The organism is Chryseobacterium caseinilyticum (assembly GCF_014837145.1).
Taxonomy (GTDB): Bacteria; Bacteroidota; Bacteroidia; order Flavobacteriales; family Weeksellaceae; genus Chryseobacterium; species Chryseobacterium caseinilyticum.
On record NZ_JACYFS010000002.1, the window covers coordinates 1 to 230,686 of the forward strand.

The following is a 230,686-nucleotide window of genomic DNA, read 5'->3' on the forward strand; positions in this document are numbered from 1 at the left end:
TTATACTTTTATTTTTTTATTGAGAGAACATTTCCTGCATTACAACCAACGATCCTAACACGAACTTTATGTTCAAATAAACTGTACGGTTTCGAGCAAGAAAATGAGCAGGGATAATCATGTTAGTGAAGCTTAAATGCTTAAAGGGTTTGCCTATCTTATTCTGCTCATTGGTTCTTTCTTTTTTATAGTTTTATATTTAATAAATTTAAGGAATTGCAAACATAGGAAGGGTTTTGCAATAGCGGGCGGAACGTCTAAAATTCACGTTTTGTACTTCGGTTGCAATTTGTATTTAGTTGAAGATAGACTCAGACTCACAAACTCTGCAGTTTTTAATTTTGCAAAACAATGATTGCCACTTATCCTTCCACAATTTTTTTGCGATGCTGTATTCCCCAGTCTTTCAAATTGTTGATGATTGTTTTCAATGTATTTCCATGATCAGTCAGAGAATATTCTACAGTGACAGGTTGGGTTGGATAAACCGTCCGTTTTATGAGCATATTGATTTCCAGCTCCTTCAGTTCTTTGCTGAGCATTCTGTTTGAAATTCCGTCGATATCATTCAGGATATCCGAAAACCTTCTCTTGTTGTGATAGCATATTGAAGAGATCACGGCAATCTTCCATTTACCGTGCAGAACGTCCATAGAATCCTGAACTGCACGCATTTCCTGTTTGTATTCTTTTGTAAAATCTTCTGTATTGCACGCCATAATGTTACCTTGTTACACGGTTGTTACTGTTGTTTTTCGGTACAAAGTTACTAAAAGTAACCAATTGATTATACATTTGTCATCAGAAATAACAAAACATATTTTACAATGAATTTTAAAGACAAAAATGTAGTCATTACAGGTGGAAGTACAGGGATCGGATTTGCAACAGCAAAAGCGTTTATTGAAGCAGGCGCCAACGTTCTGATTACCGGAAGAAGTGCAGAAAATTTACAGCATGCGGCTGACAGGATAGCAAGTCCGAAACTCAAAACATTGGTTTCCGATACTTCAAATTTATCAGGAATTTCGATACTGGAAAAATATGTTGCAGAAAGCGGAAATAAAGTAGATGTTCTTTTCCTGAATGCAGGAACAGCTGTTTTTACACCGATCGAACAGACCACTGAAGAAGATTTTGACAATCAGTTTAATACGAATGTGAAAGGATATTATTTCACTCTGCAAAAGATGATTCCTTATTTTACTGAAGGTTCTTCTGTGGTTTTTAATTCATCTACAGTCGCTACAACGGCTCAGATGTACGGAAGTGTCTATTCAGCGACAAAAGGTGCAGTAAATAAAATTGCACAAATTGCAGCAAACGAACTGGCAGGAAGGAAAATCAGAGTGAATATTGTAAGTCCGGGACCTACAAAAACGGAAGGTTTTGACAAAGCTGTTCCAAGTCTGGATATGCAGAATGAGTTTGCCAATTCTGTAGCATTGGGAAGAATGGGAGATCCCTCTGAGATTGCTAAAGCGGTACTTTTCTTAGCTTCTGATCAGGCAAGTTTCATTACAGGAACCGAATTGCTGGTTGATGGTGGTGCAATCGGCTATTTGTTGAAATAGTCGTTCCCGAACAGGATTTTCAGATAAAAACAACCGCAAAGTGTTAAGCTCTGCGGTTGTTCTGTTTGAAATTATTCATCATCAGCCATTTTGCAGCTTTATCAACCACTTTGTTAAATTAATTCTGAAGAAAAGTGATATCATTTAATCTGACAGTTTTCAATACTTATTTTTTTACAGCATTTCTTTTTTACTAATTTTGAAGGATATCGTTGAGCAAAAAAACAACGTCTTTGAATTAATTTTAAATTCCAAACCCTTGAAAAACTATCTCTTCCTCGCCGCCGCCATCCTTTGTGAAACCATCGGAACTTCTTTTCTGAAAAAGACTGAGCAGTTCACAAAACCGTTGCCCACCATTGTATTTGTAGTCGCAATGACGGCCTCATTTTATCTGCTTACATTTGCTTTGAAGGGAATTCCGATTGGCATTGCGTACGCCATTTGGTCTGCTGTAGGAATCGTTCTTATTTCTTTAGTAGGATATTTTGTGTACAAACAAACTTTAGATTTACCTGCCATTTTTGGGATGGGACTTATCGTTGCGGGTGTAGTAATTATCAATCTTTTCTCAAAATCAGGTGCGCATTAGAGATTAGGTTAAGGTTAAGGTCAAGGTTGAGGTTGAAATCAACTTAGTAAACGAGAATAGATACATCCACCTTAATGAATATCTTTCAGATATTTCTTTAAAAAGCTTAACAACTTAATTTATCTTAATGTTTTAATGGATTAGTACACAATACAGAAAATCAAAGATTTTCAAAACTTATGTGTTCTAAAATATACGCAAACAATTAAAACTAAAAATTGATGTGGTTAATGTTTCAAAACAAATCACATCTTTGATCTGTTTTTTTGTTCTGTTTTGTTAAAACTTATTGTCTGTAAATTATTTTAGTTTTCTGTAAATCAATATTTCATCATCTCAGAAATATCATTATTTTTGTTTAATGATGGAAAATAAGTCCCCTTTCTTAGACACCTTGTTTCTGCTCCGGAAAGAAGGTGTTATGACCATTTTTACCAATCTTTTTGAAATTTCAAAAAAGGAAGAAGAAAATGCTGCAGTTTATTTTGAGTCAGAGTTTGAAAAAGAAAGACTCAATTTTCTGTCAGACGAAATTCCCTTCAACAAAGATGCAGCTGTTTGGGCAGGAAAAGTTTTGTACCACAGCGCACAGCTGTATCTGATCAGAAAAGACACGGCGAAGGATGTACAGAAATTGATTCCACGGTTTGAAGGCAGAAAAGATGTTTCAGCAGTTTTATCGGCAGACTTATCATTAAGATTTTTACCGCAAATCAGGGATGCACTTCATGTGGCAGACGCTGCGGATCCGGTGGTTAAAATACTGGATGAAATTTTAGCACAGTTTCATTATTCAGCCATCGGTTCAGATGTATATCCTGAAAAAATAAGTTGGGAGGAAGGTTTGAAAGATAAAACCTACAGAAAACTATATCTCGAAAGAATTGTTGAAAAAAAAGCTTACAAACTGGCCGAAATTCCCTACATCAATCAACTTTTGATGGCAGAATTTGGAATGTACAAAGATGTTTTCTGGAGAGATTTGCAGGTGGTTACTACAGAATCAGAAGAGCCACAAAGTGGCGATATTAACAGCACAGCATAAAGCCCTGTGAAATATTTAGTAAATGAATTTAAAGCCCTGAAAGGGTGAAATCATAATGAATATTTTTGTATTTCTTAGCTGAGTGAAATGGAAGATTCGACATAGTCAAACGTCTTTCTGAAAAAAAATATGTATAACAATAGTAAAAAAAATCTTTGCGCTCTTGCGTTTAATAAATAAAATCAATGACTCAAAATATAGAAAAATTAAACAAAGTTTTAGCCTTCGTGAAAGACACCTTCGTCGGTAAAAATGATGTTGTAGATTTACTTGGAATCTGCCTTTTAGCAAGGGAAAACGCATTTCTCTACGGTCCTCCCGGAACTGCAAAATCAGCGATTGTAAGAACTTTGGCGAAAACCGTAACCGACGGCAAAAACTTTGAATATCTTCTAACCCGTTTCACCGAACCGAATGAGATTTTCGGTCCTTTCGATATCAGAAAACTGAAAGAAGGAGAGCTGTTTACCAATACCGATGGGATGATGCCCGAAGCATCAATGGTTTTCCTGGATGAGATTTTCAATGCGAATTCTGCGATCCTGAATTCACTTCTGATGGCTTTAAATGAGAAGATTTTCAAAAGAGGAAAAGAAACCAGAAATCTTCCGGCACTGATGTTTGTGGGAGCAAGCAACGTGCTTCCCGAAGATGAAGCTTTAAATGCACTGTTCGACCGTTTTCTCATCAGAATCAACGTAGATTACGTGAATCCTGATCTTCTGCAACAAGTGCTTTTGGCAGGCAGAAGACTGGAGAATATTTCAGAAAGTGAAGGTCCTGAAATTCTTGCCCATGAAATCAAAGAACTTCAGCAGCTTTGTAAAACGGTAGATTTAAAACCGATCTACGAAGTTTATTTAAATACCATCATAAATCTAAGGAATACAGGAATTGCGATTTCCGACCGTCGTGCTGTGAAATTACAGAATCTGATTGCAGCAAGTGCTTTAATTTGCGGAAGAAATGAAGCCATCCTGTCGGATCTTTGGGTGCTGAAACACATCTGGGATACCGAAGAGCAGATTGAAATTCTCGAAGGAATTATCAACAGAACCATCGAAAAAGATGATAACCCCAAATCTCACCCTCAGGCTTTGCAGAACAAGGCTCCGAATCCGGAAGAAGTAATGAAAGACGTCAAAATTCTGATTGATCAGTGGGAGAACGGAAGTTTGAGTTTCGAGGAACAGAATGTGATCAAAGATAAATTAAGATACCTGCAAACCCGTTGCGACTGGATCAGAAATCCTGAGCAGAAACAGTATATCCAACAGGAAATAGAAAGTTTATGGCAAAAGATTCTTCAGGCAGTGTAAAGGAATTCTGGGCAGAACTTCCCAAAGCCGATGAAGATTTTTTAGGCTCAATCCGTGACTGGAAAAACATTCATATTGCTTCGGATGATGAAGTTATATGGCTGAAAGGTTTTACCGATGAACAGGCTATTTCACCGGAAATTCAGCAGTTGCCGAATCTTCTGCTGTACGAATTGCGGAACGGACTTTTATTCCGGCCAGGCGCACTGGTGCCGACAAAAAAAATGCGGACAGCCCTGCTGTGGACGGTCATTGATAAAGCTTTAAAACTCAGTTTCCCTGTTTCAAATAATAACTTTTTTGGAATTGATGAAACGATTACAGTGAAATTAAAACCAAGCGAAGACGAGCAGCCTGCAACCGCTTTGCTTTGTCCAATTGCTGATGTTAGAAATTTAATAATGGCATTGCCAAAATTTAAACTTGAAAAAACTGATTGGATTGTCATTGATGATCAGGCACTTTTTATGGGAAACCCTTTACTGAGTTTTCGCGGAAAAACATTTTGGTCAAAAGACAGTCATTTATTACCGACAGGTTTTGATTTTGAATTTAAAAACATGAGTTCATTACTTCAAAGAAAATACAATGCAACTCAGGATCAATGGCTTTTGTGGAATGAAGACGGAAGTGTTTTGCATCTCAGTAAAGAAGATTTTCGGAAGCTTTCTGTAAGCTCATTCCGTCTCACTGAAAAATCAAAGGAATGGATGTAAAAGAATATTTTCAGTCATACAGAGATTATTTTTGGGAATGGCAGACCGATAACGATATTGAGGACGATCTGCACCCTCTGGCGAGCCACAACATTATTTATTTTCCGACAGTTGCCTCTGTTGTGGGCTACCGCGTTTACATTATTGAAATTCTGAAAGAGTTACAGTTGCAGGGATGGCCACCGTTTGGAGCTCTGCTTTTGGTTTTGTACGCCACTCAGGATGGATACAAACAGCTCAGAACTCTTACGGATGGACTGAAAAAACACATATCGCGGGAGGAAATCGAAACGTCTTACAACGAAGCGGTTTTTTTACTTAAAAAACTGGAGATTTTAGACCGGAAATATAAAACCGGCCGAAACAGAGTTTTTCTTTTGCAGGCATTATTTGCGGGAAACAAGATGAGTCTCACATCAGCAAAATCCAGGGAACTGTGTGATAATTACGTTTTACGGCCTAATATTATTGAGAGGTCTGCCAACGTTTTAGAACTCACAGGTAAAGTTTTCAGAAAGGATATTAATGCTCTTGCGTATATCAATCAGAAATTCCCAACTACAGAATCTATTGAAAAAGCTTTGCAGGGAATTATCGAAATTCCCAAGCTGGAAGACGAAGTTGTAGAAGAAGAAACTACCGTAGAAACCGATAAAGATTTTATTCAGGAACTTATTGAAGAACCAAAAACTTTTCAGGTTGGAAGTTTAATTAAAAGAATCTGGAGCGGACTCAGAATTCCGATGCGGCATCTTTCTCCGGGCGAACAGCCGATTGGAGGCGTTTCCGATATGACCAATAAAGGCGATTTCAGTAGAATGCTTCTGTCTGAATTTGCCAATGAAGATGAGGTTTTCATGAACCGTGTTGCCAACAACGAAGCGTTGTATATTCAGAGAGAAATTCCGCCTGAAGAAAATATTTTTGAAAGAATAATTCTCATCGATACTTCTTTAAAAAACTGGGGAACGCCAAAAGTTTTGGCTTTTGCATCAGCGATCGCGGTTATCAAGCATCCGAAAGCGCATTCTGAATGCAAGGTCTTTGCCTTGGGACAAAATACAGTTCCCATTAAACTGGATAAAGTAGATGAGGTGATTGAAAATCTGAATCATGTAAGTCCAGTTCTCGAAGTTTCGCAGGCTTTGCAGAAGTTTTTTGATGAAGAACATACCGAGAAAAATCTGGAAGTTTTTTTCATCACCCATCAGGAAAATTTAAACAGTCAAAAGCTTCAGAAAGTGATCCATGAAAACAGAGACCAACTGAAATTTCTGGTAACAACTTCTGCAGACGGCGAGCTGAATTTCTACAAACATCACAAAGGAACCAGAAAGCATATGCAGAAAATGATGCTTGCGTTGCAGGAACTGTGGGCGAATCCTCCGAAGTATAAGCAGAAATCGCTAAATACAAATTCAGGCAGCAAAAAAGCAGACGTTCCTTTGAACTATCCGATTCTGTTCCCGGTTCCGGTTAATAAGATAGCTGCTTTCCTGCACGAAGGTGATTTCTATGTTTTAAGTTCAAAGAAACAGTTGCTTAAAACCTATCTTTCAGATAATTATTACAATAAAGATTATTACGAATATTACCATATTCACAGAGGATGTGAAGTTTTAATTGAAAATATTTCTATAAAACCGAAAGGACAGTTTGCATTGGCAAGAAACAAAGCTCAGCATTTTATCCTCGCCCAATATCTGCCGGAAAAACGCTTCCTGTCTAAACTTAATTTAAATACTAAAGAATATTCGGAACTGAGTCTTACAGGGAGAAATATTCCGCACAGTTTTGAACTGACTTATTTTAATAAGAAATTCTATCTTCGGGACAACGAATCTCCTCAGATTTTTGAATTCAGTCCCGACGGAACTTTGGACGTTGAAACGGTAGATAATAATATTGAAATTACAAAAAGCAATATAAAAATAGAAGCTGAACTGAAAAAGCTCAAGCGCTCCGGAATTAAAATTCTGAGTAATTTTACAAGTATCTGCATCAATGCTGAAGAAAATCTTGTGGTTTCTCACAATGAAATCAATAAACTGTATGATAATTCTCTGACGATGTACAGAAACAGGCATCAGTTGCAGATTTTTGCTCAGCAGAACAAAAACAGATTTACTTTTTCCGATGGCAGCGAGGTCATTACAGATACCAGAGGTATGCTCACTTTCAGAAGCAGTAACAAAAATATTCCGGAGTTTTATATTCCTTCTTCTGACAATGGTTTTCTGGCAATGGCAACAGAAAAAGATTTTGGAGGATCCGAATATTATTTACCTAAAAAAAGCCTTCTCAGAGTGAGAAAAATGGAAGAAATGTACAGTGAATATCTGGAGCCTTTTATAGAACAAATTTGGGAACATGGAACTTAGAATACAGCCTTTTCCGAAAAATACTTATCCCAAAAAAGGACTTTTAATAAAAGGTTCCTCACCATTGACTTGGCTTCAGGAAATGGAAATTCTGGGGATAGATTTAAATGAAATTCTGTCCTATCCAATTCCGTCGAATGAACCGAATGTTTTGTATGGCTGTTTTCTGATTTTTAAACATCATGCTCCTGCGGAAATTGGTAAAAACGCTTATTTCCAGAGTGTTGATGATAAACTGTATATTCCTGAAAACACGATTTTCTATCCTAAAATAAATCCTGAAGACTGGAAACTTACCAATGCAGATTACATCATCATGCATCCCGATTTCGGACTCATAAAACTGATTGAAGAAATCGACTGGATAGATTTAATTCAAAATCCGGAACAGCGCGCTGATAAAATCCGCAAGCCATCAAATGGAGTGGAAATTCCTGCTGAGATTAAAAGTTTTATGGTGGAAATGGATGATGAAAAAGTACTGGACGCACTTCAGAAGCCACAAACCGAAGAAGAGTGGATGAAAGACCTGCCTTTTGATATGAAAAAAGTGATGGCAGGAAATAAAAAAGAGATCGAGAAATATTTAAAATACATTGAGAAATATCCTGAACGCGCTGTAGAATTGGGAGTTCCGCTCGATATTATGGGAACGTCAAGAGGTGACGGTTTCAGCCAGTACAAATTCGGAAACTGGTTCAGCAAAATTTTCGGCGGCGGCGGATCGTCTTCAGGAGGTGACGGCACATCAAAAGATGGCAAATCAGGAAATTACAGATGGGTTTTTTATGTTATTTTGATCGTTATCGGGATTGCAAGAGTATTTTTTTATCTGGAAAAAGAAAGTTCGTCTGAAATAATGGAGTCTGGCAATTTTGACGATATCTCAACTATGGAAAAAACAGTGGAGTCTCCACCGGTAATAGGCTACGAGAAAAGCATTACGGATATTGATACAAAAATCGATTCGATGTTTAAAGATAAAAGGGATCGGCTTTTTGAAGAACACACGAAAGTGATGCAGCTCATGCTGGATCCTAAACGTCCGGAATTGTATGAAGAATACGTGAAAAATGGTGGAAGAAGTGCAGGAGTTGTTCAGCGTGAATATTTAGATATCAATAAAAAAGTAAAAAGTTCCAGAGATTCACTGAAAACCATTTACAATGATAAGATTGATTTTTATCTTGCTGAAAATGAAATTCTTCTGAAGAGAAATATCAAAGACTCTTTACAAAATGCAGGTTCGGGAAAAATGATTTATGACCAGGTTTTTATAGGACAACTCATTGATAAAAAACAATCTAGGATCCGTGATTCTCTTTCGTACCGCTACGGAACTAAAGAATATGTGCCGCCTCCACCTCCGCCAAAAACTATGGATTCATCTGTAGCTATTGATAATTTTGATATTCCGTCAAATCCCGAAAAACCCGTTTCGTTTACCGAAATCATAGGTTTGATTCTGCTGATGACGGGTGTTATTTTTGGATATTTATTTATTGTAAAAAGACAAACGCTGGACACAGGTGGCGAAAATGTTCCGGCCGGAGTCAAAATTTTCCTGATGACTGTTCTGGTGGCTCTGTTGGTGTATATTTTTTATCCTGTGATCGCAATGTTCGGCTACAACTGGTTTGTGTGGCTGCTTATCATTTGCGTTGTACTGCTGCTTTACAGGCTTTTCAGGGAAGATAAAACTATTTTAAAATCTGATGACGATGAATAGGCAGAAGTTTACAGAGAAGTTTTTTATGGCAGTTCTGATTTTGGCTGTCATTAAAATCGTTGCAATATTAGCGGAGTTATTCCAAAAAACATTCTGGAGTGTGATCGGAAATCTGGCGATTTTTATTGTCGTGGCATTTATTATTCTGATGGTTGTGATCAGTCTTAGGGACAAAGAAAAAACCGGCGAAGCGTCTGGAAGACGTGGAAGTGGTGGCGGAAATTTCTACCTTGAAACTTCACTTTTCGACAGAATCAGAAATAAATATGAAGATCTTGCCCAAAAATACATTGACGAAAAAGACTACACCAGAGCCGCAAAAGTCTACATGAATTTGCTTCAGGATAATTACCGCGGAGCACAAACTTTAGAAGACGGAGGTTTGTACAACGAAGCTGCTGTAGTTTATCTTAAAAAACTGAAAAATAAATCGGAAGCAGCATCCTGTTATGAAAAAGCAAAACAGTATCAAAAGTCTATTGAACTGTACAAGCAGCTTGAGCAGAAGGAAAAAGTGGGTGATTTATACAGAATCATCAATGATACTAAAAATGCCAATTCTTACTATCAAATGGTTGTGGACGATTATGTAGGCAACAAGCAGATGGTGAAAGCTTCACTGATTCAAAGGAAAAAGATGGATGATCCGGAGGCTGCACAGAAAATTTTACTGCAGGGCTGGGAGGAAAATAAAGACGCATTCAACTGCCTGAACAATTATTTTGTGAATATTTCTGATGTAGAAATTTTAAATGAAAAAATTCAGTTTTTGTATGAAAAAACACCATCAGACAGGAAATTAATTTATCTGGAAGCGATAAAGCATGAATTTAAAAAAGATCAGAAACTTCAGGAAACCACACGGAATATCGCCTACGAAATTATCGCTGAAAAAGTGGAAACCAATACAACCATCATCAACGAACTGAAGCATTTTAATCCAAAAGATGAAGTGATTTTGAAAGATATTTCGAGATATAGAACAGGAAGGAATAAGATGTTCAGGAATTAGAATAACACTAAATCGGTCGGAAACAGTTTGGTTTCCGACCGATATTTTTACATATTATCTCAGTGATTTTCTGAAATTTAAATTTCCTGTAATCATTAAAATTAAACTGATGAGTAAAAGAGAAACAACTGACTCCATTTTCAAAGGAGAGATTGGGCCTTTGTAATGTTTCAGACCAAATTTTTCCACTTCTGCTAAAGAAACTTTCTTTTCCTGAAAAATTACAGGATAAAAATGAAGCCTCACTTTTTCATGATAATCTCTCACAAAATTCTGAAAATCCAAATGCGATTTCAAGTCTGAACCTGACAGTGAATTTACCGAAAGCTGTGTCTGAATGGTTGGGAAAAAAAGCGCAACAACAGAAGCAAATTGCTGACGGTTTTCCAACTTCTGTTCCATTGCTTTTCTGCTTTCCAAAGCCTGATCATCGCCCATTTGCTGCATTCCGTAATACCAGAACCATGAGAAAGTTTTCTTTTCATCGAAAGGATACTGCCTGAATTGCGGATAATGTTTAAAAAACGGATCCATCGTAACGTTTTTAGGTAAATCCCATTTTTCGTGATAGCCCTGTCGCTGTTCCATTACATGTTTCAGAGCTTCAGGAACAGGATATTTTGCCGTGAGGTAAAGATTCAGTGATGCGGGAACCACAATGGCCAAACCAACCCACAAACCAATCAGAGATGATGCATTGAAATTGGATGTTTTCCCAAATGGAATGACGAAGAAAACAGCTGCAAACCAAAAAATTAAATAAAGTAAAATCAATCCGAAAATGGAGAAGAAAATGGAGTCCAGTTCAAGATTCAGATAGAATAACGCTGCAATCATCAGAATGAATGCAGTTGCAAAAATCACCAAAACTCTGACCAATAATTTATTCCAGATAATAAGATGAGGTTTTGATGTCTGGGATTTAAGTAAAATCCAGACACCATTTTCCTGCTGTGACGACAGAATGTTGTAGCTCAATGCAATAATTACCAATGGAAACAGAAAAATAAAAACAAATCCCAGATCGATATTTCCCATCAGTAAGCTTGAGGGATTTGCGATGTCGGTGTCATAAATCTGTCCTTCCAAACCAAGCATCGTAACCGAAATCAGGTAAGGATTGATGTCTCTCTGTCCGTTTGAAAAAGCAGCCCATTTTGTTGCGGTATTGGCCACTGAAAACTTGTTGTGAAAAAAGAAAAGTCCGGTGTCTTCACCAAAATGTTCATAGTTTTTTGTGGTATTTTCTTTCTGCAATGTGACGGCTTTCTGAACAACATTGTCCTGACGTTCAATAAAAGTTTTTCCAAAGTACAGGCCGATAAATCCAGCCAGAAGCAAAATAACGATGGCAGTGATCGAAGATGTATTTCGGAAAAATATTTTGAGTTCAAATAAAAAAAGGTTCTGTTTCATGTTTAAATCGTTTTGATGCGTTTTACCGAGAATTGAATTCCGAAAATGCTTACGGTAAACCAAAAGAGCAGGGCTAAAAATGCTGTGGAATTTTTAGAAACAGCCTCATTGATTGTCGTGAAATGATATTCAAAATCTTTCTGTGAAGCCCAATTATTGCGGCTGATCATGTGTGGTTTCTCGTGTTCTCCGGGTTTCTCGTTGCTGATATTTTCGATCTGCAGCTGATTCATCTTTTGAGCCAGACCATATCGGTATTGTTCAGCCTGATTTTGAAAATCGGTGTATGTACTGTAATCGGAAGCCGTTAGAATCATCGAAACTTCTTTTAAAGCCAAATAAGGATTGAGAAAACTCGCCAGTTTTGTAATACTGTTTTGATTCTCAAAGGTTTTATTTAAATCTTTCTGATGTTGGCTGTAAATACTTGAAGTAATTTTTTCACCTTCAGCCATAATAAAACCACCGTAATTGAATGGAAGCTTCTTCACATCATCCACATTGTATTTTTTCAGTAAAGAATCTTTTATTTTCGCATAATGCGGATCATCGGGATTGTGGCTGTCACCTTCTTTGCTCACATCTTCAGCAATTTGGGCCAAAAAGGAAATTTTAGAAGGTGAAGGATAAATTTGATTTCCAATAGACTGCGTTACTCTGGGCATCATCACAATGAAAAATATCCATGAGGCCAGTAAACTCGTCATAGCAGGTCTGGAGCCTGACGATGAAGCAGAAACCAAAGCCGTAATCACAGAGATGACAAAGAAGTAAATGATGTAACCGCCAATCAGAAGCAAAAGTCTCACTACAGAATCGCCGGAAAGCTGCCAATTGCTTAAAATTCCCCATAAAATAATCGTCAGAATAATTAAAGGAATAAAAATAGAAAGTGATAATGCGAGCAGTCCAAAAGTTTTGCCCCAAAGTAGATCTTTCCATGTCGTGTTCTGACACAGTAAAATTTTTAAAGTTCCTGATTCCCGTTCTGCCGAAATACAGTTGTATCCGACAAAAATAATGAGCAGCGGAAAAAGAATCTGTAAAACCATGGCCACACTCAGTTCACCAAAACGAAGCATCCCATTGGAGAAACTCGCTTCACTGAAGTTGACGCTGTTTTGTTTATGAGCTTCCAGAAAAATAGAAACCCCGGCGAAACTTTCGATTCCAAAATCAAAAAAGCTGAGTTTATGTTTTTCCCTGAAGACGAGATAGCCGTAATGCGCCATTCTGTGAGGATGTTTGTCGGGATTGGCAAGCCACTGTTTTCGAACTTCTTTTTTATACTGAAGTCGTTGTTCGTTCTGCACCTTGTAGTTTTTCCAGCCGACAAAAGTGGCGAGAAGCAGCGAAAAGCTGAGTAAAACCGCAAAAGCAAAAGTTGCCTTATTGGAATAAGCCATCCTGAAAGTCTGTCTGGCTATAATAAATATGTTGTTTGACATTTGATTTTAATTAATTAGAATCCGAATGGGTTTAAATGGTCTGCAAATACAGTTTCTGCAAATCTGCCGCAGTAATTTCGTCGGCTTTCAAAGTGTGAATCAGTTCGCCACGTTTCATAATTCCGATATGCGTACCGACATTGACAGCATTAAAAATATCGTGAGTCGCCATCAGTACAGATTTTCCGGAATCTGCGAGTTGTTTCACCAAAAGAGTAAATTCTTCAGTCGCTTTCGGATCTAATCCGCTAGTCGGTTCATCCATTAAAATCAGTTGGGCATCTTTCGCTACGGCGATGGCAATTCCAACTTTCTGACGCATACCTTTGCTGAAACCGCTGAGTTTTTTATGGTGTGCATCGGTCTGTAATCCGCATTGATTCAGGAAATTTTCAAGTTCGTTTTTGGTGAAATTAAAACCTGCCAGTTTTGAAAAATAGCTCAGATTTTCTACGGCAGTAAGATTCCCGTAAAGCATCACGACTTCAGGAATATAAGCGATATTTTTTCTGCGGTCTCCCTGGCTGTCATTAATATTTTTATTGTCGAATAATATCTCTCCAGAACTCGGTTCCAGAAAGCCCAAAATAAGATTGATAGTCGTGGTTTTTCCCGCACCATTCTGGCCGAGCAGACAGTACACTTCGCCGGCGTTTACCTTTAAATTTAATTGATTGAGCGCCAAATGAGCACCGTAACTTTTTGTAAGTGAAACAGTTTGTAACATAAGTTGATGTAAATAGATGATTGCCCCTTCTCAAAGAAAGAGCCTGAATTTTTTATTGAATTGCTGAAATTTCTGACCGTTAAGCCAAAGAATAAGCAGAGGGCGGACCTTTATTGGTGCACGACAGAAGATATGCACGGCTCTCGCCAAGAACAAAATAAGATTTTGAATTAAATGTTTTCAGCTTTGAAAAAGATACATGCTGAATGGTTTCAGAAAGAAAATCCTGCGACTGATGCTTGATAAAATCACATAAATCACATTTTTCAGCCAAAGTTTTAAAATGGTCCGTTCCTGAATTTTTTTTGAAATCAATTTGAGAACTAGTCTCAGTTTCTGAATTGTGATGATGAAACAGCTTAATAAAATTAGCCTGCACAAAGACAAACAGCAAAAAAGCCGATAGAAACCGGATAACAGTGCTGTTTTTGTATGTGACATTTTTTGCTGACAAGTCGTCAAAGTTAGTATTTAAAATTTGGAAGGCAAAATTTGGAAGGGATTGTTCAGTTTAAATTAATATGATTTAATGTTTAAGAGAAAGTAAATTAAATCTTTTATAGTTATTTTAAAAATCAAAAGATAATTGTTCACCCTTTTTTATAGGAGTTTCGCCTAAAAAAGGAAAGGTTTGTCTAATTTCAAATTCTCCAACGTTTCTATCTAACATTCTTAAAGCAAATTGTTTACAATGAAAATTAAAATTGACATCGGGAAAAAGGCCAATCGAATTTTCTATTTGATGAGGTTTGAGTTCTCTTCCAATTGTCAAGTGAGCTTCTGATTTATTACTAATGCCTTTAATTCTTGCTCTGACTCTTTTCAATAATCCTTTGAAATGTTCATTCCCAGTAGTGTCAGGTAAAATAAGAAGTGTTTTTGAATAAATAACATTGTTAAATACAGAGTCAAAACTGCATTCTCTTTGGGCTATCATGATGATTTTCTTTATAATGTTAGCCAGTTCTTTTTCGGTCGCGTCAAATTCTAAGATTGTGATGTGGGCTTTCGAATCTCGACTTTTAAAATCTCCAACTTTATTAAATAAAGTATCCTTGTAACTTTTAAAACGTGTTAGAATAGGATCATCAGGATGAATAACAATTGAATAACGATTTAGCATAAGTCTGTAAAAATCTAAGTTATTATATTATACAAATTTAAAAATATAAGAGCGATTTTTGAATTTTGAAAATGAAAATACAAGGCTCGAAACTACTTAATAATCAACTTTAAGAGAAAAACACTTATCTTTGCACCAGTAAAATTATGACAATTCAAAGAGCACATATCAGTTTAAATCTATGCGACAGCCCATCAATAAAGGGATTGTCCGGATATGAATACATGATATGGAATGAGGCGAAATGCGCTTGCTTTGAGAATTTTTTACTGTAAAACCGTAAATATTCAATCAAAATACTGCAGAAACGCCTCGATATTCGGGGCGTTTTTTGTGTTTTTAAGGACGAAATTATTTAGAATGGAAAAAAATAAACAAAAAAGTAAATTTTTTTTTGATCCAATATGAACATCTAATACGATAAATAAGAGTGATTAATAAACCGATGAGAGACAGTCATTTAGGTGATTAAGGTATCTGTAAATTATTACGGACAGAAATTCTCTACTTTAAAAATAGATTATAATTAATTGATTTTCAACTAGTTAATTGAAAAATAAATTTGTGAGTTAAAAAAAATCATACTTACTTTGCAACCGAAAATTAAAAGCAAAACGTTTTTAATCTTTTCAAAAAAATAATTTTATACAACAGGAATATAATGAAACAATTACATAACATATCTAATCAGTATTCAAGACAACACGGACAAATGCCGGTGGGACTTGAGTGTATTCTTGATAGTGAATTTGTGGATAAAAGGTGCTTATACAAATGCGTCAGTTAATTAACTGACACGTGAAAAATATAGAGCGCCTCCCGAAAAGAGGCGCTTTTTTTATGGTTTCTTTAGCTTATTTGGTAAAGCGCCGGTCTGTGGAATCGGAAAACAGGGTTCGATCCCCGGAGAAACCCAAAAGGTGAATGGAAAAATGGTCAATTGTGAATCGTGAATTTTGCTTCGCAAGTGAATTTTAAAATTTCGTAAGTAGAATGAATATAAAATTGACAGCAAAGCGAATTGACCATTGACTATTCACATAAACAATCTCATAGCTCAATTGGTTAGAGCACCAGTCTTTTAAACTGGGGGTTGAAAGTTCGATTCTTTCTGGGATTACAGGAAATGTCAATGGTCAATGGTGAATTTTACTTCGTAAGTGAACTGAAAATAGACTGCAAATCGAAATGACTATTGACACTTCACTCCAACTTATTATAAAGATTCACGGAAAAATTCCCGCTCCGACTGTCTCTCGGAAAAGAATTTTGAAGTGAATCTGCAAACTGGAAAGATAACGGTGGTTGTTTACCCGCCTTGGACGCGGGAGGTCGCAGGTTCGAATCCTGCTTTCCAGACAAAAATGTGAATGAGTGAATGGTCAATTTTACTTCGTAAGTGAATTTTAAATTGAGAATTCACAATATTTAATGAGAAAAAGAAAAGGTTTGTCGAGCGCAGAAGTTCTTTACAAAAACACAAATAAAAAATAGACAAACTTTAGAGATGAGTGATGAGTAATGTGCAATTAGTAATATGATAAAATTACTCATTACCAATTACTTATTACTCATCAAATTTGATGGTTCGCCGAAGTGGGAGAGTCGGGGCGGTCTGCAAAACCGTTGTGAAAACTGAGTGGGTTCAACTCCCATAGCCATCTCAAGGAAAAAGTGAATGAGTGAATTGTGAATTTTGCTTCGCAAGTGATTTTTAAAATTGACAAGCGAAGCGAATTGACAGTTCACAATTCACAAGTAATTATCCCGAAGAAAGATTAAAGTTTGTCGGGCGCAGAAGTTCATATATCAAACCAAAAATTAAAGACAGGCTTTATTTTTCTTCATATTGATTCATAGTGTAATTGGCAGCACACAAGACTTTGACTCTTGTTGTTCAGGTTCGAGTCCTGATGAATCAGCAAAAACTGCTTCGATAGTGTAATGGCAGCATCTCAGTCTTCAGAACTGATGGTGTTGGTTCGAGTCTAGTTCGGAGTGCAAAAAAAGGATGGTTAATAATCGAAAGATTAACGATTCGCAACTAGCAGGTTAAATTTTAAACAAAACAAAACAACTTTAAAACATGTAGAAAAAATGGAAACGCAACAACAAACATGGCAAAACATGACCGGAAAGATTTTCCGAAATACGATCACCAATTTGGTAGAAGAGGCCATCATCCGCGAACAGGCAAACGGCCACCGACTGAAAGTTTGTGTGGGTTCAGATTCCCACGTTTATGGCGATGAGATCAGTTATGCAACCGCAGTTGTCTTTATCCGTGAAGGAAAAGGAGCGTTTACCTTTATCAGAAAAGAAAGAGAATTTCAGAAAATCAGCATCAAAGAACGAATGCTCAACGAGGTCAATAAATCTGTAGAAATCGCTTATGCCATCTGTTCAGTTTTAGAAATGTATAATGTCGAAATGGAAGTTCACGCCGACATCAATACCGATCCCGAATTCAAATCCAACGTCGCTTTGAAAGACGCAATGGGATATATTTTGGGAATGGGATATGTTTTTAAAGCAAAACCTTTTGCTTTCGCAAGTTCCAATTGTGCTGATATGATGGTGTAAAAAAACATGATGTTGGGTGTTTGATGTAGGATGTTCAGAACTGTTTTTTACAGAATAATGTCAACGCCTGACACCCATCATCCATCTTAAAAATATTTAAACTTTAAAAAAAACAAAACCATGTATTTCTTAATTCAGGCAAATGTTTATTTAGAACCGGATCATTACAAAATTTTTGATGCTTTGGAAGAATTAAATATTGATTACGGGGTAGTTAATATTCCTCCAAATGCAGAGAAAATTGATTTCGAAACACAACGCAAAGATGTTTTTGTGTATGGTTCGGTGACGATTGCAAGACTGGCAAAACAAAATCCAGACTGGTTTCCGGGCTCTTTTTATGGTGGCAATCATTTGTATGAGGTTTATTCTAAGTATTATGGTGAAAACTTGCTGAATCATAAAGTTTCCGTTCATAAAATATCCGAAGATTTGAGTTGGAAGAAAGATGAAACTAAATTCATCAAACCTTATAACGAAGCAAAGATTTTTACGGGAAGAGTTTTCAATGAAATTGAATGGAAAGATTTTGTTTTTGAAGCACTCGAAAATCAATCCAACAGAATTACAGAAGAATCTTTGGTTCAGATTTCTGAAGCAAAAAGAACATTAAAAGAAGCCAGACTTTGGATTGTTGGCGGGCAAATTATCGACGCTGGATATTACAAATTTAATGAGAATGCGCCTTTCGAAGAAAATGTTTCGGAAGAAGGATTGAGTTTCGCAAATAAGATGATTCAGATTTATAGTCTTGAAAAAGCTTTTGTAATGGACATCTGTCAGACGGACGATGGCTGGAAAATAGTTGAAATAAATTGCATCAACAGTTCCGGATTTTATCCAAATACCAACGTGAAAAGTATTATCAAAGCATTGAATATTTACTTTTCTTAATTAACCAATTTAAAAGTAATTTATAATGAAAAATATTGTTGCATTATCCCCTGTTTTTACTGAGGACAGTATCAATCTGAAACACGCATCAATTGATTCAGATTATAGTTTAAGTCGATTTAATCTCAAATGGAATGTTCCGGAAGAGTTTAGAAATGATGTGATTGCAGTTTATGGCGAAGATATTTATGCTGAAATTGTTTCCAGTCAATGCGATTTGCCATTACTTAAAACTGAAGACAGTTGGTTGTCAAATATTTCAGAAAAATTCACCAAACGTAAGATTCAATATGGTCAATTGGAGCAGTTTACAAATCATCAGAATATTTTTATTAAATGTTCAGACTTTAAAAGTTTCAAAGCCGGAGTTTATGAGAATGTCTGTGATATTAAAGGTTTTGATAGTCTTGATAAACATAGTATGGTGTTTGTTTCTAATGTTGTAGAATGGTTGTTGGAAGTCCGTTGCTTTGTTTTAAACGGAAAAATAGAAACATATTCTACATATTGGAGAGATAATCAATTTGATACCGATGGCTTATCTGATTCTGAAGAAATAGAACTTTTCAGTTTCTGCGAAAGTTTCATGAAAGATAATTTAGATTCCTTACCAACTTCGATTGTATTAGATTTTGGAATCATAAAAGATTATGGTTGGGCATTAATAGAAGCTAATCCAGCTTGGTGCTCTGGTTTATACGCCTGTAATGCTGAAAAAGCACTTGAGGTTATTATTAATAGTTGTATTAAAAATTAAAAAAAATGAAAACAAATATCTTTTTTACGGCAGACCATCATTTCGGTCACGCCAATATTATAAAATTTTCCGAACGGCCGTTTGAGTCTTTGGAACAGATGAATGAAGAACTCATCAAAAGATGGAATGAGAAAATCGGTAAAGATGATACGGTCTACCATTTGGGTGATGTGAGTTTAGGCAAGTCGGATTTTACAAAAGAAATTCTGGATCGCCTCAACGGTAAAATCCATCTGATAAAGGGCAATCATGAAGGAGCAACCTTGACTTATCCGAAAAGGTTTGAATCGATCAGAGATTATCATGAATTGCGGATTGATGAACCGGAGAACAGCAACGGCAAACAGAAGATTATTCTTTTGCATTACGCAATGCGAACCTGGAACGGCTCACATCGCGGAACCTGGCAACTCTACGGTCATTCACACGGAACTTTGCCGGATGATGAAATGAGTTTAAGCCTCGACGTCGGAGTAGATTGCCACAATTTTTATCCGCTTTCATATGAAGATGTTAAGAGTTTAATGCAGAAAAAGAAATGGACGCCACCGTTTGCCCCGAGAAATTAGAGAAAATTAAAATAATTTATTTCTACGCAAAATGATTGCGCAATAGCATCTTTACTTTGCATCATCAATTAGAAATAATACTAAAATTCATCGATGGATTTCAGTCAAAATATCAGACAGGTCACGTTGAGCGTTTCGGTATATCGCCATTGCAGAAGGATTTGTTGAGAAACATAAGTCTTTTCTGTTCAGCTTGATCTGAAGGTTTCAGAAGTTTGCCAAAAAATTTCACCATAACGCTATGGGTCGAAGGTTCGAGTCCTTCTATTTCCCTGAGGGAATATAACTCAGTCCGGTTAGAGTAATAGCAATTTTTGATGTGTGGGTTCGAATCCCACTGCCAATTTCGGTTGGTATGGCGAAATGGTTGACGCGCTACAATTAAGTTTGTAGTATCATTTTAAATAGACTCAAAATCTATTTTGATGGAGTTTTTAAATGTTTTCTCATTCATAAAAACATTTCTCAGAGGAAAATTCTGAGGTTTTTTCAGTTGTTGAATCAACAATTTGAAAAAGCTTGCAGGAAAAGATGATTTTGGAAAAATGAAGTTTAGTTTAATGAACTGACGATTGTTCGGCCAATTTTCTATGATGACGGTTTTTGCGTGAGCGATGGTAACGGATACCGCGCAGTGAAGAGGCGACAGCCGATGAGCGAGGAGTAGAAGTGGACGTAGCGACCCGGGCTGCTGCCTTTGCAGTTGAGAGGGACACTCCAAAAATTTGAAAATAGCAATAAAGTTGAATATCAGGTTTTGATACAGATGGATTTTTTATAAACCTCTTTTCTTCCGCCATTTTTTGGATGAGAGAATTTCAGATTTTCCTCTTTTACTTAAAATTAATAACACTAAAAAATAAAATGTGATGATTAGAAATGTACAAATTAAAGCATACCAGGTCGGTCTGGTTTTTAAAAACCGAAACTTGACCGAAATTTTGAAAGAAGGCAATTACTGGCTTTTCGGAAACAAATCTGTAGAGATTTTTGAAATGAAAGCCCAGTTCAAAGCCGGCGATGATTTGAATCTTTTGCTGAAAAATAAAGATTTAGCTTCCATAATTGAAGTTGTAGATGTGAAAGACGGCGAAATCGTTTTGGTTTACGAGAACGGAATCTTTAAAGAAGTTTTGAACGTTGGACAATACGCTTTCTGGAAAGAAATTGTAAACAGAGAATTTCAAAGAGTGGATTTAACGAAAGTTGAAATCACCGAGAATATTTCTAAAACAATTTTAGAGAATATCAAGTTGAAAAGCTATGTCAGAAAGTTTGTCATCGCCAATCAATACAAAGGTTTGCTGTTGATTGACGGTAAATTGACCCAGGTTTTGGAAGCGGGAACATTCTACTTTTGGAACAACGAAACTTCTGTCGAAGTGAAAGCTGTAGATACGAGAATGCAGCAAATGGAAATCGCCGGACAGGAATTGCTGACCAAAGATAAGGCGATGTTGCGAATAAATTTTTACGTGCGCTACCAAGTGGAAAACGCCGTGAAAGCATTGATGAACAACAAAGAATACGACAAACAACTGTATATTTTGATGCAGTTGGCATTGCGGGAATTCGTTGGAGCCTTGACTTTGGATGAATTGCTGATTAAAAAAGATTCTGTAGGCAGAGAAATTTTGGAAAACCTTGGTGCAAAAGCCGATGACTTAGGTTTGAAAGCCTCTGACGCGGGAATTCGGGATGTAATTTTAACTGGTGAAATGAAAGAAATTATGAACCAGGTTTTGATTGCTGAGAAAAAAGCGCAGGCCAACAGCATTATGCGTCGTGAAGAAACGGCTTCCACAAGAAGTTTGCTCAACACCGCAAAATTAATGGAGGAAAACGACGTTTTGTGGAAACTGAAAGAAATGGAATACATGGAAAAAATTGCCGATAAAATCGGTGATATCACAGTTTCCGGAAACAGCAATATCGTTTCTCAGCTGAAGGAGATTTTCACTAAATAATTTTAAATGAAAGAAGACCAGTTCAATCGTGAGCTGGTTTTTTTATGATTCTAGTTCGGGTATTCCTCTGCCAGCTTTTTATCCAACACAAACGGAACGATCGGTACAACGGATGCAACGAGATAAAGAGCAATTCTCATCAGACTCCATCGGTATTTGATAGCTGCCAAAATTAAAAAGACAAAAAAAACGAGAAACAAAACACCGTGAATCCATCCAAAATATTTTACAGCGTGAGGGAAGTCGAAAAAATATTTCAAAGGCATCGCGATAAAAAGCAGAATCAGATATGAAATACCTTCTATCACGGCTGTTTTTCGATATAAATTAATCATTTTAATTATTTTGGAATTTCTTTGTTTTCTACTGCAATATTAGATGATTTCTGTTGAATGGGCAATATCGGAGTTTTGTGAAACAGCAGAATCATTCATCAGCTGAAAGAAATTTTACAAATTATTTTTAAAACTAAACAGGTTTTAAACAGATATCAACTTTTTATTCAAACAAAAAGTCCAAAAGGGACGGCCTGACAGAGAATCGGACTTCAGTCCGATTAAAAAATGCTTGACTTTAAATCATTTCACTCTTTTCTTCATCCACTCCTCATAAGAAATCACACCCAGTTCCGGTTTTCCATCGCCTTCCAAAATCGAAATAAATTCGAGCTGATTTCCATCGGGATCGTTAAAGTAGATTGCCAAAGCCGGCATCCACGCAAAAACCATGGGTTGAATTGAACCGTTCTTCAAGAAGTTGTAAGGTTGTAGGTTTTTGGTTTTCAAAAAATCAACTGAATAATTCAGAATGTCATTTGTGTCTGCTGAAAAAGCAAAATGTCTGGTCTGTAAATTTTCTTTCTGTTCCCACAAGCCCAGCATCGATTCTTTCTGGTCGCCAATCCACAGAAAAGCGATAGGTCTTGTTTCGTCCATGTGAGCCAACTTTAAGCCTAAAACTTCGGTGTAAAACTGTATTGAATTTTCTAAATTGCTTACCTGGATGTGTGTTTCGTAAAGTCCTTTTATCATTATTAAAAATTTAATTAGACAAAACTATAAAACGGATTTTCTAAAATTTAAAATCTACGATTCCTTTATTAAAAATGAATGATAGATATATTTCATTTTGCCTTACAGTTAAATTTTATCTTTAATGTGTGATATTTTTTTTATCTTGAATTGTAACTAAATGGGTATCTATACTGTCATCTATTTGTAAAATCTTATCAATTATGCTAAAACTAATTTTAAATGTATTCATTTTTCTTTTCTCCGTAATTTTTGCTCAATTTTCAGGGCAGATGCTATACCAGATTTATCAGGGAGTGAATGTTGAAAAATATCAAGGTAAAAACTTTATTCTGGAAGGGAAAATATTCTATAACAAAGAGATTTCCAATAGTTCGTGGATTGTACTTACGACCGTGCCGACGAACAGTAAAGGTAAGGTAATGAAAGATCCTACATACACTCCCGATGCTGGAATTTACTATAAAAAAGGAGAGTGGAGCTCATACGAAATGAAAGGTAAGATCGATAAAAATGCGATAGGACTTGTGATCGGAGTTTCTGTAGCAGGTAAAGGAAGTTATTATCTTGATGATTTTAAATTGTATGTTTTGGATGGGAAAGATAAAATCGAAATTCCTCTGAAGAACAGCGATTTTGAAGAAGGTTCATTGATGCCTTGGCAATCCCACGCTGCGGAAAAAGGTTCTACAATGTCAATCTCGACGGCTAAATCTTTTTCAGGAAAACAGTCATTGCTGATTGATAATTCAGACGCAGATGTTAAGCCAACTTTTGGCGATAACAAAGAAGTCGGAAAAATGATTGATATCAACGGTGTGAAATTATACTATGAAATCTATGGACAAGGCGACCCGCTTTTGCTAATCCACGGAAACAACAGTTCGATGGCAAGTTTTGATAATCAGTTGGAAGTTTTAAGCAAAAAATATCAGTTGATTGGGCTAGACAGTCGCGGTCAGGGAAATTCTACTTCAGACGATACGAAGTTAACCTATGAACTAATGGCGGATGATGTGAATGTTTTTTTAGATAAATTAAATCTTAATAATGTCAACGTATTAGGCTGGAGCGACGGCGGAAACATTGCGGTCATTTTAGGAATGGAACATCCTGACAAAGTAAAGAAAATGGCGGTTATGGGAACAGTTTTGTATAATAATGAAACTTCAGTAGATCCTGAAATCAATAAAATACTCCATCAACAGGTCAATGAAATGAAGGCAAGAGGTGTAGCAGAAAACAATATGGATTACCGTTTAAAAATGCTGCTTCTTACCGAGCCCAATATCAATCCGGATGCTTTGAAAAAAATACAGGCTCCAACTTTGGTAATGGCCGGAGAACGTGATGTAATGCCTGAAAAACACACCCGACTCATCGCCGATAAGATTCCGAATGGCAAAATGCTTATTTTCAAAGGTGGAGATCATGAGGCTCCTAAAAATATGCCCGAAAAATTTAATAAAGCCATTTTAGAATTTTTCGATAAATGATAGATGTGCAGATTATTTAATGGATTTTCTCTCTAAAATCTCAATCCTTTCCAAAATGCTGGAGAGGATATTTTTTTGCTCAGATGATAAGTAGCCAGCGATTTTGTACACCTCTTTTTCAGAATGGCTTTGATCTGAAACTGAACTTAGATACTGCAGATTTCCATTTTCAATACATAGTAAAGTTTCAGGATTTTCTTCCACCATATTTGACTTCATTAAAAACAAGAAGTCTCCAATTTTATAATTTGACAAAACCGATGTGTTTTCTTTGAATTCATAGATTAAATCAATATTTGCCAATGCTTTTTGCAGTGAGTTATATTGTGTGTTGTTGTCAAAATTATTCTCCTGATAAGGCAGATCTGAATTAAAGGAGAGTTGGAATTTTTCGAAATTTTCCGGCTTATTGAGATCATCAACCGTTAACGGAACAGTCAGGAATTTGTCTAAATCGAGATTAAAGTAATGAACTACAGTTAGTAAAGTGGCAATTTTAGGCTCCGAGCGTCCTTCTTCATACGCGCCGATAACGCCTCGGTTCAGTTCAAATAAATCTGCGAATGCCTGCTGGCTTAAACCTTTTGCATGTCGTATCGTCTTAATATTAGCTCCGAAAAAACTCATAAGTTCTAATCTTTTTTGCAAATATAAGATTAAATTTAATTATTTTGCTAATAATATTTGCATTTTAATATATTTTTATTATATTTGTGAACATCCAGTACAAATGAAGCATTTGGGTGAGGTTTTTTAGTAGGAATGTTTTAAATATTTAATAAGATTTGAATATTTATTACAAAATAAATAATCTATTAATAATGAATTATGATTGATCAGGAATTTTTAAATACAGCTTTTTCTCCGGTTAACACGGTTTTATCTGTGTTGCTGATTTTGTCGGTCATTTACTGGCTCTTCACCATTATCACTGGACTGGATATAGATGTCGGGTTGGATGCGGATATTGATACTGATGTCAACAGTCCGGATGGTCATGTTCATGTCGGGGATGATGCTTCGGGATGGCTTCAGTTTCTGAAATTTCTGAATCTTGATATTGTACCGATCACGTATTTCCTGACGCTTTCGCTTTTATTGACCTGGTTGGGTTCATTTTATCTCGAATCTTTTTTCTCTTTTGAAATTTGGATCTCGGCTTTAATGGTCATTCCGATATTTTTCATCAGCATTCTCTTGACGAAATTAATTTTAAAACCATTAAATCCATTCTTCAGAGAAATTAATCACAAGGGCGAAATTCCACATGATTTTCTGGGCCGACAGGGAAGGATGAAATCAACCATCCACGGAGACAAAACCGGAATGCTGGAAGTGTTTGTCGGAAAAGATCCGATGATCCTGATGGTGAGAAGCAAAGATGGTGAAGTGATTAATTATGGAACGGCTGTTTATGTCGTTGACGAAGACCGAGAGAAAAGAATTTATTACGTCGCAGAAGAAATAAAATTTTAAAAAGTAAAACAATGATCACCTTATTTATGCTGATGTTCAGCTATATTTTAGAATTGCTTCTTTAATTAGTATTAATCATTTTATTGTTCGGTGTCTTGGCTGAGAGAAATCGAAGATCGACAAAGTCAAACGCCTTTGCGAACCGAAATGTGCAAAATAATAGTAAAGAAAATCTTTGCGCCCTTTGCGTTAAATAAATAAAAAACACAGTAAAACAAATAAACTATAAAAATATGAATACACCTTTGATTGTTGGGATTGTTGTCACAGTGATAGCATCTCTCGGATTGATTTTCTGGATTTTATCGATGTATAAAAAGACCGTTCAGGGAATCGTAATTTTAAGAACGGGTTATGGAGGAACTAAGGTTTTCTTCAATGCAGGAATCGTAATTCCGGTAATCCACAGAATGGAATCGATGGATATTTCGGTGAAGAAACTGGAAATCGCCAGAGAAGGAAAAGCAGGTTTGATCTGTAAAGATAATATGAGAGCCGATATTCAGGTGGCTTTCTTTATCCGGGTAAATAAATCGGCAGATGATATCGTGAATGTCGGACAGACGATTGGTTGTCAAAGAGCGTCTGATATCAATACTTTGAGAGAATTATTTGAGGCGAAATTCTCTGAAGCGCTAAAAACGGTTGGTAAAAAGTTTGAATTTATCGAACTCTACGAAGCGAGAAGCGAATTCCGTCAGGAAATTTTACATATTATCGGAACCGATTTGAACGGATATGTTTTGGATGATTGCGCGATCGATTATCTGGAGCAGACTAAAATTGAAAATTTAGATAAAGACAATATCTTAGATTCTGAAGGGATTAAGAAAATCACTGAACTTACGGCTACTCAGAATATTAAAGCCAATCAGGTTCGCAGGGATGAAGAAAAAACCATCACAAAGCAGAATGTTGAAGCCCGTGAAGCAATTTTAGAACTGGAAAAACAGTTGGCTGAAAAAGAAGAATCTCAAAAAAGAGAAGTAGCCAATATTAAAGCACGTGAAAATGCCGAAATTCTGAAAGTTGATGAAGAAGAGCGTCTGAAATATGAAACTGTGCGCATTGCTACAGAAGAAAAATTGCAGATTGCTGAAGAAAATAAGCAGAGACAGGTCGTGATCGCTTCCAAAAATAAAGAACGTGCCGATTTAGTGGAAACGGAAAGAGTACAGAAAGACAAAATGCTTGAAGCAACTGAAAGAGAAAGAATTGTTTCGCTGGCTCAGATTGAAAAAGAAAAAGCCATCGAACTGGAGAAGAAAAACATTCAGGATGCCATCCGTGAGCGTTTGACAATGGAAAAAACCGTTGTTGAAGAGCAGCAGACAATTAAAGATTTGGAAGCCTTCAAAACAGCAGACAGAACCAAGCAGGTTGAAATCACTTTGGCAACTCAGGAAGCAGAAAAGAAATTGATTCAGGAAACCAGAGCGGCAGAATCGAGAAAATTATCTGCGGAGAAAGATGCTCAGAAATATGTGATTGAAGCTCAGGCGAAAAGAGATGCGGCAGAAAAAGAAGCAGAAGCACGTAAAATTATCGCTGACGCAAAAGCGAAAGAAGAAGCAACGGTAGGTTTGTCTGAGGCTCAGGTTCTTCATGCAAAAGCTGATGCTGCTGAAAGACAGGGAATCGTTGAATCAATCGTCATCGAGAAAAAAGCGGAAGCAGAAAGAAAAGAAGGAATTGCTCAGGCCGAAGTAATTAAAGAAAAAGCATTTGCAGAAGCGGCAGGAATTACCGAGAAAGCAGAAGCGATGAAAAAACTGAATGATGCAGGAAAAGATCACGAAGAGTTCAGACTGACTTTGGCAAAAGAAAAAGAAGTTGAACTGGCGCATATCTCCATCCAGAAAGATATTGCACAGGCTCAGGCCGGAGTTTTGGCGGAAGCTTTCAAGTCTGCTAAGATTGATATCGTCGGAGGTGATAATACCTTCTTTGACAATGTGGTTCGTCAGGTTTCAGCCGGTAAAGGTTTAGACAAATTTATCAGCCACAGCGAAAATGCTACATTGGTAAAAGAAAATCTTTTAGGTGACGGCGAAAATATCATCGGAAAAGTAATGGGAATGGTTGATAAATACAATATATCTTCTGAAGACATCAAAAATATGAGCATCGCAAGCCTGATTTTCAAACTGAACGGCGTTGCTGACCAACAGGAAAAAGGTCTTCTGTCCAGAGCAATGGATATGGCTAAAAATCTCGGTATCGAACAAAAACCAATCAGCTAAAAGCTAAAATGCTATTTTAAATTTACTAAAAAGTCCCGACGGGACGGCTTAACAAAAGATAGGATGTAATCCTATCAATAGAGTTATCAAAAAATCGAATCAAAATTATATTGTAAAACTCTCATTGTAAATTTTTCAATGATACTTTGAGAGTTTTTTTTCAATGTAAATTTTAAAAAAATTAAACCATTAAGGATTATTAAGCTGTTAAGTTAATCTAAGAAAATCAATAGATTTTTTATGAGCAAACTTAAAGCGAAGCTAAACTTAATGACTCTTAATTATTTAATAAACCTTAATGGTTCAAAAAATAAATGAACAGGATGATGGAAACATCAAACACCTATCATCCAACACCAAACATTAAAACCTATGTCAGAAAAATTAAATTCAGGGACATACGAAATAATTCAAAGCCGTCTGAATGAGCAGAAAAACGACCTTGTTCAAAGGCTTCAGAAGCTGAACGAAAACCGTAAAGAAATTTTCGGGGGCGTCGATTTTTCACTCATCGCGAATGAAAGAATTTCTACCGAGCACAATTGCGTCGCCAAAGATATTTTTTCGCTGAAAAATACTTTGATCTTCGGGTCAAATGCACATCTGGGTTTGCAGAGTGAAATTAATATCACAGATGTTTTCTCAATTTACACGATCAATAACGACCGTTTTGAACCTCGTGATGTATCGCTGATCAATGATGAAATCTTCGTTGAAGAGTTTAAAAATTTGTATAAATATTACCGAAACACCTTCTTTGCACGTTTTCATTTTACCGAAAACTATCTGTACATGGTTTTCCAGCTGTCTGAAAGTACGTCAGATATCAAGGCTTTCAAATGGCTGATCAAAGAAGATCAGTTGGTGTATGTGGATTCCAGAAGTGCTTCGGAGGTAACGTATCCGCCGCAACATGGTTTTTCGTGGACGAAAGCGACCCGGGATATGCAGCGCAGCGGAAAATTTCCGCACATTTCTCTGGCAGATAAAGTTTTTGTGGAATCAACCGGTGGAGATATTACCATTAAAATCGAGGACAATACCGACACTGGAAAAGGAATTTACTCCGAGGATGTTATCCATAAAGATCAGAATCTTGATGATGCTGAAATTCACTTCTGCGATCTTGATAATTTGGTTTTATTTAAAATTAAACCATATCAGGAAACGGAAAGATATTTCATTTACAATCATAAAGAAAAAATCGTTTCGCGTGTTGATACCTTGAAGCATTCGGCGGTTTTGCTTCCGGAAAATCAGGGCGTTTTATTCTCAAATGGATATGCTTTACAGACTGGAGGTCTGAAAGTAATCTCTCAGGATTCAAACCGACTTCATTATCTGAAAACGATTTCTGAACCGAACGGTGAAAATTTCATGTACGTTTTTTACGATGATAAAACCAATAATTATCAGCTGATTTCGTACAATATCATTACGCAGACCATCGAAACACCGATCCGTTGCAGTGGATATTCCATTTTAAATGATGGAAAACTGATTTATTTAAGAGAAAGTGTTGAAACCACAAAACATCATTTAGCTCAAATCTGGCAAACGCCGTACGCAAAAGAATTGCTGCCGAATACCGAAAAATCCGACACACTGATCTACAAAATCGGTAACAAGGATATTGTGAGAGTGATGGCGGAAAGTCAGGAACTGATTACTTTGTTGAACAAAGAAGATTCCTACAGCGGGCTGTACGACGATATTGTCAAGCTATCTACGACGATTTTAGACGCATATTATTTTCTTGGTGATGATGAGGTCGAAAATCTTGATCAGCCTTTAAAAGAAATCCGTAGCATTGCCCATTCCGCGATCAACGAGTTTGAAAAAGTGGTCGAGCAGAAGAAAAATACCGCAGAAGCTGTTGAGAAAATCAAAATTGCCTGTGAGAAAATTCTGGATGATACCAAAAGGATTCATTATTCTGAACTGACAGAATACATCGACATGCTCTCGCAAATCAGAGCGCTGCGTGGTGAAATTACCGGAGCGAGAGATCTGAAATATGTCGATGTTAAAATTCTCGATGCCTTAGATCAGTCACTGGCGGCAAGATCAGAAGAACTTTCTAATGCCTGTGTCAATTTTCTGTTACAAGAAAATTCTCTGTCGCCCTACGAAACCAGAGCGCAGTCCATTTCAGAAAATATTATCAATTTGCAGAAAGCGATTGACGCCAAAACAATTGAAGAAGAAATCACCAATTTGTCTTCACAGCTTGAGCTTTTGGTGGATATTGTCAATAATTTAAAAATTGAAGATACTTCGCAATCGACGCAGATTATTGAAAATATCTCGGTGATCTTTGCAAGATTAAATCAGGAGCGACTGGAATTGTCGAAAAGAAAAAGAGAAATTTCCGGTAAAGAATTGTCCGCTGATTTTCAGGCGCAGATGACCTTGTTTGATCAGTCGGTGATAAATTTTCTCGAACTTTCTCAAACTCCTGAAAAATGTGATGAATATCTGACCAAACTTTCCATTCAGCTCGAAGAAATGGAAACGAAGTTCATTGATTTTGATGAGTTTATCCAAAAAATTGGTGAGAAAAGAGAAGAAGCATACGGACATTTTCAAAACAAAAGAGTTCAGCTTACGGAATCTCGTAACAAGAGAACGCAGAATTTATATGATTCAGCAAAAAGAATTTTGCAGTCCGTAAAGACAAAAACCGAATCCTTTGATGCTGAAAATGAGATCAACGGTTATATTGCGACCGATCTTATGGTGGAAAAGGTTCGTGATATCTCCCGACAGCTGATGGAAATGGAAGATTCTGCCAAAGCAGAAGAAATTCAGACCCTGTTGAAAACTTCGCAGCAGGAAGCAGTCAGAAAGCTTAAAGATAAAAAAGAAATTTACGCAGACGGCGACGGTGTGATCGCATTGGGTGATTATAAATTTGCGGTCAACCGTCAGAAATTAGATCTGACTTTGGTGCTTAGAAATGCTCAGTACTATTACCATTTAACCGGAACAGGATTTTATGAACCTCTGAATTTTGATGCGGTTGCAGATTACAAAGACGTCTGGAATCAGGAATATATTTCGGAAAATTCTCAGGTAAAACGTTTTGAATATTTAGCCTGGAATATTTTCTCAAAAAATAAAAATATCAACACTGAAGAACAAAACCGAAATGCGATCCAGCAGTTTATGACTGAGCATTTTGGTGAAGGTTTGGTGAAAGGAATTCACGATGAAGATGCGCTGACGATTGTTTCAAAACTTCAGCAAATGCATAATGAATTAGGATTGATGCAATTCACACCATCTGAAAGAGCCTTGGCGCAACTGTTTTGGTATTCTTTGAGTCAGGAAAGAAAAGAATATTATCAGAAACAGTTTGAAGCGGCCAATTTAATTTCTAAATCATTTATAACTGATCAGGGTTTTCAACATCTCAACGATGAGCTTTCAAATGAGATCAGATCTTTTGCACAAAGTAATCATCTTTTTGCTGAGGTCAATGATTTCAATGCTGCCATATATCTGAAAAGAGAAAATAAATCAGCGTTTGTCGTATCGGAAAAGGCGGCTTTGCTGTTTGAATCATTTTTAAAAGATTTAAAGGACAAAGGAAAGGATCTTGAGTTTATCGATCAACTGAATGCGTTAAAAAATTATCCATCAGTGTGCTTTTCAATCGCAGAAAGTGCTTTAAATGCATTCTTACTCAATTCAGAAGTAAATTTTGAAGAGGATGTGAAAAAAGAAGCCGCAGTCTTTTTTGTGACTCAGCAATTCAACGCGGAAAATGTTCTTCATATCACGTATGAAGCGGATTTAAAAGGTTTGAAATCATTAGAAAAAGACCTCGATTATCATTTAAATTATTATGAATTCAGTTCACGCCTGTCCAATTTTAATGAAGTGGTTGTTCCGAAATACAAACAGTTGCAGGAATTGAAAGCAAAATGGGTGAGCGATAAAAAGAAAAGCCTCAAAATCGATACGTTTAAATCTCAGGTTTTGAGCTCGTTCGTAAGAAATAAATTGATTAATGATGTTTATTTTCCTTTGATTGGAGCGAATTTAGCCAAGCAATTGGGAACGGTCGGAAACGACAAACGCACCGACAGAATGGGAATGTTGCTTCTCGTTTCGCCGCCAGGTTATGGAAAAACCACGTTGATGGAATACATGGCAGACCGAATGGGATTGGTTTTTATGAAAATCAACGGTCCGTCAATTGGTCACGATATTGTTTCCACAGATCCAAGCGAAGCAAAAAATGCCGGCGCAAAACAGGAATTGGAAAAACTGAATTTAGCTTTAGAAATGGGCGATAACGTGATGTTGTACCTCGATGATATTCAGCACTGCAACCCTGAGTTTTTACAGAAATTCATCTCTCTGGCAGACGGACAGCGAAAAATTGAAGGAATTTACAACGGTGAAAGCAAAACCTACGATTTGCGGTCAAAACGTTTCTGTCTCGTCATGGCAGGAAATCCGTACACGGAAAGTGGTGAGAAATTCAAAATTCCGGATATGTTGGCGAACCGTTCAGATACTTATAATTTAGGTGAAATTTCGGGGAGCAAAACGGAATTATTTGATTTAAGTTTAATTGAAAATGCCTTGATGTCAAACGATTATCTTACCCGAATGACCAATCAGGGAATGGAAAATCTCTACAGTCTGTACAACAGCATTCAAACCAATTCTCCAAATGTTGATCTGGCAGGAAACTTCAGTTCGAATGAAATTTCAGATTTCAGAAAGGTTCTTGAAAATACTTTGAAGGTTAGAGATATCGTTCTGAAAGTCAACAAACAGTACATCGCTTCTGCTGCAATGGCTGATGATTACAGGAACGAGCCGTCCTTTAAGCTGCAAGGTTCATATCGAAATATGAATAAATTGATTTCAAATATTCAACCTATTTTAAAGCAAGATGAGGTGACACAGATCGTTTTAAATCATTATCAGAATGAATCGCAGACGCTGACCACCGGAGCAGAATCGAATATGCTGAAATTAAAGGAGCTGATGAATCTGATTTCTGAAGATGAAAAGAACCGTTGGGAAGAAATCAAGAAAACTTTTGTCAAAAATAAAATGATCAAAGGTTTAGGTGAAAATGACCGAATGACCCAGATTGTAGCTTTGCTTGCGCAGTTTAGCGAAGGTCTGGATGGGATTAAAGATGTTTTGAAGAAAGATTAAATATTTAAAATGAAAACTGAAGACCGCAAAATGCTGCGGTCTTTTTTGTGGAATAATGGGATTTGAAAATGATTAAAATTCAGTTTCAACTGAGTATCTTTGCCAAAAAATAATTAATTATTTTAATTATTGAAATCCCCTTTGCAATTCTGACCGTTTTCAATGAGAAATACACTCCAACTGTTCGATTTTTCGAAAAAAATAAATTACAAAAACGAAATTCTCGCTGGCTTTACCGTCGCCATGACTATGATTCCCGAGTCGCTTTCGTTTGCAATTCTTGCCGGACTTTCTCCGCTGATTGGCTTGTATGCCGCTTTTATGATGGGATTGGTAACAGCTGTTTTAGGAGGCCGTCCCGGAATGGTTTCCGGTGGAGCAGGAGCCACAATCGTTGTATTAATTGCACTCATCAAATCTCACGGTGTGGAATATCTTTTTGCAACCGTAGTTCTGGCTGGTATTTTTCAGTTGCTGGTAGGCGTTTTTAAACTCGGGAAATTTGTAAGATTAATTCCGCAACCTGTAATGTATGGTTTCCTGAATGGTTTGGCGGTCATTATTTTTATGGCTCAGGTAGAGCAATTTAAAGTCGTTGACGCTCAGGGAATTTCAGGTTGGCTGCAAGGTTCATCACTGTATATCATGCTGGCTCTGACGGCGCTCACAGTTGCCATTGTTTATTTCTTTCCTAAAATAACGAAGGCAGTTCCGGCTTCTTTGGTTGCAATTATTGTTGTTTTTGCAATAGTTGTGGGATTTAATATCAACACTAAAACGGTGTCAGATATCGCCAGTATCAGCGGAAATCTACCCAGTTTTCATATCCCCAAAATTCCTTTTTCATTAGAAACACTGCAGATTATTTTCCCTTACGCTATGATTATGGCAGGTGTTGGATTGATTGAATCGCTGCTCACACTTTCAATGGTTGACGAAATTACCGATTCCAAGGGAAGTGCCAATAAAGAATCTGTTGCTCAGGGCTTAGCCAATATCACCAACGGTTTTTTCGGTGGAATGGGCGGTTGTGCTATGGTTGCCCAGACTTTGGTAAATCTCAATGCCGGTTCCAGAGCCAGGCTTTCGGGGATTTTTGCTTCGCTAACGATTCTGGTTATCATCTTAGTTGGAGCACCTTTTATAGAAAAGATTCCGATGGCAGCATTGGTTGGCGTGATGATGATGGTAGCGATTTCTACTTTTCAGTGGGTTTCGATCAGAATTGTCAACAAGATGCCAAAGTCTGATATTTTTGTGGGGGTGACTGTAGCGTTAATTACCATACTGCTTCACAATCTCGCTCTTGCTGTTCTGGTGGGCGTTATTATTGCGGCCCTGGTGTTTGCGTGGGATAACGCCAAAAGAATCAGGGCAAGAACATATACTGATGATTTGGGAGTGAAATATTACGAGATTTCCGGACCTTTGTTTTTTGGTTCTGTCAATGCATTCACAGACAAATTTGATCCTAAAAATGATCCTGATGAGGTTGTCGTAAATTTTAAAGACAGCCGGATAGTGGATATGAGCGCTATTGATGCGCTGGATAAACTTTCAAAAAAATACAGTCAGCTGAATAAGAAGTTGGTTTTGAAACACCTTAGTGAAGACTGCAGAAAAATGCTGAAAAATGCTGAAGCTGTTATTGAAATCAATGTTCAGGACGATCCGACGTATAAGGTGATGCCTGCAAAATAGGGAAGAGGGAAGTTAAAGAATGAAGTAAAAAAAAACTGTCCCGATAAATGAGCGGGACAGTTTTTACAAGTAAAAAATAATCTATTTTTTAATGAATTTTGTATTGGAAACACCTTCAATTTCGAGGAAATAAGAACCTTTGGTTAAAGCTGAAATATTGATCGTTTTTGAATCATTCAACTCTCCTGAGATTATAGTTCTGCCGTTTACATCAATTATTTTAAAAGCATTTTTCCCTTTAAACGGAATGTTAACGTACAAAATATCGTCAGCAGGATTGGGTGCGATGCTGGCATTCGATTTTGCAGCTTTTGCTTCTGCTGTTGATAAATTACTGCTGTAGATTTGAGATATTTCTGTAGAAGTCAGCACACGGTTCCAGATGCCCACATCATCAATAGCTGCAGCAATATTTCCACCGCCAATCGCCCGGCCGATGTAGAAAGGCATAGCTGCTGACGTTGAATTGGTGTAAGCATTATTTACAGTTGCTGTCAATGCTCCGTTTTTGTAAAGCTGCATGGTCTGGGCGTTATAAACAGCGATGTAATGTTCCCATGCTGTTGTAGAATAGTTGGGTCCGTTCGCCCACGTCCATGATTCCCCCTGTTTGTTAGTGCCGAAGATTGTTTTTGTGCCGTCACACTGCAGAAGCCAGATAAATTGTCCGGATGTATTGGATCCGCTCATCATGGCAACACCTTCCGAATTTCCGGTTTTTTTCATCCAGAATGAAATTGAGAATGACCCGCCCTGTGCAAAATTGGAAGAAAGAGTTGACTTGGTAAGATGGGCATTGGTTCCGTTAAAGAGATATGCTGCATTTGCATTACCATCTCTGTCTGCTGTAAGGGTCGCTCCATTTACTGTCAGGTTGTTTGAATTACCGCTGGAATCGATTGCACTGCCGTTGAAACCCCACCAGGCAACTAATCCGTTGGTAGGAACGTATCCTGGAGTTTGTGCGTTTGAAAATAAAGAAAACAGAACTGAAGAGAGAAGAAAGATTCTTTTCATAAGTATTAATTTTTTTAATGGTTTTTCAAATATACCGATTAAAAATATATTAATATCATCATTTAGGGACTTTTGTTAAATATTTATTTGGTATGAAGACTTTTTGTTGGTTTTAAAATGTTAATAATGCATTTAAAGTGTGAATCTATTCAATTTAAATTGTCTGGAATAAATTCCTGATCGGTAGTATTTTAACCACAAAATGTTTCAGGCAAATTTTAATAATGATTTTGAAGATGAATCAAATCTTAAATAATCTTAAAATAAATTCAGATTGAAAGAAAAATTTTATCTTTGAGTTTATAATAAAAACACAAAATAATGACAAAAGAATTTTTATTAACAAAAAATCTTTTTCAATAAAAGCTAAAAACAATTTAACTTAAACCATTTTGAAAACAGATATTGATATTCTGAACCATGATCATTTTTCCTTTGATCTGTGGCTTACCCTGATTAGATCTCATCCCGAATTTAAAACCAAAAGAGTTGAGCTCTTTGCTTCTTATTTTGAAGTGGAAAAACCAGTTGATGAGGTTGCGACGGTTGTAAAATATTACGATGATCTCTGCAATACCATCAACGAAGTTATTGGCGGAAATGTGGATACTTACGAGATTTATTTATTGATTTTAAATTCTTTGAATGTCGATCTGAAACAGTTAAACAGAGAGCGATTAAATGAATTTTATCAAAAGAGTGAAGATTTATTTTTGGAATACAAACCTGTTGTGATTTTTAAAAATTTACATGAGTTTTTTGCTGAAATTAAAAACCAGGGAAAAACCATTAATATTCTAAGCAACACGGGTTTCATCAAAGGCAGAACGATGAGGAAATTTCTGATTGAGGAAAATCTTGATCGGTACATTGATTTCCATATTTATTCTGATGAACTGAAAGTTTCAAAACCCAATCCGCTCGTTTTTCAGGAGGTGAAAAATTTAATTAAAAACCAGGATTTACAAATGAACCGGATTTTGCATATCGGTGATAATCCCATCGCGGATTACAAAGGTGCGAGCGATTTTGGATTCAGTGCCCACTTACTAAAACCACAACTATAATATGAACACACGCTACAGTTTACACAAAATAGACTCTGCGCATGAATTTACTTTCTCGCCGGCGGAATACAGCTATTTTAAATATGGTGATAAATCGTACGCCGAGAAATTTGCAAAAGAACTTTTTGAAGGATTTCTGGCCGGTCATCAGGAGATTTTAGATACAGATCAGGAAATTCTCGTGCTGCCGAGTCCATACATGGCGATTCCTACGGCTTCGAATTTTCTGTGTTTTTATTTTAAAAAACAGCTGGATTTTTATCTGTTTCAAAAAGGAAAACGCTCAAGCATTATTTCAAAAATCAACAGAAATCACACCTACACCACAGATTACGGAAATCTGAGTTTTGAAGACCGTAAAAATCTGATTGCCAACGATACCTACTATCTGGATAAGGATTTTCTGAAAGGCAAACTCTGCATTTTTATTGATGATATTAAAATTACGGGAAGCCACGAATTTACAGTCAACAAAATCCTGGATGAATACAGTGTAAATGCAGATTTTCTGTTTTTATATTACGCAGAACTCACTAACTTTGAGATTGATCCGAAAATCGAAAATTTCTTCAACTATTATACTGTAAAAGACGTTCACGACATCGCCGAGGTGATGCTGAAACCGAGTTTTCAGTTCAACACCAGAATTGTAAAATATATTTTAGGGCTGAATTCAAGTAATTTTGATTATCTTACGTCTAAAATAGAAAAAAAGCAGATGGATCATCTTCTGGAGCTGGCCATCAGCAACAATTATCATTTAATAAAAGAATACGAAAATAATATAAACACTTTAACGCAAACAGAACTTAATTATGGCTATTAACTTACAGAAAGGACAAAGAGAAAACATCAACGCACCTAAATTCACAATCGGTTTAGGATGGGATACCAACAATACATCAACAGGAGGATCGTTCGATTTGGATGCTTCTTTATTTTTGCTGAATGACAGTAAAAAACTGGTTTCAGACAACCATTTTGTTTTTTACAATAACCTTGAGTCTCCGGATAAAGCAGTGATTCACTCTGGTGATAATTTAACTGGTGACGGCGACGGTGATGATGAGCAGATTAAAATTGATCTGACTAAAATTGATGATGCTGTGAAAGAAATCACAGTGGTAGTAACGATTCACGAGGCAGACGAGAGAAGACAGAACTTCGGACAGGTAAGAAATTCTTTCATCAGAATTTTCAATACCGATACCAACGAAGAGATTTTAAAATATGAACTGGATGAAGATTTCTCTATCGAAACAGCTGTAGAATTCGGAAGAATTTACAACAGAAACGGAGAATGGAAATTCGAAGCAGTAGGAAGCGGTCAGAGAGATGGCCTGAATAAATTTGTATCAATGTATCAATAATCAGTTATGGATAATCAAAATACAGATCCGCTAGGGTCGATTGAACCGTTGAAAACGTTTGAGCCAACGCCCATTCCTCCCGCACAGCCCGCTCAGCCGGCACAGAATTCAGCTCCGGCCGTTTTGGTTGACAGAGATGGAAATGTGAATCTAAATCAGATTCAGGCGGCAGATCGTCAGAAATATGAGCTAATGGCAAATTCTATCGATGAATCCAATCCGGGTTCTATCGTGAATTTCGGCTCAGATTTACAGAAAACTTTAGCCAATCAGAGTGACAGTTTCTTAGGAAACGTAAGAAGGTCAAATTCCGGTGAAGTGGGAGAGTTGATCAATAATTTACTGATTGAACTGAATTACGTTGACGTTGATGAAATCAACAACGGTGGCGTAAAGGGTTTCCTGAGCAGACTTCCTTTTATGAAAAAGGTAATGAACCAGATGGATAATCTTTTTGCCAAGTACGACAAGATCACCAACAACATCGATCAGATTTCTCATAAAGTAAATGCGGGAATCATAACTTCTACGAAAGATAATGCCGTTTTGCAGACAATTTTCGACAGCAATGTCAATTCAATTAAAGCAATTGAAGAATTGGTAATTGCAGGAAATCTGAGAATGGAAAAGGCAGCCGGAGAATTGGCAGATATGGAAAACAACGTTCAGAATTTTGCTGATTACCAGATTGCCGACAAAAGAGATTTCATCAACAGATTAGACAGAAGACTGGCTGATTTAAAGGTTGTCCGCTTAATTATGATGCAGTCACTTCCACAAATCAGACTGGTGCAGAATAACAACGTTTCAATTGCCGAAAAAGCGCAGACGATTTTAACGACCACTTTACCGGTGTGGAAAAATCAGCTGTCTTTGGCGGTTGCGATGCACAGACAGCAGCAGAATATTGAAATTCAGCAGAAAGTTTCGTCAACCACAGAAGAAATTTTGAGAAAAAATGCAGAACGTTTGGGTCAGAATTCCATCAATGTGGCAAGAGCCAACGAGCAGACTATTGTATCTGCTGAAACATTAAAGGAAACTACTGCAAAACTGATCAGCACATTAAATGAAGTAAAACAGATTCAGAAGCAGGGAACAGAAAGCAGAAGAAAACTGGATCAGGATCTGCAGACTTTAGAATCAGAATTAAAAGCAAATATCAGAGGGTAAAAACAGGTTTATAGCGTGAATGAAGAGGTTGCAAACATCATGTCTCAGAGTACAAGAAGATTAACAAGGCTTAAACTTCTCTCTAATTTTTTTGAAAATGTTGATATCATTGCAATCTACATTAAAACCAATATTATTCATCATCTTTTTGAGAATAACAAGACGCTGGATTATAATAAACTGGAACTTTTTCATCTTCAGTATACCGACAGTCTGATTGAACTTTTAACCAAGATCAAGAAGAAAAAGGAAAACGATTTGCTGGCAGTGATTAATGAAATCAACATCAACAAACGCTATATTTCCAACTTTGAAGAGAAGAAAACCGACAGTTTTGAGATGGACAGAAAAATCTACAGCGGTGTTTTTTCTGAACATCTCAGGAATCTCTATCACGAGCTGATTGAGGAAAAAAATACGCTGAACTGGAGCAAGGTTTTATACTTTCACAAAAAGTACGGAACTGAATTTTACCGTACAAAAGCAGACGAAGATAAGCTTAAACCTCAATCTGCACCTTTCTACCAGTATCAGGATTACTGTATTGAGAAAAAGCTTTTGGGGAAACTGAATATTCAGAATTTTAAAGTCCGTTTTGTCTGCGGATATAAGTTTGAAAGGCATGAATATGAGCTTTTCAGGATTTTTCAGAGTGATGAATATTTTATTTTTAATGTGGATGAAAAAAAACTGTACCTCATTGATGATGAATTGACTGCTCTGGATATTTCTGAGAATGTATCCAACCAGAGTTCTATTATCAGCCAGCTTACGGAGAAAAATGATGAACTGACCGAGACGATGGAAATGAGAAGAAAAACGATTCCTGAAGATGTACAGTCTGTCTTAAAAGATTACCTGAGAAATCTCGAGAGCATCGATATTATGAGCAAAATTTTCGACGTCAACGAAGAAACCAATATCCTTCGGGCGATGTTGAATTTAAATTTAAATAATTAGAAGTAAAAAGTAAAAAGTAAAAAGTAAAAAGTAAAAAGTAAAAAGTAAAAAGTAAAAATTTTATAATAATTACTGAACTCACAATTTATTATTGACAATTCACTTTTTCACTGTTTAAAAAAATATAACTAAAACAAACAAATATAATGGCAATTAACTTACAAAAAGGTCAGAGAATAAACCTTACAAAAGAAAACGGAACAACGCTTTCGCAGGCTTGTGTCGGGATCAACTGGGGCGCAATCGAGAAGAAAAGTTTTTTCGGTGGTGTTTCAAAAGAAGCAGTAGATTTAGATGGAAGCTGCATTTTATACGATTCAAACAAAAATGCTACTGAAGTAATCTATTTCGGGAACTTAAAATCTAAAAACGGTTCTGTAAAGCACAGCGGCGACGATTTAACCGGTGACGTAAACGGTGATGACGGTTTGGATAATGAAGTAATCACAGTGGATTTTGCCAATTTAGATTCTAACGTTGAGCATGTAGCTTTGGTTTTAAACAGCTACAAAGGTCAGGATTTTGGGACGATTCCTTTTGCGTCAATCCGTATCTATGAAGGAACACCTACGAATGTGAGAGAAGTTTTTGCGAAATATGATATTGCCAATGATAAGTCTTTCAACGGTCACGTTGCTATGGTAATGGGTGTTTTCTACAAAAGAAATAATGAGTGGAAATTCAATGCCATTGGAGATCCTACCAGCGATAAAAAATTGGAGCAGACGATTGAAACGGTAAAACAAAAATACCTGTAAAAACATATAACAAATTGTCTGAAATTTATTATTTTAGACTGATAAATTAAGCAATACCTGTATCTTTACAGCTATTGCTTTTATCATATAATAACAGAAATATAGTGGAACAACACAACATTTTAGATCTTCACCCTGGCCTGGTGTGGGGATTTGCGGTAACGGTCGTTATCATGTTACTCCTTGATTTAGGAGTTTTTAACAAAAAAAGTCACGTGGTGACTTCAAAGGAGGCGACCATCTGGTCGGTCGTTTGGATTTCACTTTCCATGATTTTTTCCGGAGTTGTTTATTGGGTTTTCAATACCGACGGTTCGGCGGGAAGTCACGCTGTGGCAGTAGAAAAATTTACACAATATCAGGCTGCGTACTGGATTGAGAAAGCACTTTCCGTGGATAATTTATTTGTATTTATCCTCGTATTTGGTTTCTTTAAAGTGCCGAAATTTCTTCATCACAAAGTGTTGTTTTGGGGAATCATAGGAGCTTTAATCTTCAGAGCCATCTTCATTTTTGCAGGTGTTGAGTTAATTGATTTGACGTATTTACCTGAAATGAATATTTTCGGTCACGCAGTGAGAATCAACGTGGTCATGACGCTTTTTGGATTGTTCCTGATTTATGCCGGAATTAAATCATGGGGCGACGGCGGAGATGATGATGACGAAGACTACAGCGATACTGCAGGAGCAAAACTGATTAAAAGTTTCTGGAAAGTTTCTGATAATTATGACGGCGACAAATTTTTCACCATACAGAACGGAATCAGAATGGCAACACCGCTTTTAGTTGTGGTAGCCGTAATCGAGTTTACCGACGTATTGTTTGCGGTGGATTCTATCCCTGCGATTTTTGCGATTTCAAATGATCCTTTTATCCTTTATACGTCCAATATTTTTGCGATTTTAGGATTGAGATCACTGTACTTTTTACTGGCGAATTTCATTCACATGTTTAGCAAACTGCCTTATGGTCTGGCGATTATTTTAGCCTTCATCGGTGTTAAAATGTTGATCGCACCGTGGTATCACATTTCATCACCTATTTCATTAGGAATTGTAGGCGGAGTTTTGGTGATCTCGGTATTACTCTCCATCATTTTCCCTGATAAAAAGGAAGACGAGAAAGAGACAATAGAATAATAAATACTGAAAGGCTTTACAATTTGTAGAGCCTTTTTTTATCTTCAAACGTTCAACGCTTTTTCTATGTAAGAAATTGACAATTCACTTGCGCAGCAAAATTCACAATTCACTTCACTTATATTTCAAGAGCTTATTAATCTTCTTCCTCGTCTGCAGCGAAACTTTATACGCTTCATCCCGCAGTTTCTGAATTTTACCAACCGGCTGAAAGATTTCCGCACTTTCAAAAGGGTTAAAGGAAAGAAGTTCCTGTTCACAGTTATTTGGATTCAAAACCGAATTTTTTTCAAAATTAATCTGACCTAAGAGAATATCTGGAGAATCTTTCCAGTGTACGTTCAGCTTGTTGATCGGTTGATTTTGCAGGTCAAAGCATATCTGAATGAAAACATGAGCAGTGTAATCGGCATCTTTAAAATAGGTTCGGATCTTTTTTCTGTCACTCCCTTTTCTGATAAATTTTGTCGGAACATTTACCGGAACAATTTTTATTTTAACGATTTTTTCATCGAGCCTGTAGGCTCCGACCGAATAAAAGTCGTGGGAAAGAATAAAATCATTTCTCTTTTTTAAAAATTTAAATACTTCAGAAATAAAATCTCTGGTAAAACAAGACGGCAAAATCTTGTACAAACTCCTGAGAAGCGGGAAAAAAGTTCTGATCTTTTTTAAATAAAACCTGTTGATATTCGTAAACAGTTTAAGAAAAACAGATGGCGAATTTACCGGAAACAAAGGGAAATTGACCAAAGGATAATTGGCAATTGTGCGCCCTGCATCATCCTTAATTTTAAAAGCAAAACCGTACGCCGGAATCTGTTTCTGCTTTTTGCTGATTTTCATATTGGCGTTCGACACTCTTGCAACAATATCATATTGCTCTTTATCAAAAAGATATTTAATGTCCGGACAAAGGTTGGGATTGATTTTTAAGACACCTTGCAATACAGAATGGGTTTTTGCATGAGCATTACGCGTTGCAAAATTGACATCGCTGATTTCCGGCGAGCTCTCCACGAAGTCTGCGATGCTCTGTTTCGCTTCGTCAAGTAGTATTTTTTCGTCGTAAGACAGCTTGTCGAAGTTCCTGTTGTATTTCAAGGGATTTAACATAATTTGAAAAGTCAAGTATAACGCCAAGTTTTTAATTCTACGTTACGAGAATATTAAACGTTTTTTAATGTTTGGTATGCTGTAAACAGAAGCGTTGAGAAGCAGTCTCTTTAAAAATATCCGACCTTAAAATTCCTCTTACAAAATAAGAATAGTTTTAAGCCATAAACTCTAAAGATCTAGTTCACTAATCCACTAACTAATTAAAACTCTAAAACTCTAAAACTCTCAAACTCACACTTCCCGCCAAATCCTTATCTTTGCAAAAAAATAATTATGGGAGTAGCAGATATGTTATTTAAGCGTAAAAAAGAACAGGCAGCTAAGAACCTGAAAGACGGTCAGGAATACATGGCGGAATACGGTAAAAGAGAAACCGTTGTGGAATTGCCAAGCGGTTTGCAGTATGAAATCATCACTGAAGGCGACGGCGAAAAACCAGGACCTAGATCTACTGTAAAATGCCATTACCACGGTACAACCATCACCGGAAAAGTATTCGACAGCTCGGTAAAAAGAGGAACTCCGGCTTCATTTCCTTTGAATAAAGTGATCAAAGGCTGGACTGAAGCTTTGCAGCTTATGCCTGTAGGAAGCAAATGGAGATTGATTCTTCCTCCGCACCTTGCTTACGGCGAGCAGGAAATCAGCAAAGAAATCGGACCGAATTCTACGTTGATTTTTGAAGTTGAGTTATTGGATATTAAGTAAATTCAGTCTGAATATCAGAATTAAAATTACCTGTTTTGCGGGTAATTTTTTGTTTAAATAAATGTTTGAATCTGTAAATTTGCTCGCGTAAAGCTTAATCAATGTCGGCATTAAAAAAAATAAGGGAGGAGAAGAATTTCACTCAGGAAGAACTGGCTGAGAAGTCAGGACTTTCGGTGAGAACCATTCAGCGGATTGAAGCCGGAACTGCGCCGAAAGGGTACACACTGAAAACACTGGCTTCAACACTTGACGTTGCAGAAAAAGATTTATTAATTTCAGATGATTCTAATAATCAAACGGAGACTGAAGTTATAGTTGAAGAACCGATTTTAATCGGTAAACAGATAGAAATTTTAAACTCAACTTTAATCAAAATCATCAATCTCTCTTCACTTCCTTTTGCATGGTTTCCGGTTGCGAATTTTTTACCGCCTCTTTTAATAATGATTTTTACAAAAGAGAAATCTCTTGTTGTAAAACAGATCATTTCGCTTCAGATATTTTTAGCCATTATTTCGCCGGTCATTTTTATGATTGTTGCTTTCCTGAAACTAGGTTCCACATCTGTATTGATGACTATGATCGGCCTCACACTTTTGAATATTTTCATCATTTTGAGAAATGCATATGAAATTGACAAAAGACAAAAACTCCGTTACTGTCTGAATTTCAATATTATATAAATTGAATACTTAATTGTCGGGTTTTTGTCGGGTTATTTTTTTGAATTCAATTTTATAAAAAATGAATCTTTGTCGAAAATTATTCAATGACAAAGAAATTCAGCATCAGCATTTTTATTTTATTCCTTTTTACCGGAATTGTACATGCTCAAACGGATAAAAATTCACCTTTATTTCTGGAATTAAAAAAACAGGACAGTCTTTTCTTTGAGCGCGGTTTTAATAATTGCGACATTGCCTATCTTGAAAAAACAGTGGATGAAAATCTGAATTTCTATCACGATAACGGTGGTTTTCAGGACAAGAAACTGTTTATGGAAAGGACAAAGCAAAACATCTGTGGAAACCCAAATAAAAAGCCAATTCGCAAAGTGATTGAAAACAGTCTGGAAGTTTTCCCTCTGTACAGTAATGGCGAATTGTATGGCGCAATACAAACTGGCGAGCATCAGTTCTTCATCCGTGAAAAAAACAAGGAAGATGTGTTGGGTGGTCAGGCAAAATTCACATCGGTCTGGACAAAAAAAGACGGAAACTGGGTAATGAGCGATGTTCTCAGCTATGATCACAAGGATCCGGCAAAGGCAAAACTTACAGATAATCTTCAGCAGTTAATGCAGGACAATAATATTCCAACCTTGGGATTGGGCGTTATTGAAGATGGAAAATTAAAAGAGATCAAAGTTTACGGAACTCTGGATGGAAAAACTACAGCACCTTACAACAGTCTTTTCAATGTAGCTTCTTTAACAAAACCTGTCACTGCAATGACTGTTTTGCGCTTGGTAAGTTTAGGAAAATGGAATTTGGATGAACCACTTTACAAATATTTTACAGATCCAGATATCGCTAATGATCCCCGAAATAAAAAGTTGACCACTAGATTAGTTTTAAGCCATCAAACTGGCTTTCCAAATTGGCGTTGGATGAAAAATAACAAAAAACTCAGTTTTGAATTCGATCCAGGAACGAAATATCAGTATTCCGGTGAAGGTTATGAATATTTAAGGAAAGCGGTTGAGAAAAAGTTTAATAAAAGTCTGGAAGAATTAGCGAAGCAAAATGTTTTTCAACCTTTAAATATGAACGACACCAGTTATATCTGGAATGAGAAAAAACAGGGCGGAAGAATTGTAACCGGTTACGGCACAAACGGAAAACCTTTTGACATCGTAAAAAATAAAACAGCCAGCGGAGCTGATGATCTTATGACTTCTGTGGAAGATTACAGTAAATTTTTAATAGGTGTAATGAACAGTCAATTGCTTTCGCGGGAAGTTTATGAAGCAATGAAAACGAAACAGGTTGAAATCAAAAAAAACAAATATTTCGGACTTGGTTTTGAAATTTATGATCTGGGAAATAACGAGATTGCGCTTTCTCACGGTGGCTCAGACAATGGAGTAAATACAATCGCTTTTATTTTGCCTGATACCAAGCAGGGATTGGTGATTTTTACCAACGTCGATGACGGATATAAGATTTATGAGCCAATCATCAACCATTATCTCGGTAAGGCTGGAAAAAAAATTGTTGAGATCGAAACAAAATAATATCTGAATAAAATATTAAGCTTGCATTTTTAAATGTAATTAATTTTATTACAATTAAAATTTTATTATCTTTGTGCCCAACATTATGAGCAATACAAGATTTGCAACAGCGATACACATCATGACTCTTCTGGCAAAATTTCCGGAGGAATGGCTGACGTCTGACTGGATCGCAGGTAGCATCAACATCAATCCGGTTATTGTCCGGAAGGAGTTGGGGATTTTAAGGGATTCAAATCTTGTGGTGAGCAGACAGGGTAAAATAGGAGGGAGCCAGATTGCATCGGATCCTGAAAAAATTAAAATTTCAGAGATTTTCCGTGCTGTAAAAAATTCAGATGTTTTAGGCAAAAAAAATCAGAATCCGAATCCTGTTTGTCCGATTGGGAAAAATATCAATGAAAATTTAAAGAATTTATTTATAGAAACAGATCAGCTCGTCGTTGACTTTCTGGGAAATAAAAACCTGAAAGAATTCGCAGATCAGTTTAAGTAAAATTTTTTGATTTTAAATGTAACAAAATTTATTACAATTTAATTTAAATATTAAAATTATGAGCAAAAAAGTAGCAGTAATTGGCGCAACAGGTTTTGTTGGTGCACATGTGGTAAAAGAATTATCCAGCAGAGGTTATCAGGTGGAAGCCTTGGCGAGAGATATTTCAAAAGTTCCGGCTTTGGAGAATGTGTCATCAAAAAGTATCGACATCAACAATTCGGAAGATCTTTCTGACGTATTAAATGGAAATGATGCAGTAATCAACACTTTCAACCCGGGCTGGACGAATCCTAATCTGTATGATGATTTCCTGAATGGCTCTATCGCAATTGAAAAAGCAGTTGAGAATTCAGGTGTAAAAAGATTTATTACCGTTGGCGGTGCAGGGAGTTTATTTATTGACGGAAATCAGCTGGTAGATGGACCGGATTTCCCCGCAGACATAAAACCTGGGGCAACTGCGGCCAGAGATTATTTGGATGTGATTAAGAAAAACACAGTGCTCGACTGGACGTTTTTCAGCCCTGCAATAGAAATGCATCAGGGAACAGCAGGCGTAAGAGTGGGAGAATACAGAACAGCCCTTGAAAATCCTGTTTTTAACGACGAGGGAAGAAGTGTACTTTCCGTAGAAGATGTTGCTGTTGTTTTGGTAGATGAATTGGAGCAGAATAATCACATCCGTGAGCGTTTTACAGCTGGGTACTGATTTAATGTAGATTCAACCAGAACAAACTTAAAACTTCAATTTAAATCAGTTAAAATTTTTAAGAAAATATAGGTCATAAAAAATTGCCACGAATTCTAGAAGAAAATTCTCATCAAATGAGTACTTCCGTGAATTCGTGGCATCTTTTATTTTAAAATTAAACTTAATTAAATGAGTTTAATATAACTTTCAGAGCCTGTTTAAAAATGGTTAAAAAACAAATTTTCAAGTCATTTTTCTTTTCCCCAACCCTAAAGGGTGGAAAAATGCCTTGAAAATTTCAGCAAAATTAACTCCCTTTAGGGTCGGGGGAAATTAATTTTGATGAAATTTAAACAGGCTCTCAATCCTAAAAATTCATAAACAGTTTAGGATTTACAGGTGTATTGTTTTTATGAACTTCGTAGTGAAGATGTGGCCCCGTAGATCTTCCTGAATTTCCTGACTTGGCGATTACCTGTCCCACTTTTACCTTGTCATTGGTTTTGGCAACCAGTTGCGATAAGTGACCGTAAAGTGTTGCAAGACCATTTCCATGAGAAACAATCACACAATTTCCGTAACCGCCCTTTTGTCCTGAGAAAATTACGGTACCGGCTGCCGTAGCAATGACATTGGATCCAAACGGAACTGCAATGTCCAGACCTTTGTGAAACTGCATCTGATCAGCTTCCGCAGGTGGATTATTTTTCTCCATCGGTTGGCTTTTAACAGCAGTATTTTGGGTAGGAGCAGCAGATGGCGCAGCTGTTTTTGCTGCGACGGGAGCTTTTGGGGTTACCATTACTTTTACTTCTCGCTTATTTCCGTAGCTGTCGGTCACTTCAATTATTTTTTCTACCGGGACAGCTTTCACTTCCGGAGCGGAAACCGTTGGTACGGCAGCGGGAGTTTCACTTTTTGGCGCTGAAACTGATGCCAGAACTCTTTTAAATGGAATAGGGTTTTTTCTGATGCCGAAATTTGACGAAATATAGCCTTCAGATGGCATTCCCAGAGGAACCTGCTGTAGTTTTTCCTGCAGATTCATCAGGTATTCACTGTATCTGTTGGCCTGTTTAGAAAGATAAACAGAATTGGAAATACTGTCCTGATCCAATACCTCAAGTCTTCCGTTGCTGATGTTTTTGGCTTTCAGAAATGAGTTGAGTTCGGTTACCGTTTTATCGACCATTCCGAGGTCAGTTTTCATTTTCAGGTAATCTACACTGTCTTTTTCGGTATTTATTTTTACAAGATTTACCTCGTAGGTTTTGTCATCTTTTTGATTAAAAAGTTTGGCAATTAAAATGCTTTGAGCGAAAACAGCAGCAGAAAGTATACCGATCAGAACAGTTACTTTCTTCTTGTTTGCTAGAAAATTCTTCATTTTTTCTTCATTAAAGTTACTTACACTACAAGCGTGCAAATTTACTTAAAATATTTGTATTGAAAATTTTAGTTGTAAAACAGCTTTTTGTCATTACTAAACGCAGATTTTAATAAAAAATTGTTTTTCATATTACATTTTAGCAAAGATTTTGATAATCTGCATTTCAGTCTTTCATTATTTGACGGTTTTAATATATTTGCAGTTCACAGTATCATTATGACGAAGAAAAAAACAAATTCAGATTCTACCTCAAAAAAACCAAAAACAGAACTGGCGGTTGGCGTTTTGGGAAGCGGAAGTTTTGCAACGGCAATTGTAAAAATGTTGGTTGAGAACTGCAAAACCGTGCATTGGTGTGTAAGAAATGAGTTTGTAAAAGGGGCAATCGAACTTAGAGGTCACAACCCGACTTATCTTACAGCGGTTAATTTTAATTTAAAAAATTTAAAACTGACGACAGACATCAACGAAATGGTTTCTGCATGTGATATTGTAGTTCTGGCGACGCCTTCAATTTACCTTTCAGATTCTATGGACAAACTGAATTGTGAGTATGGCGACAAGATTTTTGTTTCTGCCATCAAAGGAATTATTCCGAAAGTGAATAACGTGGTTGCACATTATCTGAAAGATGAATTTAAAATAGGTTTCAGAAATCAGGCCGTGATTGCAGGACCCTGTCATGCAGAAGAAGTTGCGATGGAGAGACTTTCATATCTTACCGTGGCAACAGTTGAAGAGGAAAATTCAAAAAAATTACTGGATATTTTCTCATCAGACTTCATTAAAGTCAGTGCCAGCAAAGATATTTTGGGGAATGAATACAGTGCAATTCTTAAAAACATTTTCGCGATTGGAGCCGGTATTGCCAGTGGTTTGGGCTACGGTGATAACTTTACTGCAGTTTTCGTGTCCAATGCGATCCGGGAGATGGAAACGTTCCTGGAAGCAATTTATGAAGCGCCAAGGGACGTAAACGAAAGTGCTTACCTGGGAGATTTACTCGTTACAGCTTATTCACTTTTCTCCAGAAACAGAAACCTAGGAAATTTAATCGGCAAAGGTTATACTGTAAAATCTGCAATTCAGTCGATGAACATGGTTGCAGAGGGATATTATGCTGCTGATTCTATTTATCAGACAGCGCGTGAGAAGGGTTTAAAACTTCCTATTATCGACACCATTTACGGAATTCTGTATGAAGGTAAAAACGCCGAAAAACAGTACAGAAAACTTACCGCAAAACTGAATTAATCAAAATATCAAAATCTCCTTTAGCGGGAGATTTTTTCATTTAAAATAATAATCATAAATCGAATTCTTTCTATAGAACAGCTGCAATTCTCTTTTTTTAAATCTTTGAGATAAACATTTTTTCCATTTAAATTTTTATTTGACCGATTTTAGAAGTGTACTCCTAAATCACTTAATTTAATATTCAATTCTAATTAATACTGAGTATTATCAGTTTATTAATGAAGCAATGAGTGTAAATTTTAAAAACTTTTCCCGAAATTCGTAGTAAATTTTAGAATAATGCCACACACCCTGATCAGCAGAACACCAAAACCGAAATATGACGTCGTAATGATTGGCGGAGGGATTATGAGTGCCACTCTTGCAACCCTTCTTCACGAGCTCGACCCTGCTTTAAATATTGCCATTTTTGAAAGACTTGGCAGATTTGCAAAAGAAAGTACCGCTGCATGGAACAATGCCGGAACAGGTCACTCCGCATTTTGTGAACTGAATTATACCCCACAAAAAGCTGACGGAAGTATTGATATTGCAAAAGCAGAGAGTATTGCAGAGCAGTTCGAAGTCTCCAAGCAGTTCTGGTCTTTTTTAATTAATAAAAATTATATAGATACACCACAGGATTTTGTTAATTCATGTCCGCACCTGAGTCTTGTTTTTGGTGAGGATGATTCTGAATACCTGAAAAAACGTTTCGAAAATATGTCTAAATCTGTGCTTTTTGAAGGCATGGAGTTTACAACAGATCATGATAAACTGAGAGAATGGATTCCTTTGGTTATGAGCAAAAGAAATCAGTCTGAAGTTTTAGCCGCCACAAAAATGGAAGCCGGAACCGATGTGAATTTCGGAACACTCACCAGAAAAATGGGACGCCATCTCATCAGAAATACCAATGTGGAAGTTTTTCTGTACACCGAAGTGAAAGATATTGACCCCATTGCAAACGGCTGGAAGATGAAAGTGAAAGACCGTACTCACAATATTAAGCATGAAGTTTCTGCAGATTTTGTATTCATCGGTGCAGGTGGTTATGCCTTGCCGCTTCTCGACAGTTCGGATATTGAAGAAAGTGCGGGCTACGGAGGTTTTCCTGTTTCAGGACAGTGGCTTGTGACGCACAATCCGGAATTGGTAGCGCAGCACGAAGCTAAAGTTTACACACAGGCGCCGGTGGGAGCACCACCAATGTCGGTTCCCCATTTGGATCTCAGAATAATTGATGGTAAAAAGGCCTTGCTTTTTGGTCCGTTTGCCGGCTTTTCAACTAAATTTTTGAAGGAAGGAAGCTATCTTGATCTTCCTGAAAGTGTGAATACCAAAAATATCAGATCGCTTTTTGGCGCTTGGTGGCACAATCTTCCGCTGACGAAATACCTCATTCAGCAGGTAGCGATGAATAAAGCCCAGAGAATTCAGCATTTGAGGGAGTTTGTGAAAGATGCCAAAGAAGAAGACTGGGAACTGAAAGTGGCTGGACAGCGAGTTCAGATCATTAAAAAAGACGATAAAGTTGGCGGCAAACTGGAATTCGGAACAGAGGTAGTGACTAACAAAAGCGGAACAATTGCCTCATTACTCGGCGCCTCTCCAGGTGCTTCAACTGCGGTAAGTGCCATGATCGACGTACTCGAAAAATGCTTCCCTGAAAAAATGAACGGTGAATGGCATGATAAACTGAAAGAAATAATTCCGTCATACGGAACGAAACTCTCTGAAAATCCTGAAATGACCGCGATGCTCCGTGCCTACAGCAAAGAGAAACTGCAACTCAAACATTAACTATAAGTAATGGGTAATGAGTAATAAGCAATGTTGGGAATTGTGTAAATTGCTCATTACTTATTGCTAATTACTCATCAAAAATGGAAGTCATTGTAAAACCAATCATTGCAACAGAATTGCTTGAGTCTCTGAAAACCAAAGTAGAAGAGGAGAAACAGGTGATTGTGCATTGCTGTTTTCCTGCTTCACCATTTTTGGGAAATCTGATCAGGATCTGGAATACGACCTATCTTATAGATAATAATTCGGATCACAGAAGTGGGCTTATTCATGCAGAAAATATTTCACTTTTTCCGTATTGGACGCCGGTACCGTTTATGAAAGATTTTTGGTTTACCTTAATTTTTTCAGGACTGCCGAAAGACTGTAAAAGTTTTGATTTCCAGGAAGTCATTCCGGAAGAAGGTGGTTTTTTTGTGAAATCAATCAAGAGAAATTCTTCAGATGTTTACAGAATTAAAATTTCAGAATAATGTTTAAAAAGATCATTTTATATTTCATTTTACTTCTAATTCCCTTTGCTGGATTTTCGCAGAAAAAAGAAATAAAGGACATTGAAAAGTTTCAGAATAATTTAAATAAAGAATATCTAAATCCAAAAGAGACACCTTTAAGAGATGATAATTTTAAGAATTTTAAAAAGCATCCTTTCTTTCCAATCAATCTGAAGTACCGCGTTACTGCTAAGTTTGTGAAAAACGAAAATCCGGAACCCTTTGATTTGCCGACTTCATCAGGGAAATCTAAGCAGTATCAGGAATTTGGAAAGGCCTATTTTAAATTAGACGGAAAAGATTTCATTTTAAATATTTATCAGAGTTTAGATCTGATGAAAACTGAGGAGTATAAAAACCATCTCTTTTTGCCATTTGGCGACCTTACAAACAACAAAGAAACCTACGGCGGCGGGAAATATATTGATCTTGAAATTCCCACAGGAGATACAATTGTGATTGATTTTAACCAATCTTATCATCCGTATTGCGCTTATAATGCTTACGATTACAATTGCCCGATTGTGCCTGCAGAAAATAAACTTTCCGTGGAAATCAAAGCTGGTGTGATGTACGACGATATTTATCATCATTAAATTATGGTCAGTTTAAATTTTTATAAACCTGAAGATTTTTCAGAGTTGGATTTTGACTTAAATGAAATTCAGTCTCAATATTCTGCACTTCCGAAACTGGCTTTGGAAAGAATTGAAGAGCGAAATCAAAATGATGATTTTTTTGCTTATCCCGTTACGGTTTTGGACGGTGAACATATTGTCGGTTTTTTTGTTCTGGATTTTGGCGGAGATAAATTTGAATTTACAGCCAATCCTGAATCTGTCTTATTGAGATCACTGTCAATAACCCTGAATTTCAAGGTAAAGGAATTGGTTTGAATGTAATGATTTCACTGGATCATTTCATCAAAAAACATTTTCATAACTGTAAAGAAATCGTTTTATCAGTAAACGAAAGAAACACTTCCGCGCTCAGAATTTATCTTAAAACCGGCTATCATTTAACAGGAAAAATCAAGGAGGGAAGGAGCGGACCGCAATTGGTAATGTCTAAAATTTTAGATTAAACTGAAAAGCTAAAAAAAATTAAGATGAAAACTGAAATTACAGAGCAGGAACAAAGTATCACAGTAGCAGATATTCTGGAACTTGAATCGATGTTTAACTTCAACATGCCGGAAAATTTAAAGAAACTTTATTTAAAACATAACGGTGGAATAATTGATGATGGATATTATGAAATCCACAGCATAAAGTACGGCGAATCTTTGTTGGAAGAAACGATTGATAGCCTGCAATTTATCGAACAACATATTCCGAAAGAATATTTACCATTTGCGACTACAGCGGTAGGACATCTAATATGTATCTATACCGACAGTGGCAGTAAAAATGGTCATATTTACCTCTTTCGTCACGATGAATTAGAGCCTGTCTTTTACGATATTTCTCTGGAAAAATTTTTAAAAGTTGATTCAATAGATGATTTATAAGTAGAGCTGGATCCTAAAAAACATAATTTTAAGCGGACAACATTAATCTAAATGATAAGAATTGACGATAAAGATGTCGAAAAAATCCTGGAATTTGCGGGAATAGATAATGCTGGTGGACCTATTTACAGATATCAGGGTTATCCTTTTAATGGGATTATAGAATCATTTTATTCAAGTGGCAAACTGCAGGATGAGGCTGAATATACCGATGGACATCTCGGAGGAGTTCAGAGGGAGTATTATGAAAATGGAAAAATTAGAGAGGAGTATTATAAATATTTTGCAAAACCGCATGGTCATTGGAAAGAATGGGATGAAGATGGGATTTTGATTCATCATTCGATTTGGAAAGAAGGACAGAAAACAGAAACTTTGCTGGGATAGACTTCTTGCTTTTGACATTTTTTGATTTGAAACCGAAGGTGTAAGTTTCAATAATTCAGTTGTTAATTAAACTTCTGTATTAAGAAAGTTATTTAAAATTTAAATTAAAAAAAAACCTGAACTATCATTTAAATCTCAAAAACCAGGAATTAACATCAGTTTCTTATTCATAAGCCTTTACGCAGCATTCCGAAGCTCAAAAGCAGCCCTCCCGGAGTCTCCGGAACGCTTCCCGGAGTCTGCGGAATGCTTCCTGAGGTCTACGGAACGCGAACCGGAGTCTGCAGAATGATTCTCTTAAGCTGCAAAACGCTGTTTTGATATAAAAGACTCTTAAAACACATTTTTTTACTTTACCAAAAAAGTTTCTGAGAAATGAAAGTTTTTAAGACAGTAAATGTTTTATTACCAGTTTGGCTTAAAACTTTCTTTTAGAATAACACCAAAAAAATATTCTATGCAAATCTCTCTTAAAAATCAAATTGCCATCGTTACAGGTGCTTCAAGCGGTATCGGAACCGGAATCGCCAAATCTCTGGCTGCTGCCGGAGCTAAGGTAGTCATCAATCATTCATCAGAACGGTCAAAAGACGAAGCTGAAGACATTTTAAAAGAAATTCAGAACGTTGGCGGTGAAGGAATGATTTTCCAGTGCGATGTTTCAAAAGAAGATGAAGTAAAAGCCATGTTTGAAAAAACAATTTCTGAATACGGAACTGTTGATATTTTAGTCAACAATGCCGGTCTTCAGAAAGACGCAGAATTTACTGAAATGACGGTCGAAGATTGGGATACGGTCATGAATGTTAACCTTAGAGGCCAGTTTCTCTGTGCCCGTGAAGCCATCAAAGAATTTCTGAGACGCGGAATTGATTTGTCTAAATCTGTTGCCTGCGGAAAGATCATTCATATCAGTTCAGTACACGAGGTTATTCCCTGGGCGGGACATGTGAACTACGCTGCCAGTAAGGGCGGTGTAAAGCTTTTGATGCAGTCTTTGGCTCAGGAATATGGCGCGAAAAAAATCCGGATCAATTCTATCTGTCCGGGAGCAATTCAGACGCCGATTAATGAAGAGGCTTGGGGAACTGAAGAAGCGATGGATGATTTATTAAAACTGATTCCGTACGACAGAATTGGTCAGCCTGAAGATGTAGGTAATTTAGCGGTATTTTTGGCCAGTGATTTCGCGGATTACATTACCGGAGCCAGCATTTTCGTTGACGGAGGAATGACGGTTTTGGAAAGTTTTTCCAAAGGTGGATAAAGTTTATTATTCATAAATCTGCTGAATAATTTCTAATGAATTGGGTATTCGGAAATCAGTAAAATGATAATGGTAATACACTAAAATACTGTCCAGCAACTGCTTTCTGTCTGAGGTCTTTATTTTAATTTCATAAGGATTTTCGGAAGTTGAAATCTGTTTCCAAAGGGATGAAATTTCTTTTGTAAAAAGATGATGGGTACCATTTAAATTAAAGTTTCCTGTTTCCGGATCCAAATATTCGAAACTACTGTGAAGTGGAGCAATTCCCTGTATTTTAAGCAGAACTATTAATAAAACCAAATGCGATCTGTAATTCTGAGCATCAAGATTTCGGTTAAAGTCTTCAATTGCTGAGAAAATTCCTGGATTTGAATTTTCGTGTTTTAAAATCTGATTGAGAAAATCTGAGACAAAAAATACAATGGTATTGGCTTTTACGTCGGTATAAAAATCGTAGGAATGTTCCAGTTCAAATTTTAATACGGAATTAATTTCTACACCGGGCTTGGATTTTCTACAGTTAAAACTGAGCATACTCAATGGTAGAATTAATGCCTTCTTCCTGTTTTTCTGAGTGAAAACAGACTTTAGAAAAAAGCTCTGAAAGCCTTCTTCTAAAGTAAAACAATGCAGAATAGCATCACTGTCTCCGTATTTTAAAAATGAGAGTACGAAACCCGTCTGAGAAATCATGAAATTTAATTAACCACAGCAATTTTTGCTGTCGCCTTATCTGTTCCGTCTTCGTTGGTCATTAACACAAAGTAAATTCCTGAAGCCACTCTCTTTCCTTTTTGGTTATTAAGATCCCATTCGTAATATCCTGTTCTTGCCTGTGCAGAGTGAACAATGTTTCCTGCAGCATCCGTGATTCTGATGTTTGCCACTTCTGCCAGTCCTTTAATCGTTACTTTTCCTTTAAACTGATTGTAAACCACAGGATTAGGGTACACTAAAACGTTTCCGAAATTTGAGGTCACATCAGCAACATCTCCCTGGTAAGTTACGATTCCGTCGTAAGTAACAAAATATACTTTTCCTGTTTTTTTATCAATTTTGATGTCTGTCACAGAATTGGTAGGCAGGGGCGAATTTTCTCTGGTGAAATGCTTAATTGTTCGTTCACCATCGGCAGAAAGGTAATAAACGCCTCCACCATCTACCGCAACCCATTTCTGATTTCCTGCATCTACTTCTATCGCCAGAATTTGTGAATCCCTGAAGAGTTCTTCTGCCAATCCGTTTTGTTCTATGACAACAGCTTCCAGCGTAGGATTGTTTTTCACTTCTGTAGCAGCATTAGGAAGAATTCTGATCCCAAGGTCAGTACCAATCCAGGCATCCCCGTCTTTATCAAACGCAACTGCTAATGTGTTGGCAGGTAAATTATTTTCAGCACCTATGATGTAGGCAGTATCGTCTGCGGTAGCTACTGTGCCTTTATAATCATAAGCCATAATATGCTGAGAACGGGGCAAAGCAGTCCAGAGAAGTCCTTCATGGAAGACAGGTGCCTGTACAGCACTGCTTGTGAGCGTTACCGTTTTTACCAAAAATTCATCAGTATCTCTTTTGTAGGGAGCCATAGCAACATTACTGCCCTCCACATTAAATGCGACTGACAGAAAAATATTGTTTTTGTCATCAGCAGCAAATCCTACCGGTCTGTTGATGTATATACTTGGTTGGTCTATGTCATAATATTTAACAAAATCAAAATCTTTGTTTGCAGGGTTATATTTCATCTTATAGACACCCATTCCGGCCCAAATACTGTAGTTGGAAAAAAAGACTATTGAAGGATCTTGAGGGTCAGCCATTGCATCTAAAATATTATATGTATTGGGATGAGTTGCAAAGTACGAAGGATAAACCCACTCGCTGCCATTAAAATAATAAAATCCAGGGTTCCGTGGATTCTCTATTCTAAAGTTAAACCCTCCCTCTCTACCTCCGGAAGATACAAGTAGTTGATTGTCATTGAAAGGTCTGATTTTATAGGAATAGTTGAAAGCTGGCCCATCTGGTTTGAAAATATTGCTGTTTTCATTCTTAATACCCGATAGAGCAGTTCCGAAATAAAATTTACCGGAAATTCTTACCGAAGTGTTGCATTCTTCACCAGGTGATGCAGAGCCTATAAAATTTCCGTTGTCAGCATAAGAATAAACTCTATTGTTGTCTGTTACAGTAACATTACCAGAGGTTGTAACCACGTCTTTCACATTGGTAAATGTCTGAGAAATAGGCGTGGAAGTTCCGTTGTTATAGAGATAGGCGGTAGTTGTACTGGCGTAGGATAAGCTACCGTCAGAATCTATGTGCTTAAAATTCCCTGTCTGTTCTGTTGTCCAGGTTGTAAAGACGGGAAATGTTGTATTAAGTTCGTGGCTCTTAAGTCCTGTATTGGTCACAGAATAAACTTTATTTCCAAAGATTGTGGCTTCATTGCTGGCTTCAAAAGTTCCACCAATGACAAAAAATGCCGAGTCAGCAAATTCTTTCTTTTTAAGTTTAAAAATAGAAACACCATATCCAACAGAAATTACAGCCTGATCGCCAGTGATTGAAATATGATTGATTCTTTTGCTTCCTGTATAACCTGTAGCAAGCGGAATATCAACGATATATGTAATTCCATCCGGAGCAATCACGTCCAAAGCACCACTTTGATAGCCTACCAAAGCAATTTTAGACTGAGGATCATAATCGAATGCAGAAATTTTAACTTCATGAAGACCTGAAGCCTTAGAAAGCTTCGAAATCTCTCCACTCGAAATATTATAATAAAAAACTCCGTTTTCTGTACCGGCAATTATTTTTCCGTTGTCCTCTTTCATGGCCAGAACATTGTTGTAGGAAAACATATCTGCCCACTTTTTGGAAGTAATATTTTGAGCATCTGCCAATTGCAATGTCGCAAGAATGCCTAGAGAAATTAAAAGTTTTTTCATATTACGCTGTTATACTGCTGTCAATTGCCTGATTGTTCCAGGAAACCGTTTTAATATTTTTATTTTGATCAAAAAAGAAATCTATTCTTCCCAAAAGAAGTCCTGCCCACCCCACCTGATTTACCAAAACGTTTTTTCCCTGTCTGTTCTGGAAGGTTTGCGGTTCAGGTAAGAAAGTGTGCGTATGACCGCCTAAAATTAAGTCAATATTTTCTGTTTTTGAAGCTAAAATTTTGTCGTTCAGTTTTTCAGGCTCGTCTCTGTAATCGTAGCCGATGTGGGAAAGGCAAATCACAAGGTCGCACTTCATTTCGTTTTTCAGGAAATTAGAATAATGTTGAGCCACATCGATTGGATTTGTCCAAATGGTTTCGCCATACTGTTTTTTTCCAACCAATCCGTCAAGTTCGATTCCCACTCCGAAAATTCCGACTTTAATTCCGTTTTTATTGAAAATTTTATACTGTGAAGTTTTTCCGTCTAATATGGTGTTTTTAAAATCATAATTCGAACAGATAAAAGGAAATTTTGCATTAGGCAAAACTTTTAAAAATCCATCTAAACCATTATCGAAATCGTGATTACCCATTGTGGAAGCATCATATTTCATCATCGACATTAGCTTAAACTCAAGCTCGCCTCCGAAAAAGTTGAAATACGGTGTTCCCTGAAAAATATCTCCGGAATCAAGAAGTAAAAGATTGCTTTCTTCGCTTCTGATTTTCTGAATTAAAGTTGCTCTTCTCGCAAAACCGCCCTGATTGGGATTTCTCGTGTAGCTTGAATCGAATGGTTCAATTCTGCTGTGTTGATCGTTGGTATGAAGTATCGTTAATTTATGGGCTGAAGAGAAAGAATTTAAATTTAATTCTTCCGCCATCATCAAATTCGGAGCTAAAGTCATCGCTAAAGTTCCGCCTGTTATCGTTTTTAAAAAACTTTTTCTATCCATTACTTCTTCCCGATAAAATTTAAACGGACTTCCTCCTTCGGATTGATCTGCTGATTTTTCTTAAAATATTCTATAAACAAATCTCTCAGTTTGATCCCTGTAGAAATTGATTCTCCCATTGCAAAAAACTTCATGTTGTCACCGCCCAAAGCCAGATAATCTGAGGTTGCAATATAATAATCCTGATTTGGATTAATTGAATTTCCGTTGATTAAACTTTTGGAAAGAGTACCGTCATTCGTTTCGATATACAAATGAGAAACAGGATTGTTTTTCTGATTTTTAGCGTAATAATCAAATAATCCCTGCAGATCTGAACCTTTAAATTTGACGATGATCACTTCATTTTCAAAAGGCATCACTTCAAAAACATTTTTCAGAAGAATATCACCTTTCCCGATCGTTGTACGGATTCCACCGATGTTGATCAGTGCGGCATCAATGTTTTTATTTAAATTGGCTTTCGCCCAGATATTCGCTCCGTCAAAAGTATAATCTGCCAAAAGATTTCCGAGATTACTGTTGTCGCCTTCCTTCGTTAAATCAACCTGTGTGTAAGAGATTTTCTGATTCATCTCTTTGTTGAGTTTCTCGGTGTAAGGCTCGATAAATTGAGCAAAATCTTCATCCGCCTTCAAGTCCTGATTAATAGAAATATTCTTCTGCGTCTGCACACTGGCCACCTGCAACGAAGTCGTTTTACAGGCTGTGAGCGAAAGCAGGGCAATTCCTATCAATAAGAATTTATTTTGCATAATTTCTTTAGTATAATGCAAATATAATTATATGTATAATAAAACAGGATTAAATATTGTAAATTCTTGTATGAAATTATTAAATTTGGGGAAAATAATTCGAACAGATGAGCATTTTAAAAGGAGTAGGTGTTGCTTTGGTAACGCCCTTTAATGAAGATTTATCCGTAGATTTCGAAAGTTTGACAAAACTCATTGAGTACAACATCGAAAACGGAACCAACTATTTGGTAGTTTTGGGAACTACAGCGGAAGCTGCTACACTTTCTTCAGACGAGAAGAAACAGGTGGTTGAGCACATCATTAAGGTTAATAATAAACGTCTTCCTTTGGTTTTAGGAATTGGCGGAAACAATACTCTTGAAGTCAAACAGCAGATCGAAGAAGCTGATTTATCTGATTTTACAGCCGTATTATCAGTGTCTCCATATTACAACAAACCCAATCAGGAAGGGCTTTACCAGCATTATAAAATGTTGGCTTCTACCGGGAAAAATATTATCATCTACAATGTTCCGTCAAGAACCGGACAGAATGTTGAGGCAGAAACGACTTTGCGTCTGGCCAAAGAATTCCCGAACTTATTCTTAATTAAAGAAGCTGCACCCAATATTCTTCAGTATTTCGATATTTTGAGAAAAAAGCCTGAAGGTTTCAATTTGGTTTCAGGAGATGATGAATTTACACTTCCCGTAACTTTAGCGGGTGGAGCAGGAGTAATTTCTGTAATCGGACAGGGTTATCCGAAAGAATTTTCAACGATGGTTCAGCTGGCTTTTGATAAAAAAGTAGATGAAGCCTATGAGATTCACAATAAACTGGTTGACATCACAAGACTGATTTTCGCAGAAGGAAATCCGTGCGGAATTAAAGCGGTTTTGGCTGAAAAAGGTTTGATTAAAAACTATCTGAGACTTCCATTGGTTCCTGCATCAGAAGGACTTTATGTGAAGATAAAAGCGGAGATGGCGAAAATTTAAAAAGTGAATGGTGAATTTTGCTTTGCAAGTGAAAGGTGAAGCAGAACATTAAACATAAAAATAATGAAAAGTGAAAGGTGTGATACTTTTCACTTTTTTAATCTTAATTCCAAAATATTGAACCACAAAAGTCACAAAAGTCTGCAGAGTTTTAATTAATTATCCCTTAAAGATCAAAAAAGCTTTCCGTTTTATGAAAAAAATTAGTGTAATTTTTTTTTGAGCTTTTAAGAGGAAATCATTACAACTCAAATAATAAAAAAACTTTTGTGACTTTTGTGTTAAAAAATAATATGAAATTAATCAAAGCAATAAAAGAAAATATTCCCTTAATTCAGGACTTGGCAAAAAGGTCATGGGAAAATGCTTATGCTGATATTCTTTCCCAGGAACAGATGAAGTATATGCTCGACAGCATGTACTCAGACGCAGAAATTTCAGAGCATTTAAAAAATCCAGACTATCATTATTATCTTGTTTTTGATGAAGTTTTAAATGTATTTGATGGATTTTTAGGCTACGAAAATCACTATGAAGATCAAACGACAAAACTGCACAGAATTTATCTCGTTCCGGAAAGCAAAGGAAAAGGTTTAGGAAAAAAAACGCTTGAATTTCTAAATGAAAAAGTAAAGGAAAGTGGCGATCACAGAATTATTTTAAATGTGAATAAATACAATTCTGCAAAAAGCTTTTATGAATCTCAGGGTTTTCAAGTTTATGATGAAGGCGTTTTTGATATTGGAAATGGATATGTGATGGATGATTATCTGATGGAGAAAACTGTATAAGATATTGATTGTGTTATTCTAAAATTTGTAAATTTGAATAAATTAAAGAAAATGACTGCAGCAGAATTGAAATTGGATTTGATCAATCGAATCGCAAATTTAGAAGAATCTCGCATCATAGAAGAAATTAAAAGTTTCTTAGATTTTGAACAGGATACCACAGTTTTTCAATTAAGTGATGAGCAAAAAGAAAGACTTTTAAAAGCTCAAAATGATGAAATTCTTACAGAAGATGAAGCAAATAATGAAATTGAAAAATGGCTTCAAGAAAAATAGTTTGGACAAAAGAAGCAAATTCTGAAAGAAAAGAAATTCTTGAGTTTTGGATTGACCATAATAAATCTAAAACTTACAGTATTAAATTGAATAAACTATTCATAAAAGCTCTAAAGCAACTTGCAGCACATCCAAAAATTGGTCGCGAAACGGATTTAAAGAATGCGAGAGTTAAAATTGTTGGTAAGTATCTGATTTTTTACGAGTTTTCAGACGTTCAGATTAAAGTTTTATCGGTCTGGGATGGTAGGAGAGATTTAAAAACAAGAAGGGATTTTTAATTGTAATTACGAAATCTTACTCCACTTATTTTTCCCTTTATAATACTGCAGATAGTAATTTTTAATAATCTGATGCTCCGGTCTTGAAAGCAGGGGATCGGTTTCCAAGATTTTTTCAACCAAACTTTTGGTATTTTTGATAATTGCAGAATCATTCACCAGATCCAGTTTTTTAAAGTCTACAACACCACTTTGTTGGGTACCCAAAATATCGCCTGGACCACGCAACTGCATATCAACTTCAGAAATTTTGAACCCGTCATTGGTTTCGGTCATCGTTTTAATTCTCGTTCGGCTGTCTGAGGATAATTTATCCGATGTCATCAGGATGCAGTAACTCTGTTCACCACCTCTTCCCACACGGCCTCTCAGCTGATGAAGTTGTGACAAACCGAATCTTTCTGAACTTTCAATGACCATCACCGATGCATTTGGAACATTAACACCAACTTCAATAACCGTTGTAGCGACCATAATCTGTGATTTTCCGGACGCGAAGTAATTCATGGCTGCATCTTTTTCGTCGGGTTTCATTTTCCCGTGAAGCATCGTGACATTGTAATTGGAGAAATTGTCCATTACACTTTCCAAACCTTCCATCAGATTTTTGTAATCCAGTGTTTCAGACTCTTCAATCAATGGGTAAACGAAATAAATCTGTCTGCCTTTCCGTATTTGTTCATGACAGAAATTGTAAACGTAAGCGCGGTCTTTTTCTCTTCTGTGAGCCGTGATAATCGGTTTTCTTCCGACAGGCATTTCGTCAATCACAGAGACATCCAGATCAGAATAAAAACTCATCGCCAAAGTCCGTGGAATCGGTGTTGCCGTCATGACCAAAATGTGCGGTGGTATTCTGTTTTTTGCCCAAAGTTTTGCCCGTTGAGCCACTCCGAAACGATGTTGCTCGTCAATGATAGCCAAACCTAAATTTTTGAACTTCACTTTATCTTCTAAAACAGCGTGTGTTCCAATTAAAATGGACAGTTCACCGTTTTCCAGTTCCTCATGGATGATTTTTCTGGCAGAAGCTTTTACAGAACCCGTAAGAATGCTGACTTTGATTTCTGTATCTTTCAGTAAATTTTTTATTCCGGCATAATGCTGCTGAGCGAGAATTTCTGTAGGTGCCATCAGACAGCTTTGAAAACCGTTATCCATTGCGATGAGCATCGTCAGCAATGCCACCATTGTTTTTCCCGAACCAACGTCGCCCTGCAGAAGCCTGTTCATCTGGATTGGTTTTTTCATGTCAATCCGGATTTCCTTTAAAACTCTTTTTTGTGCATTCGTCAGTTCAAAAGGGAGGTGATTTTCGTAGAAACCTGTGAAATAATCGCCGACGATCGGGAACGGATTTCCGTGTGATTTTGTTTTGTGATGCGCCTTTTTCAGACCAAAACCTAACTGGAAGAAGAATGATTCTTCAAATTTTAAACGATTATCTGATTTTTCGAAATGCTGCTGATCTTTCGGGAAATGAATATTGAGAAATGTATGCTGTCGCGACAGAAACTGGTAATGCCGAATCATGTATTCCGGAAGATTTTCCTGAATGAGATTTGGAATTTCCTTGCAGATTTTCTTCAATATATTCTGAAAAAATTTCTGATTTAAACCCCGTTTGCTGAGTTTTTCCGAGCCTGGATAAATAGGTTTTAGTCTTACATCAGTTTCTTTGCTTTCTTCAGCTTCAATTTCCGGATGCGGCATTGAAAACTGGTTATTGAAAGCATTGATTTTACCAAAAATAAATACTTCCTTATTGACCAGAAGCTGTTCTTTGAACCATTTTGAATACTGAAACCAGACGAGATCCATCGTTCCGGTATGATCGTTGAATTTTGCAGAAAGTCTCTTGATTTTCCCCGTCTGAATTTCCTGAACAGAAGTTATCCGTCCCTTCAGCTGAACTTCAATATTGCTTTCCTGAAGCGTTGAAACCGTGAAAATCTTGCTTTTATCCAGATACCGGATAGGGTAGAAGTTCAGAAAATCTTCCACGACAGAAATTCCCAGCACATTTTTGATGAGCTTTGCACGTTCGGAACCGATTCCTTTCACGAATTCTATGGGAGTTTCTAAAGTCAGAACTGAATTTTTTGAAGCACGAATTTCGGGAAAATTTAGTAATAAAGAAAGCTTTCGATTTTGAAAGCTTGATTGTTTTACGTCTCCCGCAGATAATGCAGATAGAGCAGATTTTTAAATTGAATGGAGTTGCTAAGATTCCATTAAAACAAATTTAAATTTTAAATGTTTCACTAGAGATATTGCCACGAATACACGAATGAATTTGAAATATTTTAAAATAAATTAATTCGTGTTCGTAGCTGTTATTAGCCAAAAGCCAGCAGCCATCCGCCAAAAGCCTACTGCTCTTTTATTTTAGACTTAAATTTCCGCTGATAATCTTCCCACTCGCCCTGAGTTTTAAATTTTTTATGAAGATCCCCCGAAATGAAAACCAGATAAGGTTCCAGTTCTTTTGCCGTAAGTTCGCCCTGGAGCATTGTAATCGGGCGGCCTGTTTCATCCAGCAAAGCGGTTGTAGGAACTGCGTTCACATTCATAAACTGAGTAAATTCGTGAAGTGAATTTCTGCCTTTTCTTTGAGAACTGTTCTCATTTGAAAATTTTCTCCCAAAAACTTCTATTGTTTTTTTATCTTCCGCGTTGAATTTTACAGGATAGTAACTGGTGTTGAGAATATCGTAAATCACGGCGTTTCCGTAGGTTTTTTTATCCATTATTTTGCATGGACCGCACCAGTCTGCGTAAAAATCGATGAGTATTTTTTTTGGTTGTGTTTTCTGAGCTTCAAGTGCTTCTTCAATCGTCATCCATTTTACCTGAGAAAAGGCGAAAACGGATTGGATAATGAAGATGAAAGCGATTATTTTTTTCATAATTAATTTAAAATTAAATCATTAGCGAACCTCCTGCATAAGTTTTCTCACCCACGGAGATATCAAAATCAGTACCACTCCGGCAATGACTGCGTAGAGTCCGAGTTGTTTGTAACCATTAGTGTAGATCATGAAAGCATCAAAATTACTTGTTCCTTCTTCAGCAGTAGCGAGATGATTCCCTAATATACCTGCTACATATTGTCCGTAAGCGGAAGCTAAAAACCACATTCCCATCATCATGCCCTGAAGGCTTTTTGTGGAAAGTTTTGTCATAATCGACAGCCCGATGGGAGAAAGGCACAGTTCGCCTAACGTAATGACCAGCAGTGCTAGAGTAAAGAAATTGAGGGAAGTAATTCCCTGTAAATCAGCAAATAATCTTGTAGCAAAAAGCACATAATATCCCAGACCTAAAAATATAAAACCGAGCCCGAATTTAATAATGGTGTTGGGCTCAAGTTTTCTTTTGCTGAGCCAAATCCATAACAAACCGATTAGCGGTGCCAGAAAGATAATGAAAAATGCACCTCCGGAATTGTTGACACCGTTTGGATCTAGTCCTAATAGGTCTTTATTTAAATTTTTAGCTGCAAAAATACTCAATGTTCCTCCGCTCTGTTCGTAGATTCCCCAAAAGAGAATTGAAAACAGGATAAAAACTAAAGCTGCCCATAATTTTTTCCGCTCACCAGGACTGACTTTGGACATTTCGAAAAAGAAGTAGATGAGAACTATAGGCCCGACGGTTGCCATAAAATAGTTTGTGTATTGAGGTACAGAAACCATAATCATAATGATCGGGATAAAGATCAACGATAAAATGTACACTCCAAATTCTTTCCATTTTGGTATGGGTGCAGATTTTTCTTCATTTTGGGGATGTCCCGGCTGTAGACCAATCGTTCCTAAGCTTTTCTGTGTAAAGACGAAGTTGATTAGAGATATTAGCATTACAATGGCTGCCAATCCAAAAGCGACATTCCATCTTTTATCTTCAGGGATTATCTTTGAGAGCATTTCACCCTTGCCGATTGCTATACACAGATAGCCGCCCAGCAAGGCTCCCAAGTTGATGCCTGCGTAGAAAAGAGAAAATCCTGCATCTGCTCTGGAATCATTAGGTTTATAAAGCTGACCTACCATTGATGAAATGTTTGGTTTAAAAAATCCGGTACCTATTACGGTAAAGGAAATTCCTAAGAAAAAGAAATCGTGAGGATTTGTTGCTAAAATTAAACTGCCGATAATCATCAGCAATCCTCCCCAAAATAATGATTTTCTAAATCCTAAAATTTTATCCGCAAAAAGTCCACCCACAAAGGTAAAGGCATACACAAAGGCTTGTGTGGCTGCATATTGTGACGTTGCTGCTTTCTCCTGAAAATCAAGTTGTGAAATCATGAAGAATACCAACATGCCACGCATTCCGTAGAAGCAGAAGCGTTCCCACATTTCAGAAAAGAAAAGTGACCAGATCTGTTTTGGGTATTTTCCTTTGAAATTCTGTATTTCGTCGAGGGTTTGGTTCATGTGTTATAATTTATCAATGATAATTGATGAATGATTTGTGACTCATTGTGTCACGAATCTTTTTAAAGAAATTCTGTTAAAGGCTGTTCCAATTCAACTGTTGACATCATGCATCAACGAATTAAAATCCTTTATAAATTTACATATATAGAAGTAACCAACTCAAAATATTTTCGGAAACTTCCATGATGCGAATGTAAAAAAAAACCTCTGAAAAATCAGAGGTTTTATATAGTTTAAGAAAAGAAATTATTTTGCAATCTCTTCTGCCATGCCTAATTTATCATTATGCATCATTTTTTGTAGCCATGAGCTCATCACAAATAAAATTGCAGCAGCTGCACCAGTCATAATTATAAAGACCATAAAGAATTCATAAAGATTGGTAATCTGATATCCTAAGAATGAAGGATTTACTACGGGACCAGTGGTGGCTTCAGCACCAGCAGTGGGAGGTATTAAGGCACTCAGAGTTCCTGCAAACTTATTTGCAGCAGCATTGGCAAGAAACCAAGTTCCCATCAGTAAAGATGAAAGTCTTAGCGGTGCTAATTTTGAAACCATTGATAATCCGATTGGTGATAAACACAGTTCCCCCATTGTATGGATTATATAAAGTGAAATAAGCCACCACATTGAAACTTTATCATCTATTCCAAGTCCTTTCACAGCAATTGCAATAACTACATATCCTAAAGCAACTAAGGCTAAACCTAAAGCCATTTTTTTAGGAGAAGAAGGTTCTAGTTTTCTGATGTATAAAAATCCCCAAATCATTGAGAATAATGGAGCTAAAGCAATAACGGCCAAAGGATTAACAGATTGAAAGTATGAAGCAGGCATTTCCCAGCCAAAAAGACTCCTCTCTGTCTGACGGTCTGCAAATAAAGTGAGTGATGCTCCGGCCTGTTCAAAAGCTCCCCAAAAGAAAATTACGAAGAATGCCAAAATGAATACGACCATTATTCTCTGCATCTCAACTTTTGTAAGGCTTTTATCAGTTAAGATAAGAATCGGCATTGCTACCATAGCCCCGTAGATGAAATAGCTGATTATATCAATGTCACTTTTAAACATCTGCTTGAAGTTCAACATGAAAAATATGATTGCAATTGAGCCCACGATCATACCAATGCTTTTAGCATCAAGCTTTTTAACAGGCAGACCTATCGCTTTTCCTTCTTCAGATATAAGATACTTTTTCTGACCAAAAATAAATGCTACCAAACCAAGCAACATTCCGACACCTGCAGCTAGGAAACCCCATTTGAAATCCATAGAGCCACAAACCAGAGGTGAGAAAAATGCTCCCAAATTGATACCCATGTAGAAAATAGTAAATGCACTGTCGATTCTTCTGTCGTTTGCAGGATACAACTGTCCTACCATTGTGGAGATATTTGGTTTGAAGAAACCATTTCCGATGATGATGGAAGTAAGACCTATCCACATTAAAGTGATTCCGCCATTTGTACCGGCAGATGCACTGAAAAACATGAAGAACTGACCGATTGCCATCAAAAGACCACCAATCACAATACTTCTTCTGTTTCCTAAAAACTTATCACAAAGATACCCTCCCAAAAGTGGTGTCAGATAAACTAATCCTGTATAGCTTCCGTATATTTCAGATGCGTCTGCATCTTTCATCAGTAATACTTTGGTCATAAACAGAATAAAGATGGCTCTCATTCCATAATAACTGAATCTCTCCCACATTTCCGTGAAAAATAGAAAGTAAAGACCTTTAGGATGACCTTTCTTTTGTGCTGTATCCATATATACTTGTTAAATTTTGTTAAGACCCACAAATATAGTTTTTTTTGGGTTTTTGGCAAGTTTTAATTTTTATTTTAAAGAAAAAAGCTGCAGATCAATTCTGCAGCTTCCGATATATTGGTTTGATTAAATTTTAATGCCCGCTGTCTTTCATGATTCTGTTGAGTCTTTTCAACATGAGAAGTCCTAAGACAGTTGCAAATATCAAAAGTCCGAAATTTACCATAAAATAATTAGACTTGTTTTCGTAGCTGTACCATGTGCTTGCTAAAATTCCGGAGAGCTTATTTCCCACAGAATTGGCAAGGAAAAATCCACCCATCATCAGTGCGGTAAGTCTTGCTGGGGAAAGTTTAGATACAAATGATAGTCCCATTGGTGAAAGACAAAGTTCACCCACGGTAATTACTCCATAACTGGCAACAAGCCACCATGGCGAAACTTTTACGGCACCGTTTTCTCCCGCTGAAACTGCCAGAACCATCACCAGACATGAAAGTGCAGATATGAAAAGTCCCAGAACGATTTTTGTAGGAGTCAGCGGTTCTTTTCCTCTTCTTCTTAAAAATGCCCAGAATCCAACGACTACCGGAGTTAAAGCTATCACCCAAAACGGATTAATAGACTGAAATAATTCGGTATTGTAAAGGAAAATTTTGCTGTCAGGATTTTGCTCTAAAGAAGCTCTTTTTTCCGGCGATATATTTTTAAAATAGACATCCTTGCCCTGTTCTTTGATGGCTTTTCCATCTTTGTCTTTTTGAGATTGATACTGGTCATCATAAACCGGAACTTCCTTTGTTTCATAACCTTTCCCGTCTACCATGTAGATTTTTTCCAAAGGTTTTTCAAGTGAAGTGGAAACGCTTCTGTCAGTGTAATAATTGGCCCACCTTGTCAGTGCCGTTCCGTTTTGTTTAAAAACTGCCCAGAAAAACATACTGATCATAAATACGGATAAAAGAGCTCCGATGGCTGCTTTTTCATTTGGTTTAGCTTTGAAATACAGTGAACCGTAAAAATAAATTACAGGAACGCAGGCGAAAATAAAGGCGTCCGTACTGTCGCTTCCAAAAATACTGCTTGGAACAAACCATCCAACTACTCCAAATAAAATTGCCGGCAAAAATACCTTCATTAAAATTTCAGAAAGCTTGGTGTCGCCTTCCTGTACAGGTTTCATCTGTGCAGCGTGGATATAATGTTTTCTTCCGATGGTGAAAATAACCATTCCGATCAGCATCCCTACACCGGCAGTGATAAAAGCTTCGCCCCAGCCGTATTTATTTCGCATGAAAGCAGCTATAAGGTTGCAGATAAACGCACCGATGTTGATTCCCATGTAGAAAATGTTGTACCCCGAATCTTTATTAGCTTTGTATGGTTCTTCAGAATATAAATTTCCAAGTAAAGTGGAAATGGTAGGCTTGAAAAATCCGTTTCCGATAATAATTAATGCCAATGAAGAGTAAAATAAAGTCAGATCCTTGAAAACGCCCATCCCAATGTATCCTGCAGCCATTAAAAATCCGCCGAGATAAATTGATTTTATGTATCCTAAAACTCTGTCTGCCAAAAATCCACCGATAAAAGGTGTGAGATAAGTTAATGCGATATAAGTTCCGAAAATGTCGTCAGCAGTTTTGTCGGGTAAACCGAGACCACCTTTTAAACCTGCAGGTTCGATGACGTAGAGAACAAAAATTCCGAGAATTAAATAATATCCGAAACGTTCCCACATTTCTGTGAAAAACAAAAAGGGCAATCCTTTTGGATGTTTGGTTTTCATGAGTATATTTTTTACAATTTCACAAATATAATTTTTTTAAAACAATATTTGAATTTTATTAACTTTGAGTAAATAAAACACTGAAAATGGAAGTTACGTTAAAAGACATAGAAAATAATTTGGAGACTTTGCCTAAAGAATTTTTAAATCAGGTCAATGATTTTATTGATTTTCTTAAGTATAAACTTTTTAAACATGTGGAGTATGAAGTTCCTGAATGGCAAAAAGATGAAGTAAAAAGAAGAGTGAAGTATGCGCAGGAACATCCTGAAAGTTTGATTTCTGAATCTGAAATGGATAACTATTTAAATGATTTAGAAAGTGGCAACTAAATTAATTTACAGCCATTTTGTAAAACAGGATTTAAAAGAAATAAACAATTGGTACAGAAAAATTAATAAAAAACTTGCGAATCAATTTATTCAGGAATTTCGTTCAAAAATTAATTATATTAAAGGAAATCCTTTTTTATGTGAAATTAAATATGACAGAAACAGAATAGTCTTCCTAAAGAAATTCCCTTATGGAATTATAACGAAGGCAAAGATTTAATTGAAGTATATTCTGTTTTCCACACCTCAAGAAATCCCGATCAATGGATTGATAGGCAATAAAAATTCCGAACCTCAATCTGAGATTCGGAATTTTTTATATTCCATCTTCCAACTTCCTACAAATTCTCCAGAATGAAATCTGTCATTTTCTGATAGAGCTGCGGTCTTGTCTGTCCGCCGTAAATACCATGGTTTTTATCTGGGTAAGCCATAAATTCAAACTGTTTTTTGTTTTGAATCAAAGCTTCAGAAAACTCCATAGAATTCTGGAAATGTACGTTGTCATCAGCTGTTCCGTGGATTAGAAGGAATTTTCCTTTCAACAGATTTGCGTAAGTTGTTGGCGAATTGTCATCATATCCAGCAGGATTTTCCTGTGGTGTCAGTAAAAATCTTTCCGTGTAAACCGAATCATAATATCTCCAGTTCGTCACCGGCGCCACAGCGATTCCTGTTTTGAAAACATCAGCACCCTTCGTTAACGCTAAACTCGCCATGTATCCTCCAAAACTCCATCCGAAAATTCCGATTCTTGATTTATCGATATACGATTGGTTTCCAAACCATTTTGCAGCTGTGATCTGATCTTCGATTTCGTATTTACCTAAGTTTTTGTAAGTAACTTTCTTAAATTTCGCTCCTTTGTAACCCGTTCCACGTCCGTCTACACAGGCAATGATGTAGCCTTTCTGAGCCAACATTTCAAACCAGAATGTGTTTCCGTTATCCCATGAGTTCGAAACCTGCTGTGATCCCGGACCCGAATATTGGTACATGAACAAAGGATATTTCTTGTTTTTATCAAAGTTTTTAGGCTTAATAATCCATGCATTCATCTGATCTCCCGCTTCGTTTGGAATCGTAATAAATTCTTTTACGGTGAAATTATCCTGCTGCAGTTTTTGTAACTGAGCTTCGTTGTTCTGAAGTTCTTTCAGTTGCTTTCCGTTGCCGTCTTTCAATACAAAAGTGTAAGGTTTCGCAACGGTGGAAGAGGTTTCAATAAAATAATTATAGTTTTTGCTGAAATTCGCAGCGTTGTTTCCTTCTGCATTCGAAATCAACTGCGATTTTCCGTTTTGGATATTGATTTTGGAAACCACTTTATTAATGCTTCCTTTTTCTGTTGTCTGAACGAAAACTTCTTTGGTTTTAGGATTAAATCCATAATATTCTGTCACTTCCCAGTTTCCTTTGGTAATCTGCTTTTTCAGTTTGCCGTCTTTGTCATACCAGTACAAATGTCTGAATCCATCTCTTTCAGAAGCCCAAAGAAAAGAATTGTCTTCCATGAATTCCAAAGTCACATTGTCTGTGTCGATCCACTTGTCATCGGTTTCTGTGAACAGTTTTGTCGCCTGTCCGGTTTTTGTGTTGACTTTTAAAACATCCGATGCATTCTGAGTTCTTTGTGAAGTAATCAAAACAATTTCGTCCGGATTTGAAGTCTGAATTACATTCGGAATGTAATAATTTTTAAAACTGTCTAAGTTTACTTTGGTTTTTTTCCCGTCAGACAACTGGTAGATATGCGCCGTTGCAATTGAGTTTTTTTCGCCTGCTTTTGGGTATTTGTAACGCATTTCTGTAGGGTAAAGAGATTTCCCGTACATCGGAATGTAAATTTCCGGAACATCAGTTTCCACCAGTTTTACAAATAAAATATCTTGTGAATTTTTAGTCCATTCATATAATCTTGCGTGCCCGAATTCCTCTTCATAAACCCAGTCTGCCAAACCGTTCAGTACTTTATTTTTTACGCCGTGTTGCGTAATCTGAGTGATTTTTCCTGAGTTTAAATCCTGATAAAACAGGTTGTTGTCTACAATAAAAGAAATTTTGGTAGCATCAGGAGAAAATCTTGGCTCCTGAACAGCTTTTCCTTCATTCAGACTAACGGTTTTTCCTGTTTTTAAATCTTTAATATCATATTTTCCTAAAAAAGAATGTCTGTAAATAGGCTGACTTTCTTTCAGCAACAGGATTTTAGATTCGTCATCAGAAAATTCATAGCTTTCGAAACTTCCGTCTACTAAATTCCCTTCTTTCTGAGAGGTTTTATAAGAGTATTTTGCGATTCCGCCCTGCTCAATAACCAGATAATTTTCACCGTTTTTCATTGAGGCAATTCCAGCGATGCCTTTTCCGCGGTAATAGCCAGAATATATTTTGTCTAAAGTAATTTCCTGAGCGTTCAGACTTTGGAATACAGCAGCGATGCTGAGTGTAAGTATAAGTTTTTTCATTTTTAAAATAAAAGGATTCCAAATATAACATTTTTAATAAAATCTTTTGAGAATGAATATCAAAACTTCGTTTTGGCAAAAAAATTGGAGTAGACGTTTCATTAAATAAACAATTATGGAAACGAATAACGAGAAGAAACTCAACCGCTACGAACTTACAAATGAAATCTTATATACCGGCTTCGCAGACTTCGCCGCTGCCGAACTCTACGCAAAAGAAAATAACGGAAAACTGATGGAAGTAGCTTTCAAAGATGGTAACGACAATCCCGTGGAAACTTCCGAAGCAGATCTGATTGAAAAGAAATTACATTATTTTGTGGATGCAGGTCCTGAATATAAATTCATCCACTCATCAGATGAGGGTTTTAAACAGTATGCTGATGAACTTCAAAAGATAAAAGCTAAACTGACTCAGTCTCCGCCGGATGAAAGGTATCTTGCCAATTTCGAAATTGAAAATGCTGAAGATCCAATTGTGGTTCTGAAAAATGACCAGTTTGAATCAGTAACGTCAAGAGAGCGTTCAAAATATCTGAAACATGCCAATGTTTATGAAATTGCAGTTTCAAAACCTAAAGCACAGGCATAAAATCAATCTATCATAAGCAAATCAGCCCGAACAAAACGTTCGGGCTGATTTTTTTATAAGATTTTTTCAACTTAATTCTTAGCCTCAACCTTAACCTCAAGATTATACAGTATTTTGTAATATTCGTCAGCCATACGGTCAGAATTAAACTGATCTTTCACGTCATTCATGGCGTTGTACTGTATTTTTCTCCATTTATCAGGACTGTCGTAGTACGTCGGAAGAATTTCTTTTTCAAGAATTTCGTAGAGTTTGTTTAAATCATAGTTATCCTGCTCATAAATACTCATGTTGGCATAATCCGCTTTCGGAACAACGAAAGAGTTTTCGCCGTGTTTCGCATACTCCGGAATCCAACCGTCGTCTGTTGAAAGGTTGACACTTCCGTTCATAGAAGCCGTCATACCTGATGTTCCGGAAGCTTCTCTCGGGACACGCGGATTGTTGAGCCATAAATCTGAACCCTGCTTTAAAGATTTACTTAAAGCCAGTTCATATCCGGTTAAAACCGCCATATTTTTATTGTTTTTGCTTTCTTCTACCAGAGAATTGAAGGTAGAAATAGCTGAATAGTCCATTGGATAAGGCTTTCCGGCCCAAATCATCTGAATTGGATATTTTGGATGATTTAATAATTTGTAAAATCTTGATTTATCGTGTAAAAGCAAATCTGCTCTTTTGTATCCTGCAAATCTTCTTGCCCAGACAATGGTGAAAATATTCGGATCAAAAAGATTTCCGGTTTGGTCTGCCACAATCTTGAAAAGTCTCTTTTTTAAAAGCTTTTTGCGGTAGTCAAACATGGTTTCATTATTTTCATCCTTTGCATTATACAAAGGCTTGTCGCTCCAGTATTTGAATTCCTGTGCGTTGGTGATTGATTTAATTTCACAAATGCCATCGTATTTGCTCCACATTTCACGCGAAACCTCACCGTGAAGCTGCGAAACACCGTTGGCAACTTTTGCCATTTTCAGTGCACACAGCGAGTGATTGAATCTCTCATCATCAGAACCCTCAATTTTGCTCACTTCTTCAAGACTTAAACCGGAAAAGTATGACATCTCATGACAAAGTCTTCTGTTGTGTTTTTCGTTTCCGGCTTCTTCCGGAGTATGTGTTGTGAAAACAAGTTTTTCTTTCACTTTACTTAAATCTCCATTGAATTTTTTCAGTAAATGAAACGCTGCCGGCAAGCCGTGTGCTTCGTTCAAATGATAGATATCTCTTTCGATATTCATTTCTTCCAGAAGTCTTGCGCCACCTTTTCCTAAGAGAATGTACTGAGCCAGTTTTGTAGATTCGTTGGCGTCATACAGTTTGTGAGAAATGGTTTTCGAGATATGGTCGTTTTCAGGAACATCAGTCGACAGAAAGAACATTGGTGCTGTGTTAAAAGTTTCAGGATCAAGATAAAAAACCTTCACCCAAACCGGTGCACTGTGAATTTCGATCTGAAATTTAATGCCTGTGTCTTCCAGAAAACTGTACATTTTCTTCGTCCATGTTGGCTGAAGTGTCTGATCGTGATTTCGTGCCTGATCATAATAACCGAATTTCCAGAGAATTCCGATTCCTATAAGATCCTGCTTCAGATTATAGGCACTTCTCATGTGCGAGCCAGCCAAAAACCCGAGACCACCGGAATATATTTTGAGGACCTGCTCGATGGCAAATTCCATTGAAAAATAAGCGACTTTTTTTGTGTATTGCTGGTTGACAGCGTATGGTATTTTGAAGTTTTTGAAATCCATTCTGTGTTAATAAATATTTAGATATTGAACAAATGTAATTATTATCGAAATAAATCGATTGTTAAATAATTAATAATTTAAAATTTTAAAATCATTTCAATTAAAAAAATCACTATATTTAGCTTGTAAATTTTTGATAATCAAAATGTTTACCCTTGAGTCAGTTTTATAATTCTGCTAAAATTTAAGCTCATGAAAAAGACTTTTTCCGATGAAGATCTTGTAAAAAATATGAGTCTCTATCATCTCAACAGACATCTTAAAAAGAAGCCGATAGAAAAGTATCACCGCAGCATAGACGCCTCTGCTCTGCACGACCGTGAGAAGTACAAAAAGAAAGCCGAGATTTTGCTGCTCAATTCGTTTATGCACCATTTTCCTGATGTGAAGTTTGAAAATTTTACCTGCGAAAGTCCTGATTTTATCGCAAAACTGAATGGTAAAAAAATCGGAATAGAACTCACGGAAGTAATCAATCATCTGGAAATGAAAAAGGTAGAAAGCTGCCTCAACAAAATTTTCCGTCAGGCAGAAATATTATTGGAACAGGAAGACACTACGAAATATCGTGGTGTTTATTTTTTGGAATTTAATACACATTTTAAATTAGACAACCCTCAGTTTCAGCAGGAAATTATTTTAGATATTTACAAAAGCATCCGCAAGAAAACGCCTGTAGGTTGTGTGAAAAAAATCAGGAAATCTTCTCATCGCCGAAATGTTTTTATCACGCATGAATATAATCTTAATCTTTTTGATGAACTGTGTTCAGAGAAAATTTTGGAACTGATTGAGAAGAAAAATGAAAAATTTCCTTACTACGATACTTCTGTGGATGAGTGCTGGCTTGTAATTGTTTCAGATATGAATTCTTTGGCTTCTCGTTATACATTTATCCAGAATAGAGAAAATTTAGCTGAAGTTAAAAGTCCGTTTCATAAAATTTTTCATCTGGAGAATCTTTGTGGAAATATAACCAGCATAAAAGCATGATTTGTATTTTCGAAAATTGATAAATTATTAAAAATTAACTGATTTTGTGTAAGTTTTAAGTTCGTTTGTTGTAAAGGTTTAAATATTTGTTTAAATTTGATACGAACTAATACACGGGGGTATGAAAAAAGCTATACTGTTTTTACTAATATTAATTTCAAATTTTTATTTTTCTCAGGGAGACTGTGTTACGGCATTGGGTGTCTGCGGAAATTCGAGCATTACCTACAGTCCAACTGGTATTGGAGCTACAAATGAAAGCTTGGGCGACTGTCTCAGTACAGGCGAGCATAATTCGATTTGGTATAAATTTAAAATTGCAACCAGCGGAACGCTGACGTTTGTTATAAATCCTGCAGATCCTACCGTAGACTACGACTGGGCTGTTTACGGACCTAATACGTCATGTGGAAGCCTTGGTTTTCCCATCCGATGCAATGCTGCAACCGTTATTGGCGTAAGTCCTGACACGGGTTTGAATATGACAAGCACAATTACCAGTGCAGCGGGCGGATCCAACACACCCTACTGTAAATACATGGATGTTGTTGCAGGAGAAACTTACTTTTTATACTTAGACAATTTTCAGGGAGGTGCGAGTACTAATACTTCGCCTTTTACACTTACATGGGGCGGTACTGCTTCATTGGCATCACCTTTTACTGACCCGGCAATATTGCAGTTTCCTCTTGTGCCACCAGGAACCCCAGCAGCAAATCCTTCTGATCCAAGAGAGATTTTAATATGTTTAAATCCTGCAGTTTTCAATTTCAGTACATTAACACCAGGGATCTTAAATGGGAACAGTAATTTTGTTGTTTCTTATCATCTTAATCAAAATGATGCGATCTCCGGAGCAAATCCAATCACGACTCCAATTGCAGTTAATACGACAACAGTTTACTATTATAGTGTACATTATCAGGATCCTGCGAACCCCACCAATCCAATAAATTATTGCAGAGAAATAGGTAAATTTAAATTTAAACTGGGATCAATTTCTTCTTATGACGCAAGTTTAGAGGTTTGTCCAAATGTAGGCACTCCGAATATCGGAACTTTTAATTTGGAATTGGCAAATGTCACACTTCAGTCAGGAGCAATAAAAAAATACTATCCAACACTGGCAAACGCACAGACTGAGACAGGTGCAATTAATCCTGCTACAGCATACAACTCTGCGAATGGAGTAGTTTATGTAAGAATTTCTAATGTTGCCGGATGTTACAACATAGCAGCAATTACTTTGAAAGTAACTTCTCCGAAATATTCAACCATTGAGGCAAGTGTAGAATCCTGTTCTAATCCTGGAACTCCTACTATAGGAACTTTCAACTTGGAGTTGGCAAATATAACTGTACCGTCGGGAGCTGTTAAAAAATATTATCCTTCGCTGGCGAACGCACAGTCAGGAACCAACGAAATCAATCCTGCTACTGCTTACATTTCAGCTAATGGGGTGGTTTACTTAGGAGTTTATCATCCTACGCAATGTTATACGATCTATAAAATTACTTTGACAGTAGTTCCGGCAAAATATTCAACTGTTTTAAAAAACCAGATAATCTGTATTGATGACCGTGCAACTTTAGATGCAGGTCCTGGTTTTGATTCTTATGAATGGAGTACTGGTGCTACAACTCAGGTAGTTTCTGGCCTTCCGGTAGGAACCTATTGGGTAAAACTTCAGACAGGAAACTGTTTTGCCCTTCAATATGTGAGCGTGTTATCTTATGCCCAACCTGTTATTACGAGTGTTGATATAACTTTTCAAAAAGTTGTTGTGAATGTAAGCGGAGGAAAAGCGCCTTACAAATATTCTATGGATGGCTCAAATTGGCAGGATTCAAATACTTTTACAGGCGTAAAACGAGGGGAACAGACTGTTTATGTGAAAGATGCAAACGAATGTCATGAAGTGGATATCGAAATCACAGTTCCCAATATTGTTAATGCCATCACGCCAAACGGAGATGGGTTGAATGATTATATAGATTATTCTGCACTGGCTTACAAAGCAAACCTTGTTTTCACCGTATATGACAGATATGGCAACAAGCTTTTCGAAGCTGACAAATTCAATGATTACAGATGGGATGGTACAGCAGGAAATAAAAAAGTATTGACGGGTAATTACTGGTTTTCATTCACGTGGAACGAACCAAAAAGAAACAATGCACCTGTAAAATATTCAGGATGGATATTATTGAAAAACCGGGAATAACTTTAAATAATTGATCAAATTAATGCCATTTCAAAAGAGATGGCTTTTTTAGCTGAATGCTTCAGTATCTTTAAAATAATCTGATAAGTAAAGGATTTTACCTGATTCTGAAAACTGTATAAGTGTACAGATCTGGTTTCTGTAAGGATCTCTTCCTGAAAGGTTTCCCAAAGAATCAGTAAGGTAGAAATATTTATCATTTCCCAAATTGAAAATTTCAGAAACTTTCCATTCTATGTTTTCATACCGTCTGAAAATAGCTCTGAATAAAGCCAAAACACGGGTCTTTCCGGAAATTTCTTTCGCAGGAGGAATCCATATTACAGTTTCATCATTAAACCATTTTTCAAGTTCCTGAAGATTTAAGGAGTTTAAATCCTGCATAAAATGGCTTATCTTACAATTCATAGGCGGCAATTTACCATAATATACGTGAAAAATAGTAAATTGGATTTACCAAATTTTGGAGATAGAACTAGATTAAATTATCCAAATTAAAATTATTTCAATGGAAAATTTCAAAATACGGATCAACAGAGGTATAATATCTGAACAATTTCTAAAAAGAAGTATCTCAGATTTTCATGACGCCTGCCAATATATTTCAAAGCTGCCGTATAAAAGAAATTCAGATAAAAATAATATTCTGTGTGTATTTGATGATTTGGGCGGAACCTGCAGTACGAAACATGCGACGTTACGAAAACTTGCTCTGGAAAACGGTCATACTGATATAAAACTGATCCTTGGAATCTTTAAAATGGATACAGAATATACTTGGAAAATTAAAAATACTTTAGAAAAATTTAATCTGAATTACATTCCCGAGGCACACAATTATCTGAAAATCGATGATGAATATTTTGATTTTACCAAACCTGGATCAGATTATCTTCAGTTTAAATCTAAATTATTGATTGAAAGGGAAATAGAATTTGATGAAATTCTTGATGAGAAGATATCCTTTCATAAAGATTTTCTTAAAAAGTGGATTGCTGATCAAAATATCCATTGTAGCTTAGATGAAATCTGGAATATCAGAGAACAGTGCATCAAAGATTTACAGGGAAATGATGATAGCGAAATTCAAAATTCTTCGCCCGTCTGCTATCTGAACAGTCCCGAAATCCGTGATGAATACAAACAATAGATTCAATCGATTTAGAATTTATATTAAATTGATTATCTTTGCACCCACAATTTTAATCATCCTAAATGTCTCATATTCACAGAACTGCCGCATTTCACACCCTTGGCTGCAAATTAAATTTTGCAGAAACATCTACTATTGCCCGTCAATTAACAGATGCAGGTTACGACAAGGTTAGTTTTGATGACAGAGCAGATGTTTATGTAATCAATACCTGTTCGGTAACTGAAAATGCGGACCGTGAATGTAAACTTCACGTAAAACGCGCCATGAAAGCCAATCCCGAAGGTTTGGTGGTCATTGTCGGTTGTTATGCTCAGCTGAAACCTGAAGAGATTTCTCAGATTACCGGAGTTGATCTGGTGCTTGGAGCCAAAGAAAAATTTAACATCCTGAGCTATCTTGATGATTTGGAAAAGTCTGAAAGCGAAGGTGTTGTCCATTCATGTGAAATAGAAGAAACCGATTTTTTCATCGGGAGCTATTCAATTGGAGACAGAACCAGAGCTTTTCTGAAGGTTCAGGACGGTTGTGATTACAAATGTACATACTGCACCATTCCTTTAGCGAGAGGGATTTCCCGTTCAGACACCATCGAAAATGTTCTGCAAAATGCCAGGGAAATTGCAGCGAGAGATATCAAAGAAATTGTTTTAACCGGTGTCAACATTGGTGATTACGGAAAAGGCGAATTTGGAAACAAAAGACACGAGCATACTTTTTTAGATTTAATTAAAGAACTTGATGAGGTTAATGGTATTGAAAGAATCCGTATTTCATCGATTGAACCGAATCTTTTGAAGGATGAAAGCATCGAACTGGTTTCTAAAAGCAAAAGTTTTGTTCCCCATTTTCATATTCCTTTACAATCTGGTAGCGATGATTTGCTGAAAAAAATGAAACGCCGTTATCTTACGAAATTATATAATGACAGAGTCAATAAGATTCGTGATGTAATGCCTCATGCCGCAATTGGCGTAGACGTCATCGTAGGCTTTCCTGGAGAGACGGAAGAATTATTTATGGAAACCTATAATTTCCTCAATGAGCTTCCCATAAGTTATCTCCACGTTTTCACTTACTCAGAGAGAGAAAATACCGAAGCTGCCGAAATGGACGGCGCAGTTCCGATTCCTGAAAGAAAAAGACGCAACAAAATGCTGAGAATTCTTTCCGAGAAAAAGAAGATGTCATTCTACCAGAGTCAGCTTGGGCAAACACTTCCTGTACTTTGGGAACACGAAAATAAAGACGGAAAAATGTACGGCTTCACAGAAAATTATGTGAGGGTACAAAAAGATTTTGATGCTGCGTGTGTTAATCAGATTGAGTTTTTGAAACTTGACAACATCTTGTCAGATGGCACGGTTTCTGTCAGGTCATCTTTCGAAAGTTTTTTAGCAAAAGCATAGTCTGTTTGCTTTAATTCTACTAAATTTATTCTTTAACGATTTTAAAATCTACATTCTTATGAGAGATAAGTTTTTATCTTGGGGTTTGGTATTGGTGATTGTGACATGGATTGTCGCATTGCTCATCAAAGCCCATTATTGGATTCCGATATTTTTAACTGCAGTTTATGCACTTGGAGTTTACAATACTTACCAAACCAAACACGCTATTCTCCGAAACTTTCCTGTTTTAGGCTATTTCAGATACTTTTTTGAAGGAATTTCTCCTGAGATGCAGCAGTATTTTATTGAAAGAGAAACGGATGGCAAACCTTTTCCGAGAAATCAGCGGTCTGCAGTGTACAGACGTTCAAAAAATCTTAGTGATACAGTACCTTTCGGAACGCAGCTGGAAGTAAATCACAGAAAATATGAAGGAATAAAACATTCCATCTATGCCAAATCGCCGAAGGAAGAACTGCCGAGAGTTTTGGTGGGTGGTGAACAATGTACGCAGCCTTACAATGCCTCATTATTTAATATTTCAGCAATGAGTTTCGGTGCGTTGAGCGACAGAGCTCAGATTTCGTTAAACAGAGGAGCCAAAAAAGGAAACTTTTATCACAATACAGGAGAAGGAGGGATTTCTCCGCATCACATGGAAGGTGGAGATTTGTGCTGGCAGATCGGTACAGGATATTTCGGATGCAGGGATGACGAAGGAAATTTTAATCCAGATTTATTCACCAGATATGCCACACTTCCCAATGTGAAAATGATTGAAATTAAATTGTCCCAAGGCGCAAAGCCCGGCCACGGCGGTGTTTTACCTGGAGTGAAAAATACGCCTGAGATTGCTAAAATCCGTCACGTACAACCTGGTTTGACGATTGTTTCACCACCATCACATTCATCGTTTTCAGATGCCGCAGGTTTATTGCAGTTTGTACAGCATTTAAGAGAGCTTTCTGGTGGAAAACCCGTTGGTTTCAAGTTGTGCATTGGTGATACTAAAGAATTTGAAGACATCTGCGTTCAGATGAATGCACTTGAAATTTATCCTGATTTTATCACCGTCGATGGAGCAGAAGGAGGAACCGGTGCCGCACCTCCAGAGTTTTCTGATGGAGTAGGAATGCCCCTGGAACCGGCTTTGATTTTTGTAAACCGAACTCTTAAAAACTATGATTTACGGGATAAGCTGAGAATCATCGCCAGCGGAAAAGTGCTTACAAGCTTGGATATCCTTAGAGCCGTAGCCATGGGAGCTGATATGTGCAACAATGCAAGAGGATTTATGTTTTCGCTGGGCTGCATCCAGGCGTTGAGGTGTAATAACAACAACTGTCCGACGGGAGTTGCAACGCAGGACAAAATGTTAATCAAAGGTCTTGATGTCACAGACAAAGCCGAAAGGGTGTATCATTTCCATAAAAATACTTTACATACCTGTAACGAATTAATCGCTGCAGCTGGAAGAGAATCTTACGAACAGGTCGATGCCTCGATGTTTATGAGAGGCGATGAATTTGAGCATCTTTCAGATCATTATTTCCCTGATATTTTAGGTAATGTAAGAAAGTAAATGATATCATTTTAATTTTTTTATGCGCCTGTATCCGCCCTCCATTCCCGCTTTTTTGTGCCGATGCTTTTGCCTTCGCTTACAAAAAGAGCTCCATTCAGGTCGGGGCGTGCAGGATTCGGCTTTAGATTTAATCATAAAAAAAAGCTTCGTTTTTGGCGAAGCATTTTTTTTAAATATTTTTTTTAGTTTTAATCCTGAGTAGACATATTTCTCGGGGTAGATTTATACACCTGAAGATTAAAGATAAAAGTTGTATTTCTAAACGGTGAAGCATATAGAGTTCCAAAAGATGAATGTTCATCTCTAGCGTAAGCAGCTTTTGATGGAACAATAATCACTCCTTGAAGATTGTAATTTTCTGAATCTGACTGATCGAAAGCTTTAAACTTTCTGATGGCTTCCTGAAAACCTTCCATTTCATAATAACTGCTTGGTTTTCCGCTGATTGCTTTCGTTGAAGTTTTAGCATAATAGAAGATTGGATCAGAAATCGGACTTCCGGTTTCATCTAACGGAGAGAATCCGGAAAAATTTGAGCTTGTAATGAATGTTACATTTCCGTCTGTATTTCCTGCCAGATATGCTTTTGCTCTCATCATAATTCTCATCACATCAGTATTGCCAATTGTAGTTCCCGGGTTAGGCTGTCCCGTCGCTCTGATAATATAGATTGCTCCGGAAGGCGTTGTTTGCGGGTTCAAAGCACTCAGTTTCGTTTCATTATCATCTGCAGTGTCGGTACTGCTGAATGGTTTAATATTTCCTTTGGCATCAAGATAGTTATTATCCATAAACTTCTGAATAGCCTCATTGTCATAGTTATTCTGAACGTTAATGTCCTCGGGCTCTTTATAAGTTTCTACTTCATCGTCTTTTTTACATGCTGAAAAACAAAGTGATCCGGCGAGTACATACAAAAATATTTTCTTCATTTTAAAAACTTTACTTACTTTACAAATAATTATCGACAAAAGTATAAAAAAAAATATGAGAATAGATAAATTTTTGTGGAGTATTCGGTTTTATAAGACAAGAACAGTCTCTGCAGAGGAAATAAAAAAAAACAGAGTAACCATTGGAGGTACTGTGGTAAAGGCTTCGAGAGAAGTAAAAGAAGGTGATGTTATTCAGATCAGGAAAAATCAGATTGATTATAAAATTAAAGTTTTACAAATCCCTACAAGCAGAATGGGAGCCAAACTGGTTCCGTTACATATTAAAGACATCACAGATAAAGAACAGATTGAATTGCTCAAGCTTCGCCGTGAATCTCAAAACTATTACAGAGGTAAAGGGGAGGGCAGGCCTACAAAAAAAGACCGGCGAGATATTGATGATTATTCCGGGAACGACATCGATCCGGATTTTACAGATTGGGACGACTTCTTTGGTGAATCTGATGCAGACGAGAAAAATGAAGACTAATTATATTAAAACTTTACCTCACAGGTAAAGTTTTTCTTTTATTTCCAAAACAATGTCTTCAGGATTTTTGCCATCAGTACTGATCATAAATTGTGATTTCGAATAAAAAGCATTTCTTTCAAACAGATGCTTCGCAATAAACTCAGGTAAATCTTCTTCCGAAATTTTCGCCACCAGAGGTCTTTTTTCTTTTTGCTTGGAAAGTCTGGCGACAAGTGTACCGATATTTGCCTTCAGAAAAATGCTTTTAGAATTCAGATTTATAATTTCCATATTATTATAATAAGCCGGGGTTCCGCCACCAAGGCTTAATACAACGTTTTCTTCGGTTACAAGAATTTCTTCTAAAACTTCTCTTTCTGTCTTTCTAAAGAAAATTTCTCCCTTTTTTTCGAAGATTTCGGGTATTGTCATTTTTAAACGCTTAGAAATCTCTCTGTCGAGGTCTAAAAGTTTAAAATTTATTTCGTCGCTTAAGATTTTGGAAATGTGAGATTTGCCGCTCCCCATGTATCCGACCAGTGAAATTATCATGAAATTATTTTAAACAAATTTGCAAAAAAGTTTTGAGATAACGAAAAAAGCTATATCTTTGCACCACTAAAAACAAGGGACATTACTTAACGGTGAAACTTGATAATAAAGTGACCGACTCGGTAGCTCAGCTGGTAGAGCAATACACTTTTAATGTATGGGTCCTGGGTTCGAATCCCAGCCGGGTCACTAGCAAAAATGAATTACTTTTCTGTAATTTTTTTTGCCTGCGTGGTGAAATTGGTAGACACGCCATCTTGAGGGGGTGGTTTCCTAAGGATGTGCTGGTTCGAGTCCAGTCGCAGGCACAAGCAAAAAAATGTACGTTAACTTGTAAGTTTTATAAAATTAATTATATATTTACGACGTTAATATTACGTGACCGACTCGGTAGCTCAGCTGGTAGAGCAATACACTTTTAATGTATGGGTCCTGGGTTCGAATCCCAGCCGGGTCACGAGTTTACTGAAAAGTAAATTTTTTTCATATTAATATTTTGTGATTTGGTGTTTCAAAGGCTTCTTTCCAGAAGCCTTTGATTTTTATGCTACATTGGTAAATTATCAATTAATCTTACACCATCTACAATCACAACGATAAATGCTCTGTATTTTCTGTCATTATAAAAAAACTCTGCTTCTTTTAAGGTCTTTTCTTCAGCAATCAGAAAGTATTCAAGCTGCATATTTTGCTGGTCATCAAAAACATCTTTTACCTTATCTTTAATAACAGAATAAGAATCTTCCTTAAACCAGGTTTTTACTTTTGTAAGTGTTTCAAAAATTACCTTTGAGGCATCTCTTCTTGTCTCAGAAAGTCTTTGGTTTCTTGAGCTTAAAGCCAATCCGTTATCTGCTCTGTGGGTGGGAACGCCAATTATTTTTACCGGAAGATTCTGCATTTCAACCATTTTTTTGATGATCGCCAGTTGCTGGAAATCTTTTTCCCCAAAATATGCGTAATCTGGTTTTACCTGCTTAAATAGTTCTTCCACCACAGTTCCCACACCGTCAAAATGACCGGGACGCGATTTTCCTTCCATTTCATTTTCCAACCCGCCAAAATCATAGTTTTTACTTTTCGCCTGCTCAGGATAAATATCTGAAACTTCCGGGATATAAACAGCGTCTACCAAACCTGAGTTTTTTAATATATGGAGATCTCTGTCCACATCACGTGGATATTTTGCCAGATCATCCTGATTATTGAATTGGGTGGGATTTACAAATATTGATGAGATCACAAGATCGTTATCTTTACGTGCTTCTTTATATAATGAAAGGTGCCCGTCGTGCAAAGCTCCCATTGTGGGTGCGAAACCGATCCGCTTTCCCATTTCCCGTTGTCTTTCTATAAAATCCTGAAGAATTTTTCTGCTTTTTAAAACTTCCATATTACTTTAATAGTTTATTCAAAAATAATAAATAATGACGTAATCAGGATAATTTGTTTTAGAGATATGGGTTCTTTTATCGTAAAAAAATGTTAATTAAAATAATGTTGAATGTTTTTTCGTAATTTTGCACATTATAGCATTTTTAAATATAGAAAAGAATTTATGCCCAATCAGAAAATACTGTACATTACCACAGAGATGTACCCTTATCAGGAAGATACAAATTTAGCTTCGGTGGTAAACAAAATGGCGCTTAAAATGCACAATGAAGGCAATGATGTAAGAGTTTTTATGCCGAGATTTGGACAGATAAGTGAAAGGAAATTTCAACTGCATGAGGTGATCCGCCTTTCCGGGATGAATATTATTATCAATGATCTGGATCAGCCTCTTATCATCAAGGTAGCTTCTCTGCCGGGCGAAAGGCTACAGGTTTATTTTATAGATAACGAAGAATACTTCAAAAGAAAACAAACTTACTTCGAGGATGACGGAACTCCTTTTGAGGATAATGATGAGCGTGCCATCTTCTTTGCAAGAGGTGTAATCGAAACAATCAAGAAGCTCAACTGGGTGCCGGATGTTATTCATTTGAATGGATGGATGGCTTCATTTGTTCCTGTTTATCTTAAAACTTATTACGGTTCCGATACTTATTTTAAAGATGCTAAAATTGTACTTTCTGTGTACAATGAAAAAAATGCAGCTTTAAGTTCTACTATTTCTGAAAAACTTAAGTTTGATAATATTTCAGATTTAAAATCGTTAGAAAATCCAAGTTTTGAAAGTTTTGTTATCGAAAGCATGGGTTATGTAGACAGCATCGTGAAAGGTGACGAATTTTTAAATGAAAATCTGGATAAAGCTTTCAACGAAAGTTCCACTGCAAAGTCGGAATATCTTGATGTAGATTCAATCAAAACTTTATATTAAAATAATTTTAATGATCAATAATATTAAAAGAGCATTTGCCGTATTGTCTCTGATGATCTTCGGAAGTGCTGTGCTTTATAATTGTGAACCAGAAATCGACAGTCTTGGTGAACAGCTTTTCTTAAACGACGGTACAAACGGAAACGAAGTTTCTTACGACCTGATTGCATACAATATAGATAATAAAGATATGGTGAGAGCGGATTACAGTACTTTAGGCAGTGCAGTAATCGGTGCTTTTAATGAGCCTCAGTTTGGGCGTCAGGAAGCATCATATTTTACACAGATCAGAATGTCTGCTTATGATCCTGATTTCGGTACGAATGCAGTTGTGGATTCAGTGGTTATGGTTTTAAAACCTGTCATTCCACAAATCTCCGATTCAATTGTAACAACTACAAATGAAAGTTATGTATATCCCGACGGAAATGTTGACGCTAAACTTGAACTGAAAACTATACCTGTAACTAAGTATGGCAGAACTAAAACTGCCGGAAATATTACACCGCTTACTTTAAAAGTACAGGAAGTAACTGAGTTTATGGGAAGTTACACAGACAGTATCTTTTCAAACAAAGATTTTGAGGCTGGTGTCGTGCTTGGTTCAAAAGTGTTTAATGGACTTGCAAAGTCTGTAACAATCACAAAAGATTCAGACAACAGTATATTATTTCCTTCTACTACTAATGATATCAGAATTTCTTTGGATAAAACTTTCTTCCAAAATAAAATTATCGCTAAAAAAGGACAACCTGAACTTAAAGATATGTCTGCATTCATTAGATATTTCAGAGGGATAAAAGTTTCTATCCAGGAAAATGACGGTTATTTGTTTTCTGTAAATCCAAATGATGCCGGAACGCAGGTTATCATGTACTATAAATATGATAAAACGGAAAATGGTACAACAACGCCAACGAGAACAAGCTATAATTTCAATTTGGGTGCAGGAAATGCACATTCATCCTATGTAAAGTATCAAAGAGCAGCTCCTTTTATTGCTAATGTTTTGGGAAATCAAACTGTCGGAGATGCTAAACTATTTACACAGGGAATGGGTGGTCCTTCAATAGGTGTAAAATTTAAACCGCAAGTGATACAGGATTTGAGAGAAAAATTTAAAAATAAGAAAACAGCAATTATTACAGCGAAAATCAGATTATACACCGATTCGCTGAGTTGGAATAATTCTTTGCTAAAACCAAGTCAGCTTGCTATCGTGCAAAGATATAAAAGTACTAAAGGAGAGATAGTATCCAGTTTTACAAGTGACCTCACAACTTTTACCGGAGCTCCTGATTTTGCTTATGTTAAAGCTTTTAATTTAGATAAAAACCCTGCGTACTATGACTTTACGGTAACGAAATCTTTAAAGGATATTGTTGAAGATATAGATCAGAAAGATTTTTCAGATAAGTTTTTCAAAATAGATCTTGCGCAATTTTTACCGGGATCAGATGGTGTTCCTTTTGCTGGCTATAAATTAACCACACGGCCATTTGCTAGAGAACGGATGGTTTTTGTCGGCTCAGATCCACTTAACAAGAGAAAAATACAACTAAAGTTAGTTTACGGATCTAAATAATTTTAATAAACAAAACACAAAATATATTTTATGTGCGGAATTGTAGGATACACAGGTTTCCAGGATGCTTACGAAATTGTAATCAACGGTCTTAGAAGACTCGAATATAGAGGATACGACAGTGCAGGAATTGTACTTGAAAAATCCGATCACAGCCTTGAGGTACAAAAAACAAAAGGTAAAGTTGATGATTTGGAAGGAATTGCAAGTCAGTTGAAAGGAACTGCGACAGTTGGAATGGGACATACAAGATGGGCTACACACGGTGTCCCAAGTGACAGAAACTCGCATCCCCATTTGTCAAACAACGGTAAAATTGCAATTATTCATAACGGTATTATTGAGAATTATGATACCATTAAAATAATGCTTACTGATAAAGGATTTACTTTTCAGTCTGAAACAGATACAGAAATATTGGTAAACCTAATCCAGTATTTTATGGATCTTAACGCTGAAACAGATTTTCCCACAGCAGTGAGATTTGCATTAAATGAAGTTTACGGTGCGTATGCAATTACAGTAATGCATGAAGATTATCCTGGAGTTCTTGTAGTGGGAAGATTAGGTTCACCATTGGCTATTGGAATAGGAGATAAAGAATATTTCATTGCTTCAGATGCTTCTCCTTTTGTGGAATTTACGAAAGAAGCCATTTATCTTGAAGAAGGTCACATGGCAATTATCTCTCTTGAAAAAGGTGTAGACATCAGAACAATCGTCGAGAATTCTAAAATTCAGCCTGAAATTCAGGAACTGAAGCTGAGCTTGGAGCAGATTGAGAAAGGTGGCTATGAGCATTTTATGCTGAAAGAAATTTTCGAGCAGCCAAAATCAATTCACGATACGATGAGAGGTCGACTTCTTGTAGATGAAGGAATCATCAAGATGGCTGGAATCTGGGATCATATCGAGAAATTTAAAAACGCAAACAGAATCATCATCATCGCTTGTGGAACTTCTTGGCACGCAGGTCTGATTGGTGAATATTTAATTGAAGAATTCGCAAGAATCCCAGTTGAAGTAGAATACGCATCAGAATTCAGATACAGAAACCCAATTATTACAGATAAAGACGTTGTAATTGCTATTTCCCAATCTGGAGAAACTGCAGATACGATGGCAGCCTTGAAATTAGCTAAAGAAAGAGGTGCATTTATATATGGTATTTGTAACGTGGTAGATTCTTCTATCGCAAGAATTACAGATGCAGGATCTTATACACACGCAGGTCCGGAGATCGGTGTGGCTTCTACGAAAGCATTTACAGCTCAGCTTACTATTTTAAGTATGATCGCTTTAAAGCTCGGAAAACATAATGGTAATTTAGGGAATGCAGAATTCATGAATCTTATTGCAGAACTGGATGCTATTCCTAAAAAAGTAGAAGAGGTTCTTACTGCAACTCATGAATTAACTCAGGAAATCGCTAAAGACTTCATCAATGCGACAAACTTCCTTTACTTGGGAAGAGGTTACAATTATCCTGCAGCATTGGAAGGAGCTTTAAAACTTAAAGAAATTTCTTACATCCACGCTGAAGGCTATCCAGCAGCAGAAATGAAGCATGGTCCTATTGCTTTAATTGATGAAAATATGCCTATCGTTATTATTGCTCCTAAAAAAGGTCATTACGATAAAATTGTAAGCAACGTTCAGGAAATTAAAGCAAGAAAAGGTAAAGTAGTTGCTGTTGTTAATAAAGGAGATACTCAGGTAAGTGCTATGGCAGATTACGTGATTGAAATCCCTGAAACATCAGAATGTTTTTCTCCGATAGTTGCATCAGTTCCTTTACAATTGCTTGCTTATTATATTGCGGTTTATAGAGGGGCGAACGTAGATCAGCCAAGAAATTTGGCAAAATCAGTTACTGTTGAGTAAAAAAAAGACTAGGAAATAAAATAACTTTAGTTTTTTTTCGTTATTCTAAAAAAAATCTTAAAAGTTTCTTAAAAAAATTATATATTTACGGCTTAATTATAAAAATTAACATGAAAAGGATATTTCTTTTATTAGTGTCTGCGTCGGTAGCATCGGTATCTTGTTCAGGTGGTGGATCTTCTTCTGTTGGGAAGCCAGGAACAAAAGGAGAATTGATACCTAGAGAAAAAACATCGTCATTTGTAGCGGAAAGACCATACGGTATGGTAGCTATTCCCGGAGGTTCATTTATTGCTGGTATGTCTGATAAGGATTTAACAGACAATCCTGAGAAAGCACCTCTGAAAACAGTTACAGTATCTTCATTCTTCATGGATGAAGCTGAAACTACAAATGCTGAATACAGAGTATTCATTAATTATGTAAGAGATTCTATCGCTAGAACGATGCTTGCTGAAGCTGCCGGTGAAGGTGGTGACGGTGGTGGCAGAGGCCAGAGCATCGGAGACTATGCTTATCTTGCTAAAAAAGAAGAAAACCTTACTCCGTATCAGGAATATCTTGACGGTGCTGGTGGAAGAGATGACGGTTTTGATGGTACTAAAAGATTAGACTGGAAAATTCCTTTGCATTGGAGCACTTCCAAATATCCTGATGTAGAATATGCTGAAGTTCTTGAGTCTATGTATTTACCGGCTTCTTCAAGAGTAGGTAGCGAGAGACTTTTGGATGTTAGTAAATTAAAATATACATACAGATGGGGAGATATGGATGCTGCTGTAGCTGAAGATCAAAGAGGTGCAAACTTCCTGAGAAGCGAAAGCATCGCAATCTATCCGGATACAACTGTATGGAAGAAAGATTTCCACTTTACTTATAATGAGCCTTTGTTTGAGCAGTATTTCTGGCACAAAGCTTACAAAGATTATCCTGTAGTAGGAGTTACATGGGATCAGGCTAGAGCTTACTGTAATTTCAGATCTAAATTGAAATTTGATTACAACGAAAGCTTAAAAAGAAGAAAACAGGCACCAATCAGATTCAGACTTCCAAACGAGTTTGAGTGGGAATATGCAGCTAGAGGAGGTATGCAAAATGCAACTTATCCTTGGGGTGGTCCTTATTTAATGGATGATAGAGGATGTTACTTGGCAAACTTCAAGCCAAAAAGAGGTAACTACATGGAAGATGATGTGAAAGGTACTTACACATATACAGCTCCTGTAAAGAAATTCAAAAAGAACGGTTTCGGTTTATTTGATATGGCTGGTAACGTTTCTGAATGGACAGATTCTCCTTACAACAATTCATCTTACACATTCTCTTCTACATTAAATCCTTCTACTAAAGACAGAACTGAAGTGAAAAAATCTGTAAGAGGTGGTTCTTGGAAAGACGTAGGCTACATGTTGATGAACGGTGCAAGAGACTGGGAAAGAAAAGATTCTGCAAGAAGCTACATCGGTTTCAGAACTGTTCAGGATATTCCGGAAGCTGCAGTAAAAGCTAAAAGAGTAAACAGATAATATTACCATTTATTTTATATCATTTTATTAACAACTCATTTTAAAAAAAACTAACGTATATGTTTAAGACTAAAGATGCGTGGATGAATTTCTTCTATTCATTCGGTGCGGCAATTGTAATTCTTGGAGCTTGGCTGAAAATTACTCACATTACTCTGGGACCTATTAATGGTAATATCGCACTTACTGTGGGATTGGTTACTGAAGCGATTATCTTCATTATCTTCGCTTTCGATCCACCAGCAGCAGAAGAATCTTACCACTGGGAAAATGTTTATCCTGAATTGTTGGACAAACATGCAAACCCAAATCCTTTACACTCAAATGTTTCTTCTAAAAATACAGTAGATCATTTTGCAGAATTAGAAAATTCTTTATCTGGTAAATTAGACAAGATGCTTCAGGATGCAAAATTAGATGTTCAGTTATTTGACAGATTAAGAACAGGAATCGATAAATTCTCAAGCTCTGTAGATCAAATCAACCAAACTGTTGACGTTTCTGCTTCTACTCACAAATACAACGACCAGTTAAACAAAGCTGCTACACACATGGAAAGCATGAATGCTCTTTATGCAATGCAGTTAGAAAACGGTCACAGACAATCTGAATTTGCTAAAAAGTATGTTGATGATATGCAGAAATCAGCAGAGCAGTCTGAGAAGTTTAACCAAGAATTACTAGGTTTAACAACCAACCTAAACAGCTTAAACAGAGTTTATGGTGGTATGTTAACTGCTATGAAGTCATAATCCTTAACCATTAATTTAATCAAAAACTAAAGAAAAGATAATGGCAAAAGGAAAACAGACTCCACGTCAGAAGATGATCAACCTAATGTATTTGGTGTTCATCGCAATGATGGCCCTAAACATTGATGTTGAAATCATCAGATCATACTATGATTCTACACGAGCTCTTAACGAAACAAGAAGCTTAACAGAAGATAAAAACGAAAAGATTTTTGAAAAGACACTTGAAGCAAAAGCAATGCAGGTACCGGATACTTATGCAGAACCTTTAAAGCAATACCGTGTTCTTAAAACAAAAATCGACGACTTAGTTCAGTTTGCTGAAACTGTAAAGGTGGATTTAAAGAAGAAATCTGAATTTTTCGATAAAGATCCTAAAACCGGAAAGGATATGGATGTAAGCGAAAACTTCTCTGCACTGAACAACAATGAGGCCACTACAGAATTTTTCTTCAAGGAAGGTGATGAGAACTCTACATCTAAAGGTGCGGCAGATCTTAAAGCTAAAATGGATGACGTAAGAAATTACATCAATACAACTTTCGGAAAAAATCCTCAATTGGTAGACGTAGTAAACAGAGCAAACAAATCTATTATTACAGATTATCCTCAGGGTAAATCTCCAAATGGAAAAACATGGTTCCAGAATAAATTCTATCACCAGCCGCTTATTGCAGCGATCTCGAATTTAGAAATTATTCAGAATGATGCAAGAAACGTACAGTCAGATGCATTGGCAATGATGCTTTCTGAGAAAGTGGATGCAAGCATCAAGTTTAATCAGTACGAAGCTATTGTTTCTGCACCTACAGACATCGTTGCCGGTGGTAAAGCTGAAGCTGTAGTAATGTTGGGATCTTATTCTAACAGTGATAAAATCAGAATCTCAGGTGTTAGCAGACAGGAAAATGGTAAAGGTTATTTACCGTTGAACACTGGAGGTATTGGTAAGAGAGAATTTTCAGGTGTAATTTCATTAACTGATTCTGAAGGTAAAGTAACTACGCACCCTTTCAACCATACATATAATGTAATCGCAGGTCCTCAGGAAGTAAAACTTGAAAAAGGATTATTACTATCTGCTGATAAGATGAATGTAATGTACAGAGGTTTAGAAAACCCTGTATCTGGTTCGATCTTAGGTGCTGATAATTCCAAACTTTCATTATCTGCTCCTGGAGCACTTGTCAGAAATACTGGTGCTGGTAAATGGATTGTAAAACCTCAGGCAGGAAATACCGTTAAATTAACATTGTCCGGAACGAATCCGAGTGGTCAGAGTGTTTCTCAGGTATTTGAATACAGAATCAAAAATGTACCGCCACCACAAGGGCAAATGAGAGGACAGAATGTATTAACAATGCCAGCTAGTTCAATTCAGAATCAAACAGTACAAGCAGCGATTCCTGACTTTGACTTCCCTGTTACATTTACTGTCAATGAATTTATGGTTAGAATTCCGGGTAGAGCAGCAATGTTGATTAAGGGTAACTCACTTGGTGATGCTGCAGGTTTATTGAAAAATGTTAGATCAGGAGATATTGTATCTATCATTGAGATTAAAGCAACCGCCCAAGGTCTTGAAGGACCTGTGAAGAGAATTAGTCCAATCATTATTAATGTTCCATAAGAAAAATAGCAATTATTATGAAAAAATATATTAGCAGTCTATTAGTATTAGCCTCTGGGTTTGCTTTTTCTCAGACTATTTTAAATGCTTCATCACCTGACGAATTCAGACAGATGAGAGCAGATAACATGAGAAAAGTAAGAGATACTGTAATCAGCAATAAAGTTGCACCATTGGAATATGGCTTCGTTGATGAGAAGGATATTCTTAAAAGTATGATGGTTTGGGAAATTATTGATCTTAATGATAAAATTAATCAACCATTCTATTACGATAATCCAGATGGGTTACTATCTAAAAATACAAGATCTTTATATCAGATTTTATTAAATGGAGCGATGAATAGTGAAATTGACGAAGTTTATGACGACGAAAATTTCAGTACTAAATTAACTCCTGAACAAATCAAAGCGAGATTACAAAAGGTGGTAATGAGCGACGTAATTGTTGATATTATCGCTTCAGGACGTAAGCCTACTGAGCAGGAAATTAAAGAGAACACTGACGTTTTCGAAACTACTACCGAAAATGTAAAAATGCTTAAAATAATGGGTATGTGGTTCATCGATAGAAGAGATGGACAAATGAAATACAGACCATTAGGTATTGCAGCAATGGGACCAGATCCAGCAGTGCAAGGTGTATATGATGCTGAAGGTAAGCCAATCGCAGGTAAAGATGAATTGATTGATTTATTTTGGATTTACTATCCAAAAGCTCGTGATATCTTAGCAAACAATTATGTTTACAATAAGAAAAACTCTTCAGCAGATATTTCTTTTGATGATATCATTAATTCAAGAAGATTTTCCTCTATCATTTACAAATCATCTACAGGAACAGGAAATGGAACTATTGAAGAATATATTCCTCAAAATGCAGAAGAGCAGTTAGCTGAAAGCCAAAGAATCAAAGAACAGATTCTTCAAATGGAAAATGATATGTGGAATTATTAAGAATCCACTTGATATTTATAAAAAACCTGAGTACTTTTACTCAGGTTTTTTTATTATGGAAAATGTAGATTACATCATCGTCGGCGACGGATACGCGGCGCTTTTTTTTGCTCACCATCTGATTAGGGAGGGGAAATCTTTCAAGTTGTTCTCAGAAAGTCGCAAGGGAGCTTCTCAGGTTTCTGCCGGAATTATTAATCCTGTTGTTCTCAAAAAATTTACAACATTCTGGAAAGCTCAGGAAAAGATCGATTATTTAAAAATTGTATTGTCTGAAATCGAAAGCTATACCAGTAAAAATTATTTAATAGAACAGCCTATTCATCGTATTTTTCATGATGAAAATGAAAAAAACTTGTGGTTAAAAAAGTCAGCTTCTGAAGAATTAATGAATTTTTTGAATACTGAATTTTCTCAATTTGAAGATGTGCGAAATCCTTTCGGAACAGGCAGTGTCAGTCAGTCGGCACGTTTAGACGTTTCTTCTTTTTTTACCGATATGTTTGATTATTTAGATTCAAAGAAATATTTAGTTAAAGAGAAATTTGATTACAGTCAAATCAATATTACTGAAAATACTTACAAGGAATTTGAATTTAAAAATATACTTTTCTGTGAAGGAATGGGAGTTACAGAAAACCCTTTTTTCAATGATATTCCCGTAATCCCAAATAAGGGTCATCACATCAAAGTTCGGCTTCAGAATGATCTTAAAAACAATGTAACTATAAAGAAAAAACATTTTCTGTTTCCCTTAAACAATAACTTATATTTCTACGGTGGAACGTATGACCGTGATCAGCTGCACTCCAAAATTGATGATTCGGCTGTAGAGCAACTTGTCAGTGGCTTGGCTGAAATTTATCCTTTTGATTTTGAAGTGAAAGATATCAGCTTTGGTTTCAGACCAACCGTCAAAGACAGAAGACCAATTGTCGGCAGACATGAGAGCCACAGGGATTTCTATGTTTTCAATGGCTTAGGTGCACGCGGAATACTCAACGGTTGCTTCTTCTCAAAATACCTTTATGACTTTATTGAGAATGATGTAGCGCTGCCCGAAGAAATTTCTCTGGGAAGATTTCTACTTTAAAATTTTGAATGACCAGTTACTGCAATTGTGTTGTAGCCTGAGCTGCACTTTTCTTTGAGGTAAAAAGAACCATATTATAATTCTTTTTCAGAAAGGTAACTTCTGCTTTGTTCTCGGTAAACTGATATTCGTTGTCAGAAGTGGAGTACGTGTTGCTCTCAAAGTCTTTGTCAAGCACATAGACATTCCCGTTGTATTTTACGGTTCTAGAATCTTTCTCTTTGTGAGTTCCTACAGAAAGTTTTTCTCCAAGCGGATCTGTATAATCGTGAAAAACGATTTCGTCATGTGATTCAGTCTCCTGTTTCGGAATCTGGATATCAGGATCCTTTGATGGCGCGGTACAGCTGTATAAGAAGACAGCCGTCATAATGATAAATAGTTTTGTTGACATATTGTGTTTATTTAGTAGATTTAGTGTGATGCAAAAATACAACAATTTATGTTTATAAATGTTAAATTTTATTAAAATAACAAATTTTTTACAATATAACTAAATTATTATGCGAATGTGATATTCTGATCTGGTGTATAGAAACAAAAAAACCGCCTGTTAACAGACGGTTTCAGCAGAGAGGAAGGGATTCGAACCCTCGATACAGTTACCCGCATACTACCTTTCCAGGGTAGCTCCTTCAACCACTCGGACACCTCTCTAGTTTGAAGATTGCAAAAGTACAGTAATTTATTGAATATACAAAAGCTTAATCTTCGGTTTCACTGATTTCTCCACAAATATTTTTTGAAAAATTTTCTGCAAAGCTTCCACGGTAATTTGGATTACCAATTAGATGCATTGATTTAGTTATTGCAGCTTCTGCAGTCATGTCTTTTCCACTGATAGCACCGATTTTTGCAAAGACATTGCTGTTCTCATATTTTCCAAAAGAAATTCCACCGGATATGCATTGGCTTACCACCACAATTTCGGTTCCGTTGCTTCTGATCTGCTGTAGTGTTTCTAATGTTTTTTCACTGCTGAAAATGGTTCCTGAGCCAAACACCTGAAGAATTAATACTTTCATTTTAGGAATCTCTTTAAAATGATTCAGTCTCATTCCCGGAAAAATTCTCCAGAACAGAACATCTTCAGATACATACTCATCCACATGAAATTCTGTTCCCGCGCCGCAACGGAAAAGATTGTCTTTTTCAATCTTTAGATGAACCCCGGATTGTCCCAAAATTGGATAGTTCGGACTTGCATAGGCGTCAAAATACTCAGCAGAATATTTCAATGTACGGTTTCCCCTTAAAAGTTTATATTCAAAATAAATCGCAACCTCCTGAATAACGGCTTCATGCTGTTCATATAAACTTGCGTAGTAAAGGCTCGTTAGCAGATTTTCTTTGGCATCGGTCCGCAAATCTCCAATGGGAAGCTGTGACCCTGTTAAAATCACAGGTTTCGTTAATCCTTTTAGCATAAAACTTAATGCCGAAGCTGTGTAAGACATGGTGTCAGTCCCATGAAGAATTAAAAAACCATCGTACTTTCTGTAATTTTCAGAAATCAAATTGGCAATCAGTTTCCATTCCTCAGGTCCCATATCTGAAGAGTCGAGTGGTTGCGCGAAAGGATGCACGAAAACTTCACATTCCATAAGCTTCATTTCGGGCATTTTTTCAAAAATATTTCCAAAATCAAAGGCACGGAGACTTCCGGTTTCATAATCCTTTTCCATTCCGATTGTTCCGCCGGTGTAGATCAAAAGTACTTTTCTTTTCATAGATTCAAAAATACGTTTTTTTAAGATATTATTTTTGTTTTGGGCGCCTGTATCCGTCTTCCGTTCCCGCTTTTTTGCTCGTCGTACCTCCTCACAAAAAGAGCTCCACTCAAGCCGGGGCGCAGATTTTTTTGTTAATCAAAGGTGTTTTCTCTAATTAAACGCATTTCATTTCCCAACATATTCCACACTTCTATGTCTCGTTTTGCCTCAAAAAAATTATTATTTTTGCCGGATGAAAGACCAGCAGATTTACGATTACCTCAAAAATTTCCTCACAGAAGAAAGACTCTCCAAAATCGAACATTTCGCACCGGAAAGTTCAGATTTTATCCTTCCGGTGATTGAAGATATTTATCAGTTCAGAAACGCTGCAGCAATCGTTCGTTCTGTTGAAGCTTGTGGTTTTCATAAAGTGGTCGCATTACAGGAAGACAATAATTTCGAACCGAATCTGAGAGTTACCAAAGGCGCAGATACTTGGGTGGAAGTAGAAAGACTACCAAGAAACATGGAGTCTTTTCAAAATATCAAAGACCGCGGCTACAAAATGGTCGCCGTTTCGTTAGAAAAGAACGCGAAATTTCTCCCAGAATACGAAATCACCGAGCCTATAGCTTTGGTATTCGGAACCGAAATGCAGGGCGTTACTGAAGAAATTCTTGATTTTGCAGACGAAACTTTAGCCATTCCAATGTATGGTTTTACAAGAAGTTTTAATGTGTCGGTTGCAGCTTCGATCTGTATGTACGAACTGAAACAGAAACTCAAAAAATCGAATATAGATTATAAATTAAACGATGAAAAACTGCTGCAGATGAAAATCCGCTGGGCTGTAAATTCCATTAAGAGTGGACAGCAGATTTTAGCGAAATATTTACGTGAAAATTTCTAATTTTAGAGAATGAAACTTTTATTCTTATTGTGTTTTTCTACTTTTTGTTTTTCCCAGACAAATAGTTTTAAGTTTTCAGGTCCTTCTGAAGCCAATGCAGTTTTAGTAGGTTATCAGGCATCATTCGATCCTAAAAAAAACGAAGATGATCATGATATTTTGAAAACGGTACACATTGTAGAAGTCAGTTATTCAAAAATTTACGATAGGGGAGGAAGGCATCCTGCATTTATCAATTATTATGTGGGTAATGATTTTATACTCAATTTCAAACAATTTATTATAGGTCCAAAATTCGGAATTAATTTCAGTGCAAGCGCGCTAAGTTTTGGCTCTGAAATGAGTTTTTATACTGATTTTGAAAAATTTTCGCCTAGATTGAGTCCATTTGTAGGTTTGGGAGTAAATGGATTCAAATTATTTATCAGCTTTCCAATAAAATTTTCTAAAACTGAATTTATACCTGTAAATACTTTGAATCTTGGAGTAACTTTGCCTGTTTTTAGTACAGATAAAAAGAAGTCTCAAACAACCACGGAAAATTAGTTTAATATTAAAAATAATTTTAGAGAATGAAATTTTCCGTTGCCGTCATTGTTTTTCTGTCTGTTTTTTCCTGTCAAAAAAATGAAAAACCGAAACTTGATCCACCTACAATGGTACAGGATTCTCCGGTAATTGCAAAAGATAAAATAGTTAAACTGTCTGACCAGGAAATTTTGAAAATTCAGGAAAAAGAAGAGAAAGAAAGATCTCAAATTGTCAGAAAATATACAGTTTCAAAAAAAGGAAATGGTTTTGAATACAAAGTTTTCTGCGAAGAACAGAAAAGTGGACTGATCAATTTTCCAAAAATAGAAGTCTTAAAGAGTGGGAAATTATTTCAAAAGTTAGAGACTGATAAAGATTCTACATTGGTTTTGCATGATTATGAAGTGAGTTTTTCCTGTGATGAAGACTGGAATTTTGACGGTCACAAAGATTTTACACTGATCAAGTGGGTAGGGATGGTTGACCAATCGTATTACTTATGGCTTTTCGATGAAAAATCAGGCAAATACATATTTTCACCGTCATTCAGTAAAATAATAAATCCTGTTGCAAATCTAAAGAGTAAAGAAATTACGTCCAGTTACCACGCTGGTCCTACGACTTTTTACTATTCAACATATCAGTTCAAAAAAGGAAAGTTTGTAAGAACACACTTTGAAGTTGAGGGTGAAGAAGACTAAAACATCTTATTATAATTCCAGGCAGCGACAAAGACACCCGCTGTTTCCGTTCTCAGACGTTGATTTCCGAGAGAAACTGCTCCAATTCCCTTCTCAGCCAAAAATAAAATTTCCTTATCCGAAAAATCGCCTTCAGGACCAATCAGAAAAGTATAGTTTTCCAATTTTGGAATTTCATTTAAATTAATTCTCTCCAGATTTTCGTTGCAATGTGCGACAAAAGTGTTTTCAGAATCAATATTTTTCAGAAAATCAGGTAATTTTATTAAATCATTAATAACAGGAAAATGAAATCTTAAACTTTGCTTTGAAGCGGCAATTGCCTGTTTTCTGATTTTATCAATGTTGAGATTTTTGCGCTCCGTTTTTTCAGTCTGCAGAATGGTAATTTCAGAAATTCCCATTTCAACTGCTTTTTCAACGAAAAATTCTATCCGGTCGATATTTTTTGTCGGCGCAATCGCAATATGAAGTTTCGGACTGAAATCAGGAGTTTCCATTTTAATTTCATCAACTTCAATTCCTGCCTTTTTACCTTCAATGACCAGTATGCCGGATGCCAAATTTCCCTTTCCATCGGTCACGTGAATTTCTTCACCGGTTCTCATGCGGAGAACTTTCACAATATGCTGTTGCTCTTCGTCGTTGATGATTGCCTTTCCGTCGTTGATTTCGCCAAAAAAAAGTTTCATAAATGAAATAATTTATAATCTGCTTAAATTATATTTTAATTGAATATCTTCCTTTTCAAAAGTTGATGATCCGTTGTCAGACTGAGCCTGTCGCAGTCTTTTTCAATAAACGGCTCCGTCAAGTGGTTTAATACCTAAAAATAAATCTCATTCTCACTCAAAAATGCTACTCCGGTTTTTATAGTTGTATAAACATCGCCTTCGCAGTCTCTGTAGGAACACATGTAAATTTCTTCCACCCAAACATTATTCATGAAAATCAGATTCAGATATTCGTTTTTTCTGAGATTATTTTTAATAGATAGATAATCACCTTCTTTCGGTTCGTACGAAAAGCTAAAAACGTTTTCAGCATTGATTTTCTCAATCACTTCTTCCTTTACATTCTGAATAAAACCGGTCTCTGAACTTATCATTTGAAAATCATCTTCATCAAATTCTGCCGAAACATCATTTTTTCCTGTTATGGTTTCCAAAACCCAATAATATTTCGAATTCTTTTTAGATTGTGTTCCCAGTACTTTTTCTTCAAGTAATATTTTCATCTGTTGATGTTTTGTTTATTTTAAAGCCTAAACTTTAATTGTAAAATTAAAAATGTAAATAAGTTTGAACTGTAAATTAAATACTGTAAATTTTTGATTCACAAGTATTTCAAACTTTTCTTTACACCTTGCGCAGTAAAAAACTACAAATCATATTTCGAGGTTGCCGTTGTCCTTAAATCGGTAAATTCTCCTCTTTCAAATTTCAATTGAGCGACCATAGCAATCATCGCTGCATTATCTGTGGTATATTCAAATTTTGGAATGTAAATGTTCCAGCCCAGTTTTTCACTGTTGTTCTGCATCACTTTTCTCAGTTCAGAGTTGGCTGAAACTCCACCCGCAATCGCAACGTCTTTTATATTTAGATCTTTTGAAGCCTTCTGCAGTTTATTCATCAAAATTTCAACAATGCATTTCTGTACCGAGGCACAGATGTCATTCAGATTTTCTTTAATGAAATCAGGATTTTTTTTAATTTCTTTCTGTATAAAATAAAGAACAGAAGTTTTCACTCCACTGAATGAGTAATCATAATTTTCAAGCCGTGGTTTGTTAAACTGAAAAGCATCAGAATTTCCTTCCTTTGCGAGCCTGTCGATAATTGGTCCTGCGGGATAATCAAGGTTTAAAATTTTTCCGATTTTATCAAAAGCCTCTCCGGCAGCATCGTCTATCGATTTTCCGATAATTTCCATATCAAAATAATCTTTTACAAGCACAATCATCGTGTGACCACCACTTACGGTCAGACATAAAAACGGAAATGTAGGAGGCACAGGATTTGCATCGTCGATGAAATGTGCCAAAATATGCGCCTGAAGATGATTTACTTCAATCAAAGGCACGTTTAGGCTCATAGCCAGAGACTTTGCGAAGGATGTGCCCACAAGCAGTGAACCCAAAAGTCCGGGACCTCTTGTGAAACCTATCGCAGAAATTGCATTTTGTTGTATATTTGCTTTGACGAAAGATTTTTCAACAACAGGAATAATGTTTTGCTGATGCGCCCTGGAAGCCAGTTCCGGAACCACACCGCCATATTCATTATGAATTTCCTGATTGGCTGCGATGTTGGAGAGAATGGTATTTCCTTTGATAATCGCCGCAGAAGTGTCGTCACAAGACGATTCGATACCTAAAATAATAGAGTCGCTCATTATAATGGCAAAGTTAGAGAATAATAACGAAAATAAGAACAAAAAAACGGTAAGTGAAAATCTGGGAGATCAGGTACAGAAAACCGTAGAAAATGTTCAGGAGTCGGTGAAAGAAGCTTCAGATTTTGCTGCCGAAGCCATCAAGCACCCTATAGACACCGCCCAGGAATTGGGAAAACAGGCTGCCAAAGATGTGGTAAGCTATTCTTGGTGGGCAAAATTATTATTGATTCTTTTTTGGTCAGTTTTCTCCATCGTTGTTCTTATTTTTATTGCCATCAATCTGCCGGTAACCAAAAGATGGGCTGCAGATCAGGCTTTGCAGATTGTGAACAGGGATTTTAAAGCCAAAATGTCTACAGAAAGCGTTGAAGTAGATTTCTTCGGCGACGTTACGATCAAAGGTCTCAGAATCAAGGATTATAAAGATGTTGATTTTATAAAAGCACGGGAATTCAAGGCAAATTCAGATTGGTTTTCTCTCGCAACCAATATCGGAAAACACAATTCATTAAGTTTTAACGGATTAAGATTGATTGATGCTGATATAAAAGTGATTACGTACAAAGGCGACAGTATTTCAAATTTCATTAGATTTACAAAACTTTTCGACAGTGGTAAAAAAGCCGATCCGTCAAAGCCACCATTTCAATTAAATTCAAGACTTGAAATTTTAGATTCTAAAGTTTCAATTGTCAATCAGAATTCTCCCGGCGAACCAGGGAAATGGCTTACGGCAACCAACGTCAATCTTATCGCTCCAAAAGTAAAAGTAAACGGAGTAAACATTGCCGCAACAATCAATAATTTTACTTTTACCACAAAAAGATGGGGAAAAGCTCACTTCGTAGAAACTTTTTCCACAGACTTTGCGATGACCAAAGATTTCCTTTTGCTGAAAGATTTAACCTTTAATACAGATCATTCACTTCTTCAGGGAGATATTAAATTTAATTTACATGACGGCTCGTGGGCTGATTTTGCCGATAAGGTAAAGTGGGAAATGGATATGAAGCTCGGAAGTCAAATCAGCGGCTACGACATCAGTTATTTTGTGACCAACTGGGATAATTTTATTCCTTTTAATGTCTCAGGTAAAATGACCGGTCCGCTCAATAATTTTACGCTGGATAACTTCCTCATCAGAAATCCGTCAGTCAACATTGCGACCAAAAAAATGGAGGTAAAAAATTTGTTGAAAGGCAATTTTTTAATAGAAACAAAAGCACTTTCAGCGGATTTTACTTATAAAGACTTAAAAGCGATGATGCCTAATTTCATCTCTTCTAAAATGAAGAATTTTGCAGATGATTTTGGTAAATTAAAATACAATGGTAGCGCAAGGGTGAATCCGAAAGAGGTTTTTGTGTCGTCAGGCAACCTTATTACAGGAATAGGGCAGGCACAGATTACGAATTTTTCGTTAAGGGAATACAGTTCACCAATGCCGAAATATTCCGGTTTAGCAGTAGTAAAAGATCTGAATGCATCAGTCATTACAAAAAATAAAGCTGTAGGATTGATCTCGGGAAGATTTGATGTTAACGGGCAGAGTTTCGATGTGAACACCATGAGAATTTACACGAAATCCCAGATTTCAAGCATCGAAATAATGGATAAGGAAATCAATAATCTTAATCTTGACGGTCTGCTTGATCACAGAAAATACAACGGTCTCATCACCGTGAATGATGAAGAAGTAAAAGCGACAGTAAAAGGTTTGATTGATTTCAGTACATCAAGAATTTCTGCCGATGTAGATGCAGATATCAATTCTTTAAATTTAAATTATTTTACCGGACAGGCGGGCAGACAGATCGTCAGCGGAAAAATCAACGGGAAAATGGCGATGTCTGATCTCAATGATTTAGGTTTGGATGTGAGTGTAGACAACGTTTATTTTGCCAATGCCGGCAAGCAGTATCACATTCCCCATGCGAAAATAAACACGAGAGTGGAAGGCGGTAACAGAATTATTGATGTCAACGCTCCCGGCGCTGTAGACGGACAGATTTCAGGGAAGTTTAACCTCGCAGATCTTTCGGGAATGGTGCAAAACGGTCTGGCAAAAATTCTTGTGGGTCCGGCTCCGAGAAAACTGTACCGCGGACAGAAATTTAATCTGAATTTCGATATCGAACAGGGTTTGGTTGCTTTATTTATGCCTGATCTTCAACTTTCACAGGGTGCAAAAGTTGTTGCTGGATATGATGGAGATTCTAACAATTTAGTTCTTGATCTGGATGCGGCTTCGATGAGATACATCATGACGAAACAGCAGGAAATTACGGATGCTGACCGTGCCTTGGCAGAAGCAAATCCCAATTATAAAATTAATGACCGTCTTGTAATAACCCGCGACAGTGCAATGGTCGACAGTATAAAGGTGAGAATTAATACAGCAAGTCTGGATCAGCAGATTTATGCCAAAATAAACAGGCTTCAGTACAATCAGAATATTCTTAAAGATATTATACTTACAGGGCAGAATGACAATAATACTCAGTTAAAAATTGCTGCAAGCTTTAAACACGGCAGTCCACAGGACGAAGAAGATGAAAATCTGAAAAATTACACGGTTAACTTTAACCAGTCGAGCAATGAGTTTGGAGATTACGTTTTCAGGTTTGAGCCTACAGAAGTTAATTTTAATAATGTGAAATGGGCGATTGATACCAATCCTGCGCTTGATCATTCCATTACGTACCGGAAGAAGACAGCCGATTTTGAAATACGGAATCTGAGAATATATTCTGACGAAAGTTCGTTACAGGTGAATGAAGCAACTTTTAAGTCAGCAAAAGATTTCTATCTTGATGCCGAAGTGAGCAATTTTGCCATTGGAAAGATCCTTGAAATGACGCCAAACGGAAATACCATGGATATCAAAGGTCTGGCGAACGGAAATGTGAAGATCAGGATGGATCAGAGCACGCTGCAACCATTGGTGGATCTTACGGTTGATGATATTATGATGAACGGAAATGATATGGGCGATATCACCATTTCTGCGACCAACAGTTTTTCACTTAACGTTTACGATGTTGATGTAAAAGTGACTTCTGCAGGGATTATCGGGAATAACAATCTTCATCTTACAGGAACTGTTAATAACAATACAGCTACTCCAACGATCGATCTGAACGCTGAGCTCGATGAGTTTGATCTTTCTTTTGCACAGCAGTTTGTACAGACGGTTTTCGGTAATATGCGGGGCAAAGCAACCGGCGATCTGAAGATCAACGGAACAATGAAAAACCTCGATTACAGTGGAAATATTGCACTGAAAGATTTTGGTTTAAAACTTCTTTTTACCGGAGTTGATTACTCATTTGACAATACAACGATTGATTTAACTAAAGGTCTCGCGATTCTCAACAACATCGGTGTGCATGACGGAAGAGCCAATTCAAAAGGAACAATTTCAGGATTAATCAGATTTGAAACACTTTCTTCGATGGGGATTTCGTTACTGATGAGAGCAGATAATTTATTAATGCTCGATACCACTCAGAAAGACTACGATCTGTTCTGGGGTAGAGTGTACGGTCAGGGCGAACTTTTCGTGGATGGACCTGTTTCTGCTTTAAGTCTTTCAACACCGAATATGAAAGCGCTGAACGGAAGTAATTTCACTTTCAATTCAGCTTCTACATCCAATGTGGAAGAGTTTAAAATGCTCAGATTCCTTCAGGAAAATAAAAGCGGACTTGTAGTTTTGGAAGAAAAGAAAAAAACCGGTGCCAACATGGATATCGATTTTACGCTGGATGTTGATAAAGGTACAAACGTAAATGTTCTGGTGGGAGATGACGTTGGAAATATTAATGTGAAAGGTGTAGCAGATGATCTGAGATTCAGAATGAGCCGCGCGGGAAATATAGAATTAAGTGGAGATTACATTGTTGAAAACGGAACCTTCGTATCAAAAGCAATTCTGAACAGAACGTTCCAGATTCAGAAAGGCAGCAGCATCAGCTGGGATGGCAATGCCATGACGCCGACTCTGGATATTACCGCCAATTATGTGAGAACGGTTTCAAATGCCGGACAATACCTTAACATTGGCGTTGGACCTATCAATGTTCTGCTACAGGCTAAAATTACAAATACTTTAAATGATCCCGATGTAAAATTGGGAGTAACGGCTTTAGATGTTTCCAGCCAGGTGAAGGAGGCTTTGGCAACAAGAATTAATCAGGCTGAAGGTGAAGACGTGTTGCAGTTCGGATCAATTCTCCTTTTAAACAGTTTTAATACAAGCAGCAGCACCGTATCGCTGGATGCAGCAGGTTTGGCGGAATCATCCGGCTATAATCTTGCTCTAAAACAGCTTGGATCTATCATCAATACGATGAGCAGTGAGTTTCAGATTGATTTAAATTACGTGAGAGGTGATTTGGGATCAAATACCGGAGACCGTGCCAACGCTGGTTTAAGTTTTGCGCTTTCACCTAGAATAGAGGTAAAAACAGGTCTTGGGATTCCTTTAAATCAGACCGAGGGAACAACTCAGAATTACCTGTCCGGCGAAGGCTCAATTGAGTATGATATTTCAAAAAAGAATGACGGAACGCTGATTCTGAGAGGATATTCAAAACCTACCAACATTGGAATGGGTAACGGAACAGTTATTACCAATGGTTCTGCAAATCAGGCCTATGGTGGAGGTATTGTCTGGAGTAAAAGTTTCAATTCTTTCTTTAAAAAGAAGAAAAAAGATAAAAAACAGACTCCGAAGAGAGACTCTATAAAAACAGATTCCGTAATTTCAACTAATAAATAATCGTAAAGTCATAATGATTTTTATCATAGCTGTTAATTATAGTTAATATTTGATATTTTTTTTTCAGTTAAATTATTTTTCCTAATTTTGTAAAAAATTTATGGATTTTTTAGGAAAAATATAATTTCACTATTATGAACTATCAACTGGACGAAATAGACAAGAAAATTCTTGACTTCTTAGTAGAAAACACAAGAATGCCTTTTACGGAAATTGCAAAACAGATGGATGTATCTGCAGGAACAATTCACGTAAGAGTAAAGAAAATGGAAGATGCAGGTATTATTTTAGGATCATCTCTAAGCATCGATTATGGTAAATTAGATTATCATTTTACAGCTTTCATCGGTATATTATTGACGAAATCAAACCGCACTCAGGAGGTTTTGAAAGAATTATCTACAATCCCGAACGTTATTGAAGCGAGCGTTATCTCTGGTAAATACAATATCTTCTGTAAAGTAAGAGCAAAAAATACAGATGATGCAAAAAGAATAATCTATCAGATTGATGATATTCAGGATGTTATGAGAACTGAGAGTATGATATCTATGGAAGAATTCCTTAGCGACAAAAACAGATTGATCAACGCAATCACGATTTAATTTTTTTTACGATATAAATATTCTGAGGAACTTATGATTTTTTTTCATAAGTTCTTTATTTTTGCACTATGGAAAAGGAATATAAAGAATACAGTTATTTCGACGAAGACCCGAAAAAAGGCTGGGGTTTTATTTTAGCACTGGCTTCGTTGCTGCTGTTTACTTTTATGGGAATCGGTCTCGATTTGGACGAATATCTTCAGCATAAAACTTTAAATATTCCGGAAGGATATTTCTACCTGATCTTCTCAGTTGACGCTTTGATGATTCTAGGAATTGTCCTGATCTTTTTCTACAGAAAAATCGGAATATTTCTATTTCCGGTAATGCTGCTGCTGCATTTCTTTATGCACAATTATTATCTGTCGACATTTTTATACTCCGACGTTACCAATCTTTTTCTCTTTACAGGCTTCGGAATGCTGGCAATTATCCCAAAATGGAAGTTTTTCAGATAATTATTTTCTAAAAATTAATATTGAAAGAAGCCTTTTTTTTCGATTAATAAATAAAAATCTTATTTTTGTATCTAAATTTTTAAAATTACTATGGCAGAATATACTTTTCGTGAGGTGATTGCACAGGCAATGAGCGAGGAAATGCGCAAAGACGAGTCTATCTTTTTGATGGGTGAGGAAGTGGCAGAATACAACGGTGCATACAAAGCTTCAAAAGGAATGTTGGATGAGTTTGGTGCTAAGCGTGTAATCGATACACCAATTGCAGAACTTGGTTTCACAGGTATCGCGGTGGGTGCAGCAATGAATGGTAACCGCCCGATTGTAGAATATATGACTTTCAACTTTGCACTGGTGGGGATCGATCAGATCATCAATAACGCTGCAAAAATCCGTCAGATGAGCGGTGGCCAGTGGAACTGTCCAATCGTTTTCCGTGGTCCTACAGCTTCTGCAGGTCAGTTGGGAGCAACCCACTCTCAGGCATTCGAAAACTGGTATGCAAATATTCCTGGTCTTAAAGTAGTAGTTCCTTCAAATCCTTATGATGCGAAAGGATTATTAAAATCTGCAATTCAGGACAATGATCCTGTAATCTTCATGGAATCTGAGCAGATGTACGGAGATAAAATGGAAATTCCTGAAGAAGAATATTATTTGCCAATAGGAAAAGCTGATATTAAAAGAGAAGGTACAGACGTTACTTTGGTATCATTCGGAAAAATCATGAAACTGGCTCTTCAGGCTGCTGAAGATATGGCTAAAGAAGGTATTTCTGTAGAGGTGATCGATTTGATTACTGTTCGTCCTTTAGATTTCGACACTATTTTAACATCAGTAAAGAAAACAAACAGACTGGTAATTTTAGAGGAAGCATGGCCGTTTGGTTCAGTATCTTCAGAGATTACTTATATGGTACAGCAGAAAGCATTCGATTATCTGGATGCTCCAATCAAGAGAATTACTACTCCTGATGCTCCTGCACCTTACTCATCAGCATTGTTTGCAGAATGGTTCCCGAAACTTGAAAAAGTGAAAGAGGAAATCAAAAATGCAATGTACGTTAAGTAAAATTTATTACGATTATAGAAAAAAACTTCCGAAAGGAAGTTTTTTCATTTATTCTATTCATCGGTAAAAGTTCGCAGGGTTATTATTTTAATATAAATTTGCCCCTTAATTTTTAAAATTTCCGGATATGTCTGAAGTTGCAGAAGGTGGTCATCATTTTGATCTGAAAAAACTTTCTTTTGTTGGAGTTTTAGTGTCTTTAGGTATTGTCTTCGGAGATATTGGGACCTCGCCTTTATATGTAATGAAAGCGATTGTGGGTGCGGGAAAAGATTCCAAAATGCCTTTTGATGCGTATATTGAGGGTGCAATTTCATGTATTATCTGGACACTGACACTCCAGACCACGATAAAATATGTGATTATCGCCCTGAGAGCCGACAATAAAGGTGAAGGTGGAATATTAGCCTTGTATTCTCTCGTCAAAAAACTAAAAAAGAAGTGGCTTTATGTAATAGCCATCATCGGTGCATCGACTTTGGTGGCCGACAGTGTAATTACACCATCATTGACAGTAATGTCGGCGATTGAAGGACTCAAAATCTACAATCCTGAAACACCCGTTGTAGCCATCACGCTCGTTATTTTATTTATTGTATTTTTTGTGCAGCAATTCGGTACGGCCTCCATCGGTAAACTCTTTGGTCCGATTATGATTCTCTGGTTTCTGGCGCTAGGAGCTTTTGGATCGGTTCATATTCTTGATCACCTGGAGATACTGAAAGCATTCAATCCCGTATATGCCTACAACCTGATAACGCATTCACCTGAAGCTATCGTCATCATGGGAGCAGTATTCCTCTGTACAACGGGAGCCGAGGCTTTGTATTCTGATTTGGGACACTGCGGTGCAAAAAATATCAGAGTGAGCTGGATTTTCGTTAAGGTGATGTTGATTCTGAACTATCTGGGTCAGGGAGCTTGGCTTCTTACCAATTACAAACAGGTGTTTACAGGTGTTAATCCGTTTTTCGGTATTATGCCGGAATGGGCAGTTTTACCGGGAGTAATTTTGGCAACCTTAGCTGCAATTATTGCAAGTCAGGCAGTAATTACAGGTTCATTTACAATGTTTTCGGAGGCAATGTCCATCTCATTTTGGCCTAATCAACATATTGAATATCCTTCTGGTGTAAAAGGGCAAATGTATATACCGAGAATTAACTGGGGATTGATGGCACTGTGTTTTGGAGTGGTTATTTTCTTTAAAGAATCCGGTAAAATGGAAGCAGCCTATGGTCTTACCATTACCATCACGATGTTGATGACTACCATATTGCTGATTTACTGGCTGAGCAGAAGCCGTGTCAATAAAATTTTCATAATCGGTTTTGCCATTATTTATATCTTCCTAGAATCGGGCTTCTTTTATGCGAATGTCATTAAGTTCCTTGACGGAGGATGGCTGACTATGGTTTTAGGTGGATTCATAGCCGTCTGTATGTACGCATGGTATAACGGAAGACTTTTGAAGGCGACTTTCACCCAATATGTGAAAATCAGTAAATATGTGGGTGTGATAAAAGATATGAAGCTCGATAACACCATTCCTAAATATTGTACCAACTTAGCATATCTTTCAAGAGCGAAAAGAAATGATGAAGTGGAATCAAAAATCATCTATTCCATCATCAAAAAACAGCCTAAGAGAGCGGATCATTATTTCATTTTAAGCATTGTCAATCAGGAAGATCCATATACTTTTAAATATACTGTTGATGAAATCCTGCCGGGAACGATATTTAAAGTAAATTTCCTCCTTGGTTTTAAAAAAGACAGAAGAATCAACGACTATTTTAATATGGTTTTAAAGGATCTGATGGCTGATGGCACAATTCCTTCACGAAGCAGTCATCCGTCTTTAAGAGCTTATAACATTCCACCGGATCTTAAATATGTCATTATTGACAATACCTATATTAATGATATACTGTTAACTGTAAAAAACAAGATTACTCTCAATATCTATAATTTTGTGAAATATATAGGCAGTGATGACTTTAAATCGTGGGGAGTTACTTCTCATAACGTAGTTGTAGAGTCTGCACCCCTTACAGAAGAGGCGGTATCCAGCGCAAACAGAATTCAGCAGGCGAAATTTGAAAGGAATGATTCTTAAAATCAGAGTTAGATAAAACGCGGAATTTCATATTCAATAAAAAATCGATAAATTTGTAGTATAAATTGATTAATGGATACTTTACAGAAAGAAAAAAATATAACCCTGATAAAAGACGTTTTACGTAACTATTTATTGGAAAAAGGTTTCAGAAATACGCCTGAACGTTATACTATTTTAGAAGAAATTTACAGTATGGATCATCACTTCAATGTAGATGATTTATACCTTCTGATGATGCAGAAAAAATACCATGTTTCAAAGGCGACCATCTACAATACGATTGAAATCTTCCTTGATGCGGGCTTGATCCGTAAGCATCAGTTTGGCGAAAAAACTTTGACATCGTCTTCGTACGAAAAATCTTATTTCGACAAGCAGCATGACCATTTGGTGATCTATAAAAAAGATTCAGATAAGGAAATTCAGGAGATTATAGAGTTTTGTGATCCTCGTATTCAGGGGATTAAGGAAGCTATTGAGCAGGCTTTTGGCGTAAAAATTGATTCTCATTCGCTGTATTTTTACGGTACTAAGAATGATTAATTAATGAAGATATTCTGTTTTCTGTTAATTTTCCTCGCTGCATTTTTTAAAGCACAGGAAAAACCTAAACCTGTACAAAAAGATCCTTTTTTACAAAACAAATCTGCAAAAGCACCAGCCGGCCCCGGAAAGAAGGTGAAAATCATCAATGCGGACGAAATTATAAAAGATCCCAAACTTTATGACGGCAATCAGACACTGAAGGGAAATGTGAAAGTTGAACATCAGGGATCTATTCTGAGTGCTGACATAATCGTGATGTATGAGGAAGAAAACTTTGCCAGAGCAATCGGCAATGCCAGACTCGAAAATCCCGATGGCTCTGTAATCACCGCTTCAGAAATGGAATATGATGGCAATACCCAAAAAGGCGTTGCCAGAAAAAATGTAGTTCTGAACGATTCTAAAGGCACAATCATCAAAACTGAAACCATGTACTATGACAGGGTTGCTAACCTTGCGTATTACAATACCGGTGGAACAATTAACGATGGTAAAAGTGTAACCTATTCAAAATCTGCAACCTACAATCTTTCAACCCGGTCTATAAATCTTACAGACAATGTGAAAATTGAAGATAAAGATTATATTTTAGAAGGAATCAACGTTGTTCAGAATCAAAATACCAATGTGGTTGACATTAAAGGTCCCACCAATATCATCAATAAAAAAGACCGGAAAAACAGAATCTACACAGAGAACGGAACGTATAAAATGAATTCAAAGGAAGCTTTTTTAAATAAAAATTCCAGAATTTATTACAATGATAAGATTCTTACCGGAGATGAAATGTACTTCAACCAACTTTCCGGTTTTGGAACTGCAACGGGAAATGTAACGTTGGATGATCCTTTAGAAAAAAGATACATCAAAGGTGGCTACGGCGAAATCTATGAGAAAAAAGATTCTTCTATGATGACCAAATCGCCTTATGCAGTGAAAATTTTAGAAAAAGATTCCATTTACTTTGCTTCGGAAAAAATTCTTTCTTACCAAAAGCCAGATTCGGCAGATGCTACAAAAAAGAAAAGTTTTCTGAGAGCATTTAAAAAGGCAAGAATTTACAAATCCAATGCGCAGGGCAGAGCAGATTCCATTGCTTTCAATGAAACCGACGGAATTATGCACATGTATAAGGACCCTATTCTCTGGAGCGATCAGAAACAGGTAACAGGGGATAAGGTAGAAGCTTATTTCAATACTTCCACTGAGAATATAGATTCTTTAAAAGTCATTGGAAATGCTTTAGCCATCAGCAAAGCAGATTCTCTGAATATGAAAGACGAATTTAATCAGGTAAAAGGCAAACTGATGTCTGTTTTTTATGAAGAGGGAAAAATAAAAGAAGTAAGAGTGATTGGAAATGCACAGTCGATCGCTTATGTGGATGATGTAGATTCAGCTACAAAAAAGCCTGTCAGAATCGGTATCAACCTTTCATCGTGCGGAATCATCGGTGCTTTGTTTGAAGAGCAGCAACTGCAGATTCTCTCATGCAACATTGGTGCGACGGACGATACGTATCCGATGAGTATGATTGAACCTTCTAAACGGAAGTTCCCCGACTTCAACTGGAACACCAAAGATCGGATACGGAAGTGGCAGGATATTCTCGTCGACACCCCGAATTACGAAGAAATAAAATATGAATCGGATACCACCCTCTACGATCAGTCTCAAAAGATTATTGATGATGCGAAAGCCAAAGAAGAGGCGAAAAAACCGAAAAGGGTACGTAAATAAAAATTTAAAATCAGAGCTTTTGGCTCTGATTTTTTTTTGGTTTAAGATTTCTTTTGAAAGGTTGCCAGCTTGAGGGCATCTTTAATCAGTTTCCCCGGTCGGAAGATGGTTTTCACAGCCGTGATGGTGGAAGCATTCACTTCATCGGGTGTAGTCTTTCCTTCACTCGAGCCACCGGCCTGCAGCGTGAAATACTCACCAACATAGACAATTTTTCCATCACCAACATCTTCGGCAATTTTAGAAAAAGTACTTTCGAGCACGGCGAGAATATCAGCTTTTGATACAGTGGAAACCGTTGAAGCATATTTAGCCAGATCATCTAAAGTTGTTACTCCATTACCCACGACATTTGCATAATACTTTGGCGGATCATTAGGACTTTGAGGATTTCTTCTTGGAATTACATTAAAAGTAATAGGCATAGTATTGAATTTAAAAGTTAATTTTTTTTCTTTATGTTGAGACTAATTTAATAAATTTTAAACTAAAATTAAAATATTGGTGATTTATTTTTATATTTTTTTTAATCCTAAATTTACTTTTAACCACTCTGGTGTTATTTAATTATTATAAACTGATTAGAGAATGTGCGGACCTTTCTGCTAAAACGTCCGTATGTTTTAGGAAAAAGATACGGATGTTTTAAGAAAGACATACTGATGGTTTTTAAAATACATTCTGAGGATATAACTGTAGTATGGAAATTTTTTAAATAATATCGGCGTATTATAGCTCTCCAAATTCTCCCGACTTCGGAACTTTACTTTATAAAGACCATTTTCATTAAAACATTTTTTCACATCATTCTTATTATCTTTGCCAAATCATTTTTAAAAGAAATCATGCAAAAGGAATTTTTTAAATATCAGGCTCAGACTACGCAGTTTGCCGCAGGTTTTGAAGTTGAAAAAGCAGTAGGAAGTTATATTTATGGAATTGACGGCAGAAAATATCTTGATTTTGTAGCAGGAGTTTCTGCCAATACTTTGGGGCACTCGCATCCGAAAATTGTTGATGCTATTAAAGAACAGGCAGAAAAATACCTTCACGTCATGGTTTACGGAGAATATGCTCAGGAAAAACCTGTTGCACTTTGTCAGCTTCTGGCAGAATCTGTTCCCGATCCTCTGGAAGTTACTTATTTGGTGAACAGTGGTGCAGAAGCCATTGACGGAGCTTTGAAATTAGCTAAAAGATATACCGGAAGAGAAGAAATCATTTCTATGAAAGACGCTTACCACGGCAATACCCACGGTGCACTTTCTGTAGCGGGCAATGAATATCATAAGAGAGAATTCAGACCATTGTTGCCGATGGTGAACTTTATTGAGTTTAATAATGAAGCAGATTTTCCAAAGATTACTGAGAAAACGGCGTGCGTTATTGCCGAAACCATTCAGGGAGCAGCAGGGTTTCTGATGCCTTCGGAGAACTATTTCAGAAATCTTAAAAAACGCTGTGAAGAAGTTGGTGCGCTTTTAATTTTAGATGAAATTCAGCCGGGCTTTGGCAGAACAGGAAAACTGTTTGCCTTCGAACATTACGGAATTGTTCCTGATATTCTCGTGATGGGTAAAGGAATGGGCGGTGGGGTTCCTGTAGGTGCATTTATGAGTTCAAAAGAAATGATGGAAACACTGTCTCATTCTCCGAAATTGGGTCACATTACCACATTCGGTGGAAATCCACTGATTGCAGCTTCAAGCCATGCCACTTTACAGGAAGTTCTGGAAAGTGGATTGATGAATGAAACTGATGCCAAGGAAAAACTTTTTAGGGAACTTCTTGTACATCCAAAAATCAAAAACATTAACGGAAAAGGCCTGATGCTCGCTGTAAATTTGGGTTCACCCGATTTCACTATCCATATCGCCAAAAAGTGTATGGAAAAAGGACTGATTGTTTTCTGGCAGCTGTACCGTAACGAATACATGAGAATTTCCCCTCCACTGACTATTTCTGAGGACGAAATCCGGGAAGGATGTGCCGTGATTCTGGAAGCTTTAAATGAAAATTAACCGTTAATAAAAGCTTTGCAAAGTCTTATGACAAAAATCATAAACCTTTTATAAAAAAGTAACCTCTGTTTTGTTAAATAAAAAAATTAATTTATATATTGCGACACGATTAAAACAGAGAATATATGGCGAAAAATAAAGTCCATTATGAGTTTCCAATGCACTGTCTGTCAGAGATTTTATACGAATATCTGGCTACAGCAGAGGGTTTGTCAGAATGGTTTGCGGAGGATGTTGTAGAGAAAGGAGACGATTTCTTTTTCAGCTGGGGCGGTGGTCCTGCTGAAAAGGCTACACTGATCAGATATAAGCCTGAAGGTTTCGTGCGTTTCAGATGGGAGGAAGATGAGGGAACCAAAAATTTCTTTGAAATGACGATTACAATAGATGATATTACAGAGGATCTCGCTCTGAATATTACAGATTTCTGTGAAGATGGAGATGAAGAAGAGAACGCGTTGTACTGGGAAAATCTGATCGAAAATCTAAGAATAAAATTAGGCGCTGCTTAAGAATAAAATATCAATGGATAAAACTGATGAACGATTTATCGTTCATTATTTTTTTAGCTAAATTCAGAAAAATTGAAAAATTATATTTTTACTTCCGGTGCGGTGGAAGAGGCCAACAGAGCTTTTACTTTGGGTGATGCCGTAAAAGTTTCTTTTTTTATCAGAAACGCTCAGCTGATCATGGACGAAGAATGCTATTTCTTTTTAATGGCTTCTATGCGGAAAATGCGTCTTAATATTCCTTTGAGTTATACTCTGGAGTTTTTTCAGAATCTGTTTAACACTGAAATTATTCAGGGAAAGTCGGTAAAAAATGGAATTATCAACTTCCTGGCTTACAGAAATACTGACGGAATCACGCTTTCCAAATCAACGGTATCCTACTTTTTTGAAGTGACAGAAGTTGCGGATGTTCTTGATATTCATGAGAGAAATCTGGAGTTGGATCTGATCAAGGAAATCAACGTCAATACCAATCTGTTGAGCAATATCAGAGTGCATTCTCCAGAAAATATTTACGGAAGCATCTATGCCGAAGAGAATGATCTTGATGATGTGATATTCCTGAATCCAAACAAGAGAATTGCACGGACTGCTTTAGGCAATCTTCTTTTTTTAGAAGAAAACACTATAAAAATCCCAAAACATACGGAAGGAGCGTACATTTCGCCCTTACTCGAAAACTTTGTGACTTTTTTAGATAAGAAAAAACTGGTTACGATTCAGGAAAGTGAAATGATTGCCTTTGAATCTCAAAAAGCTGAAGAGATCTTATTAATTTCCGACGAAAAAGGAATTTTCTCAGTCGGAAAAATTCGAAATAAAACTTTTACCAACTCAAGATTTACAGATCTTGTGCAACAGTGGAAAGAAAGTTTCTAAAATTGACAAACCCGGTAAACAACATTTCAAGTCCTTTACCGGGTTTTTTTCTGATCTGGTCAGAAGTGTATTGTTAATCTATAATTCACTGAAAATCTTCCCAAACTTAGCTGCAACTTCTTTTTGTCCTTCTTCGCTTGACAGGTATTTTCTGTCTTTTGTACTGTTGATGAAGCCTAGCTCAACCAACACAGCAGGTGATTTTGATTCCCTTAATATATGAAGATTTTTCTCTTCGATATTACATTCACCAAGATTTTTAGAAATAATTTTCGCTAAATTTTTTGATCCTTCAGAAGATTGGGTGAAGATTTCGTGTCCTGATCTTACAGATTCCGGCTTTGCAGTACTATTCATGTGAAGCGAAATAACGGCGGCAGGATTCAGTCGATTGATTTTTTCTGTTCTATCTGCTAAAGAAATGTTTTCATCAGCAGTTCTCGTCATAATGATTTCATAGTCATCATTATTTTTGTTAAAATTTACAATTTCATGAGCGATATTCAGAACCAGATCTTTTTCGAAAATATTTTCTCTGTTGGTTCCGAGATCATTTCCGCCATGGCCTGCATCAAGAATAATGATTTTCTTACCGGGAGGTGTAAAAGATAGAAAAGATGCTGTTAAAAGGCTGCAGACAAAAAGTTTAAGTGTTTTCATTCCTATTAATTTTGTTTATCCAAATAACGTGAATTCTTTCTTAAATAATAGTTAAAAGAGACTTAAAGATTTGTTAATAAATGATCTTCAGCTTTTTACGGTGTTAATTCATCGAAATGTCTTCAGGCGAGTTGGCCCAAAGCAGGAATTCACCACCTAAATTTTGCATGATAGATTTCCATAAAGTCTGATCGTTGGGTAGCGTGTAATCCAGGTTATAAACGTCCACAACTGTCCAGACTTTGTTTGAAATTTCATTCTCCAACTGACCTGCTGACCAGCCGGAATATCCTGAAAATATTTTAAAATCATTCACGCTGAGTTTATTGGTTAATACAGAGGCGATTACATTTTCTACATCCTCGGTAAGATAAAACTCATTGGTAATATCAGAATAGTCTTCTGTGACCTTATCTCCTTTAATAATGAAGAAAACCTTGTCATTTTCTACGGGGCCGCCATCGTAAACATCGATTTTAAATTCAAACAGACTTTTGAATCTCGTGCTTATTTTAGAGTTTTTTTTGTTGAGAATGAGCCCAAAGCTTCCGCTCTCATCATGATCGATTATGAGCACCACAGACCGGGAAAAAATATCGCCCGAAATATCAGGTGTAGAGATTAATATTTTACCTTTGTAAGCGTAATTCATACTCAAATGTAATAAAAATTTTTTATGGAAAATCTGCACGACAGGAGAAAAATTTACGAAAGAGCACAACTTGTTGAAAATGAGATTAAACAAAATCCTTTCGAGCAGTTCAGAGACTGGTTTTTGGAGGCTACAGAGAATCCTGCGGTATCAGAATCTAACGCAATGTCTGTGTGTACGGTAGAAGCAGACGGTTGCCCAAGAAGTAGGATGGTTCTTCTGAAATCTTACAGCCACGAGGGTTTTGTTTTTTACACCAATTACGAGAGCCGAAAGGGAAAATCTATTGAGAAAACACATAAAGCCTGCCTTCATTTTTTTTGGCCATCTTTAGAAAGACAGATTATTATTAAAGCAGATTTAGAGCGGATTGCAGAAAATTTAAGCGACGGATATTTTCATTCCAGACCAAAAGGAAGTCAGTTAGGAGCGGCGGTTTCACCTCAAAGCGAAATTATTCCCAACCGTGAGTTTCTTGAAGAAAAACTTAAAAATCTTGAACAGGAATTTGAAAATAAAGAAATTCCGAGACCAGAAAATTGGGGTGGTTATATTGCAAAACCTTACGAAATAGAGTTTTGGCAAGGCAGACCAAACCGTCTTCACGATAGGATTATATACAATTTAGGAGACTTAGACTGGCAAATTTCACGTTTGGCTCCTTAATTTTCATTTTAGAACACAAAAAAACCTCATCAAACGATGAGGTTAATTTTCTTATAATCTTATGATTATTTCTTTTTTTTCTTATCACCTGCTCCTGCAACGGCAGTAGAAAGCTCAGCACCTGCTTTAAATTTAGCTACTTTCTTAGCAGCGATTTTTATTGGCATCTTAGTAGCAGGATTAATTCCCTGTCTAGCGGCTCTTTCAGCTACAGAAAAAGTACCAAAACCTACTAAAGAGATTTTTCCGTCTTTTTGCTGTAATGTAGAAGTTACGTTAGACATAAAAGATTCCAAAGCAGCTTTTGCTGCTACTTTAGTAATACCTGCATCTTTTGCAATTGCGTCGATTAATTCAGACTTGTTCATAATTTGTAATATTAAAAGTTAGTTTGTTATAAAAGCAAATTTAGTATAATTTTCATATTGTGCAAATTTTTTGATAAAAGTTATTGAAATTTTCATAAAACTTTACAAATCATTAAAATCTGTGAATTTGAAAACCTGCGAAAAATACGCATTTACAGTGACTAAAATTGTGCCAAATGCCCTAAACATAATGTTTTACGAATTTTAATCAGTTTTATTTTAATTTTATTAAATCCGAAATATGTGTAATTCGTTAATGAATATCAAAATATGATTGAAAATCTGCTAAAATAACCTAATTATCAATTGAAAATTATTAATTGTGATATACATGAAATTAAGCTGTTTGTAAGATTTTAATCAGCTGCATTTTGGAAAATTATTAATAAATTTGTGCCATGTTTATAGAAGTTTTCAAATCTAAAATTCACAGGGTAAGAGTTACGGCTTCAGACCTTAATTATATCGGAAGTATTACCATCGATGAAGATCTTATAGATGCAGCAGGATTGGTAGTGGGAGAGCGGGTTTACATCGTGAATGTGAACAACGGTGAGCGTTTCGACACTTACGTTATCAAAGGAAAAAGAAAATCCGGAGAAGTTTGTCTCAATGGTCCTGCGGCAAGAAAAGTACAGCGTGATGACATTATTATCATCATCGCCTATGCTCAAATGAGCCCTGAAGAAGCTAGAGATTTCCAGCCAAAAATTGTTTTTCCAGACGAAAAAACCAATCTTCTTACCTAAAATAAAATGGAAGAGAAGAAAAAAGATCCCGTAAAAAGTTTTTTAACAATACTTATTTCATTGGCATTTGCTGCATTTTTTTTGTGGCTGGCTTTGAAAGATTTTGATTTTAAGAGATTTCAAAATTCAATGTCGCAGGCAAACTACTGGTGGGTTGCTTTTGCTGGAGTTTTCGGGCTTTTGGCATATTGGTTTCGTGCCGTGCGTTGGAATTTACTCATGGAACCAATGGGTTACAGTATTTCAAACTCAAATGCACTTTGGAGTATTTCTTTCGGATATCTGATGAATCTTACCATTCCTAGAAGTGGAGAAGTGGCTCGTGCAACGGCTTTGTATGGTGTTGAAAAAGTTCCTGTAGATAAATCCGTTGGTACGATAATTTTAGAGAGAGTTGTAGACCTAATCTGTATGATTGCGTTTCTTGGTCTTACCTTAATTTTTAAATTTTCAAGTATTCTTTCCTTTTGGAAGTATATCGAAAAAGAGTTCTCAAAGAAATTAAATAATGCTTTAATCTATCTTTACATTTTTATAGCTATCTCTGTTGTTCTTGTTGTAGTCTTTATTCTTCTTAGAAAAAAAATCAATGATAGTCCAATTTACAAGAAAATTAGAGGTGTAATCTATGGTGTTGTTGAAGGAATAAAGTCAATATTTAAACTAAAACAAAAAGGCAAATTCATTATATATACTCTTGCAATCTGGGTTTCATACTACTTCGCTTCTTATTTGGTGTGCTTTGCTCTTCCTGAAACTTCAAATTTTACTTTTGCAGATGGTTTTTTCATACTTGTGGTGGGGACCTTAGGAATGATAATCCCTGCCAGCGGTGGAATTGGTGCCTTTAATTTTGCCATGAAATACGGTTTTATGACACTCTTTATTGCTATGGGGAAAGATGCAGCAGCAGGCGGTGAGCTTGGTCTTACATATTCCTTTATTACGTTGCCTCTACAATTATTTTTAATGCTGATAATGGGTGTTATTTCTATAGTAATGTTGGCAAAAGAAAGAAATAGGATTGTTGCCAATTCTGAGAATTAATTTAAACCAAAGAAATTCTTTAAAAAATTTTTAATTTTACTGAAACCGATTTTTTATGCATTTAAAAAACGACCTCAGTAGAAAACTGCGTGTTCAGTTTCCCATAATTCAGGCGCCGATGTTTGGGATAAGTACTCCGGAAATGGTGGCTGCTGCGAATAATTCAGGATGCCTCGGTTCTTTGGCTTTGGCAGATTTACCGGCTGAGAAATCATTGGATCAAATTCATAAAACGAAAAAATTGACAAACAGAGATTTTGCTGTCAATATTTTTCTACACAAAATTCCGGAAATTAATAACAAACTTAAAAGTGATTTTTCCGAAACTAGAAATTTCCTTGAAGATCTTGCGTTGCGGAATAAAATTCATGCCGATCTGCCGGACTTTGAGGATATTAAAATCAACAGTTATCATGAACAGATCGACACTGTTATAGCTGAAAAATGTAAAATTTTAAGTTTCACCTTTGGAAATCCTGATGCCGAAAGTATTCTTAAATTAAAAAACAATGACGTTCTGCTAATCGGGACATTTACCTCCGTTGAAGAAGCTGTACAACTCGAAAATTCAGGAATCGACATCATTTGTGTTCAGGGTTGGGAAGCGGGCGGTCACCGGGGAAGTTTTACTGACGAAAATATTCCGCAGATTGGCGGATTATCATTGCTTTCACAGGTTTTTGATTCCGTAAAAGTTCCTTTGATTTACGCTGGTGGAATTTACAATGCTCAGACTTTAAAAGCTGCGAAAGATCTCGGTGCTATGGGATTTCAGATCGGAAGTATGCTTCTGGCTTCCACAGAAAGTGCTCTGCAGGATTTTGAAAAAAAGCGTTTGCAAAAGGTAAGAGAAAATGAAATTATTGTCACAAAATCCTTCTCCGGCAGATTTGCAAGAGGCATTAAAAATCAATTTACAGAAACGCTGGATCAGTCGCCTTTTATATTACCTTATCCTTACATGAATAAACTGACCGGTGCTCTGAGAACAGCTGCAAGAGAAGTTGAAAATGCTGAATTTGTTAATCTCTGGCTGGGTCAGTCCATTCAAAAGTACAGCGAAGATTCGACAGAAGATATTCTCAAAAATTTCATTAAAAACTGTGAATTGCTATAACAAAAAAAATCCTTTTCTGAATTTGAAAAGGATTTAATCTTTGTATTTTAGAAAAAATTATTTGCTTAAATCTAAGCCACCGAAATTTCCTGAACTCATCATCAGAAATACGCCGTCTGTCTTGTCTAAAGTATTCCAGTATTCATGAAGATCTTCGGCATTAGTGAATACTTTTAAGTTTTCATTTTTAAACTTTTCTCTTATCAGATCAGGTGAAATGGCTTCCATTCTTTTGATTTTCAGAGCGTCTTCAGAATAGAAAACGACAGATTCTTCCGGACCGTCCATCGCATGATCATATTGTTCCAAAAATACAGGATTCAGGCTTGAATACGTGTGAAGCTCAAGAAAGGCATGTTTTTTTTCATTTTTAAACTGCTCACAGAATGCCTTCACTGCAGCCTTCACTTTGCTGGGTGCGTGGGCAAAATCTTTATAAAGTGTTCCGCCATCGTTTCTTTCTATTTTTTCAAGACGTTTTGAGGCACCTTTGAAACTCATTATCGCTTCATAAAATTCTTCATCCATAATCCCTAAAGTGTGACAGATATGTCTTGCGCCTTCAAGATTCAGTAAATTGTGAGCTCCGAAAACAGAAAGCGGTACATCACCCATCAATTCGGTCTTCAGAAGAACATTACCGTTGCTGATTTCATATTCCGGAGTTCTGTATGGCATTTTTCTGAAATAATTTTCAGCACTTTCAACCACTTTTACAACTTCAGGATCTTCTTCATTGTACACCAAAACTCCTCCAGGTGTAATACTCGCCACGAATTTTCGGAACTGATCAATGTAATCATCAAATGTTTTAAAAACATTAATGTGATCCCATGCAATACCGCTCAACAAAGCAATATTTGGCTGATACAGTAAAAATTTTGAACGTAAATCGATAGGAGATGAAAGATATTCGTCACCTTCCAAAACCATGAAATCGTTATCCTGCGTGAGCTTGACCATACAGTCGAAACCTTCGAGCTGAGCACCCAGCATGTAATCCACATCTTTCTGATGAAAATTGAGAACATGAAGAATCATTGATGTAATCGTGGTTTTCCCGTGAGATCCTGCAATTACGACTCTTGTTTTGTTTTTTGACTGTTCGTACAGAAATTCGGGGTACGAATATATTTTTAAACCTAATTCTTTTGCTTTTGCCAGTTCGGGATTGTCGTTGTGGGCGTGCATTCCCAGAATTACAGCATCAAGATCTGAATGTATTCTGTCTGCAAACCAACCAAGTTCCTCTGGTAAAATACCTTTGTTTTCAAGTCTTGATCTTGAAGGCTCAAAAATGGCATCGTCTGAACCGGTTACCTGATATCCTTTGTCTTTAAGAGCGATCGCTAAATTATGCATCGCACTTCCACCAATGGCAATGAAATGGGTTTTCAAAATTATTTTGTGTTATTTACGTTGTTGTCGATGATTTTCTGGAAAACTTCTACAATATTTTCCCATTTCTTTTGGTCAACAGCCATGATCAGGCTTGCATCTGACTTGCTTCCGGAATTTTCACCTTTTTTAACCGTGATAGTTATAGAGGCGCGGTCGTAGATTTTTTTGCGGTCTTCAATAATTTTTCTGAATTGATTTTCGCTTAAAACTTTGTCGATATTCTGAAGTTCTGCATCAGAAATTTTAAATTTTTTTCTTGTCTTTTTTCCATTGGATTCAAGCGAGTAAAACACCTTATTGTCTTTGATTAAAAGGTTTTCATACATCGGGGCATAACCTCCGGCTTTTGAATAGCTGAAATCGAATTCTGAAAAAGCTTTCTGAGTATTGCAGGAAATTAAAAATGTGAGAATCAGAAAAAATGCTGCTAATTTTTTCATTTTTTTTAGTTTAGAGGATTGTTACCTTGTGATTTTTTAGCCTTAAGCTCTTCATCGTAGGTATGTAGTACATTAAAATCTTCGGTCTGCTCGATGGCTGTCATTATTTTCAAAAGAATATCGTGAGAATTTTCTGTGTCATAATCAATATCAAGAGGTGCTTTAAATTCCATTGTCGGTTTTACTCCCGTTACTTTTACACGAAGTCCTTTTTTATCAAACGCTCTTCTGAAGCCATTTATTTTAATTGGAATTACAATAGGTCTCTGGTTTTTCACCAGTTTGGCAGTTCCACGTCTTCCCTGTGCGAAAGCAGCGGTGGTACCTTGAGGAAATGTTGCTACCCAGCCATTTTGCAGGGCTTTCATAATATTGTCTACCTCGGTAAGGTCTACCATCCGGTTTACATTTTTTCCTTCAGCTCTCCAGGTTCTTTTTACGGTAACAGCTCCGGCAACTTTGAAAATTTTAGGTAAAATTCCTTTATTCATCGTTTCTTCGGCAGCTACATAATAGAAATCGATTTTAGGATTAAGAAGATAAATAGGGTTTTTTATACTGTTAAGATAGCCGTTGTTCACTGCACAGAATGCATGATACATAGCAGCAACATCAGCAAAATAGGTCTGATGGTTGGATACAAAAAGTACATTGGAATCCGGAAGATCCACCAAATGCTCGGTTCCGGTGATTTTCAGTTTATTAAAGCCGTTGAACCGTCTGTAAGAAACGATACCGAGTATAATAATAATCATCCTTTTCAAAAAGTAAGGAGTTCCGAATGCATCGGTAAATATATTTTTTTTGGCCATGCTTCAGTAAAAACGATTGTGCAAAGTTACATTTTTTTCAGCAATTGGCTAAATTCACTGAGGATCATCGCAGTTGCTCCCCAAATGATGTATCCGTTAAAATTAATTACCGGAACTTCTTTTCCTCCGGCAGATTCTAGAGACATCATTTCGGGTGTATCCGGTAAATTTAAAAAAGAGGTAATAGGAAATTCTATAACTTCCACAGCTTCACTTTCCTGAAGGATAAATTCAGGATTTCTTTTGGAGTAGGAGATGAAAGGATAGACATAAAAATTACTTGGAGGAATGTAGATGGGTGACATTTCACGAATGATTCTTACGTAAGGTTTTTCGAGACCGATTTCTTCGGAAGTTTCGCGGATGGCTGTATCGGCAAAATCTCTGTCGAGTTCTTCTCTTTTTCCTCCGGGGAGAGATATTTGTCCGCTGTGCCGGTCTCTTTTATTTTCTGTGCGCTGAATCAGCGGAAAATACCATTCATCATTTTTCAGATAAATAACAATATTGACAGCAGCAAATTTTGGATTTTTCTCTAAAACCTGCTCATAGGTAAATACAGGGCGTGAAGGAGGCGAAAAAATACCATGAGCAAATTCGCCACTGAGCTTTGCCTGTTTAATTTTATTTAAAAGGTCTTTTCCGAAACTTTTCATAGGGTAAAAATAATAATATAAGATAGAAAATCCGGAAAAATGTTTTTCAAATAACGTACCGTATTTCTACGGTAAAAAATATAACGGTTTACCATGACTGTGATGTAACCAAAACCTTTAGATAAAGTAACTGAATCTGTGATTTTTAAAATTTACCGTTTAGACATGATTTTTTGCATTTTGTAGAAAAGTAGATTTGTAGAAGTTTAAAACCATAAAAATTAAAAAAAATGAAAAAATTAGTAACCGGTGCATTCGCACTATTAGCAGTGAGCGTATCGTATGCTCAGAGTAATATAAGTAACACGACACAAAGTAGTGCCTATAATTCGGCAAACCTTACACAGGATGCGATAGGTGCGAAAAGCACAATTAAGCAGGGAAATACAGGGGCAATGACTGCAGCCAGCTTAGCAGATGGAAATAAAGTGACCGCTAACCAATTTGGTGAATATTCAACTTTAGATGTAAAACAAGATGGTATTAATAACTCATCTACGGTGTTGCAAGGTGCTTCAGGTAGTAGTGGTTCCTTTAATACTGGTGCTCATTATTCTGATATTACTCAAGATCAGAAAGGTTCTAACAACAAGTTAATGGCTGAGCAAAAATCTACATTAGCTTCAAAGATTACACAGATTCAGGTAGGAGATCGCAACGATGCTAATGCTAAGCAGTTGGGTGGCGTAGGATCAACAACTTACCCGCAAAACCCAATTTTGACGGCTATCACGCAGAATCAAAATGGCAATGACAACAAAGCTAAAGCAACACAAGAGGGTATGGGAAATTATCCATTGATTAACAATAGCACAATTAGTCAAGTTCAGACGGGAAATTTAAATGACTTTACTGCTTTGCAAAAAAGTGGTGTAGGAGGTGGTGATGCATCAAACTCTAAAATCTTACAAGAAGCTGTCAACGGCAACAGTAATAAAATGAACGCTGAACAATATGGTACTTCAAATACGATTACACAAAAAGCTCAAGGTGGTAATTCAAATAATATGACCGCTATTCAAAAACAATCTAGTAATACTGCTACACAAACAATTACGGGAAATAGCAATACTTTTACTATGAATCAGGATGGTAATAACAACACATCCACTCAAACAGCTGGAGCAAGCTCTGGATGGACGAATGGTGCACAAACTGGTAATAGTAATACCATGACATTAACTCAGGTTTCTGGAAATTTTAATGGAGCCCAAGCTTTCCAGACAGGAAATAACAATGGTGCTACTATGACTCAGACTGGTGATTCAAACGAATCTTCTCTAAGCCAAAGTGGAAATTCTAACACTGGAACTGGTACTCAGAGTGGTAATAGTAATAAATTGAATGTTGATCAGAATAATTCTGCTCTTTTCGGAGGAGGAACCATGGGTAACAAGTTAATTTCCCTGCAGTCAGGATCTTCGAATAACGCAATTTCAAAGCAGTACGGAGATAATAATTCCACAAATATTAACCAGTCAGGGGTATCACAATATCACAACGGTTTACAGCAAGGTAGTGGAAATTCTATTGTAGTAACACAATCTAACTATTAGAGTTTCTTCAAATGTATAGGAGAGCAATCTCCTATACATTATACTATTTTTTGAGATGAAAAAACTGGCTTACATATCAACACTGCTTTTTTTCTGCACCTTCTGTAAGGCTCAGAAAAATATTTCGTTCGAAGAGTTGAACTCTCAGAATGTTTTGCAGTTGTTTGGCAGTGGCAATTCTACTGTGAATGTAACAACGGGTTTTAAGTCCAATGTTGTGCAGATTGGGAACAATAATGAAGTTCAGATTTATGATTTAAACCCCAAACAGGTTTCTATAAGCCAAATTGGAAATGAGAATAAAACCGTTTTCATTAATACTTCCAATAAACCAAGCACGGCAACCATTAATTCTGTAGGCAACAAAAACTATGTGGATATGGTGGGAAGCAACAGCATCTCAGAGAAAATGAAAATCAATATCAGAGACAACAACATGATTATTTTTATCAGAAATTATTAATAATGAAAATTAAATTTCTATGGATAATCTCAATGCTTTTTTGCTGTAATTTTTTCTCACAAAACAAAACCGGGAACGGCCTTAAAGCCAAAATAATTACAGAAAGCGCAGACGGTCTTTACAATATTATTGCTACAGCAGAAAATCAATCAGATTTCCATTACCCAATAAATTATATTCTGCTATCAATAAAAAAAGGAGCCTCAGGCAACACTTCCACCAATAAACAGGAAGGCAAATTTGTCGTGAAACCAAAAGAAACTTTAAAACTTTCTGAGGTGAAAACCAATCTCGACAAAAGAGATGTTCTCAAGGTTTTTCTTTTTATCAAAGACGAAGAAAGCGATAAGGTGATTTCTAAAGACAGTTTAGAGATACGGCCTGAAAAAATTGCTCAGAACAGTACAAAAGCATTATCTGAAAACGATATCGAGCTATCGGGACTTACCATAGACGATACCAGAAGCAGAAACGGCAAGTACTACTACGATCAGTTTTACATGAAGTATCTGCAGACCGATGAGAAATTTCCCGGAACTGTAAAAATCATTGAGATCCCAGGATTAGGACAGAGTACCAGGATTTCTATAATGTACAACGAGCAGGAGATTTATCTTTTCAACACATCTCCGGATGAGGAAGTGATGAATCAGGAAGCCCAGACTACTTTAGAAATTCTCAAAGAAATGATTCTTCCAAAGAATGAATTGTTAAGAAGTTCAACCTAAAAACTTTAAAAAATGAAACTCTTTTATACTACTACAATATTATTTCTATCAACAATCGGCTTTTCTGTAAGCGGACAACAGCTGGTTTACAAACCCATAAATCCCGCTTTCGGCGGCGATACATTCAATTATCAGTGGTTGCTGAGTTCTGCAGCTGCACAAAATCAGTTTGACAACAATAATGGTCTTTCATCATTGTCTTCCAATTCAAATTCACTCTCAAACTTCACAGACAGTTTAAACAGGCAACTTTTGAGTCAGCTTTCAACAAAACTTTTTGGCAATCAGTTTGGTGAGGGCGAACTGAAACCGGGAACTTATGTTTTCGGCTCAATGTATCTGGAAGTGACGCAGGCCAACGGCGGACTTTTAATCAAAATCCTCAATACAAGCACCGGCGAGCAGTCTGAAATTATAATTCCCGGACAAAACTGATTTACCATGAAAACAACATATAGATATCCAAAATTTTGGGTAGTATTACCTGTGTTTTTTCTGGTGATGACTGGGTGTAATTCTTTGCTGAATTATCCCTCGAAAAGCGAGAAATCTACTTTAGGTGAAACCACCAATTTTACTTCACAGATAAAAAACCTGCCGGAACCAAACGATAAAGTGGTGGTGGGAGTTTACAAATTCCGTGACCAGACAGGACAGTACAAAGCCGCTGACAACGGGGCCAACTGGAGTACAGCCATTCCGCAGGGAACAACGACCATTCTCATCAAAGCGCTGGAAGACAGCCGTTGGTTCAGACCCATTGAAAGAGAAAATATCGGAAATCTTTTAAATGAAAGACAAATCATCAGGTCTACCAGAAAAGAATACATGCCCAACCAGATCAATGAATCAGGAAATCTTCCACCGCTTTTGTACGCCGGAATTATTCTTGAAGGTGGTGTGATCTCTTACGATACCAACGTTGTTACAGGCGGTCTGGGAGCAAGGTATTTCGGAATCGGAGCTTCTACCAATTACCGTCAGGACAGAATTACAGTTTATCTCCGTGCGGTTTCTACTCAAAGTGGCGAAATTCTTAAAACTGTTTATACTTCAAAAACCATTCTTTCTACCGCCATCAGCGGAAGTTTTTTCCGGTATGTTGATACGGAAAGATTAATGGAAGCTGAGGTAGGAATCACTCAAAACGAACCTGTACATCTTGCTGTAACAGAAGCCATTGAAAAAGCAGTTTACGGTCTGATCGTAGAAGGCGTGAGAGACAATATCTGGGGAAGTACAGTTCAGGATCCGAATAAATTTACCAAACTGATTACTGATTATAATGTTGAGCAGACCGACAACGATATGAATGTTTTAGGTAAAAAACTGGCTGACAATCAGCGTGCAAAAATTTCGATGTACGGATTAGCAGAAGGAACCCAAATTCGTGGCGATTATGTAAATCCTAAGATGCATCCAGGGATAAAAGGAGGCTTGAAATATTTCGTAAGCGACCATTTTAACATTGACGGGAATGCAAGTTATTTCATTTTTGAAAATAAAAATATTTTCTGGAGACGGGCGATTGCTCTTGATGCAAACGTTGAATACATGCTTCTTCCTAAAAGTAAACTGACTCCTTACGCTTATGGTGGTGTAGGCTCTGTATTTTACAGGGACAAAAATTACTTCAAATCTCAGTTTGGTGGAGGTCTTGAATACCTTATCAACCGCACGTTTGCACTCCGTTTAAATGCACAATACGATCTTGGCTTCAATGACGACTGGGATTTTAAAGTGCAGGGAACAAGGAAAGATCAAAGTGTAAGAATTGGTTTAGGTCTTAATGTTTACCTCAACCGAAAATCTGCGAAACCTTTAAAAACAGTAAATCCATGAAAAAAATATTAAAATATATATTGATTCTAATGCTTGGCGTTCTAGCTAGCTGCAGTGAAGATTTGGTTGGTGAAAACACCAAAGCAGTCATCAAAGGTACCGTTGTAAAAAAAGGAACCAACACTCCGATTGCCAATGTTAAAATTTCTACAAGTCCTACCACGACCACCGTTTTCACGGGAACAGACGGCAGTTTTACCATTACAGATGCTCCTGTCGGAGATTATTCTGTAAAAGCGGAATATACGGGTTATGTTACCAATTATCAGGGAATTAACCTGAAAAATGACGGACAAACCGTTACTGTTGTTTTTGAGTTGTCTGATGATTCCAGTTTAAATTCTTCACCTTCAATTCCAGTTTTGGTGAGTCCGGCAGATAATTCTGTTGAACAACCTTTATCGCTCAATTTATCGTGGACAGCGACCGATCCTGAAAATGACAGCCTGAAGTTTGATTTAATTTTAAAAAATGCCAACAATACTGTTGTTCAAAACATTAACGGAATTAAGGTTAAAAATTATAACGTTACCAATCTTCAGTACAACAATACCTATTTCTGGCAGGTAGCTGTTTCAGATGGAGTAAATCCTAAGGTTTTCAGTGAGACGAGACAATTTAAAACAGTTGTAACACCTACCAACAGATTTCATTACGTGAAAAAAGATTCGAATGGAAATTATTACATTGTTTCCGCTAATGAATCAAATGTGAATTTTAATCTTACAAGCAGTTCACAAAATTCTTTCAGACCAAGACTGAATAACGATGCCAACAAAGTAGCTTTTTTAAGAAATGTGGGCGGGAATTTTCAGATTTTCACGTCAAGGAGAGATGGTTCAGACATGATGCAGGTCACGACGCTGCCTGCGACTGGATTCAGCAATGCCGAAATTGATTTTTCATGGAATAAAGTGGGAAGTCAGCTGATCTACGCCAATTTTGATAAACTGTACAGAATCAATTCAGACGGCACAGGTCTTACTCAGATCTACTCAACCGCAGATGGCAGTCTTATTTCTGAATGCGACTGGAGTTATGATGGAAGTAAAATCGCCCTAAAAACCAATAATCTCAGCGGTTATGGAGTGAAAATTTTCATCATCAATATGTCAGGAACAGTAATTCAAAGTGTTTTGAGTGGAGTTAGTGGCGGAGCAGGAGGTCTTAATTTCTCTGCAGACAGCAAGAAACTGTTGTATACAAGGGATATGGCAGGATTTGAAAACGTTCAATACAGACAACTGGATTCCAGAATTTTTATTTATGATCTGGATAACAATTCGCAGCAGGACATTTCCGGGATGAGCCAGAAAGTGAATGGTACAAATGATATGGATCCAAGATTTTCACCGAATGATGCCGAGGTGATTCTGGTAAATACATCCAACGATAATGTTTCTGCGAAAAATGTGATAAAAATTACACTTACTGCCACCAACGGTAATTATCCGCGTGCAGTTCTTTACACTGATGCAGAAATGCCGGATTGGGAGTAGAAACAGATACTTTTTTATACTTTTAAAAAGAAAGTCAAAACCGGGATGGTTTTGACTTTCTTAATTTTTGATAATGAAAAAAGTGATGTCCTTATTCAATAATATTATTTTCAAGTGCGTATTTTACGATGCCCACCGAATTTCTTACATTCAGTTTAGTTAGAATCTTTTTCCTGTGTGTTTCTACAGTATTGATGCTTATGAAAAGCTTTATAGAAATATCTTTGCTGCTGAGACCTTCGCAGATAAGTTTTAAAATTTCGGTTTCCCTTTTGGTAAGTGAATCTTTGACCTGAACAGCTTCAAAATTTCTGCCGTTGCTTACGAAACTGATCATCTTTTCCTTGGCTTGGCTGCAGAGAAAAATTTCTCCGGTGGCAAGAGCCTGCAGGCAGTCTGTAAACTCGTCAAAAGAGCTTCTTTTATCCAGATAAGCGGTGATTCCTTTATTGAAAAGTTTGCGGATAGAAGTGACGTCGTAATCATTTCCGATAATGATGATTTTCAGGTTGGGATTATTCTGTTTCATTTCTTCAGTAACCTGATAAATTTCAGACAGCATCATCATATTTGAGCTAAACATCAGAAGATCAAACCCGCCGGTTTTCAGATATTCCTGAAGGTTCACCGGGCAGCTGCATACCTGAATATGTTCAATAAATTGTGTCTGAGAGAGAAGTTTAGAAAGACCCTCTGCATAGATTGCAGGCTGATCAAAAATTATTAAATTTGATTTCATCTAGGTGTGCGTTAGAAGTTTTTAAAAGTAATAAAAATTATTTAATTATCAAATATTTGCTAAATATATTATAGAAAAATAACCTTTTTGGGAGATTTTTTAAAATTTAAACAGTCATAATAATTAAAATATTTTTCACTGACTTATCGATGTAAAGGGCTCTCACTACCATCTGAAGGGTAACTTATTATCAAAACTATGATTACTTGAAATGATAAACTATTACACTGCTGGGAGTGAAAAAATTTAAATTTTAATTATATTATTGCGTTCACTATATATTTTTCATTGAAAACTTTCACAAAATATATCCCTCAAACCGGATCTGAGATATTTTCGTGATTTTTTTTACACAATTTTACCTTTATTAATTTGTAAATTTTTTCAAAAAAACATATGAAAAAACCCCTGTCGAAACAGAGGTTTGAATTTTGCTTAGTTGGTATAACTTGCGAGCTCTTCCTTTTTAGAATTGTAAACCTTATATTCAAGGTATTTAAAAGAATCTCTTGGGATAATAGTTACCCATTTTTTGTATTTGATGAACCATTTCATCTGTATACTTTTAATTCCTTTCGTCAGGTAAGCCTCAACAAATGGATGTACATGAAGGAAAAGTTTTCCTTTTTCTTTCTGTAAAATCGTTCTGAGAGTGTCGCCCATTTTCTCAACGATTACGATTGGTGCAACGATTTCTCCGTCTTTATTCGGGTTTTCTTCGCTGGTTTCAATTTGTTTTTCGGGGCGGTTTCTCTGTCTTGTAATCTGGATGAGTCCAAATTTACTTGGAGGAAGAATTTTGTGGCGGGCTTTGTCCCTGCTCATTTCATTACGGAAATGCTCGTAGAGATCTTTTCTGTGCTCGGGATTCGTCATATCGATAAAATCGACAACGATGATGCCTCCCATGTCACGCAGTCTCAGCTGTCTTGCAATTTCTGTGGCAGCCATCTTATTTACATTCAGAGCGTGCTCGCGGTTGGCAGTGCTTCCCAGGCTGATGTTGTTTCCGGAATTTACGTCTACTACGTGTAGTGCTTCTGTATGTTCAATAACGAGATATGCACCTTTCGAGCTTGGGATATTTACGTGTTTCCCGAAGCTCTGTTTCATCTGCTTTTCTACATTATAGTATTCTAAAAGCGGGATGTGTGAACCGTGATACTGCACAATGTTTTTACGTTCCGGAGCAATCACTTCAAGGTAAGCTTTCATTTCTGACACCATCTGCTCGTCATCACAGATGATGTTCACAAAATCCTGATTGAAGTTATCTCTCAGAATCGATGAAGCTTTGTCGTCTTCGCTGAGTATTTTTGAAGGTACTTTGTTTTTCTGAATATTTTTAAAAGTGCTTTCCCATTTCTGAACCAGCTGATTCATGTCGTTGTGCAGGTCGGCTACTTTTTTTCCTTCAGCTACAGTACGGATGATCACGCCGAAACCTTCAGGTTTAATGCTGTCGATAAGTGTTTTTAGACGGTCTTTTTCTTCCGTAGTACGAATTTTCTTGGAAACAGAAATTTTGTTGTCGAAAGGGATAAGTACCAGAAAACGTCCTGTAAGCGATACCTGCGTAGAAATTCGCGGTCCTTTTGTAGAAATTGGCTCTTTGGTAATCTGCAGAATTACGATGTCGTCTTTTGCGAGTACCTTGTCTACGATTCCGTTTTTGTCGATTTCCGGTTGTAATTCAAAATTCTTCAGGCTTGAAGAGCTTTGTTTTTTTGAAATACTGTCTTTCAGGAATTTTTTGTAAGTGAGAAACTGTGGCCCAAGATCCTGGTAATGCAGAAATGCATCTTTTTCGTAACCGATATTTACAAATGCTGCATTGAGATTCGGAGCCAGTTTTTTCACTTTTCCGATGAACAGGTCGCCTACTACAAAGTCATTTTTGTCTTCTTCCTCATGAAGTTCGCAGAGTTTTCCGTCTTCCAGCAATGCAATTTTTGTGAAATCGTCTTCATGCGAAACTAGCAGTTCTGTCTTCATTTTGTTGTAAGATAATTTTTTTAGATTGAGGAAATTTGTTGTATCATCATGATTTTTAAAAATACTGATATTTCTTATATATTTTCAGAAAATCTTCATAGAGATTTGTCAAAATTCCTCCGAATCACACTTTGTATAAATAAAAATATAGTTAGTGATCATTAAATAATTAAAAAACACCAACTATATTATTATATTATAAAATCTCAGTTGAGATTATTTCTTCTTATGTCTGTTCGCTCTTCTTCTTTTCTTTCTCTTGTGTGTAGCAACCTTGTGTCTCTTTCTTTTCTTTCCGCTTGGCATAATTTTAATTTTTTAATAACTAGTTAATATTCTTTTAATTTATTTCACTGCAACTTTAGTTTTCACTTTCTCCACAAAAGATTTTGATGGCTTGAAAGCAGGAATATTGTGTGCAGGTATTTCAATTGCAGTGTTCTTAGAGATGTTTCTTCCCGTTTTTGCTGCTCTGGTTTTAACGATGAATGATCCAAAACCTCTTAAGTAAACATTATCACCATTGTACATAGAAGTTCTGATTTCTTGCATAAACGCCTCTACAACTTTCTGTGTTTCATTCTTTTCTGTTCCCAATTTATTTGAGATGGTGTTTACCAATTCTGCCTTTGTCATTTCCTGTGTAATTTTAAATTTTAGGTGTGCAAATTTAGTTAAAAAAATTGAATATTAGCAAATTAGTAAAAAATATTTTTAGTTTCTGGAGATGAATATCAGGTGAAATTAGTGTGAAATAATCTTTAATATTACATGCTGCTGTTGTAATATCCGTTCTCTACGCAGAATCGGATGAGGTGTAATTTCGTTTTAAGCCCCAGTTTTTCGGTGAGTCTGTTGATGTAGGTGTCGATTGTGCGGGTGCTGAGGTTCAGCTGTTCACCAATTTCTTTGTTGCTGAAGCCTTCATAGCAGAATTTCATCAGCTGTATTTCTGCTGGTGAAAGCTCATCCTGACTGTTTTTCTGCCTCGTCATGTACTCCTGAACAGACAGAGGCTGTTGCTTCCACTGTTCGGTATATTTGATGTAGTCGAAACTATCTGCCTTGGTCATTCCTTTGATGATATCTCTGATGATAAGGCTGTTCTTCTGACAGTAATAAACATTTGGAATTTCAGACAGAATCTCAGCAATATCTTCCTGATATATTCCCGAATAAGTGATAATCGGCGTTTCTGTATTGTTTTTCCGGATGATTTTAATGGCTTCCAGGCCACTCAGAACGGGCATAAAAAGTTCAATGACGAATACATCTTCCTGACGTCTGTAAATCCTGTTGATAAGTTCGTGACCATTGTTGCAGTCGTTCAGTAACATGTAAAACGGATTGTCTAACAGTGATTTTATCATTATTTTTTTGAAATAATAATCACTGTCCGCAATAGAAAACCGAACGGTACTGTTGATAATTTTATTCATTTAATGTTTGTGAGGTTTGGTGCGTACAAATTAAGAAAATTCTCCGAAATGTGTAAAAAAAACTTTATTAAAAACATTTAAACAGATGATTCATCCATAAATACAATAATTAATACTGTTTTTTTTTGTGAGTATGATTTTTTTTTATAATTTTCAGCTACCAAAAAAACCAAACACATAATATGTCTGTTTATAATGATAAAAAATTAAACAGAAGTGACGTTCGCACAGGGATCTGGCGATTTGTTACTTCATTCATTGTTCTCTCTGCTGTTTCTTTCACAGCAGTATATTTCTTTTTCAAAAGTTATGATACGCAACGCGCCGGCATTGCAAAAGAAGTAGGGAAATACGAAGAGCTTCTCAATAAAAACCTCCTGCTTAAAATTTCTTTAGACAGTATTCAGTACAATATGTCTCTGCTGGGATCAAACCAGGTGGAAAATGATTTTTATCTTCGTGAATCTGTTATGCGAAAAATGCGTGAAGCAAAAGCAATAATAGGCGAAGACAGCGCAACAAATTTCAAACACTACAATGTTCTTTTAAAAAAAGTGGATAATATGCTTTATCTAAAAGGCCAGATAATTACGGCCAATACCGATGAGCAGTCTATTCTCAGACTTTTAAATAACTGTCAGAATAAAGACCAGCAGATTCTTGGTGCTTTAAGAAAAGATCCTTCACGAGTTTTTTCAGGACGAAGACGTTAATTTTTTAAAATTACACTATGCAGGCTAACATTACATTATCAAAACAGGAAAAACGCTATCAGTTTTTATACTTAATTTTAATGCTTCTTCTGGCGCTCATACTCCTGGGCATTATTTTTTTAAATAATTTCAGATCACCTTTTTCTGAAACAGATATGCTGAAGGTGCAGACTTTAGAGCAGAAAAATAAATTTGATATTCAGCAGAAAATCACGCAGCCCATTGTAGACAGTACTTTTGCAAAAATAGCCTCCCTTTCAGAAGAAAATCCAGATCCGGTGAAAGAAAGTCAGATTGACTATGATATCAGCACCATTAAAAATTCTTTTGAAAACGCAAGTATTAATGATGACAGGAAAGTAGGATATCCTGTCATTGCTGAATTCTATAAGATGTTTCTTGAAGACAAAAAGTGGCTTGCCAAGAAAAAAGAAAATGTGATAAAATATGAGAAAGAGTATGAAGAATGTACTATTGGTTTTCAGAAAAATAAAGATCAGCTCATAGACCGCAGAAATTCTTACAACAACCGCAAATAATCAAACACAAACTATATTATAAAAATTTATTATGAACTATTTTCAGAAAAACAGAACAAACATTATTATCGGTGTTATTGCGACATTGCTTGTAGCGGCACTGATTGCATTGTGGTTCCAAAAGAAGACGATAAATTCTGCTGATGATATTGTTGCAGAAGTATATCCTAAAACGGTGAATGTAAAAGATAGTTTGTTTTTTGTAGACAAAACCGCTTTCGCAAAAACAAAAAGATGGGATTTTGGTGACGGAAGTACGTCAGACAAGTCTAAAGGAGTACATTTCTACAGTAAACCGGGTTATTATCAGGTTACATTAATTATTGACAATAAATATTCTAAAAACTACGGAATTTTAGTTTCTCAGCAGAAAGCCGTCAAAAATGACAGTATTACTCCGTTTACAAGAATCGACGCAGTCTCACAGGCGCGGCAGTTTGAAAATGTACAGTTTAAAGCGGTTTCAGATGCAAAACAGTTTACCTGGAGATTTGGGCAGACAGGAAATATCGATTCAAAAGACAAACTCGCATATTTTACTTATTCAAAACCTGGAAATTATGTTGTAACACTTTCCACGGATGAAAATACAGCCCCAATCCAGCATGCTATTACAATTTTGCCTGCTTATGATCAACTGGATGATGCAGAACTGAAAATTGAAGATAATTATCAAAAGATGGATAACGACTTTAAATACCGTCTTCAGCAGATTGCCAACGGAAACAGTTTTAATCTGAATTATAATTATTTGCTGAATAAATATTTATGCAATAACGAGAATACCACAGTGAGTGTGAACGAAAGTAAAATCAACAACTTTTATCTGTACTGCGCCGGTCTGCAGTTTGACAAAAATAATGTGATACAAACTGTAAAACTTAATTTTGACGATTCACAAAACTGTGTTACTAAAGTAGAAATCAACCAATCCAAATAATAAAAAGTAAAACTGCTTCGGTTTTGCTCCAAACATAAAGATCATTAAGATGAAAAATAAACTTCCTCTTGCCGCATGTTACGCGGGTTTAGGTATACTGCTCACATCGTGCAATGTAAAACTTCCCTCTGCAAAAACTCCTGATCCCGAAAGATACGGTCAGATTGACATGAATCCTGTAGTGAATGGATTTCCTAAAAAGTCTGTGCCATGGATTGTTATTTCAGACCGTTCAAGAAATACAGCCTACATCGATAAGAACGATGAAAAATCATATAAAGATGTCAAATTTTTAGAACCTTTAATGGTTTTAAAAAAGCGAGACGGAATGCTGAAAGTAGCAGAATACAATGCTGATGCACTCATGACTAAAAAAGTTGCTCCAAAGTCAGTAAAAACATATGGCTGGATCCCGGAATCAGAACTTTTACTCTGGACATCTTCTTTAAAAAGTGAAAAAACGGGTTATCCGGCAAGAGTAGCAGTGCTTCCAAGCAACAGCGATGTCATTCGTAATTCTGAAAATTACTACAAGAATGATTCGATTCTTGTTTTTAATTCTCCTGCACTCACCGAAGCTGCGAATGTGAAAATTCCAAACGGACAAATGGTTTATGTTTACAAACAGGCAGAAAACAACAAAAGATTTTTAGTTGGTAAAAAACCATCTTTAGATATCGACAGCATCAGCAGTGGGCTTTACGGATGGGTAAGCTCAAACGTAATTTCTTCGTGGGGAGAAAGATCTGCTGTTAAGATGAAAAATACAGCAGGCATAAAAGAATCAGCTCTGGGAATACACGAAGGTGCTCCCGGAAGTAATTCTACAGAAAACAGAACGGCAGTTTTGCTTACAGATGTCAACAAAAGACCTCCGCTTGAAAATATTTTCCCGGTAAACTTAACTTTAAGCGGTACCGAAACACCTCAGTACAAAACAAAATATTTCACCAATATTTTAGATTACAGCAAAAATTATGTTTATAATGTTTTAGGTGAACCTATTTATTTCGACCGTTATAAAGAAATCACAGAAAAAAGCAAAAAACTCAACATCGTTTTTGTGCTGGATGTAAGTCCGTCCAATGCGTCATATGCTCCGATTGTGAAATCGCTATTGCAGGATCTTCAGTTGAGATTTGAAAAAACTTCTTATTTCAATGATGTAAAATATGCTGCAGTTTTGTATAAAAACAATTCATGTGGTGATAATGTTGCTCCTTCGGTTCTCGCAGCAGATTACAATATCATTACAAAGTTTATCGAAGATAAAATGAATGAGATGAATTGTCCGGGAAGCAATACCAATCAGCCACTCGCAGAAGGCCTTGCAGCGGCTGGAAATATGCTGTCCTCGGTTCCCGATGAGACCAATCTTGTTGTTACAATCGGTTCTTCAGCGAGCCGTAGCGGCAATATGTATGATGTTATCAATTCTTTAACTCTGGCTCAGGCCCGTCTTATCATGTTCCAGAGCAATGCAAGATCGGCAGATACTTATAATGATTTTGTTCTGATGTCTGAGAATATTGTAACCAATACTGCTAAAAATTCAGCTGAGCTTAAAAAGCAGAAAATTGTTGATCAGAAAGATGTTTTAACCAAAAATAATTTTAATCTCGTTGAAGGTGATGAAGGATTTTATTCATTAGACTTTCCGAAACAGAGCATGTCTCAGGGATTTGTGATTTTTCCTAAAAAAGGAGATGTAGCAGCGCCAGGATTTTTAAAGAAATCTGTAGACAGCCTTATTGCACAGGTTAGTCTGGATAACGAAATTATTGATGAGTCTCTTCATAAAAATTTCCATTCTTCTGTAGGAGCAGGACATACTGATGTAGATTTTAAATACAAATATTTATATCCGGGACTTACAAACCCTGTACCTTACGGAATCGCAGCTCAGCTCATCAATTATGGAAACCCGTTTTTGGCGAAAGGGTATATTCCAAAGGAATTAAGAGATTACAAACAGGGCCTGGAAAAAGGAATTTTAATTTCAGACAAGGAATATGATCAATTGAAAAACTTCTATCAGGAAGTTTATGAAAATACAGGAGCAGCACGTACAGATTTTAAACAGTCAAGAGCCATAAAGGAATATATAAAACTGCTCAAAAAATACAATCCAACCCTTGAATTTGCGAAAGATGTTGACATCAATGAGCAGCCAATGGCTTATGCAGTAGGAATTTCTACAGGATTTGACCTTACTGAAGAGGAAATGATGGCAAAGTACAAACTTAAAGCGTGGAGGAAATCTGATATTATTGATCCTGCTACAGCAAAAACTTATTTTAAGCACTATAAAGATCTTTCAGACAGAATGCTTGCGAACAGAAATAATCCTGCAGTGAAAATTCAGCATAATGGGCAGACTTTTTACTGGTTGAATGAATATTTTACGCCAACAATGCTTCCAACAGCAGAGCCAAAATATAATAAGCACTGAAAATTGTATCTGATTCAATAATAATATGTTAAAACGGAAATTTTTGTTTCCGTTTTTTTTATGTTAAATAACTTTTATTTATCTTTGAGTACCAAATTTCGCAAAATATGTCTACTCAATCATCATCCCATGATGGCAAACATTTCGTTGTCCAGAAGGGAACATGTCAGTGTGACCAGGGAGATCTTTTCCCCCAACATATCGTAAGTGTACACCAAAAACATTATTGGAATGACTCCGCGGGTGAAGCTGATTATCTTGCTGTTACAGAAGACGATCTTCAGTTTAATCCTTCAGGACCGAGTTTCGGAAAATGTAAATTAAAGCCAAGCTCAGGCGGATATCTACCTTGTGCCTATGCTCCGGCAGGAAAATGGCAGAAAACCTATGATAAAGTTTTGGTTATGGGTAAGAAAGCGGTTACCGAAATTTCTGAATTACAATGCACTACAGGAGGGAAAATAACCATTAAAGACCATGGACAGCGGGGCGAAATGAGTAAAAATAATGTGAAAAATGCTGACGCGAAAACAACCCAGCACATCAATCCTTTGGTGGATATGAATGACTATAAAGAAACTGTTTCTGAAAGTGAAATAGACGCTTACTAATCAAAATCTCTATTCACCATGTCAAAAAAAGGAGTTTCAAAAATTTCAGGAAATGCTTCACCCAAAATTGGAGAAGCTACAACCTATACCATAACAGAATGGTACCCTTCGACCCCTCAAAACCAGAGAAATCCGGCAAATGTCACCTGGGAACTGTTTAAAAAAAGAGAAAACGGCAGATTCACAACGACCAACATCAAAAAAATGGGTGCTGGAACTTTCACGTTTGGTGAAGTTGCCCACCGCCATTGCTACCGCATAGAAGCTTACCTTTATGAATCTGAAGGAGACGGAGCTTCCACGATAGAAGTCAATCCTCAGCCAACAGCAATACCCAGAATTAATAAAGTAGCATTAAAATATGTTGATGATACGCCCGGAACTACTTTCAGCTATACAGAAAAACTTATCGCAAGTGCTGAAACTACAAATCTTGGAGGCGAAAAACTGAAATTCAGTCTTTGGGAAGATGATGCGGATAACGAAGGTCATAATTCCCGCAATCTTTTGATTGAATCTAAAGAGGCAACTGTGAACAGGGAAGGAACAGCTACTGCAGAGTTTATGCTTACAAGAGCTTTAATGCAGAAAGCCATGCAGGGTGAAACTGATCCCCGGCAACTGGAGTTTTATGTGACTGTAGAATATTTTTCACACAGAAAACATGCTACGGATAATATTCATATCAATAATCCTCAGGGTACGCCGCGACGCCCGCAGCCAAGGCCAGCTACGAATAATCAACCATCTCAACCCACCCCAAACGGAAATACTCCGCCACGGGCTCAGAATTCTCCTGCAGCCGAAAAACCACAATCCCAAAAAGAAGAAATGGGAATTATGGATAACGTACGCAACTGGTGGAACAATCTTGAACTTTGGGACTGGGCCGAAGCAAGAGGAATTATTGAACCTCAGAAACCTGCAACAACTACTGCAAATGGCGGAAGAACGGTAACTGTAGTAAATCAACCCCCTGCAGGTCAGCAGAATTGTGGAGAGAGATATTGTATTAAGATAGGTGATAAAAATGAACTAATCAGAGAAATTAATATTAGACTTGCTGGTTTTGGTGGTAATATTCCTACTGATGAGTTTACCGAACGGACAGAAAAAATGATCAGGCAGTTCCAAAAAGATTATATGAAAGTTCCTGAAACAGGTAAAGTATGTGGAAATGTGTTGCTGGCTATCGATGATTTCACGACAAAATGGACAGAAAATATCAGCAATTATTTATGCTTATGTAAAAATGAAAGAGCTATTACAAATAAATGTTCAGGATTTGGGAAGGGACGATACAATGGAGAGTATTCCAATAGAAATCACATAGAAAGATATCATAAATACGAAAGACCGGGAATTCACCGAAGTTTACTGTGGGGAGTGAGTGCCCTGAAATTCTATTTGAGCACACAGACTGTGTATAAATATTATGGCATCACAGCAGGATACAGATGTTGGGAACACAATACACTTAAGGGTAGAACCAGCACAAACCATATGGGTAAAGCTGTTGATCTGCAATTTTCAAAAAATGGTAGAGCAATTACCGGGAAAAGTCAATCCAACGTTGCTTTGTTAGTAGAACTTAGAGATAATTTTTTTACAAAATACCTCAACAGCAAATATCAGTGGGTGGATGGACAGAACAATTACTCACTTGAACCTTTTGGTCTCGGATCGGGGCAGACCTGGAGCTGGATTCACATGGACGTAAGAGAATTTCAAAATACGTATTTAGATGATAAGTATTTTGTAAAGACACAGGATAATGTAAGAGGAAAAAGTATTGTAGAGCTGGCAATAGAATCAGGATTTCAAAATACATGCAACTGTCTTAAAGGATTTAGCGCTCCTGTAAAACCTGCTGAAACAAAGGCGGAAGCAGGAAATTGTGAGGATAAATTTGCCAAGGTAGCGCCAATTATCTTACGACATGAAGGAGGTTTTGTGGATCATAAGGCAGATAAAGGAGGTGCTACCAATAAAGGAATAACATTTGCCACATGGCAAAGGTATGCAAAGGAAGATTTAAATATTGAACCTACATTGGATAATCTCAAAGCTATTACCGATGAGCAGGCTACAAAAATTTACAGAAAGAGATATTGGGAACCTAAAGGTTTCTGCAGAGTTGAAGATGAAAGAGTCAGCCTCATGATTTATGATTGGACGATTACTTCCGGTGGTGCAGCAAAACAGGTTCAGAGATTGCTGAAAAATGAATTTGCTCAGGATATAGATGATGACGGAAACATAGGCTCATTAACAATTGATGCTATTAATAACGTGGAAGATCAGGATAAGTTACTTCAAAGAATAGCAGAAATCAGAAAGCAATATTATACCGATCTCACTTTTACAGACGGTAAAAAGAACAGTCAACAGGTTTTCTTACAGGGATGGCTGAATCGTGTGGATGATTGTTTAGAATTTAAACCATAAATTATGAAAAAACTATTAGCCGTAATTTTAATTACACTTTTAAGTTGCACAGAAAATACGAAAGCTTCAAAAATACAGACTACTCCGGCGGAGGAGAAATTGGAGACTCAGGTACACGAAAATAAAAATATATCGGGAAATTGGATTTTTACGGAAAAATCGCAAAACTCTGATATTCCAACACTTCAGTTTACGGTTACAATTAAGCAGGATGGAGAAGAGATAAGCGGTCAGTATTGTGCAATAGCTAACAATGGAGCAAAAATAGATTGTGAAAATGAGACCAGATACAATTTGAAAGGTAAACTGATTAATGGAAAGTTTACCGGAACTTTCTACAGTTTTTTCGGATCTTCAAAAGATCAGGGTAAATTTGAAATCTCAGTAATTGACAATAGTACTATCAGCTGGAAGGTACTTGTGTCTCCGAAAGCAGAGTTTTATGCTCCTGAACTGTGCAAACTGAAACGGGAAAAATCTGCGGTTTCATCTGCAGATACGAAAAAAAAATTTCCATTATCTTATACAGGGCTGGACAATTTAAATTGGGAAGAAAGTAATAGGTATGCAAATTATAATTACACATACAATCTCCCGGATTATAAAAACTCGTCGGTTATTCTTGCGAAAAACGACTTGAATGATGATCCTTTTTACACTCTTTTTACTTTAGATAAAAATACAAGGATAATTGACTCTCTTAAAATATGCTACACAGAAGACGGATATCCTGAGAATGATAAAAGATATTTTTTTGATTTTGTAATTAATTCCGATTATACGATTATAATCAGTAAATCTGAAAGGAAGGATTATAACAATATAAAGATATGGGGTTCAAAATATAAAATTTCAGATAAAGGAATTTTTGTGAAATATGCAAAATAAAGACATTTCGCTAGTCCCCGAAATACATACCCTTTATCATAAACCCTCTTCGGTAAACACCCAGACATCCTCCCCACAAAACTTTCCTGCAGCCGAAAAACCACAATCCCAAAAAGAGGAAAAGGGAATTGTAGATTCTGTACGGGACTGGTGGAATAATCTGGAACTGTGGGATTGGAAGAAGCCTATCAGGTGAAGTTCCCGGAATTGAAAAAACAGAATTTACGGGAACAATTGAAAATGGTCTTGTGAAGATACCGATTCATTTGAGACAGAAAATGGCAGAAGAACTTACACAATGGAAAGATAAATTAGCCAAGGTCAGAGAGGATGGAACGTTTACGTATAAATTTGGAGGCCCGAACGTGGTTGTGAATGATGATGATAAAAAAGAATGGCAACTAATATGAATTTTAAATTTTTATATCTCACTATAGCAACAATTTTCATCATATCCTGCAATGAAAATAAGACTTCAGCTCAGAATATAAAAAAAAATAGAAGTATTAATTTGTGGAGTAAAATTCCCGAAAATCAAAAGATTGCAAAAAGAGAATTTCTCAATTTTGATAATGATGAGAATGATGAAATGATCATTACTACTACGGATAAAAATGAAAAATTATACTATGAATACTGGTTCAAAAATAAAGATCTGGTATATAAGTTTGATTATCCCTGGACTTCAATAAATTACAAATGGCTTGTTGATTTAGATAATGACGGGAAAAAAGAGATTGTAAGAGCAACGGGTTATGAAGACGGTGTAGATTATGTTATTTACAAAATTATAGGTAAAGAACAAGTTGCTCAAATATATGTCAATCCTGCATTTGTTGATACAGAAAATGAGGATAAAATGTTTTGGGCGTATCCTAAAGATATTAAAAATGTTTTACTTGACAGTCAATATTCTTTGACGGTATCATTAAACAATAGTTATCAGAGAGAAGACAATCATACAATTCCAGAAAATCAAAAAGAATTACCATTTCTCTTTTTTAAAGGTAAAAGCACCCAACCCGATTTTGTTTTAAAGACGCTTAATCCAATAAAAAAAATGAACCTTTCTGCGCTGATATCAGCAGTGAAAAAACAAGCTGTATCAGCAGGAAAGATACCAATCGCGTTTTTAGAGAAATTTGATTATGATATAGATGGAGACGGAATAATGGATAAGATAGAAATATTTAAAAATGAGGGTGAAAAAAATACTTTTGATCAGGAGCATTTTGGTTTACCTTTCAAAATTTATAGAGGAACATCTAAGGGATTTGAAGTCTGGACGGAAAATAAAAATATTATTCCGCCAATGGATGGCAATTGTATTTCCGAAGGTTTTGGGAACATAATTTTTAAAGATAATTTTTTCACAATAGAATCACAAACCTGTTACGATAACAACGTTGTTGTTAATGCTTATATATCATTTGTAGTAAAAAATGATGAAATCTTGTTGCACAAATATGGAGAAACTTACTTTGATAAAGCAAATCACAAGAGAAAAATACCTGATCGGATTTGGACTGCAAAAGATTTCGGTAGAATACTTTTTGATAAAGTTACAGCTGATTTTTTACAAAAATTGAAATTTAAATAACAAGCTTGCTGAAATGGTATTTCTAAGAATGCAGGTTATAAAAAATCATTTTACCTTCATTATCTTTTGTCATTGGATGTAAGAAAAATAGTAATTTGGAAGTAAAAGATATAAATGAAAAAGACTCCGTAAAGAACCAAAACCTCAAAAAACAATTAATAATTCAAAAAAGTTATATGATACTTTTGTACTTAGATACAATTTCAGTGATGCAATAAAATGATAAAATTTAAAAGACCTACATGAAATTTATCCTGATAATATTTTTTACACTTTTGATTTTGAGTTGCCAGAAAACACCTGTGAAAACAGAAATTCCAAAGGCTGTAAAAAAAATAGAACATTCTGAAACTGAAAAAGATTTAACTGAAGAGTCTAATCTTGATTGCGGAGGGTTTTTTAAGAAAATTGTACTTTCAAGTAATCTTACAGCACTTAAAAGTTATGAAGATATTTTCCTCAGAATTGAAGATATTTCGGAAACTAAAATTGTTCTAGAGATTTACGTAAAAAATACAGGTAGTGATTCACCTACAGGTACACGCATTACTGAAAATACGGTTGCATGGCTTCATTTTTTGCCCGGTGAGGAGAAACTTTTAGATATCACTGCTGATCCCCAAAACCCGGTAGAGTTGAGTTTTGATGAAAATATTCTGAAAAAATATAACTACAGAAAAATCTGTGGTCTGACTGAAAAAGATTCACAAACAAAAACTGTCCTTAAATCCAGCATTGAGTGTCAGGAAATTAAAGGTGTGATGATGAAAGGTGAAGAATGTTTAATTCGCAACATTTCACTGGAAGATGCTTATGATGAGATCATTAAAAAATCATTGGTTACGGACGCAGAATTTCTCCTGAAGAAACTTCCTGCAGGCAATTATTCGCAGAAAATCGGTAAAAAAGGAATTGTTGAAATCACATACAGACTCAGTCAGAATAAAATAGATATCGAAATGCTGTATGAAGGAGGAATTACAGAAATTCACCTGATGAAAAAAGATCAAAATGTAAAAAGACAGATAATCTACAATTTTGATTAAATACATTATGAAACTGCACAGATTTTACCCAATATTTCTTTTGGTGATTTTCAATTCCTGTGAAAAACCCAAAGCCAAAAAGCAGGAAATAACAGAAGTATCATCTTATCATGCTTTTACAGATAGTCCGGCAATAAGCTTGAAAGATTCTGCGCTTATCCGGCAAAAAACAAAATTGAGTGTAAAGAAACAATTTGACTGGTTCGGAAATTATTCCTGCAATTTTCTCAGAATGAAAGAAGAGTCCGGTGATCCCAGAGGTTGGGGAATGATTTATATTAACATGAAACGGGAATCGGCAACATTTAAATTAGAATCTTATATCGAGCAAATTTCGAAAGAATTGATTATTCTAAATCAAAATGAATCAGAAATTATTTTGTCACTAAAAAACCAAAAAGATTCAACCTTTATCATTCATAAAAAGGAAAATCAATATTTTCTGAAAAGCAATTACATCGAAAAAATGGTAGGAGAGAAAGAAAATTATCTTTTAATAAAGAAATAAATTATAAAAAAAAGGTTCAAGATTTGTTGCGTGTTTTTACACATCAATTCTGAAAATTAAGGCATGATAATTCACTTCATTTTGCCAGGCGAAACACTGGAAAACATTTCGAAAAGCATTGAGCTTGAAAATCCGGTTTACCTGAAAGAATTTCACAATTCACACTGTACGGCGTATGATTTCATCCATAATGATCTGATGCCAGGCAGAAAACTGCTTATTCCTGATATCAATAAAGTGAGTTTTTATAATTCAAAAAATGACGCACCTTTTAAACTTGCCAACCGCAATCCCATAATTGGTTTTAATCCCGAAAATCTTCAAAAAAGCTACAAAGTATCGGTTGTACAAACTTCTGAAACCGATGGAAAAAAGAAAGTTTCTGAATTTTCTTATACCATAAATCTGGAGTGGAAAGGCAAAGTCGCAAACACACATTATTTTAATTTTTCAAAGAATGAAATTAGTGAGCAAAACCAGACAAAGATGTCTACGCTAGCCGCTGCGTGTACCCAAGCCCTTAATCCAATAGAATTAGCTGTCTCAGAAAGAGGAAATCTTCTTGAAGCAAAAATTAATGATGAGGTCAAACGAAATTTCAGTGAAATTAAATTGAATCTTGAAGATCAGTTTCCTGATCAATATGCCAAAATTTATCTGGATAAGTTTGAATTCAGTATCTCAAACCATCAGATATTTAATGATAAAATGAATTCTGACTGGTTCTTAAAAACCTACTTTGCACAATTCAGACGGCATTTTAAGAACGGGAAATCAGAGTATCCGATTGTACTGTCGTATTTACCAGTGACAATTATTCAGGAAGGGTTTCAGTACGATCATATTATTCTGAAATCTACTCTGAAAAATGCAGAAAATGATATGAAATTTACCTCAGAATATCATCTTGATGCAGAAAACGGAATCATCCAAAACTATCATTTTACCCTTGTAGAAAGAGAGTTTGGAAGTTTGTACACAACGGTTTTTATAGCCAAAGAAACAGGAAAGTCGTAGTTCTACTACACAAAATCGTAGAATTACTACAAAATCTGAGATTTTCAATTTTCAGGATTAATTATTAAAAATGTGGTTATATCTTTGGAATACCAAAAACAACAAATCACAAGGTATTAATTTCTAAAAATTTACAAGTTATGGCACTTAATTCAAGAGGAATCTTAAAATTCAACGGAGGCGAAGGTCAAAAATTATTAAAGTTAAACTACAGCGTTTCGAGATCAACGGACGTTTCAGGTAGAGTAGCGTCAGATCCTTCAAATGCTTTAATCAGAGTGACTGTCGAAGCTACAGAAAAGTCTGACATCTTAGAGTCTTTACTTAACGGAAAATACAAGCCGACAACAGGCGAAATCACTTTCAATAAATCTCACGAAGAAGGAACATTGATCACTTTAAACTGGGAAAATGGTTACGTTATTCAGCACGAAGTAGATTTTGACGGTACTGATGAAAACTCAATGTACATCAGTTTCGTTATCAGTGCAGAGCAAATTAATTACGGTAATTCTGCTTACGAAGGTCTTTGGCCGTCAGCATAAAAAAAGAAATCATCAGAGTTTTATAGTTATTAAGGGAAGAAGATCGCCAGATTCGTTTGGCGGTCTTTTTATTTTTAAATTCAGGGATAAGGATTGAAAATTTTATTTATATGAGAAAGTTTTAGATCAAATTTAAAGCAGATAATTTTAAAATTTTATTATAATCGTTGGTAATTTTTCGATTAATTTATTTGTACTAAAATTAGATAATGCTTAGATATCATTTCCAGTCGTAATTCTACTACATAAAATCGTAGAACTACTACAAATTTTAAAATAATCGTCAAAAATTTTAATTACATTAAAATCACTGCTTATCTTTGAGTATCAGAATCATTTACAAAATATTAATCTTTAAAATTTACTCATCATGGCACTTAATTCAAGAGGAATCTTAAAATTCAACGGAGGCGAAGGACAAAAATTACTAAAGCTGAACTACAGCGTATCCAGATCTACAGACGTTTCAGGTCGTGTGGCCTCAGATCCTTCCAACGCACTAATCAGAGTAACTGTAGAAGCTACAGAAAAGTCTGACATCTTAGAGTCTTTACTTAACGGAAAATACAAGCCGACAACAGGCGAAATCACTTTCAATAAATCTCACGAAGAAGGAACTCTGATTACTTTGAACTGGGAAAACGGATATGTTATTCAGCATGAAGTGGATTTTGACGGAACAGATGAAAACTCAATGTACATCAGTTTCATAGTAAGTGCAGAGCAGATCAATTATGGTAATTCTGCTTACGAAGGTCTTTGGCCATCAGCTTAACTTTACAGATCGGTCAGAATCGAAATTAACTTTCGCAGAATAGCATGTCTCAGTAAGGCAGGCTATTCTGCTGTTTCCTGAAAGCAGGGAAATTACAATTTGATTTCAGTCTCTTTCAGAGAATACTTACACAATTCACAAATAGAAAATTATATGTTTCAGGATCAAAACACACCAAAACCAAAAGTGCCGGCTAACTTACAAAATCCGGAAACTTTAAAATCAGTACAGAATTTTGCCCAAACTGAACTTACCGACAAGGCTGGAAAAAAACTTGAAAAAGCAAATCAGAAAATTTCCAAGGTAAAAAATGTAGCCGGATCAGCAAACAATGCTGCTAATATGTTCAGTAATCAACTCATTCCATCCAATAACAGCATGACTGTAGCGGATAAACTATGGGCTAATCAACCGACATCAAAAATTCTGAATGCCAATGCAATACCCACAAGCCAGATTCTCGGAATCAACAGAGTTGTAAAACTAGAAGTTGTAATTGAGGGAAAAGAAATTACGCACTTCAAACATTTTAAACTTAATCAAAGTGCTGTGAAGCATCACAATTTCAGCCTTACCTTGGCACATGATACATTAGGTGGTACAGAAAATCATAATCTGGAAGATGCCCAGAATTTTTTAGGAAAAAGATTAACTGTAATTTTCAAATATAAAGATGTCACAGATGGTCCCGAAAGAAATTTCGTAGGGGTCATCACATCAGTTGGTTTCAGTCAGGATAAGGGAAGTCTTGGCAATATTGTTCTTAATGGGTACAGTCCCACAGTACTTTTAGACGCAGCACCTCATATTCAGAGTTTCGGAGGAGCTCAGAAGATCAGCTTAAACAGCATTGCTGATCAGGTAATTCAGGAAGGTCTGGGCGGAAGCAAATTTGATTTCAGGGTTGACGCTCAGTACGGAGAAGTTTCCTATAGCTCGCAGTATGAAGAGACCCACTATAATTATTTAGCCAGAATCGCCGAAGCATATGGAGAACAGTTTTTCTATGACGGCGAAGTTCTACACTTTGGTAAGCTTCCTCCTCAGGAAGAATCTGTGAAGCTAATCTACGGAAGTAGTGTCACAGATGTTCAGATTACCATGCAGGCGCAGCACGTAAAACCTTCGTTCTATGGCTACAACAGCAGTAAAAATGAAAAACTGACTACCGGAGATTCCAAAATAAATCATGTTTCTGATATTGCCAGAAGAGCTTACGAAATATCAGAAAAAACCTTTACCACTCCCTCGCTCAGAATAGCACCCATCAAAGCTTCATCATCCATGGATATTGATGCATCTCAAAAAGGTGCAGCCGGCAGCAAAGCCTCAAGTGTATTTGTAACGTCGGGCAGTACAACTGTACCATTTCTCTATCCCGGATGTCCCGCAGATATTGAAATGCGAAAATCGGACAGCAACCAGACTTCTTATTTTACAAAATTGCTCATCACAGAGGTTACACATGAAGTAGATGCGCGGGGTTATTACACCGGAAATTTTGAAGCAATAGCTGCCGACTCCGGTTACATTCCAAGACCTGAATTTGAGAGTCCCAAGGCTGATGCACAGTTTGCTAAAGTAATTTCCAATACAGATCCTATGAATCAAGGAAGAGTGCAGGTTCAGTTTGACTGGCAAAATGGTCAGGATACTTCAGAATTTATCCGAGTAATGACGCCTGATGCGGGAGGAAGTGATAAAGTGAGCAAAAACAGAGGATTCATGGCGATTCCTGAAGTGGGAGATCAGGTGGTTGTGAATTTTGTACATCAGCATCCCGACAGGCCTTTCGTAATGGGCGGAATGTTTCATGGTGGAGTTGGCGGTGGCGGAGGCGCTGGGAATAATATTAAAAGTTTGAGCAGCAGAAGCGGTAATAAACTGGAATTGGATGATGGAGCGGGCTCAGTTTTCCTTACAGATCAGGGCGGTGCCAATATGAAATTTGACGGTGCGGGAAATGCAACGACTAATGCTAATAACAATAAAACAGTAACTGTAGGAAATAATAATACGGTAAATGTAGGAGCTGTAAGCGCGATTAATGTCGGAGGAAAAGAAGGTGGCGGTGCAAATTCTATGTTGAAAATGGATAATGCCGGAAATATTACCCTTGAATGTGATACCAACATTACGATTAAAACTGGAAGCAGCTCTATAACACTTACTACTGCCGGTGATATTACAATTGAGGGGCTTAACGTAAAGGTTATAGGAAAAACCACCACCGAACTAGGTAAGGCATCAGCAAATCCGGGAATTAAAATCGATGCAGATATTAATATAAAAGCTGCCAAAATAAATTCTTCTTCTTCAGGACCGACAAACATAAAAGGTGCCGATGTTGAAATTAATAAAGGATAAAATGTGGAATACTGATGATCAAATTGTAAGTTCAAGAAATTTTATCCTTCTTCGTGAAGAGCGAAGCCAATTTCAGGGATTGAGAAATGAAAATTTTGTAGAAATTCACTTGAAAGCATCTGCATACAAAGGTGAAAATGACGCTTACCGTTTTTCTGTTGAAATAAGTTCATTTAAGCAAAGCAATGCAAATGGTATGTTTAAATGGGTTGGTGATCTGCATGAACTTCGTGGGAAAATTGTTTTTTCACTTGACGAAAATGGGCAGCTCGGAAAAATTCATAATCTGGATGATATTCAGATGAAATGGCAGGATTTAAAACCTAAAATATTTCTAAGACATAGAGATGAACGATACAAAGGTCTTTTAATTTCCGGAGTCGAAGAATTGTTGGAGGATGATGAGCGGCTTTCCAATGCACTGCGCTATTCACAGCCATATCAGTTATTATTTCCGGGAATTCAGAACAAAGAATTTAGAAAAAATGAGGTAGTAAAAGGATATCGTGAGATACCCAACTTTATTGCTGCCAAGAATATCCCGATCATTACTGACGAAGTGCTTACAGAAACTGATGATGGTAAATATGAAATTAATGTAACGGGAAGAATAGACGAAGAAAAATTTGAGCAGAATAAAGTGACAGCAATGCTCAGAATTCTGAAAAACCGTCCCCGCGTTCCCACGATGGTGGAATTGAAATATATGGAAAGATATCTGCTTGAAGACTGGCCCTGGAGCTCACAAAGCATGTGTATGAGTCTGGTACAGATACCTGGTTCTCTGTATTATGAAGAAAAAAACATACTCAAAATGATTGCAGGATGATCTATTTATTAGAAGATATAGTATTTCAGAATGATCGCTATTTTCTGTTGTTTTCTGAAAATGAAGCAACAGAATTGGTAGATTTTCCGGGAGAGAAATACATCATCACTGAGCACGAATGCATCGGAAAGTTTTATCATTGTGAAATTTCACAAATTTTAAAATTCCCGGATAAAATTGTTTTAGAAACTAAAGAAAATCTAAACAATGCTGAAAATAAATTCAGAAGAAGTAAAGTTGTACAAATAGCCACCTCCATATAACACAACACTATGGCAAAAAAGTATGTACCAGAAGGGGCTTTTACGGCTTGTAACAAAGGTACAAGTCCTTCTACCCTTAGAGTGAGCAATAATAAGAGCACTACAATATACAGTGTTCCTATGGCTACAGAATTAGATTTTCTTCCTTTTTTCAATCTGAAACCTATGGGTTTTTGTTCCAGCCCAATGAAGTGGATGACCGGAATTACCTGTCTGCCAACGGTAACGGGATGGCAACAGCCAAAAGATGGAGTAAAAATAAATGGGAGCAGAATGCTTTTGGAAGATTCCTATTGTGATTGTATATTTGGTGGGAAAATAAATATCTTTTTCGACAGAGCCGCAGCAGTCTCTTTCGGTTTAGGAGAAGGAAAAATGCCTTCGGAATACATTAAAGAAGGCTTTGACTGGCTGGAGCAAAAAAACAAGGAGTCACGCGAAGCCCGCGACAGCTTTTTACCCGACTGGATGAAACCCGTAACCGGAGTTTCTGACTGGATGAATGATCTCGGAACCGGTCTAGTAGAGGGAGCCGTAAATGGCGTCGTAGGCTTAGGTGAAACACTTTATCAGGTGGGGCAGGATCCTGTGGGAACGGCCGAAGCTTTAGGCGGAATGATAAAAGATGGTGCTACAGCAGCCTGGGAAGGTGCAGGAAATGCCTACGACTGGGCAAGCAAAGGAGAAAACTGGAACAATGCCGCAGAAGGAGCCTGGAACTGGGCAAGTGACGGACAAAATTGGGTGGATGCCGGCAATGCTACTGTACAAGGTGTTAAAGATGCCGGAAATTGGGTGGCACAAAACCCGAGAAAAATAGGAACGACTGTTGGTGAATTTATACCTGATGCTGTCGCAGCGGCCTACACAGCTGGAGGCTCTTTGGCAGTAACAGGAGCAAAAGTAGCCGGAAAAGAGGTTTTGGAAGAAGCCGGAGAACGTGTAGTAAGAGAAGCATTAGAAGAGGGGGCGGAAAAAGCAGGTAAAGAAACTTTAGAAGCAGGTGCAAAACGTAGTACTGCTGAAGTCTTGGAGCAACTGGCAAAGAAGGAAGGTGGAGATATTGCGAAAGTTACTGATGGAGCTGTAGATGATATTGCTGGATTGGCTAATAAAAAGCCATCATACAAAATTGGTGAAAGTGATGGAGGTCCGGGAACATGGGAAAATAGACATTCTCCTAAAAAAGGAGCAGATTATCAAAAGAAAACAACAGGTGCACCTGATGACACTGAATATGTTGTGAAAACAGATAAGATGAAAAGCGGTGAGAAGAAATTTGATGGTTATGATCCTGAGACAAACAGCTTACAAGATTCTAAGGATTGGGATAAATGGCCACCCAAAGGAGATAGTGATTGGGCGAGAAGAAGAAGGCAGCAAATGCTTGATTCGGCGAGAAAAGATGCTGAGATAGCTCAGGAAGCGGGTTCAAAACTTGAATGGCATGTACCTACTCAAGCAAAAGCCGATGAACTGGCAGATTTATTTGATGATGCCAATATAGATATCGATGTCATTGTTGTACCAAAATAATTGAAATTGAAATGGAAAAAATAAAATTAATTTCTCGTTTGACTAACCGAGAAATGACAGCGCAAGAATTTATTGATTACTGCAAAAAAATTATTGTTAATCTAAAGATTACTTTTCCTTACCTTGAAGTAATCTCGACTTGGGATGAATCTACAAATTCTAAGTTTTATTTTGATAATAATCTATCAGATTTTAATGGTCAAAATTTAAAGAGAGTCTTAATATATAATGAAGCTGAGGATGTGTTTTTGAATGATGATCAAAGCGATAAAGATCTGTATAGTTATTCAAAAAGCTGGATAGGTTTTAATTCATTATTATATTTAAGTAAGGATAAGAACGAAAGCAGTGATCTCTCAATTAATATAACACAAGGAGCTTGCAACAGTGATAAGACTGCTTTAATTAATATTGAATTCTCTGACGACTTTATAAAAAGTATTACGAAGGAGTTTGTTATAAAACTAGTAGAGTCATTAGAAAAAACAGATGACTTATACTATGCAGTTATCATTTCTAATGAATTGAGAAGAAAGGTTAAGCAGAGTGGACAAAATCTTTGGATTGGTTATTTTACCTACTTTAACAATAAACTGGCAGAAAATTATTTTGAAAACATCAATATCATAAATTTAAGTAAGGGAGTGCTAATATATTTAAGTGATAAAATTGAATTATCTGCTCTAAATGTAAATAAAGCACTTGAAATAAGGGATATTCTGGGAAATGAACTTCTTAATTATAATCCTTAGTTTATACTGTACCTAGCTAATTTTTAAATGATTTGTAACCGTGATAATATTACCAGCAAAATTATTGAAAGATTTGAACTTGCTGAAGTAAGCAATTGTTTTTAATAATAAAATCAATTAAAATGTTTAACAAATTTATAGAAAAATATCCTCATTATAATGTTCAAGATACTCCGACAGAAGATTTAATTAGCAAATATAAAGGATCAGTTCCAGATGAAATTATTAATATATGGAATAATTATGGTTTTGGTTCTTTTATGAACTCATTCCTGAAAATAGTTAATCCTGATGAATATAAAGAATTGTTAGATTTTTCCTATACATCTGTATATCCAAACCCAATAGTTTTATTTATCACTGGACTGGCCGATTTGATAATTTGGGAAAACAATTACCTTATTGTGCTTGATTATAGACATGGCTTATCTAAAGTTTTGGAATCTGGTTTTGAATATTTTTTTGAGGATTTAAAAGATGAGGAGTTTATTGATGCTGATTTGTTAGGAAAAAACTTTTACACCGCAAAAGAGATGCTTGGAGATCTAAATTTTGATGAGTGTTTTGGTTATGTTCCTTTATTAGGCTTAGGAGGACCAGAGAAAGCTGAGAATTTAGAAAAAGTAAAACTTAAAGAACATATCTCTATCATAGTTCAAACATTGGGAAAAATAAAATAAAAAAAACCGCCTTGAGTGGTTTTTGTTTTAAAAATGATTATTTAAAGTCGGGCAAACAAAGGATAAATTGCCGGCAATGCCAATGTACAATGTGTTAAAGACGCCGGAAATTGCGTGGCACAAAACCCAAGAAAAATAGGAACTACTGTTGGTGAATTTATACCCGATGCAATTGCAGCAGCATACACTGCATGAGGCTCTTTGGCAGTAACCGGAGCAAAAGTAGATGGAAAGAAGTATTGGAAGGAGCCGGAGAACGTGTAGTAAGAGAAGCATTAGAAGAGGGGGCGGAAAAAGCAGGTAAAGAAACTTTAGAAGCAGGCGCAAAACGCAGTACTGCTGAAGTCTTGGAGCAACTGGCAAAGAAGGAAGGTGGAGATATTGCGAGAGTTACTGATGGAGCTGTAGATGATATTGCTGGATTGGCTAATAAAAAGCCATCATACAAAATTGGTGAAAGTGATGGAGGTCCGGGAACATGGGAAAATAGACATTCTCCTAAAAAAGGAGCAGATTATCAAAAGAAAACAACAGGTGCACCTGATGACACTGAATATGTTGTGAAAACAGATAAAATGAAAAGCGGTGAGAAGAAATTTGATGGTTATAACCCCCGAAATAATAGTGTGATTGATGCAAAAGATTGGGAAATGTCACAAAGTGGCCCACCCAAAGTTAAAGGATGGCCCCCTGATGGGGATTCTAAATTCGATCAGATGATGAGAAATAAAGAAGTTAAAAATCTTCAGAAAGATGCACAGATTGCCGCATCAAAAGGATCCAATTTAGAATACCATGTACCTACTGAAGCAAAAAAGCAACAGCTTTTGGAAATGCTGGGTACAGATATTCCTGATAATTTTGATATTATTGTAACTCCAAAATAAATTAAAGATGGAACATATTGTATTGAATTTTTCAATTAAGAAAAAAGAAATGAATGCACGAGAATATATAGACTTTTGCAAAAAGATATTAATTTCATTGAAATCAATAGACGATGTATTTAAAAGTGCTAATACAATAGACCTAGAGAATCACAATAGTTATTTTTTTAAAGAGGATTTATCTGATTTTACAACAGAAAATCTAAAACTGATCATAACGGAGCAAGAAGATATTGCATACAAGAATCCTGTTGCAGAAAATAAAGAATTAACCGAAGAATCAAAGTCTTGGATGGGTTATTTTTCAACTATATTCTTTGGAGGAAGTGACAATATTGAAAGTTATTCAGACGTTAGCTTATATATAGCACAAGGCAGTTATGAGAATACACCTGCAACTATAAAAATTGATTTTTCCAATGATCTTCAACATAAGTTATCCGAAGAATATGTTTTTAGATTAATAGAAGAATTAGCTAAGATAATTGATATAGAGTTTGCTAGTGCAACTTCAAGCCAATTTTTCATGAAAGTACGACGTAAAGGACAATACAGTATTGGTTGGATAAATTATATAACAAACAAAAATATCTCTTCTATGCTTATTTTGAATGAAAAACGGAAACACTTGGATAACGGAATAGTTTTCTCAATTTCTGAACGTGATGTATTTGAAGCTGACAATAATGCATTGATAGAGCGTTCTATAAAAATAAGTGACTCATTATAAAAAAATGGGATTGAGTTAAGAGATTTTTATGGAGTAAATAGAAAATAACAGAATCCTAAAGACATCGTTCATATAAAGGGTAATGCGCAAACCCAAACTCACGCGGAAGCTAATGCTGTTCAAAATGCTATTATTAATGGTATTAATGGAAAGTCTCCAACTGCAGAAATGTGGGTTATGCATGTGGAAATATAATGGTGTTGGGTCATTAGCTAGAGAATTACGTTCCAGCTTTAATTGTTTATCAAAACAATGTGACTAAAGGTATGGAAGCAGGTGATGTAAAAGAATTCCCTTGGTATACTGTGCCAGGAGATATTTATCCTTAAAAATATTATATCTGGAAATTATAAAATCTTTAATAGAGAGAATAAGAGATAGAATTTGAAATATGGTGACGAAATCCATTTACCTGCAAGTGTACTAGATATTGAAAATCTTCAATCAGTATTTACAAAAATTTTTAAACTTGATCTACCAACTACATTTGCTAATATACTTAAGATTACAAATGGCAGTGATAATAATGGTACAGTTATGTACTCTGCATCAAGAATATTAATATCTGGATACGATGACAGGTATATTGATGGGATCATAGAAGCTAATGAAGAGTGGCATACCAATACAGATTTTGCAAAATATGTTTTCTATGCTGATTCAGAGCAGTATTTATTTGTTCAAAATCTTCAAACCAAATTATTTAGTTTTCATCCTAGGGACAGATTTGAAACTACATTGTTTGAAACTACTGATGAAGAACTTTTTTTCAAGTCATATTAGAATGTGCTTTGGGAGAAGATGTAGAAAGCAAATATGTTTTTTAGTTAAAAGGAGCAAAAGAAAATTAAGGTAGGCTACGTCTTACCTTTTTTGTTTTATTGGCGAATCAAATCTTCGAGCTCTTGATAAAACATTCGGGACAGATTTTGTACAGACAAAAGATGCACTGGTAAATGGCATTAGTAATGTAGCAAATAATGCTTGAGAAAACAGGCTTTAATTATTCTCATGAAGTGGAAGTTTTAATAAAGAAAGGTAAAAAAGGTAAAATTGATGGATTAATTCAAAATGCAGATGGTACTTTTAAGATAATAGAACGTAAAGCGAGTGATTTGACAAAGGTTACAGATAAGACAATTAAGAGTTATATTGATGATGCTGCAAAATACAATGGTAAAGTGATGACTGAATCAGGTAAAGTTGTAAAATCAGATAAAGTAATTTTACATGTGGAGAAAGCAGGAGAATTAAGTAAAGATTTCTTGATCATGCTACAAAAAAAGGAGTGGAGATATTACATGATATCTCTGGGATATTTTAAAAAAAAAATTAATAATAATGTTTAGAGTAGAATTTTCAAAATATAGCGACATAATGAATAAGATAATGGATGAACAAACTACACTGGAAGTTCATCTTTCTGCAGAATATAGTCAAAATGTACCAAAAAAATTCTCAGATATTACCCCAGAAGAGTGGGCAGAATACGATTTTGAAAATGGGACAGAATACAGTTTAAATTATTATAGAAATAATAAGCCTTATTGTGAAGTATTAATCGATTCGATGACAATATCACTTTCTTATTATAATGATATTAATTTCTTAAAAAAAGACTTAATGACGTGTTTTTCAAGGGAGATATGAAACAGGGAGAATTCGAATTTTATAGTAATGGAAAAGTTTTTTTTAAACAAATTACTTGGTATAGTGAATTAGCTAAAACTATATTATTCTATTCAAATAAAAAGAAAAATAATGTTTTTTTAGAAGAATGGACATTAGATGATGGAAAAAAAATGCTGATTGAACAATATGGAAATGCTGATCTTAGTAAACATTGGTTTGACGCTCCTCAAAATTATTTGGACTATGAAAGGTTTCTAGATTACCAAAAAATGTTTGATGAACTACCAAGTCTTGAGTCATAAATATTATTTATGCAAACTTATCATATTTCTTTCAAAAGTTGTTATATCGATTTATGAGGCTTATAAATAAATAGGATTATGTATTTATACAAATTTTTACAGTACAATGACTTAGAAAAGAGTGTTTTATCTGAAGATGAAACTCTAGAAAACATAATGGACTTGGTGTTGGATGGAACACCAAACAAAGAAGAAAAAAAAGCCTTAATAACATCTGAAGATTGGTCAAAATATGCTTATCAAAATGAGAAAGAATATCATCTTACTGTTTATCTTAACGATAAATTGTATTGTTATATAGATAATTCTACAATGGATATTAACATTGACTTTCTAACTTATAATCAGGGTGAAATATTTAAACACTTGACATTGGTTTATGATAAATACAACATGGATATAGCTTTTGAAGAGGATAGGTATGAAAAATTTCAAGACGATGCATTATTTTTAAGTCAAATAAATAATTACTATGAAGATGATGAGAAAAAAGTTACAAACAAGTTAATTTTTAAGCTTGACGGAAGTGCTAATATTCTAAGCACGACATTTGATAAAAAAAATAAAAAAACTTCTACAGAAGCAAAAAAAACGAAAGCTAATGTGTCTCATAACTTTATATCACCACCAAAAAACTATATTGACTATGAAAAACTTATAGATTATAAAAATATTCTTAAACCAGAATATTTAGATTTATAGAGTGGATCAATAAGGAAGTTTTGCAAAATAATTTTTTGCGTAATTTTTAGATTTTTTTTAAAAAAATATTCTATTAGACGAGAATGTATAACACTATTCAACCCGAAGTAATTGCTGGTCTTGGTGAGAAGACAGAGTTTGTAGAGCAAAACTCACATCCAAAACAGTTTCTAAACTCCATATTAAATTGGAAGATTGGCTGGGAGACGATTTGATGGAGTGTTAGCCGTGCTATTTAATTACGGAAAATTTGAAAGAAAATATAAAAAATCAAGCATTTACAGGATACATGATTAAAGATGTAGAAATTTCAATGGCTGAGTATTTTTTTAATAATTATACTCTAGACAAACCAATTCCCAAATTTTACTGGCTTAAAATCAATGGAATTGAAAATATGGATGACCTCTATATAAGATCTGAAAAAAAATTATTTTGTAGTGAAAGATTAATTAATTTTTTAACTAACAATTGTGTATCAAAATATTTAGAATAGAACCTCAAAGAAATGAATTTGATGACTTGTTAGATCAAATGATTGCAGAAAGTAAAAAAAGTATCGAACCGTTTAAAGTATCTCGGGCGAACGCCAGGTAAAACAAGTAAAACTGGTGAAAAAGTTATTGAAGCAATGAAGAAGGAAGGTAAAATTAGGACAAAAAAGGGCGTACAACAATTTAAAGCTTCAGATGGGAAATGGTATGACATGAAATATGCTGATATGTCACATAAAAAAGACGCTGTCACTTGGTGGAATAAAACAGGACGAAAATATGGAGCAAAATCTGAAAAAGTTAGGAAGTGGATGTTAGATTCTAAAAATTACGATTTAGATCACAGATCAATAAATAGGTCAGCTGGTGCTAAACTTGGACAAGTACATTTACCTCCGAAAATTTAATTATTAAAAAAAAAGAAGAAATGGATCTACCTATAGAAATTCAAGACAAATTTGAAAAAATTGATAATCAAATTGAAGATTGTTTTGAAAATAATAATCACAGTGGAATTATTGAGTTAGAATTGCAAAAATGGAATTTGCTTCCATTACCTAAGGAAAAATATGATGAAAGTTTTTTTATAGCTCATTCTTTAGCAAATGAATATATGGAAATTCAAGATCACAACAATTCAAAAAAATGGGCAGAAATATTATTTAGTTGTGATTTAGAGAGATTGGACGATGGTGAAAGGGAATTTGTCGCAGGAAAAGTTCATTTTGCCGCTGATAATTTAGAAAGAGCATTAGAGTATTTTAAAAGAGCTTACCAAAAATCTGAAGGAAGAGCATTCCCTGATGATAATCCTGCATATTTAGAGTTTTATAACAATCCAGATCAATATATTAAATAAGTAGATTTATTATGGAAGAATTATTTGACGAGTTATTCAATTCGATTATGATTGATTTAGAAAAAGGTGATCAATTTGAAGAGCGAAAAGAGCATAATTTGGCAATTGTTAATTATCAAAATGGTATTGAAAAACTCGTACCACCTAAAACTGATTGGGAAATTGCGTTACACTTGTATACTGCTCTAGCTGATGCTTATTTTAACTTAAAAGATTATATAAAAGCATCCTATAATTATAATCAAGCATTGCAATGTCCCGAAGGAACAGCAAATGGTTATGTTTGGCTCGGCTATGGTCAGTCGCTTTTTGAATTAGGAATGACTGATAAAGCTAAAGATGCATTGATGAGTTCCTATATGTTGGAAGGAAATGAAATTTTTGACGACATTGATAAAAAATATTTTGAGCTTATAAAAAGTAGTATATAATAGTACAAATGAAATATTTTTTAGTTAATATTATTAATCAAAAATATCATATTGTTTTAGTTTTAAGATAAACAACTGATTGTATTTTCTCGGTTTTTTATAATTTTCAGAAAAATTCATGAGCATATCGAAATTTATATTTGGCGAAAATATACCTCTTCTTCAGGTGGGGAACTTTTCCCAATCTTATGTTTTAATTGTTGAAAATACCTTTGTGATGGGTAAAGACAACACTCCGATTTCTCTTTCAACGGTATCTCAAATTACAATAGAACAGGAATGGCAGGACGATCTGATCTACAACAATATACTTGTAGAAAACCTTGAAGGGTACACAGAAAATGAAGTGATGAAGTCTTTTTTGGAGCAAACTTTAGCCCTTTCTGGAATCAGTCCTAAAATTCGGGTTAAGCGAAATTTAGACGGGAAAATACTATCTGTAGAAGATCAACATTTGTTGAAAAACGACTGGAATTCCTGGAAAGCCAATAAGCTTGAAATGGTTTTCACTGAACAAAAAGAACAGCAAAAATTTATCCGTAATTACGAAAATGGAATGGTAAATTTTGAGCAGAATTTTAAAAAAAACTTACAGTATCTTCTTCTTTTACCAGAAATCTACAGTATTATTTTTCCACCAAACCAGCATTTCACTTTTTTATGTAGCCAGTCCGAGTTGAATTCCAGACTCGTGGAAGGAATGGAATATCAATATCAACTGAAACTGGTAAAGCTTGACGAAGATGCCACAACAGTTTCTTTGGAACTTCATGCTGTACTTAACAACAAAGATGAAATCACTAAAAAATTCCTTAACAAGGTCTACTTATCTACTCAGGAATTTTCGCTGACTGACTTCGATTTCAAAATTGAAATAAAATATGTGTTTGAAAAACTGAACTCAAAAATAATTTCTGGAGAGCTGAAATTTATAGAAAAGTTACACGACCACCTTTCCTATTCTATCACGATGAATCTTAAAGAATCAATAGAATCTGTAATGTAAATTTTGTCTTATAACATACAGCGAAGATTACATAGTTTGAGCCTTCTGTAGGAGGGATAAAAAGTGGCGGTGCAAATTCTATGTTGAAAATGGATAATGCCTGAATATTACCCTTGAATGTGATAGCAACATTCATGGAAAAAAATGGTGGAAAACCAAATTTAGAAAATGGAAGAAATGAAATAACAAAAGCAAAATATGACAAATACAAAAATCTGCATAATCCTTGTTAAATTTATAAAAAATGAGTAAAAATATTAAAGTAGGCGACATCTTCGCAATAAAAATTGAGCAATCAGAACTATATTATTTTGGAAGAGTGGTGTTTGATGTTCAAGCACAATACGATAATAGTGGACAAGATAATAATTATTTGGATTGGTATAAAGATAGTGTTCTTGTTGAAACTTATAAGCATATTTCTGATTCACTAGACACAGAAAAATTTGAAACTGCAATAATCTCACAGTTTATTCCAAAGAAAGAGTTATTAAAACAGAATATAAAAATTGTTAAAAACTTAGAAGTTGACCCAACGAAGGTTTCTTTCCCTGAAACCTTAAAAAACCATGAAAACAATTCGTTATTTACAGTTGGTGAATTATCATTAAAAACAAATTTTTCAACAGATTATGCGTATGATAATATAAAGGTTTTTCCAACATTAGGAAAAGCATATTATCTGGAATTGGCAACTTTAGATTTTTCGGGTAGAAGAGATTTAATAGTTGACCAAAACGATATATTGGATAATTATTTCAAATTTTCAGATTTGAGGAGTTTGCCTGAAAAGAGAATAGAGGTATATCAATCTATAGGAGAGAATCCCAATTTATCTTACTACGACTTAGCTTTGAAACACGGTTTTGACTTGCAAAGATTTTATTAATATTTATAAAATGAATAATCAAAAAGAACTGTTAAAGAATATATTATGGAACTTTCAAGAAAAAAAATTTTTATCAGTCGAAAATTTCCTTATTGCCTTAAAGAATTATAATGAAAAAATTACTGGTAAAACTTTTATAGAGAATTTACATAAAACTATTCTAAACGTTCCCATGGTTACTATTCAGTATGAATATTGGGACGAGGAAATAAAAGATAGTATTGAGCCAGATTTTCTGTTAAAAGCAGATAATAATATTTATTTTACTACGGCTGAGTTACTATTTAAAATTCATAATGAAGTTTGTACTAATTTAGAAAAAGAGGATCATCATTTTTTCGAAGGATTAGATTTATGGACAGGCGAAAATACAAATTATCCTAACATTCCATTATACTTTTTACAGCAAGGAAGTTAAAAATACGGTTCACAAAAAAGTGAACCGTATTTTGATCCAGCAAAAAAAGATGTTTAGATAGCTCAGGAAACAGGTTCAAAATTAGACTGTCATGTCCATACTCAAGCAATATCCGATGAACTGGCAGATTTATTTGATGATGCCAATGTAGATATCTATGTTATTGTTGTACCAAAATAATTGGAATTCTAAGTTTTATTTTGATAATAATCTATCAAATATTAACGGTCAAAATTTAAAGAGAGTCTTAATATATAAAGAAGCTGAGTATGTGTTTTTGAATGATGATCAAAGCGATAAAGATCTGTATAGTAATTCAAAAAGCTGGATGGGTTTTAATTCATTATTATATTTAAGTAAGGATAAAAACGAAAGCAGTGATCTCTCAATTGATATAACACAAGGAGCTTGCAACAGTGATAAGACTGCTTTAATTAATATTGAATTCTCTGACGACTTTATAAAAAGTATTACGAAGGAGTTTGTTATAAAACTAGTAGAGTCATTAGAAAAAACAGATGACTTATACTATGCAGTTATCATCTCTAATGAATTGAGAAGAAAGGTTAAGCAGAGTGGACAAAATCTTTGGATTGGTTATTTTACCTACTTTAACAATAAGCTGGCAGAAAATTATTTTGAAAACATCAATATCATAAATTTAAGTAAGGGAGTGCTAATATATTTAAGTGATAAAATTGAATTATCTGCTCTAAATGTAAATAAAGCACTTGAAATAAGGGATATTCTGGGAAATGAACTTCTTAATTATAATCCTTAGTTTATACTGTACCTAGCTAATTTTTAAATGAATTGTAACCGTGATGATATACCAGCAATATAATTGAAAGATTTGAACTTGCTGAAGTAAGCAATTGTTTATAATAAAAAATCAATTAAAATGTTTAACAAATTTATAGAAAAGTATCCTCATTATAATGTTCAGGATACTCCGACAGAAGATTTAATTAGCAAATATAAAGGATCAGTTCCAGATGAAATTATTAATATATGGAATAATTATGGTTTTGGTTCTTTTATGAACTCATACCTGAAAATAGTTAATCCTGATGAATACAAAGAATTGTTAGATTTTTCCTATACATCTGTATATCCAAACCCAATAGTTTTATTTATCACTGGACTGGCCGATTTGATAATTTGGGAAAACAATTACCTTATTTTGCTTGATTATAGACATGGCTTATCTAAAGTTTTGGAATCTGGGTTTGAATATTTTTTTGAGGATTTAAAAGATGAGGAGTTTATTGATGCTGATTTGTTAGGAAAAAACTTTTACACCGCAAAAGAGATACTTGGAGATCTAAATTTTGATGAGTGTTTTGGTTATGTTCCTTTATTAGGCTTAGGAGGACCAGAGAAAGTTGAGAATTTAGAAAAAGTAAAACTTAAAGAAAATATGATATGCAATTTATTTGGGATCAAGAATTGCAAGAAGAAGTAGAACGTTTGGCAAAAGGATAATTAATGTAGAATTGGGCCAATAATCAATAATTGATTTGAAGAAAAATAATTTATAAACTAAAATTTTTTTTTAGTAGGGATATGTTAATCTCTACTTTTTTTTTATAGAATTCTTATTATGAAAAAGTTTATAATTTTGATATCGAGGATATGAGAATTATTATATAACCGAAGATGGGATTTTGGTACATTATGGATGCTTTGATGATTTACCAACGAGAAGTAATGTTGGATAGAAGCAGGAAACCTGAAAGCAGGAGATTTATTATATTTAAAAGGTGGCGATTATATTAGCATTTATCTACTAAATGACATAAATGTGAAAGAGTGTGATTTTTTACATTTTAAAAACCCATCCCAAACAATCCCATTTTCTTATATTTGTTCATTATTCAAGATATGGACGCAACACAGGACAAAAGGCTTTTTCTCATCGATGCTTATGCAATGATTTTCAGAGGATATTATGCATTGATAAGAAGCCCGAGGATTACGAGTACAGGAGTTGATACTTCAGCAATTTTTGGTTTTACAAACTCTTTGATCGAATTGATAAGACGTGAAAGACCTACCCATTTGGCGGTGATTTTTGATGTCGGACAGGCGAGTATCAGAACCAATGATTTTGCAGAATACAAAGCCAACCGTAGCGAAACTCCTGAAGCCATCAGAGTTGCGATCCCATATCTTCACAGAATTTTAGATGCCATGCACATTCCGCACATGGGTGTGGAAGGATATGAAGCAGATGATTTGATAGGTACTCTTGCCTGCAAAGCTGAAAAAGAAGGATACACCACATTTATGGTAACTCCGGATAAAGATTTTGCACAGTTAGTGACCGACAAAATTAAAATCTATAAACCGGGCTTAAAGGGTGGCGAAATCGAAATTCTCGGTGTCGAAGAAGTGAAAGCAAAATATGGAATTCAGGATCCGAAACAGGTCATTGATTTCCTGGCGATGATGGGCGATGCCGTTGATAATATTCCGGGATTGGATGGTGTAGGAGAGAAAACGGCTATGAAGTTTCTTCAGGAATATGGAAGCATAGAAAACCTTTTAGCAAATACACATCAGTTAAAAGGTAAAATCAAAGAAAAAATAGAAGCCTCAGCCGAGCGTGGAATTTTATCTAAAAAGTTGGCAACAATCATTTGTGACGCACCCGTAGAATTTCATCAGGAACAGTATGATCTCGAAACGCCTGATTTTGAAAAAGTAAAAGAAATTTTTGACGAAATTGAATTCAGAAGACTGTATGAAAATCTGTACAGAGCATTCGCACCGGCCGAAATAGTTAATGTAAAAACCACAACGTTTGAGAAAGATGGGGTAATTACCAGCGAAACCGAAGTTTCAACTTCCGAAACGCCACAGCAGAAGGTTGCGAGAAATGTCGGACAGCTCGACCTTTTTGCCAGTTTCGAAGAACTCGATCAGGCAACTTCTACCAAAGAAACCATCACAGAAAACGATCATCTGTATCAGTTTGTAGACAATCCGAAGGCTCAGAAAATATTAGTTCAGAATCTTTTAAAGCAAATAGCAGTCTGCTTTGACACGGAAACCACTTCTTTAAATGAACTGGAAGCCGAACTGGTGGGAATGAGTTTCTCTTACAAAAAAGGATTGGCCTATTACGTGCCGCTTTCAGCAGATCAGGGCGAAGTTTTGCAGACGCTTGAGATTTTCAGACCGTTTTTTGAAAAGGAAGATTTAATTAAAATTGCTCACAACTTAAAATACGATTATAAAGTTCTGAAACAGTACAACATGACCGTAAAAGGAGCCATGTTTGACACGATGATTGCGCATTATCTTCTCAATCCTGACGGAAGACACGGTATGGATTATCTCTCAGAAGTGTATCTAAATTATAAACCGGTTTCCATTGAAACCATTATCGGTAAGAAGGGAAAAAATCAGGGAAGTTTCAGAGATGCAGATTTGAGAACGCAGACCGATTATGCGGCAGAAGATGCTGATGTAACTTTCCAGCTGTATGAACTGTTTGCGCCACAGTTAAAGAAAGAAAATCTCGAAGATCTTTTCTACAATATCGAAATGCCTTTGATGGAAGTGTTGGCTAAAATGGAACTCGAAGGAATTTCTTTAGATGAAAAATGGCTGGCTCAGGAAAGCATCGACCTTGAAAATGATTTAAGACAGTTAGAATCAAAAATATTTGAAATTTCCGGCGAAGAATTTAATATGAATTCTCCACGGCAGCTGGGCGAGGTTCTGTTTGAAAAAATGCAGCTCGACCCCAAAGCAAAAAAGACAAAGACCGGACAATACGCTACATCGGAAGATATTCTTCAGAAATTATCTTCCAAGCATGAGATCATCCAGCACATTTTAGAGTACAGAACGTATCAGAAATTAAAATCAACTTACGTGGATGCATTGCCGTCTCAGATTGACAAAGATGATAACCGTGTGCATACCAATTTCTCGCAAACTACGGCTGCAACAGGTCGTCTGGCGAGTGTAAACCCGAATTTACAGAATATTCCGATCCGTACTTTGAGAGGTCAGCAAATCCGTGGAGCGTTTGTTTCAGGTGAAGGAAAGAAAATTATCTCTGCCGATTATTCTCAGATTGAATTGCGTCTGATCGCTGAAATTTCAGGTGAAGACAATATGATCAAAGCGTTTCAGGATGGTGAAGATATTCACGCTTCTACGGCTGCAAAACTGTTTAATATTCCTTTGGAAGAAGTTTCTAAAACGCAGCGTGGACAGGCAAAAACGGTCAACTTCGGAATTCTATACGGTCAGGGAGCCTTTGCTTTGGCAGAACAAACCGGATTATCAAGATCGGAAGCAAAGCAGATGATCGAGGCCTATTACGAAACCTATCCAAAATTAAAAGCTTACATGGCTTCGCAGGTACAGATTGCCCGCGATCAGGGTTATGTAGAAACAATTTTAGGAAGAAAACGTCATTTAAAAGACATCAATTCCGGAAACTTTGTAGTGCGCGCTCATGCTGAGAGAAATGCCGTGAATGCTCCTATTCAGGGAAGTGCCGCCGATGTTGTGAAAATGGCAATGATTAAAATTCAGAAAGAACTGGAGAAAGAAAAATTGCAGACGAAAATGCTCCTTCAGGTACATGACGAACTTATTTTTGAAGCTCCGGTTGATGAGGTGGAAGTTGCTACGCATATCATTAAAACCGAAATGGAAAATGCGATTGAAACGCAGGTTCCGCTGTTGGTTGAGGTTGGAGTAGGGAAGAACTGGCTGGAAGCGCATTAAGAAAAATAGTAAAGTCCGTCTCACAACTAGTTGAAGCGGACTTTTTTTTTGTTTTTTCTCAGTCTTATGTTGTAGAATAGTTTTCGTAAAGAAGAATTTTAGTTTACATCACCGACTTTGAGACTAATTCTTTCTTATTATCGTTTTTTATATAAGCTCGTTTTCTTATCCCCAAATTTTTCAATGAGATTCATTTCTACAGCTGTTTTCAAATCCCTGCTTGCTGTAGCAGAAGAAATTTCAGAGAATTTTTTCATATAATCTTTTCGGGAAAATTCCTGCTTCGTATCTTCCAGAAAAATGACAATTCTGTCTCTTTGTGTAAGTTTCTGAGTAGAATTCTGTAAAAGTTCGGACAGAGAATTATTGATAATTCCCAGCATGTACTCAATAAATTTTGTTGATTGACCTTCTTTGTCAGATTGAGAAAGTGCAAGATAATATTGCTTCTGATTTTTAGAGATAAGTGTTTCGAAGGGTAGGAATTCAAAAAGAGGAAATTCATACATCAGAATTAAAGTTTGCCACAGTCTCCCCATTCTGCCATTGCCATCCATAAACGGATGAATAAATTCCATTTCGTAATGGAAAACACAACTTTTTATCAAACTTATTTCAGACTTGTCATTGAGATACACGAAAAGATCTTTCATTAAATAAGGAACGAGATCAGAAGGCGGTGCGATGTGTTCTACCTGTGAGCCTTTTAATATTCCAACACCTTGTGTTCTGTATTTTCCTGAATTTTCTATGAGCCCATTCATCAGTATTTTATGAGCTTTGAGATAATCTTTTTCACTCCCGAATTTGAGTTTGTTTAACTGTTCATAAACTTGTAAAGCATTAAGAACCTCCAGAATGTCTTTTTGTGGACCCACAACTTTTTTGTTTTCTAAAATCGCCGTGATCTGATCCAAAGACAACGTGTTACCTTCAATACTCAGAGATGAGTGAATTGTTTTAATCTGATTTTGCTTCCGCAATTGAGGATTGTTCTTAATTAAATAATTGGCGTTTATCTCACCAATTTTTTGTGAAATAGCTGATATCAATGACAAGATTTGTGGCGTAATCTGATAAGGAGGTTTCATAAATGATAGTATCAAATGATAGTATCAAAGATAGCGAAATTTAATATTCAAACTCAATTCCACCCACATATACCAGAGAAAACTCATCATTTTCCACAGATTTTGGTTGCGGAATCTGTCCCTGGCTTGCAAAGACAAGCGAGTTAATATCAAATTTAAGATTCATTTCATTGATTCTGTTGTATAAAACCGGAAGCCACTGTTCGGCAAAAGAATATTCAGAAAAGTGCTGGATGCTCTGTTCAAAACCATATTCCATCAAATCCTGATCAAACCAAACGGTGTCCTGCGACTCGGCAAATTTTGAAATATAGGTCTCATCAGATTCTTCCTCGATGTAGTAATTTTCATCTTCCTCCACAAATTGGAAAAAATATTCTTCCGTTCTGAAATTACCTACCCAAAAATCTAAAACCTGTACACTCATAATATCGTTTTAAAAAGCCAAAGGTAAAATAATACTCAATGTCTTCCAAAAACTTTGAAGATTCAAATTAAAGGTGTTTTATTTGATTGTTTTTTCTGTATTAAAATTTTAAAAAATATTTACTGTATGCGATAATTGTAATATTAAAATTACAAATCGAAATTCTTCGCAAAATATATCCATACTTTATGGAATTGGAATTACAAATTTTCAATTATGTTTTAGATATATTTAAAAAATAGTGTAAAATTTATGAAGATAATATGTTTAAAATCACAAATTATTTGTAAATTTTTGCAAATGAAATAATACAACCTCGGATTATTTTTGCATCAACAAGTTTATTCTTAGAGGAATTCTAAAAACACAAAATTAGATTGTCCATATTTTGGCAGAAAAATTGATAAGATAACTTGTTTTTACTTTAAAGAAATGTTTTTTTAGATAAAGTTTTTAAATAATATAATTTATAAGCTTTAGTTTTTAGTTGGGGCTGCGTTGTAGAACGCAGCTTTTTTATTTAAATTTTCACCAAACCTCTGAAGCCTCTCGCAGCATAATAAGACTGCACGCCGTTGTGGTAAAGAAAGACAAAATCATATCTACGGTCGCAGAACAAAGAACCTCCCAGTTTTCGTATTTCTGATGGTGTCTTTATCCAACTGGAAGTTTTTTCGTCAAATTTATCAAGGGTTTGTAAATGTCGGTACTGATCTTCATCCAAGAGTTCAATACCCATTTCCTGAGCTGCATTCACAGCAGAATCTTGTGGTTTGTTTTCTTTCCGCGCTAAAAGCGCTTCATGATCGTAGCACAAACTTCTTCTTCCCGACGGGCTTTCTTTCGAACAGTCGCAGAAAACGATTGCACTGCCGATTTTTATAACATCAGGTTCTCCGCCCGTTTTTTCCATTTGTTCCAAACTCCACAGTTTTTCAGGATTGGCAATAAGCCTTTTTTCGATCTCTTCCCAGTCTAGATTTTTCAGATTAAATCTGTTTTTTTTAATTCTTACTTTCAGAATGTTCAGAATCTCTTCAGTTTCATTTTCTGACAGCTTTTTTGTGGTCATGAATCTAGTTTTTAGTTTTGGTGTTTCGAAAATTTCCGAATTGTGAATTTAGCGAAATTTAAACATAAGTAAAAGATTTTTAAATAGAATTTACCAATTAGTTGTGCATTATTGAGAAAACTTTATCTATCAAAGTTCTTATTTTTTAGGTAAATTTGTATTAATCCATTGATTTAAATTGAATGAACACGATTATACATAAAGAAATAAAAGATACCACACTGTCATCAGACTTTCCTTACACAACGGTAAGTCATGACGAAAACAAAGTCAGAATATATACTCTGAAAAACGGACTTCAGGTGTTTCTGGCGCAGAATTTTGATGCTCCGAGAATCCAGACCTTTATCCCTGTGAAGACGGGAAGCAATAATGATCCTTCAGATAATACCGGATTGGCACATTACCTTGAACACATGATGTTTAAAGGCACTTCAAAAATCGGGACACAAAACTGGGAGGACGAAAAAATACTTTTAGATGAAATTTCCGGCTTGTATGAAAAACACAAGGCGGAAAAAGATCCCGAAATCAAAAAAGAAATTTACCGCAAAATTGATGAAGTTTCTCAGGAAGCCAGCAAATTTGCCATCGCTAATGAATACGACAAGGCAATTTCTTCGCTCGGAGCTTCCGGAACCAATGCTCACACATGGTTTGACGAAACAGTCTACAAAAATATAATTCCTGCCAATGAGCTTGAAAAATGGCTCAAAGTGGAAAGAGAGCGTTTTTCAGGAATGGTTTTGAGACTTTTTCATACGGAACTGGAATCGGTTTACGAAGAATTCAACAGAGCACAGGACAATGATTCGCGGTTGGTAAACTATGAACTGATGGATGCGCTTTTTCCTAACCACCCGAACGGTCAGCAAACGACACTCGGAAAGGCGGAGCATCTGCGGAATCCTTCAATGAAGGCTATTCATAAATATTTTGAAGAATATTATGTTCCCAATAATTACGCTTTTGTTTTGGTTGGTGATTTAGATTTCGACAAAACCATACAGCTCATCGATCAGTATTTTGGAAATATTCCTTATCGTGAGCTTCCTGCAAAAAACAAAATTGTAGAAAATCCGATTACTGAAATTATCGAAAGAAGAGTTGCAAGTCCCACCACGCCAAGGGTTCAGCTGGCGTGGCGTACAGACAGCTATGGTACAAAAGAAGCGATTCTGGCAGACGTGGTTGTAAATATTCTGAGCAACAGAGGTGAGGCAGGTTTATTGGATCTGAATATCAATCAGACCCAGAAACTGCTTTGGGCACAGGCGTATTCATTAGGTTTAAAAGAATATGGCTACTTCTCACTCGTAGGTGTTCCAAAAGAATCCCAAACGTTAGACGAAGCAAAAGAAATGATGCTTGATCAGATCGGCTTGATTAAAAAAGGAGAGTTTCCAGACTGGATGCTTCCTGCAATCATCAGCGACTTCAAACTTCAGAGAATGAAAGCCCTTGAAACTGCCGAAGGTCTGGCCACCAATCTTTATGACACCTTTATAAAAGGAAGAACCTGGGAACAGGAACTTAACGAAATGAATGACTACGCCGCAATTACCACAGCAGATGTCGTTACTTTCGCTCAGGAATTTTTTAAAGATAATTATGTTATTATTTATAAAGAAAAAGGTACGAACGAACAGCTTCTGAGAGTTGAAAACCCAGGAATTACCGCCGTAAAAATAAACAGAGATGAGCAGTCTGATTTTCTTACAGAAATTCTGGAAGATAAAACGGCAGATATTCAGCCTGAATTTATTGATTATAAAAAAGAAATTCTTACTGATACTGTTGCGTCTAAGAAAATCAGTTTCGTTAAAAATAAATACAACGAAATCGCACAGGTTCACTTCATCTTTCCTGTAGGGAGCGATCACGACAGAGATTTAGGACTGTCAACTCAGGTTTTACAATATTTAGGGACAGACCGTTTTTCACCGGATGATCTGAAAAAGGAATTTTATAAAATAGGAATCAGCAATGATTTTAAAACTTCTCAGGACCAGCTGACAATTTCACTCACAGGGCTCGAGGAAAATATAGAAAAGGGAATTCAGCTGCTGCAGCACTGGATGCAGAACGTACAGCCGGATCAGGAAATTTACAGTCAGTTTGCTGAAACAGTTTTAGAAAACAGAATTGCTGTAAAGAAAGACAAAAACAGAATCATGCAGGCACTCACCAATTTTACAAAACTGGGTGCTTACTCAAGATTCACAGATGTGATTTCTAAAGAAGAACTTTTGAATGCTTCAGTGGAAGAATTCACGGCACGCATTAAAAACATTTTCAATTATCCTTATCAGATTTTTTTCTACGGTAAAGATTTCATCAGTTTTAAAAATTATATTGAGGATTATATTACCGAAGAAACGCAGCAGATACCTGTGAAAAGAGAATATCCTGAGCCGGAAACCGGAGGAAATGTTTATTTTATGAACTACGACATGGTTCAGATGGAAATGAGTAAAATAGCAAGAGGGAAGAGCGTAGATCTTGAAAATTTTGGTAAGATTAATATTTTTAATGAATACTTTGGCCGTGGGCTGTCTTCCATTGTTTTTCAGGAAATTCGTGAAAGCAAAAGTCTCGCTTATTCGGCATACGTTTCCTATTCTCCGAATTCTGAACTTGCCCATCCTGATTACGTGACTTCGTACATCGGAACGCAGCCTGACAAACTTCAGATTGCAGTGAATACGATGTCTGAATTGATGGCTGAACTCCCTGAAGTTCCGGTGCAGTTTGAAAATGCCCGAAGTGCGGCACTGAAGCAGATTGCTTCCACGAGAATTACGAGAACCAATATTTTCTTCAATACGCTGAGGCTTCAGAAACTGGGTGTAGATTATGACATCAGAAAAGATATTTACAGTCAAATCAAAATCTTGGATTTCAATGAGATGAAAGAATTTTATAATTCACATGTCAAAACTTTGAATTTCAACACAGCTTTAATAGGAAAAAGAGAAAACCTGAATATGGAGGCTATTTCAAAAATGGGAACATTTAAAGAGCTTGATTTAAAAGATATTTTCGGACATTAATTTTTGGATATTTTAAAACTGAAAAGGCGACAGTGATCAATTGTCGCCTTTACTTTTTTTAAGTAAGATGAAATGAGAATTACTTCCTGATAATTTTTACTGTTTTCTCACCGGTAGTTGTTTTAATTTTCACAAGATAAGTATTTGCTGTAAGTTCCGAGATATCAACGCTGACTTTTTTCTCACGGTTTGCTTTTTGGGTTTTTAAAAGTTGCCCGTTCAGGGAGTAAATCTCTATAAATTCGATTTCATTTTCAGCTGAGATATGTACAGTTCCGGCAGTAGGATTTGGGTAAACTTTAGTGGAAATTTCTTTTTTGGTTTCGCTGACGCTTAAGGTTAGATCTAATGCCTTCAAATATTGATAACTTCCGGCTATCAGCGACGCGGTTGCCCCGGTTGTAGGATTTAAACTGAAAACTCCGCTGCCTGTCGTGTAGAGATAATTTCCATTTCCCATTTGAGCTATGCCTCTTGCTCCACCCACTGTGTAAGAATTTAGAATACTGCCGTTTGCAGCTGAAAGATGATACACGCCGGCATTATTCCCTGCGCTGCTGTTATTGGAAAAAACGGCAATCAGATAATTTCCGTTCTGTAATTTTGTGATCTGCTGAATTCCTGTGAAAACTCCGGAGTTTACAAAATTTCCTGTGACCGTGCCGGCATAATTCATTGTTTGAATTCCTGCTGAATCAAAAGATGTGATGTAAGCTGTCCCGCTTCCTGTATCGAGCGCGTCAAAGGGGGAGCCGAGCGTAGGATAAACTCCCAAAGATGCACCTGCAAAACTTATTCTGCGTATGGAATTGGCAGTTGCTCCGTTGGCTGTTCCTGCATTCGTGACCCAAACTTCATTATTAACCACATTCAGCCCGCGAATGTTGCTTAAACCTACTGAAGAAGGAATTGTAGAAGAGTAGCTGCCATCAAGATTGCAGATGTAAATCACATTGTCGGTCTGGTCAGAAATCCAGATTTTATCCTGCACACGGATGATGCCTTTTATTGTTCCCGGACTCAGAGATGAAAGGTTGATGAAATTGGCGTTTAAAACGGTTCCGTTTGTTGCATCCAGCTGAGCGATGGTTTTGGAGGTCGAATTCACAGCAAGAATTACAGACTGTGCTGACCAGGGCAGAAAGCAAAACAGAAATAAACCGCCTGCTAAGAGTAATTTTGTTTTCATAAGATTGATTTTTAAGTGAAGGATAAGCCTAAATTACAAAAAGAATCTTACAAAAACTATTTTTTTTGATTGAAAATCAGCTGCTTATATTTAAATGCGCTTAGGTTAAAGCACAATCTCCGTCTCCATCCTGAAAATTTGGTTTAAAATTTAATGGCAAATGACTCAACATTTTCTCATGAAACATGTAACGTCTTTCCATGTTTCTGCTGTGGATTTTTGGGAAGTTGCCATTATTTTCAATCTCACTGTTGAGATCAGTCTGATAACTTGTGATCTGTTTCACTCTGTTTTTTTCTGAAAAATATGCCAGAAAATCAATGAAATTCTGAAGATTATTATTTGCAAAAAGGTAAGGAATTTTCAAATGTCCGTCACGTAAAAGCAGCAGAGCAGAAGCTTCAAACTCATTATGAGCATTGAAGATTTTAATCCAGAAATACTTAAATTGTTTCGAGTAGCTTGAGAAAAGGTATTCGGAATCGGGTTTTCCACCTTCCAGAATCCACGGATTTTTTACAAACCAATTGATCTCATCAGCTGTTCGATTAGAAGGAAATTGAATTATGAAATCCTTACTTTCATCATCAATTTCAGACAGAATTTCAAATTTAAAATCAGGTTTTTCCTGAAAAGAATTTTTAAACGAAATTAAACTGTTAAAAAAGAAATCAGATAGTTTGAAAAATGGTTTTAAGGTTTTTAACTGCGTTTTTTTTGCCGGAATGATGTTTTGGAAATCTGTTTTCAGATAAAATCGCTTGCCCTCCTTTGCCTGAATATATTTGAAAAATTTAATTTTATTATAAAGACTTTCAGCTTCGGGAGTGAATTCTGTGATGGCAATATTTCCGCTGTATTCTTCGAATGCCTTATCCAAAAGTTTCTGCGCAATTCTTTTGCCTCTGAAGTCGCTGCTTACAAACAGGGTGCTGAGCCAAGCATATCTGAATTTCTTACCGTCGATGAGAAAAAAATCAGGGAGACAGCCGACGTAGCCTGCCAGTTTTTCATCTTCGTAGGCCAGAATTAAAAGCGTCTGATCATCATCAGCTTTTGGATTTCTGATCTGAGATTCAGCGCGGTGTTTTGTGATGGGAAGAAAAGCATCGGAACGGTATTTTCCCGACGATATGAATTCGCTTAAAGCTTTTTTATTGAGAGTTTTCAGCTCGATCATTTTCTCTGGATATGGTTTTTGTTGAGGTGTTTTTTAAACCTGAAATAAGAAATTTCTTTTTTTAAAATCATTCGGGCATTTTCACCGGTTTCCATTGGAATTCGCTGGAAATTATGAGCAACAGAATCTGTTTTTACGCCAGCACTTCCGAATGTACAGAAAAAATCTTCATTTTTAAAAAGTGTATCAAAAAATACCTTTTCAACTCCAAAATCGGTAAAAGGAAAAGCAAAACTTTCATAATGAAAACCATTTTCCTTCATATAACTGTAACCCTGAAATGTATTTTCAAGTTGCTCAGAAAGTGGTAAATCATGGTAAAGCGGATGATTCCAGCCATGTGATGAAATTCCGAAACCTTTATTTCTAATCTGATACAGTTCATCTGAACTGAGATACGGTCTTTTTTCTTTTAAATAATCTTCAAAATCAACTTCAAACTGCATTGCAAGATCATTTATTGTTTTTGTATCCTGATATTTTAATTTTAGCAGAAATTTATCCTCATAGTGTATTTGCTGAAATTTATCTTTCAGTAAACTCACTTTGCATCGAAACATCAGGTCTTTATTATCTGTAAAAGCGGGATTAATAAAGTTCATGGCGTAAATTCCCTTCCGTTTCAGAATAGGAATTACAACATCATAAAATTCTCTGTAGCCATCATCGAATGTGAGTAAGGCAATCTTTTTTTTAGGCTTAAAATTTCCCTTTACATAGTCTTTAAATTCATCAAATGTTACCCACTGAAAATGTTTTGAAAGACAGTCAAGATCTGCTTCAAATTCTTTCTCATTTTTATAATTGATGATGTGTTTGAGGTGGGGAAGATGCTCGTTTGAAACGTTATGATACACAGGAAGGCAATAATCCAACGGGAAATTTCCGGAAAAATTTTCATTTTCAAATTGAGAAAGTGTAGTGATGATTAGTTTTTTGAGCATACAGATGTAAAAATAAAAAAGAATCTGCTCAAAAGCAATGTTTTGAGCAGATTCTGAAGTTTTATGTAGTGAAAATCACTTTACAATTTTCATTTCGTCAATCAGCCATTTAGAATCGGCAAATTTATCGATGATGAAAAGGATATATTTCGTGTCAACCATAATGTTTCTGCTGAATCTTGGGTCGTAATTGATGTCGCTCATCGTTCCTTCCCACTGTCTGTCGAAGTTCAGACCGACAAGATTTCCCTGTGCATCCAAAGCAGGTGAACCGGAGTTCCCTCCCGTGGTGTGATTGGTTGCGGTAAATCCGACAGGAACATCTCCAGATTTGTCTTTGTAAACTCCGTAATCCTTTTTGTTGTAAAGGTCAAGAAGTTTTTGCGGAACATCAAACTCATAATCTCCGGGAACATATTTCTCTACAACACCAGCCAAATGCGTCTGGAAATCATAAGAAACAGCATCTCTCGGGCTTGATCCTTTAATTTTTCCGTACGTCACTCTCATGGTAGAATTGGCATCAGGGAAGAATTTTCTGTCCTTATCTGTTTCCATCTGCTGAGCCATGAATTTCTTCTGCAAAGCATCAATTTTAGCCTGTAATGAAGTGTACTGAATGTCTGCAGATTTAGAATAAGTATCCTTTAAACTGTTGAATAGAATATACATTTCATCTTTTTTGATCGCTTTAATCAATTTGTCAGGATTCGAAAAAGCTTTATCGATATCTGCTGAAAGGCTTGCCCCGTTCACTTCAGATCTACCTGTGATTACAGAATTTTTAGATAAATTCTCAATAGTCTGAAGGTTTTGAGCCTCATTTTTATACCTGTCAAAACCTGCAGGTAAAAACTGGGTAGCCGTTTTGTTGGCATACAGAGCCAAAAGTTTAGCCGTCACTTTCGCATCCAGTTCAGCACTGTAATCTTTATAGAATGATGATAATCTGTTTTTAAAAGAAGCGGTCGTTTTCTCATCCATTTTCCCTGATTCTACTGCTGTAATATAGCTTGAATAAAGGTTGGCAAGAGTTAACGTTTCCGCATTCCTGATGGTTTCAGTGTAATACGCGTTGTTCAGAGCGTAAGGCGCCTGCTCGTTGTACAGCTGATTCAGCTGATCAAGAGTTGTCTTAATGTCAGGATTTTTCGCGATTAAAGTCTGCTCGTAAGCTGCTTTTTTCTGAACGGCATTAGATTTTTTTAAACCTTCCACTTCACCGATCCACTTTTTCCAGTAATTGGCTACAGAAGCGTATTTAGAAGCGTATTTGATACGGGTTGCATCATCAGCACGCATTTTTTCGTCTAAAGTTTTCAAAGCTACATCACGCACTGCAATTCTCGCAGGGTCGGTGTCTTTCATGATTTTGTCAACTGCAATTGACGGAAGATATTCTGTTGTTCTACCCGGAAAACCATACACAAAAGTGAAATCATTTTCTTTTTTATCTTTTATAGAAACCGGAAGGTAATGTTTAGGCACATAAGGCACATTGTCCTTTGAATATTCTGCAGGTCTGTTATTTTTATCAGCGTAAATTCTAAACATAGAAAAATCTCCTGTATGTCTCGGCCAAACCCAGTTATCGGTATCTGAACCGAATTTTCCGATGCTTTGTGGCGGTGCTCCCACCAAACGGATATCCTTAAAAGTATCGATGACGAAAGCATAATATTTATTTCCGTAATACATCGGTCTCACCATAACCTTCTGTCCGGATTCGGTTTTAGTCGTCGACTGGACCTTCTGAATATTGGCATTGATGGTTGCTACATCCAGATAAGGATTTCCCTCAAGAACTTCTTTGGTAACGTCTTTAATATCAACGATGAAATCTACGGTAACCCCAGGATTGGCCAGTTCTTCAGTGCTGTTTTTTGCCCAGAAACCATTAGATAAAAGATCATTCTGAACTGTAGAATGTGACTGAATCTGGCTGTATCCACAGTGGTGATTGGTGAGTAAAAGGCCTTTAGGAGAAATAATTTCAGCAGTACATCCACCGTTGAATTGTACCACAGCGTCTTTGATGCTTGGCTTTTGCGTGTTAAATATATCTTTGGCAGAAATTTTCATACCCAGATCCTTCATTTCTTTTTCGTTCAGCTCAGTCGGGATCCACATTCCACCGTATTGCTGAGCAAATCCCAGAGAGAAACTGAAGAATGCAGAGGCAATCAGAATATTACGTTTTATCATTAGGAAAATTTTTTGCCTAATTTACGCATTTAAAATTTTCCTGAAAAAGAAAAACCCTTCCGAATTTTATTCCAAAGGGTTTTTGCATTGTCTGTGTGTTTTTAGACCATAAAAATTACAAAATACTTCAACGTTGGGAACAGTCTCAAAGTTTAGCTTCCACACTTTTCATCATATTTTAGACGTCACAAAATAATGAAATATTTAAGTAAAATAAAATGAACCTAAGTTAACGCAATCCGCTTTCTGATACGGCTTAGCGCCTGCGGAGTAATGCCGATATAAGAAGCGATATGCTTTAACGGAATATCTGAAATAAAATTCGGGTAGGTTTTGACTAAATTTAAATACCGCTCTTCCGCACTGTTTACCAATAAAGAAATTTCGCGCTGGGTTTTTCTCACGTAAAGATGTTCAGCTGAAATTCTTCCCATATAGTTTCCCACAGGAGATCTTGCGTACAGTTCCTGCAAATCATCAAAATGAATTCTGTAAACCGTTGTTTCCTGCACTGTCTCTACGTTGTAGGAACATGGAGATCGGGTAATAAAAGAATCGTAAGCACTTCCAAACATATTTTCGGCAATGAAGGAGAACGTAATTTGCCTTGAAGGTTCTGTAGGATGGGTTTTATTAACGAAAAACCTGATGATGCCGGAATCAATAAAATATAGATAATCTTCAGTCGTACCCTCCTTTAAAATCAGCTTTTTCTTTGGATAAATGATTTTTTTAAATTTACTCACATGATATTGAGCTTCTTCATGAGACAAACCGTCGATAGTCCTGTAAATACTGAGCAATTTTTCCATGAAAGGCTGATAAATAAGGGATATTAGTGACGCAAAAATAATTCTTCTGATTTAAATTTGCAAAAATATTCGTTACTTTTTAAATTTCAGTTGAAATTTTTCACAGCCGTTTTTTGTTTAATCTTCAAAATCTAACTTAGAAAAAGGTCAGAATAATTTGAACAGAAAAATTAATCTGATTTAGAACTGAAAAGAATTTATTTTTTCGTCATGCATCATTTGCTTAATCAGCATTTCGTGGTTTTTACTTTTACCTGTCAGCAACCAGCTTGTGGTGGTGTTCTCCCTTGAAAAAGCCTGTTTTACGACAGTGAATTTAAGATTGTATTTTTTAAATAAATTTTCACAATAATTGAGATCCTCTTTTTTTAAAACCATAATTTTATACTCACGGAGTTTGTGATTCCGGTCTATGAAATTCTGAAAATAACTGAGCGAACTTAAGATCAGTAAAATCAAAACAGTTCCCAACAGCGAAAGGTAAACATAGCCGGCACCCATCGCCATTCCCACTGAAGCTGTTGCCCAGATTGTTGTAGCGGTTGTGATGCCGTCAATTTTATTATCACCTTTAAAAATAACGCCGGCACCCAAAAATCCGATCCCTGTAATGATGTTGGCGGCAAGCCGGTCCGGATCCTTAATACCGATTTTTATGGAAAGAATAGTGAACAGACACGAACCAAAACAGACCAGAATAAAGGTTCGCAAACCCGCAGATTTATTCCTGTATTCCCTTTCTGCACCGATGCAGAGGCCGAGAAACACCGAAATGAAAATCAGCACGAGTTCGTTTTGGATGGAGTGGTCTTTCAGGAAATCCATTTTGAAATTTGTTTACATAAATTTACAATAAATATTTTTTAAAACGCCCTAACTTTGCCTTTCATAATATAGAAAACAATGAATAATCTGAACGAAAAAGAAAAAATGCTGAGCGGAGAAATGTATGATGCTACAGACGAACTTTTAGTGCAGGAGAGAAATCTCTGCAAAGATCTATGTTTTGAATACAATCAACTTCGGCCATCAAAAATTGAAGAAAGAAAAGCATTAATTAAAAACCTATTCGGAAGAACTGCAGATAACTTTCATGTAGAACAACCTTTCTACTGCGATTACGGTTACAATATTGAGATTGGCGAGAATTTCTACACCAACGTCAACGTCGTGATTATAGACTGTGCAAAAGTCACTTTCGGAGACAACGTTTTTATAGCTCCGAACTGCGGTTTTTACACGGCTGGTCACCCTTTCGATGTGCTAGAACGCAATAAAGCTCTGGAATATGCCTACCCAATCACCGTCGGAAACAATGTGTGGATTGGTGCTGGCTGCAGCATTCTTCCCGGCGTTACGATTGGTGACAATACGGTGATAGGAGCGGGAAGCGTGGTGACAAAAGATATTCCTGCCAATGTTTTGGCAGTGGGAAATCCGTGTAAAGTAATTCGTGAAATTAGGGATTTATAATTCTGTAGTTAGCATTTTTTTTAGTCATGAGATACTTTTATCATATTTAAATGATTTTGTACTATTCACGACTGGTCTTTTAATGAAGATAATCACTTTTCAATATAAAAAATAAGACTGCCATCTATGACAGTCTTATTTTATATAAATTTTAGAGACTAATTTTTTAGAAATTTATTAGTGATAAACCTGTCCTTTGTGTAAAGTTTAATCATATAATTTCCTTTTGACAGTTCGGAAACATTGATTGAATCACTGTTAAGACTTTGGGATTTTAGAATTCTTCCTGAAGAATCAAAAGTTTCAGCTTTCACTATTTTTTCTTTAGATTTAAAATATAAAATGTCTTTTACCGGATTTGGGTAAATAACTAATTCTAAATCATTTTTAATGCTTTCGGATGTTCCCAACATGCTTTCAACAGTCGTTGTATATGTATTTGTAATAATCGGATAATTATAATCAAAATAAATATTTGCTGTGTTATTAAAACTTTGTCCGGCTGTTAAAGTAGATTTTGTTTTGATTTTAAAGGCTACATAGCCGTCATTCGTTGCATCAGCGAAGGGCAGTTGAATGTTTTCAAAAATAAATTCTACCGTATTTGGATTTGTAATTCTTGTTACAAAGCTGTGACTTCCATTCAATGCCTGTAATGTATTGATGTCAAATTTTGATGTGTCGATCACGTCTTTTACTACAATATTTTGTGCATTTGCCGTTCCGGTATTCTCAAATCTGATTAAATAATGAACGTAATCACCAACTTTAGCCTGAGTAATGGTAGCTCCTTCCAAACATGTTTTGTCATTCGGATCAAAAGAATTAACAACAGTTTGGTTTAGCGTAAATGTATTGTCTAAAGGGGTTTCGTCGACAGCACCATTGATTTGAGAAGAGTAACTTAAAATATTTCCTCCCGATAAAGGTGGTGTTTGTGTCGGAGCATTGAGTACAAATGTCAATGTGATTTCTCTACTCTCAAATGGAAGAAGATTGGCGAAATTCCAGTTTAAAATTCCTGTTGATTGCGAAGCTGGAGCTAGTGTAGAGCTAAGAAAATTCATCAGATTATCATCAAAATTATATACCAATGTTCCTGATTGTGTAGTTGTTCCTTTGTTTTTATAAATGATTTTATATTTTGCATTAAAACCTGGAGAAGCTATAGTTGTCGGGATAATAACGACTTCCAGATCATTATGATTTCCATTGGGAGCGAGACAGAAATTCTGAGTTAAAGGACTTGTTTGTGTAGGAAAATTGGCAGTTATAACACTTGGAGATATTGTCCAATAAGTTGGATTCTCTGAAATTGGTGTAATAGTATGAGTACCCGAAAGCACAGGGATAGAGTAATTTCCGGAAGCATCTGCAATCATATTTCCCGAAGTTGATCCGCTGGTTATCGAAAATTTCTGGAAAGGTTTGATAACATCATTGATATCACAGCCATTATTATTTACATCATATTTTGTATTTCCCACCACTTTATAAAAAGTACCACCCGGCGTGAAAGAGCAATAAGAATTTAATACAATATTGTTGAGCGAATATGAAGATAAATAATTGCTGATAGCTGTGAAATCATCATTATCACAGCAAATATATTTAAGATTCGGGTTATTGTTATTAATATGAAACCAAGAGGTTACATTCAAAACAGTTCCTCCGCTTTTCAGATTAATGTTTTTTAGAAGTGGATTGTCATAGATCGATATATTCTCTAATAGTGGATTAAGACTTAGATCTAGAGCTGTGAAGTTATTATTAGTTGTCCCAAACAATCTTAGGTGTGGAAAATTTGAAAGATTTAAAGATGTTAGACTGCAATTATTTACAACAAATGATTCTATGTTTGTACAATTATTTATTGATAATGAAGAAAGTGGAGTATGAGAAAGAGATATTCCTACCAGACTTTGTAAATTATTCAGTTGAAGATTTGTAAGTGATGCACATGTATTGATTTCTAAATTATATAAATCTGTACAACCTGTTAAATTAATATTATTTGTTAATGGACTAAGTGCAATTTTGAGATATTCTAAAGCACTCATATTGCTTAAGTTAAAAGATTGTATATTGGTTTTAGTGATAAATAATTTTTCAAGATTAGGACAATTAACAACATTAAGACTATTGACTGGTTGAGGCGAATTTTGATTGTCAATCGTAATATTTTTTAATGAACTGCTTTGAAAGTCATAATTTATAATATTATTATGCTCTGATGCTATAGTTGTTAAAGATGTGCAACCTGCAATATTTAGAGAGGTTAATTGCGAGTTATAATTTACTGTTAATGCAACCAGATTTGTCATAGTACTTAGGTCAACAGTCGAAACGGAAGTACCAAATAGATATAATTCTGATAAATTAGTAAGACTTTTGATACCTTCTACAGATTGTATGTTTGCTCTGTTTGCATAGTTAAGATCAGATAGTTTTACTACATTATTAGCTTCGCTTTGTTGTATTTGACCATCGTTATTTGTATCTATAGCGATATTAATTCCAAATTGATTCTTCGCATAACCATTACTAAAATTTGCTGTTAACAAAAAATTTTTAAAAGCAGCATCAGGAATATTCACAATTTGCGCCTGAAATATAGAAAACAGCAATAATAAAATCAGGAAGTAGTTTTTTTTCATATAAATGGTAAATTTTAAATTCTTTACAGTGTGAAAAACAAAAATATATTATTAAGATTAAATCTCAATGATATATTATGTTAAATTATTAAATAGCATGTATTTATCCAGTTAATTACAGTCTAACTGATAATTTAGACCTTTATTCTTCGACATTTTATTCTAAATATTTTCTGTTTTGAATTTTTTTAATCTATTAATAATTTCCTTAACTAGAATCATTGACAAGATTAAAAATGCAATACTTATCAAACTTAGAAAAAAATTAAAGCTTCCTTCCATATCGTCACCAATGATGGTAAGCGAAAAATAAAGAGTTACGCAAGCATTGAAAACAAGGGCTGATAAAAGTAAATAGGTGAAAATTAAATTGAATTTCTCATGTTGATTTTTTCTAAATCTCCTCAAAAGAAAAGAATTGAAAACGATATAAATAAACGTCAAATAGTATTCTATTCCAACTGTAACTTTATGACCACTTGCAAAAAATAGGGTTAATATAAAGAAGAATGCGAAATGTAAAATCGTTCCGTATAAAATAGAAGCTATTTTTAATTTTTTAACATTCATTTCATCTTATTTTATACAATTAGAGTACTATCCAATCAAATCCAAAAACTGCTGCTCATCCAGAATCTCGATCGTCCCGATGTCCTGCGCTTTCTTCAGTTTGCTTCCCGCTTTTTCACCAACAACCAGATAATTCAGATTTTTAGAAACCGCAGAAATATTCTTTCCGCCGTGTTTTTCTACCATTTCTTCCGCAGATTCTCTGGTAAATAATGATAATTTTCCGGTAAAGAGAAAAGTTTTTCCTTCTAAAGCGTTGGATAAAACTTCATTTGTATTTTCGCCTTTTTCCAGCTGAACCCCGTAAGATTTTAACCGTTCCAACATCAAAATGTTTTCAGGATTATTGAAAAAATCAACGATGCTCACCGCGATTTTCATCCCGATATCTTCCACCTGACAGAGTTCTTCTGCAGTCGCTTTTTTCAAATCGTCAATCGTGTTGAAATTCTTAACCAATTTCTTGGCAACCGTTTCACCAACGTGTTTGATGCCGATTCCAAACAATACTTTTTCAAAAGGAATTTCTTTAGATTTTTCGATTCCGTCAATGATATTCTGAGCCGATTTTTCAGCCATTCTTTCCAGAGGCAGAATCTGTTCTTTCGTTAAAGCATAAAAATCTGCAGGATTTTCAATCAGTCTTTCTTTGTATAACTGCTCGATGGTCTCACTTCCCAAATTGTCAATATTCAAAGCTTTCCTCGAAACATAATGAATCATTCTTCCTACAACCTGAGGCGGACAGTGCAAATCATTCGGGCAAAAATGAATCGCCTGGTCTTCCAGTTTTATCAGTTCAGTTCCGCATTCCGGACAGTTTTTGATGTACTCGATTTCTTTGCTGTCAGAAGTTCTTTTCTCTTCGTTGACTCCGACGATTTTGGGAATAATTTCACCACCTTTTTCCACGTAAACGAAATCGTGCTCGTGCAAACCGAGTTTTTTAATAATATCTTCGTTGTGAAGAGATGCGCGCTTTACGGTTGTTCCGGCCAATAAAACGGGTTTTAAATTGGCAACAGGCGTAATCGCTCCGGTTCTGCCGACCTGATACGTTACTTTTTCTAGCTCGGTTTCAACTTTTTCAGCTTTAAATTTATAGGCCATCGCCCAACGTGGAGATTTTGCTGTGTAACCAAGCTGTCTCTGCTGTTTTAATGAGTTGACTTTCAAAACAATTCCGTCAATTTCAAATGGCAGATTATGTCTTTCCGTATCCCAGAAGTTGATGAACTCTTTTATTTCATCTAAATTTTTACAGAGTTTTGCCTGTTCTGAAATTGTGAATCCCCAGTCGTGAGCTTGATGAAGCAGTTCCCAATGGGTTTCCGCCGGAACTTCCTGCGAAACAAACTGGTACAAAACCGAAGACAGTCTGCGTTTTCTAACTTCACCACTATCCTGCATTTTCAGACTTCCGCTTGCTGTATTTCTTGGGTTCATAAAAAGGTCAAGGCCTTCTTCTTCACGCTGTTTGTTGATTTTATCGAAGTTTTTTCTTGTTAAATAAATTTCTCCACGCATAAAAAAACGTTCAGGAAAATCTCCGGTCAGTTTTACCGGAATATCTGAAATGGTTTTCACATTCGAAGTAATTTCGTCGCCTTGAAAACCATCGCCACGTGTGACTGCCTGAACCAATTTTCCGTTTTCATACAGAATTGAAATTGAAGCGCCGTCGTATTTTAATTCAGCTACAAATTCTACGGTTTCATCAATGGTTTTAATGATGCGTTTTTCCCAGTCTGCCAGGTCATCATAATCGTAAGAATTATCCAAAGAATACATTCTGAACTGATGCTGAACGGTCGGGAAAATCTTGGTCACACCGCCACCAACACGCACAGTCGGAGAATTGTCATCGTGAAATTCGGGATGTTTGGCCTCCAGATCCTGAAGTTCTTTTAATAATAAATCAAATTCAAGGTCAGAAATGCTGGGCTCATCCATCAGATAATAGTTTTCATTATGCTGGTTGAGTTCTTTGCGGAGCTGTTCTATCTTTTGCTGAATGTTTTCGGACATGACCTGAGTTTATTTCCGACAAAAATAATAAGTCTTGAGGATATTTTACGGATTAAAATTAAGATTAAATTCAATAAATGTTTAAAGCTTTTTAAAGCTCAGTTGATAATGTCTTTTTAAATTTGCATATTGTATCATAGAATTCAGTAAAAATCGAGAGCTGAAATTTTTTATGACGAAGATTATTTAAATTATGAAATCGCCACGAGAACATTTTTGTCGCAAACAATCGATGAAGATAGGGCGATAACATAAAACCTTTAAAAAAAAGTAGTATCTACATATGAAAAAGTTTATCTTAGGGTTCGCAGTTTTAACGACAGTTTTTATGAGCGCACAGACCAGAATTATTGCCCACAGAGGTTACTTCCAAACCAATCCGCCTACCACAGAAAATTCAATTAAAGCTTTGCAGAATGCACAGGGTTTGAAGATTTACGGTTCCGAATTCGATGTGAGAATGTCTAAAGATGGCATTTTGGTCATCAACCACGACGAGCATCACGGTAAAATGGAAATTTCTGAAACTGATTTTAAAGAACTTTCAAAAGTTAAACTTTCGAATGGTGAAAAATACCCGACACTGAAAGATTATCTGAGAGCAGGAAAGCTGGATGGATCTTTGAAATTAATTGTAGAAATTAAACCTGCCAAAACACCAGAACTCGAAAATGAAATGGTGGAAAAAACCATCAGAATGATCCGTGAAATGAAACTTGAGCATCAGTGCGAATATATTTCATTCAGTTTAAATATTTGCAGGCAGATTAAAAAACTGGCTCCGGAATTTAAAGTTCAGTATCTGAACGGAGAACTATCGCCACAACAGATCAAAGAACATGGCTTAGACGGACTGGATTATCACTACAGCGTTTTCCAGAAAAATCCAACATGGATTTCCGAGGCGAAAGCTTTAGGTTTAATTACCAATTCATGGACGGTAAACGAACTTATTATTTTCGAAGATCTGAAGGAGCAGGGGATAGATTTCGTAACGACCAATATCCCTGATAAACTAAAGTAAAAATAAAGGACTATTTAAATTTAATACCACTCTGCCTTATAAAGGGCAGATTTTTTTTGTCTGAAATACTTAAAAAAAATCAATCTTAAATACTTTGAGGTACGTGTGTGGTATCTTTTATTTTCTCGGGAAAAGACAATAAAAATAGGGCAAATAAGGCAATAATTTGCATTAAAGAATATTCATTTTTCTAAACTGCTGTCTCTTAAAACTTTGTCTGTTTCCGTTAATCATAAATTAATATGGTGTTCAAAAATCCTTTAAAATATGTTAAAACGTTATTAAACTTATGCTCATCATAGCTTTCTAATTTTGCGCAAACAAAAATTGGATATGCGTAAAACTACTCAGAAAGTTGTAATGTTATCACTCTTAGGACTGATCAGCATCAATGTAGCGGCTCAGGAAAATGCAAAAAAAGACAGTGTAAAATCTATAGAAGAAGTTGTAGTAACAGCTTTGGGAATTAAAAGACAGGATAAATCTCTCGGTTATGTTGCGGAGAAAGTAGATGGGGAAGAATTTACGAAAACTCAAAACAACAACTGGGCGCAGGCGTTGGAAGGTAAAGTGGCTGGTTTGAAGATTCAGACTGCCGGCGCCGGACCTTTGGGGTCTGCAAAAATTACGCTACGTGGAAGCGCATCAATGAACATGGATAAAAATGAAGCATTGATTGTTGTAGACGGAGTTCCGCTGGGAGGTACAAATACAGGAACAGGTAACGCGGCTTACGGAGCAGGAACAGGTGGAGATCTTCCTGTGGATTTCGGAAATAATTTTAACAGCATTAATCCTGAAGATATCGAATCTGTAACGGTTTTGAAAGGGGCTACAGCTGGTGCATTGTATGGTGCGCGCGGAATGCATGGTGCCATTATGATCACCACAAAATCAGGAAAGTCTAAAAACGGAAAAGTATTAGTAACCTTTAATTCCAATACCAGTTTTGAGTCTGTTTTGCACTGGCCGGATTATCAGTACGAATACGGGCAGGGAACTTTGCAGAAAAATACAGCAGGACAATACTATTACTCTTTTGGAGCTTCTCCCGATGGAGTTAATACAGGTTCTACGAGCAGTGCTTTTGGACCGAAGTTCAACGGACAGTCGTATTTTCAATATGATCCAACGGTACAGGGGCAAAGCTTACAACGGCAGGAATGGAAACCTTACCGAAACAATATCAAAGACTTTTGGGGTGTAGGAACAACCTATGCTAATAATTTGTCACTTGAAAGTTCTACAGAAAAAACAGCACTCAGAGCATCATTAAATTATACAAAAAACAACTGGATGATGCCCAATACGGGTTTTGACAGATTCAACGGAGCTTTATCAATAGATCATCATGCGAATGATAAGCTGCATATTGTCACTAAGTTTTCTTACAACAATACCAAAAGTGATAATCTTCCGGCGACAGGATACAACAACCAGTCGATTTCTTACTTTATGATTTTCCAGAATCCGAATGTGGATTTAGAATGGTACAAACCTATCTGGAAAAACGGTCAGGATCAGATTGATCAGATACATCCTTTCAGCTCGTTTATCGACAATCCTTATTTGATTGCTTACGAAATGCTGAACGGTTTAGAAAAAAAGTTCATTACCGGAAATGTTACTGCAAACTATAAGTTTACGAAGAATTTTGATGTAATGCTGCGTTCAGGACTTGAGCTTACCGACGAATTGAGAACAACCAAAAGACCTTACAGCTCTGCCAATTATCTTCAGGGGTACTACCGAGAGCAGCATATCAAAAATGCCGAATACAATACTGACGTATTATTCAATTATAAAAATAATTTTGGAAAATTTGGTTTTAATGCTTCAGCAGGTGGAAATCTTAGATTTAATAACTATGTTTTGAATGACTACCGGGCGACAGGATTAAAAATTCCTGGTCTTTATGAGCTTACCAATGGTATTTCTTTACTTACAAGAGTTCCGCAGCCAAGAGACAAGGAAATGAACAGTTTGTACGGATTGGCATCATTAAATTACGATAATGTGTGGTTTTTTGATATCACTGCAAGGAATGACTGGTCAAGTGCTCTTCCGAAAGAAAACAGATCTTATTTTTATCCTTCGGCGGCTACATCTTTTATACTTTCAGATATTTTCAATTTAAAATCAAGCAAATTCAACTTTTGGAAACTGAGAGCTTCATGGTCAATGGTGGGAAGTGATACAGATCCTTACAGCTTACTACAGACATATAATACCAGCGATTTTAATAATTCTGCTGAGGTTGCCTCAATTTATTTTAATCCAAATCTTAAACCTGAGATGAATACCAACATTGAAGCAGGGATGGATTTTAGTTTCCTTAAAAACAGACTTACGTACGGAATTACGCTTTACCAAAACAATACAAGTGACCAGATTATTCCTGTTCCCACTTTAATTGAAACCGGTTATTCAACAAGAATTATCAACGCCGGAGAAATAAGAAACAGAGGTATAGAGATGACGCTTGGAGCATATCCTGTAAAAAACCAAAACTTCTCATGGAACGTTAGTGCCAACTGGTCTATGAACAGAAACAAAATTCTTTCGTTACCTGCAGAATTTAACGGTGAACCTTACGTAATGTCATCCGTTGGAGGTGTTGTGTTCTTCAATGCAGTTGTTGGAGGATCATTGGGAGATATGTACGGCGCAAAATTACAGAGATCACCAGACGGTCAGGTGATTTATGGCTCAGATGGTTTGACAGCTAAATCGACAAAAGCTGAATTCGTAGGAAATGCTTACGCCAGATGGAGAGGAGGTTTACAGAATACATTTAAATATAAAAACATCTCACTTTCATTAAGTATCGACGGTCAGTACGGCGGAATGGTTTATTCCCAGTCTCATCACAAGATGTCTGAGCAGGGTAAATTGGTGCACACTCTGGAAGGACGTGACAATCCGAACGGAACCTTCGTTGGAGTTGGGGTCGTGCAGAATGCTGACGGCAGTTTTTCAACCAACACCAAGGCGGTCGCGCTTCATACCTATTACGGAGATTACTACAGAAGAGCCAACATAGAAACCAATACTTTCGATGCCAGTTATATCAAACTTAGAGAAGCTACAATTACCTACGATTTCCCTCAGGATTTGGTTAAATCTCTTAAAATGTCTAACCTGAGCATCTCTCTCTACGGAAGAAATCTTTTGATGTGGACGAAAGATTTCCCTCTTTTCGATCCTGAAGCGGCCACCCTGAATGATTCTTCTATCACACCGGGAGTTGAAGTCGGGCAGTTGCCAACAGCAAGAACCATCGGTTTACAATTGAATGCTAAATTTTAAAAAAAGAAAAATAATGAAAAATAAAGTTTCTAAATTCTGTACCGTTCTTATTGCAGCAGTGATGCTTACTTCTTGCGACAGAACTTTCGAAGAAATCAATACAGATACAAGCAAAATCAATACCCCAACAGCAGGTAGTCTTTTGATGCCTATCCAGTACAATATGTCTGTAAATGCGTATACAAGAGCCAATGGTTTCACTTTTGATATCATGCAGGATGTGGTAGATTTTCCCAATGAAGGAAATACCCTCAGTAGATATTATATCACAGAATCTACAGGGAATTCTTACTGGAATGCTTCTTACAAATGGCTGAAGCAGAACAAAGATATGTACGACTTCGCCGTTAAACAGGGTGATAAAAATTATCAGGCCATCGCATTGGTACTCAATACATGGATGTATGCCAATCTTACAGATACTTTTGGAGATATCCCTTTCAGTGAAGCTTCAAGAGTTGATGAAGGTATTACCCAGCCTAAATTCGATAAACAGAAAGATATCTATATCAAGCTTTTGGAAGATTTAAAGACAGCCAACTCTTTATTTGTAACAACGCAAACGCTTTCAGATGCAGATCTAATTTTCGGGGCAAGTACTTCAACAGCCGGAGTTGTAAAATGGAAAAAATTCTGTAACTCCTTATCATTAAGATTGCTGGGTCGAATTTTGAAAAGAAACGGGGAAATTGATGTACACGGTAAAATTCAGGAGATTGTAAATAATCCGACAGTTTATCCATTAATGACCGGCAATGCAGACACTGCAGGATTGGATATTACAGGAGTAGCTCCGTTATTGCCACCGATTGCAAGACCTCAGGATTTCACTACAGGGCGTGCTGCAGCTGAATTTTTTGTGGAAACACTTAAAAATAATAACGATCCCCGTTTAGCAACATTCTTTACCCAGGCAAAAGATATTGCTACTCAGCAAAACATTGGCTACAAAGGTGTTCCGGCAGGTTATACTCCAGGAACATCGTTTTCTTATCAGCCGTCTAACATGAATCAGAATTTAGCGAAAGCTCCGCTCAAAATTCTTATTTATCCGTATGCTGAGCTTCAGATGACTCTTGCTGAATTTGCCCAAAAAGGAATTATTTCCGGAAATGCTCAGGCTTTTTATGAAAACGGTGTAAAAGCCGCAGTAGAACAGTGGGGTGGAGTGGTTCCTGCCAATTACTTCACTAATCCCAATGTGACCTACAACGGAACACTTGAAAGAATTATGCTTCAGAAATATGTAGCGCTCTTCTTTGTAGACCAACAGCAATGGTATGAAAAGAGAAGAACCGGTTTCCCTGTTTTACCAAACAACGGAGGCTTACTCAACGACGGAAAATTACCTCAAAGACTGATGTATCCTACTCAGCCGAGAATTTTAAACGCAACAAATTATCAGGCGGCAGCACAATCGATTGGAGGTGACGATATCAATACCATCAACTGGTGGAACAAATAATTTCACTATCTAAAATTTAATTAAAATTAAAATGAATCTAAAATATATCATACCGTCATTGCTTGTTTCATCAATGGCTCTGGCGCAGACTTCAGTTTCAGGATATGTCTTTGAAGACAGCAATAAAAACAGTAAGAAAGAAAACAAAGAAAAGGGAATTGAAAATGTAGCAGTATCCAACGGAGCTCAGGTGGTTTTAACGGATAAAAACGGAAAATACAGCTTGCCCGTTTCAGAAGGACAAACCATTTTCGTGATTAAACCGTCCGGTTACATGATGGGTTTAAACCAAAATAATCTTCCTCAATATTATTATCAGTACAAACCAAAAGGTTCACCCGCAGATTTTAAGTATAAAGGAACTGGTCCTACAGGAACGCTTCCAAAAGAGCTGAATTTTGGTTTATTCAAACAAAATGAAAGCAAAAATTTCGACATTTTAGTTTTCGGGGATCCGCAGCCTTACACAGAAAAGCAGTTAGATTATTTCAAAAGAGCTATTGTGAATGAGGTGAAGTCAACCAAGAAAAATGCTGTTTTCGGGATCAGTCTGGGAGATTTGGTGGGCGATGATTTAAGTCTTCAGAAGCCTTATGCAGACATTATGAAAGAAATTGGCCTGCCCTGGTACAACGTGATGGGAAATCACGATATGAATTATGATGCTAAGGAAGATATGCTTTCCGACGAAACTTTTGAAGCCAATTTCGGTCCTGCAAACTACTCTTTCAACTACGGAAATGTACATTTCATCGTGCTTGATGACATTTTGTACCCAGATCCAAGAGATGGAAAAGGCTATTGGGGAGGTTTCAGGGAAGATCAGATTCAGTTTATTCAAAATGACCTGAAACTGGTTGACAAAGACAAACTGATTGTGGTTTCTTTTCACATTCCTCTAGATCACAACAATGAAGATAATTTCAGAAACGCAGACCGTCAGAAACTGTTTGATGCGTTGTCACCATTCAAAAATGCTTTGTTGCTTTCGGCTCACACGCACATTCAGCAGCAGATTTTTTACGGAAAAGCTCAGGGCTGGACCGGCGCTAAAGATCTGCACGAATACAACGTCGGAACAACCTGTGGCGACTGGTGGTCCGGTACTTCAGACGAGATCGGTTTGCCGACTTCAACCATGAGAGACGGAACTGCAAAGGGTTATTCTTTCATCAGTTTTAAAGACAATCAATATAAAGTTAAGTACAAAACGGCAGGGAAACCCGAAGATTATCAGATTCAGCTCTACGTTCCGAAAGTGATTCCTTATCCATCAAAAACTTCGGCTAAAGTTTTGGCAAATTTCTTTATGGGAAGCAGAAGGGACAAAGTAGAATACAGAATCGACGGTGGAAAATGGGAAGAAATGGAATACAGCGAAACCATCGACCCTAATTTTGCACAGTCGGTTTTCAAATGGGATGCTACAGATACACTTTTCGCAGGAAGAAGACCTTCAAACCCTGAGCAATCCAAGCACATCTGGACAGGTGGGTTTGGAAATAAAGTAACCCTTGGAAAACATAAAGTTGAGGTAAAAGCCCATGATATGTACGGAAACGAATTTACCGCAACGGAAGAATTTGAGGTTCAGAATTCTGTTCTGATTCCTTAAACGATTTCATTTTTTTACTATACTTCAGTTGAAACCGGCTTCAGAAATGTTGCCGGTTTTGATGTTTTTGATTAAAACTGTATTTAATTAAAAATTTTATCAACGATGTCAGTCTGAGCCTGTCGAAGACCTTTTGAATTAAAAATTAATAGACTTTAAATATTGTATTTCGAAAATAAGTCTACGCTTTTATCTACCCAAATATGGTATTAATTAAAATTATATCAGCGTTGTCAGTCTGAGCCTGTCGAAGACTTTTTGAATTAACAATTGATATACTTTTTAAATCTTCATATTTCTAACATAAGTTTCAGCGTTGTCAGTCTGAGCTTGTCGAAGACTTTTTGAATTAACAAATTGATTTACTTTTTAAATCTTCGTATTTCTAAATTAAGTTTACGCCTTTGTCTATCTTTAAATAAAAACAATCAATCAAAAAAACATTGTCCCGCCATACGTTTACATGAAATCCAACTTAGCTGAGTTAAATGCCCTTGCGATCGAAAATGTCAGATAATCAACTAAAATTTCTTGCGGTCATCGTGTTAAAAACAATCAGATAGAATTTCAACATAACACATTTTTATTAAATCAAAAACATAAACACGTGTTTAAAATTTAGGTTTTGTAAATTTGTACCTTCAAAAATTAGATAATGAATTTAAAAGGAAAAAATGCCATTGTTACAGGTGGTGGAAGAGGTCTTGGGAAAGCGGTTGCTTTAATCCTTGCCAGTGAAGGCGTGAATGTAGGTATTACCGGAAGAAACGAAGAAAACCTTAAAATGACTGTTGACGAAATCCAGAAATTGGGTGTGAATGCAACGTACGCAGTTTTCAGTATAGATAATGAAATTCATGTGAAAGCAGGAATCGAACAGATCGCAGAGCAATTGGGAGGTGTTGATATTCTTATCAACAACGCAGGAATCGGAGATTTCGGCAGCATCGAGGAAATGTCTTCTGAAGTTTGGGAGCAGGTCATTAAAACCAATCTGTTCGGAGTGTATTATGCAGCAAAAGCAGTTCAGCCTTTTATGAAAGCAAAAGGAGAGGGCGATATCATCAATGTAGCATCAACAGCAGGTTTGAAAGGTGGACCGAATATGTCGGCCTACGCAGCATCCAAGGCGGCAGTGGTTTCACTATCTCAATCCATGATGGCAGAATGGAGAAAGCAGAACATCCGTGTGGTGACCCTTACGCCGAGCACAATCGCTTCTGACATGTCTATCGAAGGTGGCTTAACAGACGGAAATCCCGACAAAGTTCTTCAGCCGGAAGACTTCGCAGAATGGGTAAGAGATATTTTGAAAATGAACAGGAGAGCGCTGATCGCCAACGGTTCTATTTTCTCTACAAATCCGTAGGGATTTAAGATTTAAGGTTTAAGATTTAAGATTCAATGTTTAAAATTTAAAATTTTGATTTTCAGACTTGAGTTGTTTATAAAGTAATAGCGGGCAGTTTGTCCGCTATTTTTTATTAAGAGCCTGTTTAAAAATGATTAAAAAACAAATTTTCAAGGCATTGTTCTTTTCCCCAACATTAAAGGGTGGAAAAATGCCTTGAAAATTTCATCAAGATTAACTCCCTTTAGGGTCGGGGGGAAATTAGTTTTGATGAAATTTAAGCAGGCTCTAAATACTGTGAGTTTTAATTTATATCATAAAATCGATATTAAAATATTATTCTAAAAATCTTTGTGGTCTTCTACAAGTTTACGGCTCTGTGAAACTTAAAAACATTCAGCAGGTAAAAAACTCCTTGCCCTCACTGTTCAGTTTAAACCATAAGCTCAGCAGTAAACGTTATTATCTATCACTTCAAAACCCTTTATCAATGGTCTTTTTTTGAGTGTTATCACATTCATTCTTACCTTTACACTCAAACACTCAAACACTCAAACACTCAAACACTCAAACACTCAAACACTCAAATACTCAAACACTAAATCAAAATTATGCAGAAAAAAACAATCAAAAACACAGACCTCTCTGTGGCACCCATCAATTTTGGAGGAAATGTCTTCGGATGGACACTCAATGAAAAAGAATCTTTTGACATTCTTGATCAGTTTACTGATGCCGGTTTTAATTTTATTGACACAGCAGATACTTATTCGTGGTGGGTCAACGGAAAGGGCGGACAGTCCGAAGAAATCATCGGAAAATGGATGAAAGAGCGCAACAATAGAAACGATCTTGTGATCGCCACGAAAGTCGGTTCGGAAACAAAGGAACATGGCTATGATATCAGCAAAAAACATATTCTGAAATCGGTTGATGAATCTCTGCAGCGCCTTCAGACCGATCATATCGATTTGTACTACACTCATTTTGACGACGACAAAACGCCGGTGGAAGAAACTCTGGAAGCGTACGATGAGATTATCAAAGCCGGAAAAGTACGCTACATCGCTGCTTCCAATGTTTCTCCGGAAAGACTGAAAGAATCTTTCGAAGCCGCCGAGAAAAACGGTCTCCCTAAATACGTCGCTCTTCAGCCTCACTACAATCTGTTAGAAAGAGAAAAATTTGAAAGTGAATATGAGCAGCTGGTCAAAGATTTTGATCTGAGCGTTTTCACGTATTGGTCGCTGGCAGCAGGTTTTCTCACAGGAAAATACCGCAGCGAGGAAGATTTTGCCAAAACAACCCGAGGTGAAGGCGTGAGAAAATATTTTGATGACAAAGGAAAAGCAGTTCTCAAGGCTTTGGATGAGGTGAGTGCAAAACACAATTCCAGTCCGGCAACGGTTTCTCTGGCCTGGCTGTTGGCTAATCCGCTCATCACAGCACCTATCGTAAGTGCGACGAGTAAAAATCAGCTGGAAACTTTGTTCGCTGCGCCAAAATTAAATCTGGATAGTAAAGATCTGCAGATTCTGGATGAAGCTTCGAAGTAGATTTTTTAATTTAAAATAAATGAAACCATGGCTTTTGCTGTGGTTTTTAGTGATAATTGACAAGTCTTTAGATAATTTTTTTATTTTAATAAAATCGTATGAAAGTGAGGTTGCTCAAAGTCATGAGACTTAGCGCAGCGGGAATTATATTCACAGAGTTAGACTAGAAAATTCTTTAATAAGAAAAATGCACTAAAATGATAAAAAATCACTTAAAAAAAATAACTGTCCTAATAATTTTTGAAGTATTAATGTCTCTTTTAGTTTCGTTAATCCCTTTTGCAGTAATTAATAATTTATATAGAATCAATTTAATAGTAATTTTAAATATATATAGAACTCCAATTGTTTTTATTGCTTATTTTTTATTGCACATAATCATTAATAGAAATTTAAATCTATTAATTAATATTGTTCTGAATATATGTATAAATTTAATATTGTTTATTCCTTTTATAAAAAGTGAACATTATCCCTTCTATAAAGAAGACTTTTTTATTATTTTTCTTATTGCAATATTACTTTCTCCTATACTTGTGAAAAGTGAATTTGTTCAAAATAAGTTATTTTCAAAAGTTACTGACAGAAAATTTTAAAAATATAAATTTGTGATTTTCATTGTTACAATCTTGCAACTTTAAAATCTTAAAAAATTTTAAAATTTCTACCGATGTCGCGGATTTGCAATCCGTAACTGTTCCGCTTCGCAAAGTCTCCTTACTACTGTTTTAAATGCTTTAATCTTCACATCAGCGTATTATTACAAACATCGCTATAATATTTAAGTCGGCATTGCCTGCGATTTGCTATTTTAGAAGCAAAACATCTTCAGCCAATTGTCATGTCACGTCCAGCGGATGTTTATTTAAAACACACCTAATGCCTCAAGATAAAATCCTTCACTAGATTTATCTCCCATACTTTCAGCTAAATTTATCCTATCTTCTTCAGACCAATCTTCAGTATTTGCTTTACCAATTTTGATAAGATTTTGCAAAAATTCTTCTGATGAATTACTACAGAATGCCACAACATTATAGTCACCATCTAAACTAAAGATTTTATTTGATTTACGATCTATCGCAATCGGGTCACCAGCTCCATCATGACCTACAATAGTAAAGTTACCACTGGATTCAATACGATCTTCACTGTAGAAATTTATCATTCCAATATCAAAAAAATTCACATTATAATTTTTGATTAAGTCAAGTATCGGATCTTCATAAAAAATATAATTAGAATTATTTCTTTTTATAAAACAACTTTTTCGAATTGCTTCTTCGACAATTTTTTCTTGATCAGGATTTCTTAATAGCCATTCATGAAATAAATTTTCACTTTCTTTAATGAAATTTATCGTTACTATATTGTTATTTTCCATAATATTTTATTGTTCATATTAAAGTAGATGCGAGCATAGAAAGTTGTCTTGATAGATGTCGCGGATTTGCAATCCGTGACCGTTCTTTTTCGAAAAGTCTTCCGACTCTGTTTGGAATTTCTTAAAAATGTCAATCCACTACACAAACATAATTATGATATTTCACGTGGCATTATGCAGTAAGCTATTTTAAAACCAAAACATCTTCAGTCAATTTGTCACATGACGTTCAGCTATAGGAATCTGTAAAAATAGTTTAAGGTATACAAAGGGTATCTCGAGTGTATCTCGATAGCACATAAAAAGATACAACAAAATGACAAAATTTATCGTCACTCATCAAGCTGGTTATGTTTTCAACCTCAACCTTAATCTCGGATCCCCGCACCCCGCACACTAATTTCAAATTTCAAACCTGAAATCTCAAATCAAATTCCTTATTTTTGCAGCAAATTACTCACATGCAAAATTATTTAGAATTCGATTTCAAAATACAACCACTTCAACCCTGGGGAGATATATTAATGGCGGAACTGATTGAGATTGGTTTCGACAGTTTCACAGAAGAAATTCATGGTATTTTAGGTTATATTCAGAAAGATTTATTCAAAGAGGAAGATTTAAAAACACTTCCTTTATTTCAGAATGAAGAGGTGAAAATAGAGTATACTTTCACGGAAATGCCCAACATCAACTGGAATGAAGAGTGGGAAAAGAATTTCGAACCCATCAATATAGATGATAAAGTATTGATCAGAGCAGAATTTCACGAGTCTGTGGAAGGTATGCACGAGATCATTATTCAGCCAAAAATGTCTTTCGGAACAGGTCATCACCCGACCACGCATCTGATGATTCAGCAGATGATGGATATTGATTTTAAAGACAAAAAAGTCCTTGATATGGGTTGCGGAACTTCAGTTCTGGCTATCTATGCAAAACAAATCGGTGCCGGTGACACAAAAGCGATCGATATCGACGAATGGTCAGTTGAAAATTCCAAAGAAAACGCAGTAAGAAATGGAGTAGAGCTGGATATCGAACTGGGAACTGCCAATAATTTAGGAAATGAAAATTACGATATTATTTTGGCCAACATCAACCGAAATATTTTAATTTCAGACATTCCAACTTATGTTAATGTATTGAATGAAGGAGGCAAGCTGTTGTTGTCAGGCCTTTGTTTCTTTGATGTAGAGGATATTCTTGAAGTTTGCAAAGATAACAATCTGGAATTGCAAAAGAAACTGCAGCGTGAAGAATGGGTAAGCCTTCTTCTTGAAAAATAGATTTACAAAACTTCAGAAGTTTCGTAAACTTGTTTCGCAGACCGTTTGTCTATACTCAGCCTGACAGTACTTCCTAAATCCTTTTGGTACTCACTGTCACGCTGAGCGCAGTCGAGCGTTATCGCAATAATCCATTCTCAATCTCTGCCTTAACCTCAACCTCAAAAAATGAAACCTTTCCTCACCACACTTTTTATATGTTTTATCAAAATCCTTTTCGCTCAGGAAAATGAGATTTACGCCAACGGTGTTTTTCATTTTGAAGACAACAAAACGCAGAAGATTTTTACTGATCACACGAGAGTGAGACAATCTCCTGATGTAAATTCTCAGATCTTAGATTCGCTGAAAACCAATCAGCAGATCGTGATTTTGAAAAAAAAAGAAAATATTCTGAAGTTGGGTGAAAGAATTGCCAATTGGTACAAAATATCTTATCAGAAAGACAATCAGAATTACGAAGGATTTATCTGGGGAGGAAATCTTGCGGTTGGTTTCAGAAGCAAAAACGGTTATGATTTTCTTTTTGGTTTAACGAAAACGGTGAGCAGAAAAAATCCGGAATATGACGGTTCGTTTCCTCAGAATTACGCATCTGTAAAATTGTTGAAAGATAATCGTTTGGTTGATGAGGTCTCATTTGAAACGGGTTTAGGCGAAAGTTTAAGCTTCGGAACCTTTAATGTAGAGAGCAATCACCGTCTGAAAAATGTAGAATTGACATTAAAAGCGACAGTCTCCGGCGAAGCCTGTGGAATAGCCAGCTACGATCAGTATGTATTGGTAAAAGGTGAAAAACTCGTTGCTCTTCCTCAATTGACGACTGTAGGTGATGCAGATGTGTATTACCACACAGAAGAATTCATTTTCCCTAACGATAAAGGCGGAATTCCTAATGCTTTCATTTACAAAATGGAGGAGGTGGAAGAAGATGAAAAAGAGCGGGAGAAATTTAAACGTTCGTCAAAAACATATCTTTGGAACGGAAATTCTTTTAAAGCGAAATAATATTTTTATTATAAAATTGAAAACCACTGTATATTTACGGTGGTTTTTAATTTGAACATAATGACAAAAGGAGAACTTTATGATCTGAAGTATACGCTTTCAGATTTTATTTATCCAAGATTAAAAGAATTTAAAGAAAAAGTAGATAGTAAAAATGCACCTTCAATCCCTGATTTTTCAAATGTTGAGAATTTTTCTAACCAAACATCTTTTGCAGAAAAAGAAAAATATTGGAGTGAGATCTTAAGTAAAATGATTATTCCTTTTGAATATCACGTTGATCCCGAAAAATTTAAACATCTGGAGTTTGAAGAAATTAATGAAAAAGTAGAACTTGGATTAAAGCTTTTTGCAGAGTATTTTGTAAATCTTTGGTTTTAGTTATGGACTATTTTGTTTACGCTCTCGAACATATTTATACAGACGATACCCACCGTGACAGTAAGTTTTTAGGATATTTTGATGATCTCTCTGAAATCGAAAAAGAAAAGCAAAGGTTATTGTTTTTTCGAGGATTTTCAGATTATCCTCACGATTTCCATGTGAAAAAAATAGGACTGAATAAAATTAACTGGCAAAATGGCTTCACAGAAGTTGTTGGTGAAATTGGACGGGATTATTTACCCCAAGATGATTTTATTCCAGATTATAGTCAGGTAGTTACGAAGCTGAATTTAAAAACAGTTTTTAAAGTAAGTCATGTTTATACAATTCATGCATTTTTGGATGATGAGAGAGAAATAGGAGTTTTTTCTGACAAAAAAATAGCAAATGATGTTGTGAATTTCCTTCAACAAAAAGTTGGCTTCGACGAATATCCTGACGATTTTATTATTACCGAAATTATGTTGAATGATTGGCAATGGAGTGCGGGATTTGAATAGTTTTATTAATAAAACTTGAACTTTTCAATTCATCAATATCAAAAAGCAAAAAAAGCGCTCATACAAATGGATGACGAGCGCTTCAATCAAATTATATGGAATTCAATTAGGAATATCTTCTGCAGATGTACTCTACATTGGTATTCAGTAATTTATTTTTGTTGAGGAAATATTCCAGATTCTGAAATTCTTCCGTCGTCGTATTCAGGTAAAGTTGAAAAGAGCCGAAATCGGTGCCGTTGACATATTCCACATCTGCATTCAAAACCCTATAACACATCCCCATCTGGTTGCAGATCACGTTGAGGAGATGATCAAATTTCATTTTCCCGTTCAGTTCCACTTCAAGAACAATTTCTTTTTTGCTGATGCCCGGTTTTTGGGATAAAGACTGCAGATTTCGTGTAATCATGTTTTGGTGATTTTTTTAGGTGAATGACTCAATTCCTTTGTACATAAAGTTTTATTTTGTTTTAAATACTTAGCAAAAATATAAAAAAATATTAGTCCACCAAATTTGTAGACTAATAATTTCTAAACTTTAACAAAAAAAGAAACCCGTGATGGATTTCTTTCGTATTGAATATGTTCTAAGTCTGCTTCTATTCCCGCAGACTACACAGATTTAGCGGATTTATTATAAAGAATTTCTGCAAAATCAGCAAATCGCCGAAAGTAAATCCGCAGTATTATACCCTGTAAGAACCTTTAAAGAACTTTAATTCTGATTAATTTATCTGAACCGGCGAGTCCGTTGGGATTACAGCCCAATTCACCTTCGGGGACTTTCAGATTTTTTTTGTTGTAAAAATCCTGCCAGAACTCATTCGTTTTTCGGGTTTTAGGATCGATGAATGTCATCGGTTCAAGTTTAAAAATTTGGTTTTCCCTGAAAGCTCTTTCAATAAAATCTGAACAGTAGTAAGAGTTTTCATCTAAAATATAATTAAAATTATATGGCTTTCCCAACATCAAATCTGCCATCGTCAACGCATTTGGAATCGTTTCCTGAAAACCAGGTTTCAAACGGTACACTACAATATTTTGCTGATCTTTTTTCTGATCGTTAATGAAATCATTCAGATTCTGTCTATTTGAACCATTTTGAGGAGAAGCATGAAGAACAGAATATTGCCCGTTTTTAATTTCTAAAATTCCGATATGATCAAATTTTTCGGTTTCTTTTTTCTGTGTGACATTATTAATAGCTCCCGATAATCCGGAATTTTTTGCCGTTACAAAAAGCAGATCACCGTTTTTTAAATCAGATTTAATACCTGATGCGCAGCTGCTGAGCGATAAAATAATAATTAAAAAAGCAAAAAGCCTAACGTTGAAGATTTTTCTCATAAAGCTCGATCCAGTTTTGTAAATTCATTTTTTTACTCAGTTCACCAATCAGTTCAAAAGGAATTTCATTCATATTTTTAAACCTCACACACGATTTTCCCATATCCAGTTTTCTTTTCGAATGTTTCGGGAATTCTTCTATAAACCAGTTCAGAATTTCAGGATTGGCGTACATTCCCATGTGATACAGCGCAATGAAATTTTTCTGAGAAGCCAATGACAAAAACGGAAGAGGCTTTCCCGGAGTGCAGTGATATCCCGAAGGAAATGTTTCCAAAGGAACATTCCAGTTGATCATTCCGCCACTGTGGGTTTCTTCAAAACCTTTAGGAAGATTTTCTCTGATGGTATTGTATAATTTTCTGAACGTTTCCTGCCTTTCTTCAGGTATATTTGATAAATATTCTTCTACAGAATCTGCCGGAATTTGCATAGCTATATTTTTTTTCAAATTAACAAAATTTAAATCAAACAAAAAACGGCTGCACAAAATGCACAGCCGTTCGAAAATAATAATTCAAAAATAATTCTACTTTTTAATGACTTTCACGCTTTTCTGCGATCCGTCTTTGAACTGTAGATTTAATATGTATAATCCGGCATTCAAATTACTTAGATTAATCTGTGCTTCAGGATTTTCAATTGTTTTAAGAGTTCTTCCAGATACATCGCTCACTCTGATAGATTTAATATCTTTAAATTCTGAGATATTAATGATATCGTTGAACGGGTTTGGATATACCTTAACAGCCTTTTTAGCACCCACAACATCATTAGTTGAAAGCGTAGGATTTTGCTTCACTTCAATATTATCCAGTAAAACATCATCGTAGAAATAACTGTTTCCATTTACATTTTTATTTACATTAAATCTTACCTGTATTGTGGCTCCCACATAAGAAGCTGGCAAATCTATACCTACCGTTCTCCATGTGTTCGCATTTGATTTCTCTGAAAAGAAAGTTACCCATCCATTCCCGTCATTTACCTCTACAGTAAGATTATTATCATCATAAGTTGATGGTGTAACCGTTGTTGTAGCTGATGTTGAATGATTTTTAAACCATTCAAATGATATGTATGGTGATGAAAGTCCTGCCAAGCTGATTTGTGGTGTAGTTAGATATATCGTGTTGGTTCCTGCTCCGGTGTAAGGTACGCTTGCGTCTACCCAAGCATATGTTCCTGCGGGTCTTCCGTTATTTGCTAAACTTGCTCCATATCCTGCACTTCCTGAGAACATCCATAATAAATAAATATTTGTAGATGATGGATTAGCATTTGTCCAGCAATTAGGAATAGTTCCGTTATCAAATGTCTGAGTAAAAGGTGCTGTGAAAGTGGCACAAGCAGTTGTAAATGTTACAGGGCCATACCATGTACTTTTATCTATTGTACTGCAAGCTGATCTTACCCAAACAAAATAATTGGTTGCAGATGCAAGTCCATTTAAAGGCGCTGTAAGTGTTGTGCTGGTCCCTAGCGGTACAGTTGTTGCCGTTGGAGCAGTGTTTGTTGTAGAGTAATAATATTCATATCCGCTAGCGGGTGCAGTAGAAGGTGCAATCCATGAAATAGTTGCTGAGTAAGCCTGTACATTTGATGAAGAAAGACCTGAAGGAGCGAAACAGCTCGGTTTAGGCTCCCAATATACATCATCCCAATAATATAATTTTCCGTCTGCTGTGTTTCTTATTGCTAATCTTGCGTTAGCTGGTACAGTAGCCGGTACAACTACACCATACTCTGCGTCGGGGCTTGTGTATGCGGAATTATTAATGGTTAATGCCTGTAAAAGTGTGAAAGTTGATGCATCTGTTGGGTTGGTTACATATCCCACATTTAAAGTTCCTGACGGTACTGTAACTCTGGCTTTAAACCGTAACCAATGTGTTCCTGCATTGATATTGCTGAATTCAGGCAGAACAACCGTACTTGGTGTCTGAGCAGATGTATTTGTCTGATATATGTTTCTGGTTCCGGAAGCTGGTGTAGTTGTACTAATTGACATTGTACCGTTTACAAAGTTTCTAACCCAGCAGTCAGGTACAATATTTCCCGTTCCATATGAATCGAAATTTTCAGACAAAGATGTCACAGGACCACACAGTGTTTTAAAAGTACCGGAGAATGACCAGGCGCTCTGAGCAGTTGCAGTGCTGCAATTGGCTCTTACCCAGTAATAATATATTGTATTGGGAGTTAATCCTGGAATTGTAGTTGAGTTCCCGGTAATACCCGTTAAGTTCGGTGTTGAAGCACTTGTAGGTGCAGTATTAGTTGTACTGTAATAGATCTGATAGGTTGTTGCAGTTGTTCCAGTGGCCGGTGTCCAGGATACATCTGCTGTATTTTGAGTAAGTGTGCCAACGGCATTTAACGTTGGAGGCAAACAGTCAGAATAGGCGTCAGCAGAAAATGCAAAGATATTTGGATAACCGTTTACTGTTGTGTTAGTTTTTGTAATCGTTACACTTTGTATGAACTTTGTCTGATTGGCAGCATCAATATTGATAGCCGACTGGTACATTCTGGGATTGGTTCCGCCAGCAGGCTCCAGATCATTGGTGTTTCTGTTGATTCTACCGAGACCCTGGATGGCAAAGTTAGTTCCGTTGTACCAGTCAGGTATTGAAACTCCTGTAGCTTGCTGGGTGGTTCCATCAGAAAAATTAACCGTTATTGTAAGGGTTGATAATGCACTTCCGCTGGTAGAAAGCATATAAAGTTTAATTGCCTGCTTAGGAGTTGCAAAAGTTACAGTGCCAGTTAAATTTGCATTTGACAGTTTTAAAGAATTCGGAGAATTGAGATCGGCTAACTGATAGCTTAGCCCTGGTGTAGAAGTTACTACAGAATTTATAATTCCGTTGGTTGGAACTCCGTAAGTGATTGGAGTGCTTGTCGCCGTAGCCAAGAAATCTCTTGCCACAAAAGCAAAGGAATCACCATCGAGGATTGCAGAAGTAGAGCTGAGTGCAGGTCCCGTTCCGTTAGCAATTACATCTTCATTAAAACCTGAAGCAATCGGCATTGTTTGATAGTTCTGTGCAAATGCGAGGGAGCTTACAGCAATACCCAACACACCCAGCACACGAGCTGGTTGAAATTTGTTCATAAAATACAGTTTATTAAGTTTGCCGTAAAACTATGAAATAAATCAATACAAAGAGTTTTAATTTTAAATATTTTTAAAAGATTTTTCAATAACGGTAAATTATAGATAATGTGTAACCAATTGCATTGTGAAAATACTTTGATATAAAGAACTATTAACATATTTGTCATAAATTCTATGTGAAGCATTGTATTTGGTTCTTTCGTAATTAAATTTTAAAGCATGACAAAATAATTTGCTATTTTTGCGGTTACAAAATCCTTATAATGCCAAACATCTCCAACAGAGCTCAGAATATGCCGGCGTCACCGGTTAGAAAGCTTGTTCCATTTGCCCAGAAAGCAAAACAAAACGGTACCAAAGTCTATCACCTAAACATCGGTCAGCCAGATATCGAAACACCCGAAACAGCATTGAATGCGTTAAAAAATATCGATCTCAAAGTACTGGAATATGCACTTTCTGAAGGTAATTTAGAATACAGAACAGCTCTGAGAGATTATTATCATACCCTTGATTTTACTGATCTCACCACAGATAATTTCATCGTAACCAACGGTGGTTCGGAAGCTTTAAATTTTGCCATCTCAACACTTTGTGATGATGGCGATGAGGTGATTATTCCTGAGCCATACTATGCAAATTACAATGGTTTTACAAGCACTTTTAATGTGAATGTAGTTGCAGTTCCATCCACAATTGATACTGGTTTTGCACTTCCTCCGATTGAAGAATTTGAAAGAAAAATTACTGCAAAAACGAGAGCAATTGTCATCTGTAACCCTGGAAATCCTACCGGTTATCTTTACACCCGTGAAGAACTTCAGCAGCTTGCAGAAATTGCTGTAAAATATGATATCGTAATTATTTCTGACGAAGTTTACAGAGAATATGTTTACGATGGAAAACAGCAGATATCAATGCTCGAATTTCCTGAACTGGCAGAAAACTGCATCATCATCGATTCAGAATCCAAGCGTTATTCAATGTGTGGGGTGAGAATCGGCTGTCTGGTTACACGTTCCAAGAAAATTCACGATGCGGCAATGCTTTTTGCTCAGGCAAGATTGAGTCCGGTTTTGTTGGGTCAGATTGCAGCAGCAGCAGCTCATCAAAATGACGGTGCTTACATCAGAGCAGTGAGAGAAGAATATACACACAGAAGAAATGTTTTGGTAGAACAGTTGAACGCTATTCCGGGAGTAATCTGTCCAAAACCAAAAGGTGCTTTTTACTGTGTAGCTGAACTTCCTGTAGATGATACTGAGGTTTTTGCACAGTGGCTTCTTGAAAAATATACCAACAAAGGCGAAACGATTATGGTAGCTCCTGCAGGCGGTTTTTATTCTGATCCCGAATTAGGCAAAAAGCAGGTGAGAATTGCTTATGTTCTTAAAGAGCAGGATCTCCGCAGAAGTGCAGAAATCCTCAGAGATGCACTGGAAAAATACAATCTCGAAAAATAATTTTTTGATTTAAAAATACATGTCAGCAATAAAAATATTTGGTTTGAAATCTTTCTTTCCTCTGCTTTTACTGCTGATTTTTTCATGTTCAGAAACGTCAAAATCTGAGAAGAAAAATACAGGAAACGAAAGAGTTGAGTACATTGTTTTTTCAAGAGTAGGAGGTAGAGGCGGAAATTATAAAACCATCAGAGTAACTCAGGATTCCGTGGTTTTGTCGCTCGGAAATACCTCGAAAAACCTTCATAAGATCTGGAAAAAAGCACTGTCCGATAAGGTCAAAGCAGAGCTTTTCGGAAAACTGAATGTCAATCAGTTATCTTTCATCAAAAGTTCTGAAAGTATTCAGGCTCAGGATGGCGCTGATGAAACTTTTCAAATCAAAACCAGCCGCACTTCCTATGTTTTTGTGAATGCCTACAATGACGAATACAATTACCGCCAGCTCGAAAATTTTAAAACACAGTTAAAAAAAATAATTCCTAAAGAATTTCAACCATTATGAAAGAAAATTTTTCTTTAAAACCTTTCACAACTTTTGGTGTAGAAGCTAAAGCAAGATATTTCGTGGAAGTAAATTCTGCAGAAGAACTCATTGAAACCCTTCAATCCTCCAACTCTCCAACTCTCCAACTCTCAAGCGCTACAATGGGTCATCCTAAGCTTGTCGAAGAGCTTCAACCTTTATTTCTCGGAGGTGGGAGTAATATTCTGTTTACCAGAGATTATGACGGTTTGGTTATAAAATTAAATTTAAAAGGAATTTCTGAAGAGGTTTTAAATGAAAATGAAGTGTTGGTCACGGCTCAGTCTGGGGAAAACTGGCACGAATTCGTCTTATACTGTTTGAGTAAAAACTATGGCGGACTCGAAAATCTTTCGCTGATTCCGGGAAATGTGGGAACATCCCCGATGCAGAATATTGGTGCTTACGGAACCGAAATCAAGGATACTTTTGTAAGCTGTAAAGTTTTAAACATTGAAACCCGCCAACTAGAAACTTTCGATCTTGAAAAATGCAGATTCGGGTACAGGGATTCTATATTTAAGAAGGAAGGGAAGGGGAAATACGTAATTCTGGAAGTAACGTTTAAATTAACTACGCAAAATCACGCCATCAAAACCGAATACGGAGCCATTACAACTGAACTTGAAAATCTTGGGATTTTAAATCCAACCATTCAAGATATTTCTAAAGCGGTGATCAATATCCGTCAGAGCAAACTTCCTGATCCTAAAGAACTGGGAAATGCCGGAAGTTTCTTTAAGAATCCTACAATTCCTCTGGCTCAGTTTGAAGATTTAAAATTTAAATTTGAAAATATTCAGGGCTATCCGAACGGAGATTTTGTGAAAGTTCCCGCCGGCTGGCTCATCGAGCAATGTGGCTGGAAAGGAAAACAGATCGGGAATGTGGCTTCACACAAACTTCAGGCTCTTGTGATTGTCAATGCAACAGGAAATGCTTCAGGGAAAGAAATTTTCGATTTTTCAACACTGATTATCAATTCGGTAAAGGAAAAGTTTGGAATTGAACTGGAAAGAGAGGTGAATATTCTCTAAAGTTTTCAACGTTTTAAAAAATAAAAAAAGCATTCTTTTAAATTTAAAAAAGAATGCTTTTTCTATGAAAATATGAAACTAAAATTAAGGATTCGAGATAATCAAAGTTGAAGGAATATCAGACAGCCACAAACTTTTGGAATCAATCAGTCCGCGCCAGCTTTTCTTGCTGATCAGCATCAGATTCTGAGCCTGCAGAAATTCCTTTTCAATCTGTTTTTCGTTATATAAAGTGATGTGGTTTGGAGCAACCTGCTCGATGCTTCTGATGAGTTCTTTTACCTCAATATTATTTCTGATCTGTCCTGCCACATCGAGAATAATAATTTGAGAATTGTTATTGTTAATCAGTCTTTTTGCGTATTCCAAAAGATAAAAATCACTTAAATTAAAGATTGGAATAAAAACCCTGTCCGCTGAATTGAATTTTCTGTCCACCAAAACGCCCACCGGAATATTGGTATTATCTAAAATCTGCAGCGTAGAATCGTCGAATGGCGAATTGTTGAAAATATTACTCTTTCCTTTTACGGTATTCAGTAATTTTTCTGGATTGATAATTTTTGTAGTAAATCCTAAAAGTCTTCCCAGCAAACTTCCTTCGTACATCGATTTCCCAAGCATAATCAAAAGAAGATCGTAATTTCCTTTGTTTGAAATGTTGGTCAGATCATTTTCCAGATCTGTGGAAGCTTTAAAAAGTGTCGTCACTTCCAGCGAAAGTTCTTCTGAAGTTTCAATCACATTTTTAAACTGTTCTTTCTCAAAATCTTCAATGTCAAAAGCGTGCAGTTCGTCTACCGGAGCAATGTTCATGGCGGTTATGCTTTTGTTGCCATTCATTTTATTGGTCAGATTATCGGCGAGTTTTAAAAGTGTACTTCCTGATTCAGGTGTTTCAAATGATAAGAGAACTCTGTATTTTGCATCGTTATCTTCGTCATCTTCCTCCTCAAGTGAAGATTTTTTTCCTTTAAATAAATAATTAATAAGGTCGAGACATGGCCCTGTCATAAATGTGGTAAATAATGCCATGATGACGAGCATTGCAAACAGTTCCGGTCCTAAAACACCTAAGTCATAACCGATATTTAAAACGATTAGTTCTGTTAAACCTCTCGTATTCATCAGAGCACCGATGGTAAGGCTGTCTTTCCAGCTCAGTTTAAGGAATTTCGCTGTGAGCGCACTTCCGACAAATTTACCGACCACAGCAGTCAGAATAATAAATCCGCCGATTTTCCACAGGTGTGGATCGTTTAATAATCCAATCTGTGTTCTTAAACCGGTAAATACAAAGAATAACGGAAGAAGTAAAACAAGTGCAACATCCTCAATTTTTTCAATGAAAAGATTTCTGAATTTTACATTTTCAGGCATAATCGCGCCGGCCATAAATGCTCCGAATAATGCATGAATTCCAATAACTTCTGTTGCATATGCAGAAATAATTAAGATAAGGAAAAACACAGCCACCAGACCTTTGTTGATAAATCCTTTTCCCTTCTGAGATTCTGCAATCCTGTGCAGGAAAGGTCTTACCGCTTTGATCATAATGAAAACGTACACAACTGCCATGATAATCACGAAAATCGATCCTGAAAAAGATCCTGCTTTTACTACAGCAATTACCGCAGCCAGAATACACCACGCCGTAATGTCATCCGCCGCAGCACAGGTGATAACGACGGTTCCTATTTTTGTTTTATGAAGATTTCTTTCCTGTACAATTCTTGCCAGAACGGGAAAGGCGGTTATGCTCATCGCAATCGCTATAAAAAGGGCAAAGGAACTGAACTGAATTCCTTCCGGAGCAAATTCCTTGTAGATAAAATAAGAAAGCCCGACACCTAAGGCAAACGGAATAATGATACTCGCGTGACTGATAACTACCGCGTCATGCGCTTTTTTTCTGAGAACACTCAGATCGAGCTCCATTCCGACAATGTACATGAAGAGAATCAAACCTATCTGACTTAAAAACTGTAAGTTTCCTAAAGATTCTTTCGGGAAAATAAAGCCTGAAAGTTCTGGAAAATACATTCCGAAAAGAGACGGCCCCAGAACAATACCCGCAATCATTTCTCCGATTACCGAAGGCTGTTTAAGTTTAATACAAATCCATCCGAACAGTTTGGCAACAATGATAATCGTTACAATCTGTGTAAGCAGCAGTGCAAGCGGATGGTGAAGGTTTGATAAAAAAGAGTCGGTAAATGTTTCCCACATCGTGTCGCCGGTGACTTTTGCAGGTGGTATATTTTCTCCTATTTCGAGGGTTTTTCCTTCCACGAAAAACCAGTACATCAATGCCGAGAAAAAGACAATCGTTGCAACATAAAAAATAATATTTCTATATTTTCCCATGATCATTCAGTCATTTTTATTAAAGTGTAAATTTCTTAAGAATAAACGGATGTTTGAACCTGTTTTTTTTGAAATGTAATGAATACTAAGAATAATGTAATGAAACTTATCTGAATCTGTATCCCAATCCTACACCCATTTTCCAACTTCCATTCGCTGTTGAGGTCTTGGCGTTGTAGTAAAACGGAATCTGCAGTACCAATTTTTTATAAACCACAGCAAATCCTGCTCCCAGAGTCGGCATCACGGCACTGTTTTTTGTTCCGGACGAGCGGTCTTCTTTAATCCGCAAAGAGGGAAGCATTCCCAGCATTAATTTTAAATTGTGCTGTGTAAAACTGACATTCGGACCTGTAAAATTTAAAAAAGCTCCGTGGTCGACATAACCGGCAACGGCAACTCCGTCAAAAAAGGAAACTTTTATACTGGAATCTTTTTCCTGACAGAAGCAGAGACTGGAAATACAAATTACTGTTCCTAAAAGAATTTTTTTCATGATATTTCATTTAATCAAGGCACAAAAGTAGTGGCAGTAATTGTTTTCTGAAATACCGATGTAATAAAGACGCAGGATTCTGCAGTGAAAAGAGGAAGATTTGAAAAGACCTTACTTCCCAAACATTTCCATCAGAGAATTTCTGTAGATTTCACCAATCTGAAGCTTTAAAAACTGATCAGATTCAGTAGAAATTGTAGTGATAATCTCGTTGGTGGATAAAACTTTAACAGATGACAGTGCGATGATCTCTTTTTTGTTAACCTGCGCAAAATCTTTCGCCGGAAGCATCTCGAGAAGTGATTTGAAATTAAGATTTTTCAGAACAATCACAGTTCCATCCTTCAGAATAATATCTTTGTCGCGGCTGTCGATTTCCGAAGTTTTGATGTAGGCAATCTGCTCCGTGAAAATGGTGGACTTGCCGATGTTGGTGTTCCACTCGATGAAATCTTTTCTGTGGGTTGTTGCCAAAAGATCTGCTGCTTTTTCAAATGCCTGAATCAATCTTTCTTTTTTGATGGGCTTTCTTACATAATCTACAACATTCAGATCAAAAGCTTCGGCTGCGTATTCTTTGTAGGCGGTGGTAAAGATGATTTTTTTTGAACCAGAAATCAGTTCGGCAACCTGTAAACCCGTCATTCCGGGCATTTCAATATCTAAAATACAGAGATTGCAGTCGATGTTTTCTATTTCACTGAGGAAAATTTTGGGATCGTTGAAAACTTTTACAACTTCCACGTTTTCTATCTGTTCGCAGAGAAGTTTCAGGTAGCTGATCGCCAGCAGTTCGTCATCAAGAATAACGCATTTTATCATAGAATTCGCCTAAATTGATTGTTAATTCTGCCGTGAAGATACCGTTTTTTGAGTTTTTCTGTAGCGTGTAAAAATTATTATAGATCATCTTCAATCTCTGATCCAGCGACTGACTTCCGAATCCGCTATGGTCTTTGTGAAGTACATTTTTAAGGGAAGCTTTGTTGGTGACCTTCATTGAAAATATTCCGTCACTGAGCTCCAGCTGAATTGAAATAAAAGAATCCTGAGCTAAAAAATCGGTGTGTTTAAAGGCATTTTCAATTAAATCTACAGAAATCAGCGGGGCAAAAACTTTTTCTTCAAATACAGAATCAGATTTATCAATTTTAGATTTAATTCTGAAATCAAAAAGCGGATTGACCTTGATTTTATTAATTTCGATAAGGCTTAAAGCAAAACTGAGTTCTTCTTTCGGGCTTACGAATTTGTTGTTGCTTTCGTAGAGGATATAATCCAGAACATTTGCCAGTTTATCAAGCGACATGTAGGTTTGATATGCATGAGACTGAACTGAATTCAAAATATTTTTAAACAAATGCGGATTCAGTTTCGTTCCGATATGTTCCAGTTGAACTTCATTCAATCTGTTCTGAATCAGTTTGTTGCTTTCAGAAAGCTTTAAATTCTTATTTTTCAGCCTTTGATTTCGACTGAAAAGATAAATGGAAGCCGTTAAAAAAATAAAAATGGCAAAAACTCCGATAAAAATCAGATAATCCTGAATAAGATAGAGGTTGCCGTCCATATATTTTAAACAAATTTCAGATAATTTACCTGAGCTTTTTCAAAGAATTTAAAACAGCATTTTCCTCACACTTCTCAAACGTAATTTCGTATCTCGGATTTTTCTCAGGATAAGTCATCAGATAACTCGGGCAGGGCTTTTGCTGAGCTTTGCTGCGGTCAAAATCTATTTTTCCTAAAGTAATGATGCTGTCTTTTAAGAATTTTTCATTCACTTTTAAAGCTTCCATCTCAGCTTTGAAAGTTTCAGAATATTTAAAATCTTTAGATAAAGTTTCGGCGATTACGCGGCTGTTGGGAAGGTATCCGCTGCAGCTTGCGCCTTTTTTATTGAGTACAAAAAATACAATGATCAGTCCGGGAATAAGCCCGAATGCAAAAAATTTGATTTTTCTCATTTAGAAAAGTAAAAGATTGATATCATGATAAGTAAGACCAAAACGGTCGCAGATCACTTTTTTGGTATGGCGGCCTTTGTACATGTAAAGGCTTTGTTTCATTTCGTTTTTTCTGAGGAGCATATTTTCGAAACCGCCTTCTTCATCGTAGTTTAAAAGGTAAGACAGGAAGAAATTGGAAATGGCCTTGGTAGTCGTTCTCGGCATTTTTGATGTCAGATTCGGCAGTCCGCAGTGAATTACACCGTGCTTGATGATGTAAGGATCTTCCATTGTGGTCAGTTCTGAAGTTTCAATCACTTTACCGTTATCGATGGTGATGTCGATGATCACAGTTCCTTTTTTCATTTTTGAAACCATTTCTTCGGTCACAATCGGGTTCGAATTCATTCTTGGAAGTGCTCCGATAACCACGTCGGCACGTCTGAGTGCTTTTTTAAGTTCCTTGGGATCGATGATCGAGGTCGGAACTCGGCTGTCTACCAAAGTGTGAAGTCTTCTTAATTTTGAAAGTGAATTATCAAAAACCCTGACACTTGCACCCAAACCAATAGCTGCTTTGGTCGCAAATTCACCGACGATTCCTGCTCCGATGATAACTACTTCTGTGGGTCTCACTCCCGTGATTCCTCCTAGCATTAAACCGTTGGAAAGAGCGAGCAATTCTGATGCGTATAAAATAGAAACTGTACCAGCAATTTCGCCAATTAATCTTACCAGGGCAAGTTGATTGTACTCATCGAAAATAAATTCAAAAGCGATGGCATTGATTTTTTTCTGAGCCAGTCTGCAGAAGTAATCTTTATCTCTGAGGTTAATCTGTAAAGCAGAAACCAGATAAGTATGAGGCTTGAAATACTCTATTTCTTCGTCTGTAGGCGGATTAATTTTTAAAACCAAATCCTGCCCGAATGCTTCCTTGGGATCATCAGTAATTCTCGCTCCCGACTCAGAGTACTGAAGATCGGTAAAAAAAGATCCCTGTCCGGCACCGGATTCTATAATGATCTCATGGCCATGCTCTACCAAAACCTGCACAGCATCGGGTGTGATGCAAGTACGCCTTTCGTTGAGGCAGGTTTCTTTGGGAATTCCTATACTGAACTGTTTACCTTTTTTGATGACTTCGAGTTTCTCTTCTTTCGGCATCAGTTCTTCTTCGGTAAACGGAGTAAAAATATTGGTGGTGCTCATTTTTTAAGGTGGATTTTGACTGAAAATATTTTAAAAATCAATCGGTTTCACAAGGCAAATATACAGATTAAGTCGCTGATAGCAATTAGCTTTTTGCTATCTGCTTTTTCAAACCCATCTTTTAAATTTAAAAACATTGTAAAACTTGAAGTACTTAGTTATTCGAAAGTAATTTCTCTTGTTTCTCCGTTATTATCAATTTCCATGGTGTGGTAGCCGAGTCCGTCGAGCTCCTCTTCATAAACTTCCGGCCATTCTATGATGCAGAGAAAAGAATTGTCGAGGTATTCTTCGATGCCGATGTCATACACTTCTCCGATGTTTTTTAAACGGTAAAGATCAAAATGAAAAACTTTTCCTTTCGGCGAACTGTATTCGTTCACAATCGAATAAGTAGGAGAGTTGACCTCGTCCTGACTTCCTAAATTTTTCAAGAGGATTTGTGTAAATGTTGTTTTTCCGGCTCCTAGGTTTCCTTTCAGCAAAAGGATATTATGTTTCAGCTGTGGCAAAATTTCGTTCACCACATCCTGCCATTGTTCTAAATTTCTGATCTCGAAATGCATGCAATTTATTTGAGGCTGTAAAATTAGGAAACGTTTCAGTGTCTGAAAGATTTTTGGATGAATTTTTATTCAGAATCTGCCTTAAAAAATAATATGTCCACAAAGATTTGCCACAAATTTCCCTGAATGTTTTTAGAAACAGTTTCCGTTACAGTTGAGTGCATTCTGAAAATCGTTTGCGGTGATGATGTAAGTTTCTACAGTCCCGTTGTTGTAATCGTTGCTGAAAATATTTTTAGGATCAATACAGGGTGTCCCATTAAAGTCACAGATTTGATAAGTTATCTTTCTGGAATTATTAAAAACGATATCTATTTTTTTTGGATAATTGAGCAAATTATAATAGCTGAAACCATTGTAGGGAGGAAGATCTTTAAATTTTTCAGTATAATTTTCAGAATTTTCAATCGTTATTTTTTCAGACAGGTTAATTTCTTCAACTCCTGCAGAATTTAGAATGTAGGGTATGATTTCAACTTTTGCTCCCGAACTGTTTTGTATACTGTACTCATATTCAATAGGCTGTTCGTCACAGTGATCACATCGTCCACAGCCGATCAATACTGATAACAGAAGGAAAAAAATGATACTTTTCATAGTTATAATATTTTCTTTTTTGCCTGAGTTTTACAAGTGAATGTTTGAAATTTTTATTATCAATTTACATGTACAAATACGTCACCTTCTCTCAGGTCGGCCATTGCATTTGTATTTCCACAGAATTCCCATCTCATTCTGTTGGGTCCGGTAATCGGATAAGAGTCAAGTAAATTTTGTTTTTTATTGATTGTCTCGACGGAGAATGTGTGATCAAAATGAAGCACAAAATCACCTGTCTCTTTAGGGATCATTTTTATTTCGTACCGGTATAACTTTTTAGCCGGATCTTCCTTTGCAGAAGTTGTGATGTAGGTATTCGGGCAATTGCCATAATCATCCGAAACATAACCTTCGGCTATTATTTTAAACTTTTTCTCAGCATAAAGAAGGTTGTAAGATGTAGAAGCTTTTGTAAGTTTGGAAGTAGATATCGCAAATGGTGGTGTGTAGTCCAGTTTTACAGAGTCCATTTTTATTACGTGATATCCATTGGTTGAGACACGTCCACGAATGGTGATTGTATCACCCACGTTGTAGATTTTGTCGTTATTCAGACTGATTTTGATGAGGCTGGGGTTTACTTCAATTTGTTCCTCATGAAATCCCGAACAGTCTGTTGACATGATTAGATGAATACCCAATAAAAATATCGCAATCGTGTAGAATTTTTTCATTTTATTTTTTTTCTAAAAATACTCTAAAAAACAATTACTTAGATAAAATTTAGGCTTTTGACTGTAATTTTGCTGAAGCTCAAAATCATTTCATTATTTTTGCTAAATGATCTCCAAACAGACGATAGATAAAATATTTTCCACAATCCGCGTAGAAGAGATTGTGGGCGAATACGTGCAGCTGAAAAGAGCGGGATCCAATTTTAAAGGGTTGAGCCCGTTTCATGAAGAAAAATCGCCGAGTTTTGTTGTATCTCCGAGCAAGCAGATCTGGAAAGATTTCTCGACTGGGAAGGGAGGGACAGCGATTTCGTTTTTAATGGAAATCGAAAATTTTACCTACCCAGAAGCACTTCGTCATGCAGCCAAAAAATATGCAATCGAAATTGAAGAAGACCGTCAGGAATTCTCTGAGGAAGCCAAAATTGCACAGACGGAAAGAGATATTCTTTATAAAATTCATGAAATTGCCAACGATTATTTCCAGAATATTTTGTGGGAAAATGAGGAGGGAAGATCTATTGGTCTTTCGTATTTCAGAGAACGTGAGCTGAAGGATGACATCATCAGAAAATTTCAGCTGGGATATTCTCCGGAAAAGAAAAATTCATTTACCGAATATGCGATTGAGAAAGGCTATTCCAAAGAAATTTTAGAGAAATCCGGACTTTCTATTTTTCCTGAAAATTCTCCGGCAGGCATCGACCGTTTCCGTGAAAGAGTGATGTTTCCAATTCACAGTTTTTCGGGAAGAGTTTTAGGTTTTGGAGCCAGAATTCTGAAGAACAATATTAAAACCGCCAAATATCTCAACTCTCCGGAGACAGAAATTTATCATAAATCAAATGTTCTTTATGGCTTAAACCAAAGCAAACAGGCGATTTCCAGAAAAAATGTCTGTCTATTGGTGGAAGGTTATATGGATGTGATTTCGCTCCATCTTTCGGGAATTGAAAATGTGGTGGCGAGTTCCGGAACTTCTTTGACAACTGAGCAAATTAAACTGATCAAAAGACTTACGGAGAATGTGACCATTCTGTTTGATGGTGATAATGCTGGAATCAAAGCCAGTTTCAGGAGCATCGATATGCTTCTGGCGGAAGGCATGAACATCCGTGTTCTGCTCTTTCCCGAAGGCGACGACCCCGATTCTTTTGCCCGGAAACATCCTCAGGATTACGTAGAGAAATTTATTGAAAACGAAGCGACAGATTTCATCGATTTTAAAGCTGAAATTCTTCTTAAAGATGCCGGAACAGATCCGATAAAAAAGGCTGATGCCATCCGGAACATCGTAAAGTCGGTTTCGTTTGTGCAGAATGCTTTGAAAAAAGAAGTTTATCTGAAAGAAGTTTCAAATAAATTCGGGCTTTCGGAGCAGAGTCTTTTTAATGAGCTCGATATTCAGAAGCAGATCACGCAGAATCAGACCCAACACCAGCCAAAAGAACAGCAGAAACCTGCAAAACTGGAAATCGTTCCACAACAGGCAGAGCTTGAAGATTCGGTTCAGTTTAATATTATTCATCAGGAAAATAAGCTGATTGATACAATGCTGATGTTTGGCGACATGGTTTTGGAAAGACAGGATGCCAATCTTGAGAAATACGAAATCACCGTCATTGAAGAAATTCTTCATCACTTTGAAGATGAGAATTATGAATTTCAGATTCCAACCAATCAGAAAATCATCGAAAACATCAAAATCGGAATTGAAAATGAGGAAATACGTGCCGGAAATTTCTTTATCACGTTAATGGATGAAGATATTACACTGAAAGTGGCCGACGCTCTTCTCTCGCCCGACGATCTCAGCGACTGGTCAACGAGAAATATTTTCCCGCCCGCCATTGGTGATCATCTTGCTGCGGAAGTGGAAGCCAATATTCTCATTCACAAATATTATTACATTCATCTCCTCATCAGAAAAATGACCGCCGATCTCGAAAACCACCGTGAAAATAATCCTACCGCGTATTTTGATTCCATAAAAAAGATCATGATGCTCACAGAGTTTTCAAGGCAGTTGGCTACAAAACTGGAGTGGTCACCGATTACGAAGGTTTGATTTTAAATTTATTCATATAAATATCCATGAAAAAACTGTTTTTCTTACTTGTTCTGATTTTCTCATCAAATATTTTGTTTGCTCAGACAGATCATCATTCCACGGCGATTAAAAATTTTCAGACTCAATATAATTCTGGAAAATACGAGTTGGTTTTCAACTCTTTTTCGCCTGAAATGCAGAAAGCTCTGCCACTCGAAAGTACAAAACAGTTTCTTGAAGGTCTAAGGTCTCAGGCCGGACAAATCACTTCGACAAAACTTTCAACTAAAGAAGGTACAACTGCGATTTACAACACCAATTTTGAGAGAGCAACACTGGAAATTCATCTCTCACTCGACGCCGGCAACAAAGTAAGTGGGCTTTTGATACAACCCGTGACTGAGAAACAATCAGCGATGAAAAGTGAGGTCAATAATGCGTTGAATACTTATCCTAAAGAAATTTCAGATTTGATTTTTTCAAAAACGAAAGATTTTCCCGATAATACTCAGGTTTCAATTGCTGTCATTAAAGATGGAAAAACAAATTATTACGGAATTTTAAAATCAGATAAGACCGTTAAAACTTCAGAAAATCAAAATAAAGTTTTTGAAATCGGTTCGCTGACGAAAGTTTTTACTTCCACAGTTCTGGCTTCTCTTGTTACTGATCGAAAAGTGAAACTGACTGATGAAATCAACAGGTTTTATCCGTTTCCGTTTAAAAATAATGTGAAAATTACGTTTGAAACTCTAGCCAATCACACTTCAGGTTTGCAACGGCTTCCTGAAAATATCAACCTTTCTGATATCTCAAATCCGTACAAAAATTATGGGAGTGAGCAGCTTTACGATTATCTTAAAAATGGTTTAAATCTGAAAAATAATTCAGAGAAAAAATATGATTATTCCAATCTGGGAGCAGGTTTGCTTGGTCATACTTTAGCTGTGTCGCAAAAAACCGGCTTTACAGAACTCCTTCAGAAAAGAATATTTGACAGATTTAAAATGAATAATTCGTTCACAAGCTCAAAGGATTTAGGTTCAAAATTGGTTAAAGGTCTAAATGCTGATGGGCAAGAGGTTTCCAACTGGGATTTTGATGTCCTTTTCGGTGGTGGCGGAATTTTATCAACAACTGAAGATCTTTCAAAGTTTGCCACAGCACAGTTTGACTTGAAAAATACTGATCTTACTCTGACGAGAACGCCCACATTTACAGTCAGCGAAAAAATGAAAATGGGATTGGGATGGCATATTTTAAAATCCCAGAACGGAAATGATCTTTTCTGGCACAATGGCGGAACAGCGGGATATTCATCATCGATGGCAATCGATACTGCAGGAAAAACAGCGGTTGTTATTCTGTCAAATGTTTCAGCTTTCAACCCTAAAATGGGTAGTATTGATCAACTTTGTTTTGAACTGATGAAACAAATCGGGAATTAAAATTATATTGATAAATCCGTTGCTCAGCAATTTTCATGGTTACATACTATTGCTATATTTGTTTCGTTTTAAATAAATTACAACTGTAATTTAAAAACTTAAAACCATGAAACCATTTTTAATTTTATTCCTATTTGTCTGCTCATTCTGCTTTGCTCAGGAAAAAGAAATTGTAAAAATCCTCAATGACGAACTTAAAAATGAGCTGAGAAATCAGTTTACCTATCCTCATTTTGATGGCGATACCGTTACGCTCACGAAAGAATTTTCTATCGATAAAAATAAAATTCTGAGTGTGGAAATCAAAAAACAAAACGGATTTCGTGTGTATACTGAAAGGCAGGAAGTACATCTGTCAAAAATTTCCAGTATCGGGAAAGACATCAATATAATTTTGAATTCGGATGGGGGAGATGTGCAGATCAAATCGAAAAGTGTTGACAAAGATAACAATCAGCAAACCCGCAGCACCAACAGCGAAACTTTTTTTACCTATCTGCATTTCAATAACAACGAGCATATCGGGAATAATCTCGTAAAGGCTTTTGCTAAAGCAGGCTACACTGTTAAAAAGGTGTATTGGTACGATTAAGGACTTTCAAATAAATAGCAATGCACTTCATTTTAAATTCTTATCACCACTATTAAGAACATTTTTTCTGCTTAAATTTTTCGTGTTTCTGCCATAATGTCCTTACATTTGTTTGGAACGAAATTAGTCACTCAAAAGGAAAAGATAATTTAATTACCTATGGATATTAAAAAAGAATTCAGAGATTTCTCTGTAAAACACTTAGGAAACAGCGGTCTCGCGACCGATCAGTATATGGGAATGTATGGGCCTACCAACCTTACGCCGTATATCATGGAAGAAAGAAGACTGAATGTGGCACAAATGGATGTATTCTCCCGTTTAATGATGGACAGAATTATCTTCCTCGGAACAGGTATTGATGATCAGGTAGCCAATATTGTTACTGCTCAGCTTCTGTTCCTTGAAAGTTCAGATTCTGCGAAGGATATTCAGATTTACATCAATTCTCCTGGAGGTAGCGTTTATGCTGGTTTGGGAATTTATGACACCATGCAGATCATCAAGCCTGACGTTGCAACCATCTGTACAGGAATTGCTGCTTCAATGGGAGCTGTACTTCTGGTAGCTGGGGAAAAAGGAAAACGTTCAGCTTTGAAACACTCAAGAGTAATGATTCACCAGCCAAGCGGAGGCGCACAGGGTGTAGCTTCTGATATGGAAATCAATTTAAGAGAGATGCTGAAGCTTAAAAAAGAATTATACGATATCATTTCTGAGCATTCAGGACAGACTTACGAGTGGGTTGAAAAAGCATCAGACAGAGATTACTGGATGACTTCTACTGAAGCTAAAGATTTTGGAATGGTAGATGAAGTTTTACAGAGATCGAAAAAAGAGTTGTAATTCGGTAATTTGAAAATGTGTCAATTTGAAAATTGACCAGATATTAAAAAAGGGATGTAATTTGATATTACGTCCCTTTTTTTATTTTCAAATTGACTCCCCGCCAAATTTTCAAATTAATTAAAACCTTCAATAATTTTAGAGAAATCTTCAACTTTTAAAGCTGCACCGCCGATCAAACCACCGTCGATGTCTGGTTGAGAGAAAATTTCTTTTGCATTATCCGGTTTTACAGAACCACCGTAAAGAATTGACACTTCGTCAGCAACTTCCTGTCCATACTTTTCTGCAATACTACTTCTGATGTGAGCGTGGATTTCCTGAGCCTGCTCCGGTGTAGCCGTTTCGCCGGTTCCGATTGCCCAAACCGGTTCGTAGGCGATCACAACTTTTTTAATTTCTTCTGCTGACAAAGTAAATAAAGCAGTTTCAGTCTGTGTTTTTACAACGTCAAAATGTTGTCCAGCCTTTCTTTGGTCTAAAGTTTCTCCGTTACAGTAAACAGGGATTAAGCCTTTATCCAAAGCTAATTTCACTTTTTTGTTACAACTCTCGTCGTTTTCACCGTGGTATTGTCTTCTTTCAGAATGACCGATTAAAGTTCCGTCAGCGTCGATAGATTCAAGCATATCAACAGAGATTTCTCCTGTGTAAGCACCGCTTTCGTGCGTGCTGATGTCTTGAGCAAAAACTCCGATTTCGTCGTTTTCAAAAACGTCTTTCGCCATCATCAGATACAGTGACGGTGGAGCGATCCACACTTCACAGTTGGATTTGTTGCTCATGGTGTATTCCAGTAATTGGGTCATCAGCTGTTGAGCCTCAATTACGTTTTTGTTCATTTTCCAGTTTCCTGCAACTATTTTTCGTCTCATTATTTTTATATATTTCTATTAGGGTTTAGAATAAATTTTAATTGTTTGGTAAAGCTATTATTTCCTGAAAATTTTCCTCCCTCTAAGGCTGGGGTTAAGAAAATTTTTGGGAATTTCAATCGGCGTGAGGCTTTCTAATTCAAATTCCAAAGATTTTTCAAAAGCACATAAAAAGTATGCTCTTCATCGGTCACCACATCATCCGCTTTGATCAGTGTCTTAGCAAATTGAATGAAATTAAGACGCTCCTTTTCAGTAGAATCTTCAAGAAAACATCTTCCGTGAAATTCAAAATGATCTTTCCATTCTTCAGGCTGAAGGAGAGCGATGGTTTCCAACTCGTTATCCAGATTCATTTTAAACGGAAACTCGTCAGCCAGATATTGCTGAACGAGCATTCCTTCCTCGGGAGCAAATTCGCCGTCAACAGATGAAAGAATCATTAAAAGGTGATATCCGGCGATTGATTTATTTGATTTCTGCATGCTATAATTATTTAAGATTTAAAATTCAGGATTTAAAATTGATCAGTCTGCTGCTATTTTATGTAGTCTTTTGCAGGTTGCTTGTCGATTATTTTTCCGTTTTTTAAGGTTAAAACGAAAGGATTGCTTCTGGCAATGGTCTTAATGGCAGTCTCATCCATCATGGCATTTTTCACTGTTTTAAAGGTTGTCGGGATGGTAGACACTCCGTATTTTACAGCATTTTTATTCAAATTTACTTTTGCTTCCACCTGCTTCAGAAGTTCCGGAGAAACATCATGGGGATGATAAGAAAAGATAATAACTGCCTCGGGAGCGTTCAGAATTTCGTCTGTAACCTCACCGCCTTCAGTATTTTCTACCTTAAATTTTGCTATTTCAGATTTGTAACCTTCTTTCACCAAAACAGATTCATTTTTATCTTCCTCAATTTTCCATGGAGTATTTTCTGCCCAGTACTCGGTCTGCTTGATGTAATCGTCCTGATTCACCTTTCTTACCTCCTTTGTTTTTTCGTTTTTCATTGAATAGAAAGTCTTGTATTCAAAAGGGTTTGCAGCGATTTTTTTCTTTTCGGCATTCAAATCTGTGCCTATATTATAGTCCCTGAAGTCAATCAGTGGCTCCTTAACAATTCCCATCGTCATAAAATAAATCAGAATCAGAGAGCATACGCCAAGAACAGCGTATTTTATTTTGGCATAAGAACGTGTCGGCTGTCTGTCGCTGTATTCATCGGCCTTTTGGAATTCTTTGCTGTAAAGAATAAACAGAATAATCAATCCTGCAAGAAGCACAATGTCTTTTATGAAACTTTGCCAGGGCGTAAATTTAATGGCATCGCCGAAACATCCACAATCGGTTACGACATTGAAATAAGCGGAATAAAAAGTCAGAAATCCAAAGAAAACGCACAGTGAAATCAGTGCAGAAAGCGTGAATTTAAGTTTGAGTTTCAGCAAAAGCATCAGTCCAAGCCAAAGCTCCAGAACCACCATAATTACAGAAAAAAGTAAAGCAAATTTTTCCAGAAACGGCATGTTAAAAACCGGAGGTTCAAAATATTCTTCCATTTTAAAAGAAAAACCGACCAGATCGACAGCTTTCACAAATCCGGAAGCGATGAAAATGATGGCAATGATGATGCGCAGTAAACCTTTAATCATATCAAATTGTTTTGGTTTAAGATTTTTGTTCTTTTTCAGCAAATTTTATCAGGCAGAAAACAGCGTAGTTCAGCATGTCAAAATAATTGGCATCCAGGCCTTCGGAAACTATTGTTTTTCCCTGATTGTCTTCTATCTGTTTGGTTCTCAAAACTTTCTGATATATTAAATCTGTTATCGATGAAATTCTCATATCTCTCCATGCCTCGCCGTAATCGTGGTTTTTCTTTTCCATTAAAGCCTGGGCTTCAGCAGAATATTTATCATAAAGATTTAAAATTTCATCAGGGTTTTCATTAAAATCATTTGAAAGGCCTTTCTCGAGCTGAATTAATCCGATGATAGAGTAGTTGACAATCGCAATGAATTCTCCTTCCTCACTTTCGTCAATCATCTTAACATCCGTCATCTGTAAAGTGCGGATTCTGTTGACTTTAATATAAATCTGATCGGTGATTGAACTTGGGCGCAGAACCCGCCATGCAGCACCGTAATCGTGCATTTTTTTTATGAAAAGATCACGGCATTCTTTGATGATGGTACCGAACTGCTCTGAAGTTTTTGACATACATTTTCTTAATCTTTCAAATATACACATTTTTGTCTTTTTAAACCTGACTTGAGACGGAATGGCAGCATATAAAAGTTATGACAGCAGTATAATTTTTTTTCATAATAATCAACTTTTGATTTAATTTTGTGAGGTTAAAATACTGCAATCGAATGTCCCAAAACAGCTTGCCTGAACAAAGCTCAATTTTTACTTCTCAATCGCAATTTCACTCCATAAACTGCAATGGAAGACTTGTTGATTTATCTTCACCCAAAATCATGGGAATTCTCAATCTTACCCCTGATTCTTTTTCAGACGGAGGGAAATTTAATAATGAAATTTCTGCCCTTAAACATGCAGAAAAGATGTTGGCTGACGGTGCAGAAATCATTGATATTGGCCCACAGTCTACACGCCCTAATGCTGAATTTTTAAGTTCTGATGAAGAGATAAAACGTCTGGGAAAAATTATTTCTTCCATTAAAAAAGAATTTCCGGAAGCCTTGATTTCTCTGGATACATTTTATGCAGAAACAGTAAAATTTGGTTTCAATGAAGGAATTGATATTGTTAATGATATTTCGGGAGGACAGTTTGATTCTGAAATGTTCAGAACCGTTGCAGAAACCAGACTACCGTATATTCTAATGCACGTGAATCCGTCTTATGAAACGATGCATGATAAAATTAAATTTCAGGATATTACACTTTCGGTCAATCAGTATTTTTCAGAAAAAACTGCAGAACTTCTAAGTAGGGGCGTGAAAGATATTATTCTCGACCCAGGTTTTGGTTTTGGAAAAACCGTGGATGATCTTATGAAAATGATTGACGAAGTACAGTATTTAGGTTTTCAAAAATTTCCTTTACTCATCGGTATTTCCAGAAAATCTTTTATCTATAAACCGTTGGGGAAATCTCCTTCAGACATCAATGAAGAAACCCAAAAATTACATTTAAAAGTGTTGAAAAAGGATGCGAAAATTCTGCGTGTACACGATGTCGCTGAAGCGAGAAAAACGGTTGAGATTTTTCAGAATCCAGGAAAATTGAACCATTAAGAAATTTAGATGGTTAAGATTTTTTGAGTGAAATATTTAAAATATTCAGTAAGAAAACACCCTAAAAATTTGTCTGCAAATCTTTGATCCATCTTAAAAACTTCCTGATCTCAATGTTTCAAATAAAAAACCCCTCAAAAATAAATTTAGAGAGGCTTCATATTACTCATTGCCAATTACTCATTACTCATATCTTAGAATCCTAAAATTTTAAATTTAAACTGCACTGCAAAATTATCTTTAAAACCTGGCGTGTTGTAATGTCCTACACGGTAGAAAAACCCTAAATTGAATTGTGAAGAAAGGAAATTATTCCATTCCAAGCCTACTTCGTTGTACAGGTGATCCAGTTTTTGAAACTCAAACTGGTGCAATTCAGGATTTTTCATGTCGCCGATGATTCCACGGTAGATCAGATCAAAACTTGAAACATTTTTCCCGATACTTTTAAAGTACCAAGGAATTCTGTGTGTAATATAGGTTCCTACAAATTTATCACTGTAATATTTTCCGCCTTCCATTGTCGCAAATCCGATGTAAGAAGTAAGGTTAAAATTAAAACCGGTTCTGCCATTGGCCAATCCGTTCATTGTAAAATTTTTCCAGATCGGGGCGTCTCCCGTAATCAATCCACCGTAAAGACGAACGCCTGTGACCCCAATTTTCGTTTTGAAATTATGAGAAATCAAAGCATCTAATCTGCTGAAATTGAAATCTCCACCTAAAGTTTTGTATCCCTGTTCATAATTAAAATAAAACTCCGGAAACTGCTGATCGTACGTGTATTTCCCCTGTGAAGTCATGATGTTTTTAGAGTTCGGGGAATATTTTAAAGTAATCGTTGAGGACGCGAAGTCAAATTCCCTTCCCATATTGTTGTAATTATAATCAAAAAGTGCTTCTTCAGTTGTTCTTTTTGCGGAAACATTTAAGGTCAATCCGTTGGTAAGGTCATTTTCATAACTTACTTTGAATCCTCTGTAACCGTTGAAAACATTGTTGTTGATGGCTACTCCCGAGTTCATCAGTTTCATTCTGAAGTTCCACAGATTTTCTGAAAAGCGTCCTGCTGCCATCACATCATCAAAATATTCGACTCTGAAAAAAGAGTTTTTCTCAAGGGTTGTTCTGATGTCTACACCAGCACCGAACTTAAAATCTTTATCGTAAATTCCATAAGCAAAGTAGGCATCAGGAGAAATGTATTTATTGAATCTTTCGTTCAGTTTTGCTCCTGCTCCCAGTCTGAAATGCTCGTATTTATTGTATCCGATGATTCTTGAAAGATCAAAATCTACCATTCCCAAACGGAGTTTTCCGCGAACCAATCCGGCTAAAGCTTTTGCTTTTTGATTCAGTTTGTATTTATTACTTAGGCTGTCGATTTTTGTATAAGTCGTTTCCTCACGGTCAGAAAGTTCTTCAGTTCTGTATTGATTTATTGTGCTGCCGTCCGTGTTTTCTACGCTGATGCTGTATCCTTTAAAATTTTTAGGATTGGTTTCAGGATTGGTTTTAAAATCGAAATAATCTGCTGTAGCAAATGCATAAGTTCCGAATTTCTTTTTAAGTTTTTTGTTTTCTTCAGTTTCTTTTTCGTCCTTATCTCCGTCGAGATTGAAGGCTGCAGAGCCCATTTTAAGTTTAAAATCTTCTTTTACCAGAAACCATTTTCCTTCGATTGGTTTCCAGATGCTTGTGATGGTACCGTCGCTCTTTACTTTAGAATTACTCTCGATTTTTTTCAAGGCATAAGATTCTTTATCTACGTAAATGTAACCGTTGAATTTTCTGTTGTTCTGAATCTTTTTGTATCCGACCTCACGGAATCTGATCACGTAATTCTGTCTTCCGTCAATTTCAATAGAGTCGGTCAGGAAAAAACGGTAAAGATTTCTGTTTTCTTCTTTTATCTCCTTTGGAATATCGCTCCGGTTGGAACGGAAGGCAATCAACTCGTAAATCGGTTCTTTCATCCCCGAAACTTTGTTGTCGAGGATATTTATTTTTTCGCCATGTTTTTCAGAATACAAAAACTCTGATGCACGTTCCCACAAAAACATTTTGCTGCTTCCTACCAGTTTCATGATGTTTACAGATTCCAGAGAATCTTTTTTATCATCCGCTTTCATCGGTGTTTCCGGAAGGCTCTGTAACGAATCTATTCTTCTTGTGATAAATGAATTGTATGCTTTTATGCTG

Annotated in this window: 216 protein-coding genes and 10 tRNA genes (1 of these 226 cut by a window edge); 149 read left to right on the forward strand and 77 right to left on the reverse strand. The window is 36.2% G+C overall.

The genetic code is table 11. The features are described 5' to 3' along the window. Window positions 1–362 precede the first annotated feature (362 nt). A complete protein-coding gene (locus IC610_RS08030; protein WP_056076573.1) occupies window positions 363–719 on the reverse strand; it encodes a winged helix-turn-helix transcriptional regulator in 357 nt (118 codons plus the stop codon). Between the two features lie 108 nt (window positions 720–827). Here IC610_RS08030 and IC610_RS08035 point away from each other — a divergent pair, with 108 nt between their 5' ends. The 8 genes from IC610_RS08035 (at window position 828) to IC610_RS08070 (ending at window position 10,368) form a co-directional block, all read left to right on the forward strand. Beyond that, window positions 828–1,574 (forward strand): SDR family oxidoreductase, encoded by a 747-nt coding sequence (locus tag IC610_RS08035; protein ID WP_191736245.1) that lies wholly within the window; start codon window positions 828–830, stop codon window positions 1,572–1,574. Window positions 1,575–1,833: 259 nt separating this feature from the next. Further along, window positions 1,834–2,166, forward strand: a complete 333-nt coding sequence (locus tag IC610_RS08040; protein WP_191736246.1) for a DMT family transporter — start codon at window positions 1,834–1,836, stop codon at window positions 2,164–2,166. Between the two features lie 364 nt (window positions 2,167–2,530). Then, window positions 2,531–3,211, forward strand: coding sequence for a hypothetical protein (locus IC610_RS08045; RefSeq protein ID WP_191736248.1), 681 nt, complete (start codon window positions 2,531–2,533; stop codon window positions 3,209–3,211). A gap of 185 nt (window positions 3,212–3,396) precedes the next feature. Next, complete coding sequence (locus IC610_RS08050; protein WP_191736250.1) at window positions 3,397–4,530, forward strand: AAA family ATPase; 1,134 nt, start codon at window positions 3,397–3,399, stop codon at window positions 4,528–4,530. Further along, a complete protein-coding gene (locus tag IC610_RS08055; RefSeq protein ID WP_191736252.1) occupies window positions 4,503–5,246 on the forward strand; it encodes a hypothetical protein in 744 nt (247 codons plus the stop codon). The genes IC610_RS08050 and IC610_RS08055 overlap by 28 nt, the downstream gene beginning before the upstream one ends. Further along, window positions 5,237–7,627 (forward strand): hypothetical protein, encoded by a 2,391-nt coding sequence (locus tag IC610_RS08060; protein WP_191736254.1) that lies wholly within the window; start codon window positions 5,237–5,239, stop codon window positions 7,625–7,627. The genes IC610_RS08055 and IC610_RS08060 overlap by 10 nt, the downstream gene beginning before the upstream one ends. Then, the gene (locus tag IC610_RS08065; protein WP_191736256.1) at window positions 7,617–9,356 is read left to right on the forward strand and encodes an APC family permease; all 1,740 of its coding nucleotides are present in this window, start codon (window positions 7,617–7,619) and stop codon (window positions 9,354–9,356) included. Before IC610_RS08060 ends, IC610_RS08065 begins: the two co-directional genes overlap by 11 nt. Next, window positions 9,349–10,368, forward strand: coding sequence for a tetratricopeptide repeat protein (locus IC610_RS08070; RefSeq protein WP_191736258.1), 1,020 nt, complete (start codon window positions 9,349–9,351; stop codon window positions 10,366–10,368). The genes IC610_RS08065 and IC610_RS08070 overlap by 8 nt, the downstream gene beginning before the upstream one ends. 54 nt (window positions 10,369–10,422) lie before the next feature. Here IC610_RS08070 and IC610_RS08075 read toward each other — a convergent pair whose 3' ends face one another. From IC610_RS08075 to IC610_RS08095, 5 genes are all read right to left on the reverse strand, one after another. Beyond that, window positions 10,423–11,784: a DUF3526 domain-containing protein gene (locus IC610_RS08075; RefSeq protein WP_191736260.1), complete on the reverse strand. Its 1,362-nt coding sequence runs from the start codon at window positions 11,782–11,784 to the stop codon at window positions 10,423–10,425. 2 nt (window positions 11,785–11,786) lie between these two features. After that, complete coding sequence (locus tag IC610_RS08080) at window positions 11,787–13,232, reverse strand: ABC transporter permease (protein ID WP_191736261.1); 1,446 nt, start codon at window positions 13,230–13,232, stop codon at window positions 11,787–11,789. 31 nt (window positions 13,233–13,263) lie between these two features. After that, window positions 13,264–13,959, reverse strand: a complete 696-nt coding sequence (locus IC610_RS08085; protein ID WP_191736263.1) for an ABC transporter ATP-binding protein — start codon at window positions 13,957–13,959, stop codon at window positions 13,264–13,266. 79 nt (window positions 13,960–14,038) lie between these two features. Beyond that, entirely contained in the window at window positions 14,039–14,233 is a 195-nt protein-coding gene (locus tag IC610_RS08090; RefSeq protein ID WP_191736265.1) for a hypothetical protein, read from the reverse strand. A 294-nt stretch (window positions 14,234–14,527) separates the two neighbouring features. Next, the gene (locus IC610_RS08095) at window positions 14,528–15,082 is read right to left on the reverse strand and encodes a 2'-5' RNA ligase family protein (protein ID WP_191736267.1); all 555 of its coding nucleotides are present in this window, start codon (window positions 15,080–15,082) and stop codon (window positions 14,528–14,530) included. Between the two features lie 842 nt (window positions 15,083–15,924). Between IC610_RS08095 and IC610_RS08100 the strand changes: the two genes are divergently transcribed. The 10 genes from IC610_RS08100 to IC610_RS08145 all read left to right on the forward strand — a co-directional run bounded on the left by IC610_RS08100 (window position 15,925) and on the right by IC610_RS08145 (window position 20,228). After that, window positions 15,925–15,997: transfer RNA gene (locus IC610_RS08100), tRNA-His, on the forward strand. A gap of 131 nt (window positions 15,998–16,128) precedes the next feature. Continuing rightward, window positions 16,129–16,202, forward strand: a tRNA-Lys gene (locus IC610_RS08105). A gap of 167 nt (window positions 16,203–16,369) precedes the next feature. Further along, window positions 16,370–16,441: transfer RNA gene (locus IC610_RS08110), tRNA-Pro, on the forward strand. Window positions 16,442–16,664: 223 nt separating this feature from the next. Then, window positions 16,665–16,746, forward strand: a tRNA-Cys gene (locus IC610_RS08115). 186 nt (window positions 16,747–16,932) lie between these two features. Continuing rightward, window positions 16,933–17,004: transfer RNA gene (locus IC610_RS08120), tRNA-Gln, on the forward strand. Between the two features lie 175 nt (window positions 17,005–17,179). Beyond that, on the forward strand, window positions 17,180–17,665 hold the full coding sequence (locus tag IC610_RS08125) for a ribonuclease H-like YkuK family protein (RefSeq protein WP_191736269.1): 486 nt from the start codon (window positions 17,180–17,182) through the stop codon (window positions 17,663–17,665). A 120-nt stretch (window positions 17,666–17,785) separates the two neighbouring features. Further along, complete coding sequence (locus IC610_RS08130) at window positions 17,786–18,559, forward strand: ATP-grasp domain-containing protein (protein ID WP_191736271.1); 774 nt, start codon at window positions 17,786–17,788, stop codon at window positions 18,557–18,559. Window positions 18,560–18,584: 25 nt separating this feature from the next. After that, a complete protein-coding gene (locus IC610_RS08135; RefSeq protein ID WP_191736272.1) occupies window positions 18,585–19,316 on the forward strand; it encodes an ATP-grasp domain-containing protein in 732 nt (243 codons plus the stop codon). 5 nt (window positions 19,317–19,321) lie between these two features. Further along, on the forward strand, window positions 19,322–19,885 hold the full coding sequence (locus IC610_RS08140; RefSeq protein WP_191736274.1) for a metallophosphoesterase: 564 nt from the start codon (window positions 19,322–19,324) through the stop codon (window positions 19,883–19,885). Window positions 19,886–20,161: 276 nt separating this feature from the next. Further along, window positions 20,162–20,228 (forward strand) — tRNA-OTHER (locus IC610_RS08145). 214 nt (window positions 20,229–20,442) lie between these two features. On the opposite strand, the gene IC610_RS08150 is transcribed toward IC610_RS08145, so the two are convergent. After that, the gene (locus IC610_RS08150; protein ID WP_191736276.1) at window positions 20,443–20,685 is read right to left on the reverse strand and encodes a hypothetical protein; all 243 of its coding nucleotides are present in this window, start codon (window positions 20,683–20,685) and stop codon (window positions 20,443–20,445) included. Between the two features lie 69 nt (window positions 20,686–20,754). Between IC610_RS08150 and IC610_RS08155 the strand changes: the two genes are divergently transcribed. Next, window positions 20,755–21,852 carry a slipin family protein gene (locus tag IC610_RS08155; RefSeq protein WP_191736277.1) on the forward strand — a complete coding sequence of 366 codons (1,098 nt, stop codon included), beginning with the start codon at window positions 20,755–20,757 and terminating at the stop codon, window positions 21,850–21,852. A gap of 50 nt (window positions 21,853–21,902) precedes the next feature. On the opposite strand, the gene IC610_RS08160 is transcribed toward IC610_RS08155, so the two are convergent. After that, window positions 21,903–22,187, reverse strand: coding sequence for a DUF3817 domain-containing protein (locus IC610_RS08160; RefSeq protein WP_056076610.1), 285 nt, complete (start codon window positions 22,185–22,187; stop codon window positions 21,903–21,905). A 243-nt stretch (window positions 22,188–22,430) separates the two neighbouring features. Then, window positions 22,431–22,883 (reverse strand): VOC family protein, encoded by a 453-nt coding sequence (locus tag IC610_RS08165; protein ID WP_191736279.1) that lies wholly within the window; start codon window positions 22,881–22,883, stop codon window positions 22,431–22,433. A gap of 203 nt (window positions 22,884–23,086) precedes the next feature. On the opposite strand from IC610_RS08165, the gene IC610_RS08170 reads away from it, so the two are divergent. After that, window positions 23,087–24,379, forward strand: coding sequence for an alpha/beta fold hydrolase (locus tag IC610_RS08170; RefSeq protein WP_191736281.1), 1,293 nt, complete (start codon window positions 23,087–23,089; stop codon window positions 24,377–24,379). 12 nt (window positions 24,380–24,391) lie between these two features. On the opposite strand, the gene IC610_RS08175 is transcribed toward IC610_RS08170, so the two are convergent. Next, window positions 24,392–25,006 carry a helix-turn-helix domain-containing protein gene (locus tag IC610_RS08175; protein WP_191736283.1) on the reverse strand — a complete coding sequence of 205 codons (615 nt, stop codon included), beginning with the start codon at window positions 25,004–25,006 and terminating at the stop codon, window positions 24,392–24,394. A gap of 201 nt (window positions 25,007–25,207) precedes the next feature. On the opposite strand from IC610_RS08175, the gene IC610_RS08180 reads away from it, so the two are divergent. The 4 genes from IC610_RS08180 to IC610_RS08195 all read left to right on the forward strand — a co-directional run bounded on the left by IC610_RS08180 (window position 25,208) and on the right by IC610_RS08195 (window position 34,983). Further along, window positions 25,208–25,855 carry a hypothetical protein gene (locus tag IC610_RS08180; protein WP_191736285.1) on the forward strand — a complete coding sequence of 216 codons (648 nt, stop codon included), beginning with the start codon at window positions 25,208–25,210 and terminating at the stop codon, window positions 25,853–25,855. Window positions 25,856–26,088: 233 nt separating this feature from the next. Beyond that, complete coding sequence (locus IC610_RS08185) at window positions 26,089–28,098, forward strand: flotillin family protein (RefSeq protein ID WP_191736287.1); 2,010 nt, start codon at window positions 26,089–26,091, stop codon at window positions 28,096–28,098. Window positions 28,099–28,470: 372 nt separating this feature from the next. Further along, window positions 28,471–33,282 carry a DNA repair ATPase gene (locus tag IC610_RS08190; RefSeq protein ID WP_191736289.1) on the forward strand — a complete coding sequence of 1,604 codons (4,812 nt, stop codon included), beginning with the start codon at window positions 28,471–28,473 and terminating at the stop codon, window positions 33,280–33,282. 162 nt (window positions 33,283–33,444) lie between these two features. Beyond that, on the forward strand, window positions 33,445–34,983 hold the full coding sequence (locus IC610_RS08195; protein ID WP_191736291.1) for a SulP family inorganic anion transporter: 1,539 nt from the start codon (window positions 33,445–33,447) through the stop codon (window positions 34,981–34,983). 81 nt (window positions 34,984–35,064) lie between these two features. Here IC610_RS08195 and IC610_RS08200 read toward each other — a convergent pair whose 3' ends face one another. Then, on the reverse strand, window positions 35,065–36,000 hold the full coding sequence (locus IC610_RS08200) for a LamG-like jellyroll fold domain-containing protein (protein ID WP_191736293.1): 936 nt from the start codon (window positions 35,998–36,000) through the stop codon (window positions 35,065–35,067). Window positions 36,001–36,392: 392 nt separating this feature from the next. On the opposite strand from IC610_RS08200, the gene IC610_RS08205 reads away from it, so the two are divergent. The 7 genes from IC610_RS08205 to IC610_RS08235 all read left to right on the forward strand — a co-directional run bounded on the left by IC610_RS08205 (window position 36,393) and on the right by IC610_RS08235 (window position 42,470). Beyond that, complete coding sequence (locus IC610_RS08205; protein ID WP_191736294.1) at window positions 36,393–37,067, forward strand: HAD family hydrolase; 675 nt, start codon at window positions 36,393–36,395, stop codon at window positions 37,065–37,067. A 1-nt stretch (window position 37,068) separates the two neighbouring features. Next, the gene (locus tag IC610_RS08210; RefSeq protein ID WP_191736296.1) at window positions 37,069–37,893 is read left to right on the forward strand and encodes a phosphoribosyltransferase family protein; all 825 of its coding nucleotides are present in this window, start codon (window positions 37,069–37,071) and stop codon (window positions 37,891–37,893) included. Further along, on the forward strand, window positions 37,883–38,437 hold the full coding sequence (locus IC610_RS08215) for a TerD family protein (protein ID WP_056076634.1): 555 nt from the start codon (window positions 37,883–37,885) through the stop codon (window positions 38,435–38,437). Before IC610_RS08210 ends, IC610_RS08215 begins: the two co-directional genes overlap by 11 nt. Window positions 38,438–38,443: 6 nt before the next feature. Further along, window positions 38,444–39,610, forward strand: a complete 1,167-nt coding sequence (locus IC610_RS08220; protein WP_082482355.1) for a toxic anion resistance protein — start codon at window positions 38,444–38,446, stop codon at window positions 39,608–39,610. A gap of 15 nt (window positions 39,611–39,625) precedes the next feature. Further along, window positions 39,626–40,570 (forward strand): hypothetical protein, encoded by a 945-nt coding sequence (locus IC610_RS08225; protein WP_191736298.1) that lies wholly within the window; start codon window positions 39,626–39,628, stop codon window positions 40,568–40,570. Between the two features lie 146 nt (window positions 40,571–40,716). Further along, complete coding sequence (locus IC610_RS08230; RefSeq protein ID WP_191736300.1) at window positions 40,717–41,328, forward strand: TerD family protein; 612 nt, start codon at window positions 40,717–40,719, stop codon at window positions 41,326–41,328. A 104-nt stretch (window positions 41,329–41,432) separates the two neighbouring features. Then, window positions 41,433–42,470, forward strand: coding sequence for a TerC/Alx family metal homeostasis membrane protein (locus IC610_RS08235; RefSeq protein ID WP_191736302.1), 1,038 nt, complete (start codon window positions 41,433–41,435; stop codon window positions 42,468–42,470). Window positions 42,471–42,584: 114 nt separating this feature from the next. On the opposite strand, the gene IC610_RS08240 is transcribed toward IC610_RS08235, so the two are convergent. Next, window positions 42,585–43,586: a catalase family protein gene (locus IC610_RS08240; protein ID WP_191736304.1), complete on the reverse strand. Its 1,002-nt coding sequence runs from the start codon at window positions 43,584–43,586 to the stop codon at window positions 42,585–42,587. 276 nt (window positions 43,587–43,862) lie between these two features. On the opposite strand from IC610_RS08240, the gene IC610_RS08245 reads away from it, so the two are divergent. The 5 genes from IC610_RS08245 to IC610_RS08265 all read left to right on the forward strand — a co-directional run bounded on the left by IC610_RS08245 (window position 43,863) and on the right by IC610_RS08265 (window position 47,744). After that, on the forward strand, window positions 43,863–44,297 hold the full coding sequence (locus tag IC610_RS08245; protein ID WP_191736306.1) for an FKBP-type peptidyl-prolyl cis-trans isomerase: 435 nt from the start codon (window positions 43,863–43,865) through the stop codon (window positions 44,295–44,297). 101 nt (window positions 44,298–44,398) lie between these two features. After that, window positions 44,399–44,983, forward strand: a complete 585-nt coding sequence (locus IC610_RS08250; RefSeq protein ID WP_191736308.1) for a helix-turn-helix domain-containing protein — start codon at window positions 44,399–44,401, stop codon at window positions 44,981–44,983. An 86-nt stretch (window positions 44,984–45,069) separates the two neighbouring features. Further along, the gene (locus tag IC610_RS08255) at window positions 45,070–46,536 is read left to right on the forward strand and encodes a serine hydrolase (protein ID WP_191736310.1); all 1,467 of its coding nucleotides are present in this window, start codon (window positions 45,070–45,072) and stop codon (window positions 46,534–46,536) included. Between the two features lie 85 nt (window positions 46,537–46,621). Then, complete coding sequence (locus tag IC610_RS08260) at window positions 46,622–47,032, forward strand: Rrf2 family transcriptional regulator (RefSeq protein ID WP_191736312.1); 411 nt, start codon at window positions 46,622–46,624, stop codon at window positions 47,030–47,032. Window positions 47,033–47,090: 58 nt separating this feature from the next. After that, window positions 47,091–47,744, forward strand: coding sequence for an NAD(P)-dependent oxidoreductase (locus IC610_RS08265; protein WP_191736314.1), 654 nt, complete (start codon window positions 47,091–47,093; stop codon window positions 47,742–47,744). Between the two features lie 349 nt (window positions 47,745–48,093). Here IC610_RS08265 and IC610_RS08270 read toward each other — a convergent pair whose 3' ends face one another. Next, window positions 48,094–49,113 carry a M23 family metallopeptidase gene (locus IC610_RS08270; protein WP_191736315.1) on the reverse strand — a complete coding sequence of 340 codons (1,020 nt, stop codon included), beginning with the start codon at window positions 49,111–49,113 and terminating at the stop codon, window positions 48,094–48,096. 219 nt (window positions 49,114–49,332) lie between these two features. On the opposite strand from IC610_RS08270, the gene IC610_RS08275 reads away from it, so the two are divergent. The 9 genes from IC610_RS08275 (at window position 49,333) to IC610_RS08310 (ending at window position 55,816) form a co-directional block, all read left to right on the forward strand. Then, window positions 49,333–50,370 carry an NAD(P)H-dependent glycerol-3-phosphate dehydrogenase gene (locus tag IC610_RS08275; protein ID WP_191736821.1) on the forward strand — a complete coding sequence of 346 codons (1,038 nt, stop codon included), beginning with the start codon at window positions 49,333–49,335 and terminating at the stop codon, window positions 50,368–50,370. Between the two features lie 282 nt (window positions 50,371–50,652). Beyond that, window positions 50,653–52,155 carry a malate dehydrogenase (quinone) gene (mqo, locus tag IC610_RS08280; protein WP_191736317.1) on the forward strand — a complete coding sequence of 501 codons (1,503 nt, stop codon included), beginning with the start codon at window positions 50,653–50,655 and terminating at the stop codon, window positions 52,153–52,155. A gap of 83 nt (window positions 52,156–52,238) precedes the next feature. Then, window positions 52,239–52,631: a hypothetical protein gene (locus IC610_RS08285; protein WP_191736319.1), complete on the forward strand. Its 393-nt coding sequence runs from the start codon at window positions 52,239–52,241 to the stop codon at window positions 52,629–52,631. After that, complete coding sequence (locus IC610_RS08290) at window positions 52,631–53,248, forward strand: DUF1684 domain-containing protein (protein WP_191736321.1); 618 nt, start codon at window positions 52,631–52,633, stop codon at window positions 53,246–53,248. Before IC610_RS08285 ends, IC610_RS08290 begins: the two co-directional genes overlap by 1 nt. A 3-nt stretch (window positions 53,249–53,251) precedes the next feature. Continuing rightward, a complete protein-coding gene (locus tag IC610_RS19975) occupies window positions 53,252–53,548 on the forward strand; it encodes a hypothetical protein (protein ID WP_228462887.1) in 297 nt (98 codons plus the stop codon). Between the two features lie 5 nt (window positions 53,549–53,553). Continuing rightward, window positions 53,554–53,736 carry a GNAT family N-acetyltransferase gene (locus tag IC610_RS19980; RefSeq protein WP_262891687.1) on the forward strand — a complete coding sequence of 61 codons (183 nt, stop codon included), beginning with the start codon at window positions 53,554–53,556 and terminating at the stop codon, window positions 53,734–53,736. A 24-nt stretch (window positions 53,737–53,760) separates the two neighbouring features. Next, window positions 53,761–54,162: an SMI1/KNR4 family protein gene (locus IC610_RS08300; protein WP_191736323.1), complete on the forward strand. Its 402-nt coding sequence runs from the start codon at window positions 53,761–53,763 to the stop codon at window positions 54,160–54,162. A gap of 51 nt (window positions 54,163–54,213) precedes the next feature. Beyond that, window positions 54,214–54,549, forward strand: a complete 336-nt coding sequence (locus tag IC610_RS08305; protein ID WP_191736325.1) for a toxin-antitoxin system YwqK family antitoxin — start codon at window positions 54,214–54,216, stop codon at window positions 54,547–54,549. Between the two features lie 457 nt (window positions 54,550–55,006). Beyond that, the gene (locus tag IC610_RS08310; RefSeq protein WP_191736327.1) at window positions 55,007–55,816 is read left to right on the forward strand and encodes a glucose 1-dehydrogenase; all 810 of its coding nucleotides are present in this window, start codon (window positions 55,007–55,009) and stop codon (window positions 55,814–55,816) included. A gap of 6 nt (window positions 55,817–55,822) precedes the next feature. Here the strand turns inward: IC610_RS08310 and recO are convergent, their stop codons facing one another. From recO to IC610_RS08330, 4 genes are read right to left on the reverse strand one after another with little or no spacing between them, the layout of a single operon-like run. Continuing rightward, a complete protein-coding gene (recO, locus tag IC610_RS08315; RefSeq protein WP_191736329.1) occupies window positions 55,823–56,512 on the reverse strand; it encodes a DNA repair protein RecO in 690 nt (229 codons plus the stop codon). A gap of 5 nt (window positions 56,513–56,517) precedes the next feature. Next, window positions 56,518–58,773 carry a type IX secretion system anionic LPS delivery protein PorZ gene (porZ, locus tag IC610_RS08320; protein ID WP_191736331.1) on the reverse strand — a complete coding sequence of 752 codons (2,256 nt, stop codon included), beginning with the start codon at window positions 58,771–58,773 and terminating at the stop codon, window positions 56,518–56,520. Between the two features lies 1 nt (window position 58,774). Then, on the reverse strand, window positions 58,775–59,725 hold the full coding sequence (locus IC610_RS08325) for a bifunctional metallophosphatase/5'-nucleotidase (RefSeq protein WP_191736333.1): 951 nt from the start codon (window positions 59,723–59,725) through the stop codon (window positions 58,775–58,777). Next, complete coding sequence (locus IC610_RS08330) at window positions 59,725–60,480, reverse strand: 5'-nucleotidase C-terminal domain-containing protein (RefSeq protein WP_191736335.1); 756 nt, start codon at window positions 60,478–60,480, stop codon at window positions 59,725–59,727. Before IC610_RS08330 ends, IC610_RS08325 begins: the two co-directional genes overlap by 1 nt. Window positions 60,481–60,587: 107 nt before the next feature. Here IC610_RS08330 and dapA point away from each other — a divergent pair, with 107 nt between their 5' ends. From dapA to IC610_RS08350, 4 genes are all read left to right on the forward strand, one after another. Further along, entirely contained in the window at window positions 60,588–61,460 is an 873-nt protein-coding gene (dapA, locus tag IC610_RS08335) for a 4-hydroxy-tetrahydrodipicolinate synthase (RefSeq protein WP_191736336.1), read from the forward strand. Window positions 61,461–61,753: 293 nt separating this feature from the next. After that, on the forward strand, window positions 61,754–62,251 hold the full coding sequence (locus IC610_RS08340; protein WP_191736338.1) for a GNAT family N-acetyltransferase: 498 nt from the start codon (window positions 61,754–61,756) through the stop codon (window positions 62,249–62,251). 51 nt (window positions 62,252–62,302) lie between these two features. Further along, window positions 62,303–62,527: a hypothetical protein gene (locus IC610_RS08345; RefSeq protein WP_191736340.1), complete on the forward strand. Its 225-nt coding sequence runs from the start codon at window positions 62,303–62,305 to the stop codon at window positions 62,525–62,527. Continuing rightward, on the forward strand, window positions 62,509–62,808 hold the full coding sequence (locus tag IC610_RS08350) for a type II toxin-antitoxin system RelE/ParE family toxin (RefSeq protein WP_191736342.1): 300 nt from the start codon (window positions 62,509–62,511) through the stop codon (window positions 62,806–62,808). The genes IC610_RS08345 and IC610_RS08350 overlap by 19 nt, the downstream gene beginning before the upstream one ends. A gap of 6 nt (window positions 62,809–62,814) precedes the next feature. On the opposite strand, the gene recG is transcribed toward IC610_RS08350, so the two are convergent. The 5 genes from recG to IC610_RS08375 form a co-directional block, all read right to left on the reverse strand. After that, window positions 62,815–64,923, reverse strand: coding sequence for an ATP-dependent DNA helicase RecG (recG, locus tag IC610_RS08355; protein ID WP_191736822.1), 2,109 nt, complete (start codon window positions 64,921–64,923; stop codon window positions 62,815–62,817). A 257-nt stretch (window positions 64,924–65,180) separates the two neighbouring features. After that, complete coding sequence (locus IC610_RS08360; RefSeq protein WP_191736344.1) at window positions 65,181–65,717, reverse strand: thioredoxin family protein; 537 nt, start codon at window positions 65,715–65,717, stop codon at window positions 65,181–65,183. A 21-nt stretch (window positions 65,718–65,738) separates the two neighbouring features. After that, on the reverse strand, window positions 65,739–67,250 hold the full coding sequence (locus IC610_RS08365; protein WP_191736346.1) for a peptide MFS transporter: 1,512 nt from the start codon (window positions 67,248–67,250) through the stop codon (window positions 65,739–65,741). Between the two features lie 249 nt (window positions 67,251–67,499). Beyond that, a complete protein-coding gene (locus tag IC610_RS08370) occupies window positions 67,500–69,029 on the reverse strand; it encodes a peptide MFS transporter (RefSeq protein WP_056076679.1) in 1,530 nt (509 codons plus the stop codon). Window positions 69,030–69,162: 133 nt separating this feature from the next. Next, complete coding sequence (locus IC610_RS08375) at window positions 69,163–70,818, reverse strand: peptide MFS transporter (protein ID WP_191736348.1); 1,656 nt, start codon at window positions 70,816–70,818, stop codon at window positions 69,163–69,165. Between the two features lie 86 nt (window positions 70,819–70,904). Between IC610_RS08375 and IC610_RS08380 the strand changes: the two genes are divergently transcribed. Beyond that, on the forward strand, window positions 70,905–71,150 hold the full coding sequence (locus IC610_RS08380) for a hypothetical protein (RefSeq protein ID WP_191736350.1): 246 nt from the start codon (window positions 70,905–70,907) through the stop codon (window positions 71,148–71,150). A 338-nt stretch (window positions 71,151–71,488) separates the two neighbouring features. Here IC610_RS08380 and IC610_RS08385 read toward each other — a convergent pair whose 3' ends face one another. Continuing rightward, entirely contained in the window at window positions 71,489–73,618 is a 2,130-nt protein-coding gene (locus IC610_RS08385) for a S9 family peptidase (RefSeq protein WP_191736352.1), read from the reverse strand. Between the two features lie 115 nt (window positions 73,619–73,733). On the opposite strand from IC610_RS08385, the gene IC610_RS08390 reads away from it, so the two are divergent. Beyond that, complete coding sequence (locus tag IC610_RS08390) at window positions 73,734–74,210, forward strand: hypothetical protein (protein WP_056076688.1); 477 nt, start codon at window positions 73,734–73,736, stop codon at window positions 74,208–74,210. Between the two features lie 71 nt (window positions 74,211–74,281). Here IC610_RS08390 and glgP read toward each other — a convergent pair whose 3' ends face one another. Then, window positions 74,282–75,964: an alpha-glucan family phosphorylase gene (gene glgP, locus IC610_RS08395; RefSeq protein WP_191736354.1), complete on the reverse strand. Its 1,683-nt coding sequence runs from the start codon at window positions 75,962–75,964 to the stop codon at window positions 74,282–74,284. Window positions 75,965–76,156: 192 nt separating this feature from the next. On the opposite strand from glgP, the gene IC610_RS08400 reads away from it, so the two are divergent. Beyond that, complete coding sequence (locus IC610_RS08400) at window positions 76,157–76,957, forward strand: hypothetical protein (RefSeq protein WP_191736355.1); 801 nt, start codon at window positions 76,157–76,159, stop codon at window positions 76,955–76,957. A gap of 121 nt (window positions 76,958–77,078) precedes the next feature. Beyond that, window positions 77,079–79,181 carry a T9SS type B sorting domain-containing protein gene (locus IC610_RS08405; protein WP_191736357.1) on the forward strand — a complete coding sequence of 701 codons (2,103 nt, stop codon included), beginning with the start codon at window positions 77,079–77,081 and terminating at the stop codon, window positions 79,179–79,181. A gap of 48 nt (window positions 79,182–79,229) precedes the next feature. Here IC610_RS08405 and IC610_RS08410 read toward each other — a convergent pair whose 3' ends face one another. Further along, window positions 79,230–79,589: a nuclear transport factor 2 family protein gene (locus IC610_RS08410; protein ID WP_191736359.1), complete on the reverse strand. Its 360-nt coding sequence runs from the start codon at window positions 79,587–79,589 to the stop codon at window positions 79,230–79,232. A 100-nt stretch (window positions 79,590–79,689) separates the two neighbouring features. On the opposite strand from IC610_RS08410, the gene IC610_RS08415 reads away from it, so the two are divergent. From IC610_RS08415 to IC610_RS08425, 3 genes are all read left to right on the forward strand, one after another. Further along, window positions 79,690–80,331 (forward strand): hypothetical protein, encoded by a 642-nt coding sequence (locus tag IC610_RS08415; protein WP_228462889.1) that lies wholly within the window; start codon window positions 79,690–79,692, stop codon window positions 80,329–80,331. A 65-nt stretch (window positions 80,332–80,396) separates the two neighbouring features. Beyond that, a complete protein-coding gene (gene mtaB / locus IC610_RS08420) occupies window positions 80,397–81,743 on the forward strand; it encodes a tRNA (N(6)-L-threonylcarbamoyladenosine(37)-C(2))-methylthiotransferase MtaB (RefSeq protein WP_191736361.1) in 1,347 nt (448 codons plus the stop codon). A 58-nt stretch (window positions 81,744–81,801) separates the two neighbouring features. Continuing rightward, window positions 81,802–83,307, forward strand: a complete 1,506-nt coding sequence (locus tag IC610_RS08425; protein ID WP_191736363.1) for an FMN-binding glutamate synthase family protein — start codon at window positions 81,802–81,804, stop codon at window positions 83,305–83,307. 191 nt (window positions 83,308–83,498) lie between these two features. Here the strand turns inward: IC610_RS08425 and IC610_RS08430 are convergent, their stop codons facing one another. Further along, window positions 83,499–84,242 carry a hypothetical protein gene (locus tag IC610_RS08430; protein ID WP_191736365.1) on the reverse strand — a complete coding sequence of 248 codons (744 nt, stop codon included), beginning with the start codon at window positions 84,240–84,242 and terminating at the stop codon, window positions 83,499–83,501. A 55-nt stretch (window positions 84,243–84,297) separates the two neighbouring features. Here IC610_RS08430 and IC610_RS08435 point away from each other — a divergent pair, with 55 nt between their 5' ends. After that, on the forward strand, window positions 84,298–84,735 hold the full coding sequence (locus tag IC610_RS08435; protein WP_191736367.1) for an RNA-binding S4 domain-containing protein: 438 nt from the start codon (window positions 84,298–84,300) through the stop codon (window positions 84,733–84,735). 18 nt (window positions 84,736–84,753) lie between these two features. On the opposite strand, the gene IC610_RS08440 is transcribed toward IC610_RS08435, so the two are convergent. Beyond that, complete coding sequence (locus IC610_RS08440) at window positions 84,754–85,269, reverse strand: shikimate kinase (RefSeq protein ID WP_191736369.1); 516 nt, start codon at window positions 85,267–85,269, stop codon at window positions 84,754–84,756. A 116-nt stretch (window positions 85,270–85,385) separates the two neighbouring features. Here IC610_RS08440 and IC610_RS08445 point away from each other — a divergent pair. From IC610_RS08445 to IC610_RS08455, 3 genes are all read left to right on the forward strand, one after another. After that, window positions 85,386–85,458 (forward strand) — tRNA-Lys (locus IC610_RS08445). A 36-nt stretch (window positions 85,459–85,494) separates the two neighbouring features. Then, window positions 85,495–85,577: transfer RNA gene (locus IC610_RS08450), tRNA-Leu, on the forward strand. 76 nt (window positions 85,578–85,653) lie between these two features. Next, window positions 85,654–85,726 (forward strand) — tRNA-Lys (locus IC610_RS08455). A 90-nt stretch (window positions 85,727–85,816) separates the two neighbouring features. Here IC610_RS08455 and panC read toward each other — a convergent pair. Further along, window positions 85,817–86,662: a pantoate--beta-alanine ligase gene (gene panC, locus IC610_RS08460; RefSeq protein ID WP_191736371.1), complete on the reverse strand. Its 846-nt coding sequence runs from the start codon at window positions 86,660–86,662 to the stop codon at window positions 85,817–85,819. Window positions 86,663–86,827: 165 nt separating this feature from the next. Here panC and IC610_RS08465 point away from each other — a divergent pair, with 165 nt between their 5' ends. The 8 genes from IC610_RS08465 (at window position 86,828) to IC610_RS08500 (ending at window position 97,024) form a co-directional block, all read left to right on the forward strand. Further along, the gene (locus IC610_RS08465; RefSeq protein ID WP_191736373.1) at window positions 86,828–87,598 is read left to right on the forward strand and encodes a glycogen/starch synthase; all 771 of its coding nucleotides are present in this window, start codon (window positions 86,828–86,830) and stop codon (window positions 87,596–87,598) included. 10 nt (window positions 87,599–87,608) lie between these two features. Then, window positions 87,609–89,183, forward strand: a complete 1,575-nt coding sequence (locus IC610_RS08470) for a DUF4270 family protein (protein ID WP_191736375.1) — start codon at window positions 87,609–87,611, stop codon at window positions 89,181–89,183. Between the two features lie 30 nt (window positions 89,184–89,213). Beyond that, on the forward strand, window positions 89,214–91,067 hold the full coding sequence (gene glmS / locus IC610_RS08475) for a glutamine--fructose-6-phosphate transaminase (isomerizing) (protein ID WP_191736376.1): 1,854 nt from the start codon (window positions 89,214–89,216) through the stop codon (window positions 91,065–91,067). Between the two features lie 110 nt (window positions 91,068–91,177). Next, entirely contained in the window at window positions 91,178–92,593 is a 1,416-nt protein-coding gene (porK, locus tag IC610_RS08480) for a T9SS ring complex lipoprotein PorK/GldK (RefSeq protein WP_191736378.1), read from the forward strand. A 59-nt stretch (window positions 92,594–92,652) separates the two neighbouring features. Next, complete coding sequence (gene porL, locus IC610_RS08485) at window positions 92,653–93,345, forward strand: type IX secretion system motor protein PorL/GldL (RefSeq protein ID WP_191736380.1); 693 nt, start codon at window positions 92,653–92,655, stop codon at window positions 93,343–93,345. Window positions 93,346–93,385: 40 nt separating this feature from the next. Further along, window positions 93,386–94,975 (forward strand): type IX secretion system motor protein PorM/GldM, encoded by a 1,590-nt coding sequence (porM, locus tag IC610_RS08490; RefSeq protein WP_191736382.1) that lies wholly within the window; start codon window positions 93,386–93,388, stop codon window positions 94,973–94,975. 17 nt (window positions 94,976–94,992) lie between these two features. Next, entirely contained in the window at window positions 94,993–95,931 is a 939-nt protein-coding gene (gene porN, locus IC610_RS08495; protein ID WP_191736384.1) for a type IX secretion system ring subunit PorN/GldN, read from the forward strand. A gap of 55 nt (window positions 95,932–95,986) precedes the next feature. Further along, window positions 95,987–97,024 carry an NAD(P)/FAD-dependent oxidoreductase gene (locus IC610_RS08500; protein ID WP_191736386.1) on the forward strand — a complete coding sequence of 346 codons (1,038 nt, stop codon included), beginning with the start codon at window positions 95,987–95,989 and terminating at the stop codon, window positions 97,022–97,024. Between the two features lie 16 nt (window positions 97,025–97,040). On the opposite strand, the gene IC610_RS08505 is transcribed toward IC610_RS08500, so the two are convergent. The 3 genes from IC610_RS08505 to IC610_RS08515 form a co-directional block, all read right to left on the reverse strand. After that, the gene (locus tag IC610_RS08505) at window positions 97,041–97,418 is read right to left on the reverse strand and encodes a hypothetical protein (RefSeq protein ID WP_191736388.1); all 378 of its coding nucleotides are present in this window, start codon (window positions 97,416–97,418) and stop codon (window positions 97,041–97,043) included. 176 nt (window positions 97,419–97,594) lie between these two features. Further along, window positions 97,595–97,681 (reverse strand) — tRNA-Ser (locus tag IC610_RS08510). Between the two features lie 47 nt (window positions 97,682–97,728). Next, a complete protein-coding gene (locus IC610_RS08515) occupies window positions 97,729–98,754 on the reverse strand; it encodes an asparaginase (RefSeq protein ID WP_191736390.1) in 1,026 nt (341 codons plus the stop codon). 235 nt (window positions 98,755–98,989) lie between these two features. Here IC610_RS08515 and IC610_RS08520 point away from each other — a divergent pair, with 235 nt between their 5' ends. From IC610_RS08520 to IC610_RS08530, 3 genes are read left to right on the forward strand one after another with little or no spacing between them, the layout of a single operon-like run. Continuing rightward, on the forward strand, window positions 98,990–99,649 hold the full coding sequence (locus IC610_RS08520; protein ID WP_191736392.1) for a TrmH family RNA methyltransferase: 660 nt from the start codon (window positions 98,990–98,992) through the stop codon (window positions 99,647–99,649). Between the two features lie 9 nt (window positions 99,650–99,658). Then, window positions 99,659–100,195, forward strand: coding sequence for a hypothetical protein (locus IC610_RS08525; RefSeq protein WP_191736394.1), 537 nt, complete (start codon window positions 99,659–99,661; stop codon window positions 100,193–100,195). Window positions 100,196–100,221: 26 nt separating this feature from the next. Beyond that, window positions 100,222–100,881, forward strand: coding sequence for an XAC2610-related protein (locus tag IC610_RS08530; protein ID WP_191736395.1), 660 nt, complete (start codon window positions 100,222–100,224; stop codon window positions 100,879–100,881). Here the strand turns inward: IC610_RS08530 and IC610_RS08535 are convergent. From IC610_RS08535 to tsaD, 3 genes are all read right to left on the reverse strand, one after another. Continuing rightward, window positions 100,878–101,573, reverse strand: a complete 696-nt coding sequence (locus IC610_RS08535) for an RsmE family RNA methyltransferase (protein ID WP_191736398.1) — start codon at window positions 101,571–101,573, stop codon at window positions 100,878–100,880. The two genes, IC610_RS08530 and IC610_RS08535, sit on opposite strands and share 4 nt — an antisense overlap. 134 nt (window positions 101,574–101,707) lie before the next feature. Further along, complete coding sequence (locus IC610_RS08540) at window positions 101,708–102,118, reverse strand: hypothetical protein (RefSeq protein WP_191736400.1); 411 nt, start codon at window positions 102,116–102,118, stop codon at window positions 101,708–101,710. A 143-nt stretch (window positions 102,119–102,261) separates the two neighbouring features. Continuing rightward, complete coding sequence (gene tsaD, locus IC610_RS08545) at window positions 102,262–103,278, reverse strand: tRNA (adenosine(37)-N6)-threonylcarbamoyltransferase complex transferase subunit TsaD (RefSeq protein ID WP_191736402.1); 1,017 nt, start codon at window positions 103,276–103,278, stop codon at window positions 102,262–102,264. 4 nt (window positions 103,279–103,282) lie between these two features. Between tsaD and IC610_RS08550 the strand changes: the two genes are divergently transcribed. The 7 genes from IC610_RS08550 (at window position 103,283) to IC610_RS08580 (ending at window position 114,606) form a co-directional block, all read left to right on the forward strand. After that, complete coding sequence (locus IC610_RS08550; protein WP_191736404.1) at window positions 103,283–108,064, forward strand: translocation/assembly module TamB domain-containing protein; 4,782 nt, start codon at window positions 103,283–103,285, stop codon at window positions 108,062–108,064. Window positions 108,065–108,198: 134 nt separating this feature from the next. After that, the gene (locus IC610_RS08555; protein ID WP_056076747.1) at window positions 108,199–108,669 is read left to right on the forward strand and encodes an Lrp/AsnC family transcriptional regulator; all 471 of its coding nucleotides are present in this window, start codon (window positions 108,199–108,201) and stop codon (window positions 108,667–108,669) included. A gap of 68 nt (window positions 108,670–108,737) precedes the next feature. Then, window positions 108,738–109,127: a hypothetical protein gene (locus IC610_RS08560; RefSeq protein ID WP_191736405.1), complete on the forward strand. Its 390-nt coding sequence runs from the start codon at window positions 108,738–108,740 to the stop codon at window positions 109,125–109,127. Window positions 109,128–109,217: 90 nt separating this feature from the next. Next, the gene (locus IC610_RS08565) at window positions 109,218–110,198 is read left to right on the forward strand and encodes a pyruvate dehydrogenase complex E1 component subunit beta (RefSeq protein ID WP_191736407.1); all 981 of its coding nucleotides are present in this window, start codon (window positions 109,218–109,220) and stop codon (window positions 110,196–110,198) included. 127 nt (window positions 110,199–110,325) lie between these two features. Continuing rightward, window positions 110,326–112,317, forward strand: a complete 1,992-nt coding sequence (locus tag IC610_RS08570; RefSeq protein WP_191736409.1) for a KUP/HAK/KT family potassium transporter — start codon at window positions 110,326–110,328, stop codon at window positions 112,315–112,317. 72 nt (window positions 112,318–112,389) lie between these two features. Continuing rightward, window positions 112,390–112,863 (forward strand): Fur family transcriptional regulator, encoded by a 474-nt coding sequence (locus tag IC610_RS08575; protein ID WP_191736411.1) that lies wholly within the window; start codon window positions 112,390–112,392, stop codon window positions 112,861–112,863. 3 nt (window positions 112,864–112,866) lie between these two features. Beyond that, window positions 112,867–114,606, forward strand: coding sequence for an OstA-like protein (locus tag IC610_RS08580; protein WP_191736413.1), 1,740 nt, complete (start codon window positions 112,867–112,869; stop codon window positions 114,604–114,606). Window positions 114,607–114,647: 41 nt separating this feature from the next. Here IC610_RS08580 and IC610_RS08585 read toward each other — a convergent pair whose 3' ends face one another. Then, window positions 114,648–115,031, reverse strand: coding sequence for an HU family DNA-binding protein (locus IC610_RS08585; RefSeq protein ID WP_191736415.1), 384 nt, complete (start codon window positions 115,029–115,031; stop codon window positions 114,648–114,650). A gap of 420 nt (window positions 115,032–115,451) precedes the next feature. Between IC610_RS08585 and IC610_RS08590 the strand changes: the two genes are divergently transcribed. The 3 genes from IC610_RS08590 to IC610_RS08600 all read left to right on the forward strand — a co-directional run bounded on the left by IC610_RS08590 (window position 115,452) and on the right by IC610_RS08600 (window position 118,021). Beyond that, complete coding sequence (locus IC610_RS08590) at window positions 115,452–116,627, forward strand: aspartate aminotransferase family protein (RefSeq protein ID WP_191736417.1); 1,176 nt, start codon at window positions 115,452–115,454, stop codon at window positions 116,625–116,627. A 125-nt stretch (window positions 116,628–116,752) separates the two neighbouring features. Continuing rightward, complete coding sequence (locus tag IC610_RS08595; protein WP_056076761.1) at window positions 116,753–117,139, forward strand: START-like domain-containing protein; 387 nt, start codon at window positions 116,753–116,755, stop codon at window positions 117,137–117,139. A 72-nt stretch (window positions 117,140–117,211) separates the two neighbouring features. Continuing rightward, window positions 117,212–118,021 carry an aminotransferase class IV gene (locus IC610_RS08600; RefSeq protein ID WP_191736419.1) on the forward strand — a complete coding sequence of 270 codons (810 nt, stop codon included), beginning with the start codon at window positions 117,212–117,214 and terminating at the stop codon, window positions 118,019–118,021. A gap of 78 nt (window positions 118,022–118,099) precedes the next feature. On the opposite strand, the gene IC610_RS08605 is transcribed toward IC610_RS08600, so the two are convergent. Continuing rightward, entirely contained in the window at window positions 118,100–118,681 is a 582-nt protein-coding gene (locus tag IC610_RS08605) for an N-acetylmuramoyl-L-alanine amidase family protein (protein ID WP_191736420.1), read from the reverse strand. Window positions 118,682–118,784: 103 nt separating this feature from the next. Further along, window positions 118,785–119,333: a YqgE/AlgH family protein gene (locus IC610_RS08610; protein ID WP_191736422.1), complete on the reverse strand. Its 549-nt coding sequence runs from the start codon at window positions 119,331–119,333 to the stop codon at window positions 118,785–118,787. A gap of 24 nt (window positions 119,334–119,357) precedes the next feature. Here IC610_RS08610 and pdxH point away from each other — a divergent pair, with 24 nt between their 5' ends. Continuing rightward, a complete protein-coding gene (gene pdxH, locus IC610_RS08615; RefSeq protein WP_191736423.1) occupies window positions 119,358–119,999 on the forward strand; it encodes a pyridoxamine 5'-phosphate oxidase in 642 nt (213 codons plus the stop codon). Between the two features lie 65 nt (window positions 120,000–120,064). Here pdxH and IC610_RS08620 read toward each other — a convergent pair whose 3' ends face one another. Continuing rightward, window positions 120,065–120,367 (reverse strand): HU family DNA-binding protein, encoded by a 303-nt coding sequence (locus IC610_RS08620; RefSeq protein ID WP_191736425.1) that lies wholly within the window; start codon window positions 120,365–120,367, stop codon window positions 120,065–120,067. Between the two features lie 398 nt (window positions 120,368–120,765). Here IC610_RS08620 and panD point away from each other — a divergent pair, with 398 nt between their 5' ends. From panD to IC610_RS08635, 3 genes are read left to right on the forward strand one after another with little or no spacing between them, the layout of a single operon-like run. Next, the gene (gene panD, locus IC610_RS08625; RefSeq protein WP_056033595.1) at window positions 120,766–121,116 is read left to right on the forward strand and encodes an aspartate 1-decarboxylase; all 351 of its coding nucleotides are present in this window, start codon (window positions 120,766–120,768) and stop codon (window positions 121,114–121,116) included. 6 nt (window positions 121,117–121,122) lie between these two features. Continuing rightward, the gene (locus tag IC610_RS08630) at window positions 121,123–122,163 is read left to right on the forward strand and encodes a lysylphosphatidylglycerol synthase transmembrane domain-containing protein (protein WP_191736427.1); all 1,041 of its coding nucleotides are present in this window, start codon (window positions 121,123–121,125) and stop codon (window positions 122,161–122,163) included. A gap of 55 nt (window positions 122,164–122,218) precedes the next feature. Next, window positions 122,219–123,280 carry an NAD(P)H-dependent flavin oxidoreductase gene (locus IC610_RS08635; protein WP_191736429.1) on the forward strand — a complete coding sequence of 354 codons (1,062 nt, stop codon included), beginning with the start codon at window positions 122,219–122,221 and terminating at the stop codon, window positions 123,278–123,280. A gap of 57 nt (window positions 123,281–123,337) precedes the next feature. Here the strand turns inward: IC610_RS08635 and IC610_RS08640 are convergent, their stop codons facing one another. The 4 genes from IC610_RS08640 to IC610_RS08655 are packed head-to-tail and all read right to left on the reverse strand — an operon-like array spanning window position 123,338 to window position 126,589. Beyond that, complete coding sequence (locus tag IC610_RS08640) at window positions 123,338–124,678, reverse strand: UDP-N-acetylmuramate--L-alanine ligase (protein ID WP_191736430.1); 1,341 nt, start codon at window positions 124,676–124,678, stop codon at window positions 123,338–123,340. Between the two features lie 2 nt (window positions 124,679–124,680). Then, entirely contained in the window at window positions 124,681–125,121 is a 441-nt protein-coding gene (locus IC610_RS08645) for a hypothetical protein (RefSeq protein WP_191736432.1), read from the reverse strand. A gap of 5 nt (window positions 125,122–125,126) precedes the next feature. Beyond that, entirely contained in the window at window positions 125,127–125,933 is an 807-nt protein-coding gene (locus IC610_RS08650; RefSeq protein WP_191736434.1) for a lysophospholipid acyltransferase family protein, read from the reverse strand. Window positions 125,934–125,959: 26 nt separating this feature from the next. After that, window positions 125,960–126,589: an NUDIX hydrolase gene (locus IC610_RS08655; RefSeq protein ID WP_191736436.1), complete on the reverse strand. Its 630-nt coding sequence runs from the start codon at window positions 126,587–126,589 to the stop codon at window positions 125,960–125,962. Between the two features lie 230 nt (window positions 126,590–126,819). On the opposite strand from IC610_RS08655, the gene IC610_RS08660 reads away from it, so the two are divergent. From IC610_RS08660 to IC610_RS08685, 6 genes are read left to right on the forward strand one after another with little or no spacing between them, the layout of a single operon-like run. Further along, window positions 126,820–128,145: a hypothetical protein gene (locus IC610_RS08660; protein ID WP_191736438.1), complete on the forward strand. Its 1,326-nt coding sequence runs from the start codon at window positions 126,820–126,822 to the stop codon at window positions 128,143–128,145. A gap of 55 nt (window positions 128,146–128,200) precedes the next feature. Further along, window positions 128,201–128,608, forward strand: a complete 408-nt coding sequence (locus tag IC610_RS08665; protein ID WP_191736440.1) for a hypothetical protein — start codon at window positions 128,201–128,203, stop codon at window positions 128,606–128,608. Between the two features lie 2 nt (window positions 128,609–128,610). Continuing rightward, entirely contained in the window at window positions 128,611–129,336 is a 726-nt protein-coding gene (locus IC610_RS08670) for a CsgE family curli-type amyloid fiber assembly protein (protein WP_191736442.1), read from the forward strand. Window positions 129,337–129,348: 12 nt separating this feature from the next. Then, window positions 129,349–129,771 (forward strand): curli assembly protein CsgF, encoded by a 423-nt coding sequence (locus IC610_RS08675; RefSeq protein ID WP_191736445.1) that lies wholly within the window; start codon window positions 129,349–129,351, stop codon window positions 129,769–129,771. A gap of 6 nt (window positions 129,772–129,777) precedes the next feature. Beyond that, complete coding sequence (locus IC610_RS08680) at window positions 129,778–131,178, forward strand: CsgG/HfaB family protein (protein ID WP_191736447.1); 1,401 nt, start codon at window positions 129,778–129,780, stop codon at window positions 131,176–131,178. Then, on the forward strand, window positions 131,175–132,677 hold the full coding sequence (locus IC610_RS08685; RefSeq protein WP_191736449.1) for a carboxypeptidase-like regulatory domain-containing protein: 1,503 nt from the start codon (window positions 131,175–131,177) through the stop codon (window positions 132,675–132,677). Before IC610_RS08680 ends, IC610_RS08685 begins: the two co-directional genes overlap by 4 nt. 91 nt (window positions 132,678–132,768) lie before the next feature. On the opposite strand, the gene IC610_RS08690 is transcribed toward IC610_RS08685, so the two are convergent. The 4 genes from IC610_RS08690 to IC610_RS08705 form a co-directional block, all read right to left on the reverse strand. Beyond that, window positions 132,769–133,416 carry a response regulator transcription factor gene (locus tag IC610_RS08690; RefSeq protein ID WP_191736451.1) on the reverse strand — a complete coding sequence of 216 codons (648 nt, stop codon included), beginning with the start codon at window positions 133,414–133,416 and terminating at the stop codon, window positions 132,769–132,771. Window positions 133,417–133,851: 435 nt separating this feature from the next. Further along, window positions 133,852–135,411, reverse strand: coding sequence for an Rne/Rng family ribonuclease (locus tag IC610_RS08695; RefSeq protein ID WP_056076796.1), 1,560 nt, complete (start codon window positions 135,409–135,411; stop codon window positions 133,852–133,854). Between the two features lie 345 nt (window positions 135,412–135,756). Further along, window positions 135,757–136,095 (reverse strand): HU family DNA-binding protein, encoded by a 339-nt coding sequence (locus tag IC610_RS08700; RefSeq protein ID WP_262483851.1) that lies wholly within the window; start codon window positions 136,093–136,095, stop codon window positions 135,757–135,759. A gap of 83 nt (window positions 136,096–136,178) precedes the next feature. Further along, a complete protein-coding gene (locus IC610_RS08705) occupies window positions 136,179–136,781 on the reverse strand; it encodes a response regulator transcription factor (protein WP_228462890.1) in 603 nt (200 codons plus the stop codon). A gap of 251 nt (window positions 136,782–137,032) precedes the next feature. On the opposite strand from IC610_RS08705, the gene tssO (IC610_RS08710) reads away from it, so the two are divergent. The 38 genes from tssO (IC610_RS08710) to polA all read left to right on the forward strand — a co-directional run bounded on the left by tssO (IC610_RS08710) (window position 137,033) and on the right by polA (window position 170,461). Next, the gene (gene tssO / locus IC610_RS08710) at window positions 137,033–137,563 is read left to right on the forward strand and encodes a type VI secretion system TssO (protein WP_191736453.1); all 531 of its coding nucleotides are present in this window, start codon (window positions 137,033–137,035) and stop codon (window positions 137,561–137,563) included. 17 nt (window positions 137,564–137,580) lie between these two features. Beyond that, window positions 137,581–138,102, forward strand: a complete 522-nt coding sequence (tssO, locus tag IC610_RS08715) for a type VI secretion system TssO (protein WP_191736455.1) — start codon at window positions 137,581–137,583, stop codon at window positions 138,100–138,102. A 31-nt stretch (window positions 138,103–138,133) separates the two neighbouring features. Next, window positions 138,134–139,042 carry a PKD domain-containing protein gene (locus IC610_RS08720; RefSeq protein WP_191736457.1) on the forward strand — a complete coding sequence of 303 codons (909 nt, stop codon included), beginning with the start codon at window positions 138,134–138,136 and terminating at the stop codon, window positions 139,040–139,042. 49 nt (window positions 139,043–139,091) lie between these two features. Then, window positions 139,092–141,494, forward strand: a complete 2,403-nt coding sequence (tssR, locus tag IC610_RS08725) for a type VI secretion system protein TssR domain-containing protein (protein ID WP_191736459.1) — start codon at window positions 139,092–139,094, stop codon at window positions 141,492–141,494. A 107-nt stretch (window positions 141,495–141,601) separates the two neighbouring features. Next, a complete protein-coding gene (locus IC610_RS08730) occupies window positions 141,602–142,105 on the forward strand; it encodes a DUF4280 domain-containing protein (RefSeq protein ID WP_191736461.1) in 504 nt (167 codons plus the stop codon). Between the two features lie 18 nt (window positions 142,106–142,123). Further along, on the forward strand, window positions 142,124–144,553 hold the full coding sequence (locus tag IC610_RS19985) for a glycosyl hydrolase 108 family protein (protein ID WP_228462891.1): 2,430 nt from the start codon (window positions 142,124–142,126) through the stop codon (window positions 144,551–144,553). A gap of 3 nt (window positions 144,554–144,556) precedes the next feature. Continuing rightward, window positions 144,557–145,441 (forward strand): hypothetical protein, encoded by an 885-nt coding sequence (locus IC610_RS08740; RefSeq protein ID WP_191736463.1) that lies wholly within the window; start codon window positions 144,557–144,559, stop codon window positions 145,439–145,441. Next, window positions 145,431–145,637: a hypothetical protein gene (locus IC610_RS08745; RefSeq protein WP_191736465.1), complete on the forward strand. Its 207-nt coding sequence runs from the start codon at window positions 145,431–145,433 to the stop codon at window positions 145,635–145,637. The genes IC610_RS08740 and IC610_RS08745 overlap by 11 nt, the downstream gene beginning before the upstream one ends. A 52-nt stretch (window positions 145,638–145,689) precedes the next feature. Then, window positions 145,690–145,851, forward strand: coding sequence for a hypothetical protein (locus IC610_RS08750; RefSeq protein WP_191736467.1), 162 nt, complete (start codon window positions 145,690–145,692; stop codon window positions 145,849–145,851). Next, window positions 145,836–147,041 (forward strand): hypothetical protein, encoded by a 1,206-nt coding sequence (locus IC610_RS08755; RefSeq protein ID WP_191736469.1) that lies wholly within the window; start codon window positions 145,836–145,838, stop codon window positions 147,039–147,041. Before IC610_RS08750 ends, IC610_RS08755 begins: the two co-directional genes overlap by 16 nt. Before the next feature lie 242 nt (window positions 147,042–147,283). Continuing rightward, window positions 147,284–148,087 (forward strand): hypothetical protein, encoded by an 804-nt coding sequence (locus IC610_RS08760; protein WP_191736471.1) that lies wholly within the window; start codon window positions 147,284–147,286, stop codon window positions 148,085–148,087. 7 nt (window positions 148,088–148,094) lie between these two features. Beyond that, window positions 148,095–148,595, forward strand: coding sequence for a hypothetical protein (locus IC610_RS08765; RefSeq protein WP_191736473.1), 501 nt, complete (start codon window positions 148,095–148,097; stop codon window positions 148,593–148,595). Between the two features lie 63 nt (window positions 148,596–148,658). After that, window positions 148,659–149,612 (forward strand): hypothetical protein, encoded by a 954-nt coding sequence (locus IC610_RS08770; protein ID WP_191736475.1) that lies wholly within the window; start codon window positions 148,659–148,661, stop codon window positions 149,610–149,612. Window positions 149,613–149,752: 140 nt separating this feature from the next. Then, window positions 149,753–150,157, forward strand: a complete 405-nt coding sequence (gene tssD / locus IC610_RS08775) for a type VI secretion system tube protein TssD (protein ID WP_056035938.1) — start codon at window positions 149,753–149,755, stop codon at window positions 150,155–150,157. 370 nt (window positions 150,158–150,527) lie between these two features. Beyond that, the gene (tssD, locus tag IC610_RS08780; RefSeq protein WP_191736477.1) at window positions 150,528–150,932 is read left to right on the forward strand and encodes a type VI secretion system tube protein TssD; all 405 of its coding nucleotides are present in this window, start codon (window positions 150,528–150,530) and stop codon (window positions 150,930–150,932) included. A 153-nt stretch (window positions 150,933–151,085) separates the two neighbouring features. Further along, window positions 151,086–153,299 (forward strand): type VI secretion system Vgr family protein, encoded by a 2,214-nt coding sequence (locus IC610_RS08785; RefSeq protein WP_191736478.1) that lies wholly within the window; start codon window positions 151,086–151,088, stop codon window positions 153,297–153,299. Then, on the forward strand, window positions 153,277–154,128 hold the full coding sequence (locus IC610_RS08790; protein WP_191736480.1) for a hypothetical protein: 852 nt from the start codon (window positions 153,277–153,279) through the stop codon (window positions 154,126–154,128). The genes IC610_RS08785 and IC610_RS08790 overlap by 23 nt, the downstream gene beginning before the upstream one ends. Next, a complete protein-coding gene (locus tag IC610_RS08795) occupies window positions 154,125–154,391 on the forward strand; it encodes a hypothetical protein (protein WP_191736482.1) in 267 nt (88 codons plus the stop codon). The genes IC610_RS08790 and IC610_RS08795 overlap by 4 nt, the downstream gene beginning before the upstream one ends. Before the next feature lie 9 nt (window positions 154,392–154,400). Beyond that, entirely contained in the window at window positions 154,401–155,927 is a 1,527-nt protein-coding gene (locus tag IC610_RS08800) for a PAAR-like protein (RefSeq protein WP_191736484.1), read from the forward strand. An 11-nt stretch (window positions 155,928–155,938) separates the two neighbouring features. Continuing rightward, complete coding sequence (locus IC610_RS08805; protein ID WP_191736486.1) at window positions 155,939–156,679, forward strand: hypothetical protein; 741 nt, start codon at window positions 155,939–155,941, stop codon at window positions 156,677–156,679. 122 nt (window positions 156,680–156,801) lie between these two features. Continuing rightward, window positions 156,802–157,359 carry a T6SS immunity protein Tdi1 domain-containing protein gene (locus IC610_RS08810; RefSeq protein WP_191736488.1) on the forward strand — a complete coding sequence of 186 codons (558 nt, stop codon included), beginning with the start codon at window positions 156,802–156,804 and terminating at the stop codon, window positions 157,357–157,359. 191 nt (window positions 157,360–157,550) lie between these two features. Beyond that, complete coding sequence (locus tag IC610_RS08815) at window positions 157,551–158,246, forward strand: Tox-REase-5 domain-containing protein (RefSeq protein WP_191736489.1); 696 nt, start codon at window positions 157,551–157,553, stop codon at window positions 158,244–158,246. Between the two features lie 7 nt (window positions 158,247–158,253). After that, entirely contained in the window at window positions 158,254–158,976 is a 723-nt protein-coding gene (locus IC610_RS08820; protein ID WP_191736491.1) for a hypothetical protein, read from the forward strand. A 384-nt stretch (window positions 158,977–159,360) separates the two neighbouring features. Then, window positions 159,361–159,759 carry a YrhA family protein gene (locus tag IC610_RS08825; protein ID WP_191736493.1) on the forward strand — a complete coding sequence of 133 codons (399 nt, stop codon included), beginning with the start codon at window positions 159,361–159,363 and terminating at the stop codon, window positions 159,757–159,759. A 197-nt stretch (window positions 159,760–159,956) separates the two neighbouring features. After that, window positions 159,957–160,325 carry a hypothetical protein gene (locus IC610_RS08830; protein ID WP_191736495.1) on the forward strand — a complete coding sequence of 123 codons (369 nt, stop codon included), beginning with the start codon at window positions 159,957–159,959 and terminating at the stop codon, window positions 160,323–160,325. After that, window positions 160,318–160,626 carry a hypothetical protein gene (locus IC610_RS08835; protein ID WP_191736496.1) on the forward strand — a complete coding sequence of 103 codons (309 nt, stop codon included), beginning with the start codon at window positions 160,318–160,320 and terminating at the stop codon, window positions 160,624–160,626. The genes IC610_RS08830 and IC610_RS08835 overlap by 8 nt, the downstream gene beginning before the upstream one ends. Continuing rightward, window positions 160,623–160,910 carry a hypothetical protein gene (locus tag IC610_RS08840; RefSeq protein WP_191736499.1) on the forward strand — a complete coding sequence of 96 codons (288 nt, stop codon included), beginning with the start codon at window positions 160,623–160,625 and terminating at the stop codon, window positions 160,908–160,910. The genes IC610_RS08835 and IC610_RS08840 overlap by 4 nt, the downstream gene beginning before the upstream one ends. A 78-nt stretch (window positions 160,911–160,988) precedes the next feature. Then, the gene (locus IC610_RS08845) at window positions 160,989–161,612 is read left to right on the forward strand and encodes a hypothetical protein (protein ID WP_191736501.1); all 624 of its coding nucleotides are present in this window, start codon (window positions 160,989–160,991) and stop codon (window positions 161,610–161,612) included. A gap of 250 nt (window positions 161,613–161,862) precedes the next feature. Next, window positions 161,863–162,108 (forward strand): hypothetical protein, encoded by a 246-nt coding sequence (locus IC610_RS08850; protein ID WP_191736502.1) that lies wholly within the window; start codon window positions 161,863–161,865, stop codon window positions 162,106–162,108. Between the two features lie 42 nt (window positions 162,109–162,150). Next, window positions 162,151–162,513 (forward strand): GH-E family nuclease, encoded by a 363-nt coding sequence (locus IC610_RS08855; protein ID WP_228462892.1) that lies wholly within the window; start codon window positions 162,151–162,153, stop codon window positions 162,511–162,513. 20 nt (window positions 162,514–162,533) lie between these two features. Further along, window positions 162,534–162,965 carry a hypothetical protein gene (locus tag IC610_RS08860; protein WP_191736504.1) on the forward strand — a complete coding sequence of 144 codons (432 nt, stop codon included), beginning with the start codon at window positions 162,534–162,536 and terminating at the stop codon, window positions 162,963–162,965. Window positions 162,966–162,976: 11 nt separating this feature from the next. After that, on the forward strand, window positions 162,977–163,396 hold the full coding sequence (locus IC610_RS08865) for a tetratricopeptide repeat protein (RefSeq protein ID WP_191736506.1): 420 nt from the start codon (window positions 162,977–162,979) through the stop codon (window positions 163,394–163,396). Window positions 163,397–163,514: 118 nt separating this feature from the next. Beyond that, entirely contained in the window at window positions 163,515–164,402 is an 888-nt protein-coding gene (locus tag IC610_RS08870) for a hypothetical protein (RefSeq protein ID WP_191736509.1), read from the forward strand. A gap of 244 nt (window positions 164,403–164,646) precedes the next feature. Then, window positions 164,647–165,291 (forward strand): Imm26 family immunity protein, encoded by a 645-nt coding sequence (locus IC610_RS08875; RefSeq protein ID WP_191736511.1) that lies wholly within the window; start codon window positions 164,647–164,649, stop codon window positions 165,289–165,291. Between the two features lie 10 nt (window positions 165,292–165,301). After that, on the forward strand, window positions 165,302–165,709 hold the full coding sequence (locus IC610_RS08880) for a hypothetical protein (protein WP_191736513.1): 408 nt from the start codon (window positions 165,302–165,304) through the stop codon (window positions 165,707–165,709). A 157-nt stretch (window positions 165,710–165,866) separates the two neighbouring features. After that, window positions 165,867–166,490, forward strand: a complete 624-nt coding sequence (locus tag IC610_RS08885) for a hypothetical protein (protein ID WP_191736515.1) — start codon at window positions 165,867–165,869, stop codon at window positions 166,488–166,490. Window positions 166,491–166,610: 120 nt separating this feature from the next. Then, window positions 166,611–167,174, forward strand: a complete 564-nt coding sequence (locus tag IC610_RS08890; RefSeq protein WP_191736517.1) for a T6SS immunity protein Tdi1 domain-containing protein — start codon at window positions 166,611–166,613, stop codon at window positions 167,172–167,174. 419 nt (window positions 167,175–167,593) lie between these two features. Beyond that, on the forward strand, window positions 167,594–170,461 hold the full coding sequence (gene polA, locus IC610_RS08895) for a DNA polymerase I (RefSeq protein ID WP_191736519.1): 2,868 nt from the start codon (window positions 167,594–167,596) through the stop codon (window positions 170,459–170,461). A gap of 137 nt (window positions 170,462–170,598) precedes the next feature. On the opposite strand, the gene IC610_RS08900 is transcribed toward polA, so the two are convergent. The 3 genes from IC610_RS08900 to IC610_RS08910 all read right to left on the reverse strand — a co-directional run bounded on the left by IC610_RS08900 (window position 170,599) and on the right by IC610_RS08910 (window position 173,051). Further along, complete coding sequence (locus IC610_RS08900; RefSeq protein ID WP_191736521.1) at window positions 170,599–171,552, reverse strand: Fic family protein; 954 nt, start codon at window positions 171,550–171,552, stop codon at window positions 170,599–170,601. 40 nt (window positions 171,553–171,592) lie between these two features. Continuing rightward, window positions 171,593–171,979: an immunity 22 family protein gene (locus IC610_RS08905; RefSeq protein WP_191736523.1), complete on the reverse strand. Its 387-nt coding sequence runs from the start codon at window positions 171,977–171,979 to the stop codon at window positions 171,593–171,595. Window positions 171,980–172,499: 520 nt separating this feature from the next. Beyond that, a complete protein-coding gene (locus tag IC610_RS08910) occupies window positions 172,500–173,051 on the reverse strand; it encodes a DUF4256 domain-containing protein (protein ID WP_191736525.1) in 552 nt (183 codons plus the stop codon). Window positions 173,052–173,233: 182 nt separating this feature from the next. On the opposite strand from IC610_RS08910, the gene IC610_RS08915 reads away from it, so the two are divergent. Further along, window positions 173,234–176,104: a M16 family metallopeptidase gene (locus tag IC610_RS08915; protein WP_191736527.1), complete on the forward strand. Its 2,871-nt coding sequence runs from the start codon at window positions 173,234–173,236 to the stop codon at window positions 176,102–176,104. A gap of 79 nt (window positions 176,105–176,183) precedes the next feature. Here the strand turns inward: IC610_RS08915 and IC610_RS08920 are convergent, their stop codons facing one another. The 6 genes from IC610_RS08920 to IC610_RS08945 all read right to left on the reverse strand — a co-directional run bounded on the left by IC610_RS08920 (window position 176,184) and on the right by IC610_RS08945 (window position 183,259). Then, window positions 176,184–177,293 carry a T9SS type A sorting domain-containing protein gene (locus IC610_RS08920; protein ID WP_191736529.1) on the reverse strand — a complete coding sequence of 370 codons (1,110 nt, stop codon included), beginning with the start codon at window positions 177,291–177,293 and terminating at the stop codon, window positions 176,184–176,186. 100 nt (window positions 177,294–177,393) lie between these two features. Further along, window positions 177,394–178,473 carry a GNAT family N-acetyltransferase gene (locus IC610_RS08925; protein WP_191736531.1) on the reverse strand — a complete coding sequence of 360 codons (1,080 nt, stop codon included), beginning with the start codon at window positions 178,471–178,473 and terminating at the stop codon, window positions 177,394–177,396. Continuing rightward, window positions 178,470–179,417, reverse strand: a complete 948-nt coding sequence (locus IC610_RS08930) for a polysaccharide deacetylase family protein (RefSeq protein WP_191736533.1) — start codon at window positions 179,415–179,417, stop codon at window positions 178,470–178,472. Before IC610_RS08930 ends, IC610_RS08925 begins: the two co-directional genes overlap by 4 nt. 75 nt (window positions 179,418–179,492) lie before the next feature. After that, window positions 179,493–181,622, reverse strand: a complete 2,130-nt coding sequence (locus IC610_RS08935) for a S46 family peptidase (RefSeq protein ID WP_191736535.1) — start codon at window positions 181,620–181,622, stop codon at window positions 179,493–179,495. Window positions 181,623–181,846: 224 nt separating this feature from the next. Next, window positions 181,847–182,434 carry a Crp/Fnr family transcriptional regulator gene (locus tag IC610_RS08940; protein ID WP_191736537.1) on the reverse strand — a complete coding sequence of 196 codons (588 nt, stop codon included), beginning with the start codon at window positions 182,432–182,434 and terminating at the stop codon, window positions 181,847–181,849. 180 nt (window positions 182,435–182,614) lie between these two features. Further along, the gene (locus IC610_RS08945) at window positions 182,615–183,259 is read right to left on the reverse strand and encodes an MgtC/SapB family protein (protein WP_191736539.1); all 645 of its coding nucleotides are present in this window, start codon (window positions 183,257–183,259) and stop codon (window positions 182,615–182,617) included. Window positions 183,260–183,337: 78 nt separating this feature from the next. On the opposite strand from IC610_RS08945, the gene IC610_RS08950 reads away from it, so the two are divergent. Continuing rightward, on the forward strand, window positions 183,338–183,907 hold the full coding sequence (locus IC610_RS08950; RefSeq protein ID WP_191736541.1) for a sugar O-acetyltransferase: 570 nt from the start codon (window positions 183,338–183,340) through the stop codon (window positions 183,905–183,907). A gap of 158 nt (window positions 183,908–184,065) precedes the next feature. Here IC610_RS08950 and IC610_RS08955 read toward each other — a convergent pair whose 3' ends face one another. The 3 genes from IC610_RS08955 to ligA all read right to left on the reverse strand — a co-directional run bounded on the left by IC610_RS08955 (window position 184,066) and on the right by ligA (window position 189,162). Beyond that, window positions 184,066–186,564, reverse strand: coding sequence for a DUF7619 domain-containing protein (locus IC610_RS08955; protein WP_191736543.1), 2,499 nt, complete (start codon window positions 186,562–186,564; stop codon window positions 184,066–184,068). A gap of 162 nt (window positions 186,565–186,726) precedes the next feature. Further along, window positions 186,727–187,134 (reverse strand): hypothetical protein, encoded by a 408-nt coding sequence (locus IC610_RS08960; protein WP_191736545.1) that lies wholly within the window; start codon window positions 187,132–187,134, stop codon window positions 186,727–186,729. A 27-nt stretch (window positions 187,135–187,161) separates the two neighbouring features. Further along, a complete protein-coding gene (gene ligA / locus IC610_RS08965) occupies window positions 187,162–189,162 on the reverse strand; it encodes an NAD-dependent DNA ligase LigA (protein WP_191736547.1) in 2,001 nt (666 codons plus the stop codon). A gap of 283 nt (window positions 189,163–189,445) precedes the next feature. On the opposite strand from ligA, the gene IC610_RS08970 reads away from it, so the two are divergent. From IC610_RS08970 to IC610_RS08995, 6 genes are all read left to right on the forward strand, one after another. Continuing rightward, on the forward strand, window positions 189,446–190,186 hold the full coding sequence (locus IC610_RS08970) for a glycerophosphodiester phosphodiesterase family protein (protein WP_191736549.1): 741 nt from the start codon (window positions 189,446–189,448) through the stop codon (window positions 190,184–190,186). A gap of 333 nt (window positions 190,187–190,519) precedes the next feature. Further along, window positions 190,520–193,495 (forward strand): SusC/RagA family TonB-linked outer membrane protein, encoded by a 2,976-nt coding sequence (locus IC610_RS08975; protein ID WP_191736551.1) that lies wholly within the window; start codon window positions 190,520–190,522, stop codon window positions 193,493–193,495. Between the two features lie 13 nt (window positions 193,496–193,508). Next, window positions 193,509–194,960, forward strand: a complete 1,452-nt coding sequence (locus tag IC610_RS08980) for a SusD/RagB family nutrient-binding outer membrane lipoprotein (protein WP_191736553.1) — start codon at window positions 193,509–193,511, stop codon at window positions 194,958–194,960. Window positions 194,961–194,991: 31 nt separating this feature from the next. Further along, a complete protein-coding gene (locus IC610_RS08985) occupies window positions 194,992–196,575 on the forward strand; it encodes a calcineurin-like phosphoesterase C-terminal domain-containing protein (RefSeq protein WP_191736555.1) in 1,584 nt (527 codons plus the stop codon). 655 nt (window positions 196,576–197,230) lie between these two features. Continuing rightward, on the forward strand, window positions 197,231–197,944 hold the full coding sequence (locus tag IC610_RS08990; protein ID WP_191736557.1) for a 3-ketoacyl-ACP reductase: 714 nt from the start codon (window positions 197,231–197,233) through the stop codon (window positions 197,942–197,944). A gap of 593 nt (window positions 197,945–198,537) precedes the next feature. Beyond that, window positions 198,538–199,482, forward strand: coding sequence for an aldo/keto reductase (locus IC610_RS08995; protein ID WP_191736558.1), 945 nt, complete (start codon window positions 198,538–198,540; stop codon window positions 199,480–199,482). An 865-nt stretch (window positions 199,483–200,347) separates the two neighbouring features. On the opposite strand, the gene IC610_RS09000 is transcribed toward IC610_RS08995, so the two are convergent. Further along, window positions 200,348–200,866: a hypothetical protein gene (locus IC610_RS09000; protein WP_191736559.1), complete on the reverse strand. Its 519-nt coding sequence runs from the start codon at window positions 200,864–200,866 to the stop codon at window positions 200,348–200,350. Window positions 200,867–201,327: 461 nt separating this feature from the next. On the opposite strand from IC610_RS09000, the gene prmA reads away from it, so the two are divergent. From prmA to IC610_RS09020, 4 genes are all read left to right on the forward strand, one after another. Further along, window positions 201,328–202,155, forward strand: coding sequence for a 50S ribosomal protein L11 methyltransferase (prmA, locus tag IC610_RS09005; protein ID WP_191736560.1), 828 nt, complete (start codon window positions 201,328–201,330; stop codon window positions 202,153–202,155). A gap of 168 nt (window positions 202,156–202,323) precedes the next feature. Further along, window positions 202,324–203,163, forward strand: coding sequence for an SH3 domain-containing protein (locus IC610_RS09010; protein ID WP_191736561.1), 840 nt, complete (start codon window positions 202,324–202,326; stop codon window positions 203,161–203,163). Between the two features lie 60 nt (window positions 203,164–203,223). Beyond that, window positions 203,224–203,544, forward strand: coding sequence for a hypothetical protein (locus IC610_RS09015; protein WP_191736562.1), 321 nt, complete (start codon window positions 203,224–203,226; stop codon window positions 203,542–203,544). Between the two features lie 2 nt (window positions 203,545–203,546). After that, window positions 203,547–204,047 carry a hypothetical protein gene (locus IC610_RS09020; protein WP_191736563.1) on the forward strand — a complete coding sequence of 167 codons (501 nt, stop codon included), beginning with the start codon at window positions 203,547–203,549 and terminating at the stop codon, window positions 204,045–204,047. A gap of 106 nt (window positions 204,048–204,153) precedes the next feature. On the opposite strand, the gene IC610_RS09025 is transcribed toward IC610_RS09020, so the two are convergent. The 4 genes from IC610_RS09025 to IC610_RS09040 form a co-directional block, all read right to left on the reverse strand. After that, window positions 204,154–204,459 (reverse strand): cysteine methyltransferase, encoded by a 306-nt coding sequence (locus IC610_RS09025; protein ID WP_056076882.1) that lies wholly within the window; start codon window positions 204,457–204,459, stop codon window positions 204,154–204,156. A gap of 296 nt (window positions 204,460–204,755) precedes the next feature. Beyond that, window positions 204,756–205,397 (reverse strand): YiiX/YebB-like N1pC/P60 family cysteine hydrolase, encoded by a 642-nt coding sequence (locus IC610_RS09030; protein WP_191736564.1) that lies wholly within the window; start codon window positions 205,395–205,397, stop codon window positions 204,756–204,758. Further along, window positions 205,375–205,830, reverse strand: coding sequence for a DUF1801 domain-containing protein (locus tag IC610_RS09035; protein ID WP_191736825.1), 456 nt, complete (start codon window positions 205,828–205,830; stop codon window positions 205,375–205,377). Before IC610_RS09035 ends, IC610_RS09030 begins: the two co-directional genes overlap by 23 nt. A 96-nt stretch (window positions 205,831–205,926) precedes the next feature. Further along, a complete protein-coding gene (locus IC610_RS09040) occupies window positions 205,927–208,515 on the reverse strand; it encodes a fibronectin type III domain-containing protein (RefSeq protein WP_191736565.1) in 2,589 nt (862 codons plus the stop codon). 266 nt (window positions 208,516–208,781) lie between these two features. Between IC610_RS09040 and IC610_RS09045 the strand changes: the two genes are divergently transcribed. From IC610_RS09045 to murB, 3 genes are read left to right on the forward strand one after another with little or no spacing between them, the layout of a single operon-like run. Then, a complete protein-coding gene (locus tag IC610_RS09045; protein WP_191736566.1) occupies window positions 208,782–209,981 on the forward strand; it encodes a pyridoxal phosphate-dependent aminotransferase in 1,200 nt (399 codons plus the stop codon). A 19-nt stretch (window positions 209,982–210,000) separates the two neighbouring features. Then, window positions 210,001–210,486 carry a hypothetical protein gene (locus IC610_RS09050; RefSeq protein ID WP_191736567.1) on the forward strand — a complete coding sequence of 162 codons (486 nt, stop codon included), beginning with the start codon at window positions 210,001–210,003 and terminating at the stop codon, window positions 210,484–210,486. Then, window positions 210,483–211,544, forward strand: a complete 1,062-nt coding sequence (murB, locus tag IC610_RS09055) for a UDP-N-acetylmuramate dehydrogenase (protein WP_191736568.1) — start codon at window positions 210,483–210,485, stop codon at window positions 211,542–211,544. The genes IC610_RS09050 and murB overlap by 4 nt, the downstream gene beginning before the upstream one ends. Window positions 211,545–211,628: 84 nt before the next feature. Here the strand turns inward: murB and IC610_RS09060 are convergent, their stop codons facing one another. The 9 genes from IC610_RS09060 to IC610_RS09100 all read right to left on the reverse strand — a co-directional run bounded on the left by IC610_RS09060 (window position 211,629) and on the right by IC610_RS09100 (window position 219,408). Then, a complete protein-coding gene (locus tag IC610_RS09060) occupies window positions 211,629–213,911 on the reverse strand; it encodes a cation:proton antiporter (RefSeq protein ID WP_191736569.1) in 2,283 nt (760 codons plus the stop codon). Window positions 213,912–214,017: 106 nt separating this feature from the next. Further along, window positions 214,018–214,407 (reverse strand): hypothetical protein, encoded by a 390-nt coding sequence (locus IC610_RS09065; protein ID WP_191736570.1) that lies wholly within the window; start codon window positions 214,405–214,407, stop codon window positions 214,018–214,020. Window positions 214,408–214,518: 111 nt separating this feature from the next. Beyond that, a complete protein-coding gene (locus IC610_RS09070) occupies window positions 214,519–215,229 on the reverse strand; it encodes a LytR/AlgR family response regulator transcription factor (RefSeq protein WP_191736571.1) in 711 nt (236 codons plus the stop codon). Beyond that, entirely contained in the window at window positions 215,207–215,977 is a 771-nt protein-coding gene (locus IC610_RS09075) for a histidine kinase (RefSeq protein WP_191736572.1), read from the reverse strand. The genes IC610_RS09070 and IC610_RS09075 overlap by 23 nt, the downstream gene beginning before the upstream one ends. A gap of 25 nt (window positions 215,978–216,002) precedes the next feature. Continuing rightward, window positions 216,003–216,374 carry a hypothetical protein gene (locus IC610_RS09080; protein ID WP_191736573.1) on the reverse strand — a complete coding sequence of 124 codons (372 nt, stop codon included), beginning with the start codon at window positions 216,372–216,374 and terminating at the stop codon, window positions 216,003–216,005. Further along, the gene (locus IC610_RS09085) at window positions 216,375–217,568 is read right to left on the reverse strand and encodes an alanine dehydrogenase (RefSeq protein ID WP_191736574.1); all 1,194 of its coding nucleotides are present in this window, start codon (window positions 217,566–217,568) and stop codon (window positions 216,375–216,377) included. A gap of 158 nt (window positions 217,569–217,726) precedes the next feature. Continuing rightward, window positions 217,727–218,134, reverse strand: a complete 408-nt coding sequence (tsaE, locus tag IC610_RS09090) for a tRNA (adenosine(37)-N6)-threonylcarbamoyltransferase complex ATPase subunit type 1 TsaE (protein ID WP_191736575.1) — start codon at window positions 218,132–218,134, stop codon at window positions 217,727–217,729. Between the two features lie 132 nt (window positions 218,135–218,266). Continuing rightward, the gene (locus IC610_RS09095) at window positions 218,267–218,731 is read right to left on the reverse strand and encodes a hypothetical protein (protein ID WP_191736576.1); all 465 of its coding nucleotides are present in this window, start codon (window positions 218,729–218,731) and stop codon (window positions 218,267–218,269) included. A 59-nt stretch (window positions 218,732–218,790) separates the two neighbouring features. Next, entirely contained in the window at window positions 218,791–219,408 is a 618-nt protein-coding gene (locus IC610_RS09100) for a hypothetical protein (protein ID WP_191736577.1), read from the reverse strand. A gap of 106 nt (window positions 219,409–219,514) precedes the next feature. Here IC610_RS09100 and dnaG point away from each other — a divergent pair, with 106 nt between their 5' ends. From dnaG to clpP, 4 genes are all read left to right on the forward strand, one after another. Next, window positions 219,515–221,476: a DNA primase gene (gene dnaG / locus IC610_RS09105; protein WP_191736578.1), complete on the forward strand. Its 1,962-nt coding sequence runs from the start codon at window positions 219,515–219,517 to the stop codon at window positions 221,474–221,476. Between the two features lie 26 nt (window positions 221,477–221,502). Next, entirely contained in the window at window positions 221,503–222,906 is a 1,404-nt protein-coding gene (locus IC610_RS09110; protein WP_191736579.1) for a serine hydrolase, read from the forward strand. A 106-nt stretch (window positions 222,907–223,012) separates the two neighbouring features. After that, a complete protein-coding gene (locus tag IC610_RS09115; protein ID WP_191736580.1) occupies window positions 223,013–223,498 on the forward strand; it encodes a hypothetical protein in 486 nt (161 codons plus the stop codon). A gap of 159 nt (window positions 223,499–223,657) precedes the next feature. Further along, on the forward strand, window positions 223,658–224,344 hold the full coding sequence (clpP, locus tag IC610_RS09120; RefSeq protein WP_056076915.1) for an ATP-dependent Clp endopeptidase proteolytic subunit ClpP: 687 nt from the start codon (window positions 223,658–223,660) through the stop codon (window positions 224,342–224,344). Between the two features lie 116 nt (window positions 224,345–224,460). Here the strand turns inward: clpP and tpiA are convergent, their stop codons facing one another. The 4 genes from tpiA to IC610_RS09140 form a co-directional block, all read right to left on the reverse strand. After that, window positions 224,461–225,219, reverse strand: coding sequence for a triose-phosphate isomerase (gene tpiA / locus IC610_RS09125; RefSeq protein ID WP_191736581.1), 759 nt, complete (start codon window positions 225,217–225,219; stop codon window positions 224,461–224,463). A 134-nt stretch (window positions 225,220–225,353) separates the two neighbouring features. Beyond that, window positions 225,354–225,704, reverse strand: a complete 351-nt coding sequence (locus tag IC610_RS09130; RefSeq protein WP_056076919.1) for a tellurite resistance TerB family protein — start codon at window positions 225,702–225,704, stop codon at window positions 225,354–225,356. A gap of 53 nt (window positions 225,705–225,757) precedes the next feature. Further along, on the reverse strand, window positions 225,758–226,870 hold the full coding sequence (locus tag IC610_RS09135) for a BT_3928 family protein (RefSeq protein WP_191736582.1): 1,113 nt from the start codon (window positions 226,868–226,870) through the stop codon (window positions 225,758–225,760). A gap of 16 nt (window positions 226,871–226,886) precedes the next feature. Continuing rightward, window positions 226,887–227,438 (reverse strand): DUF1599 domain-containing protein, encoded by a 552-nt coding sequence (locus IC610_RS09140; protein WP_191736583.1) that lies wholly within the window; start codon window positions 227,436–227,438, stop codon window positions 226,887–226,889. A gap of 155 nt (window positions 227,439–227,593) precedes the next feature. Between IC610_RS09140 and folP the strand changes: the two genes are divergently transcribed. Then, a complete protein-coding gene (gene folP / locus IC610_RS09145; protein WP_449506092.1) occupies window positions 227,594–228,484 on the forward strand; it encodes a dihydropteroate synthase in 891 nt (296 codons plus the stop codon). 194 nt (window positions 228,485–228,678) lie between these two features. Here folP and IC610_RS09150 read toward each other — a convergent pair whose 3' ends face one another. Next, on the reverse strand, window positions 228,679–230,686 hold the 3' portion of the coding sequence (locus IC610_RS09150) for a DUF5686 family protein (RefSeq protein ID WP_191736585.1). It continues 434 nt past the right edge of the window; 2,008 of the gene's 2,442 nt are visible here — the last part of the coding sequence; its start codon lies beyond the right edge, outside the window; it ends in the stop codon at window positions 228,679–228,681.

Excerpts from the sequence above, each read along its gene's own strand:
- IC610_RS08030 (WP_056076573.1), bottom strand. The coding sequence starts at position 719 with ATGGCGTGCAATACAGAAGATTTTACAAAAGAATACAAACAGGAAATG.
- IC610_RS08035 (WP_191736245.1), top strand. The coding sequence starts at position 828 with ATGAATTTTAAAGACAAAAATGTAGTCATTACAGGTGGAAGTACAGGG.
- IC610_RS08045 (WP_191736248.1), top strand. The coding sequence starts at position 2,531 with ATGGAAAATAAGTCCCCTTTCTTAGACACCTTGTTTCTGCTCCGGAAA.
- IC610_RS08050 (WP_191736250.1), top strand. The coding sequence starts at position 3,397 with ATGACTCAAAATATAGAAAAATTAAACAAAGTTTTAGCCTTCGTGAAA.
- IC610_RS08055 (WP_191736252.1), top strand. The coding sequence starts at position 4,503 with ATGGCAAAAGATTCTTCAGGCAGTGTAAAGGAATTCTGGGCAGAACTT.
- IC610_RS08060 (WP_191736254.1), top strand. The coding sequence starts at position 5,237 with ATGGATGTAAAAGAATATTTTCAGTCATACAGAGATTATTTTTGGGAA.
- IC610_RS08065 (WP_191736256.1), top strand. The coding sequence starts at position 7,617 with ATGGAACTTAGAATACAGCCTTTTCCGAAAAATACTTATCCCAAAAAA.
- IC610_RS08070 (WP_191736258.1), top strand. The coding sequence starts at position 9,349 with ATGAATAGGCAGAAGTTTACAGAGAAGTTTTTTATGGCAGTTCTGATT.
- IC610_RS08075 (WP_191736260.1), bottom strand. The coding sequence starts at position 11,784 with ATGAAACAGAACCTTTTTTTATTTGAACTCAAAATATTTTTCCGAAAT.
- IC610_RS08080 (WP_191736261.1), bottom strand. The coding sequence starts at position 13,232 with ATGTCAAACAACATATTTATTATAGCCAGACAGACTTTCAGGATGGCT.
- IC610_RS08085 (WP_191736263.1), bottom strand. The coding sequence starts at position 13,959 with ATGTTACAAACTGTTTCACTTACAAAAAGTTACGGTGCTCATTTGGCG.
- IC610_RS08095 (WP_191736267.1), bottom strand. The coding sequence starts at position 15,082 with ATGCTAAATCGTTATTCAATTGTTATTCATCCTGATGATCCTATTCTA.
- IC610_RS08125 (WP_191736269.1), top strand. The coding sequence starts at position 17,180 with ATGGAAACGCAACAACAAACATGGCAAAACATGACCGGAAAGATTTTC.
- IC610_RS08130 (WP_191736271.1), top strand. The coding sequence starts at position 17,786 with ATGTATTTCTTAATTCAGGCAAATGTTTATTTAGAACCGGATCATTAC.
- IC610_RS08135 (WP_191736272.1), top strand. The coding sequence starts at position 18,585 with ATGAAAAATATTGTTGCATTATCCCCTGTTTTTACTGAGGACAGTATC.
- IC610_RS08140 (WP_191736274.1), top strand. The coding sequence starts at position 19,322 with ATGAAAACAAATATCTTTTTTACGGCAGACCATCATTTCGGTCACGCC.
- IC610_RS08150 (WP_191736276.1), bottom strand. The coding sequence starts at position 20,685 with ATGGCGGAAGAAAAGAGGTTTATAAAAAATCCATCTGTATCAAAACCT.
- IC610_RS08155 (WP_191736277.1), top strand. The coding sequence starts at position 20,755 with ATGATTAGAAATGTACAAATTAAAGCATACCAGGTCGGTCTGGTTTTT.
- IC610_RS08160 (WP_056076610.1), bottom strand. The coding sequence starts at position 22,187 with ATGATTAATTTATATCGAAAAACAGCCGTGATAGAAGGTATTTCATAT.
- IC610_RS08165 (WP_191736279.1), bottom strand. The coding sequence starts at position 22,883 with ATGATAAAAGGACTTTACGAAACACACATCCAGGTAAGCAATTTAGAA.
- IC610_RS08170 (WP_191736281.1), top strand. The coding sequence starts at position 23,087 with ATGCTAAAACTAATTTTAAATGTATTCATTTTTCTTTTCTCCGTAATT.
- IC610_RS08175 (WP_191736283.1), bottom strand. The coding sequence starts at position 25,006 with ATGAGTTTTTTCGGAGCTAATATTAAGACGATACGACATGCAAAAGGT.
- IC610_RS08180 (WP_191736285.1), top strand. The coding sequence starts at position 25,208 with ATGATTGATCAGGAATTTTTAAATACAGCTTTTTCTCCGGTTAACACG.
- IC610_RS08185 (WP_191736287.1), top strand. The coding sequence starts at position 26,089 with ATGAATACACCTTTGATTGTTGGGATTGTTGTCACAGTGATAGCATCT.
- IC610_RS08190 (WP_191736289.1), top strand. The coding sequence starts at position 28,471 with ATGTCAGAAAAATTAAATTCAGGGACATACGAAATAATTCAAAGCCGT.
- IC610_RS08195 (WP_191736291.1), top strand. The coding sequence starts at position 33,445 with ATGAGAAATACACTCCAACTGTTCGATTTTTCGAAAAAAATAAATTAC.
- IC610_RS08200 (WP_191736293.1), bottom strand. The coding sequence starts at position 36,000 with ATGAAAAGAATCTTTCTTCTCTCTTCAGTTCTGTTTTCTTTATTTTCA.
- IC610_RS08210 (WP_191736296.1), top strand. The coding sequence starts at position 37,069 with ATGAACACACGCTACAGTTTACACAAAATAGACTCTGCGCATGAATTT.
- IC610_RS08215 (WP_056076634.1), top strand. The coding sequence starts at position 37,883 with ATGGCTATTAACTTACAGAAAGGACAAAGAGAAAACATCAACGCACCT.
- IC610_RS08220 (WP_082482355.1), top strand. The coding sequence starts at position 38,444 with ATGGATAATCAAAATACAGATCCGCTAGGGTCGATTGAACCGTTGAAA.
- IC610_RS08230 (WP_191736300.1), top strand. The coding sequence starts at position 40,717 with ATGGCAATTAACTTACAAAAAGGTCAGAGAATAAACCTTACAAAAGAA.
- IC610_RS08240 (WP_191736304.1), bottom strand. The coding sequence starts at position 43,586 with ATGTTAAATCCCTTGAAATACAACAGGAACTTCGACAAGCTGTCTTAC.
- IC610_RS08245 (WP_191736306.1), top strand. The coding sequence starts at position 43,863 with ATGGGAGTAGCAGATATGTTATTTAAGCGTAAAAAAGAACAGGCAGCT.
- IC610_RS08250 (WP_191736308.1), top strand. The coding sequence starts at position 44,399 with ATGTCGGCATTAAAAAAAATAAGGGAGGAGAAGAATTTCACTCAGGAA.
- IC610_RS08255 (WP_191736310.1), top strand. The coding sequence starts at position 45,070 with ATGACAAAGAAATTCAGCATCAGCATTTTTATTTTATTCCTTTTTACC.
- IC610_RS08260 (WP_191736312.1), top strand. The coding sequence starts at position 46,622 with ATGAGCAATACAAGATTTGCAACAGCGATACACATCATGACTCTTCTG.
- IC610_RS08265 (WP_191736314.1), top strand. The coding sequence starts at position 47,091 with ATGAGCAAAAAAGTAGCAGTAATTGGCGCAACAGGTTTTGTTGGTGCA.
- IC610_RS08270 (WP_191736315.1), bottom strand. The coding sequence starts at position 49,113 with ATGAAGAATTTTCTAGCAAACAAGAAGAAAGTAACTGTTCTGATCGGT.
- IC610_RS08275 (WP_191736821.1), top strand. The coding sequence starts at position 49,333 with ATGACGAAGAAAAAAACAAATTCAGATTCTACCTCAAAAAAACCAAAA.
- mqo (WP_191736317.1), top strand. The coding sequence starts at position 50,653 with ATGCCACACACCCTGATCAGCAGAACACCAAAACCGAAATATGACGTC.
- IC610_RS08285 (WP_191736319.1), top strand. The coding sequence starts at position 52,239 with ATGGAAGTCATTGTAAAACCAATCATTGCAACAGAATTGCTTGAGTCT.
- IC610_RS08290 (WP_191736321.1), top strand. The coding sequence starts at position 52,631 with ATGTTTAAAAAGATCATTTTATATTTCATTTTACTTCTAATTCCCTTT.
- IC610_RS19975 (WP_228462887.1), top strand. The coding sequence starts at position 53,252 with ATGGTCAGTTTAAATTTTTATAAACCTGAAGATTTTTCAGAGTTGGAT.
- IC610_RS19980 (WP_262891687.1), top strand. The coding sequence starts at position 53,554 with ATGATTTCACTGGATCATTTCATCAAAAAACATTTTCATAACTGTAAA.
- IC610_RS08300 (WP_191736323.1), top strand. The coding sequence starts at position 53,761 with ATGAAAACTGAAATTACAGAGCAGGAACAAAGTATCACAGTAGCAGAT.
- IC610_RS08305 (WP_191736325.1), top strand. The coding sequence starts at position 54,214 with ATGATAAGAATTGACGATAAAGATGTCGAAAAAATCCTGGAATTTGCG.
- IC610_RS08310 (WP_191736327.1), top strand. The coding sequence starts at position 55,007 with ATGCAAATCTCTCTTAAAAATCAAATTGCCATCGTTACAGGTGCTTCA.
- recO (WP_191736329.1), bottom strand. The coding sequence starts at position 56,512 with ATGATTTCTCAGACGGGTTTCGTACTCTCATTTTTAAAATACGGAGAC.
- porZ (WP_191736331.1), bottom strand. The coding sequence starts at position 58,773 with ATGAAAAAACTTTTAATTTCTCTAGGCATTCTTGCGACATTGCAATTG.
- IC610_RS08325 (WP_191736333.1), bottom strand. The coding sequence starts at position 59,725 with ATGGATAGAAAAAGTTTTTTAAAAACGATAACAGGCGGAACTTTAGCG.
- IC610_RS08330 (WP_191736335.1), bottom strand. The coding sequence starts at position 60,480 with ATGCAAAATAAATTCTTATTGATAGGAATTGCCCTGCTTTCGCTCACA.
- dapA (WP_191736336.1), top strand. The coding sequence starts at position 60,588 with ATGAGCATTTTAAAAGGAGTAGGTGTTGCTTTGGTAACGCCCTTTAAT.
- IC610_RS08340 (WP_191736338.1), top strand. The coding sequence starts at position 61,754 with ATGAAATTAATCAAAGCAATAAAAGAAAATATTCCCTTAATTCAGGAC.
- IC610_RS08345 (WP_191736340.1), top strand. The coding sequence starts at position 62,303 with ATGACTGCAGCAGAATTGAAATTGGATTTGATCAATCGAATCGCAAAT.
- IC610_RS08350 (WP_191736342.1), top strand. The coding sequence starts at position 62,509 with ATGGCTTCAAGAAAAATAGTTTGGACAAAAGAAGCAAATTCTGAAAGA.
- IC610_RS08360 (WP_191736344.1), bottom strand. The coding sequence starts at position 65,717 with ATGAAAAAAATAATCGCTTTCATCTTCATTATCCAATCCGTTTTCGCC.
- IC610_RS08365 (WP_191736346.1), bottom strand. The coding sequence starts at position 67,250 with ATGAACCAAACCCTCGACGAAATACAGAATTTCAAAGGAAAATACCCA.
- IC610_RS08370 (WP_056076679.1), bottom strand. The coding sequence starts at position 69,029 with ATGGATACAGCACAAAAGAAAGGTCATCCTAAAGGTCTTTACTTTCTA.
- IC610_RS08375 (WP_191736348.1), bottom strand. The coding sequence starts at position 70,818 with ATGAAAACCAAACATCCAAAAGGATTGCCCTTTTTGTTTTTCACAGAA.
- IC610_RS08380 (WP_191736350.1), top strand. The coding sequence starts at position 70,905 with ATGGAAGTTACGTTAAAAGACATAGAAAATAATTTGGAGACTTTGCCT.
- IC610_RS08385 (WP_191736352.1), bottom strand. The coding sequence starts at position 73,618 with ATGAAAAAACTTATACTTACACTCAGCATCGCTGCTGTATTCCAAAGT.
- IC610_RS08390 (WP_056076688.1), top strand. The coding sequence starts at position 73,734 with ATGGAAACGAATAACGAGAAGAAACTCAACCGCTACGAACTTACAAAT.
- glgP (WP_191736354.1), bottom strand. The coding sequence starts at position 75,964 with ATGGATTTCAAAAACTTCAAAATACCATACGCTGTCAACCAGCAATAC.
- IC610_RS08400 (WP_191736355.1), top strand. The coding sequence starts at position 76,157 with ATGAAAAAGACTTTTTCCGATGAAGATCTTGTAAAAAATATGAGTCTC.
- IC610_RS08405 (WP_191736357.1), top strand. The coding sequence starts at position 77,079 with ATGAAAAAAGCTATACTGTTTTTACTAATATTAATTTCAAATTTTTAT.
- IC610_RS08410 (WP_191736359.1), bottom strand. The coding sequence starts at position 79,589 with ATGAATTGTAAGATAAGCCATTTTATGCAGGATTTAAACTCCTTAAAT.
- IC610_RS08415 (WP_228462889.1), top strand. The coding sequence starts at position 79,690 with ATGGAAAATTTCAAAATACGGATCAACAGAGGTATAATATCTGAACAA.
- mtaB (WP_191736361.1), top strand. The coding sequence starts at position 80,397 with ATGTCTCATATTCACAGAACTGCCGCATTTCACACCCTTGGCTGCAAA.
- IC610_RS08425 (WP_191736363.1), top strand. The coding sequence starts at position 81,802 with ATGAGAGATAAGTTTTTATCTTGGGGTTTGGTATTGGTGATTGTGACA.
- IC610_RS08430 (WP_191736365.1), bottom strand. The coding sequence starts at position 84,242 with ATGAAGAAAATATTTTTGTATGTACTCGCCGGATCACTTTGTTTTTCA.
- IC610_RS08435 (WP_191736367.1), top strand. The coding sequence starts at position 84,298 with ATGAGAATAGATAAATTTTTGTGGAGTATTCGGTTTTATAAGACAAGA.
- IC610_RS08440 (WP_191736369.1), bottom strand. The coding sequence starts at position 85,269 with ATGATAATTTCACTGGTCGGATACATGGGGAGCGGCAAATCTCACATT.
- panC (WP_191736371.1), bottom strand. The coding sequence starts at position 86,662 with ATGGAAGTTTTAAAAAGCAGAAAAATTCTTCAGGATTTTATAGAAAGA.
- IC610_RS08465 (WP_191736373.1), top strand. The coding sequence starts at position 86,828 with ATGCCCAATCAGAAAATACTGTACATTACCACAGAGATGTACCCTTAT.
- IC610_RS08470 (WP_191736375.1), top strand. The coding sequence starts at position 87,609 with ATGATCAATAATATTAAAAGAGCATTTGCCGTATTGTCTCTGATGATC.
- glmS (WP_191736376.1), top strand. The coding sequence starts at position 89,214 with ATGTGCGGAATTGTAGGATACACAGGTTTCCAGGATGCTTACGAAATT.
- porK (WP_191736378.1), top strand. The coding sequence starts at position 91,178 with ATGAAAAGGATATTTCTTTTATTAGTGTCTGCGTCGGTAGCATCGGTA.
- porL (WP_191736380.1), top strand. The coding sequence starts at position 92,653 with ATGTTTAAGACTAAAGATGCGTGGATGAATTTCTTCTATTCATTCGGT.
- porM (WP_191736382.1), top strand. The coding sequence starts at position 93,386 with ATGGCAAAAGGAAAACAGACTCCACGTCAGAAGATGATCAACCTAATG.
- porN (WP_191736384.1), top strand. The coding sequence starts at position 94,993 with ATGAAAAAATATATTAGCAGTCTATTAGTATTAGCCTCTGGGTTTGCT.
- IC610_RS08500 (WP_191736386.1), top strand. The coding sequence starts at position 95,987 with ATGGAAAATGTAGATTACATCATCGTCGGCGACGGATACGCGGCGCTT.
- IC610_RS08505 (WP_191736388.1), bottom strand. The coding sequence starts at position 97,418 with ATGTCAACAAAACTATTTATCATTATGACGGCTGTCTTCTTATACAGC.
- IC610_RS08515 (WP_191736390.1), bottom strand. The coding sequence starts at position 98,754 with ATGAAAAGAAAAGTACTTTTGATCTACACCGGCGGAACAATCGGAATG.
- IC610_RS08520 (WP_191736392.1), top strand. The coding sequence starts at position 98,990 with ATGAAAGACCAGCAGATTTACGATTACCTCAAAAATTTCCTCACAGAA.
- IC610_RS08525 (WP_191736394.1), top strand. The coding sequence starts at position 99,659 with ATGAAACTTTTATTCTTATTGTGTTTTTCTACTTTTTGTTTTTCCCAG.
- IC610_RS08530 (WP_191736395.1), top strand. The coding sequence starts at position 100,222 with ATGAAATTTTCCGTTGCCGTCATTGTTTTTCTGTCTGTTTTTTCCTGT.
- IC610_RS08535 (WP_191736398.1), bottom strand. The coding sequence starts at position 101,573 with ATGAAACTTTTTTTTGGCGAAATCAACGACGGAAAGGCAATCATCAAC.
- IC610_RS08540 (WP_191736400.1), bottom strand. The coding sequence starts at position 102,118 with ATGAAAATATTACTTGAAGAAAAAGTACTGGGAACACAATCTAAAAAG.
- tsaD (WP_191736402.1), bottom strand. The coding sequence starts at position 103,278 with ATGAGCGACTCTATTATTTTAGGTATCGAATCGTCTTGTGACGACACT.
- IC610_RS08550 (WP_191736404.1), top strand. The coding sequence starts at position 103,283 with ATGGCAAAGTTAGAGAATAATAACGAAAATAAGAACAAAAAAACGGTA.
- IC610_RS08555 (WP_056076747.1), top strand. The coding sequence starts at position 108,199 with ATGAACTATCAACTGGACGAAATAGACAAGAAAATTCTTGACTTCTTA.
- IC610_RS08560 (WP_191736405.1), top strand. The coding sequence starts at position 108,738 with ATGGAAAAGGAATATAAAGAATACAGTTATTTCGACGAAGACCCGAAA.
- IC610_RS08565 (WP_191736407.1), top strand. The coding sequence starts at position 109,218 with ATGGCAGAATATACTTTTCGTGAGGTGATTGCACAGGCAATGAGCGAG.
- IC610_RS08570 (WP_191736409.1), top strand. The coding sequence starts at position 110,326 with ATGTCTGAAGTTGCAGAAGGTGGTCATCATTTTGATCTGAAAAAACTT.
- IC610_RS08575 (WP_191736411.1), top strand. The coding sequence starts at position 112,390 with ATGGATACTTTACAGAAAGAAAAAAATATAACCCTGATAAAAGACGTT.
- IC610_RS08580 (WP_191736413.1), top strand. The coding sequence starts at position 112,867 with ATGAAGATATTCTGTTTTCTGTTAATTTTCCTCGCTGCATTTTTTAAA.
- IC610_RS08585 (WP_191736415.1), bottom strand. The coding sequence starts at position 115,031 with ATGCCTATTACTTTTAATGTAATTCCAAGAAGAAATCCTCAAAGTCCT.
- IC610_RS08590 (WP_191736417.1), top strand. The coding sequence starts at position 115,452 with ATGCAAAAGGAATTTTTTAAATATCAGGCTCAGACTACGCAGTTTGCC.
- IC610_RS08595 (WP_056076761.1), top strand. The coding sequence starts at position 116,753 with ATGGCGAAAAATAAAGTCCATTATGAGTTTCCAATGCACTGTCTGTCA.
- IC610_RS08605 (WP_191736420.1), bottom strand. The coding sequence starts at position 118,681 with ATGAAAACACTTAAACTTTTTGTCTGCAGCCTTTTAACAGCATCTTTT.
- IC610_RS08610 (WP_191736422.1), bottom strand. The coding sequence starts at position 119,333 with ATGAATTACGCTTACAAAGGTAAAATATTAATCTCTACACCTGATATT.
- pdxH (WP_191736423.1), top strand. The coding sequence starts at position 119,358 with ATGGAAAATCTGCACGACAGGAGAAAAATTTACGAAAGAGCACAACTT.
- IC610_RS08620 (WP_191736425.1), bottom strand. The coding sequence starts at position 120,367 with ATGAACAAGTCTGAATTAATCGACGCAATTGCAAAAGATGCAGGTATT.
- panD (WP_056033595.1), top strand. The coding sequence starts at position 120,766 with ATGTTTATAGAAGTTTTCAAATCTAAAATTCACAGGGTAAGAGTTACG.
- IC610_RS08630 (WP_191736427.1), top strand. The coding sequence starts at position 121,123 with ATGGAAGAGAAGAAAAAAGATCCCGTAAAAAGTTTTTTAACAATACTT.
- IC610_RS08635 (WP_191736429.1), top strand. The coding sequence starts at position 122,219 with ATGCATTTAAAAAACGACCTCAGTAGAAAACTGCGTGTTCAGTTTCCC.
- IC610_RS08645 (WP_191736432.1), bottom strand. The coding sequence starts at position 125,121 with ATGAAAAAATTAGCAGCATTTTTTCTGATTCTCACATTTTTAATTTCC.
- IC610_RS08650 (WP_191736434.1), bottom strand. The coding sequence starts at position 125,933 with ATGGCCAAAAAAAATATATTTACCGATGCATTCGGAACTCCTTACTTT.
- IC610_RS08655 (WP_191736436.1), bottom strand. The coding sequence starts at position 126,589 with ATGAAAAGTTTCGGAAAAGACCTTTTAAATAAAATTAAACAGGCAAAG.
- IC610_RS08660 (WP_191736438.1), top strand. The coding sequence starts at position 126,820 with ATGAAAAAATTAGTAACCGGTGCATTCGCACTATTAGCAGTGAGCGTA.
- IC610_RS08665 (WP_191736440.1), top strand. The coding sequence starts at position 128,201 with ATGAAAAAACTGGCTTACATATCAACACTGCTTTTTTTCTGCACCTTC.
- IC610_RS08670 (WP_191736442.1), top strand. The coding sequence starts at position 128,611 with ATGAAAATTAAATTTCTATGGATAATCTCAATGCTTTTTTGCTGTAAT.
- IC610_RS08675 (WP_191736445.1), top strand. The coding sequence starts at position 129,349 with ATGAAACTCTTTTATACTACTACAATATTATTTCTATCAACAATCGGC.
- IC610_RS08680 (WP_191736447.1), top strand. The coding sequence starts at position 129,778 with ATGAAAACAACATATAGATATCCAAAATTTTGGGTAGTATTACCTGTG.
- IC610_RS08685 (WP_191736449.1), top strand. The coding sequence starts at position 131,175 with ATGAAAAAAATATTAAAATATATATTGATTCTAATGCTTGGCGTTCTA.
- IC610_RS08690 (WP_191736451.1), bottom strand. The coding sequence starts at position 133,416 with ATGAAATCAAATTTAATAATTTTTGATCAGCCTGCAATCTATGCAGAG.
- IC610_RS08695 (WP_056076796.1), bottom strand. The coding sequence starts at position 135,411 with ATGAAGACAGAACTGCTAGTTTCGCATGAAGACGATTTCACAAAAATT.
- IC610_RS08705 (WP_228462890.1), bottom strand. The coding sequence starts at position 136,781 with ATGATAAAATCACTGTTAGACAATCCGTTTTACATGTTACTGAACGAC.
- tssO (WP_191736453.1), top strand. The coding sequence starts at position 137,033 with ATGTCTGTTTATAATGATAAAAAATTAAACAGAAGTGACGTTCGCACA.
- tssO (WP_191736455.1), top strand. The coding sequence starts at position 137,581 with ATGCAGGCTAACATTACATTATCAAAACAGGAAAAACGCTATCAGTTT.
- IC610_RS08720 (WP_191736457.1), top strand. The coding sequence starts at position 138,134 with ATGAACTATTTTCAGAAAAACAGAACAAACATTATTATCGGTGTTATT.
- tssR (WP_191736459.1), top strand. The coding sequence starts at position 139,092 with ATGAAAAATAAACTTCCTCTTGCCGCATGTTACGCGGGTTTAGGTATA.
- IC610_RS08730 (WP_191736461.1), top strand. The coding sequence starts at position 141,602 with ATGTCTACTCAATCATCATCCCATGATGGCAAACATTTCGTTGTCCAG.
- IC610_RS19985 (WP_228462891.1), top strand. The coding sequence starts at position 142,124 with ATGTCAAAAAAAGGAGTTTCAAAAATTTCAGGAAATGCTTCACCCAAA.
- IC610_RS08740 (WP_191736463.1), top strand. The coding sequence starts at position 144,557 with ATGAAAAAACTATTAGCCGTAATTTTAATTACACTTTTAAGTTGCACA.
- IC610_RS08745 (WP_191736465.1), top strand. The coding sequence starts at position 145,431 with ATGCAAAATAAAGACATTTCGCTAGTCCCCGAAATACATACCCTTTAT.
- IC610_RS08755 (WP_191736469.1), top strand. The coding sequence starts at position 145,836 with ATGGCAACTAATATGAATTTTAAATTTTTATATCTCACTATAGCAACA.
- IC610_RS08760 (WP_191736471.1), top strand. The coding sequence starts at position 147,284 with ATGAAATTTATCCTGATAATATTTTTTACACTTTTGATTTTGAGTTGC.
- IC610_RS08765 (WP_191736473.1), top strand. The coding sequence starts at position 148,095 with ATGAAACTGCACAGATTTTACCCAATATTTCTTTTGGTGATTTTCAAT.
- IC610_RS08770 (WP_191736475.1), top strand. The coding sequence starts at position 148,659 with ATGATAATTCACTTCATTTTGCCAGGCGAAACACTGGAAAACATTTCG.
- tssD (WP_056035938.1), top strand. The coding sequence starts at position 149,753 with ATGGCACTTAATTCAAGAGGAATCTTAAAATTCAACGGAGGCGAAGGT.
- tssD (WP_191736477.1), top strand. The coding sequence starts at position 150,528 with ATGGCACTTAATTCAAGAGGAATCTTAAAATTCAACGGAGGCGAAGGA.
- IC610_RS08785 (WP_191736478.1), top strand. The coding sequence starts at position 151,086 with ATGTTTCAGGATCAAAACACACCAAAACCAAAAGTGCCGGCTAACTTA.
- IC610_RS08790 (WP_191736480.1), top strand. The coding sequence starts at position 153,277 with ATGTTGAAATTAATAAAGGATAAAATGTGGAATACTGATGATCAAATT.
- IC610_RS08795 (WP_191736482.1), top strand. The coding sequence starts at position 154,125 with ATGATCTATTTATTAGAAGATATAGTATTTCAGAATGATCGCTATTTT.
- IC610_RS08800 (WP_191736484.1), top strand. The coding sequence starts at position 154,401 with ATGGCAAAAAAGTATGTACCAGAAGGGGCTTTTACGGCTTGTAACAAA.
- IC610_RS08805 (WP_191736486.1), top strand. The coding sequence starts at position 155,939 with ATGGAAAAAATAAAATTAATTTCTCGTTTGACTAACCGAGAAATGACA.
- IC610_RS08810 (WP_191736488.1), top strand. The coding sequence starts at position 156,802 with ATGTTTAACAAATTTATAGAAAAATATCCTCATTATAATGTTCAAGAT.
- IC610_RS08815 (WP_191736489.1), top strand. The coding sequence starts at position 157,551 with ATGAGGCTCTTTGGCAGTAACCGGAGCAAAAGTAGATGGAAAGAAGTA.
- IC610_RS08820 (WP_191736491.1), top strand. The coding sequence starts at position 158,254 with ATGGAACATATTGTATTGAATTTTTCAATTAAGAAAAAAGAAATGAAT.
- IC610_RS08830 (WP_191736495.1), top strand. The coding sequence starts at position 159,957 with ATGCTTGAGAAAACAGGCTTTAATTATTCTCATGAAGTGGAAGTTTTA.
- IC610_RS08835 (WP_191736496.1), top strand. The coding sequence starts at position 160,318 with ATGTTTAGAGTAGAATTTTCAAAATATAGCGACATAATGAATAAGATA.
- IC610_RS08840 (WP_191736499.1), top strand. The coding sequence starts at position 160,623 with ATGAAACAGGGAGAATTCGAATTTTATAGTAATGGAAAAGTTTTTTTT.
- IC610_RS08845 (WP_191736501.1), top strand. The coding sequence starts at position 160,989 with ATGTATTTATACAAATTTTTACAGTACAATGACTTAGAAAAGAGTGTT.
- IC610_RS08860 (WP_191736504.1), top strand. The coding sequence starts at position 162,534 with ATGGATCTACCTATAGAAATTCAAGACAAATTTGAAAAAATTGATAAT.
- IC610_RS08865 (WP_191736506.1), top strand. The coding sequence starts at position 162,977 with ATGGAAGAATTATTTGACGAGTTATTCAATTCGATTATGATTGATTTA.
- IC610_RS08870 (WP_191736509.1), top strand. The coding sequence starts at position 163,515 with ATGAGCATATCGAAATTTATATTTGGCGAAAATATACCTCTTCTTCAG.
- IC610_RS08875 (WP_191736511.1), top strand. The coding sequence starts at position 164,647 with ATGAGTAAAAATATTAAAGTAGGCGACATCTTCGCAATAAAAATTGAG.
- IC610_RS08880 (WP_191736513.1), top strand. The coding sequence starts at position 165,302 with ATGAATAATCAAAAAGAACTGTTAAAGAATATATTATGGAACTTTCAA.
- IC610_RS08885 (WP_191736515.1), top strand. The coding sequence starts at position 165,867 with ATGTTATTGTTGTACCAAAATAATTGGAATTCTAAGTTTTATTTTGAT.
- IC610_RS08890 (WP_191736517.1), top strand. The coding sequence starts at position 166,611 with ATGTTTAACAAATTTATAGAAAAGTATCCTCATTATAATGTTCAGGAT.
- polA (WP_191736519.1), top strand. The coding sequence starts at position 167,594 with ATGGACGCAACACAGGACAAAAGGCTTTTTCTCATCGATGCTTATGCA.
- IC610_RS08900 (WP_191736521.1), bottom strand. The coding sequence starts at position 171,552 with ATGAAACCTCCTTATCAGATTACGCCACAAATCTTGTCATTGATATCA.
- IC610_RS08905 (WP_191736523.1), bottom strand. The coding sequence starts at position 171,979 with ATGAGTGTACAGGTTTTAGATTTTTGGGTAGGTAATTTCAGAACGGAA.
- IC610_RS08910 (WP_191736525.1), bottom strand. The coding sequence starts at position 173,051 with ATGACCACAAAAAAGCTGTCAGAAAATGAAACTGAAGAGATTCTGAAC.
- IC610_RS08915 (WP_191736527.1), top strand. The coding sequence starts at position 173,234 with ATGAACACGATTATACATAAAGAAATAAAAGATACCACACTGTCATCA.
- IC610_RS08920 (WP_191736529.1), bottom strand. The coding sequence starts at position 177,293 with ATGAAAACAAAATTACTCTTAGCAGGCGGTTTATTTCTGTTTTGCTTT.
- IC610_RS08925 (WP_191736531.1), bottom strand. The coding sequence starts at position 178,473 with ATGATCGAGCTGAAAACTCTCAATAAAAAAGCTTTAAGCGAATTCATA.
- IC610_RS08930 (WP_191736533.1), bottom strand. The coding sequence starts at position 179,417 with ATGCTCAAAAAACTAATCATCACTACACTTTCTCAATTTGAAAATGAA.
- IC610_RS08935 (WP_191736535.1), bottom strand. The coding sequence starts at position 181,622 with ATGATAAAACGTAATATTCTGATTGCCTCTGCATTCTTCAGTTTCTCT.
- IC610_RS08940 (WP_191736537.1), bottom strand. The coding sequence starts at position 182,434 with ATGGAAAAATTGCTCAGTATTTACAGGACTATCGACGGTTTGTCTCAT.
- IC610_RS08945 (WP_191736539.1), bottom strand. The coding sequence starts at position 183,259 with ATGGATTTCCTGAAAGACCACTCCATCCAAAACGAACTCGTGCTGATT.
- IC610_RS08950 (WP_191736541.1), top strand. The coding sequence starts at position 183,338 with ATGAATAATCTGAACGAAAAAGAAAAAATGCTGAGCGGAGAAATGTAT.
- IC610_RS08955 (WP_191736543.1), bottom strand. The coding sequence starts at position 186,564 with ATGAAAAAAAACTACTTCCTGATTTTATTATTGCTGTTTTCTATATTT.
- IC610_RS08960 (WP_191736545.1), bottom strand. The coding sequence starts at position 187,134 with ATGAATGTTAAAAAATTAAAAATAGCTTCTATTTTATACGGAACGATT.
- ligA (WP_191736547.1), bottom strand. The coding sequence starts at position 189,162 with ATGTCCGAAAACATTCAGCAAAAGATAGAACAGCTCCGCAAAGAACTC.
- IC610_RS08970 (WP_191736549.1), top strand. The coding sequence starts at position 189,446 with ATGAAAAAGTTTATCTTAGGGTTCGCAGTTTTAACGACAGTTTTTATG.
- IC610_RS08975 (WP_191736551.1), top strand. The coding sequence starts at position 190,520 with ATGCGTAAAACTACTCAGAAAGTTGTAATGTTATCACTCTTAGGACTG.
- IC610_RS08980 (WP_191736553.1), top strand. The coding sequence starts at position 193,509 with ATGAAAAATAAAGTTTCTAAATTCTGTACCGTTCTTATTGCAGCAGTG.
- IC610_RS08985 (WP_191736555.1), top strand. The coding sequence starts at position 194,992 with ATGAATCTAAAATATATCATACCGTCATTGCTTGTTTCATCAATGGCT.
- IC610_RS08990 (WP_191736557.1), top strand. The coding sequence starts at position 197,231 with ATGAATTTAAAAGGAAAAAATGCCATTGTTACAGGTGGTGGAAGAGGT.
- IC610_RS08995 (WP_191736558.1), top strand. The coding sequence starts at position 198,538 with ATGCAGAAAAAAACAATCAAAAACACAGACCTCTCTGTGGCACCCATC.
- IC610_RS09000 (WP_191736559.1), bottom strand. The coding sequence starts at position 200,866 with ATGGAAAATAACAATATAGTAACGATAAATTTCATTAAAGAAAGTGAA.
- prmA (WP_191736560.1), top strand. The coding sequence starts at position 201,328 with ATGCAAAATTATTTAGAATTCGATTTCAAAATACAACCACTTCAACCC.
- IC610_RS09010 (WP_191736561.1), top strand. The coding sequence starts at position 202,324 with ATGAAACCTTTCCTCACCACACTTTTTATATGTTTTATCAAAATCCTT.
- IC610_RS09015 (WP_191736562.1), top strand. The coding sequence starts at position 203,224 with ATGACAAAAGGAGAACTTTATGATCTGAAGTATACGCTTTCAGATTTT.
- IC610_RS09020 (WP_191736563.1), top strand. The coding sequence starts at position 203,547 with ATGGACTATTTTGTTTACGCTCTCGAACATATTTATACAGACGATACC.
- IC610_RS09025 (WP_056076882.1), bottom strand. The coding sequence starts at position 204,459 with ATGATTACACGAAATCTGCAGTCTTTATCCCAAAAACCGGGCATCAGC.
- IC610_RS09030 (WP_191736564.1), bottom strand. The coding sequence starts at position 205,397 with ATGAGAAAAATCTTCAACGTTAGGCTTTTTGCTTTTTTAATTATTATT.
- IC610_RS09035 (WP_191736825.1), bottom strand. The coding sequence starts at position 205,830 with ATGCAAATTCCGGCAGATTCTGTAGAAGAATATTTATCAAATATACCT.
- IC610_RS09040 (WP_191736565.1), bottom strand. The coding sequence starts at position 208,515 with ATGAACAAATTTCAACCAGCTCGTGTGCTGGGTGTGTTGGGTATTGCT.
- IC610_RS09045 (WP_191736566.1), top strand. The coding sequence starts at position 208,782 with ATGCCAAACATCTCCAACAGAGCTCAGAATATGCCGGCGTCACCGGTT.
- IC610_RS09050 (WP_191736567.1), top strand. The coding sequence starts at position 210,001 with ATGTCAGCAATAAAAATATTTGGTTTGAAATCTTTCTTTCCTCTGCTT.
- murB (WP_191736568.1), top strand. The coding sequence starts at position 210,483 with ATGAAAGAAAATTTTTCTTTAAAACCTTTCACAACTTTTGGTGTAGAA.
- IC610_RS09060 (WP_191736569.1), bottom strand. The coding sequence starts at position 213,911 with ATGGGAAAATATAGAAATATTATTTTTTATGTTGCAACGATTGTCTTT.
- IC610_RS09065 (WP_191736570.1), bottom strand. The coding sequence starts at position 214,407 with ATGAAAAAAATTCTTTTAGGAACAGTAATTTGTATTTCCAGTCTCTGC.
- IC610_RS09070 (WP_191736571.1), bottom strand. The coding sequence starts at position 215,229 with ATGATAAAATGCGTTATTCTTGATGACGAACTGCTGGCGATCAGCTAC.
- IC610_RS09075 (WP_191736572.1), bottom strand. The coding sequence starts at position 215,977 with ATGGACGGCAACCTCTATCTTATTCAGGATTATCTGATTTTTATCGGA.
- IC610_RS09080 (WP_191736573.1), bottom strand. The coding sequence starts at position 216,374 with ATGAGAAAAATCAAATTTTTTGCATTCGGGCTTATTCCCGGACTGATC.
- IC610_RS09085 (WP_191736574.1), bottom strand. The coding sequence starts at position 217,568 with ATGAGCACCACCAATATTTTTACTCCGTTTACCGAAGAAGAACTGATG.
- tsaE (WP_191736575.1), bottom strand. The coding sequence starts at position 218,134 with ATGCATTTCGAGATCAGAAATTTAGAACAATGGCAGGATGTGGTGAAC.
- IC610_RS09095 (WP_191736576.1), bottom strand. The coding sequence starts at position 218,731 with ATGAAAAGTATCATTTTTTTCCTTCTGTTATCAGTATTGATCGGCTGT.
- IC610_RS09100 (WP_191736577.1), bottom strand. The coding sequence starts at position 219,408 with ATGAAAAAATTCTACACGATTGCGATATTTTTATTGGGTATTCATCTA.
- dnaG (WP_191736578.1), top strand. The coding sequence starts at position 219,515 with ATGATCTCCAAACAGACGATAGATAAAATATTTTCCACAATCCGCGTA.
- IC610_RS09110 (WP_191736579.1), top strand. The coding sequence starts at position 221,503 with ATGAAAAAACTGTTTTTCTTACTTGTTCTGATTTTCTCATCAAATATT.
- IC610_RS09115 (WP_191736580.1), top strand. The coding sequence starts at position 223,013 with ATGAAACCATTTTTAATTTTATTCCTATTTGTCTGCTCATTCTGCTTT.
- clpP (WP_056076915.1), top strand. The coding sequence starts at position 223,658 with ATGGATATTAAAAAAGAATTCAGAGATTTCTCTGTAAAACACTTAGGA.
- tpiA (WP_191736581.1), bottom strand. The coding sequence starts at position 225,219 with ATGAGACGAAAAATAGTTGCAGGAAACTGGAAAATGAACAAAAACGTA.
- IC610_RS09130 (WP_056076919.1), bottom strand. The coding sequence starts at position 225,704 with ATGCAGAAATCAAATAAATCAATCGCCGGATATCACCTTTTAATGATT.
- IC610_RS09135 (WP_191736582.1), bottom strand. The coding sequence starts at position 226,870 with ATGATTAAAGGTTTACTGCGCATCATCATTGCCATCATTTTCATCGCT.
- IC610_RS09140 (WP_191736583.1), bottom strand. The coding sequence starts at position 227,438 with ATGTCAAAAACTTCAGAGCAGTTCGGTACCATCATCAAAGAATGCCGT.
- folP (WP_449506092.1), top strand. The coding sequence starts at position 227,594 with ATGTCCCAAAACAGCTTGCCTGAACAAAGCTCAATTTTTACTTCTCAA.